This window comes from Stutzerimonas stutzeri (assembly GCF_000590475.1).
GTDB classification, from domain to species: domain Bacteria; phylum Pseudomonadota; class Gammaproteobacteria; order Pseudomonadales; family Pseudomonadaceae; genus Stutzerimonas; species Stutzerimonas stutzeri_D.
In genome coordinates this window covers 3,270,965-3,499,700 of record NZ_CP007441.1, presented here as the reverse complement: position 1 = coordinate 3,499,700, position 228,736 = coordinate 3,270,965, and the positions used below count along the sequence as shown (strand labels likewise).

The following is a 228,736-nucleotide window of genomic DNA, read 5'->3' as shown; positions in this document are numbered from 1 at the left end:
TCGATGGATGCAGTTTGTTGTACCAGCGCAGCGATCGCGGCACGTACCTTTTCCTGGCCTTCGTTGTTGTCGGACGCGATCAACTGATCGAAGGCTTCGCCGCCCTCGGCGCTGGCGACCAGCACTTGCAGCTTGGCTTCGGTGGTTTCCAGATCGGACTTCAGCGTAGTGTCGATCTGCGGATCGGCGCTTTCGACCAGCGATGCCAGGCTCGCGCCGCTGAGTGTGCTGCCGTCCACGCGCTTGTATTCACCGAGGTAGACGTTACGGATGCCCTTGGCGTTATAGAAGTGCGAGTTGTGCGTGTTATCGCTGAAGCAATCGTGCTCGTCTTCGGGTGAGTTGGCTTCCAGCGCGACTTTCATGCGTTCGCCGGCCAGTTCGCCGAGCGACAGGCTGCCCATGCCGAAGAACATCTTGCGCAGGCCATTTTCCGCGGACTCGCTTTCCAGGCTGGCGCGGTAGTTGTCGGCGACGCCGGCTCGCCACTCACCAACCATCTCTTCGAGATCGCTGACCACCAGTTGGGTTACAGCTTTGAGGTAGGCGCGGCGGCGATCGCAGTTATCGCCGGTGCAACCGTCACCTTCAATAAAGTCGCTGACTGGGCGCTGACCCGCGCCGGCCTCGGTACCGTTCAGGTCCTGGCCCCAGAGCAGGAACTCGATGGCGTGGTAGCCGGTCGCGACGTTAGCTTCGGACCCGGCCAGTTCGTTCAGGCTGGCAAGCTTCTCGCCGGTGATTTCGCTGACATCGACCTTGTCTTCACCAATCTGCAATTCCTTGTTGGCGATGATGTTGGCCGTAGCGCCCGGATTGCCAAGGGCGTGCTGATAATCGCCCTTGACGTAGTCGATCATGCCTTCGTCCAGCGGCCAGGCGTTGAGCTGGCCTTCCCACTCATCTACTACCGGATTGCCGAAGCGGAACACTTCGCTCTGCATGTAAGGCACGCGAGCTGCCAGCCAGGCGTCCTTGGCAGCCTGCAGGGTTTCCTGGGTCGGATTGGCGAGCAGGGCGTTTACGGCATCTTGCAGTTTTACTGCGGTGCTATGTGCATCGCTGAAAACGGCATGCGCGATGTCCGCATAATGCTTGACCACGGCCTGTGCAGCCTCGTCGTTGAGGGTCTCTTTTGCTGGTGCGCTCGTTGCCGGCTCGCTTTGAGTGGCCTGCGGAGCGGTAGCCTGTTCGGCTGGCGCCTTGTCTTCGCCGCAACCAGCGAGTGAAATAGCGGCAGCCAACAGGCTGGCGGTGGCCCAGACGGGGGTGCGTAGCATGGCGGGTTCCTTTGCTTGCAGAGGGTATTTGCGAATGCTGATAACGAGTACCAGGCGATTCGATGCGGGTCATAATGCGAAAGATTTGCATTTTGTGCAAAGGAATTGCGTGGAGTAGATCGCGCTTCGCTACATGCGGTGCCGTTAGAATGCCATCCCGATAGCTGGTTTCTGGAGAAGCCCGATGAGCCCGAGCGCTGTGGTTGCACTGGTTGTGCTGTTTCTAGTCGCTGCTTATGCGGTGGTTCTCTACAACGGTCTGGTGCGGCTCAAGCACGGCGTCAGCAAGGCTTGGTCGAATATCGACGTGCTGCTGCGCCAGCGCCACGACGAGCTGCCGAAACTGGTGGAGGCCTGCAAGCAGTACATGCAGCACGAGCGCAATACCCTGGAGCAGGTCGTCGCGGCCCGCAATGCGGTGGCGAGCGCGCGCGAACAGGGCGATGTTGGTGCGTTAGGGCAGGCTGAAACCGGGCTGCGCGCCGGTCTGGGACGGCTATTTGCGTTGGCTGAAAACTATCCCGAACTGCGCGCCAACGAGAGCTTTCGGCACCTGCAGCAGCGCATCAGCGGATTGGAGGGCGGCATCGCCGACCGCCGAGAGCTGTATAACGAGTCGGTCAACCTGAACAACGTACGCATCGAGCAGTTTCCCGATGTGCTGCTGGCGCGCGCCTTCGGCTTCCGAGAGGCCGAATTGCTGCAGTTCAGCGAGGCGGAGAGAGCTGACGTCGATCTCAAACCGCTGTTCGGCTGAGCAGAGCCGGCGATGCTGTTCAGCGCTGTGGCGGTCGGCCTGTGCCTGATGGGGGGCTGGCTATGGATCCATCGCTGGTCGAAGCTGCGCCATCTGCTGGACACACCTACCTCGAAGATTCGCTCGGCAGCGCAGGGCTACGTCGAACTTACCGGGGTGCTGCGAGACCTGCCCGATATGCCGCCGATGCTGGCGCCTCTTACGGCCAAACCCTGTCTCTGGTGGCGCTACCGTATCGAGGAATACCGTGCCAGTGGCAAGCGCAGCAGTTGGCGGGTCGTCGAGCAGGGCAGCAGCGAAAATCTGCTGCGTTTGTGCGATGCGACTGGGGACTGCCTGATCGACCCCCGTGGCGCCGAAGTGCTGCCGGCACGACGCGACAGATGGACCGGTGATCCGCGCCATCCCAGGGGCTTGCCGGTTCGCGGTGTGCTCGACTGGCTTACCGGTAGCCGCCAATATCGCTACACCGAAGAGCGGCTCCACGCTGATGAGCCGCTTTATGCGATCGGTGATTTTCGTACCGCAGGCGGCGGCCGGCAAGGGCTCGACCTCCAGACCGCCCAAGGGCAGGTGATACGAGAATGGAAAGAAAATTATGCTGGGTTGCTGCAGCGCTTCGACAACAATCGCGACGGTCAGCTCGACCAGGCCGAGTGGAGTCGCGTGCGTCTGGCAGCAGGGCTCGAAGCGGAACGGCGTCATCGTCTTGCCAGTGCTCAGCAGGCGCAGCACCGTTTAGTCCGTCCCAGTGAGCATCTGCCGTTCGTGCTATCGACCCACGGCGAGGAGGTTCTCGCACGGCGCTATCGCTGGCATGCGGCCGGCGGGGCTGCGCTATGCCTTTTGGGTGCGGTGATTCTGGCGTCCCGGTTGGCCGGATGAGTCGAGTTGGAATGCGATGTGCCTTCGACTACTGGCGCAAAATGTCTCAACGTCCTTTCTCGCTGACAGTCGAGTCGATCGATGCGCCGTCATGCTTTGTTGGTCGCGGCGCCTGCTAATCTCGCTTCTCCTGATACATGGCCTCGTCCGCATGCTTGAGCAACGAGGCTTCGTCGGTGCCGTCCTCTGGGTAACAGGCCACGCCGATACTCGGCTGAACCACCAAACTCAGGCGCGCAAGCTCCATAGGTACTTGCATGGCGTCCCGGATATTACTGACGACCACCATCGCATCGGCTCTTGATGGGCTGTTCTCCAGCAGTACGACGAACTCATCGCCGCCCATCCGCGCAACCGTATCCACCTCCCGGGTGTGTTGCACGAGCCGCCGGGCGAAGGCTTGCAGCAACAGATCGCCAACGCTGTGACCATGACTGTCATTGATCTGCTTGAACCGGTCCAGATCGAGGTAAAGCAGCGAAATCGACTCATCGTTGCGACGTGCCCGTGCCAGGGCGGTTTTCAGCCGGTCGAAGAGGAAAGCGCGGTTTGGTAAACCGGTGAGTTCATCGTACTGAGCCATCCTCTCCAGGCGGGCATGCAACTGTTTACGTTCGATGGCCGTGGCGACCTGATTGGCGACGAATTGCAACAGCTCCCTGTCGCGCTCGCGATACGTCGCGTTCTGCGCCGCATCGCTGAGCAGGAGGGCGCCGAGACTGCCCTGGCGCGTCAATAACGGCGCAGCCAGCCAGCAGAACCGGTTCGTGTCGGCGATCGTCTTGAGATTGCTGCAAACCTGATCGTTCTGGGCGTTCAGCAGCAGCGCCTGTCCGGTACGTGTGACCTCCGTGCAGAGCGCGGCGGCAGACTCAAAAGGTAGCTGCGTCGGATCGCCACTGGTTTTGTGATAAGGAAACATTGGCGAGCCGATACCTAACGTGTTCAAGGCCACGAAAAAATTGGGTGACGGGATGAGACTTCCGATGATCAGATGAATCTGCTCGAACAGGGCGGCAAGATCGGCGGTGTTGTGCGCCGCTTCGGATATGGCGTACACCGCCGCTTGCAGCGATTCGAAATGTTTGCGCTGGGTAATGTCTCGCGCAACGCCAACTCGCAGCTGGTCATCCTCGGACCAGCGGGCCGACCACATGATATCCACCCGCTGACCATCCTTGCGGATATAGCGGTTCTCGAAATGCAGGCTGAGCTGACCTGACATCACCTGCTTGGCTGCTTCCAATGTGCGCTCACGGTCTTCGGGAGCCACCATGTTTATCATCGCGCGACCGATCATTTCGTCTTGGGTATACCCGAAGATGCGCTCGCATGCGGCGCTGACATAGACGAAGCGGCCATCGGCATCGACGACGCAGACGGCGTCGAGCATCAGGTCAAGGACGGTAGCCAGGGATGGGGGATTCTCTGTCGTCATCGTACGTACTGCTGATCTGCCGACCACAATGGAACGGGCCAGTTGAGTCTGAGTGTAGCGGAGGCGATTCCCGGTCGCTCGCAAGCTTGATGGCTGTGCGCCATCATCATCTTGCCGTCGAGCCCGATATCAGTTTCGCTTTTCAGCGATCCAGATGGTGTGGCGGGTGCCGCGGTTACCGTGGGCGAATACCTGGACCTCCTCGGCCTTGAAACCCGATTGGGTCAGGCGCTGAGAAAACGCGCGGTCGGCGCTGGCCGACCATACTGCGAGCATGCCCTTGGGGCGCAGGGCTCGGGCGCAGGCGTCGAGCCCGGTCGACGAATACAGCCAGCTGTTGCTCTTGCGGGTTAGCCCTTCGGGGCCGTTGTCCACATCCAGCATTATTGCGTCGAAGCCTTGCGGCTCGTCCCGCAGGATGGCAGCGACATCCCCCAGGCGTATACGGGTTCGTGGATCGTCGATCGGCATACCCGACTTTTCTCCCAGCGGGCCGCGGTTCCAGTCGACAAGCCCAGGGACCAGTTCGGCGACATGGACCTCGGCGCTGTCACCTAGATGTTTGAGCGCCGATGCAAGGGTAAAGCCCATGCCCAGCCCGCCGATCAACACGCGTGGCTGTGCACGCTGAGCGATTCTTTTGCAGGGAATCTCCGCCAAGGCGTCTTCGGAGCCGTGCATGCGGGTGTTCATCAGCTGATTGCCGTTGCCACCCTGGATCTTGATGACGAAATCATCACCGTAGGTAAACAGGCAAAGCGCGCCACCGTCGTCGGGTATTTCCGCGGTGTCGATCAGTTCAAAACGCTTCATGCGCATCGCTCATGGGCTGGCAAAAGAAAAGGGCACCGCGCTACGAGCGCGGCGCGGCGGAGGCTGCGTTAGAGCGGCTCCGAATTGAACCTGTGTTCGAAGCGCAGGGATTGGCGCAGCAGTATGACCAGCTCAGAGGCCGGTACTGGCTTGCTGTAGTAGTAACCCTGGCCTTCGTTGCAGCCTTCGTCGATGAGATAGCGTTCCTGCTCGGCGGTTTCCACGCCTTCAGCGATGACCTGCATGCCGAGGCTCTTGCCTAGCTGAATGATGGCCCGAACGATGGTTGTGTCACCCTGGTCCGCGGCCATGTCGCGGACGAAACTCTTATCTATCTTGATCTTGTCCAGCGGCAGGCTCTTCAGGTAGCTAAGCGAGGAATAGCCAGTGCCGAAATCGTCGATTGCAATCAGCGCACCGGAGCGGCGCAGACTGTGCAGGTTATGGGTGGCAGCGGCAATGTCTTCCATCAGCCCCGTTTCGGTTACCTCGAGCTCCAGCGTCTCGGGCGGCAGCCGATGGGTGCCGAGCAGGTTGCTGATGACGTCTGGCAGTTCGGCATGGTGCAATTGCACCGTGGATAGATTGACAGCCATGCGCAGGTCGCTGAAACCCTGCTGATGCCATTCGCTCAGCTGCCGACAGGCCTGATCCAACACCCACTCGCCAATGGCGATGATGCTGCCGTTCTGCTCGGCGAGAGGGATGAAAGTATCTGGCGGAATCATCTTTCCGCTCGGGTGGGACCAGCGCAGCAGTGCTTCGACACCGGTGATGCGTTTCAGGCAATAGTCGATCTGCGGCTGGTAGACCAGATGGAACTCACCGCGCTGAAGGGCTTCTGCCAAGTCGTTCTGCAGCTCTCGGCGCGCTCGCATCTGACTATCGATGCTCGCTACATAAAACTGATAACGGTTGCGCGAGCGGCTCTTGGCCAGGGTCATGGTTTGCTCGGCTTTCTGCAGCAGCTTCTCCGTACTGTCGCCATCTTCCGGGTAAAGCGTGATGCCAATGGTGGCGCGTAACCGTATGTTCTGCTGATCGAGCACGACGGGACGTTCCAGATCATCGAGTATTTTCTGTGCCAGCTCCGCCGCTTCGTACGGCTGCTCGAAGCCGAACAGCACCAGTACGAACTGGTCCCCACCCAGCCGTGCAAGTGCTCCCACACGTCCGCTCAGGCTGCGCAGGCGCTCGGCCAACGCAACCAGCATGCGGTCCCCATGCTGGTAGCTGTACTGTTCGTTCACACCCTTGAAATCGTCCAGCCCGAGGCAGAGCACGGCCACGCGGCGCTGCAGTCGGGCAGCTTCGCTGAGAATATTGTCGAGCTGTTGTTGCAGTTGTTGGCGATTGGGCAGTCCCGTCAACGAGTCGTATTGGGTCAAGCGATGCAGGCTGCTTTCCGCGGCGTGGCGCAACTGCATGTTGTGTTCGATGGCGGCGAGCAGGCGGTTGGCAGTCTCGACCCAAAGCCCCAGCTCATTTCGCTCATGCCCCTTCGGCATCGGCAGCGAACGTTCGCCAGGACGGTCCGGATTGATGTGTGACAGGTGCTCGATGAGCTTGGTAAGAGGTCGCGTCAGCTGCCATTGGTAGATCAGATAAAGCAGCAAGCCCAACACCAGCGCCCGAAGAATGCCAACGACGAAAATCACCCCCGAGGTGCTGACGAAGTCTGCGCCATAAGGGGCGGTGTCGAGTGTAATGCGCAGGTCGCCGTAGTACTCGTTGTAGGGCGGGCGACCGATCAGTGGGATGGCGAAATCCTGGTCGCGGCCGAGTATCGGGTCGGTCAGCCAGCGTGAGGGCAGTGACATGAGTGGCCGGGATTTGTACGCCAGGGGTTTTTCCCCCGGATGGCCGATCGACGCCTTGTGAATCGACTCGTGCTGGAACAACCCCTCCATGACCTGCGCACCCATTTCCCGGTCCAGGCTGTAGATCGCCTGGGTGGAGGGGTCACGCGTCATGCGCAGGATTCGCTGCGCCTCGGTATTGATCAGTTGGCGGGACTTGTAGGCATCGAAGATGATTTGCGCGCAGCTCAGCACCAGCCCAACGGCAAGCGCTGACAGCAGAACGATTCGGAGCAGTTTCCTCGACAGGCTGTTGCGCAATGCGGTCAAAAGGATTTCCTTTTTCCAAGCCGGTGCCCAGCGCAAGTATTAGTCGTCATAGATGAGGCGTCAAAGTCGAGACGTGCTTATAAGGCAAAACGTTATCAGAACACCCGGTGGGCTTCAGAACCTTCCGTCGACCTTTCCCATGGCGTCCATTCGCAACGCCAAACCATGATGCTAGACGCCTTCACAGTCAACAAGCAGCTTCAATTAACGCTGGCTGCTTCCGTTACCTCGCAACCCTTGATGACCATACGAATAATCGTTTCGGCGGCGGCTTCATAGTCCGCATCGTCGAGCTTCGCCTTGCCTGTAACGGTGGTGATTTGCCAATCGAAATCGGCGTAGGTCTGGGTCGCAGCCCAGATACTGAACATCAAATGATTCGGATCGACCGCGGCCATCAAGCCCCTATCGATCCAGCCCTGGATGCAGGCGACGTTGTGGCTGGCCTGGGCGTTCAATTGCGCGGCCCTTTCGACCGGCAGATGCGGGGCGCCATGCATGATTTCGCTCGCGAATACTTTCGATGCGCAGGCGTGCTCGCGTGAAATGCGGATCTTGGTGCGGATGTAGGCACGCAGCACATCGGCCGGTTCGCCGGGCTGATTGAACGGAGCGGACGCCTGGAGCAGCGGTTCGACGATGCTGTCGAGCACCTCGCGGTAAAGGTTTTCCTTGCTTTTGAAATAGTAGTAGACGTTGGGCTTGGGCAGCCCGGCGCGGTTGGCGATGTCACTGGTTTTGCTGGCGGCGAAGCCCTTTTCGGCAAACTCTTCGCTGGCAGCGCGCAGGATCAGTTCTTTGTTGCGCTCGCGGATACTGGACATAAGACCTGTTCGATTCACAACCACCAGCCTGGTGGCCTGCCGCGGCATGCTAGCACTCGCTTCCGAATGGCCTCAAGTCACGGCTCCGGCGTGGAATTATGTGACCAAATTCGCTGTTGATTTGTATACATATGTAAACGGCTTCTGATACTGTCGTGCCATCAGTTCGACTCATCTTTGTCCTGCGTCTGATGAATGTCGGGACAGTTGGCGGTCTGCCGAGCGGGTCGTCCAACACAACAAGGAGCTCCCATGAAAACAATTCTTGCGGCCGCCTTGCTGGTGCTCTCAATGCCTGTGATCGCCGAGCAAACCTACGTAATTGGCGTCGAACAAGCTGCGTTCCTGCCGCACTATAATGGTGACGCGCAAGGCAATTACCAAGGTTTCGCCCGTGACCTGCTGGACAGCTTTGCGGCGGATAGCGGGCTGCGGCTGGTATACAAGGTGCTCCCTGCAGATGAGTTGCTGCCCGCGTTGCTAGATGGGCGTGTCGACGCCAAATACCCGGATAACCCCAACTGGTCCGGGCCCGCCAAAGCAGGGCGTCGGGTGCATTACAGCCAAGCGGTGGTCCATTACGTCGATGGGGTGATGGTGGCGCCGCGACGCGTAGGGCGCGGTATCGATGAACTCAGGCGGCTGGCAGTGGTTGATGGCTGGACGCCCTGGGGCTATGAAGACCGGATCGCCGCCAACCAGATTTTACTGGTCAGTAGCGAAAACCTTCCGCGCATGGTGCGCCAGGCTCTGCTCAAGGACAGCGATGGTGCTTACTACAATGTAGTGGTGGCGGCGCATTACCTGAACAATGTGCGCGCCAAGCCGGGCGCGTTGGTTTTCGATGCCAACCTGCCGCATACGCGCAGTACGTTCAACCTGTCCAGTCTCAACCACCCCGAGCTCATTGAGCGTTTCGATCGTTATCTCAGGGAGCAACAGCCTGCTGTTGCCGCGCTCAAGGCGCAGCATCAAGTAGAGGCGAATCTGTCATCGGACTACATCGGCATGGAGCAGTGGAAGGTCGATTTTCTAGAGAGGCAGAAACTCAAACGCGGCGCCGGCAACTAGCGTACCGGCGTATCCGGCTGTTCCTGAACGGAGGGGTAGGCCGGAGCACCCGGCGCCACGCCAATACGGTTGCGCCCGCTATTCTTCGCCCGGTATAGCGCCTCATCAGCCTTTTGCAGCAGCATCTGCACGCTGTCTTTGGGGTGCAGCTGGGCAACACCTATGCTTACCGTAACGGTCAATCGAACTCCTTCGAACTCGAAGCGTTCGGCCTCGGTGGCGGCGCGAATTCGTTCAGCCAATGCGACTGCTGTAGCGAGGTCGGTGTCCTTGAACATCACGACGAACTCTTCGCCTCCCCAGCGTGACACAAGGTCAGCCTGTCGGAGTTGTTTGGAGAGAAGCCTGGCGAAGTGGCGTAGAACGAAATCGCCGCCAAGATGGCCATGCTTGTCGTTAATGGATTTGAAATGATCCAGATCCATCATCAAAACGCACAGATTGCTCTGCTGGCGCTTGGCTTCAAGCATCGCCTGGTCGGCCACGAGGCCAAAGCCGTGTCGATTAAGCAACTCGGTCAGTGCGTCGTGAGTCGCCATGGCTTCGATCCGCTGCAAATAGCGACGACTGATCAAGCCCACCAGGGCCAAGACGATCGCGGTCACGCTGAAGCAGATCAGTAGGTTCATCCATAAGGCCCGCCGGACCGGCGCCATCACGCCGCTTTCCTGCTTGTCGACCATAAGGAACCAGTCCAACTCTGGAATGTAGCGGATGTTGATGAAATGCTGTTCGCCCTCGCTCTGGTAGTCGAACGAGCCCGGCCGTAACTGCGGCAGCTGGCGATTGAGATCTGTCAGCGCCTCGATGTCTTTCAGCGCCGTTTCACGAGGCTGTCCGGCCGGCCCACCTTTCTGGCCGGTCATCACGATGCGGTGGCTGGCGTCTACAAAGTAGATGTTGCGTTGGTAGCGACGCTGATAGGTATCGAGCAAGTCGACCACTCTCTCCAGCGTCAGGCCAACCCCCGCAACGCCACGGAAACCTCCTTCTGCAGACACGACCCGATAGTTGATGAACATTGTCAGCCGATTCACGTCGACGACGATTTCCCAAGGGGCGCCACTGTGCTCGAAGCGATAAAACCATCGATCTGCTGGGTCGTCTGGCTCTATGGGCTGGATGGCGTCATCGGCGTAATAGGTTTGAGAGCCAGCCGAAGCGAAGAAAGCGTTCGATGTGCTATAGCGCTGGCGGATAGCTTGCAAGTAGCGGCTGATCAATGCTTCGTTGGGTTCCCCTTGGTCCACCCAGTCCATTACAAAAGGGTCTTCCGCCATGGCTGAGGAGACCTGTACCAGACGGACCAGATCTTTCTGAATTTCCCCAGAAATGACATCTGCAGTGAGTGGTAACTCTGTGCCAATGATGCTCTTGCGAATGGTTTCACGTGAGGCGTAATAACTGGCGAGGCTGGTAATCACGAAGCCCAGCCCGATGATCAGGGCGAGCAAGGTGAAGAGAGTGCTTTGCTTGACGGTCAATGGCCGCATCGATTACTCCGGCCGCTCGGGTCAGGCGGCTCATACGCAGTTCATTCTATCCGCTGAGCACGCTATGACCCTATCAATACGTCGAAAGGCATCCGCCCGACGGTCGCTCAAGGCTTTAACGGCCATGCCGATAATATCGTTAAGAATTGAATTCGATGTTTGTATACATGGAGTGTAGTAAATTGTGCACGGTATCCAGCGAACTTTGAGGTCATCACGATGTCTTTCATGCACCGAAGTATCCAGTGGCAATTGATCGTCAGCATGGGAGCAGCGCTGCTCACAAGCCTCCTGATCGTCATCCTGATTTATTCATCGACGCTCACCGGCATGGCCGAACGTTATCTGCTTGGCCAAGCCATGCCGGCCAATATTGCGTCGATTCGCAACGATATCGAGCGCACCTTGATGGCGCCAATCACTGCTACTGCGGGTATCGCTGGCAATACGCTGGTGCAGGAGTGGTTGCGTGATGGCGAAAGCGCCGAGCAAGCCGCTGCGATAGCTCGTTATCTGAACGGGGTTAAGGCTCAGCAAAACGCCTTGACGACCTCCGTGGTAGCGCTGGAAAGCGGTAACTATCATTCCGAGAATGGGATCTCTCGCACTCTGCAACGCAGTGCGCCGGGTGATGGCTGGTTCTATAGCCTGATCGACAGCGGTATCGAGCGCCGCGTCGAAATCGACATCGACAAGGCATCGCGCCTGCCCACCCTTTTTATCAATCAGCGCATCAGTGCCGGTGGCAAAACGCTCGGCGTCGCTGGCCTGGGTTACAGCCTGAAAAGCATGTCGGAGCTGATCAGCAATTTCAAATTTGGCGAACGGGGCGAGGTCTATCTGACCGATGCAAGCGGCCGGGTCAAAGTACATCCGCGTACCGAGCTCAATGCCAACGCTGATTTAGATACGCTGACCGGCCCTGATGCCGCGAAACGAATTTTGGCGGGAGAGCATGACGTCGTCCGGTTCGAGCGCGACGGCGAAGCGTTTCTTGCACTGGCTCAGCCTTTGGAAAGCTTGAACTGGATCTTGGTAAGCGAGGTTCCGGAGGCCGAGATTTTTGGCGAGGCTAGCCGTACGCTGTGGACTATCAGCCTGATCGCCGCGTGTATTGCGCTGTTCTTTCTGGGGCTGGTGGTATTACTGGCGCGTGGGTTGGTTCGGCCGATCCGACAAGTGACATCGGCACTGGTTGAAATCGGTGGCGGCGGCGGTGACCTCACTCGGCGCTTGGACGAGAGTCGTGCCGATGAGTTGGGCGACTTGGCGCGGGGGTTCAACCGTTTCTTGGGCAGTTTGCGCGGTCTCATCGGCGACGTTCTGAACACCAGTCAGCAATTGCGCGTTGCGGTTGGCCAAGTGGCGGAAGTGGTCGATAACACCGCAACCCGTGCCGGGCGCCAGCATGAGATGACCGACATGGTGGCCACTGCGGTCCACGAGATGGGGCTGACGGTGCAGGAAATCGCCCGTAATGCCAGTAGTGCGGCGCAGGCGTCCGAGGGTGCGCGTGATGAAGCATTGAAGGCCGGCAAGGTGGTGGGTGATTCCATTGCGCACATCGAGAAGATGTCCGGTGAGATCGGCCATGCTGCCGAGGCCGTTACCGATCTCGCGCAGCAGGTTGCGTCCATCGACAAGGTGCTGGCGGTGATCCGCAGCATTTCCGAGCAGACCAACCTGCTCGCCCTCAACGCCGCCATCGAGGCGGCGCGTGCCGGAGAGATGGGCCGGGGCTTCGCGGTGGTCGCCGATGAAGTGAGAACTTTGGCCAGCCGCACCCAGGCGTCAACCGACGAGATTCAGCAGATGATTCTGGGGCTTAAGAGCGGCGCGGAGACCGCAGTTAACTCGATGCACGCAGGACAGGCTGCCACGGGTACCGGTGTGCAAGCCAGCCAGCGTACCGGCCAGTCGTTGAACGCCATCACCGATCAGGTCGAAGCGATCAGCGGTATGAACGCTCAGGTCGCCGCGGCGACGGAAGAGCAGAGCAGTGTCACTGAAGAAATCACCCACAACGTCCAGGGCATCGCCGACCTCGCCCAGGCGACCGCCAGCGACGTGCAGGGCTGCCGCGAGGACTGCCAGGCGCTGACCCGCTTGGCGGATGACCTGAGCCGGCAGATGGGCAGCTTCAAGTTGTGATGGGCAACGCGCTGGCGAAGGCTGTGCCCTCTGTCGCGATGCGATGGTGATAGTTGTGGTGTTTAGGCGGGGCACTCAATCTTTATTCGGCGAAGCGCGTCTTAAATAGACGAATCGTAGCAGGACGGTGTTGATACAAGCGTTGAAGCACCATGCGTCCTGCTTGTCGGTAGCCGCTCCGCCGGTTCGGCCCCGCGTGAATATGTTGTCCGAAAACCTAAACTAGCAAATCGGCAAAAACAACAAAGGCAGCCCGAGGGCTGCCTTTCTTTTATCTACTATCTATCTACACACGGGTCAGAAATGCGCCTTGACCAGCAGGCTGGCGGTGTTCTGGTCGGTGGACCCAACGAAGTTTTCGCTAACGAAACCGCCATCCTCTATGCCGTACTTGTCGGACCAGTAATCGTACTCGATACCCACGTAGAGCTTGCCCGGCTCGCCATCCAGCGCTTTGCCCAGGTCGTATTTAATCTGCGGATTGATGTGCAGGTTCTTCGAGGCAAAATCACCACGACGATCGGAGCCGGCGTCATTGACTACCCAGTCGATGTAGCCATCGAAGAGAATATCGGACTTGCCCACTGGGATCGTCATGGCCCAGGTAGGCGTGACCTGCCACTGGCCGGACGGCTTGCCAGTGCTCCCGTCAGGCTTGCGGTAATACAGGTTGATGTTGAATCGGTCAAAACCGGGTATTACCAAGTCAACAGCTGGGCCGAGCAGGTAGTTCTGATTGGGAACGCCGTCAGCGGTGCTTTCGCCGCGCTCGTAGGTTGCGGCAAGCAGGACATCCTTGATCGGCCCGAACGACATGTCGCGACCGCTGAGCTTGCCCAACGATAGACGCGGGCTGAATTCGCCGTAATAGGTATGGCCTTCGCCGCCGGAGAGGCCGTTGTACCACTTGTTGTCGACGAACAGGAACATGTCGCCCCAGCTCCAGCCGCTGGCGTGTTCGAAGGTCACGGTCTGTTGGATCTCACCCGCATCGACCTTGAAATTCTTGCCGTATAGATAGGTAAGACTGTTGTTCTGCCATTGCAGCATGCCGTCGGCGAAGGCCGGTGCCGCGAGCATGCTGCCGGCCAGCGCCAGCGAAAGAGGAGCGAGTCTGAAGTTCATGTGTATACCCTTTGGTTTTGTTGTTGTGATGAATACAGGTGATGCGCCTGGCGCCGCGGCGTACAGGCGCGTGGCGGATCAGCCGGCTGGGGTGAGATGCTGTCCGGTGTCGTTGCTGGTCGCCCTCGCGCCAGGCTCGGAGTAGTTCGGGATGTTGACCGCCAGGGTGTTGGTACCCACCGAATCCTCGATCAGGTTCTCGGGGTCGTAGTCGTCCAGCTCGCCCGGTTCGCGAGGCAGAAAGAAATTGAGCAGGATGGCGCTGAACGCACCGATAGTGATTGGCGAGCCGAAGATGTTTTTCAGTACCTCCGGCAAGTTGGTCAGCACCTCAGGTACCGCTGCAACCCCAAGCCCCAGGCCCAACGAGATGGCGACGATGAGCATGTTGCGCCGGTTCAGGCCGGCTTCGGCGAGGATCTTGATACCGGCGATGGCGACAGTGCCGAACATGATCAGCGTGGCGCCGCCGAGTACCGGCTTGGGCATCAGCTGCAGCACACCGCCGACCACCGGGAACAGCGCCAGCAGGATCAGAATGCCAGCGATGTACAACCCTACGTGACGGCTGGCCACACCGGTCAGTTGGATGACCCCGTTGTTCTGGCTGAAGGTAGTCATCGGCAGGCTGTTGAAGGTGGCGGCCAGCAGCGAGCTGCAGCCGTCGCCGAGAATGCCGCCCTTGATCCGCTTCATATATAGCGGACCCTTCACCGGCTGGCGCGAGATCATCGAGTTGGCGGTCAGGTCGCCCGCGGTTTCCAAGGGGGTGATCAGGAAGATCACCGCGATCGGAATGAACGCCATCCAGTCGAAGGTGAAGCCGAACTTGAACGGCTGCGGCAGACTGACCGCCGGGAGTGCGGCAAGGCTGGAAAAATCAACCATGCCCATCATCCAGGCGGCAAAGTAGCCGACTATCAGGGCGACGATTACCGCTGACAGCCGCAGCAATGGGATGCCAAAACGGTTAAGCACGATGATGGTGCCCAGTACCAGCCCAGCCAGCGCCAAATTGGGCAATGCGCCGGGATTCTCGACCCCGTAGCCGCCGGCGATGTCGGTCATCGAAACCTTGATCAGCGACAGCCCCATCAGACAGATGATGGTGCCGGTGACCACCGGTGTGATGATCCTGCGCAGCCGATCGATGCAGCGGCTGACCGCAATCTCGACGAAGGCGGCGCAGAAGCTGACGCCGAACAAGGTGGACAGAATCTCTTCCGGACTGCCGCCGCGTCCCTTGACGATAAAGCCGGCCGCGAGGATCACGCTGAGAAAGCCGAAACTGGTGCCCTGCAGGCACAGCATGCCGGCGCCGATCGGACCGACCCGTTTGGCCTGGATGAAAGTGCCGAGACCTGAGACGAACAGCGCCATGCTGACCAGATAGGGCACGTAATCGCCCAGGCCAAGCACGCTGCCGATAATCAGGGTAGGGGTAATGATGCCGACGAAGCTGGCCAGCACGTGCTGTATCGCGGCAAAGGTAGCGGGAAGCGGACCCGGGCGATCCTCGAGCTGATAGATCAGGTCCTGGTTCGGAGCGTCACCGCTCCTGGATTCGGTTGCGGTCATGGTCAAGCCTGCCATTAGTTATTGTTCGGTCATGGGCTTCGGGGCTGCACGGACCCCATACACTGATCGCTGAAAAGCTGTTCGAGCGGTCAGGATGTTCCCGACTATAACAACCTGTGAACACACCTTTAAACAATTAATTTAAAAATTGTGCACAATTGGCTTGAGCGCGAACTGATAGGCGACGCCTGGTTTCGAATGTGCAGCGTGACGCAGCCCGACCTAGCGCTTGGCCAGCAGCTCCAGGGCTACGTTCGCGGCGAGTCCGGCACCGGCCTCGCTCATGGTGAGGTAGGTGCGGTCGGCACCGGCTTCCTCGATCTGCTGGGCAATGTCTTCATACATTGCATGGGAGACGATCAGCCCGCCGAAGCCTTTGCCTCGCAGCTTGCGGGTAGAAATGATCTTGGCCTCCGCATCATTCATCGCCAGGATCACCGCCTCCACCTTGTTCATTTCCAGGCACGCCCAGAACATCTGATCTTCGGCATCGGCGAAGAGGACATGACGGCCACTTTCGCTGCTTTTTTCGACCGTGACCGGGTCGGAGTCGAGGCTGACCAGGCGCCAGCCCTTGTCGCGCAAATGGTCGTAGGCGGCGCGGCCGGTACGGCCCATGCCCATGATCAGTATCTGTGCGTCGCCCAGTGATACGGGCTGTTCGTCTGGATGGCGAGTGTTGCGTTCGAGCGGAATCAGGCGCTTGGCCAGTCGATCATAGAGCGGGTGGGAGATGCGATTGAGCTGAGCTGAAATGACGAACGACAACGCCACGGTGATGGCCAGCGGTGTCAGCCACTGCGGCAACACCACGCTGGCGACGATCAGACCGAATTCGCTGTAGTTGGTCAGGCTCGTGGCGCTGAGAAACGCGCTGCGTGCCCGCAGACGAAAGAGCAGAAAAAGGAAGAAGAACAGCGCGCCTTTGAATGGCAAGAGCACAGCCAGTACCGCGGCGAAGAGCATCGCGCTTGCGTCCGGCAGGCCACCGATGCCGATCTGCAGGAAAAAGCCGACAAGGAAGATTTCCTTGATTGCCCACAACGAGTTCGACAGTTCAGTGGCACGCTTGTGCTTGGCCAGCATGGCGCCGAAGGCCAGTGCGCCCAGTTCCGAGCTGAGCCCGACATACTCGAAGCCGAGGCCACCGACCACCAATGCCAGTGTCAGGCCCAGCAATACCATCAACTCTTCGTGACCGCTGTAATCGAGCAGGCGAAACAGCAGCGGACGCAACAGCGGTACGCCGAACACCAGCAATGCCCAGGGCGATGGCACCTCACCACTGGCCACGCTCATCACCACGAGTGCGATCAGATCTTGAATGATCAGCACACCGATCGCGACCCTGCCATGGAAGGCCCGCAGTTCGCGCTTGCCCTCCAGCACCTTGGCAGCCAATACCGTGCTGGAAAACGACAGGGCGATGGCCAGCAGCAGGCTTTCGCGCCAGCCCGTATCGAGGAACAGCAGTATGGCAGGCATGACCAGGAGACTGGATATAGCGAAATGCAGCAGGCCTCCACCGATGACCTCGCGACGCACCAGATTGCTCAGCTTGAGCTTGAGGCCGACAGTAAACAGCAGCAGCAACACCCCGATGTGGGCGAGATGGGCAAGAATTTCGCTGTCCCGTGGGCCGACACCGAAATGCTCACCGAAACCGGCCAGGGCGAAGCCGGCTCCCAGGTAACCAATCAATGGCGGCAGGCCTACAGCGCGTGCGAGAAGGCCGAGAACGAAGGCGAACGCAATCCAGCTGGCTTCTATCATCGCAAGGTGCTCGGGGCAGGCGGGCCTGCATTTTAACGGTGGCGAACGGCTTGTCGAGATATCGACTGCTGTATACGACGAAACCCGCGCCGGGCGGGTTCATCGCGAGATGTCACGGACGCACGGGCGAATCCTTCCGCCCTCAGCGCAGCCTGTTACTCAAGCTTAATGTTGAGCCGCACCGGTCAGCATGTTGCGCTCCGGGCCGCCGAGCACGTTGAACAGCAGGTTCAGAGTGACTGCGCTGAGGGTTGCCACAGCGATGCCGCTGTGGGTGATCGGCTCCATCCAGTGCGGCAGGTGCGCGAAGAACTCCGGGCGAATCACCGGCACCATCCCCAGGCCGATGCTCACCGCGACCAGCAATTGATTGCGGCGGTCGCCGATATCCGCCTCCTGCAGAATCTTGATACCGGTGGCGGCGACCATGCCGAACATGGCGATGCCGGCACCGCCCAGCACTGCGGCGGGAATCGAGGCGACCATGAACGCCGCTTTCGGCAGCAGGCTCAGGCTGATCAGCAACAGCCCCGCAATGGCGGTGACGTAACGGCTGCGCACGCCGGTCATCTGCACCAGGCCGATGTTCTGAGCGAACGAGGAATGGGTGAAGGTGTTCATGAAACCGGCGAAGAACGTTGCACTCGCGTCACACAGGAGCCCACGGCGCAGCTGCTTGGGGTCGATCTCCTGCCCGGTGATCTTGCCTAAGGCGAGAAACATGCCGGCGGACTCGACAAAGATGATCACAACCACCAGGCACATCGACAGTATCGGTGCGAGCAGGAACTGCGGGGCGCCGAAGTGATTCGGCGTGACCACCTGGAACGCTGGTGCCGTGTTGATGCCGGACAGGTCGACCATTCCCAGGCTGCCCGCGAGCACATAACCCAGCGCCATGCCGATCAGCACCGACACGTTGACCCAGAAGCCACGCATGAACTGGTTGATCAGCAGGATCACAGCCAGCACCGCCGCGGCCACGCCGAGGTAGGGCAGGGCGCCGAACTGGCCGGTGCCGCTGCCGCCGCCGGCCCAGTTCACCGCGACCGGGAACAACGAAAGGCCGATGGCTGTGATCACCGTACCAGTCACCAGTGGCGGGAACAGGCGGACAATCTTGCATACGAAGGGCGCGATCAATAGGCCGAAGAAGCCGGCGGCGATGGTCGCGCCGAACACGCCGGGCATGCCCACGCCGGGCATGCCGGCCATTACCACCATGCTACTGACCGCAGCGAAGCTGGCGCCCATCATCACCGGCATGCGGATGCCGACAGGGCCGATGCCCATCGACTGCACAACGGTAGCGATACCCGCCACCAGCAGGTCGGCATTGATCAGAAAGGCGATGTCCTCGCGCGACAGCCCGGCTGCCTGACCCACGATCAGCGGCACGGCAACTGCTCCTCCGTACATCAGCAGAACATGCTGGAAGCTCACCAGCAGCATCTGCAGCAAGGGCAGCCGCTTTTTCGTGGCTGTTGCGGTTTCCCGCTCGGTCACATCGTTCATGCAAACACCTCGGACGCTTTTGTTATTGGATGGTCGCGGTGGTCCCGCTGCACGTGCGGAACCGGGTATAGGGTGCTCGGGGCCGTCGTCAGACCCGCTGGAGGTTATTTCGGACTGCGCGCGATCCTCGCTTGGCGCTGCGTGGTTGGGCTAGGGGCTTCTGGATGAAAAAAAGCCGCGCCCGGGAGCGCGGCTGACGGGTGGCGATCAATCGATCGGCGCGCCCTTGTCGATCCAGGCGCCGAGCAGATCTCGCTCGTCCTGGGTCATGTTGGTCATGTTGCCCAGCGGCATGATCTGGCTGGCAACGGCCTGGGCGTGAATCTTCGCCGCCTGCTGCTGGATCTGCTGGGGCGTATCGAACATCACGCCGGCTGGCGCCGCACTGAACAGCGGGCTGCTCGGCTGGGCGGAATGGCAGACGGTGCAGCGCTCGTTGATGATCGGATGAACCTTGGCAAACTCGCTGTTGCCAGCTTTCCCGGCGGGCGCAGCTGAAGCCGGGTCGCCTTGCTCGGCGGGCGCGGCAGCAGCCTGCTGGGCCTCGATGCTCTGCTCGCGAGGGCTGGTCGGGACGGCGTTGGGCACGCCGCCTTGACGGTTGGGTGCGGTGACGAACGCCAGGCAGATCATGCCGACAGCGGCAGCCGGCAGCGCCCAGGCGAAGCGGTTGCTGTCATGACGGGTATTGAAGTAATGACGTACCAGTACGGCCAGTACCGAGATGCCGGCGAGGATCAGCCAGTTGTATTGGCTGCCATAAGTGCTCGGGAAGTGGTTGCTGATCATGATGAACAGCACCGGTAGGGTGAAGTAGTTGTTGTGGCGCGAACGCAGCAGGCCTTTGGCCGGCAGCACCGGGTCGGGTGTGCGGTTCTGCTCGATGGCGGACACCAGTGCACGCTGGGCCGGCATGATGATGCGGAACACGTTGCCGACCATGATGGTGCCGATCAGCGCCCCGGTGTGAATGTACGCCGCACGCCCGCTGAAGACCTGCGAGTAGGCCCAGGCGGCGAAGATCACCAGAACGAACAGCACCAGGCCGAGCAGCGCTGGCTGCTTGCCCAGGGGCGAATCGCAGAGCAGGTCATAGACGAACCAGCCGACGATCAGCGAACCGAAACCGATGGCGATCGCCATGGCCGGAGCCATGTCGCTGCCAGGCGCGATCAGGTACAGCGACGGATTGAGGTAGTAGACCACCATCAACAGGGTCACACCCGACAGCCAGGTGGTATAGGCCTCCCACTTGAACCAGTGCAGATTGTCCGGCATCTGCGGCGGGGCCAGCTTGTACTTCTCCAGGTGGTAAATGCCGCCACCATGGATCGCCCAGAGGTCTCCGGAGAGGCCGTCACGAGGGTTGGCGCGGTTGAGGTTGTTTTCCAGCCAGACGAAATAGAACGAGGCACCGATCCAGGCGATACCGACGATCATATGAATCCAGCGAATAGTAAGGTTCAGCCATTCGGTCAGATGTGCTTCCACGATAATTACCTCTTGCACGGTCGGAAAACCGACCGTTGTTTCTTCTTATTCGACTCGTCGCAAGTGTCCCGCTTGTTCTGAAGCACGCATATCCGGCGCTGGCTGTGCACATCAGCCGTGTCGGGCATGGCCCTCGGTGATCAATCGAACGCTTACTTGGAGTCCCGGTGGGGGTCGAGGAGGATCAAGTCGTCCTCGGTGAAAAAATGCTCGTCGCAGTTGTTGCCAGAACCGCTGCGATCGACCACCAGGAATTCATCCCGCTTTTCGATCGTCAGCACCGGATGGTGCCAGACGCCGCGGTGGTAGTTGACGCCCTGCCTGCCGTTGCTGCGGAAGGCGCGGACGTTACCTGGTACAGGTGCATCGCCAAGTGGCGCGACCACGACCAGAAAGGGGTTGCCGAGCAGCGGTATGAAAGCCTGGCTGCCCTGCGGATGTCGTTCGAGCATGCGAATGACCAGCGGCATTTCCAGCGCGTCGGCGGCAAAAATGCTGATGATGGCCTGGTCGTCCGGCTGCGCGGTCTCTACCGTCGCCAGCTTGTGATAGCGGCGGGTGGAACCGTTATTGATCATGAAGTACTCGCTGCCTTCGGTTTCGATCACATCACCGAAGGGGGCGAAGGCTTCCTTGGTCAACGGCTCTATCTGGAGTGTGCGCATGCTGTACTCGTTATCTGTATTGCTGGTTTGTGGGGCGGTGCCTTTGAGGCGGTTAGGACCGTAGGGTGGGCTTCAGCCCACCTTGGCTCCATGGCTAATGTGGACTAAGCCAGCCTTCGGAGCTGGTGGGCTAAAGCCCACCCTTCGGCCGATTCGGCGGCTATTACGCCAAATGGCGTCGCCTTCTTACTTCACCGCCTTGCCGAACAACCGCAAACGGCTGACGCCACCGTCCGGGAAGATGTTCAGGCGCACGTGGGTGATCGGACCGAGCTTGGCGATCTGCTCGCTGAACTCGTGCTCGGCGTGCATTTCCAGCTTTTGGCTCGGCAGCAGCTCACGCCAGAACAGACTCTGAGTTTCGATCTGGCTGTCAGTGCCGCCTTTGACATAGGCCGCCTGAATGTTGCAGCTGTCCGGGTAGTTGCCCTTGAAGTGCAGGGTGTCGACCACGATGCGTTCGATCTCACCGGGAGTGCCCAGTGCGACGATGACCCAGTCGTTACCCGGTGTACGGCGGCGGGCGGTTTCCCAGCCGTCACCCATATTGATGCCACGACCGGGGTTGAGGATGTTGCTCATGCGACCGAAATGCTCGTCGGAGCAGGCCAGCGCGCGGCCGCCATTGAGCGCCGAGGCCAGATCGAGCTGCTCGTTGTCACCGACGCTGCTCCAGTCGCGAAACGGAATGCCGTGCACACGCAGACGGGCGACACCGCCGTCCGGGTAGATGTTGAAGCGCAGGTGGCTGACCGGCTTGTCGAACCCGATCTCGTGATAGTGATGGCTGTTGCCCTTGAGCTCGACCGCCGGGAGGATTTCAGTCCACTCGGTGTTGTCGTCAGGATCGCCTTCGGCTAGGAAGCAGGCTTCCAGCGAAGCAGACGGCGGGAAGTTGCCGGTGAAGAAGCTGGTATCGATGTCGACGCCCTTGATCGAGCCTGGCACGCCGAGGCGAATGACCGCTTGGTCGAAGCCTTCGAAGCGCTTGCGGCGGGACTCCCAGCCGTCCATCCACTTGCCGTTGTCATCGAAAACGCCCTCCTTCCATACGGCCGGCGTCGGCTGGAACAGCCGGTTGACGTCGGCGAACCAGTCATCAGTGACTGAAATGGCCTTGGTGCCCAGGCGGGCGTCGGCCAGGTTGACGTATTTTTCGAAAGGTACGGCGTAGCTCTTCATACGTTGTTCTTCTCTTCGAGTCGTCTGAATGGTCTCTTGCTTACATCGCCTGCAGACGGAACAGGGCGATTTTGTTGATTTCGGCCAGGGCGCGGGCAAATTCCTGGTCCTGCGAGTTGTGCATGCGCTCTTCGAAAGCCGCCAGGATCTGGTGCCGGTTACTGCCCTTGACGGCCATGATGAAGATGAAGCCGAACTTGTCTTTGTAGGCGTCGTTCAGCTCGGTGAACCGGGCGAACTCTTCAGGTGTGCATTCATGAATGCCGGCACCAGCCTGCTCAGCCGTGCTTGATGCGGTCAGTTCGCCACGCACGGCGGCCTTGCCAGCCAGGTCCGGGTGGGCGTTGACCAGGGCAAGCTGGGTGTCGTGAGGGGCCGACAGCATCGCCTGTGACATGCGGGTGTGCATCACTTCCACATAATCCAGCGTCTCGTCTACACCGGCCTGGTAAACCGTGTCGGCGACCCAGGGCGAATGCTCGTACACGTCGGCGAAAGCGGCAACGAAAGCGTCGCGGTCGAGGGTGGAGGGCTTGATGGTCTTGAACGGCGTCATACGCTGCGCTCCGCAGTAAGAGGGTGGGTCGAGTGCCAGTGACGGGCAATGTCGACACGACGAGCGAACCATACTTGCTCGTGGCCCTTGGCATATTCGATGAATCGCTGCAGCGCGGCCAGACGTGCAGGGCGGCCCAGTAGGCGGCAGTGCATGCCGATGGACAGCATTTTCGGCGCGCCCTCCGTGCCTTCAGCGTATAGCACGTCGAAAGCGTCCTTGAGGTACTCGTAGAAGTCGTCACCTTTGTTGAAGCCCTGGACCTGGGTGAAGCGCATGTCGTTGGTGTCCAGGGTGTAAGGGATCACCAGGTGTGGCTTGTCCGGTGTCGATTCCGGGTCCCAGTAGGGCAGGTCGTCGTCGTATGTATCGGAGTCGTAGAGGAACCCACCTTCTTCGCGCACCAGGCGACGGGTGTTCGGCCCGGTGCGGCCGGTGTACCAGCCCAGCGGGCGTTCGCCGGCGATATCGGTGAGGATGCGGATGGCCTCGAGCATATGCTCGCGCTCCTGCTCCTCGTCCATGTACTGATAGTCGATCCAGCGATAGCCGTGGCTGCAGATCTCGTGACCGTCGGCCACCATCGCCTTGATGACGTCTGGATGACGTTGCGCGGCCATTGCCACGGCGAAGATGGTCAGCGGTATGTCATGTTTGCGGAATAGCTTGAGCAGGCGCCATACGCCAGCGCGGCTACCGTACTCGTAGAGCGATTCCATGCTCATGTTGCGTGCGTCCTGCAACGGCTGGGCTGAAACCATCTCGGAGAGAAAGGCTTCGGATTCCTTGTCACCGTGCAGCACACAGCGCTCGCCGCCTTCTTCGTAGTTGAGCACGAAGGACAATGCGATGCGGGCATTGCCCGGCCATTGCGGATGGGGTGGATTCTCGGCGTAGCCGATGAGGTCACGAGAGTAGTCGGCGCTCACTGTTGTTATTCCTTTATCGATCGCGGGTCGCTGCTCTGGGTGGCTGTGCGACCGTCGTGGTGCAATTGTATACAAAACGTTTTGCGCTTTGTAAATCACAATTCGCTGATTTCTTTCTTTAGATGATTCATCGATTCGCTTCGTTATGCTCCTCCTTGAGCATGCTTTGTGTTGATCAATCGCTCCGATAAGAGCTGTTGAGCAATCTGAGACAATTTTCTGATCTCGTAAATTGTGTACAGTTTTTTTAAAAACTGTCTTTAAAATTCTTTTGTGCATGCTATGCTCGAACCCAGTCCACACCAATCACAAGAGGAGGCGGGCATTGGCAGCCCAAGCTGCGATGCCGGAATCTATGGGACGTTTGACTACTCATGTACTGGATGCAGCCCACGGTTGCCCGGGCAGCGACATCAGCATCGAACTCTATCGGGTCGAAGGCGAACACCTCGAACTGATCACGACCCGGCGGACCAATGCTGACGGCCGTTGCGACTCACCCTTGCTGGAGGGCGACGACTACCGCTCCGGTGTTTACCAGTTGCAGTTCTCCGCTGGGGACTACTATCGCCGGCGTGGCGTTCAGCTGCCCGAGCCTGCGTTTCTGGATGTGGTCGTGCTGCGCTTCGGCATCAGCGCCGAGCAGGATCATTACCACGTGCCGCTATTGATTTCGCCTTACAGCTATTCCACCTACCGCGGTAGCTGATGGCACCTGCCGTGCCTCGCGCGGCGCGGCTTTATCTCTCCCATGCGTGAAACCTTGACTCTTCCTGAGTCTACGACCCGCCTCTGATGGCGGGTTTTTTTTGAATTAAGGCTCAGTGTTGGTGGGTATCGCTTTTCGCTTCGTGGGGTGCTCTGTATTCGCGGCGTTGGCTGATGAATTGTTTTCGCCCTGCTGGGCGAGTCGCTTTTCTTGAGTGGACAAGAAAACAGTAACCAAAAAGAAGGCCGCCCCCCACATCCGCACTAGGCGTCCCCGGCTTGCTTCGCAAAACTTCCCTCGCTCCAGAACTGCCCCTGGGCTCGGACTAGACGTCCCCTCACGAAGGGACATCCATGTCCCATCACTCCTCGCTCGGCATTCATGTCTCGCGACTCCTCTACGCAACGCCTGCGCTCGGCCTGCTGAAGGGGAATTGGGTCCGAGTTGTCTGAAAATTCGCAAATAACGAAACAAGTACGCTTCGCTTGTTTTTTGACAAACGAACCAGCAGACGATGCAGAACGCCCCTTTCAGGAGGCCGAATGGAATCCCCGTGGAGGGGAGCGCGGCATGGATGCCGCGAGAGGCGTAAAGGGTCGGGGCCGCCATCGGCATGGATGGCCCTTGTACGCCGGCACCCGGAGCGGGGATGGAATAAGGGAAGTCGAGCGCAGCGAACCGGGGACGCCTAGTCCGGTGGACGGGCAAGCGTTTTTGCTTACTTTTTTGGCAACTGAAAAAAGTGAGTCGCCCGGCAGGGCGAAACCTGAGCTACGGTCGGCGCGCTAAGTGATTATTTGCACCGACTCATAGTGCAATCGCTCGCTCCGGCAGCCGATTGCACCCTCACCGACTCACCAACGAAACCGCCCCCGCGCCCCCAAACAGCGCCGCGCTGATGCGATTGAACCAAACCTGTCCCTTACCCGCGCGCAGGTAACGCGCCGCGCCATGGGCGCCCAACCCATAGGCCAGTTTGCAGCACAGATCCAACACTGCCCAGGTCAGGATCATCACCAGTAGTTGCGGCATGAAGGGCCGGTCAGCGCTAAGAAACTGCGGCAGAAAGGCAGCGAAGAAAAGAATGTCCTTGGGATTGCTTGCACCCAGGCCGAACGCACGCCAGAACAGCTGGCGAAATCGCGGACTCACCTCACTGGTGGTTACACTGGGGCCGCTTTGTGGGCGCCGGGACTCCTGCCAGCTCTGCCAGGCGAGATAAAACAAATAGAGAGCGCCGACGATCTTTAGCAGACTGAATACCTGCTCCGAGGCCAGCAGTAGCGCGCCTAGCCCGAGGGCGGAAGCGCTGAGCAGGCAGATCGAGGCACTGACGCCACCGACGAATGCTGGCCAGGAGCGTCGCAGCCCGTAGTTGAGGCTGTTGCTGATCATCAATAGCGAAAGCGGGCCGGGGATCAGAATCACCACCAATGCCGCGCTCGCGAATAACAACCAGGTCTCCAGGCTCATTTCAGTACTCCTCAACAATGTTGCGTTTCAGGGATTCGTTCGTGCCCTTCGTGGCGCGAGCTGTAGGGCGCGCGCGCATAGTCCAATCGCCTCGCTACGTGGATCACGGCGAAGCTAGCCCCGTGCCGGCGAGCTACCAAGGTGCCGAACCCATTCTGCAGTTGCGGCCCGGTGCCCGCCCCAAACTCAAAAAGCCCCATCGCGTAAACGATGGGGCCCAATCATTCGCCTTGCTTAAAGGAAGGCGAACTTGGCAATGAAGATCACGCACAACACATAGAGGCTAACCGACACCTTATCGCGCTGACCCGTGAGTAGCTTCAATGTTGCGTAGGTAAGAAAGCCCAGCGCAATGCCGTTGGCGATGGAGAAGGTCAGCGGCATCATCACCACGGTCACGATCGCCGGGATGGTATCGGTGTGATCCTTCCAGTCGATATGCGCCAGACCGCTCATCATCAACATGGCGACATAGATCAGCGCACCTGCAGTGGCATACGCAGGGATCATCCCGGCCAGCGGCGCGAAGAACATCGCGATCAGGAACAGCGCGCCGACGGTCACGGCAGTCAGACCGGTGCGCCCGCCCGCGGCGACGCCCGAAGCGCTTTCCACGTAGCTGGTCACCGGAGGGCAGCCGACAAAGGCGCCGACCACGCTGGAGGTACTGTCGGCTTTCAGCGCGCGTGACAGGTTCTGGATCTTGCCGTCTTCGTCGACCAGATTGGCGCGGTGCGCCACGCCCATCAGGGTGCCAGCGGTGTCGAACATATTCACGAACAGGAACGCCAGGATCACGCTGACCATAGTCACGTTGAGCGCGCCGGCGATGTCCATGGCCAGCCAGGTCGGCGCCAGGCTCGGCGGCAGCGAGACCAGGCCGTTGTACTCGACAAGCCCCATCGCCCAGCCAATGCCGGTGACCACCAGCATGCTCAGCAGGATGGCACCGAAGACGTTGCGATGGCTGAGTACGGCGATCATCAGGAAGCAGATCGCCGCCAGCAGAGCGGTGGGTTCGCCGAATGAGCCCATGGTCAGCAGAGTGGCCGGACTGTCGATGACGATACCTGCGGTCTTCAAGCCGATCAGCCCGAGGAACAATCCGACCCCGGCGCCCATGGCGAAGCGCAGGCTCATCGGAATGCTGTTGAGCAGCCATTCACGCAGGCGCGACAGGCTCATGATCATGAACAGGATGCCGGACAGAAACACCGCACCCAGCGCGATCTGCCAGCTGTAGCCCATCTCGCCGACCACCGTATAGGTGAAGAACGCGTTGAGGCCCATGCCCGGCGCCAGGCCCACCGGCCAATTGGCATACAAGCCCATGAGGAAGCAGCCCAAGGCTGCACCGATGCACGTTGCGACGAACGCCGCGCCGTGGTCGACGCCCGCATCGGCCATGATGTTAGGGTTGACGAAGATGATGTAGGCCATGGTGACGAAGGTCGTCAGGCCGGCAAGCAGCTCGGTCTTGATGCTGGTGCGATGCGCGCTGAGCTTGAAGAATCGGTCGAGCAAACCCGCGTTCTTTGGTTGCAGCCCAAGGGTCTGCTGTTCCTGCTTAGTGGTTTCCACAAGGTGTTCCTCATCGTTCTTGTTGTCTATCACCCAGAGCGGCGCTCTCGAGGGCAGGTGATGGTGAGGGCGCTTACTGTTCGGTTTTTTGACCGAGAGGTCAGGAAGGCTTGACGCGATTATGCTTTTGTATACAAGAATTGCAACTTGATTTACTGAATTTCCGCCTTTCGGCCGTCTCCTGGGTTTCCATGTCGGTCGCATCGTGGCCCGCTTCAACAAGCGCGGTGTTTCGTCAGATGTGAGCTATCGTTTGATTGTGCACAATAAATTCCGCTTTATTTCGCTATTTGACCCTCGACTACTGCCAGCCAGACGCTGAAAGGCAGTAAAGTTCGGTCTGCCGATATTTCCGACGCGAGTCACCATGAACGAACAGTTGCAGCCCCTAAAGAAGCCGACACGAAGCGGCAAGGCCCGAACAGGGACACAGGACGACATCGTTTACGCCCATATTTTCGACGCTATCCTCGAACAGCGCCTGGCGCCGGGCACCAAGCTCAGCGAAGAAGCGCTGGGCGAAATCTTCGGCGTGAGTCGGACCATCATTCGTCGTGCGCTGTCGCGGCTGGCTCATGAAGGCGTGGTGCTGCTGCGTCCGAACCGCGGGGCAGTGGTGGCGAGCCCCAGCGTCGAGGAAGCCCGGCAGATTTTCTTTGCCCGTCGAATGGTGGAGCGCGCCATCACCGAACTGGCGGTTCAGCACGCCAGCAGCGAGCAACTGTCGGAGCTGCGCAAGATGGTGGCTGACGAGCAGGACTGCTTCGCACGGGGTGATCGAGGCGCCGGTATCCGTCTGTCCGGTGAGTTTCATCTCAAGCTGGCCGAGGCGGCGAAGAATGCACCGCTGGTCAGCTTCCAGCGCAGCCTGGTCTCCCAGACCTCGCTGATCATTGCCCAATATGAAAGCGGCAACCGCTCGCACTGCTCTTTCGACGAACACAATCAACTGATCGATGCCATTGCCGCACGCGACAGCGACAAGGCCGTGCATCTTATGATGCATCACATGGATCACATCGACAGCAAGCTCAACCTCGACGAAGACAGCGCCTCGGACGATCTGCACGCTGTCTTTTCGCACTTGGCTCTGGCAAAGAAAAAGCCACGCACAGCTCGCTAATTCGGCACGCTGCCTAAGGCAGTTTCGGTTCGAGATGTCTCTGATGTTGCGAGCGGGCCGTCCGCCTTCGCCGCGCAGGCCAGCTGCGGTTCGATAGAGGTCGGCAGCGTGGCGCTCATGCGCTCGCTGGAAATAGTGAACCTCTAGTAACACGGCGCTTCTCGTGCGGATCACCTCGATAGCGCGTCGTGTTACGCCGCGCTCGTGTCTTGGGCGACCCGGCGAAAAGGTTCGGTCGAAGCCAGTCGACGCCCCCCAAACAAAACCTGAGCTCTCTAGCTTCATCAGCAGCGCCTTGCTCCTGCTGATGCCGGGCGGTCTTGTGCCGAGCCGCATTGGATAGCTCGCTTATACGGTTCGGCCCCGTTGCGTGCGGCCATAGCTCTACGTTAATGTTATGTTATAACCGTTTCGTCAATGATGGGTCCTGGCTTTTCGCAAGGCGACGCCCGACACCCGCCTGCGAAGCGAAAGGCAGGGTTCGAGCCGGTGTATACCGAGGTGATGATGATTGTGTGTGATGGCTTGCAATGGGGCGCCGGTGGGATTGCGCTTACGCCGCCGCTCGACTTGAAGCTTGAAGCCGGCAGCCTGACGGCTGTCATCGGCAGCAACGGCTCGGGTAAGAGCAGCCTGCTGAAGGTAATGGCCGGGTTGGACCGACCGCTGGCGGGCCGTATCGAGGTGGGCGTTCCACTGCTGGGCGGGATTTCCTATCTGCCGCAACAGCAGCAGGTGGACCGGCAATTCCCAATCCGTCTGGCCGAGCTGGTCAGTGCCGGTTTCTGGCGCAGCAGCCTCGGACGTAACGAACGGCAGAAACGCTTGCATCAGGCGTTGGCGGATTGGGGCCTGCTCGATCTACAAACGCAAGGGCTGCATGCCCTTTCCGGCGGCGAGTTGCAGCGCGCCTTGCTGGCTCGGTTGAGCCTGACCGATGCGCCGGTGCTGTTGCTCGACGAGCCCGAGGCGGCGCTGGACGACGTGGGGCTGCGTTTGCTCTGGCAGCACATCGAGCGCTGGCGGCAGCAGGGCAAAACGTTGATGTTGGTCAGCCACAACCTCGTCGGGTTGAGCCTGAAGCGTTGCGACGCCCTGAGGGTAGCCCGCAGCGGTTGCGTCTTTGCCCCGATCGGTCAGTTCATGGCCGACCGGCATCGGCTTGGGCAGGTTGCGTGACGCTGGAGTTGCTGTGGTCGCCCTTTAGCGAGTTCGCCTTCATGCGCCGCGCCTTGTTCGGCGGCGTGGCGCTGGCCTGCAGTGCCGGGCCGCTGGGCGTTTTTCTCATCCTGCGGCGAATGAGCCTGATGGGTGATGCCATTGCCCACGGCATCCTGCCCGGTGCGGCACTAACGTTCTGGCTGTTCGGCTTGAGCCTGCCGGCACTGACGTTCGGCGGGCTCGTCGCTGGCCTCGGCATGGCAGGGGCGGCGGCTTGGGTCAGCCGGCGTACCGGACTGCGTGAGGATGCGAGCCTCGCCGCGCTCTATCCCATTTCGCTCGCCAGCGGCGTGCTGCTGCTCGGATTGGCGGGGCGCAAGCTCGATCTGCTGCATTTGTTGTTCGGCTCGGCACTGGCCGTCGATACGAACACGTTGGCCGGCATGCTCGGCACGTCGGCGGTCAGTCTGTCCGTGCTCGCGCTGACCTACCGAGCCCTGGCGCTGGACAGCCTGGATCCGTTGTTCCTACGTAGCATCAGTCGTTTCGGGCCATTGGCGCATGCCGCGTTCCTGACGCTGGTGGTACTCAACCTGGTGATCGGGTTTCAGGCCATCGGCGCGCTGATGGTGGTCGGGTTGATGATGCTGCCCGCTGCTGCGGCGCGCTTCTGGAGTCGACGTCTCATCGTTCTCTTGCCGCTTGCGGCCTTTTTCGGCGCGGTCTGCGTGTGGCTGGGGCTGCTGCTGTCGTTCTACGTCAGCCTGCCCAGCGGGCCGTGCATCGTGCTGCTGGCGGGCACGTTCTATCTGTTCTCGGTGGTCGCGGGACCGGTCCACGGCCTGCTGCGCTCGACCTCTTTACCATGACCGTTTGAGGTGTTCATCATGCGTTACCTGCTTTTCGCGCTGGCCCTGTGGCTCCCGTTCTCACTGCAAGCGGCCGAGCGGCTCAAGGTAGTTACCAGCTTCAGCATCCTCGGAGATCTGACCCGTGAAATCGGTGGTGAGCGCATTGAACTGACCAACCTGGTCGAGGCGGACGCCGATGCTCACGTCTACGAGCCCAGCCCGGATGATGCCAAGGCCCTGTTACGTGCGGATCTGATCGTCGCCAATGGCCTGGGCTTCGAGCCCTGGCTCGAGCGCCTGCTTGCCAGCAGCGAGCCCGCAGGCAAGCGCATCAATGCCAGCGCGGGAGTCGTTCCGTTGATGCTTGAGGAGGACGGCGAACGGGTACCGGATCCACACGCCTGGCAGAGCTTGAACAATGCCGAGATCTACGTACGCAACATCAGCAAGGCGCTCGTGCAGCTCGATCCCGACCATCGTGAAGAATATGAAACGCGTCGCGACGACTATCTGGGCCGCCTGCATGCGTTACTCAAGAGGGCCGACGCCCGCATAGCCGGTTTACCGGCCAGCCAGCGCAAGGTGGTGACCAGCCATGATGCTTTCGGTTACTTGGGGCAGGCCTGGCAGCTCCAGTTCATCGCGCCGCAAGGGCTATCCACCCATGACGAACCATCTGCAGCTGAGGTGGCGGCATTGATTCGTCAGCTACGCAGCGACGGTGTGCGGGCTGTGTTCGTGGAGAACATTCGCGACCCGCGGCTGATCGAACAGATCGCCGATGAAGCTGGCGCCACCGTTGGCGGTACCTTGTATTCAGATGCGCTGGCCAGCAAGGGACCGGCCAGCACTTACCTTGGCATGTTCGAGCACAACCTCGACACGCTGATGGCGGCGCTGAAGCCTTAGTCGGCTTTGCGGTGTACCGAGCGGCCGGCGGCGAAGGTTTCCTTCACTGCACGGTCGTCGCCGAGCATCATCAGGGCGAACAGCCGTTCTTCGAGGCTATTTGCTTGTTTCAGGCGGTAGTCGATTAGCGGCGTGGCTTTGTAATCGATCACGATGAAATCCGCATCTTTGCCTGGCTGCAGGTTGCCGATCCGGTCGTCCAGATAAAGGGCGCGCGCACCGCCCAACGTTGCGAGATAAATGGATTTGAACGGGTCCAGCTTCTTGCCTTGCAGTTGCATGACCTTGTAGGCCTCGTTCAGCGACTGCAGCTGGGAGAAGCTGGTGCCAGCACCCACGTCGGTGCCCAGGCCGACGCGCACGCCGTGGCCTTCAACATTCTCCAAGTCGAATAGGCCGCTGCCCAGGAACAAATTGGATGTCGGGCAAAAGGCGACCGCCGAACCGGTTTCGCCCAGACGCTTGCATTCGTCGTCGCACAGGTGAACGCCATGGGCGAATACCGAGCGCGCGCCAATCAGGCCGTGATGGTCGTAAACGTCCAGGTAGCCATTCTGCTCAGGGAAAAGCTCACGGACCCATTCGATTTCCTTGCGGTTCTCGGACAGGTGGGTGTGCATGTAAAGATCCGGGTACTCCTTGTACAGTTTACCGGCCAGCGCCAGTTGCTCCGGCGTGCTGGTCGGCGCAAAGCGCGGTGTGACGGCGTAGTGCAGGCGGCCCTTACCGTGCCAGCGCTCGATCAGTTCTTTGCTGTCGGCGTAGCCGGAATCGGCGGTGTCGGTGAGATAGTCCGGCGCGTTGCGATCCATCAGCACCTTGCCGGCGATCATCCGCAGATCGAGCTTTTCCGCCTGCTCGAAAAACGCATCCACCGATTCCTTGTGGACACTGCCGAACACCAGTGCGGTGGTGGTGCCGTTGCGTAGCAGTTCGCGCAGGAACACCTCGGCGACTTCACTGGCATGAGCCTTGTCGCTGAATGCGCGTTCGGTAGGGAAGGTGTAGGTGTTGAGCCAGTCCAGCAGCTGTTCCCCATAGGAGGCGATCATGCCGGTCTGCGGGTAATGGATATGGGTGTCGACGAAGCCCGGAGTAATCAGGGCATTCTTGTACTCGATCACCTCGGTGCCGGCCGGTAGCGTTTGCAGCAGGTCGGTGGCATTACCGATGTGTGCAATCTTGCCGTCCTCGACAACCAGCAAACCATCTTCGAAGTATTCGTAGGATTGCTCGACACTCACCTGGCTCGGGTCGGCAAGGCAGTGGAGCAGGGCGGCACGGTAGGCTTTAGCTTGGGACATGGTGGTTCTCAAAATCGTCTATGAAGAATTCGGATGGCAGGCGGACGTGGACGTGCACTTCCACTCGGACAGACCCTGGCGCTTGCGCTGATGGGAAACGCGTAGCGCAGGCATGGCAAGGCTTCAGTCGTGTTGTGCGCGACGCGAAGCGGGAACCAGCATGGGCACCGGCTTTTCGCCGTCTTGGGTCTTCTCACCGAAATTGGCGTTGTAGGTGGCGATCACTTCTCCAGCGATCGACACAGCGATCTCGATCGGCAGCTTGCCCTTCACATCGGCGATGCCCATCGGGCAGCGCATGCGCTGCACGGTGTCGGGCTGGAAGCCGCGATCGCGCAGACGGTGTTCGAACTTGGCGCGCTTGCTCTTCGAGCCGATCAGGCCGTAGTAGGTGAAGTCATTGCGCTCGAGGATAGCGGCGGTCAGCTCCAGGTCGAGCTGGTGGTTATGGGTCATGACGATGAAGTAGCTGCCGGCAGGCATGTTTTCTACCTCGTCCACAACTTCGTCATTGACGACCTTTTCCACGCCCGTAGGGATCTGCGCCGGAAACTCGCTTTCACGCGAGTCGATCCAGCGTACCTTGCACGGCAAGCTGGCGAGCAGCGGAACCAGGGCACGCCCGACATGGCCGGCGCCGAATACGGCGATATGTGCCTGCGGCTGGCCCATGGGTTCGAACAGCAGCACCGTCGCACCGCCGCAACATTGGCCCAGGCTCGCGCCCAGGGAGAAGCGCTCCAGGCGAGTGTCGCGGCTGCGGTTTTCCAGCATCTCGCAGGCGATCTGCTGCGCCTTGTACTCAAGATGGCCACCGCCAATGGTGTCGTACAGACGCTCACGGCTGACGACCATCTTCGAACCGGCGTTGCGAGGCGTCGACCCGCGCTCCTCGATGATGGTCACCAGTACGCAAGGTTCGCCTTTTTGCTGTAGGTCGGCGAGTGCTTCGATCCAGGCAGTGTTACTCATGGTTCTGTCCTTCGTCGGCAGAAGACCGCGAAGCGTCTTCCACCGAAACGATCAAGTTGCACTAAAGGTGGACAAGCAAAGCGTTGTCCACCCTACGTCAGGCTGGCGTGGTATCCGTTGTTGCGACTGCATTAGCGGTCCGCTTCAACTTGCGCATCTGCTCCACGCCCCACAGCACCCGCTCCGGCGTGGCCGGCGCGTCGATTTTCGGCTGCGCCTTGTAATCAGCCAGACTGGCTACGGCGTCCTTGATCGCACACCAAACGGAAATGCCGAGCATGAACGGCGGTTCACCGACAGCCTTGGAGTGGAACACCGTGTCCTCGGGATTCTTGCGGTTCTCCACCAGCTTGACCCGCAGATCCAGCGGCATGTCCGCCACGGCCGGCACCTTGTAGCTCGCCGGACCGCTGGTCATCAGTTTGCCTTTGTCGTTCCAGACCAGCTCTTCCATGGTCAGCCAGCCCATGCCCTGGACGAAGCCACCTTCCACCTGGCCGATGTCGATGGCCGGGTTGAGCGAGGCGCCGACGTCGTGCAGGATGTCACTGCGCAGCATCTTGTATTCGCCGGTCAGGGTGTCGACGATCACCTCCGAGCACGCTGCGCCGTAGGCGAAGTAGTAGAACGGGCGGCCGCGCGCCAGGCTGCGGTCGTAGTAGATCTTCGGCGTGCGATAGAAGCCGGTGGACGACAGCGACACCTGGCCGAAATAGGCCTGCTGGATCAGCTCATCGAACGATACGTACTCGTCGCGAACGCGCACCTGGCCGTTCTTGAATTCCACGTCTTCTTCCGTGACCTGGTAATGCCGAGCGGCGAAGTCGATCAGTCGTTGCTTGATGGTCTGCGCGGCGTTCTGCGCGGCCTTGCCGTTGAGGTCGGCGCCGGAAGATGCAGCGGTCGGCGAGGTGTTCGGCACCTTGTCAGTGTTGGTTGCCGTGATCTGAATCCGTTCGACGTCGACCTGGAACACCTCGGCCACAACCTGCGCGACCTTGATGTTCAGACCTTGGCCCATCTCGGTGCCGCCGTGGTTCAGGTGGATGCTGCCGTCGGTGTAGACGTGCACCAGCGCGCCGGCCTGGTTGAGGAAGCTGGCGGTGAAGCTGATGCCGAACTTCACCGGGGTCAGGGACAGGCCCTTCTTCAGGACTGGACTCTTGGCGTTGAACGCGCGAATTTCCTCTCGACGCTTGGCATATTCGCTGCTGGCCTCGAGCTCGGCGGTCATTTCCTCGAGCATGTTGTGCTCGACGGTCTGGTAGTAAGGCGTGACGTTGCGCTCGGTCTTGCCGTAATAGTTGCGCTTGCGCACGTCCAGCGGGTCCTTGCCCAGCTCACGCGCCACGGCATCCATGATTTCCTCGATGGCGACCATGCCCTGTGGGCCACCGAAACCACGATACGCCGTGTTAGAGGCGAGGTTGGTCTTGCAGCGATGGCCATTGATGGTGGCGTCGCCCAGGTAGTAAGCGTTGTCGGAGTGGAACATGGCGCGGTCGACGATGGAGCCGGAGAGGTCCGGCGAGTAACCGCAGTTGCCAGCCAGATCGATCTCGATGCCGTGCAGCAGGCCGTCGTCATCGAAGCCCACGTCGTATTCGACGTAGAACGGATGGCGCTTGCCGGTCATCGTCATATCTTCCATGCGTGGCAGACGCATCTTGGTCGGCCGACCGGTGAGGTGCGCGATTACCGCACACATGCACGCCGGACCCGCGGCCTGGGTTTCCTTGCCACCGAAGCCACCGCCCATGCGGCGCATGTCGATGACGATCTTGTTCATCGAGACGCCCAGCACTTCGGAGACCAGCTTTTGTACCTCGGTGGGGTTCTGCGTCGAGGTGTAAACGATCATGCCGCCATCTTCGGTGGGCATTACCGAAGACACCTGCGTTTCCAGGTAGAAATGTTCCTGACCGCCAATGTGCAGGCTGCCCTGCAGGCGACGCGGGGCGGTAGCCAGCGCGCCAGAGGAGTCGCCGCGCTTGTGGGTGTGGCTGTCGAGCACGAAATGCTTCTTGCGCAGCGCGTCGACGACGTCGATCACTGGCTCGAGATCTTCATATTCGATGATCGCCGCCATGGCCGCCTTGCGAGCGGTTTCGAGGCTATCGGCTGCGACGGCGATCACCGGCTGGCCGACGAATTCGACTACGCCATCAGCCAACAACGGATCACCGGGCATCACCGCGCCGATATCCAGCTGGCCGGGCACATCCTTGGCCGTGATGGCGATGGCGACGCCCGGCACTTCATAGCAGGGTGCGGTATCGATGCGGACAATACGTGCATGGGCGCGGTCGCTCATGCGGGCATAAATGTGCAGCTGGTTGGGAAACTCCAGACGGTCATCGACGTATACCGCTTCGCCGGTGACATGCTTGGGCGCGCTGTCGTGCTTGACGCTACGCCCGACACCGGTCACCAGGTCCTGGGTGAACAGGGCTGCGATTTCTGCTTGGGTCTTGGTTGGCTTATGCATATGCGGTCACCCTTGTTTCGGCTTCCGGGCTCTGTTGCTCAAGGAAGCATTTGCGCAGGAGGTTCTGTGCAACCAGCAGGCGATATTCGCGGCTGGCACGGAAGTCGGTGAGCGGCGTGAAATCTTTTTCCAGCGCTTCGCAGGCTCGCTCGATAGTGTCGGCATTGAACGGCGCGCCAATCAGCGCACGTTCGCAGGCCACCGCCCGTTTCGGGATGGCCGCCATGCCGCCAAAGGCGACGCGGGCATCGTCAATCACGCCATCTTCCAGCTTCAGATCGAACGCCGCGCAGACTGCCGATATGTCGTCGTCCAAGCGCTTGGATACCTTGTAAGCACGGAAAACGCGGTTCGCCTGGGCTCGCGGCACGATGATCTTTTCGATGAACTCGCCTTGTTCGCGGGCGGTGACCTTGTAATCGATGAAGTAGTCTTCCAGAAGCAAGGTGCGGCTGGTGCTGCCTTTACGCAGCACCACCTGCGCGCCCAGCGCGATCAGCAGTGGTGGCGAATCACCGATAGGCGAGGCGTTACCGATGTTGCCGCCGAGCGTGCCCTGGTTACGAATCTGCAGTGAAGCGAAGCGGTGCAGCAACTCGCCAAAGTCGGGGTATTCGTTGGCCAGCGCTTCGTAGCAGTCGGTCAGCGGTGTGGCTGCGCCAATTTCAATGCTGCTGTCGGTGACCTCTACTTTCTTCATCTCGGCAATGTGACCGACATAGATCATCACGGGCAGCTCGCGATGGAACTGGGTGACTTCCAGAGCCAGGTCCGTGCCGCCAGCCAGCAGGCGGGCGTCGGGGTTGGCGCTGTAGATATCGGCTAGGTCGCCCACGGTCAGCGGGGACAGGCAGCGCTTGTCGCCGCTGTTCAGCTCGGCGGTTTCGCGCGGCTCGATGGCCTTGAGCTGGGAGATGGTTTCGGCTTCACGGGCGTCGAACTGGTCCGGCTGCTTGCTGCAGCAAGCCTGCTCGGCGGCTTCGAGAATCGGACGGTAGCCGGTGCATCGACACAGGTTGCCGGCCAGGGCTTCGTGCGTGTCGGCCTTGTCGTAACCGTCCGCTGATTTCTGCAGCGCAAACAGGCTCATGACGAAACCCGGCGTGCAAAAACCGCACTGCGAACCGTGGCAGTCGACCATGGCTTGCTGAACGCTGTGCAGCTGGCCCTGATGCTTAAGGTCTTCAACAACGATCAATTGCTTGCCGTGCAACGCAGAGACGAACGTCAGGCAGGAGTTAAGCGTGCGGTAGCGCAGGCGGTCACCGTCGAGCTCGCCGACCACGACGGTGCAGGCGCCACAGTCACCGGAGGCGCAGCCTTCTTTAGTGCCGGACTTGCCGCGATATTCACGCAGGTACTCCAGCACGGTGGTATTCGGATCGAGTGTCTGCTCACGGCGCAGTTCTCGATTGAGTAGGAACTGGATCAAAGAGGGCCTCCGGGGATTTTTGTTCTGGGCTCTGGTGGTGGAAATTAGCCTTATCTGACTTTTCGGTCAACTAATTCCTGACCCAAAAGTCAGCAGAGTCGACGAGCGAGCTTTCCGCAGCAAAGTGCATGCCGCTTCGGCTTCTTTGTTCATGTATGGAGTGTGGCCCAGGTGGGCGGAGGTTGCTGCTTACATCGACAGGCGCGATGTCTCGTCGGAACGAGTGCTAGGGTTCTGCCGCTCGTGTCCGGCGATGAGCGGGGCGAAGTTTCGCGCCGTAACCTGAACCGTTACGACGCGAGATGTCTCGCCGGGGGAATCGCCCATGCTGAGCGATGATCTATCGCTCAGCCCGCTATCAGTTCACGCGCCGCCTGGCTGTGGTCGGCAATCAGGCCGGTGACGTCAAGACCTTCTATCTGCCCATCGGTGACGCGCCATTGTCCGCCAACCATAACCCGGTCGGCCCGATCGGCGCCGCACAGGAGCAGCGCCGAAATCGGATCATGACTTCCGGAGAAGCGCAGCTCGTCAAGCTTGAACATGGCCAGGTCGGCCTGCTTGCCGACGCTCAGCTCGCCGACATCGGTACGTCCCAGAAGGCGTGCCGAGCCGCGGGTCGCCCAACCGAGCACGCGCTCTGGCGTGATTTGCTCCGCCCCATAGCGCAGGCGCTGGATATACAGCGCCTGACGGGCTTCAAGGATCATGTTGGAGGCGTCGTTCGATGCCGAGCCATCCACGCCAACGCCGATGATCGCGCCAGCGGCTTCCAGCGCAACGGTTGGGCAAATCCCTGACGCCAATCGCATATTCGAGCTTGGGCAATGACAGATGCCCACGCCTGCCTTTCCGAGACGCTCGATTTCATCTTCATTGAAATGGATGCCGTGCGCCAACCAGGTGCGTTCGGACAGCCAGCCGACACTGTCCAGGTAGTCGACTGTGCGCAAGCCGAAGCGCTGCAAGCAGAAATCTTCCTCATCGAGGGTTTCGGCCAGGTGTGTATGCAGGCGCACATCGTGTTGTTCGGCCAAAGCGGCACTGGCACGCATGATTTCCGGAGTGACCGAAAAGGGCGAGCAGGGCGCGAGGGCTATCTGGATCTGTGCCCCATCGCCACGTTCGTGGTAACGGCTGATCAAGCGCTCGCTGTCGGCCAGAATGGCTTCGGCCGTCTGCACGGTGTGTTGCGGGGGTAAGCCTCCGTCGGCTTCGCCCAGGCTCATGGAGCCACGCGTCAGCATGGCCCGCATACCCAATTCGCGGACCGCCTCGATCTGCACGTCGATGGCGTTCTCCAGGCCATCCGGGAACAGGTAGTGATGGTCGGCCGCGGTGGTGCAACCGGACAGTAGGAGCTCCGCCAGTGCGACTTTACTGGCTAGGGCAAGGCGATCCGGCGTCAGTCGTGCCCAGACCGGATACAAGGTTTTCAGCCAGGGGAACAGCGGTTGATTGACCACGGGGCCCCAGGCGCGGGTAAGCGTCTGATAGAAGTGGTGATGGGTGTTGATCAGTCCAGGCAGCACGACGTGTTCACGCGCATCGAATGTGCTGTCTACAGGCATGGAGGGCGATTGCCCGGCGTCGAGCATTTCGACGATGACGCCCTTGTCGATGACGAGCCCACCAGCGGCTTTTTGCTCGTTGGCGGTAAAGAGGGCGAGGGGATTTTTGATCCAGATACGGCTGGCAGTCATGGCCGGCGTCTCCTGAGTTGAGTTCAGAATTGCCAGCTCAGTTATGCCCTGTCTGCTGATCCAGGGGGACGCCAGTTGAGCGCCTAGCGGGGCACAATAATAGCTTGCGGCTGTGTTGTCACCACCCACCATCGGCATTGATGGGGAAAGGCGATGGGTTGCACTCATCCTATGTAGCGGGTGGTCGGGCATGAAAAAGCCGGGCGAGCGCCCGGCTTTTTCGGTTCCCTTCGATCAACCGCCCAGATAGGCGTCGCGGACCTTGGGGTTGACCAGCAGCTCTTCGCCGCTGCCCTGCATGACGATGCGTCCGTTCTCCAACACGTAGCCGCGATCAGCCAACTTGAGCGCCTGATTGGCGTTCTGTTCGACCAGAAACACGGTCACGCCATCCCGGCGCAGCTGTTCGATGATCTCGAAGATCTGCTGGATGATGATCGGCGCCAGGCCCAGCGATGGCTCGTCGAGCAGCAGCAGCTTGGGTTTGCTCATCAACGCTCGGGCGATGGCAAGCATCTGCTGCTCGCCGCCGGACATCGTGCCGCCACGCTGCTGGAAGCGCTCCTTCAATCGCGGAAAAAGCAGCAGCACTTTGTCCAACTGCTCCTGAAAATCCGCTTTATCGGTGAAGAAGCCCCCCATGACGAGGTTTTCTTCCACGGTCAGGCGGGCAAAGATGCGCCGCCCTTCGGGGACCACGGCGATGTCTCGGCGCATGATGTCGCATGTCTGCAGGCCGACCAGCTCGTCGCCTTCGAAGCGAATGCTGCCCGAAGACGCTTGCGGCGTACCACACAGCGTCATCAGCAAGGTCGATTTGCCTGCACCATTGGCGCCGATCAGGGTGACGATTTCACCCTTGCGGACCTCGACGTCGACGTTATGCAATGCCTGGATCTTGCCGTAGAAAGTCGAGACGTTTTCGAAATACAGCATGGTTACGCCTCCCCCAGATAGGCTTTGATCACGTCCGGATTGTCGCGAATCTGCTCCGGAGTGCCATCGGCCAACGGGCAGCCCTGGTTGATCACAACGATGTGGTCGGAAATGCTCATGACCAGCTTCATGTCGTGCTCGATGAGCAGCACCGTGACGTTGTGCTGGTCGCGCAGCATGCCGATCAGGGCCTTGAGGTCCTCCGTTTCCTTTGGGTTGAGGCCTGCGGCGGGCTCGTCGAGCATGAGGATGCGAGGGCGGGTCATCATGCAGCGGGCAATTTCCAGGCGACGTTGCTGGCCGTAGGCGAGGGTGCCCGCCGGACGGTTAGCGATATCGGTCAGGTTGACCTGCTCGAGCCAGTGGGCGGCGAAATCCATCGCTTCGTGCTCACTCTTGCGGAAGGCCTTGGTCTTCAGCAGTCCGGAGAGGAAGTTGGTGTTGAGGTGACGATGCTGAGCGACCAGCAGGTTCTCCACTGCGGTCATGTCCTTGAACAGGCGGACGTTCTGAAAGGTACGCACCACGCCCTTGCGAGCGATCTTGTGCCCGGGAAGGCCATGGATCGCCTCGCCATCGAGGAGGATTTCGCCCGAAGTCGGCTGGTAGAAGCCGGTCAGGCAGTTGAACACAGTAGTCTTACCGGCGCCGTTGGGGCCGATCATCGAAACCACTTGTCTGTCGTGTACGGTCAGGCCCACCCCGTTGACGGCCAGTAGGCCACCGAAACGCATGGTCAGGCCGCTTACTTCAAGAATCGGGCGGCTCATCGCTTCAGCTCCAGGTGGGGACGTTGCATGGGCAGCAGGCCCTGCGGACGCCAGATCATCATCAGCACCATCAGGGCGCCGAACATCAGCATGCGGTACTCGCTGAACTCACGCATCAGCTCGGGCAGCAGGATCATCACGATGGCGGCGAGTATCACCCCCAATTGCGAGCCCATGCCGCCGAGTACCACGATGGCGAGGATGATGGCCGATTCGATGAAGGTGAACGATTCCGGCGACACCAGGCCCTGACGCGCAGCGAAGAAGCTGCCGGCGAAACCGGCGAAGCTTGCACCCAGGGTGAACGCCGTGAGCTTGATCACGGTCGGGTTCATGCCCAGCGCGCGGCATGCGATTTCGTCTTCGCGCAACGCCTCCCAGGCCCGGCCGATCGGCATGCGCAGCAGGCGGTTGATGACGAACAGCGTCAGCAGCACCAGCAGCACGGCGATCAGGTAGAGGAAGATCACCTTGTTGATGGAGCTGTAGTCCAGGCCGAAGAACTCGTGGAAGGTTTGCATGCCCTCGGCGGCGCGACGGTCAAACGACAGGCCGAACAGGGTGGGTTTGTCGATACCGCTGATTCCGTTCGGGCCGCCCGTGAGGTCGGTCATGTTGCGCAGCAACAGACGGATGATCTCGCCGAAGCCCAGGGTCACGATGGCCAGATAATCCCCGCGCAGGCGCAGCACCGGGAAACCCAGTAGGAAACCGAACAGCGCGGCCATCATTCCAGCGATTGGCAGCGCGACCCAGAAGCCGATCCCGTAGTAGTGCGAGAGCATGGCGTAGGTGTACGCACCGACGGCATAGAACCCGACGTAGCCCAGATCGAGCAGGCCGGCCAGGCCCACCACGATATTCAGACCCAGGCCGAGCATCACGTAGATCAGGATCAATGTGGCGATATCCACCGCGCCGCGCGAGCCGAAGAACGGCCAGACGAGTGCCAGCAGAATCAGCCCGATGATGATGTAGCGTTGGGTCGAAGGCAGGGTGAGGAAGCTGCCAGCGCCAGCTGGAATCGTCGGCAGGTTGGGACTGGCCGCCCAGCCGGCGGCCAGGTGATGACGGAACAGCTGCCAGACGAACATGGCAACCGCGCAGGCGGCGATGATCCAGAAGGTTTTCGCGTCGCTGCCATGGACTTCAAGACGGATGCCCACGGTGGTCAGCTTCAGACCGAAAACCGGCACTGCAACGGCGAAGACCAGCAGCGCGCTGAAAAAGGCTGTACGAAGATTGCGCGTCATACCTTTTCAACCTCCGGGCGACCAAGAATGCCGGTCGGGCGGAACAGTAACACCAGGACCAGCAGGCTGAAGGCCACGACGTCCTTGTACTGATCGCCGAAGATGTCGGCACCGAAGGCTTCGGCGACGCCGAGCACCAGGCCGCCGAGCATCGCGCCAGGAATACTGCCGATGCCACCGAGTACAGCGGCGGTGAAGGCCTTGATACCCGCCAGGAAGCCGATATGCGGGTTGATCACCCCGTACTGCATGCTGATCAACACGGCGGCGATCGCCGCCAGCGCTGCACCGATGACGAAGGTCAGGGCGATGATGCTGTTGGTGTTGATGCCCAGCAGGTTGGCCATCTTCAGGTCTTCGGCGCAGGCGCGGCAGGCGCGGCCCAGGCGTGAGCGGGAGATGAACAGGGTCAGGCCCAGCATGGCGAGGATGGTGACCACGAAGATCAGCACCTGCATATAGGAAACGACCACGCCGTTCATGGCACTTTCACCGAAGATGAAGTTGCCCGGCATCAGGTTGGGAATCGCCTTGTCCTTCGAATCCTGAGACAGCAGTACCACGTTCTGCAGGAAAATCGACATGCCGATTGCGGAAATCAGCGGGATCAACCGGTTACTCCCGCGCAGCGGACGGTAAGCGACCCGTTCGATACTGTAACCGTAGGCACTGGTGACGATGATGGCTGCGGCGAACGCACCGATCATCAGGATGGGTAGCGCATCGAGCCCCATCATCGAAAGCCCGACGATGGCGATGAACGCGACGTAGGAGCCGATCATGTACACCTCGCCATGGGCGAAGTTGATCATGCCGATGATGCCGTAGACCATCGTGTATCCGATGGCGATCAAGGCATAGGTGCTGCCAACGGTAAGGCCGTTGATCAGCTGTTGGAAGTAGTGATAAAGCTCAGGCATTACATTCTCCTGAACACCCAGCAGCCCGTGCTCGACCGCCAATGCGGACCTGCTTCGAACACGCGGCACGGAGAAATGCAGCGCCAAGGGCTCCGTGCGGATCACGCACATTGCCAGCTTCGAGGCGGGCCAGCGCTATGCAGGCACTCGCGTGGATGAAGGTGTTGCGGGGGCGGCCCAATTGCTTGTGGCCGGGTCAGCCCCGATCAGCTAAAACAAAGCCCACAGCGGCTGCCGTGGGCTTCGGTTGGGTTGGTTACCGGTTTACTTGGCTTCGGTCTTTGTGCCGTCCTGATGCCATTCATAAACCACGAAATTGAAGTCCTTCAGGTCACCCTTCTCGTCGAAGGCGAGGCTGCCGGTCGGTGTATCGAAAGAGTTGCTGCGCAGCGCTTCGGCGACCTTGGCGGTGTCGGTGCTGCCGGCTTTCTCGATACCCTCGGCAATGACCTGGACCGCGGCGTAGGCCGGGAATACGAACGGGCCGCTCGGGTCCTGATTCTTCGCCTTGAAGGCGTCGACCAGTTCCTGGTTACGCGGATCCTGATCGAAGGACTTCGGCAGGGTCACGTACAGGCCTTCGGAAGCCGGGCCGGCGATAGCCGAAATTTCCTTGTTGCCGACACCTTCCGGTCCCATGAAGCGCACGTTCAGACCGCGCTCCTTGGCTTGGCGCAGCAAAAGTCCGAGTTCCGGGTGATAGCCGCCGTAATAGACGAAGTCGACGCCTGCCTGCTTGAGCTTGGAAATCATCGAGGAGAAGTCCTTGTCGCCGGCATTGATGCCTTCGAACAGGCCGACCTTGACGCCTTTGCTTTCCAGGGTCTGCTTCACCGCGGTGGCAATACCTTCGCCGTACTGTTGCTTGTCATGGATGACGGCGACGTTCTTCGGCTTGACATGATCAGCGATGAAGTTACCGGCGGTCGGGCCTTGCAGACTGTCCAGGCCGATGGTGCGGAAGATCAGCTCATAACCACGCGAGGTGATGTCCGGGCTGGTCGACGCCGCGGTAATCATCAGAATGCCTTCGTCCTCGTAAATATCGGACGCCGGTTGGGTCGAGCTGGAGCACAGGTGACCGACCACGAAGCTGATTTCGTCATTGACGATCTTGTTGGCGACCGCGACCGCCTGCTTGGGGTCGCACGCGTCGTCATACACGACGCCTTCCAGTTGCTGCCCGCTGACGCCGCCCTTCTTGTTGATCTGCTCGATGGCCATCTGGGCCCCGATGAACTGCATGTCCCCGTACTGCGCAACGGCCCCGGTGACTGGGCCGGCCAAACCGATCTTGATTGTGTCGGCGGCAAGCGTATAGCTCGCGGCTCCGGTCAAAGCGATAGCCATGAAAAGTTTGGACAGACGTTGCTTGGTCTTCATATGCGCTCCACTTGCATCATTATTGTTTGAATCCTGCTGGCTGCAGTGTCGTTAAGGGGCAAACGTCCCCAAACGGTACGGCAACTGTACCGGCACAGTGTAGAAGCGTCAGCACCTGTTTGCCCAGTCAGGATTCCATCCATTTGATGGGATTCACTCGGGCGCTATCATTGCGCCCTTTCCTGTAACGAGTGAAACCCATGAGCGAAGATCCAAGCACTCTCTATGCCAAGCTACTGGGCGAAACCGCGCCGATCACCTGGCAGGAATTGCAACCCTTCTTCGCCCGCGGTGCGCTGTTGCGCGTCGCCAGCGACTTCGATCTGATCGAGGCCGCGCAGGCCGTGGCCCAGGATGATCGAGATACAGTAGCCGCATGGCTGGCAAAAGGCCATATGGGTAAGCTCGAGGCCGAACAGGCGCAGGATTGGTTGGAGCGCGATCCTGAATTATGGGCAGTGGTGGTGGCGCCCTGGGTGCTGGTACAGGAAAGGGCAGCGAAACCGAGCCTGCACTGATTCAACTCAGCCGCGCACCCAGCGCATCCGGGCCCAGCCGCTGAGCGCATCGACCGCCAGCACCATCAGCAGCATGGCCAGGATCACCGAAGAGGCCTGGGCCTCCTGAAACAGGCTGAGGCTCATGTAGAGCATCTGCCCCAGGCCGCCCGCACCGACGAAACCGAGCACGGCGGCCATACGGATGTTGTTTTCCCAGCGATACAGGCTGTAAGCCATCAGCTGTGGCCACAGCGTAGGCAGGGTGCCGTAACAGAAGGCTGCGAGGCGATTGCTACCCGCAAGGCGCAACGCCTCGGCCGGGGCACTCGGCGTGTTTTCCAGGGCTTCAGCAAACAGTCGTCCCAGCACACCGGCAGTGTGCAACGCCAGCGCCAGGGTTCCGGCATTAGGCCCCAGGCCGGCGGCCAGCACCATTAGCGCCGCCCAGACCAGCTCGGGAATGGCGCGCAGTGCATTGAGCAGCAGTCGCGAGAAACCTTTTGCAACCAGCCCGAAGCGGCCCGACGCCGGTAGCGCCAGCAACAATCCGAGCAGGGCGGCCAGCAGCGTGCCAACCGCAGACATGGCCAGGGTTTCCAGCGCACCGTAGCTGATCGCTCGCAGATGATCAGGTGACAGGTCGGGGCTGAGAAAGCGCGAGGCGTAACTGGCCATCTGTTCCAGGCCATCATGGCTGAGCATCGCGCTGGCTTCGAATTGCAGAAAGACGAACGAGCCGACCACCGCAGCGATCAACAACAGCGGCAGTACATAGCGCGAAAGCGATCTCACACGAATCTCCGGCGCAGCAGCTGGCTGATCAGGTCCGCCATCAACACCAGCACCAGGAAGGTCAGCAGCATGCTCGCAACTTCGCCACCCGCGAACATGCGCATAGACAGGTCCATCTGCTGGCCCAACCCGCCGGCACCGACGAAGCCCATCACCACCGAGGCGCGTACTGCGCATTCCCAGCGGTAGACGGTATAGGACAACATTTCGCCCGTCGCTTGCGGCAGCACACCGTAGGCGAACGCCTGCAACCGCGAGCTACCGGCACCGAGCAACGCCCGGGTCGGCAGCGGGTCCACTGATTCGAAGATCTCCGCATAGACCTTGCCGAGCATGCCGGCGTAAGTGATGGCGATGGCCATTACCCCGGCGGTAGGGCCAAGGCCCACCGCACGGACGAACAGCAAGGCCCAGACGATCTCCGGCACGCTGCGTAGCAGGATCAGCAGTCCGCGTACCGGCCAGCGCACCGTTTGCGCCCATGGCCGCGGGCGGCCGGCGCGGCTGAGCGCCGAGATCGATAACGCTCGCGTGGCCAGCAACGCACAGGGCAGCGCTACGACGAGTGCCAACGCCATGCCCGCCGTCGCGATGGCAAGCGTTTCCAACGTGGCACGCCCCAGCAGCCGAATAAAGGCTTCGTCGTGTGCGGGCGGCCAGAAACCCGAGAGGAACACGCCCATTGTTTCGGCGTTACTGCCGTCGAGCAGCACGCCGAGGTCGAGCTCACTCAGCGACAGGCCTGGCCACAGCAAGGCCAGCGCCAGCAGGGTCACCGCCAGGCGCGGGCCGCTGGCCGGGTCGCGATGGGCGATAACGGGGTTCAGCATCGCGGAATGTGCAAAGGCTGGTCGGGCAAGGGCAGCAAGGTGTGCGTGGTGTCCAGCTGCTCGTTGACGTACAGCGCCTCCAGTTCGGCTGGGGTCACCTCTGCCGAGCGCTTATCGAACAATATACGACCGGCACGAACCCCGATGACGCGCGGGAAATGGTCGAGCGCGAGATCGACGGCGTGCAGGCTGGCCAGCAAGGTCGCTTGGCGGCGCAGGCTCTCGCGGTTGAGCACGTTCAGCGAATAGGCAGCGAGCACCGGATCCATAGCTGACACCGGTTCGTCGGCGAGGATCAGCTCGGGCTGCTGATAGAGCACGCGGGCGATGCCGACGCGTTGCAGCTGTCCGCCGGAAAGCTGATCGCAGCGCTCGTAGAGTTTGTCGGCGAGATCCAGCCGGCTGAGTGCTTCGGCGGCACCTTGCCTGTCCAGCGGGTACATCAGGCTGACCAGGCTGCGTCCCAGCGACCAGGCGCCGAGGCGCCCTGCCAGAACCGCGGTAATGACCCGCTGGCGAGGCGGAAGCGGTGGCGCCTGATGAATCAGACCGATGTGCCTGCGCAGCTTCTGCCGCGCTCCGGAGGACAGCGACCAGGGAGAACATCCAAGCAACTCGAGATCCCCACCGCTCGGCTGGATATGGCTGGCCAAAAGGCGCAACAGGGTGGTCTTGCCGGCTCCTGACGGGCCGATGATCGCGACTCGCTCACCTTTTGCGATCGCGAGCTCGATGTCTTGCAGCGCCACCTGGCCGTTCGCATGACGATGCGTCAGGCCGGACAATCTCAGGAATGAAGCATGAGCGGCCGTGTGGCGAGCTTGCGCAGGTGAAACAGTTAACGAACGGCTCATCTTGGCTACCTAGGCGCTGCATCAGGCGGATCTCCTGGTGCATCGCCACGAGGGCATTGTCGCCGCACGGCCGGGCGTGAGGCCGAGCCGTCCGATTCTGGCGGCACCTCGACCGCGGCGGGTCGGATGTGGGGAATTACTTCAACAGGCCAGCGGCGCGCGCAGCTTGCTCGATGCCTTCATAATTCTCCGGGCGGGTCTCGATGAAGCGGCTGGCGGCTTGCAAATCAAGAATCTTCTTGTGTTCCGGGTTCTCCGGATCCAGCGCGAGGAAGGCGGCTTTGATCTTGGCGACCAGCGCAGGATCCAGGTTGCCGCGGACCGTCCAGTTGTAGTCGAAGTAGGGCGGTGTGGTAGAAATCACCCGGACCTTGTCGGTGTCGACCTTACCGGCGGCGACCAGCTTGTCCCATACAGAGGCGTTGAGCACACCGCCATCGGCCTTGCCGGCTTCGACCCAGGCAGCGGTGGCGTCATGCGCGCCCGAATACGCGATGCGCTTGAAAAACTGCTCGGGGTCGATGCCGTCCCTGATCATGAAGTAGCGTGGCATCAGGCTGCCGGAGGTCGAAGACACGGAGCCGAAGGCGAAAGTTTTGCCCTTGAGGTCCTGCAACGTTTCCACGTCCGGATTGGCCGTAATGAATTTGCTGGTGAATTTCTCGTCCTGCTCACGTTGCACCAGTGGAATCGCGTCGCCAGTCTTCAGGCGGGTCTGGACAAAGGTGAAGCCACCGAGCCAGGCGAGGTCGAGACGGTCGGAAGCAAGGGATTCGACCACCGCGGCGTAGTCGGAAACCGGAGTGAACTTCACCGGCATGCCCAGTTGTTTTTCGAGGTATTGGCCCAGCGGTTCGAACTTGCGGATCAGCTCGGTCGGGGCTTCATCGGGGATGGCCGATACCCGAAGGGTTTCGGCCGCATGAGCGGTAACAAAAGACAGGGATACGGCAAGGCCGGCAAGGGCTGCCAGGGTTCGCTTCAACATTGTGGTTCTCCGGTTCAATAGCGGAAAGCGCGCGGATTATAGAGGTAGAGAGGTGCGGCGGTGCAAGTCGCATGGCTATTTCAGCGGAACTGTTGGGCTGCAACCTTGAAAATCTTCGCCCAGCGATGGACGTCAGCGTAAGGACGATCACTCGCACCTGATCTGACGCGCTTGCCAGGCCGTGGAAATCTTTTGTGATTCAGTTCACGGTTGTCCTAGAATCGCCGCCTTCATGGAAGATGGCCAATTGCTATGGAAGAGCAACAAGACAAACGTACATTCCACGCCCTTCGAAAACACATCGACGAAATGCTCGGCGCTGGCGCGACAATCGTCTCGCGGGACCCTGTAACCCTGTTGCGCGATGGCCAGACGCTGAAGGTCAAGCATGGAATGCTCGTCGGCTATTCCGCCTTGCTCGATCTGGTCGAACCGGTGTCCGACCATGAGTGGCCGGATGCGCTGCGGCAGATGGCCATCGATCTCTGCATTCAGCAGCTGGACGAAGCGATCCGCGCACTGGAGGGCAAGTCTGTCCCGGCGCGACTGGGGCACTCGGCGAACGACAGCTAGACTAGTCCTCAGGGCATTCCAGGCTGCGCTTCGCGGCTGCTGCTTTTTACCGATGGCGTGGGCAGGCCGGCTCGCATGGCGTTTTCGTTCGCTTTGTCGACGCCGACAAATAAATAGCCGGACGAAGCAACGCAACGGACAGGACCTGATCAGAGAGGTATGGGTGCACACGGCAGCCATATGTTTTGAAGGGGGCTCTTCATGCTCGGTCGGACTTCGTGCCACGGCTTCATCCCGCCCTATATCCTGCGGCACATCATCGATAACGGCTCGGAATGGCAGCGCGAACGCGCGCTGGGCACGCTGGGTCACGTAAATAAGCTGTTGCCCAACTCAGGGCCGCCCAATCGCCAGCCGATGGTCAGTGTGTTGCCCGAACGCGGCCGGCCGGGGGCGCCGCGGCGTAGCATTCACGACGCCCAGCAGCAGATGGTGCTGCCGGGGGTGCTGGCGCGGATCGAAGGCCAGCCGCCGGTCGCCGACGCAGCGGTCGACGAGGCCTATGACGCGCTTGGGATCACTCACGAGTTCTTTTGGCAGGCATTCGGTCGCGATTCCATCGACAACCACGGCTTCCCGCTGGTCGGGACGGTGCATTACGGTGTCGGCTATGAAAACGCCTTCTGGAACGGCGCGCAGATGGTCTTCGGTGATGGCGACGGCGAAATCTTCAATCGTTTCACCCTTTCGCTGGATGTCGTGGCCCACGAGTTGGCCCATGGTGTCACCGAAAGCGAAGCCGGGCTGGTGTATTTCAATCAGTCCGGTGCCTTGAACGAGTCGGTTTCCGACGTGTTCGGCGTGCTGGTCCGGCAGTTCAGCCTCAAGCAGACGGCGGACCAGGCCGACTGGCTGATCGGCGCCGAGCTGCTGACAGACAAGGTGCAGGGTTCGGCGCTGCGTTCGATGGCCAATCCCGGCAGCGCCTACGACGACCCGTTGCTGGGCAAGGACCCACAGCCCGGGCACATGCGCGACTTTATCGACACCCGCGATGACAATGGCGGTGTGCACCTGAACTCCGGCATTCCCAACCGTGCGTTTTATCTTGCTGCCACGGCGATCGGCGGCCACGCCTGGGAAAAGGCCGGGCGCATCTGGTACGACACCCTGTGCGATCCTCGCCTGGCCAATGATGCGGATTTCGTCGCGTTCGCCCGGTTAACGGTGGATAACGCGACCGTTCGCTTCGGTGATGGCGAGGCGCAGGCGGTGGAACAGGCCTGGGCGGGCGTCGGAGTGATGGTGAACTGAGGAGGCTCCATGAAACAGCTACCGACTTTGGGCAATGACGCGACCGTTCGCCTGTCGAGGCAAGGTGGTTTTGCCACAATGCAGGCGCTCAGCCGCCCGCGCGAGATCGACTTTGCCCGTTGCGATGAGCAACAACGTGGGCAGATCTGCTCGGTACTGGAAGGCTGCCTGCCGCTGGCTACCGGTACCAGCGGGCAGGGCGATCGCCGTTATTACCAGATTGAGCTGCGCTATCGGGAAAACGAGCGCGACGACGAAATGGTTCTCCAGATTCCCGAGGAACAGGCCCCCGGAGAGCTGGTGCGCCTCTGGGACAAAGGCGAGGTGTTCTGAGGAACGCTTATTCGCAGCGGTCATTGCGGCGCTAGAATCGCCGTCATTTTTGCTCAAGGATTACGTTGATGTCTGAATTGCCATCCATTGCTTTTGCTGGCATCGGCCTGATGGGGCTGCGCATGTGCCGTCGGTTGCTTGCCGCCGGTTTTCCGCTGACCGTCTGGAACCGCTCGCCAGAAAAATGCACGCCCCTTGTCGAAGCCGGCGCGCGGCAGGTGAACAGCCCCGCCGAGCTTTGCGCTGAGGCCGATGTGGTGTTGCTGTGCCTGGCTGATACGGCGGTGGTGCGCGAGGTGGTGTTCGGCGCCGGTGGCATCGTCGAGAGTGCACGGGCGGGGCAGGTGCTGGTCGATCATTCCAGCCTGGAGCCGGCCGCCACGCGCGCCCTGGCTGCCGAGCTCGAGGCACGCAGTGGCATGCGCTGGGTCGACGCACCCGTGTCCGGCGGCACGGCCGGCGCCGAGGCGGGGAGCCTGGCGATAATGGCCGGTGGCCGAAGTGAAGACATCGAGCGGGTACGACCGATACTGGCGCATCTGGGGCAGCGCTTGACGCATATGGGCGATGTCGGCGCAGGTCAGGTGACCAAGGCCTGCAACCAGATGATCGTCGCTTGCAATGCGCTGGTCATTGCCGAGGTGGTGGCGCTGGCCGAGCGCTCCGGCGTAGACGCCAGCCTGATCGCACCGGCGCTCGCTGGTGGCTTCGCCGATTCCAAACCGTTGCAGATCCTCGCTCCGCAGATGGCCAGCAGCGAGTTCGAGCCGGTGAAATGGCATGTGCGGACCTTGCTCAAGGACCTCGATACGGCCGTGCAACTGTCACGCGAAGAAGGCAGTGCTACGCCGATGACCGGGCTGGCGGCGCAGCTGATGCGCCTGCATGGCAGCCAAGGAAACCTTGAAAACGATCCGTCCACGCTGGTGAATATGTATCGGGAGCAGAACTCATGAAGATCGCTGCCAACCTGTCCATGCTGTTCAACGAGCTGCCGCTTGCCGAGCGCGTCATGGCGGCCCGCGTTGCCGGGTTCGACGGTGTCGAGATCCAGTTTCCCTATGAACTGCCAGCGATCCATCTCAAGGAACAGCTCGAACGTGCAGATTTGCCTTTGGTGCTGATCAATCTGCCAGCCGGTGATTTCACGCAGGGCGGTCCCGGCTTGGCTGCGGTCCCGTCACGGCAAGCAGCCTTCGATGCTGCCCTGCAGGAAGCACTGACTTACGCGGCCATGGTGCGGCCGATGTGCGTCAACGTACTGCCCGGTCGACTGGCCGAGGGTCTGACTCGCGACCAGGCGCTGGAGACCCTGGCGGGCAATCTGCGCAAGAGCGCCGAGGCCTTCGCGCTGCTGGGCATCCGGGTGGTCTGCGAGGCGATCAACCCGTTGGATATGCCGGGCTTTCTGGTCAACACGCCGGACGATCTGCACGCCTTGTTGCAACGGGTCGATCACCCCAATTGCCAGGCGCAGCTGGATCTCTATCACATGGCTCGGCAGCAGCTGGACGTAGCCGCAGGTATCCGCCTGCTGGGCTCGCGCATTGGCCATGTGCAGTTCGCCGACTGCCCCGGTCGCGGCGCGCCCGGCACCGGTTCGGTGGCGTTCGAGCCGCTGATCGATGCCTTGCGAGCGGTGGGCTATGACGGCTGGTTATCGGCCGAATATCGACCCGAAGGCACGGATACCCATGGCGGCCTGGGCTGGCTGGAAACGTGGCGAAAGCACTGAACGGCCGCATTGTCCGGCATAAGCGCAGATGATGGTCACAGACAGACGAGCGCCAGCGCTCTAGAGTCGGCGTCGAGTCGGTCAGACGGCCGGCATAGAACAATAAATCGAGAGCGACGTCATGCAGCCATCCACCCAAGCCGCGAACGCCTGGCGCGTCCTGTTTCTGCTGTTTCTGGCCAACCTGTTCAATTTCTTCGACCGCACGATTCCCGCCATCATCGCCGAACCGATCCGCCTGGAGTGGGACCTCAACGACTTCCAATTGGGTTTGATCGGTACCGCGTTCACCATCATCTACGCGATTGCCGGTGTGCCCTTGGGGCGTATGGCCGATATCGGTTCGCGCCGCAAGATCATGGGCTGGGGCCTCACCGTGTGGAGCGGCCTGACGGCGGTCAACGGGTTTGCATGGAATTTCTGGAGCTTCCTGCTGGTGCGCATGGGCATCGGCATTGGTGAGGCCAGCTATGCGCCAGCGGCGAACTCGCTGATAGGCGACCTGTTTCCAGCACACAAGCGCGCTCGGGCGATGGGCATCTTCATGCTCGGCCTGCCGCTTGGGCTGCTGCTGGCGTTCTTCACCATCGGATCGATGGTGGCGTACTTCGGTAGCTGGCGTGCGCCATTCTTCATCGCCGCTGTTCCCGGCTTGCTGCTGGCGCTGTTCATCTTTTTCATCAGGGAGCCCCAGCGCGGCGCCGCCGAGACGGTTAAGGTTTCTCAGGAGGCCGTACAGCAGCCCGTACGCAAGGTATTGGCGATTCGTACTTTCTGGTGGCTGGTGCTGGCCGGGCTGGCGTTCAACTTCGCCACCTATGCCTGCAACGCCTTCATGGTGCCGCTGCTAATGCGCTATCACGCGGTGCCGCTGGTAGAGGCCTCGGTCGCGACCGGCGTGATCGTTGGGCTGACCGGTCTGATCGGATTGACCCTGGGCGGCTGGGTCGCTGACCAGATTCATCAGCGCTTCGCTCGTGGCCGACTGATCTTCGCGGCGGCGAGCATGGCCATCGCCACCCTTGCTACCGGCTATGCGCTGCTCGCCGGTCGGATCGAGGTTGGCGTATTCGTTGCGGTCTTCAGCATTGGCTGGCTGTTTTCCTACAATTTCTACACCTGCGTCTACACCGCCATTCAGGACGTCGTCGAACCGCGTTTGCGGGCCACCGCGATGGCACTGTTCTTCGCGGGTCTGTACCTGCTCGGCGGCGGCATGGGCACGGTGGTGGTTGGACTGCTGTCGGATCATTTCGCCGAGTCGGCGATGCTGGCCGCTGGCGCCAGTGAGATGAGCGAAGTGTTCCGCGCAGAGGGGCTGCACGGCGCGATGTATCTGATCCCGGCCTCGCTGCTGCTGACCATGGTGTTTCTGTTTCAGGCGTCGCGCACCTTCTGTCATGACGCCAAACGCATGACCGACGACATGAGCCTGTCGTCAAGCGAAGCTGAAGCCGCCCTGGCCTGAACCCCCGCCGTCGGCAGCGCAGCCGTGCTGCCGACGGTCCCTCGATCTCTCCGACGATTGACCAGCATTTGCCGGCAGGCTCGCATAAACTGCGCGGCCGTTTTTGGCAGTCCGGAACGCACATGCACAACTCGTCACCCGCCCGCGCCTGCGGCATCGACTTCGGCACCTCCAACTCCACCGTCGGCTGGTGGCGTCCCGCCAGCGAGCCGCTGATCGTGCTCGAAGACGATCAGCACACGCTGCCATCGGTGGTGTTCTTCAATGCCGAGGAGCGTCGCCCGGTATATGGGCGCCTGGCCCTGTCCGAGTACCTGGAGGGCTACGAAGGCCGGCTGATGCGTTCGCTCAAGAGTCTGCTGGGCTCCAAACTGCTGAAGAGCGAAACGACCGTGCTGGGCAGTGCGATGCCGTTCAAGGACATCCTCGGGTTGTTCCTCGGCACGCTCAAGCGGCGCGCCGAAATCAGCGCCGAACGAGTCTTCGACGAGGTGGTGCTGGGGCGACCGGTATTCTTCGTCGATGATGATCCCCAAGCTGACCGGGAAGCGGCGCAGACGCTGGCCGCAGCCGCAAACAAGATCGGCTTCAAGGACGTGTCGTTCCAGTACGAGCCCATTGCCGCGGCCTTCGACTACGAGTCGCGTATCGAGCAGGAAGAACGTGTGCTGATCGTCGACATTGGCGGTGGTACCTCCGATTTTTCGCTGGTGCGGCTGTCACCGGAGCGGCGCGCCATCGATGATCGGCAGAGCGATATTCTAGCGACCTCGGGCGTGCACATCGGCGGCACTGATTTCGACAAACAGCTCAGCCTGCAGGGCGTGATGCCGCTGTTCGGTTATGGCAGCCGGATGAAGAGCGACGCGCCGATGCCCACCAGCACCCATCTCAACCTCGCCACCTGGCACACCATCAACGCGGTATATGCTCCGGCCTCGCTGCGTGCGCTGCAGAGCATGCGCTACGACATCGTCGATCCCACGGGTATCGATCGGCTGTTCAGCCTGATCGAGCAGCGCGCCGGACACTGGCTGGCGATGCAGGTGGAGCAGGGCAAGATCGAGCTGACCGAGCAGCACCGCTACCTGATCGACTTCGCGCGGATCGAAACGGGGTTGCAGGCGAGCCTGACCCGCGGGGGATTCGAAGCGGCCATCAATCCGCTGCTCGAACGAATCCGCGACAACGTCAGTCAATTGCTGCTCAGCGCCGGACTCAAGCACGAGAACATTGATACGGTGTTTTTCACCGGTGGCTCCAGTGCCATTCCTGCCCTGCGCCAGAGCATTGCCGGATTGCTGCCCAGGGCGCGCCATGTCGAGGGCAACCGCTTCGGCAGTATCGGCAGTGGCTTGGCCATCGAGGCGAAGAAGCGTTACGGTTGATTTCGTGAGTGCCTGCTCCACAAGGCGCTCGGGTCTGATCGGGAGTTGTCATGGGTTACAAGCTTCGTCCAAAGGACCCTGCCGCCGAGGTGCGCAAGGTTGCCCGGCAGGGCATCGACAAGGCCATCGAGGCGCTCAGCGCCCCGGCAGCCGAGCGGGCCGAAGGCGTGCATCAGGCGCGCAAACGCTTCAAGGAGCTGCGCGCGCTGTTGCGTCTGGTACGCGAGCCCCTGGGCGGCGAGTTCAAACGCGAGAACCAACGCTTGCGCGACCTCGGGCGTGCTTTGGCCGAGTCCCGTGATGCCGCTGCGATGCTGGAAAGTTGGGATCTGCTGGCGGAGCGGTTTCCTGAATCTTTTGCGCAAGAGGGGCTGAGAAAAACGCGGCGGCGGCTACGGGACCGGGCACGACGTGGTGAGACCGAGACCAGCGGCATCGATCAGCGAATTGTTGAGGCGACAGCTGAGCTTCAGTCGCTCCGCGAGCGGGTCGAGAAGTGGAAGCTGGCGACGAACGACTTCGATCTGTTTGCCGCGGGCGTGCAACGTACTTACGCGGATGGCTGTGCGGAGCTGGCCAAGGCTCGTCTCGATCTGAGCGATGAGCAGCTTCACCAGTGGCGCAAGCGGGTCAAGGATCACTGGTACCAGACGCGACTGCTCGCGCCGAGCTGGCCGACGCTGATGCAACTGCGTAGCGATACGCTCAAGCGCCTGGCCGACATGCTCGGCGACGATCACGACCTGGCGATGATGCAGCAGCTGAAACAACGGCACCCCGAGCTGTTTGGTGAGCCGAGCCTGCGTGAGCGCCTAGACGTAATGATTGCCGAACGTCGCAGCGAGCTGCAGAGCGGTGCGCTGAAAATCGGCGGCGATTTCTATGTGGAAGCTCCAGAGCAGTTGGTTGCGCGCTGGCGGCGCTATTGGAACGACGCACAGCGCTGAGCGTCGCATGGCGGGTCGGTTTGCTCAGGCGGCCCGGCTGTTGATCTCGTGGATAGCCAGCATCTTTTCCAGTTCGGTACGGATGAAGGCGTCCTCACAGCCCGGTAGGTATTCGCGCAGCTTGCGGATCACCCATCGCTGCCCTCTGTCGACGAAGGGCAGGCGCTCGTCCAGCGACTCGATGGCCATGGCCTTGGCATAGAACGCTCCGGTTTCACGGTTGGGCGCGATGCCCAGATGATTGAGGCAGTTGAGCACCAGCCTGCAGCTGTCGACTTCACCCTGGCGAATCTGGTCCAGCAATTCGCGCTGCGCCGGATCGTCGCAATGCTGCAGGCTTTCCCCCGCGACCTTGGCGCCCGCGCGTTCGGCACTCAGCAGATCCTGCAGCAGTTTGGCTTCGCCTTGCGCCGTATTGAGGGGATGCTGATCGCTCATGGGAGCTTTCCTGTGCTGGTGGTCATGACGCACGGCTGCGAGCTGCGTGCGTCAGCGGTGGCGGTGTCGAGGTTACAGCTTCTTCGCGGTCACGATCTTCACCGGCGTCAATGGCACGTTCTGCATCATGCTGCGGTTGCCCGTTGGCACCTGGGCAATCTGGTCGACCACGTCCATGCCGCGCACCACCTTGGCGAACACTGCGTAGCCGAAGTCGCGGCTGCCGTGGTCGAGAAACGCGTTGTCGCGGTGATTGATGAAGAACTGGCTGGTAGCGGAATTGACGTTCTGTGTGCGCGCCATCGCCAACGTCCCGCGGACGTTGTGCAGGCCGTTGTCTGCTTCGTTCTTGATCGGTTCGCCAGTCTTCTTCTGGCTCAGGCCCTCATTGAACCCGCCACCCTGAACCATGAAGCCGGGGATCACGCGGTGAAAGACAGTGCCATCGTAGAAGCCGCGTTCGACATAGCTGAGGAAGTTCTTCACGCTGATCGGCGCCTTCTCGGCCTCCAGCTCGATTTCGATTTCGCCCATGCTGGTGTTCAGCAACACGTGCGGGTTTTCCGCCGCCAGCAGGTTTCCAGCGAGCAGCAATGAACAGGCGGCGAGTACAAGTCGTTTCATGATGTAGTCCTGGTGAGGGTGGAAGCCTGGGCGAGCCCGCCGTTGGCAGGCTGCGATTGCGCATCGTACGTCTTGATCAGGTCGATGAGAATCTGCGTTGCCGGGCCGAGCGGCTTGTTCGGGTTAGTGTAGAGATAGAACAACGGGCGGCGAATGCTGCCTTGGACCAATGGCAATGGCTTGAGCACGCCTTCGGCCAGCTCGCGTCCGATCATGTGACGCGGTAGCCAGGCGAAGCCGAGCCCGCTGCTGACGAAGCCCACCGAGGTGGCCAGGCTGCCCACGGTCCAGCGTTGCTCGGCGCCCAGCCATCCGCTGTCGCGCGGCTGCCGCTGGCCGGAATCGCGCACCACTACCTGCATCTGGCTCTGCAGGTCCTGCACGCTGAGCTTGCGTTGCAACTGGTGCAGCGAATGGTTGGCGTGGGCCACCGCGATGAATTCGACGTTGCTCAGCTCCGCGCCGAGGTAGCCGGTGATGTCCAGGCCGCTGATGGCGAGATCGGCGGTGCCGTCCTTGAGTACGTCCTCGACGCCGGACAGCACCTCTTCGCGCAGCCGAACCCGGCAACCGCGGCTCTTGGGCATGAATTCGGTCAACGCACGGATCAGCTTGGCGTTGGGGTAGGCGGCGTCCACCACCAGGCGGACTTCGGCTTCCCATCCCTGCTCCATGTGATGCGCCAGTTCTTCGAGCTGCCCGGCCTGGGCGACCAGTTGCCGGGAGCGGCGCAGCAACACGTCGCCGGCGTCGGTGAGCACCGCCTTGCGGCCGTCGATGCGCAGCAGCGGTACGCCCAGCTGCTCCTGCATCCGCGCCACGGTGTAGCTGACCGATGACTGCGAACGGTGCAACATCTCGGCGGCCTGGGCGTAGCCGCCGTGGTCGATCACCGCCTGCAGGGTTCGCCATTGATCGAGGGTGACGCGTGGCACTTTCATTCCATGGTTTTCCTGTTGCGTCTGTCTGGTACGCTGGCAAGCCTTAATCAGGAGCCCTTACAAAAATGAAAAGCATCTGCTTCGCCGCGTTCGCTTCGCTCGCCATCATCCCACTGAGCGCTCTGGCCGTCAGCTATCCAGTGGAAGTGGAGCAGGAGCTCAATGGTGCCGAAGTGCTGGCAACCACCGAAACCATCGACCGGGACATGGGCGGTCTGATGCTGCAGAACTTCGGCGAGCGCGCGGTCGACTGTACGGCGGTGTTCCGCAATGGGCCGGAGGCACCGCGCACCCGTCATACCGTCCTGAAAGCTGGCGAGCGTAAACCCTTGGTCGCCAAGTTCAAGCGTGACGTGATCCGCCTGCGTATCAAACTGACCTGTGAGCCGCAGACCTCTTCCTGACGAGCCGCTCGCGCCGCATCTGCAACTCTGCTTGGCCGCGATCGCACCGCCAGGCATCCGCCGCGCCTGCATAACCCGCACGGCGCTCGTCTCGTCGACGGAACAGGTCAGGCCGCATAAAGCCGCCTCCGCGGCGGCTGGACGCGTTAATCTATGCGACGTTTTTTCGACTTACCCGAGGTGTCACCCTTGTTTGACCAATTCGCCCTGCACGAACGCCTGCTCAAGGCGGTCGCCGAACTCAAATTCGTCGAGCCGACGCCGGTGCAGGTGGCGGCCATACCTCCGGCGCTTGAAGGGCGTGACCTGCGGGTAACGGCGCAGACCGGCAGCGGCAAGACGGCGGCTTTCGTACTGCCGATGCTCAACCGTTTGATTGGCGATGCGGTGGTGCGCACCGACGTGCGCGCGCTGATACTGTTGCCGACCCGCGAGCTGGCCCAGCAGACCCTCAAGGAAGTCGAGCGCTTCTCGCAGTTCACCTTCATCAAGTCGGCGATGATCACCGGCGGCGAGGATTTCAAGGTTCAGGCCGCGATTCTGCGCAAGGTGCCGGATATCCTCATTGGCACGCCGGGACGCATGATCGAGCACCTGAACGCCGGCACGCTGATTCTCAAGGACGTGGAGCTGCTCATCCTCGATGAAGCTGACCGCATGCTCGACATGGGCTTCGCCGACGACGTGCAGCGCCTGGTCGGTGAATGCGCCAAGCGCCAGCAGACCCTTTTGTTCTCTGCCACCAGCGGCGGCGCCGCCTTGCGTGAGATGGCCGCCAATGTATTGCGTGACCCTTTGCATTTACAGCTCAACCGCGTCAGCGAGCTGAACGAGGGCACCCGCCAGCAGATCATCACCGCCGAGAACACCGAGCATAAGGAAAAGCTGGTGCACTGGCTGCTGGCCAACGAGACCTACAAGAAAGCGGTGATTTTCACCAACACCCGCGTGCAGGCCGACCGCTTGTATGGCCGTCTGGTGGCCGAGGGCGTGAAGGCTTTCGTGCTGCACGGCGACAAGGACCAGAAGGACCGCAAACTGGCCATCGACCGGGTCAAGGAAGGTGGGGTCAAGGTGCTGGTCGCCACCGACGTGGCGGCCCGCGGATTGGATATCGAAGGGCTGGATCTGGTGATCAACTTCGACATGCCGCGCTCGGGTGATGAATATGTGCACCGGATCGGCCGAACCGGGCGCGCTGGTGCCGAGGGGCTGGCGATCTCGCTGATCTGCCATAACGACTGGAACCTGATGTCGAGCATCGAGCGCTACCTCAAGCAGCGCTTCGAGCGACGCGTCATCAAGGGGCTGAAGGGGAGCTACATGGGCCCGAAGAACCTCAAGGCTTCAGGCAAGGCGGCGGGCACCAAGAAGAAAAAGGACGACAAGAAAAAGGCCGTCGACAAGAAAGCCAAGCCGGCTAGCAAACCGACCGCCAAACGGCCAAAAAACGCCAAGCGCGAGACACCGCCGTCGCAGATCGTCAGTCAGGACGGCTTGGCGCCGTTGCGTCGCAAGAAACCAGCCGCCGAATAATTTGCCTATCGCCGGGGCGGCGCTGCTGCCCCGGTTCCGCTTCTCAGCGCTTCTCTGCCGGTGCGATGTCGGCTTTCTTCTCTGCCTCTTCCACGTGCTGCAGCCGCTTGTCATAGGCCTGGCATTCGTCGCCTAACTGGTCGGCCGTCTGTTTAACCTCCATGTCCCGCAGCTCCTCGTTGATTTCGGCTGCACGCTCAGCGTCGCTCTCGGTCAACTGGTTCACCCGTTGGGCAAGCTCCTTAGCCTTCGCATTGACCTGATCCGTGGTGCATTCGGCGAATACCGGCTGGCTGGCGAGCAGGGCGGCGGCGAGGGGAATCATCAGGTATTTCATGGTGCGCTCCTTCTAACGTCTTGTTCGGTGGATCGCCGGCGACGCGCTTTAGTTCAGCCTCTGCGGCCACGCCGATGATCGAACCATGCCGCCATCGGTAGGGTCCGTATTAGCAAGAGCCGCCCTGCTGAAGCGGCGCAACAGGAGAAAGGACATGACTTACGACTGGGACCTGATGCTGCGCCTGCTGCGAGAAGCGCAGAAGCCCGGCAACGAGGCTTTCGCCCCGCGCCAGTACGCCGACGAACATGCATTGGCGATGGAAGATGCTGGCCAGCCGTTGCCCAACCTCGACTCGCTCAAGGCTGAGGCGCAGAACTACGAGAGCCTGTTATTCGAGGGCGGCTTCATGGTGACGCGACCGGAAGAACAGGGCGGCAACGGCGAGAACTTCGTCCTGACCGAGCGCGGCTCGCAGTTGCTGCGCATGCTCGAAGGTGGCGATGGCAGCCACCGCCAACGGCTGGAAGAGAAGGGGGAAGCGGCGCTCACCCCGGAAGTCTTCGACGCCGTGGCTACGGGTTGAGGCCTGTGCTACTCCGAGCACGGAGCGCAGTCGTTCACAGCGGGCCGACCGCGCCGCAAGCCTTGTTGGCGGCGTGTTTTTGCAGCACCGGTAGCTGGGGGCGGGGCTTGCCGTTTTTAACGTCCAGCGACAGCGCATAGTCGTTCCACCAAGGGCCGGCCGCCCAGTAGGTGCTCGGGATGCAATGTTGGCCGAGATACCGGAGCAGGTTGTCTGTCGCCGCCACGGCCGAAGGCGAGAAATCCGGTGCGCCGTGCTCGCCGATGAAGCCACGCAGGCGGTATTTGCTCAACCACTCGACGAAGGGCTTGGCCCTGACCACACCAATCATCGGGTCATAGACCTCGTTCCGGTTGCTGTAGTAACCGGAATAATCCTTATCGAAATACAGGTGGGCTTCGAACATCAGGTTGTTCTTGGCGTCACGCATCCAGGGATCGCTGACCAGCCGGGTGTTGTAGGACGGCCAGTGAAAGGCGCTTGACCAACGATCGCCGGCAATGATCACCCAGTGCTGCGAGTCGATGCTGCGGATGCTCTTGGCGGCCGCAAGAGCGGCGGCGGGCCACTTGCCGTTGGTGGTGTGAGGCTCGTTCATCAGGCCGTAACCGTAGATCGCAGGGTGATTGGCAACCTGCTGCGCGATGCGCCTCCAGGCATCGGCGAAGGCGCTCACCGGTACGTGATTGGAGCCGATCATTTTGCCGTAGTAGCGATAATAGTTATGCATGTCGAGGATGACCTGCATGTTGTATTTCTTGGCATGGTTCAACGTGGTAAGCAACCTGGCCAACTCGGCGCGGTTCAGCTCGCCGTTGAGCCGCGGCTGGATCCGCTCCCAGCGAAACGGCAGGCGCACCAGTTTCAGGTTGCGCTCGGCGTAGCGCTTGAAGTCCGCTTCGCCGGGGTAGATGTACTGCTTCAAGTAAGTGCCGGGTAGCGCGACGTCGGCGCCGAACTCGGCACCGGCGAGGTTGATGCCCACCAGGTTGATGGGGTTTGCCGGTGCACCGCCGTTAGCGGGTGCCTGGCTGCCGGCGTTCGGGGTTTGCGCGGTGAATCCTGTGCTGCTGACAGAAATAGTGCGCGGATAACCCACGGCCTTACCGTTGAGGGTGCCGCCATCGACCATGACGGTCATGTTGCCGCCGGAATGGTAGATCAGCTTGATGGTGCGCACTTGGCCATCGGCGAACCGGATCTTCGCGCCTTTATGGAATGCGGCCTTGTTCTCGGCTGTCGCCTTGACCGATAGGCCGTTGAACTTGCTCGTGTTGTAGACGCCATTGACGAAGTCGCCGCCGTTGAAGGCGTTCATCGCCACGGTCTGGGCTGGCGTCTGGTTCACAGGCGGCGTGACCGCGGGCTCAGAAGGCAGACTTGGCGGAGTAGGAGGCGGCTTTGGTGCCGCTGTGCTGGTAGCCGAGAACAATTTGTTCGGATAACCGAGCGTACCGCTGAGCGCACCGCCCGAGAGCATCACGCTGATGTTGTTGCCGGAAATGTACACGGCTGTGATGGCGCGGGTCTGGCCGTTGGCAAGCTTGACCGAGGCGCCTGGCTTGAAAACCGAGCGGTTGGTTGTGGTCAGGGGAATGGAGAAGCCCGCCGACTTGCGCCAAACACCATTCAGCCAGTCGTTGTTGGTGTAGTGGTTGATGGGGCTGCTGTGGGTTGTCGTGCCTGGCGTCGGCGTGGAGGTCGCTGGCGGCGTGGTGGAAACCGGCGCCGAGCCCAGCGCCGCAACGGTACGTGGGTAGCCAGTGGTCGCAGCGTCAAGCGTCGTACCCGAAAGCATCACGCTCATGTGCGCACCGGAGAAATAGACGACCTTCACCGTACGTATCTGGCCGTTCGCCAATCTCACCTGTGCGCCTTTCTTGAAGGCTGCTTTGCTGGCAGCTGTCGCCGGAATGGAAAATCCGGCGGACTGGCGCCAGATGCCCTTGTGCCACTGGGGGCTGGTGAAGTCGTTGACCTTGGCGGTGGCGATGGTTTGCACGGTGCTGGTGTTCGAGGCGGCTGCATGTGCCTTCTGACTGGGCGCGGTGAAACCAAACATGGCGGTCAGCACGACGGCACCCAGTACCGTTCTTGGCACGTTCGAAACTGCTCTGAGGGACATTGATATCTCCGAAACTTAATACGACAAAAGGCACAGGTGCCTTTTAAAAAATTCGGAAGCATTCCCGGCGTGATGTAACAAACGAAGCACTACCGACGACGCCACCTATATACACAACGCAGCGAAACGGCGGGGCCGGTGACTCGCTTTGCATGAATAGGCGTTATATAGATTGAATGTCAGGCAGTAAAATTATTTTGGCGCCGGTAAATCGCCAATAACCAACGTTTTAATTATTTAATTTCATATTGATAGCATGTGATGTTAATAAGCTATTACTTGCTATATTTTTAAGTTATTGATTTACAGTAATTTTCTAAATTACAGCTAAATATACTAATCGTGCTTCGTGGCATTTATCGTTTCGCTTGTTGATTCGCGATTTGCCCAAATAGATAGAGTTGTTTATTGCAGGATATTTCGCGGGGAGAGAAGAAGTGAACAAGCGAAGCGTTAACCAGGCACTTAGGTGCGCTGTCGTAAGCAACGGCAGATGAAAGAAAGGCATCCTCGTGGGGGTTGCGATACCGTATAGAGAGAGCAGTCTGGCCGCTGAACGGGCCAGTCGACAGATGCGGCTATCGCGCCTGATTCAGGCTGTCGAAGGTCAGCTCCAGCGCCTTGCGCATGTCCAGCCGGGCCGACCGGCCGATGTCTTTGTCGTTCAGCTGATAGCTGCGCTCAGACGGCAGGATCGGTGCGGTCAGGTCGTCGGCCTCTGCCGCTTCAAAATCCTGGTCGCGGCCGATGGTCAGTGCGCTGCGGCGCAGGAGCTCGCGCACCTGATCAGGAGCAAGCTGCGGGTTGATCGAGAGCATCGCCGCAACGATCCCGGTCACCATCGGGGTGGCGTATGAAGTGCCGCAATGCACGTCGCCGCGTTTGCCGGGTTCCAGCGTTGCCGCGCGGGTGCAGGCCGAAGCAGTGATGTCGACGCGCATGTCGACATTCGACGACGGTCGCTTGGTGACGTACTCGGGATGCGTGACCGGAACGTCACGGTCACCGTTGCGCTGGTGGCCACCGACGACCAGTAATTGTTCGGTGATGAACGAGGAGGGTAGCCGGTAATCGTCCTGGCCGGAGTGGGCCGAGCCGTTACCGGCGGAGTTCACCACGAGCACATCGGGATGCTCGCGGCGCAGCCAGAGGAAGAACTCCTCGAGCAATTCCTCGTAGCCGCTCATGGCAATGCCGGAGCGAATCAGCGAGTCGACCTCCTCGCCCTCGACGTCCCGCGCGCCGACGCGATGGATGCCCCAGCTCCAATTCAGCACCCGCACACCGTCCTCGACCAGATTGACCGAGGCGGCGACATTGGCGGTGATGCCGGCATCGGAGTTGCGCTCGACGATGACCTCGAAGCCGGCGCTGGCCGGTTCCAGTGCGCTCAGAAAGCCGCTGTCGCCCGGTGCCTCACTGCGCGCGGCGAGAATGCCGGTTACCGTGGTGCCGTGCTCGGTCGGATTTTCAGCATCCCTGGCGTACACGCAGGTGCGCGGCGCCTGCGGTTCGCACTCACCAATGTATTGGGCGAACTCGGGTGAGTCGAAGTCGAGGTTGCGTTCGATGACGCCGATGCGCACCGGATGCGTCTTGGTCGGTCCCTGTTGGGCCGGCAGACGATGCCGGTAATAGTCAACGGCGTCGAGGAACCGATTGGCGACCCATTCGCTGTTCCGGGGCTTCTTGTCCTGGTCCTGTTCCACTGGCTCCTCGGGGCCGGATTCCTCGACCACCACCGCGTCCACGCTCACCTCGTTGCCCAGACGTAGCACCATGGCGTCTCGCTCGGTCAGATCCTTCACTGGCAGCCGTAATTGGTAGGTATTGAGCGGTGCGATGGCGCCGACGACTTCGGCGCCGTATTTGCTGGCCAGACGGCGCGCTTCATCCAGGCCGTCGTGGTTTTCCTCGATGATCAGGCTGATCAGATTCAGATAGGTGCTCAGCCCCTCCATGTTCTCCGCCACCTCGTCAGGGCCTGCCGCCAGCACGTGACTGCCGTTCAGCGTCAGCCACACCGGGTTGCTCTGGCGTTTGCCCTGTTCCAGCCGGAGCGCACCGCTCTGGTGCTCATCCTTACGCAGCGACAGGCGCAGCTTGCCATCGCCAAGCGGCGAGGCTTCGACCGGTTTTCCGCCCAGTATCAGCCTGACCTCGTCGCTATTGACGAGCCCGGTACTGCGCAAACAAAAGGTCAGCTGATCGGCCGCCAAGAGGTCACCGCAACGCTGCACGTCCTTGATGCGCAAAGGAGCGGGCTCGGCCATTGCCGGGCCTAGATTCAACGCGCCGACCAAAAGGCCGATCGACAGGGGAAGCCGTGCTGCCCTCATTGCCGGCGTTGCAGGTAGTGCACGCTGAACAGGTCGCTGGAATCGGTCCATTGGCCGCTGCAGTCGAAGCCGGCGCTGCTGGCGAGGTTGGCGAAAGACGCCAGTGTGTATTTATAGGAGTTCTCGGTGTGCAAGCTTTCGCCGGCATCGAAGTGAAAGCGCTGGCCTTCAATGGTTACATCCTGCGCCTCACGGCTGACCAGGTGCATTTCGATGCGCGAGTCCTGCTCATTGAAGAAAGCCCGGTGGGTAAAGCGTGAGGGGTCGACATCGCTATCCAGTTCCTGGCGGATGCGCTGCAGCACGTTGAGGTTGAACGCTGCCGTCACGTGAGCACGGTCGTTATAGGCCGCCTCAAGCACGTTTTTGTCCTTGACCAGGTCGACGCCAATCAACACGCCCCCACCGGGCGGAAGGATTTCGTGCAGATGCCCGAGCAGCTTGCGGGCTTCCAGCGGGGTGAAATTGCCAATGCTTGAGCCCGGGAAAAATACCAGCGGATGGTGCAGCGTGAAGTCGTCCGGCAGCTTCAGCTCGTCAGAGAAGTCAGCGCAGGCTGCATGCACCTCCAGCCAAGGGTAATCGGCCGCCAGACGCTGGGTGCTGGTGAGCAAAAAGTCTTCGGAAATATCGATACCCAGATAGCTGACCGGACGCAGCCCTTCGAGCAGCAGGCGCACTTTGCGGCTGGCGCCGCTGCCCAGTTCGATCAGGTCGGTCTGCGGCCCGGCGATCTCGAGGATGTCGTTCGCCGCGTTTGCAAGAATCTTTTCTTCGGTGCGGGTCACGTAGTATTCCGGCTGCAGACAGATCTGCTCGAAAAGCTCGGAGCCGCGCCGATCATAGAAGAACTTTGGCGAGATTCGCTTAGGCGCGGCGGCGAATCCCGCCAGCGCTTCGTCACGCAGGGATGTGTCGTGTGTCGGTGGCGTCTGGTCATGGAAATGAACGGCTAGTGCCATTTTTCATAGCTCCCTGGCCAGGCGCAGCCCGGCGAATTGCCAGCGCATGGCTGGTTGGAAAAAGTTGCGGTAGGTGGCGCGAATATGGGCTTCAGGGGTGGCGCAGCAACCCCCACGCAGGACCATCTGGCCGGACATGAACTTGCCGTTGTACTCCCCCAGGCTGCCCTCCAACGGATGGAAGCCGGGGTAGGGGCGGTAGGCACTGGCGGTCCATTCCCAGACATCGCCGAACAGTTGCGCCGGGCCTTCATGCGGCGTGTTCGCCGCAACTGGCTGCAGATGATCGCTCTCGAGAAAATTGCCACGCAGTGGCCGGTCCATCGCCGCGACTTCCCACTCGGCTTCGGTGGGCAACCGGGCACCGGCCCAGCGCGCATAGGCATCGGCCTCGTAGAAGCTGACGTGGCAGACCGGTGCCTCCAGGTCCAAGGGCCGCAGGCCACCCAGCGTCATCTCGTGCCAGGTGTCGTCCCGGCGCAGCCAGTACAAGGGCGCGTACCAGCCACGCTGTTGGATCTGCGCCCAGCCATCGGACAGCCAGAGCTCGCTCCGTGCGTAACCGCCATCGGTGATGAACGACAGGTACTCCTGGTTGCTGACCGGACGATCGGCCAGCTGGAAATCTTCGAGGAACTGCCGATGCCGCGGCATCTCGCAATCGAAGGCGAAGCCGCCATCGGCGTGGCCGATGTTACGCACGCCGCCGGCGAAGTCATGCCAGCGGAGCCGGTCGTTGTGCAGCGCCGGTGCCGGCTTGAGGTCGCTGCGATAGACGGGGTACAGGGGGTTCTGCGCCAGGATGTGTTTGATGTCCATCAGCAGCAATTCCTGATGCTGCTGTTCGTGCTGCAGGCCCAGTTCCACCCGGCGCAGGATTTCTGCGGCGTGCCGCTGTGGAGGATTGGCCAGCAGCTCGTCCATGGCAAGGTCGACGTGGTGGCGGAAGCGATAGACGTCATCCACACCGGGCCGCGAAATCAGCCCGCGCTGGGCCCGGGGGAAGGGCGTGCTGTGGGTTTCGTAGTACGAATTGAAGAGATGGTCATAGGCTGCGTCGAGCGGCTTGTAGCGGGCAAGATAGGGCTTGAGCAGGAAGGCCTCGAAGAACCAGCTGACATGCGCCAGATGCCATTTCGGCGGACTGACGTCGGGCATGCTCTGAACGACGTAATCTTCGACCTGCAACGGTGCACAGATCGCCTCGCTGGTGGCGCGCACTTGTCGGTAGCGCTGCAGCAGATAGTCCAGCTCAGCGAGCGCCGGTTGCTGCTTTGGCTGTTCGGCCAGGTTGCCCATGGGTTCCCCCCTTGTTCGATACCGAATGTACAACGCCTGGAACGGCCGGAAGGTTCCTCTATAGCGACCCGAAGCGAGGCGCAAAAGTTTCTGCCGGTATTGCTGCCAGAGCCTTGCATGGGTTCACTGCGCTTTTGAGAAAAGCAGTACACATGCAATTGCGAAAGGCGCTGGTGGTTATTCGCTGGAAAATCCGCTGAACGAACAGGCGAGACGCACGGGTCAAGCCCGTTGGGCCTCTACGTTCCGTTGGCTTAGCGGTTCTCCGTCGGCGGGGTAGGACGGATGAGCATCTCGTTGACGTCCACATGCGGTGGCTGCGAGAGCGCGTAAACCACTGCTCGGCCGATGTCCTCCGGCTGCAGGGCGTAAGCGGGCGGCTTGTCGAACAGTGGGGTATCAACCATGCCCGGCTCGATCAGCGTGACCCGTACGCCCGTACCGCGCAGCTCCTCGCGGACGCTGAGGCCCATGGCGGTCACCGCCCACTTGCTGGCGCAGTACATCGAACCGGGAATGACGAAGCGGCCAGCGGCCGAACCAGTCAATAGCAAATGGCCGCGGCTGGCCTTGAGTGCTTCGATGCTGCAGCGCAAGGTCAGGCCGACCCCGTACACATTGGTCAACAGCATTTCACGCCAGACCTCAGGGTCGGCACCGCTGAAGCCACCTTCGCTGCCTGGCATACCGGCATTGGCGTAGACCGCATCGAGCTGGCCGAAATGATCCAGCACCTGCTGCACCATGGCCTGCTGTTCGGCATATTCCTTGACGTCACAGCGGATCGCCAAGGCGCGCTCCGGGCCGCCGAGATCGCTCACCAGCTGCTCGAGTTTATGCTCGGAGCGCGCTGCCAAGGCCACGCGGTATCCGGCCTCGGCGGCGAGTCGGGCGGTGGCGGCGCCGATGCCGGAGGAGGCGCCGGTAATTAGAAGAACGGTATCGGTCATATCGTCCTCGCTCGGTTCAAGGAGCAGGTCGGTTGCTGATCAATAGTTTGGCGGGGTTTCTGGAATGCCAGTGCCATCGGTGATGGACGGCATGGTCCAGGGCTCGAGGCGTTGATCCTTGTCCTCGACATCCAGCCGCGCCTGCTCGATGACGCTGCCCAGATGCTGCGGGTTGCTGTATTCGTCCCGCGACACGCTGGGCACGCGCAGCATCTCAGTGCCGCTGCCTGACATGACGGTAAAGCCGAAACTGTCTTCGTCCGGGTTGGCGCTGGTCACGCAGCCGCACGGTAGAAAGGCTTCGGTGACGAGTTGCATCGCGTCGTCGAGCGTAAGGGGTTGGTAGGTCATGGCGTTCTCCATCGTCAGGCTGTCTGAAGTGGACCGCCGCGACGGGCTGCCGTTTCCTGACAGGCGACGGGTTGCGATTGTTTACCCTTGTAGCCGAGCCGCGGCGGCAGCATATTCGGGGTATGAAACCGACCCCCGTTCACGATGCGCTGGCTGCGTTCCACCCTGCGGTAGCCGGTTGGTTCAGCCGCAGCTTCCCAGCGCCGACTCCGGCCCAGACGCGTGCGTGGCCGCTGATCCGTTCCGGTCAATCGACGCTGGTGGCCGCGCCTACCGGCTCCGGTAAAACGTTGACGGCCTTTCTCGCCGCGCTTGATCAGTTGGTCCAGCAAGGTTTGGCCGAGGGCGGCCTGCCCGACGAAACAGCAGTGCTCTACGTTTCGCCGCTCAAAGCGCTGTCTAACGATATCCACTTGAATCTGGAACAGCCGCTGGCAGGGATTTCCGCTGAGTTGCAACACCTCGGGCTGCCGCCGCTGGAGATTCGTACCGCGGTGCGCACGGGCGATACGCCGCAGGCCGAGCGCGCGGCGATGCGCAAACGGGTACCGCACATCCTGGTAACCACTCCGGAATCGCTCTATGTGCTGTTGGGCTCCGAATCCGGTCGGCAGATGCTGGCGGGCGTCCGTAGCGTCATCGTCGACGAGATTCATGCGATCGCTGGAAACAAGCGCGGCAGCCATCTGGCGTTGTCGCTGGAACGCCTCGAAGCCCTTTGCGGACGACCGCTGGTGCGCGTCGGCTTGTCGGCAACGCAGAAGCCGATCGAGGCGGTGGCGGATTATCTGGTTGGCGTTGGCCGCCGCTGCGAAGTCGTCGACATCGGACATGGGCGTGCGCGCGACCTGGCGCTCGAAGTGCCGCCGGTACCGCTGGAAGCGGTGATGAGCAATGACGTATGGGAATTGGTCTACGATCGTCTGGCGGCCTTGGCGGTTGAGCACCGAACCACCCTGGTGTTCGTCAATACGCGTCGGATGACCGAGCGGGCTGCTCGGCATCTCAGCGAGCGCCTCGGCAACGCGGTGGTTGCGGCGCACCATGGCAGCCTGGCCCGCGAGCAGCGATTGGACGCCGAACAACGGCTGAAGCGTGGCGAACTGAGAGTGCTGGTGGCCACTGCCTCGCTGGAGCTGGGCATCGACATCGGCGATGTGGAGCTGGTCTGCCAACTCGGCTCGCCGCGCTCCATTTCCGCCTTTCTTCAACGCGTCGGTCGTGCTGGGCATCAGGTCGGCGGTGTCTCCAAAGGGCGGCTGTTTCCCAATTCGCGCGACGATCTGATCGAATGCACCGCCTTGCTCGACAGTGTGCGTCGCGGCGAGCTGGATACGCTGGTGATTCCTGCCGCGCCGCTGGATGTACTGGCGCAGCAGATCATCGCCGAGGTGTCGTGCCGCGAGTGGCAGGAGGATGCGCTACTGGCGCTGGTTCGACGGGCCATGCCGTACGCGACGCTCAGCGAAGAGAACTATCAGGCGCTGCTGGCAATGCTGGCCGAGGGTTACACCACTCGCCACGGAGCGCGTGGCGCCTATCTGCACCGCGACGTGGTCAACCGCAGCCTGCGAGGTCGCCGTGGTGGCCGCCTGACCGCGCTGACTTCCGGTGGGACCATTGCCGACAATGCCGACTACAGCGTGCTGCTCGAACCGCAGGGCTTCAACATTGGCACCGTGAACGAAGACTTCGCCGTGGAAAGTCTGGCCGGTGACGTGTTTCAGTTGGGCAATACCGCTTATCGCATCATCAGGATCGAGGCGGGGCGGGTGCGGGTCGAGGATGCGCAGGGGCAGCCGCCGAACATCCCGTTCTGGCTGGGCGAAGCGCCCGGGCGCAGCGATGAGCTTTCGGCAGCGGTTGCGAGGCTGCGCGGGGAGATCGATGAACGTCTCGCGGAAATGGATTTCTGCAGGAGCGCGCTTGCTCGCGACTCTGAGACAGCAGCGGTGTCGACATTCGCGAGCAAGCTCGCTCCTGCAAAGGCAGCCGGCGAGGCTTCGCAGACCACGTCAAGGCTCCAGCCTGCCATCGACTGGCTCATGGACACACTGGGTCTGCCCGACGCCGCAGCCCGCCAGATCGTCGAATATCTGGCGCGCACGCGCTCCGCGCTGGGCGCGCTGCCGACGCAGCAGCGGCTGATCATGGAGCGCTTCTTCGACGAATCCGGCGGCACCCAGCTGGTCATTCATTCGCCGTACGGCAGCCGCATCAACCGCGCCTGGGGTCTGGCGCTGCGCAAGCGCTTCTGTCGCACCTTCAACTTCGAATTGCAGGCTGCCGCGACGGAGGATGCGATCATCTTTTCGCTATCCACCAGTCACAGCTTTCCGCTGGAGGAGGTCTGGCGGTACCTGCATTCCAACAGTGCCGAGGGCGTGCTGATCCAGGCGCTGCTCGATGCACCGCTGTTCGGCGTGCGCTGGCGCTGGAACGCCACTACGGCGCTGGCATTGCCGCGTATGGCTGGCGGACGCAAGGTGGCGCCACAGCTGCAAAGGATGAAGAGTGAGGATTTGCTCGCCACGGTCTTCCCCGATCAGGTCGCCTGCCTGGAAAACATTGTCGGCGAGCGCGAGATTCCCGAGCATCCGCTGGTGGCGCAGACGCTGGATGACTGTTTGCACGACGCCATGGACAGTGAGGGCTGGCTGGCGCTGTTACGGCGCATCGAGGGCGGCGAGATCGAACTGTCGGCCCGTGACCTGCCGATGCCATCGCCACTGGCAATGGAAGTGCTTGGCGCACGCCCTTACGCCTTCCTTGATGATGCGCCTCTGGAAGAGCGACGCACCCAGGCGGTGCTCAATCGGCGCTGGAGCGATCCGGAATCCAGCGACGACCTCGGTGCCCTGGACGCCGCAGCAATCGAAGCGGTACGCGAGGAGGCCTGGCCGCAAGCGCGCAATCCGGACGAATTGCACGAGGCGCTGATGGGGCTGGTTTGCCTGGCCGAAGCCGAGGTGCAGGCCGACCCGCAGTGGTCCGAGTGGCTGAGCGAATTGGCCCGTGGCGGTCGCGCGACACGGATGCAGGTCGCGCAGGAGCGCGCGCTCTGGTTACCCATCGAACGCCTGGCTCTGTTGCAGGCGATCTACCCCAGCGCCTGTTGTGAGCCGACCCTGACGCCGTTGCCAGGCTTCGATCTGCCGTCGAGCGAAGACGACGCGTTGCTTGAGTTGATCCGCGCGCGATTGACAGGCTTCGGCCCGTTGCGGATCCCGCTGATCGCTCGGCCGCTGGCCTTGCCTGCGTCGGCCGTCGCGCTGGCGTTGACTCGACTGGAGTCCGAAGGCTACGTGCTACGCGGTCGCTTCACGCCAGGGACGAGCGAAGAAGAATGGTGCGAACGACATTTGCTGGCGCGCATTCACCGTTACACGGTCAAGCGCCTGCGCCGTGAAATCGAGCCGGTGGAGCGCGCCGACTTCATGCGATTCCTGTTCGACTGGCAGCATCTTTCCGACGCGACGCGGATGCAGGGGCGTGACGCGCTCGGCCCGGTAGTTGAGCAGCTTGAAGGCTTCCAGGCCGCCGCCGGCGCTTGGGAGAACGATCTATTGCCGGCGCGACTGAAAGATTACGGCGGGCCCTGGCTGGACGAACTCTGCCGCTCCGGGCGCATCGTCTGGACCCGCCTGGCCGGACGTATCAAGGCCAGCAGCGGTCCTGTGCGCGGTACACCGATCGTCTTGCTGCCGCGCCGGCATCTGTCCGCCTGGTATGCGCTGGCCAGCGACGCACCGCAGCCCGAGCTGTCGTCACGCGCGCAGCGGGTATTCGAGACGTTGCAGGCGCAGGGCGCACTGTTCTTCGACGAGCTGCAACACGAAGCGCATCTGCTGCGCAGCGAGTTGGAGGATGCGCTTGGCGAGCTGGTCGCCGTGGGGCTGGTCAATGCCGACAGCTTCGCGGGCCTGCGCGCGTTGTTGGCGCCGGCGGCCAAGCGATCACGCAGCAGTCGTCAAAGCCGTGGCGGTGCCTTTATCGGTGGCATGGCCGATGCCGGACGTTGGGCGTTGGTACGCAAGGCCACCGCGACAACAGCCGATCCAGCTCCTGCACGCCGGCCACCGCTCGATCCCGAAGCCCTGGAACACATCGCCATGGTGCTGTTGCGCCGTTATGGCGTGGTGTTCTGGCGGCTGCTGGATCGCGAAGCGGACTGGCTGCCGCCATGGCGCGACCTGCTGCGCGTCTACCACCGGCTCGAGGCGCGGGGCGAGATTCGGGGCGGTCGCTTCGTTGCCGGGCTGCCGGGCGAACAGTTTGCATTGCCGGAGGCTGTCGGCCTGCTACGAGAGATCCGCAAGCGGCCGTTGTCGGGGGAAATGATCGCGGTCTCGGCGGTCGATCCGCTGAACCAGGTCGGGACGCTGCTACCGGGTGAGCGCGTGCCGGCAGTGGCGGGTAATCGCATCCTCTATCGCGACGGGGTGCCGCTGGGTTTGTTGATCGCCGGCAAACCGGAGCTGCTGGTAGAACTCGACGAAGACGATCAGCGCAAGGCGCGGCAGCTGCTTGCAGTGGCGCGTCGCTAGTTACCGTCAGAAACGAAAAGGCCGGCTGCGATCGCTCGCAGCCGGCCTTTCTTATCCGCCAGGCATGAATCAGCCGGCAACCAGCACGCGAATCGCCTCCAGGCGCAGCGCCGCTTTTTCCAGCATCGCCAGGCCTTCTTCGCGCTGCTTGCGCAGGGCTTCGATCTCGCTGTCACGCACGCTCGGGTTGACGGCCTGCAACGCGGTCAGGCGCGCCAACTCTTCGTCGAGACTGGCCTTGAGCTTGCGCTGCGCTTCGGCGACACGCTCGCTATGACGCGGGGCGATCTTGGCTTCGGCATCGGAAATCTGCACCGCCAACACATCGCGCTGGGCCTGAATGAACTTGTTGGCGCTGGCCCGCGGGACGCTTTCCAGCTGATCGGTCAGCGTCTCGAACGCGACTTTGGCTGCCAGGTCGTTGCCGTTCGAGTCCAGCAGGCAGCGCAACGCCAGCGGCGGCAGGAAGCGATTGAGCTGCAGGGCACGCGGCGCCACCACTTCACTGACGAACAAGAGTTCCAGCAGGACGGTGCCGGGCTTGAGCGCCTTGTTCTTGATCAGCGCCACCGCGGTATTGCCCATGGAGCCGGACAGCACCAGGTCCATGCCGCCCTGCACCATGGGGTGTTCCCAGGTGAGGAACTGCATGTCTTCGCGCGCCAACGCCTGCTCGCGGTCGTAGGTGATGGTCACAGCTTCGTCGTCGCCGAGCGGGAAGCTGGCGTCGAGCATCTTTTCGCTGGGACGCAGGATCAGGGCGTTTTCGGAGTGGTCTTCACTGTCGATGCCGAAGGCGTCGAACAGCTCTTCCATATAGATCGGCAGGGCGAACTGGTCGTCCTGCTCTTCGATGGCTTCGACCAGCGCCTTGCCTTGTTCGCCGCCGCCCGAATTGAGCTCCAGCAGACGGTCGCGGCCGGCGTGCAATTCTGCTTCCAGCCGCTCGCGCTCGGCGCGGGCTTCGTCGATGAGCGCCTGGAACTCGTCATCGTCCCCTTCTTCCAGCTGGTTTAGCAGGCGCGGGCCGAACTGATGCTGCAGCGCGTTGCCGGTGGGGCAGGTGTTGAGGAAGGCGTTCAGTGCCTCGTGATACCACTTGAACAGGCGTTCCTGCGGGCTGGTTTCCAGATAGGGCACGTGCAGCTGGATGACGTGGGCCTGACCGATCCGGTCGAGACGGCCGATGCGCTGTTCCAGCAGGTCGGGGTGGGCCGGCAGATCGAACAGCACCAGGTGATGGGCGAACTGGAAGTTGCGGCCTTCGCTGCCGATCTCGGAGCAGATCAGCACTTGCGCGCCGAACTCCTCATCGGCGAAATAGGCAGCGGCGCGGTCGCGCTCCAAGATGCTCATGCCCTCATGGAACACGGTCGCGGGGATGCCGGAGCGCACGCGCAGGGCGTCTTCGAGATCCAGCGCGGTCTCGGCGTGTGCGCAGATGACCAGCACCTTGAATTTCTTCAGCATCTTCAGGGTGTCGATCAGCCATTCGACACGCGGGTCGAACGTCCACCAGCGGTTCTGCGCATCGGGTACTTCCTGCTGGGTCTGGAAGCTGACTTCCGGATACAGCTCCGCGTGCTCACCCAGTGGCAGTTCCAAATATTCGGCTGGGCAGGGCAGTGGGTACGGATGCAGCTGACGCTCGGGGAAGCCGCGTACCGCGGCGCGGGTGTTGCGGAACAGCAGGCGGCCGGTGCCGTGGCGGTCGAGCAATTCGCGGATCAATCGGCTGCTGGCTTCGATGTCGCCATCGGTGGCCGCAGCGAGCAGCGCTTCGCCTTCGGCGCCGAGGAAATTGTGGATGGTCTGGTGCGCTTCCTGCGACAAACGACCCTCGTCGAGCAGCTCCTGGACCGCCTGGGCGACCGGCTGGTAGCTGGCGCTTTCGGCCCGGAAGGCTTCGAGGTCGTGGAAACGGTTGGGGTCGAGCAGGCGCAGGCGGGCGAAGTGGCTTTCCTGACCGAGCTGTTCGGGTGTTGCGGTGAGCAGCAGGACGCCAGGAATGACTTCGGCCAACTGCTCGACCAGCTTGTATTCGGCGCTGGCGTCTTCCGGATGCCAGACCAGGTGATGCGCCTCGTCCACCACCAGCAGATCCCAGCCGGCCGCGAAGGCGGCGTCCTGGGCACGTTCGTCGTCCTTCAGCCATTCCAGCGAGACCAGAGCCAGCTGAGTGTCTTCGAAGGGGTTGCTGGCATCGCTCTCGATGAAACGCTCGTCGTCGAACAGCGCGACCTGCAGGTTGAAGCGGCGGCGCATTTCCACCAGCCACTGATGCTGCAGGTTCTCCGGAACCAGGATCAGCACGCGGTTGGCGCGCCCCGACAGCAGCTGGCGATGGATTACCAGGCCGGCTTCGATGGTTTTGCCCAGGCCCACTTCGTCCGCCAGCAGCACGCGCGGGGCGATGCGGTCGGCAACTTCGCGGGCGATGTGCAACTGGTGCGCGATGGGTTGCGCGCGCACGCCACCCAGGCCCCACAGCGAAGAGGTCAGCTGTTTGCTCTGGTTTTCCAGCGTGTGGTAGCGCAGTTTGAACCAGTTCAGCGGATCGATCTGGCCGGCGAACAGGCGGTCGCTGGCGAGGCGGAACTGGATGAAATTCGACAGCTGGGTTTCAGGCAGCGTGCGGGCTTCGTTCTGCGCGGTGAGGCCGTGATAGACCAGCAGGCCGTCGACGTCGTCGACTTCGCGCACGGTCATCTTCCAGCCTTCGAAATGGGTGATTTCATCACCGGGAACGAAGCGCACGCGGGTCAGTGGGGCGCTGCGTGCGGCGTACTGGCGGGTTTCGCCTGTCGCCGGGTAGAGCACGGTGAGCATCCGTCCATCCTGCATGAGGATGGTTCCCAGACCGAGTTCCGCTTCGCTGTCGCTGATCCAGCGTTGCCCCGGTAGATACTGCTGCGCCATGCTGCCTCCCGCCTGTGAAAAAAGCGCGCTATGGTAACGGAACCCTGCCAATAGAGCGACGACAGATGCCGATTCGATAGGCAGTGTAGCGTTGCTGTTAAAGTCGACTGCAATTCAGCCGATCAACTGGTGCAGGCCCGCATAAAGTCACCGATTGCGCTCGGGGCTGCTCAAGGGAGAGCACAGATGCTGCCAATCATTCCACCGGGCACCGTCCAGGTTACCGCCCAACAGGATGTGGTCAAACCGCGGCCGGAAGTGGCCCCGGTGGCCCCTGTGCAACCTAGCGCCAATGAAAGTTCGGTGGGGCTCGATCGGCGACACCCGCAAGAAGCCGAACAGATGTTGCACGACGAGCAGCGCAGGCGGCAGCGTCGGCGTGGTTACAGTCCTCAGGAACTGGCCGAAGGCGAGACTGCCGAAGAGGATCAGGACGCGCTCGAGGAGCTGCCACGTCAAGGCCTGTGGGTGGATGTAGAGATATGACGAGCCACCCGCAGATTAAATCGGCGACACGATGAACGAGCTGCCGCAGGCCGATCTGCGCTACCTGCCGCGATGGATCAGTGCAGACACCGCTGACCATTGGCTGGAACAGCTGCTGGTACAAACGCCCTGGTCGCAACCCGAGCTCAGGCTTTATGGTCGTCGCTTCGCCATGCCGCGGCTGGTCGCCTGGTATGGCGACGCCGGTGCACGCCTGCGGTACTCCGGTCTGCTCCACGAGCCGTTGCCCTGGACGCCGTTGCTGACCGAGATTCGCCAGCAGGTGCAGCGAGAGGTTGGCCGAGGCTTGAATGGCGTGCTGATTAATCTTTATCGCGACGGCCAGGACGCAATGGGCTGGCACAGCGACGACGAGCCGGAGTTGGGGCCGGAACCGCTGGTGGTCTCGCTCAGCCTGGGCGCAATGCGGCGCTTCGATTTTCGTCGCAAGGGCGCCAGCCGTATCGAGCACTCGATCGCTCTCGAGCATGGATCGCTGCTGGTCATGGGCGGCTCGACGCAGCATTATTGGCAACATCAGATTGCCAGAACGCGCAAGGTAACCGAACCGCGCCTTAACCTGACATTCCGCCAGATCACTTGCGAGCCAGCCTTATGAGTAATGATGTAAAGCTGATCGACTTCAGCGCCGAGCGAGAAAAGCGTATCCACGACATCAAAGAAAAGCGCCTTGTCGAGATGCGAGAGGCGTTCGAGCAGGCATTGCCGCTAGCCAAGCCGAAGAAGAAGCCCAAGACCAAGCCGAAGAAGCGCTGACAAGGGCTTTACTGTCATCTGCTCAAGCGCTACCGCGACGGTTTGATGTTGTCGCGTCCTCCCCAGCCCCCTCCGAACCCCCGTTTTTTGATCCAGATCAGCTTCTGCGGCGCCTTTTTCCAATGGCTTGGCGCCTATTGACGTCGGTCAACTTTTTTTGGGCGGGAGAGGGCGACTATGCAGCCATCAGACAGCACAACGGCTTGGGAGGCAGAAATCATGTTCGTCGATAATGTGGTGCTCGCAGGGGTAGTCACGGTCGGCCTGATGGTCGTCTTCCTCGGCGGTTTCGGATATTTCATCTGGAAGGATGCGCAAAAGAAGCGTTGATCCCGCTGGTGTTACAGAGCACGCAAGGCATTTAGGGCGACTTAGGTCGCCCCTTTTTCTGCCCGCACTTTCGCCGCCAGCCCAATGAGCGCTGCGGTTTTCCTTCGTCTCTCTGGCTCAGCCCGGCGCTATAGCGTGGTGCCGAATTCAGCGCGTGTTGCGCCAACATAGACCTGCGGTTTGCACTGTTGCGCCAAGGTGCAGACCGAGCGCTGACAGCTCAGCGGCCCGCCCTCATCTTCGATCGCTGCGCCTGGTCCGTAGATCGCGGGAATTGCTTCCAAGCCAACCACAGCAACGGCTGCGATCGCTACCGACAGTCAAAACCTCGAAGCGGCCCGAGGCATCCCATTATGGTGCGAAGTCGGGCCGCAAGCCCTATTCCAGAGCGTATCGGGCCGTACAAGTCCACATGAAAAGGTCATAGCAATCTAAATTTCGATGCTGGATGGTGGCTCTCTGCCAGTAATCATGGGCGCCAGGACCCGGTCGGTAAACATGTTGGCCGGTCGGTCAGAAAAAGACGAAAACTTCGATCCATCGGGCAGGAATGTTGCAACGCATCCTCACGCGCGCGGCCCCGCCGCGTGATGGAGCGCCGGCCTCCCCGCAGTCGTCGGCATGCAAAGGAGTCGTCATGTCGTTTTTCACACCTGTTCTGTCGCTGATGTCGCGAGCGCGATACGCCCAAAAATTCGTCATTATTCTCGCCGTGTTCATGCTGCCGTACTGTTGGTTGTCCAGTGACAAGCTGTCCGGGCTGTACCGCTCAATCAGCGCGCTCGAACAGGAGCAGCTCGGGCTCGAGGCGCTCGAGCGCTACCTGGCTGTACACCAGGCTGCCTTGCGCGTCGCCGCGCTGCAGGTTGTACGTCAGGCGCGCGACAAGCCCGACGTCGTCGAAACTATTGACGAGCAGAGCAAGCGCTACGCGGCTGAGGCCTCCGAATTCAATCGCTGGCTGGACGGCCACGGATTTGCCGAACAGGCGGCGCATCCTACCGCCCAGGCCGAGGAAAAGAAGTTCGAGCGCGGAACCGCCGTCGATACGTTGTTCATGCATCACGGAACGCCGGTGCTCGGGCATGTCGAGGCGATGAAAGCCATCGCGGCCCGTGCGCACCTGGTTCAGGATCAGGACCCGCTGGTGTTCGGCGAAATGGATCGTCTGTTCAACCGCGTCCTCCCGCTCTACCAGAAGCTGGCCCAAGCCGGCGCTTATAGTGCCTATCTGAAGGCCTACGGCTACCTCGAATCGGCAACCAGGCCGTCGGTAGTCAACCTTGGCAGCGAAATCGCAGCGATGGCTTCCTCCGAATCCGGTGCGGGGTCGGTTGCCGAACAGATTGCCGCGGCGTCGGACACGCTGTCGAAGACCTATGCCGAGGTTACCGAACCTTATACGGGGTCGCGGTTCTTTGGCAGCGACAGCGTGCAGCTGTGGGCGGAGGATTTCGACCGCTACGACGAGGCCGCCGGCCAGCTCGACAGTGCCTCAGTCAGCCTGTTTTCAACGGTCCATCAGCAGATCGCCGAGCAACTGGCGAGCGGGCGGGCCAGTCTTAAAGCCTGGGCGGCCGCGCTGTTGGCGGTGGTGCTGGTCACCCTTTACCTGTTTGCTGGCTTTTACCTGTCGGTGCGTGGCGCAATTAAGGTGATTGGCGACGGCACGCGGCGGTTTTCCGAGGGCGATCTCCGGCATGATCTGAAGAGTCGGTCGCGCGACGAGCTTGGCGACCTGACCCAAGATTTCAATAGGATGCAGAGCCGCATCCGCGAGCTGATCAGCGAGGTCGCGCACTTTTCGGCCTCGACCACAGACAAGGCCGAGCGTCTCAACGACAGCGCGGCCGACAGCCAGCAGGCGATCGTTCGGCAGACCGCCGAGCTTGAGTTGATGGCCAGCGCCATCAGCGAGTTGGTCAGCAGCGTGCAGGAGGTCAGCAACAATTCGCTGACCACGGCGGAGAAAGCCAACCGGGCCGGGGAGCAGTGCCGTGACGGGCAGGTTCAGGTCGAGCGCGCCGTGGTTCAGATCAATCGGCTGTTTGGCGAAATGGACCAGTCCCTCGGGGCGATCACCGCGGTGGAACAGGAGAGCGGCGAGATCGCCAAGGCCGTGGATGTGATCAAAAGCATCGCGGAGCAGACCAACTTGCTGGCACTAAACGCAGCCATCGAGGCGGCGCGGGCTGGCGACCAAGGCCGCGGGTTTGCGGTGGTCGCCGACGAGGTACGCAGCCTGGCGCAGCGCTCGCATGCTTTGACCGGCGAAATCTACGCCACCATTGGCCGCTTGCAACAGCAGGTCGGCGACGCCGTGCGGATCATCCAGGCCAGCCACCACAATGCGTCCGAAACGGTGGGAGAGGTGACCCGCACGGCGGTGATATTCGAAGGCATTACCGAAAGCATGGGGCAGATCATCGACCACAACACTCAGATTGCCTCGGCGGCCGAGCAACAGGCGGTGGTGGTGGAGAACGTCGAGCGCAACACGTTAGCGATAAAGAGTCTGGGCGAGGCCAATGCGCTTGAAGCCAGCCAGACCGTGGAGGTAAGTGCGGAGGTGGCGTCCATGACCCGCGATCTGCACGGACTGATTAGCCATTTCAAGATGGCAGGGTGAATGCAAGTCTGGCAGTTTTTTTGGGCCTAAATTGCTTCCAGTCCTAGTGCGTAGCGGGGCGCACCTTACCGAGTCTTGGCGCCGGGATGCATGATTCTCCAGTGCTGCAGCAGTACAACGGCTGTCATGGCGCTGGCTACGGATGAACGAAACGCCCAGGCGACGCAGGGCTGATGCAGGACGCGAGTCACTGCATCGCTTCTACTCTCAGCCGATGCTGACCGGTGGCAGGGCTTTGATCTCGACGGTTTGCGCTTTGCGCGGTGCAAGGATTTCGGCCTCGCCATCGACGACCATTTCCTCGCGCTGGTTGAATACCTGGGTGGCGATGCGGACACGAAACTTCGGTAGTTTCTCGAGAATCTCCAGGCGCACGGTCAAGGTGTCGCCGAGCTTGACCGGCAGGGCGAAGCGCATCGTCTGTCCGAGATAGATGGTGCCCGGTCCTGGCAACTCGCACGCCACTGCGGCGCTGATCAGCGCACCACTGAACATGCCGTGGGCGATACGCTCGCGGAAGATCGTCGAGGCGGCGTAGTCCGCGTCCAGGTGGACCGGGTTATGGTCGCCGGACATGGCGGCGAACAGCTGAATGTCGCGCTCTTCCACGGTCTTGCTGTAGGTCGCCTTCTGGCCGACTTCCAGATCGGCGTAGGGTGTATTGCTCAGCGTACTCATGCGTAAACCTCTGAATGCGGTAACAAACGGAAAACCCCGTCGCGGCAGGTACTGCCGTACGTCATGACGGGCACGCCGTGGAGGGCGTTTGGGTGGTTGCATTCTAGAGCTCTGCGATGGGGTTGTCCCGCTCCAGGCTGTTTGCTGCCGTGGGCCGAGATTCACATCGCTGATTTACGCAGTCGAACTATTGCGTCGCAATGCGGAGCTGTTAAGTTCGCCACAGCCCGCCGTGAGTGGGCCAGACACTCTCAGGTAACGAGGCCAATAACAAATGCAACCTGACTTCTGGAATGATAAACGTCCCGCCGGTGTGCCCAACGACGTGGATATGGGGGGCTTCCGCTCGGTAGTGGAAGTATTCGAGCGCTCTTGCAAGACCCATGCGAACCGTTCCGCGTTCAGCAATATGGACGTAACGCTTACCTACGCCGACCTGGAGCGCTATTCGGGAGCGTTCGCTGCTTGGCTGCAGAACCATACGGACCTGCAACCGGGCGACCGCATCGCCGTGCAAATGCCCAACCTGCTGCAATATCCGATAGCCGTCTTTGGCGCCTTGCGGGCAGGACTGATCGTCGTCAATACCAATCCGCTGTACACCGCCCGCGAGATGCGTCACCAGTTCAAAGATTCCGGCGCCCGGGCGCTCGTTTATCTCAATACCTTTGGCAAGTTGGTGCAGGAGGTGTTGCCAGACACCAACATCGAGGTGTTGATCGAAGCGCGCATCGGCGACATGCTGCCTTCGTTCAAGGGCCTGCTGGTCAATGCCGTGGTCAAGCATGTGAAAAAGATGGTGCCAGCTTACAACCTGCCGCAGGCGGTTTCGTTCAAACATGTGCTGGCAGAGGGGGGGCGCCACAGCCTCAAACCAGTTCCACTGACGCTCGACGCCATCGCCGTGTTGCAATACACCGGCGGAACGACCGGTGTTGCCAAGGGCGCCATGCTCAGCCACGGGAATCTGGTCGCCAACATGCAGCAGGCCCGCGCCAACATGCAGCAGCTCGATGAGCATGGGCAGACTCTGATCAAGGAGGGTCAGGAGATCATGATCGCTCCGCTGCCGCTGTATCACATCTACGCCTTCACCGTTAACTGCATGTGCATGATGGTGACCGGTAACCACAACGTGCTGATCACCAATCCCCGCGACATTGGCGGCTTCGTCAAGGAATTGCAGAAGTGGCGTTTCACCGCCTTTCTCGGGCTGAACACCTTGTTCGTTGCGCTCATGTCGCACCCGGAATTCAAGAAGATCAACTTCTCCTCGCTCAAGGGCACTAACTCAGGCGGCACAGCATTGGTATCCGCCGTGGCCGAGCGCTGGAAGGACATGACAGGCGTCACCGTAACCGAAGGTTATGGGCTGACTGAGACCTCGCCGGTTGTGTGTGCCAATCCACACGGGGACAAGTCGCGTCTCGGCACGGTCGGCCTGCCAGTACCGGGTACCGCATTGAAGGTCATCGGCGACGAGGGTGACGAATTGCCACTGGGCGAGCGGGGCGAACTTTGTGTCAAGGGGCCTCAAGTCATGAAGGGCTATTGGCAGCGCCCTGAAGCGACTGCCGAAGTGCTCGATGCAGAGGGCTGGCTGAAGACCGGCGACATCGCGGTGATCGATCCGGACGGCTTCGTGCGCATCGTCGATCGCAAGAAGGACCTGATCATCGTTTCCGGCTTCAACGTCTATCCCAACGAGATCGAAGACGTGGTCATGGCCCATCCGAAAGTGGCCGCCTGCGCCACGATCGGCGTGCCGGACGAGAAGTCGGGGGAGGCGGTGAAGCTGTTCGTGGTCCGCAGCGATGCCAGCCTGACCCTCGAAGAGCTACAAGCCTATTGCCGAGAGAATTTCACTGGCTACAAAGTGCCGCGGCACTTCGTATTCCGCGACTCCTTGCCAATGACGCCGGTTGGCAAGATCCTGCGCAGGGAGCTACGCGATCAGGCTTGAGTATTTGCGGACGGAACGTGGCGCTGGAAGCTTGCGTCGAGTGACTGAATAAGTAGTCTCAGTCACTTTGTGTTTGTTCATACCCATCAGGGCCACTGTTCGGGCTGTGGCAAAACTGCTAACCTCGCCCCGCCTTTTGCGCGGAACTGCCGTACAAAAGTTAACAAAACACAACAAAACAGCTGCTATATGCAGTAAAGCTGTCGCTTAGGAGTGGGGTTCATGACCGATAACTTCTGGAAGGATAAATATCCTGTCGGGGTCGAAAGCGAGATCAATCCCGATGAATACCGGAACATCCAGGCTGTGCTCAAACAGTCCTGCGAGCTTTTCGCGGACAAGCCGGCCTTCAGCAATCTCGGCAGGACCCTGACTTACGGCGAGCTGTACACGCTGTCCGGCGAATTCGCCGCCTATCTCCAGCAGCACACCGATCTGCAGCCGGGCGACCGCATCGCGGTTCAGCTGCCCAACCTGATTCAATATCCCGTCGTGGTCTTCGGAGCCATGCGCGCCGGCCTGATCGTGGTCAACACCAACCCGCTATACACCGCGCGGGAGATGGAACATCAGTTCAACGACTCCGGCGTCAAGGCCCTGGTGTGCCTGGCCAACATGGCCCACCTGGCCGAAGACGTTTTGCCGAAGACCGGGATTCGCCATGTGGTCGTTACCGAGGTCGGCGACATGCTACCGACCATCAAGCGACTGCTGGTCAATGCGGTGGTCAAGCACGTCAAGAAGATGGTGCCTGCTTACCACCTGCCCAAGGCGGTCAAATTCAACGAAGCCATGGCCCTTGGGCGTGGCAAGGTGCCGAGCGAAGCCAACCCGAGCGGTGACGATATCGCCGTTCTGCAGTACACCGGTGGCACCACCGGAGTTGCCAAAGGCGCCATGCTGACCCACCGCAATCTGGTCGCGAACATGCTGCAGTGTCGTGGGTTGATGGGGACGGAACTCGGCAATGGCTGCGAGACCATGGTCGCTCCTCTGCCGCTGTATCACATCTACGCATTCACCTTTCACTGCATGACGATGATGCTAATCGGCGCGCATAACGTACTGATCACCAACCCGCGCGATCTTCCGGCTTTCGTAAAGGATTTGAGCAAGTATCGGTTCAGCGGCTTCGTCGGTCTCAACACGTTGTTCGTGGCGCTGTGCAACAACGAGGGTTTCCGCAAGCTGGACTTTTCCGCGCTCAAGGCGACCTTCTCCGGCGGCATGGCCTTGCAGCTGGCGGCGGCTGAGCGCTGGCAGCAGGTGACTGGCTGTTCCATCTGCGAAGGCTTCGGCATGACCGAAACCAGTCCGGTGGTGTCGGTCAATCCGTTCGGCGGCATTCAGATCGGCACCATCGGTATCCCGATGCCCTCGACGCAGTGCAAGGTCATCGATGAGGATGGCAACGAGCTGACCATAGGCGCTACCGGCGAGCTGTGCGTGAAAGGCCCGCAGGTGATGAAGGGCTACTGGCAGCGCCAGGAGGCCACGGCCGAAGTGCTCGACGAGCAGGGTTGGCTGAAGACAGGGGACATCGGAATCATCCAGGACGACGGTTACATGCGGATCGTCGACCGCAAGAAGGACATGATTCTGGTATCCGGTTTCAACGTGTATCCCAACGAACTCGAAGACGTGCTCGCCACGCTGCCGGGTGTGCTGCAGTGTGCCGCGATTGGAGTGCCAGATGATAAGTCCGGCGAGGCAATCAAGCTCTTCGTAGTGGTCAGGCCGGGCGAGAGCCTGACCAAGGAGCAAGTCATGCAGCACATGCATGACAACGTCACGGGTTACAAACGCCCTAAAGCCGTCGAGTTCCGTGACAGTCTGCCTACCACTAACGTCGGCAAGATCCTGCGACGCGAACTGCGTGACGAAGAGCTGAGAAAGCTCGGCAAGAAGTAACCAGCGCGATTCAGGACCCCACCTTAAACGGGGCTGGTTCCGATATGAGCCCCGCCGATAGGCGGGGTTTCTTTTTTCAGGCAACCCATTTTTGCAGAAGCGATGTCCTGCGGGTATCGGCTGCTGAAATCTCGGCGAAAGCAACGTAACACCCGGATGCCAAACCGGTCCGGCAAGTAACCTGCTGCGGCTGGTGAGCGCTGCTCATCCAGACCGAGGTATTAGCGGAACGTCGCGCCCCGCCAAGTGCATGCGCCCATGTAGCCTTCAGCTGAAGTGATTGACTTCGCGTTCCAGGGCATCGGCCAGGCTTTTCAGTTGCTGCGCCGTATTGGCCAGTTCGGCACCGGCTTCGCGCCGGGACTGGTTGTCCTGCGCGACGGCGTGAAGGTTCTGACTGAGGACCGACGCGGTAGCGCTTTGCTCGCCAGCGGCTCGGGCGATTTCGGCGAATTGGTCCAGGGTCTGCGCCGTATGCGTCTGGATATCATCGAGCGTCGCGGCCACCGTGCCATTGAGCGCGAGGCCGTCTTTCATCAGGCGGTTGCCCTCATCGATCGACGCCATGGCGCGGGTGGTTTCTTCCTGAACGGAATGGATCACTCCGGTGATTTCCTGTGTGGCCTGGCTGGTGCGAGCCGCCAGGCTGCGCACCTCGTCGGCCACCACGGCGAAGCCGCGACCCTGTTCCCCGGCGCGTGCCGCTTCGATGGCGGCATTGAGCGCCAGCAGGTTGGTCTGTTCGGCGATGCCGCTGATAACGCCGACGATGCCGCCGATCTGCTGCGACCGTTCACCGAGCCCGTTGATCACTTGTCCGGTTGATGTGAGCGAGTCGGCGATCTTGCTCAGCGCATTGGCGGCCGAGCGCATGGACGCGGCGCCTTGTTGCGTCAGGGTGACGTTCTCAACCGTCAGTTGCTCGGTGCGTTGCATACCGCTGGCGATTTCGCCGGCCGTTGTGCTGAACTGCTGCACGGCGCTGACCATGGTGTCCAACTGAGTGGCCTGTTCGGCAGAGCGCTGCTCGGTGCCGGTCGCCAGCTTGTTCAACTGATCGGCGCGCTGGGTGACGTCGGTGGACGAGGTGCGCACCTTGGTAACGGTTCCGGAGAGCGACTCGGCCATCTGATTGAACGTGGTCGAGAGCGTGCCGATCTCATCCTGGCGTACCACGGGAACGCGAACCTTGAGGTTGCCCTGGCCGAAGGCGTGGGCCTGCTCTACCAGGCGCGCCAGCGGACGCAAGCGATGGCGCAGCAGAACGATGGTTGCGGCCACTGCCAGCAGCAGCGCTAGCAGGCTGCCGAGCGCGAGCTGGGAGCCGACGTTCCAGATCAACGCGTCGATTTCCTTTTTCGGCAGGGTGGCAGCGACTTGCATGCCTTCACCATCGACCGGTGCCGTCAGGCTGAGAAATTCTTCGCTGCCGTCAGACCATGCAAGTGCCTGGGTTGGGGCTGCTTTAGCCAGTTGCGCGTCGAGTTCGTCGACTGCAGCAGCGCCGGCCGGCTCCACCAGCCAACCGCTTGTATTGTCGCGGATGGCCAACGAACCGCCCTCGCCAATCCGGAACGCCGCCAGACTCTGGAGCTGGTTGTGCTGCTCATCGGTGTAATCGAAACCGACGTAAAGCACCGCAATCACCTGGCCGCGGGCATCTCGCACCGGGGTGTACTGGTTCATGTACTGCCGACCGAACAGCGTCGCACGGCCTACATAGGGTTGCCCATTGAGCAACAGGACGTAGCCGGGGTGCTTGCGGTCCAACAGCGTACCGATGGCACGGGTGCCGTCTTCTTTCTTGACTGAAGTCGTGACACGCACGAAGTCATCACCGGTGCGTGCGAATACTGTCGCGGCGCCGCCAGTCAGCGTGGTGAATTCATCGACTAGTGTGAAGTCGCCGTTCAGGCGTTCTCCGTTCAGGTACAGCGACGGCGTCGTCCCGTTGGTTGCCGGACTCAACGTCAGGCCCGAGGCGAACCGTCGCTCGAACAGCGTGGCCAGGCGCTGTGTGCTTGACCTCAAACTCTGGTGAAAGCTGGCGAGTTGCCCGGCGAGCAGCTGCGCTTCGCTGGCCAGATGCTGACGATGAGCATGCTCGGTCGATTGGCCGAGCGAGCGCAGGGCAAACAGGCTGCTACCGGCAATGACCAATGTCAAAACGAGCGACAGGGCCAGGCCCAACTGTCCGGCAATGCCGGAACGGTGCATAAACATTCTTGGGTACTCCTCGGCGCATGAACGTCACGCCGATCGTTATCGGTGGGGCTTGATGAATGCAGGCAAACAGCAGGCTCGTTTCGCGTATATCGGCTCGTTGCCGGCGGCCTTGAGTCGTAGCCGACGGACGTGGCTGTTAGACGGACCTGGGGAGCATTTGCGCATAACAAGCTTTCAATCGGCTGTCGATGTAATGCTTTTTTGCCATTACTGCGTCGTCGGACTATTCGTGACCGACCAACGGCAGCGCAAGCGTCGACACAGGCCGAACGCCCGAGCAGGCGAGCCGGCCTAGCGCTCGAGACGGGCCCGCTGAATCAGATAAGCGCTTACTCGCCGCGTCGATTCGTCGGCGCGGTCTGCCCCGTTCGTTGGTCGTCCCCATCCCGATGCGCCTACGGCCAGCGGGCCAAATCTGCGACAATTGCGGCATTCACGAAATCGCATACGGCTGTCCATGACCGACGCAACGCCCGCCTTTGAACAACTTCTGAAAAACCTCGACCAAGCGATGTACGCCGACCGGCACCGCTTGCGCCGTCAATTGCATGACTTGCGCAAGAAGGCCGGTGATTCGCCAATTGAGGATGAACGCCTCGCGCAATGGATCGAGCGCTTCCAGGCCTCGGCTGCCAAGGTCGAGGCGCGGCGAGCGAGCGTGCCCGTTATGCGCTACGACGACAGCCTGCCGATCGCTGCCAAGCGCGACGAGATCAAGGCCGCGCTGGAAAAGCATCAGGTGCTGGTGATCGCCGGGGAAACGGGTTCTGGCAAGACTACTCAATTGCCGAAGATCTGCCTGGAGATCGGACGTGGTGTTCACGGGCTGATCGGTCACACCCAGCCACGCCGACTCGCTGCGCGCAGCGTGGCGACGCGGGTGGCCGAGGAAATCGGTACGCCGCTAGGCGAGCTGGTGGGTTATCAGGTGCGCTTCGAAGATCAGAGCAAGGACAGCTCGCTGATCAAATTGATGACGGACGGCATTCTCCTGGCCGAGACCCAGCACGATCGCTTCCTGGAAAAATACGACACCATCATCGTCGACGAGGCGCACGAGCGCAGCCTCAACATCGATTTCTTGCTGGGCTATCTGAAGACGTTGCTACCGCGCCGCCCGGATCTGAAGGTCATCATCACCTCGGCAACCATCGATCTGGAACGCTTCTCCGAACACTTCGGCGGGGCCGGCCTCCCGGGGGCGCCCATTGTCGAGGTCTCCGGCCGTACCTACCCGGTTGAAACCTGGTATCGGCCGCTGTCGGCGGAGGTCGACGAGGACGGCAACCGCGTCGAGGACGATCTCACCGTCGACCAGGGCATTCTCGCCGCGCTGGATGAGATCGATGCTCATGAAAAGAGCATCGGCAAGCGCCCCGGTGATGTGTTGGTGTTCCTGCCCGGTGAGCGTGAAATCCGCGATGCTGCTGAGGTATTGCGCAGGGCCAATCTGCGTTTTACCGAGGTGCTGCCCCTTTATGCGCGGTTGACGCCGGCCGAGCAGCAGAAGATTTTCCGTCCCGCTGGGGGGCGCAAGATCGTGCTGGCAACCAACGTCGCGGAAACTTCGCTGACTGTGCCTGGCATCCGTTATGTGATCGACTCCGGCACCGCGCGGATCAGCCGATACAGCTACCGCGCCAAGGTCCAGCGACTGCCGATCGAAGCCGTGTCTCAGGCCAGCGCCAATCAGCGCAAGGGCCGTTGCGGGCGGGTCGAGCCAGGCATTTGCATTCGCCTCTACAGCGAGGAAGATTTCCTCTCTCGGCCTGAATTCACCGATCCGGAAATCCTGCGCACCAATCTGGCCGCCGTTATTTTGCAGATGCTGCACCTGCGGCTTGGCCAGATAGAGGATTTCCCATTCATAGAGCCGCCGGATGGCAAAGCCATCAGCGATGGCTTCAACCTGTTGCAAGAGCTTTCGGCGGTCAACCGCGAGAATCAGCTGACGCCGCTCGGGCGGCAACTGGCGCGTCTGCCGATCGATCCGCGCTTGGGTCGAATGTTGCTGGAGGCGGCGGGCATGGGCAGCCTGGCCGAGGTGTTGATCGTCGCCAGTGCGCTTTCGGTGCAAGACGTTCGCGAACGCCCCGCTGATCGCCAGCAGCAGGCCGACCAGGCTCACGCACAGTGGAAAGACCCGGATTCGGATTTCGCCGCGCTGATCAACCTCTGGCGCGGCTTCGAGGAACAGCGTCAGGCGCTCGGCTCCAATGCCTTGCGCACCTGGTGCCGGAAGAATTTCCTCAACTATCTGCGGCTGCGCGAATGGCGCGATGCGCACCGGCAGCTGACCCTGATCGTGCGTGAGCTGAACCTGGGCAAACGCAAGGAAGCGGATGGACCCGGTCAGCGAGCCGGCAAAAAGGTCGACTCCCGTAAGGTGGAAGACGGCGGCGGAGCCTCGGCCAGCGACCGGATCGCGCTCACCACCGATAAGAAGGTCAACGTCAAACTCGCCCAGCAAGCCGAAGCCAGCGAGGCCGCACAGCGCGCCAAGAGCTATGCCGCGGTGCACAAGGCGATCCTCTCCGGTTTGCTTAGCCAGGTTGGGCACAAGACCGAGGAGGGCGACTTTCTCGGCGCGCGTCAGCGGCGCTTCTGGGTGCATCCGTCAAGCGTCATCGGCCGAAAGAAGCCCAACTGGATCATGGCCGCCGAACTGGTGGAGACCACCAAGCTGTTCGCGCGCATGGTGGCGAAGATCGAGCCGGACTGGATCGAGCCGCTGGCCAGGCATCTGACCAAGACCAATCATTTCGAGCCGCATTGGGAGAAAAAGCGCGGCCAAGTGGTGGCCTTCGAACAGGTCACCCTGTACGGCATGATCATCGTTGCGCGACGGCCGGTGCATTTCGGCCCCGTCGATCCGCCAGCGGCGCGCGAGCTGTTCATCCGTGAGGGGCTGGTTCGGGGCGAGATGCACAGCCGGGCCAAGGCGCTCACCGTCAATCGCGAGCTGCTGGAATTGTTTGACGAGCTGGAAGCCAAGGCCCGTCGGCGCGACATCATTGCCGACGAAGACACCTTGTTCGCCTACTACGACGCGCGCTTGCCGCAGGATATCTACCAGACGGCCAGCTTCGAGAGTTGGTACAAGCGCGAGAGCGCGAAGAATCCCGAACTGCTGGTCATGCGTGACGAGGACGTGCTTGCCCGCGACGCCAGTGAAGTCACCAGCGCGCAATACCCGGACCAGTTGCGCATCGGCGAGCTGCAACTGCCGCTTGAATATCACTTCGAGCCCAACCATCCGCGTGATGGTGTGACCCTGCGCGTACCGGCACCGTTGTTGCCGCAACTGCGTAGCGAGCGACTCGACTGGTTGGTGCCCGGCCTCTTGGAAACCAAGGCCGTGGCGTTGGTGCGCAACTTGCCCAAGGCCATTCGCAAGAACTTCGTGCCGGTGCCGGATTTCGTCAAGGCTGCGCTTTCGAAAGTCAGCTTCGGTGAGGGTTCGTTGCCCGAAGCGCTGGGCCGCGAATTGTTGCGCATGACCGGGGTCCGCGTGCCGGAAGAGGCATGGAGCGAGGCGGCGAGCCAGCTCGACAGCCATCTGAAGATGAACATCGAAGTGGTCGACGGCCGCGGCAAATATCTGGGCGAAGGGCGCGACCTGGCCGAACTCACTGCGCGCTTCTCCGAGGCCAGCCAGGCCGCCTTGGCGCCACCGCAGCAAAAGGCGGAGCAGAAGCCAGTCGAAGCAAAGGCCTTCGCTCAGGTGGCGGAAAAGGCTCAGGCGAAGATGGCGGGGTTGTCGATGACCGTGTATCCCGCGCTGGTGGAAGAGAGCGGCGTGGTCAAGGAAGGCCGTTTCCCGACCCAGGCTGAAGCCGATTATCAGCACCGCCGCGCCTTGCAGCGGCTGTTGTTGCAGCAACTCAGCGAACCGGCGAAGTATCTGCGCAGCAAACTTCCTGGCCTCACCGACATGGCATTGCTCTACCGCGACATGGCCAAAGTGGATGCGCTGGTCGAGGACATCCTGCTGGCCAGCCTCGACAGCTGCATCCTCGAGGGTGAAGCCCAGCTACCACGCGATGGCGCTGCGCTGGCCGCGCTCGCGGAGCGTAAGCGTGGTGACTGGGCGCCACATGCCGAACGTCTCGCACGGCAGGTGCTGGAAATTCTCAAACTCTGGCATGGGCTGCAGAAGCGCTTCAAAGGCAAGATCGACCTGGCCCAAGCCGTGGCGCTGAACGACATCAAGTCGCAGGTCGGTAATCTTGTCTATCCCGGATTCGTCCGCGAGACACCTGCCGAATGGCTCAAGGAATATCCGCGCTATCTCAAGGCCATCGAGCAACGCTTGGAGAAGATCGGCGCGCAATTACAACGCGACCGCGTCTGGTCCGGTGAACTGGCCGGTTATTGGGAGCAGTACCAGGCGCGCCTGAAGAAGCATCAGCAGGAAGGCAAACGCGACCCGGAGCTGGCGATGTACCGCTGGATGTTGGAGGAATATCGCGTCTCGCTGTGGGCGCAGCAGCTAGGCACGAAGACAGCGGTGTCGGACAAGCGGCTGAACAAACAGTGGGGACAGGTCGAGCCCTGACAGGGCAGCCCAGTTTGCAACCGGCTGACACTGGCGGTTGGAAATCCGTAGCTGCTTAGCGGCGAGCTCCGTTCGGAATGCGCGCAGCTTGCTCAGCAGGCGGTTGTTCGCTTGCGCCAAACTTCTGCGCAAGCGAGCCTTGATCGAGCCGGCTCGGTGCTACGCCAGGTGCCGTTTGAACCATTCGATGGTGCGATCCCACGCCAGCTTGGCGGCGTCCTCGTCGTAGCGAGGCGTCGAATCGTTGTGAAAGCCATGGTTGGCGCCGGGATAGATATAGGCCTCGTAGGTTTTGCCGGCGGATTTGAGCGCTTGCTCATAGGCCGGCCAGCCTTCATTGATTCTCGTGTCGAGTTCGCCGTAATGCAGAAGGAGCGGCGCCTGGATCTTCGGCACGTCCTCGGCGTCCGCCTGGCGACCGTAGAACGGCACTGCGGCGCCGAGTTCCGGATACGCCACTGCGGCCGCATTAGCGACGCCGCCTCCGTAACAGAACCCGGTAATGCCGACCTTGCCCGTCGTCTCCTCGTGGGCCGTCAACCATTCGATAGCCGCGAAGAAGTCATTCATGAGCTTTTCGGGGTCGACGGTTTGCTGTAATTCACGACCCTTGTCGTCATTGCCCGGGTAGCCCCCGACCGAACTCAGGCCATCCGGAGCGAGCGCGATGAATCCGGCTTTCGCCACGCGTCGCGCCACGTCTTCGATGTAAGGATTCAGCCCACGGTTTTCGTGGACCACAACGACACCCGGGACCTTGCCGGAGACATTCGCCGGACGTACCAGGTAAGCCCTGACTTCGCCATGGCCGTTGGGGGAGGGGTAAGTGACATATTCCGGCTTGATATCCGGATCGGTGAACTCGATTTGCTGGGCGAGCGCATAGTTGGGCATGAGGGCATCGAGCACGGCGACAGCTGTCAGGCCACAGAACGTGACGGCCGTGGCGCGGTCGAGAAACTCCCGTCGGCTGAGCTTGCCATGCGCATAAAAATCATACAGTTCGAGCAGTTCGGGCGAAAAATCTTTGGCTGTCAGGCGTTGCATCGGAACTCCTCCGGGAATGGGCTGCACGCTGAGGGCGGTGGTGTCCCGCTGAACGGGAACCCGATCCGCCTCGTTTCCGCAGTCTAGACAGCTTCAGTCTTTTTGCGCGGCGATGCGATCCGATCCCGGCGCAGGCCTTATGCCGCAGCCATTCCTCATGATGGCGAACCGTGTAAACACAGGCGTTGCCACAGCGTTCGGAACGTCCAGCATCTGTATTTCAAAATGAAACGGAAGTCCCAAGGGCGTTTATTGCCGTCGAATCTTTGCCGCTATTGCTTAGCTCAGGGCATCTTCGACGAAGCCCAGCCGGTCCTGTCCGAAGAACATCTCGTCACCCACGAAGAAGGTGGGCGCACCGAATACTCCGCGCTGCACGGCTTCTTCGGTGTTTGCCTTGAGTGCGTGCTTGACTCGGTCGTCAGTGATGACGGCGCGGAACTGCTCGGCATCGAGTCCGGCTTCCGTCAGGACCGCTGCTAATACCGCCTCGTCGCCGAGGTTGCGCTGATCGACCCAGAGTGCCTTGAACAGGGCGTTCAGATAGCGCAGAAATTCTTCGGATTGCTGCAATTGATAGCCGACTGCACCGCGCATCAGTGCCAGCGTATTGATCGGAAAGTGCGGGTTGAAGGCGAACGGCACATCGTAGCGGCGTGCGTGGCGCAGCAGGTCTGTCGTCATGTAACGGCCTTTCGCCGGAACGGTCGCGGGCGAGCTATTGCCAGTGGCCTGGAAGACACCGCCGAGCAGCATGGGCCGATAACGCAGCTCCGCGCCGGCGCGTTCGCACAGCGCGGGTAATTGGGTCCAGGCGAGATACGCCGCCGGGCTGCCGAGGTCGAAGAAAAACTCCACGGTCTTGTTCATGACGCGGCTCCAAAGGAAAAGGGAATCACCAACGCTCGATCCAAGGGCGCAAATCGAGCTCGAAGGTCCAGGCGTCGCGCGGCTGGGCATGCAAGTGCCAGTAGTTGTCGGCAATATGCTCGGGGTTGAGAATGCCGTCCTGATCCTTGAGGGCGTATCGCTCCGGGAAGCTGTCGCGAATGAAGTCGGTGTCGATGGCACCATCGACCACCACGTGAGCGACATGAATGTTCAGTGGCCCGAGTTCGCGCGCCATGCTCTGCGCCAGCGCTCGAATGCCATGTTTGGCTCCTGCAAAGGCGGCGAAACCGGCCGACCCGCGCAGACCGGCCGTGGCACCGGTAAACAGAATGGTGCCGCGCCCGCGAGCTACCATGCGCCTGGCCACTGCCTGGCTGGTCAGGAAGCCAGAGAAGCAGGCCATTTCCCAAATCTTGAAGTATTTGCGCGCGGTCTCCTCGAGGATGCTGCACGGCACGTTGGCGCCGATGTTGAACACCATCGCCTCGATCGGGCCGATGTCGCGCTCGACGGTGTCGACCAGCTCGGCCACCTGTTCTTCCTTGCGCGCATCGGAGGCGAAGCCATGTGCGCGCCCGCCCTCGGCAACAATGCTATCGACCAGTGGCTGCAGCTTGTCGGCGCTGCGCCGAGTGACGCAAACCACGTAGCCCTCACGGGCAAAGCGCCGCGCAATAGCGCCACCGGTAGAGTCACCGGCGCCGATGATCAGGGCGACACGATTGTTGTTTTCCATGCGTTTGTTCTCGTGCTAAACGATCGTTAGGTAAACGAACGTTATGTTACGCTCAGCCCATCGTCAAGCGACACTCATGAGGTTGTGCTGCATGCGTTACTCCTCCAACCACAAGCAGGAAACCCGACAGCGTCTGGTTGAAAGCAGCGGCGCCATCGCCAAGCGCGGCGGCTTCGCCACCACCGGTGTCGATGGACTGATGAAAGCCATCGGCCTGACGGGAGGTGCGTTCTACAGCCATTTTCCGTCGAAGAGCGATCTGTTCACCGAGGTCGTCCGGCGCGAGTTATCGCAAAGCCCGATTCTTGCGCGAGAGGGTGTGTTGGATCGGTCCAGGCTCGAGCGCTGCCTGGACAGTTACCTGAGCCTGGCCCACCTGCATAACCCCGAGGCCGGCTGCGCAATTCCTGCGCTGGGGGCGGAGATTGCCCGTGCCGATGTGCAGGTACGCGAGGAGGCCGAACACTGGTTATGCGCGCTACAACAGGCCTGGGCGACTGCACTGGAGGACGCCCAACTGGCCTGGGCACTGATCGCCCAATGCGTCGGCGCGCTGGTCGTGGCGCGCATGCTGGCCAGCGAAGACACCCAGTGCGAAGTACTGAAGGCAAGTCGTGACCATTTGCATGCGGCTATCGCCAAGACTTGACCGAGCACCAGCGTCTGCCTGCATGGCAAGCCAGCGCTGGCCTTTACGGCTGGTGTGCGCCGATATGAGCCAAGCTCGCTAGCTGCCGAGGAAGTTCAGCACCGCGTGCGTGAACTCAGTCGGATATTCAATGTTCGTCATATGAGCTACCGGCAGAACCAGCATCCGAGCGTTGGGATAGCGGCGGCCATGCCACCGGTCAGCTGGGCTCTCGCTACGCGAGCGACTCGCTGCGTTGGAAAGCGGATCGCAGGAGCAGTGCGGTGATGCAGATGGCGATTGCCGAGACCACGACAACCACACCGGCCGCGCTCCAGCCAAACGCCGCCGTTGCGCTGCCTACGGCGACCGGACCAAGCAATTGCCCGAGATTGCTGCCCTGCATGATCAGACCCACGGCAATCGGTACGAGCATTGCGTGAGGCGCAAGCAGCGGCGCGGAAGCCAGCAAAGTTGCGGGGATTAACCCGCCTATTGCAGAGAACGCAATGCACAACAGGAATGTCGGCCCCGCCGGGAGAAGGCCGAGAAATATACCAAGCCCGGCTACGCCCATGACCCCGCCTGCAATTGCAATCAGTGACGCGCGCCCGGCACCGCGCGCCATCAGATAGCCGGCCGCAAGATTACCGCTGGCGTTGATGGCGCTTGCCAGTGCAGCTAACAGCCCGGCGCTGTGATGGGAGACGCCCATGCGTTCCATCAACAGAATCGGCAGGAAGCTGAACAGGGCGAAGAACATCAGGCTGTAAAGTGCAAAACAGATGGCCAGTAGCGATGTGCCGCGGCTGGAAAGCAAACGACGAATATCACCAACCAGGCGCAGCCGAGTATGTCCGTTGAGTGACGCGCCGCGCGGCACGCGACACACCGCTACCATCCCCGCAGCTGCCGCGAAGCCTGCGCTTGACCACCAGAATGACTGCCAGGAGGGAAACAGCGGACCGGCCAGCATCGCAATAGCCATTCCACACGGCATGAAGCAACTCCATAGCGAAAACGCGATGTCTCGCTGAGCGCTGGTGGTGAGGCGCTGCAAAAGCGCCGGACCAGCAACGATGATCAGCAAAAAACCGAAGCCTTCTGCCAGCCGGGAAGCCAGTAAGAGGGGATACGAGGGCGCGATAGAACCGAGCAGGCCCGCAAGGGCCAGCACATTCAAGCCGATAAGCAGTGTTCTGCGATCGCCGACAGCGGTCACCATGGCGCCGATCGGCGCGCCGCCGAGAAGCCCCAGTACTGCAAATATGCCGGTCAACCAGCCTGCTTCCCCGAGGCTCAGATGCAGGTCCGCCTGGAGCATTGGCGTCGCGATGGTAGCCTTGCCTACATGCAAGGCTGCCACGACTCCGCAGACCAGGATCAGCCAGACAACCGCACCGGGCCTCCTACGTGCAGTGTTCATTGCGGCACGCCGATAGGCGCCGCCGCGAGCGCCGAGGCGACTCGTGCCACATGCCAGCCCTGGAAACGAGCACCGTTCAACTCGTTGTCGCTCGGTTGGTGGTCGCCACCGTGGCGGTCGTCAGCGAGCGTCGAGGCACCGTATGGCGTGGCTCCGTTGATCGCATCCATCCGCAGTTGCCCTTTGAATCTATACGGCGATCCAACCACGACCATCCCCAGATGGAGCAGCATCGTATGGGTCGCCGCCAGCGTGTTTTCCTGGCCGCTGTGCTGGCTCCCGGTTGGAGGGAAGACGTTGCCCTCATTGCCGACCAGTTTGTCTTCGAACCGCAGCCCGCCGCATTGATCCAGAAGGTTCTTCATTGGCGCTGCCGTGTTGCCAATGCAAGCGGGCTTGCCGATCACGATTGCATCGTAGTCCGGCGGCTCGGCAACAATTGCTACGCTGGACGGTTGGTTCAGCTTGTGGCCGACTCGCTCGACAATGTATTCAGTGACCCGTTTGATCACCGCTGACGCGCCAGTCTGACGAGCACCTTCGGCGGCTGCCTGCGCGAACGTTTCCACATGGTCATAGGAGGCGTAATAGGGCACCAGACGATTTGTCATGTCGTTCACTCTCGAACGTTGGGGAATAGAGCAAGGCTACCCATTCCGCTAGATCGACAAGAGTGATAAAAATTTGATCATCTCGATCTATGGGAATGATCATGTTGGATGGACTCACGCTTGACCAAATCCGCACATTCGTCGCCGTAGCCGACAGTGGCAGCTTCCGCTCCGGCGCTGCGCGCTTGCTGCGCGTGCAGTCTGCTGTCAGTCATGCGATTGCGAATCTGGAAACCGAGCTGGGTCTGCAGCTGTTCGACCGTGCCGGTTACAGACCCGTACTCACCCCTGAAGGAACGGCCATGCTGGCCAACGCCCGGGACCTCCTGCTCAGAGCGGATGCCATGCGGGCACGCGCCCGCGCGCTGGGCGAGGGCGTCGAGTTGGAGCTGTCGCTGGTGGTGGATACGTTGTTTCCGTTGGACGCGGTGGCGGCAGCGATGACCCTGGTGCGCGAGGCATATCCTACGGTCACGTTCCGCCTGGACTCCCAACCGTTAGGTGGGCCGCTCGCGGCGCTCGATGAGAAGCGCAGTACGCTCGCTGTCCTTGTGGGCGAGGATTTCCGCAACCCGAGGATTGCGCTGGAGGCGATCGGCTCGGTGGAGCAGATTGCCGTGGTGCATCGCGATCATCCGCTCGCCAGATCGAATCGCGGCACGCTGCTCGGCTTGCCGGATCTCGCCGACCATCAGCAAATCGTGTTGACGGACCCATCGCAACTGTCGGAAGGCCGGACGTTCGGCGTCCTCTCGCCGTATACCTGTCGGGTCAACACACAGGAGGCGAAGTTCGCCCTCATTCGCGCAGGCCTTGGTTGGGGCCGGTTACCGGCGTGGCAGGTGCAAGGCGACCTAGAGGCGGGCCGATTGGTGCGTCTGGGTATTTCAGACCTCGGGCGAAACAGCCAAGTGGTGTACGAGGCCTACCTCGCGCACCGTCTGGACGAGCCTCTAGGGCCGGTCGCGCAGGCATTCCGCCGAGCGCTGGACGAGCAGATGGGTTCCTGAGTCCGAAGCGGTGAAAGTGCTATCCCTGACTATCAACTACATCCACCAGCGTCCCGTCTTTACCCAGACCCAACCGCAAAAAATCCTCTGCCAAAAACAGCTTTCCCCGATAACGGTCGGCCGCTTCCGCTCGGATATCCTGGATCGATAATCCCCGGTTCGGGGCGCTCTGATAACGCGCGCTGAAGTGCGTCAGCACCAGGTTCGGCACGCCTACGGCTTGGGCGAAGGCGGCGACCTGGGCGGCTGTGCTATGACCGAAATCGGCTTTACCGGCTTCGGCGATGGCCTGGGTGTAGGTGGCTTCGTGGACGAGCACATGCGCGTTCTGGCAGGCATCGCGGAGCAATTCGGGACGGTCGTTGTCCCCGCCGATGACGATACGCCGGGGCGGGCGGCTGAGTAGCAAGTAGTCTTCGCTGCGCAGGGTGCGGCCTGCATGTTCAACATCGTGGCCGCGTATCAACTCGCCCCATAGCGGACCACGAGGTATGCCGTCGTGGTCGAGCTTGTCGATGTTCAGGCGCGGATCTGGGCGAGTTTCGCTAAAGGTGTAGCCCCAGCTTGGCACGCGGTGGGAGAGGGCGGTGGCTTCTACGCGCACCTGTGGGTTGCGCCAGCCCTGAAAGGTTTCGGCGGCATGGAAGCGCAACTCGTAAGGCAGCCAGCTCTGGCTCATTTCAAGCGTGGCACGCACCCATCCCTCGATTGCGGTCGGGGCGATGATATCCAGCGGTTCCTGGCGCCGTGCCATGCCGGCGCTGGCGATCAGGCCGGGTAATCCGTAGCAGTGATCGCCATGCACGTGGGTGATAAAGATCGCGCGCAGGCCGTGCAAGGTCAGCGGCGTGCGCAGCAATTGATGCTGGATGCCTTCGCCGCAATCGATCAGGTACCAGCCCTTGCCGCTGTCTTCGAGCAGTGCCAGTCCGCTGACGTTGCGGGCCCTCGTTGGGGTGCCGGATGAGGTGCCGAGAAATAGAAGATCCACACGAGGGCTCCCTGGTTCGTGCCGTCAGTATGGCGACTCCAATCGTCGCGCAGAAGTTCGCCATTGCCTCGTGCCGTCGCGGTTTCGATGCATATTCTTTTTAGCTACTAAGAAAGCACAAACTTATATTAAGAATCGCTAACTCACGCGGTTATGCTGGCGGCCATCTGATAAGGCCTGCTGGGCCCACCTTGGGGTTGAACGATGGAGTTTGGTGTTCTTGGCTTTGTGATAGCCGGTCTGCTGGTGGGGTTCATCGTCGGTATGACCGGGGTTGGTGGTGGTTCGTTGATGACGCCGATCCTGTTGTGGTTCGGCGTCAACCCCGCAGCGGCTGTCGGCACCGATCTGCTCTACGCGGCGATCACCAAGGCGGGCGGCGTCTGGGTCCATCAGAAGAACCGCAACATCGATTGGCGCATTACCGGTTGGCTGGCGCTGGGTAGCGTGCCGGCCGCAGCGGCGATGCTCTGGATATTGAAAGGGTTACACAGCGATCAGGACACGCTCAACGCGGTGATCAAGCAATCGCTGGGCATCGTTCTGGTGCTCACCGCGCTGGCAGTGCTTTTCAAGAAGCGTCTGTTGGTACTCGCCTCTCGCCTGTCCGGACCAACCCCGCGGCTATCGCCTCGTGGCCTGGACGTGCTGACCGTTGTGGTCGGCATGGTGCTCGGTGCAGTGGTAACGCTGACCTCCATCGGTGCCGGCGCACTGGGTACCGTGGCGTTGTTCTTTCTCTATCCATTGCTGAGCACGCGACGACTGGTCGGCACGGAAATCGCCCACGCCGTGCCGCTGACGCTGGTCGCCGGCCTTGGTCACGCCGGCATGGGCAACATGGACTGGACCATTCTGGCCTATCTGCTGATGGGCTCGTTGCCGGGCATTTACCTGGGCAGCAACCTGTCCGGCCGTGTTCCGGACTCCTTTTTGCGACCCTGCATGGCGGTAATGTTGGCGGCCATCGGCTATAAGCTGATCTGACCGCATCCTTTTTCGGAGGCGCGACGCACCGCGCGTTCCGTTATGGAGATCATCGCGGCTGGCGTTGCTGAACATGCATGACGACCGCGACATTTCGCTTCTACGCCAGGCTCAACGCATTTCTTCCCGTCGAGCGCCGCGGGCAGGCCTTCAATTGTTCGTGTGCGCAGGCAGCGACCACCAAACACATGATCGAAGCCCTCGGCGTGCCGCACACCGAGGTGGCGCTGGTGCTGGCCAACGGAACCCCGGCCGGGCTCGACTGGGCTATCAATGACGGTGATCGAATTGCCGTCTACCCGAAATTCGAACGACTGGACATTACCGGACTGACGTCCATGCAGCCGCTCCCGAGCGGCCCGCCGCGCTTTGTCGCCGATGCACATCTGGGCGGGCTCGCCCGGCTGCTGCGCATGGCCGGCTTCGATACGCTCTTCGACAACCGCTACGAAGATGCGGCGATGACCGCTCTGGCCAACCGTGAGGGCCGGGTACTGCTGACCCGTGACCGCGCATTGCTCATGCACCGAGTGGTCACGCATGGCTGCTATGTGCATGCGCTCAAGCCGGCGGAGCAGTTGCGTGAGTTGTATGAACGCCTGGACTTGGCCACTCATGCGCGACCCTTCAGCCTGTGCATGCGTTGCAATCAGCCACTCTCTGAGATCGACAAGCAGGCTGCGCGCGACCGCGTCCCGCCGCGCGTGCTGGAACGCCATGAGCGATTCCTAGGCTGCGATTGCTGCGGCAGGATTTTCTGGGAGGGCTCGCACTGGCAGGACATGCGAGCCTTGCTGGACTCGCTGACGACCGACTGAGGCGACGGGGATGCGTCGCTCATCGACTCCGGTCATGTCCGAAGCCAGCCGCGGCTCGGCTGACTTCGGCTTGGTGCTCAGCGCGTTTGGATCGCCCTCTGGTTGGAGAGGTAGATGTTGTCCGGCGACAATGGCTGCCCGGCCTTTACGGCCTCGATCCACTGATCGGTGCTCGCCACGGCGGCGAAGCCGGTGTGCATCACCACCGTGAAGGCTCGATGAATCTCCTCGGCACTGGCCGCACCCGCCGCGTTTTGGTAGGGCAGCGAGCCGGTAGCATCTTGCAGCAGCTCAACCTTCCAGCCTTCATGGTGCGCCTGCGCCACCGTCGAGTTGTCGCAGTTGTGGGTCATGTAACCGACCACGGTAAGCGTGTCGATTTGTCGGTCACGCAGCCAGGCCCCGAGATCGGTCTTGGCCAGGGCGCTTGCCAGCGACTTCTCTACGAGCAGGTCGTGCGGGCGCTGTGCGACCGAGGGATGCAGCTCGACCTGCTGGCTGCCGCGGGCGAACAATGGTGATGTTTCCGGCGCGATGTGCTGCACGGTCACCACTGGAATGCCTGCTGCGCGGGCTGCATCCATGGTTCTGGCGATGTTGCCCAGCGATAGCTGCACATCGGGATACTCGATGCGCAGGTTGCCTGTGACGTATTCGTTCTGCACGTCGATGACGATCAGGGCGCGTTTTGGCTGGCTCATGGTGTGTCCTCGTTCGAAGTTGGGTTGACCGCATTGTTTCGTCGCTCGACCCGGCAGGGTGAGTGGCCCGAATGACAGGTTGCGATAAGATCGGGCCAACTCCAGCCGAGATTTCGCCATGCAGCCGCACCGGATAGCCGTGGTCGCCTTCGACCAGATAAGCCCGTTTCATCTTTCCGTACCCTGCATGGTGTTCGGTGATGCGATGTCACGCACGCAGCGTTATGTCATCGATGTCTGTGCTGCCGAAACGGGACTGCTGCGGACCACCGCGGGCTTCGAGTTGAATGTGGCGCACGGGCTGGAAGCGCTGGAACAGGCCGATACGGTGATCGTGCCTAGTTGGCGCGATGGCGACGAGGCACCACCGGCCGCGCTGCTCGCAGCTCTGATAGCGGCTCATCAACGGGGGGCGACATTGGTCGGGCTCTGCCTCGGTGCTTACGTGCTGGCCGCAACCGGGCTGCTCGATGGCCGTCGCGCGACGACGCACTGGGCGTGGGTCGAGCATTTCAAGGCGCAGCATCTGCACATTCAGGTGGACAGCGATGTGCTCTATCTGGATGACACTAATTTGCTGACATCGGCTGGGACGGCGGCGGCGCTGGATTGCTGTCTGTATCTGGTGCGCAAGCACTGGGGGGCGGAGGTGGCGAACAAGGTGGCGCGACACCTGGTCATGTCGCCGCATCGGCAGGGCGGTCAGGCGCAGTTCATCGAGCAGCCCATACCGACCAGCCGTCGTGACAGTCGTCTCGGAGAATTGCTCGACTGGGCGCGGGCGAGCCTGCACTTGCCGCATACGCTGGATAGCCTGGCGGAGAAAGCGCTGATGAGTCGCCGTACCTTCAGCCGGCATTTCCGGCAGCACACCGGCACCACTGTTGGCGGCTGGCTGCTGGCCGAACGCGTCGCGTTGAGCCAGCGTCTGTTGGAGAGCACCAATCAGCCTATCGATGCAATCGCCGCACTGGCTGGATTCGGCTCGCCGGTCTCGCTACGGCAGCACTTCAGCAAGGCCCTCGGCATATCGCCCAACCACTACCGGCAAGCATTTCGCGGCCGCGGCTGAACGGCCGGCTCGGCGACCGCGATGTTCATGGGTCAGGGACCTGTAGGTGCAGCGGAAAGGCAAAAGAGGCGGGACGCGAAATCGGAGTTCTCATGGCGCGTATGGCGAGCCATGGAGGCTCGTTTCGCTGAGTCGCGTCGTCATATCGGGGCGGTAAGGTGCAAGACGCCTGGCTCAGCACGGAGCCAGGCGTTTTCGCATCGGTGGCAGCGCTTAGGTTTTATCTGCAGCTAGGCCTGCTCGCAATTGATCATCCAGGAGACGCCGAAGCGGTCTACGAACATGCCGAAACGCTCGGCCCAGAAGGTTTTCTCCAGCGGCATCATGACCTGTCCACCTTCGGCCAGCCCGTTGAATACGCGCTCGGCCTCGGCAACGCTTGTTGGATGCAGGGATATCGAGCAGCCCTTGATGCCCTCGTACGGGCCGCCGCCACAGGCAGCATCGCCGGGCATGGTGTCGGATGCCATCAACTGGTAGTCACCCAGGTTCAGGCAGACGTGCATGATCCGCTCCCGATGTTCCGCTGGGAAATGCTCGGACTCGGGCGCTTGGGCGAAGGTCATCATCTCCAGCGTGCCGCCCAGTACCTTCTGGTAGAGCGTGAAGGCGTCGCGCGCCTGGCCGTCGAAGGTGAGGTAGGGGGTGATTTTCATGCGTGCTCTCCTGTTCGGGTTATTGGCTGATCCGCGCGCGCAAACGTTCTTCCTGGTCGCGCAACTCGGGGGTGAATTCAGCGCCGAAATCTTCGGCTTCGAAAATCTGGCGAATCTCGATTTCCGAATCGCCGATGGCAGACGCAGGGCAACGTTTCACCCAGTCGACGGCTTCTTGCAACGATCCGGTTTGAAACAGCCAATAGCCGGCAATCGGCTCGCGGGTTTCGACGAACGGGCCGTCCACCACCGATGTTTGCCCCTCGCTGAAGCGCACGCGCGCGCCTCGGCTGCTGGGGTGCAGGCCTTCACCGCCCAGCATGACGCCGGCATTCATCAGTTCTTCGTTGTACTGGCCCATGGCTGTGAGCACCTCCTCGCTGGGCATCACGCCCGCTTCGGTGTCGGGGTTGGCCTTGATCATCACCATGAATCGCATCGTCTGACTCCTTCATTGGTGGGTCGAATCAGCCTAGACGGATCTACACCAATTTCCGCTGGCTCTGATCATTGGTCGAGCGGGCGAGACAAAATCGACATGGCATTGGTAGAAAAAAAGAAGGGTCGTGAAATACCAACGCTACCGTGCGGTCCGCGCCTCGATTGGAGGCCCGAAAATATTTTTGCAAGCGCTGCATCCGATTCGGTTTGTCGCGGGTAGTACAGATAGCGGCCTTCGTTGCCGCCCACCTGATCACTACCGGAGATTCAAAATGGACGCGAAAAAGATCCTTTGCCTGACCGGACTTTCCCTGGCGCTCGGCTGCTCGGCCAACGCCTTCGCCAAAATGGACGTACCCGAAGCCGTCAAGGTCCCGGATGGCCATACCGTCAGCATGGAAACCGTCGGCGTTGGCAAAATTACCTATGAATGCCAAGCCAAAGCCGATATGCCCGAAAAAATGGAGTGGGTGTTCGTCGGCCCCAAGGCCGCGCTCAATGACCGCAGCGGCAAGCAGGTCGGCAGTTACTACGGCCCGCCTGCCACTTGGGAGGCGGCGGATGGCTCCACGATCACCGGCACTCAGGTTGCGGTGGCCCCGGCTGGCGACGGCAACATCCCGTATCAGTTGGTCAAGGCCAACCCGGCCGAAGGCAACGGTGCGATGAAGGGCGTCAGCTATATTCAGCGCGTAGCGACCAAGGGCGGCGTAGCGCCAGCGGCAACGTGCGAGGCAGCCAACAAGGGCGAGCGCCAGATCGTGGATTACCAGGCCGACTACCTGTTCTGGTCTATGAAGTGAAACCAGTACAGCGGTCTGCAAGCCGCTCAATATGAGCGTCAAAACGCCTCCATGCTGCACAGACGCCTCGGCCTGCCCGCCGGGGCAATTACCATCAGCCAATGGCGGATCCATTGACAGCGACCTCATCCCCATTCGATTACGAAGCAACGTTGCGTGCCTGCGCGCTTGGCGAGCGCTCGGCATTGCAGCAGCTTTATGAACAGGAAAGCCCGCGCCTGCTCGGCGTGGTCCAGCGCATCGTCCGAGACGCCGCGCTGGCGGAGGACATCGTGCATGACGCCTTCATTCGCATCTGGAACAAAGCGGCGACCTATGACCAGGCGCGCGGCTCGGCCCGGGGCTGGATCTTCAGCGTGACCCGCCACCTTGCGCTCAACGCTGTGCGCAACGACGCCCGGCAGACGCAGATGGATCTGGATGATGAAGGCGAAGTCAGCCACGCGGCCATCGATGGTTGGCAGGAACAGACCGATGCTTTCGATTGGCGAGTCAACCCCGGCCGGATCGAAGCCTGTCTCGAACAACTCGAACCGGTGCGCCGCAATTGCGTGTTTCATGCGTACGTCGATGGCTATTCACATCAGGAAATCGCCCAGCGGCTGGGTGCGCCGTTGGGCACGGTTAAAGCATGGATTCGCCGCAGCCTGACCGCCCTTCGTGAGTGCATTGGATGAAAAACGACCCCAACGAGCGCAGCGAAGATTTGCATGAACTGGCAGGCGAATACGTGCTTGGGACGCTCACGGCTGTAGAACGGGAAGCGGTCGAACAGCGATTGGCGCTCGAGTCAGAGCTGCAATCAGCTGTGGATTATTGGGAAGCGCGGCTGCTGCACCTGACCGAACTGGTGGAGCCGCAAACGCCTTCGCCGCGTTTGTGGACTCGCATCGAGCGCAGCCTGGACGAGTCCAGCCGACAAGCCACACCGATAGTGCCTGCACGCCACGAAACCTGGTGGAACAGCTTGTCGATCTGGCGCGGCTTCGCGGCTGCGGGCATGGCGGCCACCCTGGTATTGGGCGTATTGCTGCTGACCCGAGTACCGCCGGAGCCATCGCCGACCTGGTTGGTGGTGCTCGCCACGCCGCAGGGCCTGGCGCCTGGCTGGGTGATGCAGGCCGGCAATCGTTCGCGGGAAATCGAGCTGATACCGCTGGGCGTCACCGAACTGCCGCCGGACAAGGCGCTGCAGCTCTGGACGAAGGCCGAAGGCTGGCAGGCACCGGTGTCCCTCGGCTTGGTCCAACCGGGCGAACCGGTAAAGATTCGCCTCGACGAGTTGCCGCCGTTGCAGCCCAACCAGCTGTTCGAGCTGACGCTGGAACAGCCGACCGGCTCGCCAACCGGCCTGCCGACCGGTCCGATTCAATTCATCGGGCGTGCGGCCAAGGTCATTTGAGGCCTCAGCCCCTTGGCGGAATATTCAGGCCTTTAGCCACAGCGGGCCGCGCGACGAAGGCGTCCAGCACCCGCTGCACATTGACGAAGCGGTCGAACTCCACCAGCTCGCGCGCTTCGTAGAAGCCCACCAGGTTGCGCACCCACGGGAAGGTCGCGATGTCAGCGATGCTGTAACGGCCGCCCATGAGCCATTCACGGCCTTCCAGGCGTTTGTCCAGTACGCCCAGTAGGCGTTGGGCTTCGGCGACGTAACGGTCGCGCGGGCGCTTGTCTTCGTAGTCCTTGCCGGCAAATTTGTGGAAGAAGCCCAGCTGGCCGAACATCGGCCCGATGCCGCCCATCTGGAACATCAACCACTGAATCGTCTCGTAGCGAGCCGCGGCGTCCTCGGGCATGAACTGACCGGTCTTGTCCGCCAGGTACAGCAGAATCGCACCGGACTCGAACAGCGCCAGCGGCTCGCCATCAGGGCCGTTGGGGTCAAGAATCGCCGGGATCTTATTGTTCGGGTTCAGCGAGAGGAACTCCTCCGAGAGCTGATCGTTGCTCTCGAATCTCACCAGATGCGCCTCGTAGGGCAGGCCGGTTTCCTCCAGCATGATCGACGCCTTCACCCCATTGGGCGTGGGCAACGAATACAGCTGCAGGCGATCGGGGTAGCTGGCGGGCCATTTCTGGGTGATGGGGAAGGCGGATAGATCGTGCATAGCGAGAACGCTCTCCGGACAATGGATCATGGAGGATAGCTTAGCCCTTAGCGCAGTGGGTCGATAAGAGGCGCGCAAGGATCGCAGAGCGCTGCTGATTTCAGGCAAGGCATACGGCCGCGTTGCCTCGACGCTTCGAGCGTCACGGGCAAGCTGCACTATGCTCAACGCAGCGCAGGCATCGGCGCCTGCCGCGTTCTGGCCCCATCACACGAGGCGTTCGACCATGGTGCTGATCCTCATCCTGTTGCTGCTGATTGCCTTCATCGTGTATTCCACGGTGAGCTGGAAGCTGCATCCTTTTCTGGCCCTGCTGGCAGCGGCGATCCTTGCCGGCTTCGCCTACCAAGTCCCGACTGCGGAAATTCTTAAAACGGTCGCGACCGGCTTCGGTGGCATCCTCGGCTACATCGGTATCGTCATCGCACTGGGCACCATCATTGGGGTCATCCTCGAACGCTCCGGCGCGGCGATCACCATGGCTGAAAGCGTGATTCGTCTGCTGGGCGAACGCTTTCCTACGCTGACGCTGTCGATCATCGGCTACCTGGTGTCGATCCCGGTGTTCTGCGATTCGGGCTACGTCATCCTCAACTCGCTGAAAAATGCCTTGGCGGCGCGGATGAAGGTTTCGGTCGTCGCCATGAGCGTCGCGCTGGCCACCGGCCTGTATGCCACCCATACCTTCGTGCCGCCAACGCCGGGCCCGATTGCCGCCGCGGGCAACCTGGGGTTGGAAGACTCGCTGGGGCTGGTGATCGCCGTCGGCCTGCTGGTCTCGGCAATCGCGGCGCTGGCCGGGATGCTCTGGGCTAATCGCTTTCTCAAGCAGGATGACCGCGACCTGCTGGACGAAGCGCCCAGCGAGTTGCTCGCCGAAGACGTGGATTTCGATAGCCTCCGCGCCCGCTACGGCACCTTGCCTAGTACCTGGCAAGCCTTCGCGCCGATCTTCATTCCCATCGCGCTGATTTGTATCGGCTCGATCGTCGCGCTACCCGGCAGGCCGCTGGGTGAAGGTGTCGTGTCCTCCGTACTGACTTTCCTCGGTCAGCCGGTCGCCGCGCTGCTGATCGGCCTGGGCTTCGCCTGCACGTTGCTCAAGGGCGAGAACAAACGCCAGCAGTTTCATGATCAGGTGGCCGCGGGCATCGTCTCGGCGGCCCCCATTCTGTTGATTACCGGCGCCGGCGGTGCCTTCGGCGCGATGCTGAAGATCACGCCGCTGGGCGATTACCTGGGCCAAAGCCTATCAGCGTTGGGTATCGGTCTGTTCATGCCCTTTATTGTCTCCGCCGCGCTAAAAACCGCGCAGGGCTCTACTACCGTCGCGCTGGTCACCACCTCTGCAATGGTCGCGCCGTTACTCGGCAGTCTCGGTCTGGACAGCGAAATGGGCCGGGTGCTGACTGTCATGGCCATTGGCGCGGGCGGTATGACCGTGTCCCATGCCAACGACAGCTTCTTCTGGGTGGTCTCGCAGTTCAGCCGGATGAAGGTGTCCACAGCCTACCGCGCGCAGACCATGGCAACGCTGGTTCAGGGCGTAACCGGGATGACGGTGGTCTGGTTGTTGGGGCTGGTGCTGCTTTGATATTTCGCACGGAGTGGCAACGAACCACACCGGAATCTGGCGGCGACTCCGGTGTGGCACGTGTCGACTACTCGTTTTGGCTGGACAGCGTCTTGATCATCGCCACCGTCAGGTACAGGCGTGGCGCGATGCTGGCGAGCTCCAGGTACTCTTCATCCGAGTGCAGGCCGGCACCGACCACGCCCATGGTTTCCAACACCGCTGGCTTGTCGCTATCCGGGACGTAGGCGTAACCGGCATCGGTACCGAAACGCATGGCAATGGGCTCGATATCTTTGTCGATTTCACCATAGAGTTTTTGCGCCGTCTCGGCCAAGGCTTCGGAGCCAGCATTCTTCGCCAGCGGTGGACGGCCTTTATTGATGTGTAGATCGACAGTGGTCTCGTCGATCAGCTGCTTCTCGATGATGCGCTTGGCATCCGCCAGCACCCGGTCGTACTCGCTGAGGTCCGAGTAGCGCATGTCCGCCTCCGCTTTCGCGCTGGAAGGGATGATGTTGCGCTTCTCGCCACCCTCGATCATGGTCCAGTTGACCGTGGTGCCCTTGCTCGGATCGCCCAGATCACGCAACTGCACCAATTGGTGGGCCAGTTCCATCACGGCATTGCGACCGTCTTCTGGTGCCGAGCCCGCATGGGATGACTTGCCCTTCACTTCGAGCATCACCGCGTTGATGCCGTTGGTGGCCGTGGTCACCGCATCCTGGTCTGGCGGCTCGTAGGAGAAGACGTAGTCATGCTTGCGCGCCAGCTCGGCGATGATTTTCTTCGAGCCAGACGAGCCCATTTCTTCGTCCGGGTTGAACAGCACGGTGATGCTGCCGTAGTCGTCGAAGCCCTGGCGTTTGAGCAGCTCCAGCGCGTGCAGAATCATCGCCACGCCACCTTTGGCGTCTGCGACGCCGGGACCGTAGGCGCGCTGCTCGTCCATGCGGAACGGACGCTTCGCGGCGGTACCTTCGCCGAACACCGTGTCGTAGTGAACCATCAGCAGGAAATTCTTGCTGCCCGAGCCTTCCAGCGTGCCGACGATGTTGTCGCCTGCCGAAGGCATCGCGGGCGTGGTCGTGACTTTCGCCCCCAGGGCTTCGAGGCGCTTGACCAGCATCTGGCTGACAGTCGCCAAGCCCTTTTCCAGCCCGGTGCCCGTATCGACGGAGACCAGTTCCTTCACCGTTTCCAAGTAGGGCTTCTGCTCGGCTTCGGCCTGCTTGAGCAACTCGTCGGGCTTGAGGTCGGCTGCAAGGCTGGTCAGAGAAAAGAAGCACAGGGCAACGGCGGCGGCGAGCGGGGAAGGGCGGGCGCGCATGGGGAGACCTCGGTTCAGGTGGGTGGTGAGATTGAGAGCACTCGGGGCGGTGCATCGTTCCGGCGCGTATGGTTTGAGGCCTGCGCAATTGCAGCAACGTACCGCTGGCTCTGCGTGGCCGGCTCCCGCTATGGTGGGTGCTTCACACAGTCATGGAGCGCTGCACGTGTCGCTGACCACTCCCTACGATCCGCAAAACATCTTCGCCCAGATCATTCGGGGCGATGCGCCTTGCTACACGCTCTACGAGGATTGACGACGTGCTCGCCTTTCTCGATCTGTTTCCGCAGTCCTTTGGGCATGCCCTGGTGATTCCGAAGCGCTCCGCGGCGTGCAATATCCTCGATGTGGATACCGAGGCACTGTGCAAGGTCATGGCAGTGACGCAGAAGCTGACCCGAGCGATCGTCGATGAACTACAGCCCGATGGTGTGCAGGTCGCGCAGTTCAACGGCGCGCCGGCGGGGCAGACGGTGTTTCATATCCACGTGCATATCGTCCCGCGCTACGTGGGCGAGGGCCTAGGCATCCATGCGGCGGGTAAGGCCGAGCCGGCGGAACTGGAGAAGTTGCAGGCACGGCTGGTGCAGCGGTTGGCGCAGCGAGCGTAGTGCGAAGGTGGGCCCCGCTTCAGCCTACATCGGGACCGCGGCGCCTCATTGGTGGGCTGAAGCCCACCCTACGGCCGCACCTCGGCCCGCTCCACCTATCCGGTTGCAAGTTGAGTCAGCGCATGCAGCACCAGCCCGACCAGCCCGCCGACCAGGGTGCCGTTGATGCGAATGTACTGCAGGTCTTTGCCGACGCTCTGTTCCATCTGCTCGACCAGTTCGCGGCTTTCCCAGTTCTCCACGCGCTGGGCAATGTACTTGCCGATCTGCCCGCGGTAGCGCTCGAGCATCGCGGGCGCGGCGGCTATCAGTTGTTCGTTGATCCAGGTGCGCATCGCCGTGTCGGCGGCCAGCGAGTCGCCCAAGCCTTGGGTCAGACGCACGATCCGCTTGCCGATGCGCGAATCCGGACTGTCCAGATCGGTCTCCAGCCAATCGGTCAGCTCGCGCCAGAGTGTTTGCAAGTAGTCGGTGGTGGCCGGGTGTTCCAGCAACTGGGCGACGAGGCGCTCGATTTCCAGCCGATAGCCGGGGTCATGCTTGAGCCGCTCGATGTACTCGCCGACGTGCTCGTCGAAGCGTTCGCGAAGCGGATGCTCAGGGTCGCCTGCGACCTCGGCGATCACCGCCGAAACGCCGTCGACGAACTTGTTCGCCGACCAGCCGCCGACGGCCCTGCTCAGGCCCAGGTAGCGCAGGGTACGCACTTCGGCGGTGATGGCGTCGGCCACCAACGCACGGGTGTCGTCGTCCTGCAGCAGGGCGTCGAGCTTGATCAGCCCCTCATCGAGCATCGCCTGATGCTTGCCCTGGCGGGTGAGCATTTCCAGTACCTGGCCACAGACCGGCGCCAGATCGACCTTGCGCGCGCGATTGATCAGCTTGGCCTGGACGAAGGCCTGCACCCGCTCGTCATGCAAGGACTCGACGCCGAAACGCGCCATGCCGGTGAGCTGCCTCCCGACCGCGGCGGCGTTGGCCGGATGACGCAGCCAGTTGGCCAGGCGCCCGCCGATATCCAGTGCCTCCAGCTTGGCCAGTACCAACGGGGTGGAAAGGAAGTGGGTGGTGATGAAGGTCGACAGGTTCTGCCCAATGCGGGCCTTGCTGCGCGGAATGATCGCCGTGTGCGGAATAGGCAGGCCGAGCGGGTGGCGGAACAGGGCGGTGACCGCGAACCAGTCGGCGATGGCACCGACCATGGCGGCTTCGGCGAAGGAGGCGAGATAACCCCAAGCCGGGTGGCGTGGTTCCAGGGCGGTCGCAACGACGTAAAGCAGGGCTGCGAGCAGCAGTAATAAGCCGGCGACCAGCTTCATGCGTAAAACCGGCGACTGCCAGCGATGTTGCAGAGGGCTCATGCGATTCCTCTTGATGGCGACGGGGAGCGCAGGCGGTTCGGTCGACGACCGACGGGTCTGCTCATACAGCACAGACCCGGTTGGGCGGGAGCGGGTTCGATTACCCGTTTGTAGCGTTCAGTACGGCGTAGATACGAGCGGTTTATTCCTCGCCGTCGTCTTCTTCGCGCAGCAGTACGTAAGTGCCGTCATCCAGGCGCTCGCAGACATAGAACATCGAGACCGTCCCGTCCCGCTCGGTCACCGCGGCGTAATCATCGGCCTCGACGTTGAAAAAGCCTTTGGAGTCTGCATCGGCCTCGCTGGCGAATACGGCAGTGAGAAAGGCATCTTCCGGCATGCCGTCGAAGTAGTCGGCGCGTGCCTTGGCGTCCCACTCCTGCGGTGGTTCGAATTGTCCGGTAATGATTACTCGGGCATCGCCCATGTCCTGTTCTTCGCCGTCCGGGTCGGTTTCGTGGGCTCGGTAGATGGTGCAGCTGAGCGCATCCGGGTTGGCCAGAATGCTGTCGCGCGGGGGATGGTTATTGGCAGGCATGGGGGCAGCTCCGGTCACAGGTAGGATTGATGGCAGTGTGGTGGAGTCCCGGTGCGGCTGCAATCGCAAGTTGCTGGGCGCGGCGGATTCTTCCGGCGACGACCGACGGTGATCGGACCGCCGGCACGCGGCGAAGCGAACGCCGTCGGGCTGCGGCGGCTCCAATCCGATAGAACCCATTGCGTCATACAGCGAGATCGCCATGAACCAGCGCCATCAGGATCAACCCGAACATGACAAGCCCGCTGACGAATCGCCGGACGTTACGATGACCGATAGCGGTGAGAAGGAGCCCGGCGAGGATCCTGACTTCGACGACAGCGAGATCGAGGGTGACACCGACAACCGCGGATAGCCGCCAGTCCGGGGCGCGACCGAGTCTGTGCCCGCCATCCAGGAGTAGCCATGAACATTTACCACGTGAACCCAACCCCGATGGGCTGGGAGCTGACTGACCCGCAATCCCGGGAGACCGTGCTGCGGACGTTGACCAAGGACGAGATGTTCACTGAGCTGGACAGGCTCATGGCGGGCAAGACCGCTTCGGTCGAGGTTTATCGGCGCGACGGCGGGCTGGAGGAAGAAAGGCCCTATCCCGGGAGCAGCCACCCGGTGTCGACCCGTTAGACCTGCAATCGCATTTCCCGCATGGCGAGCGCGCCAACCTGTCATACCATCAGCGCTTCGCCTATTTGATCGGAGAGTCCCGCATGCGCTTGCCCCTCGCACTTGCTTCCTTACTGGTATTGGCCGGCTGCTCGTCCTGGCAGGCTGACCCGGAGGACATCAAACCGGTGCCGGAAGAGCGTTTGCGCGGTTATCAGACGCCGATCACCTACGGTGGCGAGCTGGTGGTGACCCGCGACTTCGGCGTGCGGGGCGGTGGTTGCTATGTGGCGGTGATGGTCGATCGCAAGCTCGCCGCACGCATCCACGTCGGCGAGCAGGTGCGGTTACAGGTGCCGGAGGGGATGCGCATCGTCAGCATCGAGTCCGATCCCGAAGACGACACCCTCTGCGGCATGGGCAATTTGCTGCGTGAGCGGGCCGCGCGGGTTGAGACTGGCGAGACGCTGCATTTTCGCATCAGCGCCGACAACCGTATCGGTTTCGATATCCAGCAGGTCGAGGCCCAGTAGCAGCGCTGTCGATCGCATCGGGTGTCGTTGTTTGATCACTGGCGCGACGCAGTATCACGAAGAAACATTCTTGCACCGTCCTCGTCGAACCCTCATTTCGGTTTCGTGCTCCCAGATAGGCAAACCGTTGTGCTTGAGCCTTTGGTGCCTGTCTGGATTCTGAAAATAGCCCACTCCGCACAACGACCCATACGTCATCGCGGCCGAATGGTCGCCTGCCAGGAGTCGATGCGTGAAACGAGCCATATCCTCCCTGATGTTCGCCGCCGGGCTGACCATCGCCCCCGTGCTGCACGCTGAACAACAGCCGACCTACGGGCCGCACCTTGAAGGGTTTGAGTATCCCCATCCGATCAAGCGCTTCGAGTTTTCGTCTCAGCGCCAGCCTTTGACCATGGCGTACATGGACGTGCCCCCAGCGGGCAAAGGCAATGGGCGAACGGTCGTGCTGATGCACGGCAAGAACTTCTGTGCGGCGACTTGGGAGGAGAGCATCGCGGTGCTCTCGCAGAACGGTTATCGAGTGATTGCGGCCGATCAGATCGGTTTTTGCGGCTCCAGCAAGCCTGAGGCTTACCAGTTCAGCTTTGCGCAGCTGGCACACAACACCCGGGCGCTGCTGAAGTCGCTGGATGTGGAGAAGGTCACCGTCATAGGTCATTCCATGGGCGGCATGCTGGCGTCACGGTTCGCGCTCAATTATCCGCAGATGGTCGAGCAACTGGTGCTGGTCAACCCCATCGGTCTGGAGGACTGGCAAGCCGAAGGCGTCCCCTATGCGCCCATCGAGCAGCTGTATCAGAGCGAGCTCAAAACCGACTTCGAGAAGATCAAGGCCTACCAGCAGAAGTTCTACTACAACGGCAGCTGGAAGCCGCGGTACGACCGCTGGGTGAACATGCTGGCCGGAATGTACGCCGGTGACGGCAAGGAAATCGTGGCCTGGAACCAGGCGCAGACGTCCGACATGGTCTTCACCCAGCCGGTGATCCATGACTTCGACACGCTGAGTGTGCCCACTCTGTTGCTGATCGGTGGCAAAGACCGCACCGCACCGGGCGCGAACCGTGCTCCGGACGAGGTCGCCGAACGCCTCGGCAACTATCCCGAACTGGGCCGGCGAGCCGCTGCGATGATTCCCAACGCAACGTTGATGCCATTTCCAGAGCTTGGGCATTCACCGCAGGTCGAGGCGCCGGCGGTGTTTCACAAAGCCTTACTGCGCGGGCTGGACAAGGTTCGCTGAGCGATCGTGAGCGTGGCGTCGGCAGGCTGACGTCACGCGGCCGAGTTGTGAAGACGGTCAGAGCGGCCAGAACCAGAGAATTACAGGCACGGCCACCAACACGACCAGAATCGAAAGCGGCAGCCCCAGACGCCAATAGTCACCGAAGCGGTAGCCGCCTGGCGCCATGACCAGGGTGTTGGACTGATGACCGATGGGTGTTAGAAAGGCGCAGGAAGCGCCGATCGCCACCGCCATCAGCAAGGGATCGGCGGAAGCTTCCATGCCGCGTGAAAGGCTGATCGCCACCGGTGCGGCGAGCACAGCAGCGGCGGCATTGTTGACCACGTTGGACAGCAGCATCACGCCCACCATTAGAATCGCCACGGTGGCGGCCGGCGGCGCGGCTTGGCCGATTTGCAACAGTGCATCGGCAATCAGACGCGAGCCGCCAGTGGTTTCCAGCGCTTCGCCAATCGGCAGCATTGCGGCAATCAGAACAATGATCGACATGTCGATGCTCTTGTAGATATCGCCGGCCGGCACCAGCCCAACCAGAACCATCACCAACGCAGCGCCTACCAGCGCGATTGCCGATGGCATCAGGCCTAATGCGATGAGCATCAGCGCGCCCGCAAAAATGCTGCTGGCCAATAACACCTGGCGCGGCGCAGTAATACGCAGGCCGCGTGAGGCAAGCGGCAGGCAGCCGAGATTGCTCAGGGTCGATTGCAGCTGCTCCTCTCGGGCCTGCAGAAGCAAGATGTCGCCCACAGCGAAGCGGATCTTGCCCAGTCGTTGCTGGAGGCGGTGCCCTTGGCGTGCTACCGCAAGGATGTTCACCCCATGCCGCTCACGCAGCGCAAGGCCCGTCGCAGTCGTACCCACCAAAGACGAGCCGGGGGTGACGATGGCCTCGGCTAACGCTCGTTCACCGCGTTGATCGTTCTTTGCATCCTCGGTCTCGGTCTGCTTTTTCGGGTCCCCGTTTTTCTTTGACTGGTTGTCCAGCTCGGCTTTTTCTTGTGCCTCCGCTTTGCTGTCGGCCTCGGCGGCCAATTGCAGATGCGTCACGTCGAGAAAGTTCTTGAGGCTGTCGGAGTCGGCTTCGACCAGCAAAACGTCGTCGTCGTGCAGCACTTCGTACGTGGAAGGCATGCGTTGATGCCGTCCGGCACGCACGAGGGCGATAACCATTACATCGGCTTCTTCGCCGCCCGCAACGAGAAGGTCGCGCAAGGTGCGGCCGGCGTACTTGCTGCCCGCGGGAAGCTTGAGCTCCGTCAGGTAGGCGCTGATTTCGAACAGCTCCTGATCACCGCTCTGGTTCTCGCGACGCGGAGTCAGGCGCCAGAGCAGGGTAATGAACAACACGCCGGCTGCGGTGATCGCCAGGCCCACGGGAAGGAAATCGAACATGCCGAACGGCGTTTCGCCGACTTCGCGCCGATAGCCGGCAATGATGATGTTGGGCGGCGTACCGATCAACGTCAGCGTGCCGCCGAGCAACGAGCCGAACGCCAGCGGCATCAGCAAGTAGGAAGGCGAGCGGCCACTCTGGCGCGACATCCACACGGCGACCGGCATGAACAGCGCCAGCGCGCCGACGTTGTTCATGAAGCCCGAGCACAGCGCGACGATGCCCGTGAGTGTCAGCACTTGAATCCAGGGCCGGTCACCAACTCGGGTCAGGTGACGTGCCAGTGAATCCACCACACCACCATTGAGCAGGCCGCGGCTGAGCACCAATACGGCAGCGACAGTGATGACTGCGGGATGCCCGAGGCCCATGAAGGCTTTCTCGGGCGGCACAATGCCGGCCAGGGTGACCACCAGCAGGGCGCCGAGCGCCACGATGTCGTAACGCCAGCGATTCCACACGAACAGCCCCAGGGTTGCGGCTAGCACGGCGAATACGATCAGCTGATCGCTTTGCATGGAAAACTCCGATAGGCGGCTGTGCCGCGATCAGTAGAGGGCGGCGAGCGGAAAGGTTGGATGGATGCAGGGGTTGCGCATAGCAGTCGCCTAAATGGCGCCACACCAGTCGGGAAATGGACCGCCCGGCCAGCGTACCGTTCGCTGTCCGCTCTTCAGCAGGGGAAGCAGATGCTGACCTTGGCGCCGTTGTCAGTGCTTCGCGTGACCGTTGCCTTGCAGCTGCGCGCCAATGCGTCGATCAACTCCATGCCTTTGGCTCCACCGCGTGACGCGTTGCTGTGGAGGTCCGCTTCGCTGAAGCCAGGACCCTGATCGGCAACATATATTTCAGCCATCCCCGGCTCTAACTGCCGGACGATAAGGTTCACGCGGTTCACCCCGCCATGCTTGATGGCGTTGATCACCAGTTCGTTGATGATCAGACCGAGGTTGGACGCGATCTGGAACGGAACCTTGACTGTTTGCGCTTCGCTCACCAGCGTTGCGGTTTCGCCGCTTTCGATACGCAAAACATTGCGCGCCAGGTTCGGCAGGTAGTCGGCGAGGTCGACCGTGCCGCTGGTGAACTTGTGTAGCTCGTTCTGCACCGCGCCAACACCGTGGATGCGGCTGATTGCACCTTGCAGAAGGGTCTTGGCTTCTTCGCCGCTGGCGCGATTCTTCGACAGCTGGAGGAAGGCGATAATCAGCTGCAGATTGTTCTTCACCCGATGGTTGAGCTCGGCCAGCAGCACACGCTGATGCTCTTCAAGCTCACGTTGCTCGGTGATGTCGACGCAACTGCCGAAATAACCAGCGAATTCACCATTGCGGAAGAAGGGCGCGCCGTTGTCCAGAAACCAGCGATAGACGCCATCGCGACCGCGCAGGCGGTAGGGCATGGTGAATGATTCGCGCGCATCGAAAGCATCGTTATAGGTGGCTACGCAGCGATCGAAGTCGTCTGGATGGACGTCTTCCGCCCAGCCATAACCGAACAATTGTTCGAGCGTCTTGCCAACATAATCCTGCCAAGGTTTGTTGAACCAATCGCAGAGTTTGTCGGTGCCTGACCGCCAGATCATCACCGGGGCGTTATCCGCCAATTCGCGAAACTCGCGCTCGCCCATGCCGTCCGGCTGCCCGTCTTTGGGTCCTTCCGTTTTGATCATGTTCCGGCTCCTTTGGGATCGTTGATGTAGCCACTGGAAAAGATCTCCAATGTAGCCGGCAGGGGCGTTGGCAACGGCGCACCGCCTTCCAAAATAGCCTGCGCAACGTCTACACAACGGGCCAGATCGCTCGGTTCGTATGGCTTGCGCAGCAATCCTAGTGCGACGTCCGCATTCTTGCGCGCTGCCTCGGGCTGGCCGCTGACAAACACCGAGGCGATGCCATGCCGCTGGCGCAGGTTGCGCACAAGCGATACCCCTTCGTCATGGCCTGCAAGGTTGATATCGACCAAGGCGATATCTGCACCTTGGCTCTCGACAAGCGCCAGGGCTTGTTGGTCGTCATAGGCGGGACCGACGATCTGGTGCCCTTCCTCTTCTAGTGCGCAGGCCGCTATCAACGCGAGTATGGGATCATCCTCAACCAACAAAATACGCATGAAATCCTTTAGATAGCAGAAGGGTGGTAGCCGTCCCGTGCATGTCATCCGGGCGGATAAAGACGGACGCGGCAGTCTAGCAACGACCACAAGCGCAACGCGACCGCTCACTGCTTCGCTCAGGCGTGTCTGCGGCAGAGCATCGTCCGCAACGACGGGCTTACTCGGCATCACTCTTCGTGTTGAACGACGGGATAGGGCGCGCGGCCTTTTATCGCCAATGCGCTGGCCAAAATCGGCGTGAGTGGGCAATGTTGCAAGAGCCTCACGGATCGGCGACCCCTATGACACAGAATATTCTTCTGCAATGCCGCGATGGTTATCAGCTTGCCGCTCAGCTCTGGCAACCACCTGGCGAGGCACGTGGTTCGGTGATCATCAGTAGCGCGACCGGTGTGCTGGCACGCTATTACGCCCGGTATGCCGGTTTTCTCTGCGAGCAGGGCTATGCGGTGCTGACTTACGACTATCGCGGTATCGGCGGATCGCGGCCGGCGAGTCTGCGTCGCTCCCGTATTCGCTGGCGTGACTGGGGTGATTATGACTTCGATGCCGCCGTGCGTTGGATGCGCGAGCGCGATCCGAACGGCTTGCTGGTGGCCGTGGGGCACAGCATTGGGGGCTTTCTACCTGGTTTTTCACGTGCCGCGCCGCAAGTGGACCGCTTTCTCAGCGTCGGCGCGCAATACGCCTATTGGCGGGACTACGCCGCGGCGCAGCGCTGGCAAATGTATATCAGATGGCACCTGCTCATGCCGGCGGTGACAGCGCTGTGTGGATATTTTCCGGGGCGGCGGCTGGGCTGGCTGGAGGACTTGCCGACCGGAGTGGCGCTGGAATGGGCGTTTCGCCGGGCGCGCCTGGAGAGCAGCTATCCGTTCCATGAGCGGGCCGAGGTGGTGCAACGCTTCGCTGCGGTCCGCGCGCCGATCCTCGCAGTGAGCATGACGGATGACGAATACGGCACCTTGCCCGCCATAGAAAGGGGGTTAAGTTATTACCGTAACAGCGTCAAAGAGCACGTGCGGCTCAGCCCCGCCGATCTGGGCCTGGCGCGTGTCGGGCATTTCGATCTGTTCCATGAGCGTCACCGGCAGAGCTTCTGGCAGGCGACGGTGGTCTGGATTGATGAAGGCCGCAATCCCTGGACGACGGAGCCGGCCGAAACGCCCAATCGCCAAGTCTGCTGAACGCGCAGCATGAACGCCGACCCGTCCAGGCTTGAAACAGCCGGTCATTGGCTGCAGTTCCACTCGACACTCGTGTCGACGCTTGAAACCTTAGCCCTTCGCGTCCTGCCGCTCCGCAAGTGAGGGGGCACCGCTGGCGTGTCGATCCGGTGCTTGCAGGAGCAATTGCTCGATGGCCTCGGTGTAAGCCTGACGGCCCATGCGCATGGCGTTGTTGTGGTTGCCGCCCTCGATCAGCAGCAGCTGCTTGGGTTGCCGGGCAGCCGCGTACAGTTCTTCGCTGAAGCGTGCTGGCACGTACTGGTCCCGAGTGCCATGTACCAGCAGCAGCGGCATGCCGACCTGGTCGATCTTGTCGATGGAATCAAACTTCTGTGAGATCAACCAGCGGATCGGCCAGGCGGTATCGGCGACTTCCGTGGCCACGTCGGCGAGCGTGGTAAAGGTGGACTCGATAATCAGCGCGCGTGCCTCCGGTGCTTCACCACGGCGCTCGGCGTCACGGCCCAGCTCGGCGGCGAGATCAACCGCGACCGCGCCGCCTAGCGAGTGGCCGTAAATCAAACGTTTGGCAGCGTCAGGCTGGAGCGTTTTCAGGTGGTCCCAGGCGATGCGTGCGTCTTCATAAACGCTGGCTTCAGACGGCAGCTCGCCAAGGCTCTGGCCAAAGCCGCGGTAATCGATCGCCAGCACCGAGAACCCCAACGAGCGGATCTGCTCGAGGCGGAACAGATGGCCGGTGAGGTTCCAGCGCGAGCCATGCAGGTAGAGCAGTGCCGGCGCATCCGCCTGGTTTGCTGGCCACCACCAGGCATGGATGTTCTGGCTGTCACCGAAGGCTGGTGTGCTCAGCTCCAACTCCTGAACTTCGTTCGGCAGGCCGCGATACCAACTGGCAGTACCGGGTTCGATACGAAACACCAGCTCTCGCTCCTTCTGCTCCAGCAACGAGCAGCCGACCGGCAAGACGGCCAGCATTGTGGCGATGAACAGTGAAGCAAGGGCACGGGCTCTGGTGCGAAAAAACGGCAGTCTCGACATGCGGATGGAATACCTCGTATAGGCGCCCATTGAGCGTTCGGCAGGCGGGACGTGCAAGCGGTTAGCGACGGGAAGTCATTACGACAGATTGCAGCGTTGCGCTGTCCGCCAACAGCGTGTCCGGGAGTACCATTGGCGCTCCTCTACTTCGGGAGTTTCATCGTGACTTCAGCACGCATCGGTTTGCTACCCGCCCTGTTGATTGCCGCCGCTGTGGCTTTTGCAGGATGGTCGGTGGGGCAGGGGGTCGAGCGTTTTCGTATGGCCGATCGCTCGGTAACGGTCAAAGGGCTGGCAGAGCGCGACGTACAAAGTGATTTTGCTGTCTGGACAGTTGGCTTCCGTCGCGCCGGCAACGATTTCGCCAGCGTTCAGCAGAACCTCTCCGAGGACCGCAGCCGGGTGGTCGCCTTCCTGCGCGAGCAAGGCTTCGAAGATGACGAGATCGAGGTGCGCCCGTTGCAGGTGCAAGACCTGTTGGCGCGTGAATGGGCGCCGCAGGAGATCGCCATGCGCTTCAACGGCAGCGGTCAGGTACTGGTCAAGTCGGCGCGTGTCGAGGCGGTCGGCAAGGCTGCCAACGGTGTCGATCCGCTGATCCAGGCCGGCATCCAGCTCGATACCGAACAGAACGGCGTCAGCGGGCCGCGTTATCAGCTGCGCGGCTTCAACGACCTCAAGCCGGCCTTGCTGGAAGACGCCACGCGCAACGCTCGCGAGCAGGCAACCAAGTTCGCCGAAGACGCTGGCGCACGGCTGGGCGAACTAAAAAACGCCAACCAGGGCGTGATCCGCGTGCTCGACGACGACGGCAGCGATATGGACACCGGTCGTACGCCAGGCAAGCGCCTGCGGGTGGTCAGTACTTTCGAATACGCCTTGCAGTAGCTGCTACACAGGCCCAAGGCTGGAGTGCGGACGACGCGGACGACGCGGACGACGCGGACGACAGCAGAAAAAGCGGTTCACGCCCGTTGATCCTCACGTGCCTGAGGACCGCCATCATTCGCGTACCTACGAAAAGCGCTTAGCGATGCAGTTGAAAGCAGGGGAATTGGCCGATGTTGTGGTTTGACCGTCAGGACGTTGCACCTCTACGACGAAACGGACTGATTGGTATCGGTCGCGGCTGTTCAGCGATGCTTCGTGGGATGGGTAACGCAAACTCGACCCATCCCACACTGGTTCAGATACTCAATCGCAGGTGATGGCTGTATTTGGGTTCTCTTCACCTTCTTCGCGCGACGTCCAGGCCCACCAGAACACCAGCAGGCCGACGGCACCGGTCGCGGCGCCGATGTAGCCGGTAGAGGTCCAGCCCAGACCCGCGCTGATGGCCACCCCGCCAAGCCACGGGCCGAGCGCGTTGGCAACGTTGAATGCCGAATGGTTGGAGGCTGCGGCCAGCGTCTGCGCATCGGCGGCAACGTCCATCAGGTGCGTCTGCAGCGCGGGCGACAGCGAGACCATGGTGCCCACCGCGAAGGCCGCCGGCAGGATGGTCCACAGTGAATGGGTGGCGAAGGGGAATACCAGCAGGACGAAAATGCTCCAGAGCAATAGCCAGGCGATTGCTTTGAAGCGCAGCTTGTCGAATAGCCAGCCGCCGAAGATATTGCCGACGATACCACCCAGGCCGAAGGCCGCCAGGCCCACCGGAATCCAGTATTCGCTGACGCCGGTAACCTCCAGCAGGGTCGGCGCCAGGTAACTGAATACGCAGAACATGCCGGCAAAGCCGATCGAGCTGATGGCCAGCGCCAGCCACACCGGTTTGCGATTGAAATCGCGCAGTTCGCGCATCGGGTTGTTACGTGGCTCGCTGCGGTCAAGAGGCAGGAAGATGGCCACCAGCAGCACCGTCAGCAGCGCGATGAGCCCCACCAGGCCGAACGCCCAACGCCAGCTCAGCCACTGCCCCAGCCACGTCGCGATGGGGTTGCCGATCAGCATGGCGATGGTCAGCCCGGCCAGCACTCGGCTGACCGCTTTGGCACGTTGATCCGGTGCGACCATTGATGCAGCGACCAGCATCGCAACGCCGAAATAGGCGCCGTGGGGCAGCCCGGCGATGAAGCGGAACACCATCAACGATTGATAGTCCGGAGCCATGGCGCTGGCGAAATTACCCAGCGCGAAGAAGCTCATCAGCAGCAACAGCAGATGCCGGCGGAACAGCCGCGAGCCGAGGATCGCCAGCAGCGGCGCACCGACCACCACCCCCAGCGCGTAGGTGCTGATCACGTGGCCGACCTGCGGCTCGCTGATGCCCAGCCCCTGCGCGACGTTGGGCATCAGCCCCATGATGGCGAACTCTCCCGTGCCGATGGCAAAACCACCCATGGCCAAGGCCAGTTCTATCAACAGGATCGCGCGCGCCGAAAGTATCGGCTTGCCTGTGGCATTCACTTGGATCATTGGTGCCTCTAAGAAATGGTTTGCGTAACAGACGCGCCGCTCGGTTCGAGTAGGCGGAGCTGATGCTGGAGCGATTGATTTTCGACTAGGTAGGCAGCTGATGCGCCGCCTAGTTCGTGCCATACGAGCTGGTTGAATGTTGCGGCTGCCAATGCATGCAATAACCGAGGTCAGCGGTACCTCGACAAAATCGCGTCGAAGGTGCCAGCCTTCTTCAGTTCTTGCATCGCATTCAGTATTTCCGCGGCGGGCACGTCTGGCTCATCGCGAACGACGCAGTGGACCGAAAACTCGTTGATTTGGTCAACGGTCTTCAACCTGGTGTTTTCTGGCCGGTTTCGATTGAACCAATCGACCGCGACCTGTGTGCTCACGGCGTAGCGTATACGGCCAGCCTCGAGCTTCATCAAGCCCTGATACTCGGTTCGAGCGTCGTCGCGGGTCAGTGTTCCGTTGAGAAACAGCGCGTCCACGTCCGGATAATAAAAGCCCAGGACTGTGCCTATCCGTTCGCCATGCAGGTGCGCCAGATCAGTGGCAGTGGTCTCAGCTCGCGCCACCAGCACGGTTTGTTGAGCCATGAAGGGGACACTCCAACGGTAGTTCGGGAGTTCAATCGCAAGCCAGGCAGGATTCGTATAACAGTTCACGTCAACCTCGCCATTGACCAATAGCGACTGGACGCGTGTGCGCGAAACTACTTGCTGTTCGGCTTTTCGTCCCAGTTTCTCAGCAATGCTTCGGTGAAGTTCGTGGAGAATGCCCCCGTTAGGCTGACCGTTGTCGAAGCTGATCATCGGCATGGTTGAACTGTCGCTGATTGAGAACCGCAAGGGCGCCTGCTCCGCAAACGCCGCGACGCTAGGAATCAGAAAAGACACCGCAAGGGCCAGAGCGCGCATGGCTTGATCGATCCTTCGTCGGGGGATCGACCGGGTGGGTCAATCCATATTCACGATGAAAGGATTATTACGATACGCATTGGGCCCTGTCGATTCATTGGAATCATCGAATGAATACAGCGTCGGTTTGTTCGGCTTACGAATAAGATCGGAGGTCGCAGAGTTAACGGTGTTTGAGCGCTTCGGGTATGGGGCATGCAGACGTCATCTGAACGGGGGCTGCGTGGACGCAACCCGTTCGTCTGGTCGGAAGGCAGGCCGATACGCCTCAGGGCCAAGGTGCAATATGGCAAAGGAATCTATCCGCTCGTTCGACCAGCCATCGCTACGCTGCGGGCAGCCCAAAGAGCGACGTGCTTTTCAGCGAAATCAGCATCGCGTGGCCAGCGCGTCGGCGAGCAACCGGGGCGTATCCTGCGCGCCCATGGCTTGTGCCGCTGCCAAGGCGGTCATGCCGTTCACGTCGGAGCGAGTCAAGTCCGCACCGCGCGCCAACAATAACTCCACAATTTCGCTGCGGTTGAACATGGCAGCCATCATCAGCGCAGTTTTGCCATCGGGCGAAGCGCTTTCGACATTGGCGCCATGATCGAGCAGCAGTCGAGTCATTTCCAGGTTGCCCTTGAAAGCAGCTCCGGCCAGGGGACTCTGGCCCTTGTCGTTGCACAACTGGGGGTCGGCACCGTGCTCAAGCAATACTCGCGAGGCGTCCAGATGGCCGTGATAGCTGGCGAGCATCAGCAAGCTGTCACCATTGTGGTTGCGGATGTTGGCGGGCAAGCCGCGTCCGAGCAGGTCGGCCAGTCGTGAGGCATCGCCCTTACGCGTGCTTTCGAATACCCCTTCGGCGAAGGCCAATGCAGCGTCGTCCAGCTCGGGCCTGGTGTTCGGTTGATCCGTCATTCTTGTCCTCGGCTTTCGTGATTTTGATACAGCTGCGTCAGCGCGCTCATTCTGCCAAAGCGGTGCGCATGCTCCGGTAACTGCATTTCTATCCGACCGATAGGCAGTGCGAATGTGCGAAAGAGAAACGCGGTGAGCGTGTCCGTCCATGTGAGCTATGGCAGTATCTGCCGCCCGAACCACCGCCTGGATCTGCCATGAAACCTGAGGACCTCGAACGCCTGGTAACCCAGACGATGCCCTACGGCAAGTACAAGGGCCGCCTGATTGCCGATCTGCCGGGCAATTATCTGAACTGGTTCGCTCGGGTCGGCTTTCCGCCCGGGGAGATTGGGCAGTTGCTGGCGCTGATGCAGGAAATCGATCACAACGGCCTCTCCGGGCTGCTGGAGCCGTTGCGCCGGCGCTGAGTCAGTCTTCGCTTTCTGCTTGTAACGCGGCAAGCGCCGGCGCGGCATAGATGCCTACGTCAACTGCCAGAGCCATTACTCGCTCGATGTCAGTGGTGTACACGAGCACCGCTTGCAGCTCGTCATCCAGCGGCTCGCTGAAATCCACCAGCACATAGCCGCCTTTTTCCGGGTAGAGGCTGCTGAGTTGAGTCTGAATGCGGTTGAGCGCTTTCAGCGGCTCGGTTTTCGCCAACTGCTTGGGCTTGAGGACGAAATTCACGTCCGGGCCGAACGATCCGACGATCTGCTCGAACAGCGCCTGGTAATCATCGGCCTGGAACAGCACGGTGTCCGGCAGGCTGCCGACGATCATCCATTCGCCCAGCGGAATGGGAAAGTCATCGTCGTAGATGATGTCCGGGTTGGCCTGCAGAAAGGCCTGAGGATCGGCATAGGCTTGAGCCGCTTCGTCAGCAAGCCGGTTGATCTCATCGTCGCTCATGCATCCCGAGCTGATCAGACGGATCAGTTCGGCGAGTGGGTCTTTCATCGGGTGATCCTGTGTGTTGAGATCGCAAGAATAGCTGAAAGCCGATCATTGTCGGATGGTGCGCCACGATTCGCGTGCGGGTATCCGGGGCGGATCGCGTCCAGCCCCCGATTTGCCGGCCGCCTTGGCGTGGGTGTGTCGTTTGCAGTCTTGTGATCTGTTTTGTCTGCATTTCAATACCCAGCTGCTGAATCTGTCGGGTTTTCGTGCACAATAGCCGCCATATAGACAGACGCGGCATGAACGATGGCGAACGGCGCTGACCGGCCTCGCTCCGTTGCGGCGCCAGAAAACGATCAGCCAATATTCAAGAGGAACGACTGTGCATAACGTCGTCATCAGCGGTACCGGCCTTTATACCCCTGCCTACAGCATTTCCAACGACGAACTGGTCGAGTCATTCAACACCTACGCCAGTCGCTTCAACGCCGAACACGCCGCCGCCATCGAGGCGGGCGAAGTGCAGCCGGTACCGGAATCCAGCTCCGCCTTCATCGAGAAGGCTTCGGGTATCAAGAGCCGTTTCGTCACCGACAAGGCAGGCATTCTCGACCCGGACCGCATGGTTCCGCGCATTCCCGAGCGCGGCAATGACGAGTGGTCGATCCTCTGCGAGATGTCGGTCAAGTCGGCCGAGCAGGCACTGGCGCGCGCAGGCAAGACGGCCGCCGATATCGACGGCGTCATCGTCGCCTGTTCCAACCTGCAGCGCGCCTATCCGGCGATCGCCATCGAAGTGCAGGCGGCACTGGGCATCAAGGGCTTCGGTTTCGACATGAACGTGGCCTGCTCCTCGGCCACCTTCGGTATCCAGAATGCGGCCAATTCGGTGCAGCTGGGGCAAGCACGGGCAATCCTGATGGTCAATCCGGAAATCTGCACCGGCCATATGAACTTCCGCGACCGCGACAGCCACTTCATCTTCGGCGACGCGTGCACCGCGGTGATTGTCGAACGCGCCGATCTGGCGACTTCCGGCCATCAGTGGGACATCGTCAGCACCCGTCTGGTGACTGAGTTTTCCAACAACATCCGCAACAATTTCGGCTTCCTCAATCGCACCGCCGAGGAATATATGACCAACCCGGACAAGCTGTTCGTCCAGGAGGGCCGCAAGGTGTTCAAGGAAGTCTGCCCGATGGTGGCCGAGCTGATCGGTGACCATCTGAAGGAGAACGATATCGAGGTGAGCTCGGTCAAGCGCTTCTGGTTGCACCAGGCCAACCTCAATATGAACCAACTCATCGTGCGCAAACTGCTGGGCCGCGACGCCAGCCCGGAAGAGGCGCCGGTGATTCTCGATACCTACGCCAACACCAGTTCGGCCGGTTCGGTAATTGCCTTTCACAAACATCAGGACGACCTATCGGCTGGCAGCCTCGGCGTGCTCAGCTCGTTCGGTGCCGGTTACTCAATCGGTAGTGTGATTTTGCGCCGCAAATAAGCGGCCCGTGCTGCTATGACATTACTGATCGTGTTGATGGCGCAAAAAAAAGCTCCCATCGATCGATGGGAGCCTGCGTCAGGAGATCCTGAAAGGGAGCGCGTTCAGTGTCGATTAGAAGCTATAGACCATGCCCAGGGAGAACACATTGATGTCATCGCCAAGTGCTACTACGTTGTAGACATCGGTGTCGTGGCCGCCCTTGATCTGGTAGTCAGCTGTGTTGTCGTCGTTCTTCAGCATGCTGTAGATGCCGTAGATGGACAGTTGCTTGGATAGCTTGTGGTCCAGGCCGACGCTCCATTGGCTGGCACCGGAGTCGTCGGTATCGCTCCAGTCATCAGCGGCCATGTACTGCAACTTGAACGTGTTGGCGCCGAACTTGTAGGCGCCGTTCAGGCCCCAGGCATCACGGTCGCGATCACCGTCGGCAGTGCCTTCTTCGTAACGGTCGAACATCGCGCCCAGACGGATTGCGCCGAAGGTGTAGCCGGCGGCAACGCGGAACGCATCGGACTCGTAGGCGCGGACGTCGGTGGCGACGGTATCGTTATCGTCGCCGTCAGCCTTCTCGTAACCGGCGCTGAATTCGAGGTCGCCGATGCTGTAGCCCAAGGCAACGCTTGCGAGGGAGTAGTCGTTGTCTTCGATATCGCCGTCCACGGTCTCGTAGTCCGCATAGGACGTGGCGTACATGGCGCTGGCGACCAGGCCGCCCATGCTCGGACTGATGTATTGAATGCTGTTCTTGGCGCGGCGGTTGGCTTCATCAGCCACGTTGCGGGCGTCGGCAACGGTGTCGCCGAACACGTCGAAGGCGTTGCGCACGTTCTTGAGCGGCGTGTCCTGGTTACCCACCAGAACCTGGCCGAAGTCGCCAGCCAAACCAACGAAAGTGTTGCGCCCGGCGAAATTGTCGCCGCCTTCGTCAACGATGATTTTGGATTCGATCTGGTAGACCACGTTCAGATCGGGGTTGATTTCGGTGACGCCCTTGAAGCCCAGACGCGACGAGTTACTGGCGATGGCCAGCTCGCTGTCGGTGTCGTTGTCCACGAAGTCCGCCGACACGTGGGCCTTGCCATAGATCTCCAGCTGCTTGCCGATTATTTCGTAGGCGTTGGCAGTGGTGGGCAACGCGACTGCAGCAGCGATGGCGAGGGTCAGGGGGAGAAGCTTGCGTGGCATGATTTTTCCTTTCTGTGCGTTCGCGGATTGGTAGCTATGCCGCCTCCGGGTCCTAACCCCCCAAGCGGCTGTGGGCAGAATGAGGGGGTGTGGTTACAGCTTTTTGCTAATTTGACGACGGTTTGATGACGGATACGTCGTTCACCGTTCTTTCATCCTATGGCTGTACTGCTGCCCCAAGAATCTCTGGATATGCCGATGCCAAGAAACACTTCAGTTCCGCTTTGTGAGCGGCGAGACTAGGCACATGCCTATCCAGACGCTTTCTCGCCTTGCCGATATCAGCCCCACTTGCTGGGATGCGCTGCTTGGCGGCCACAGACAACCCTTTCTTCGGCATGCCTTTCTTTCTTCTTTTGAGGACAGCGGCAGTGTCGGTGGACGCAGCGGCTGGCGCCCTCAGCACCGCTTGCTCAATGATGCGCAAGGCAATGCCGTTTCCGCGTTACCGCTTTACCGCAAGACCAATTCCAGCGGTGAATACGTCTTCGACTGGGCCTGGGCCGACGCCTGCCACCGTGCCGGAATCGAGTACTACCCGAAGCTCCTGTGTGCGGTGCCATTTTCGCCCGTGACCGGCGCGCGCCTGCTGGGCGATCGCGAGGCGGCAGGCGAGTTGCTCGACCAACTCACCGCCGTACTTGCCGAGAACGGCCAGTCCAGCCTGCATGTGAATTTCACCGAGCCGGACGCCGACGCTATTTTTCAGGGGCGCGACGGTTGGCTGGAACGTATCGGCTGTCAATTTCACTGGCACAACCGTGGCTACCGGGATTTTCAGGATTTCCTCGACGGCCTCACCTCGCGCAAACGCAAGCAGTTGCGCAAGGAACGTGAGCAAGTGGCGGGGCAGGGGATCGAATTCGACTGGCGCGAGGGCGATCAGGTCAGCGAGGTCGAGTGGGACTTCGTCTACGCCTGTTATGCCAATACCTATTATGTGCGCGGTCAGGCGCCCTACCTGACCCGCAGTTTTTTCAGTTTGCTGGCCGAGCGGATGCCCGAGGCGATCCGCGTGGTGCTGGCCCGGCAGGGCGGCCGACCGGTCGCCATGGCCTTCAGCCTGATCGACGCGAGCGGGCTCTATGGACGTTATTGGGGTTGTCTTGCCGAGTTCGATCGGCTGCACTTCGAGACCTGCTTCTATCAGGGCATCGACCAGGCCATCGCGGCCGGGCTGTCTCGTTTCGATGCCGGGGCGCAGGGCGAACACAAGCTGATTCGCGGCTTCGAACCGGTGATCACCCGTTCCTGGCATTACTTGGCGCATCCCGGGCTGCGCGCCGCGGTGAGTGAATTCCTTGAGCAGGAACGCCTCGGCGTGCTGCGTTACGCCGAGGCGGCGTGCGATGCGCTGCCTTATCGTCTGGGCTGACCTGGGCTGAGCTCGGCTTATTTTGCTTTCGGCGCCGCGCTGACGCCTTCGAGGGTAGCGAAGGAGGTGTCCTTGGCGGTCAGCAGAAAATCGCGCATGAATGGCGAATCCAGCATGTCGGCGCGGATGCCAGCGAACAGGGTGGCAAACAGACCTTTTTCTCCCAGGCGCTTAGCGGTGACATAGCCGCGCGTGCTGTATTCGTGCAGCGCCCAGTTCGGTACACAACAGACACCGCGGCCCGACGCCACCAACTGCATCATCATCACCGTCAGCTCCGACGTGCGGACTTGCGCTGGCTCGACATCCGCCGGCTCAAGGAAGCGGGTGAAAATATCCAGCCGGTCGTGCTCGACCGGATAGGTAATCAGGGTTTCACTGGTCAGGTCTTCGGCGCGCACATAGGGCCGGTTTGCCAGCGGGTGCTGATTGGCGACCGCCAGCAGGGCCTCGTAGGTGAACAGCGGGACATAGGTGATGCCGGGCATCTCGATCGGGTCGGATGTCACGACCAGGTCCAGATCGCCGCGAGCCAGGGCCGGCAACGGTGCGAAGGAGAAACCCGATGCCAGATCGAGTTCGACTTCCGGCCAGGCATCGCGAAATTGGTCGATGGTCGGCATCAGCCACTGGAAACAGCTATGGCACTCGATGGCCATGTGCAGGCGGCCCGCCGTGCCACCGGCCAGTCTGGCCAGGTCACGTTCGGCGCTGCGCAATTGCGGCAACAGGCTGTCCGCCAGCTGCAACAAGCGCAAGCCGGCGCTGGTAAAGCGCACGGGGCGGGTCTTGCGCACGAATAGCTGAAGGCCCAAACGTTCTTCCAGTTCCTTGAACTGATGCGACAACGCCGACTGAGTCAGATGCAGGCGTTCGGCCGCTTCGACGAGGCTGTCGGTTTCGCGCAATGCATGAAGGGTTTTCAGGTGACGGATTTCCAGCATGCTGCGGGCTTCCTGCGGTGTCGGTGTCGGGGCCAGGATCCGAGGAAATACTCGATCGAGGAAACTGCGGTGACTTGAGCATCACTCATTGTGTTGGCGAAGTGTGTTCCAGGGCGGTGGCTATTGTCGAGCCGGCAGAATGATCGGCCGACCTCACCCGAGGCTCGCAACGGTTTGATCTTTCTACCGACCGGCAGCGGACGCTGCGGAGTAAATGGGGCAAGGTCACATCCAGATTCGGCTGACCAGATAGGCCAGCACGCAGAGAAACAGGAGGGCGACGATTACCAGTGCGCCGTCGCGCGCCATCATGCCCAGCCCGAGGAAACTCAGCGCGGCGCCCGCAGCGGAGTTGCCAAACGGGATCAGCTCGAGCGGCGGCATGGTGGCGGCGATCAACAGGCACACCAGCGCATTGACGCGGACTGCGAGGCCTTCGGTGAGAACCGTCAGGCGATGGCGCAGCAACTGATCGACCCAGCGCGCGGGGCGTTTCAGCAATGCGATGGCGCGGTCGTATTTACTCCTCGACGCACCACGGCGCAGTAACCATCGGGGCAGCCAAAAGTGTTTGCGCCCGATCAGTAACTGAACCGCAATCAACCCCACCATGACGGCAAAGACGCTTGGCAGTCCCGGAATACCCGAGAGCGGCGAGAACACCAGTAATCCCGGCACCAGCAACAAGGCCCCGAAGCTGCGCTGGCCGGTCGCTTCGAGCATGCTCTGGATGGTAACCGGCTCGCTGGGTTCGCCGGCCTGGCCGAGGAGCTCCAACAGCGCACTAAGATTCTCCGGTTGGTCTTCACTGATCATTTCAATTCTTCTTGCAGCAACTGGGAATGTAGAGGGTATAACGAAAGAAATATCGACTATGAAAATTATTAATGTGCAAATCAAAATGCATTAGTTTGTTTCATTAGCATGCGGCATCCACAATCCCCTCCATTGAATCGAGATGAATTGGAGATTGTTATGGCTGTTGCTCATTCCCTGGGTTTTCCGCGCATTGGCGCCGACCGTGAACTGAAAAAGGCGTTAGAGGCGTACTGGAAGGGCGACCTGAGCCAGGACGAACTGCGCCGAGTCGGCCGCGAGTTGCGCGCCGTGCATTGGCAATTGCAGGCCGACGCGGGAATCGAACTGTTGCCCGTTGGTGATTTCGCCTGGTACGACCAGGTCCTGACGCACTCGCTGATGTTCGGCGTGGTCCCCGAGCGGTTTCGTCCAGCCGAGGGCACACCGACACTGGAGACCTTGTTCGCCATGGCGCGCGGCGTCAGCAGGAACTGCTGTGGCAGCGGGCAGGCGCAGGAGATGACCAAGTGGTTCGATACCAACTACCACTACCTGGTGCCTGAATTCACCGCGGATCAATCTTTCAGTCTGTGCTGGAAACAGTTGTTCGAGGAGGTCGAGGAGGCCAAGGCACTGGGTTATGCCGTGAAGCCAGTATTGATTGGTCCGCTGACCTATCTCTGGCAGGGCAAGGCCAAGGGCGACGCATTCGACAAGCTGGAACTGCTCGAACGATTGCTGCCGGTTTACGGTGAGGTGCTCGAGCGCTTGGCTGCGCAGGGCGTCGAATGGGTACAGATCGATGAGCCGATTCTGGTGCTGGATCTGCCGCAGGACTGGAAGAACGCCTTCGAGCGGGCCTATCACCTGCTGCAGCGAGCGCCGTTGAAGAAGCTGGTGACGACCTATTTTGGCGGTCTTGAAGATAATCTTGGGCTGGCCGCTGCATTGCCGGTGGACGGTCTACACATCGATCTGGTGCGTGCGCCGGAACAGTATCCGGTAATTCTCGATCGACTGCCGAGCTACAAGATTCTCTCCCTCGGTCTAGTGAACGGACGCAACGTCTGGCGCTGCGATCTGGACAAGGCGCTGACTGTGTTGCGCCATGCCAGCGAGCGTCTCGGCGATCGGTTGTGGGTCGCTCCTTCCTGTTCGTTGCTGCATACCCCCGTGGATCTGGCTCGCGAAGATCAGCTGGACGCTGAGCTCAGGGATTGGCTCGCGTTTGCCGTACAGAAATGCGCTGAAGTCGCGGTCCTGGCGCGTGCCTTGGACACACCGGAAGACGCTCAGGTATTGGCCACGTTGCAGCACAGCCGGGCCGTTCAGGTCAGCCGGGCGCAGTCGCCGCGTATTCACAAGGCCGAGGTGCAGGCGCGTCTCGCCGCGATCAAGCCGCGTGACAGCCAACGCCAGTCGCCCTTCGCCGAGCGGATCGAACAGCAGCGTGCGCGGCTGGATCTGCCCGCGTTCCCGACGACAACCATCGGCTCCTTCCCGCAGACGCCGGCGATCCGCCTGGCACGTCAGGCCTTCAAGCAAGGCAAGCTGGCGCTGGCTGAGTACACCGAGGCGATGCAGGCGGAGATCCGCCATGCCGTGGCCGTACAGGAGCAGTTGGGTCTGGACGTGCTGGTGCACGGCGAGGCCGAACGCAACGACATGGTCGAATACTTTGCTGAACAACTGGACGGGTACGCCTTCACCCGTTTCGGCTGGGTGCAGAGTTATGGCTCGCGTTGCGTCAAACCGGCGGTCATCTATGGCGATCTGAGTCGCCCAGCGGCCATGACGGTGGAGTGGATTCGCTATGCCCAGGAGCAGACCGGGAAGGTCATGAAGGGCATGCTCACCGGTCCGGTGACCATGCTGATGTGGTCCTTCACTCGTGAGGATCTGACTCGCGAGCAGCAGGCCCGGCAGCTGGCACTGGCGATCCGTGACGAGGTATGCGATCTGGAGGTGGCGGGCATCAAGATCGTGCAGATCGACGAAGCGGCGTTTCGTGAAGGTTTGCCGTTGCGTCGCGCACAATGGCAGGGGTATCTCGACTGGGCAGTCGAGGCGTTCCGCCTTTGCGCCAGCGGTGTGCGTGACGAAACGCAGATCCATACGCACATGTGCTACAGCGAGTTCAACGACGTGATCGAGTCGATTGCCGCAATGGACGCTGACGTCATTACCATCGAAACCTCGCGCTCGCAGATGGAGCTGCTTGAAGCCTTCCGTGCCTTCGACTATCCCAATGACATCGGCCCGGGCGTCTATGACATCCATTCGCCACGGGTACCGGAAACGGAGGAAATGGTGCAACTGTTGGAAAAGGCCAGCGAGCGCATCCCTGCGGAGCGGCTCTGGGTCAATCCCGACTGCGGCCTGAAAACCCGCGGCTGGCCGGAAACCGAGGCGGCGCTGGTCAACATGGTGGTGGCGGCCCGGCAGCTGCGCGCGACACAGCGGGTCAAGGTGGCCTGAGCCCGAGGCGCCACGGCGCTGGCATGCCGCTATATTCACGGCCCGCACAGGGTGCGGGCCGTTGTGTTTTTGGCTACTGTAGCGACCTCTACTCGACGATTCCTTTCGCCATGACGCCCGCCATCGATCTGCTGAAAAAGGCCAAGGCCGAGCACCGCATTCACAGCTACGAACACGACCCGAAATCTGCCTCCTATGGGCTCGAGGCCGCTGAAAAACTCGGCCTCGAACCTGCGCGGGTATTCAAGACGCTGCTGGCCTGCAGCGAGAAGAATGAGCTGCTGGTCGCAGTGGTGCCGGTTGGAGGTACGCTTGATCTGAAGGCGCTGGCTCAGGTGGCCAAGGTGAAGAAGGTCGAGATGGCCGATCCGATGGCGGCGCAACGGGCCACCGGTTATCTGGTGGGCGGCATCAGCCCGCTGGGTCAGAAGAAGCGACTGCGCACATTTATCGACAGCTCGGCGCAGATGCAGTCGACCATCTACGTCAGCGCCGGGCGACGGGGGCTGGAGGTTGAGCTGGCGGCGCAGGTATTGGCCGATCACACCGCCGGCAGCTTCGCCCCGATCGGCCGGCCTTGAGTTTGGTCGGGCTTACAGAGGTGGCAGGATTTCGCCGAGGTCGGTGGCGTTGACGCCGGGGATGTGAAACTCGTTATGCACCAGTTGCTGGCCTTCCATCTGCGGCTGGGTCACCCAGGTCAGGATGTCGTAATAGCGGCGGATGTTGGCGACGAAGTGCACCGGCTCGCCGCCGCGGGCATAACCGTAGCGCGTCTTGGTGTACCACTGTTTCTGCGACAGGCGTGGCAGCATCTGCTTCACGTCCAGCCATTTGTTGGGATCCAGCCCTTCGCTCTCGGCTAGCGTGCGCGCATCCTCGAGATGCCCGCCGCCGATGTTGTAAGCGGCCAGGGCGAACCAGGTGCGATCCGGTTCTTTGATGCTCTCAGGCAGGTTGTCATGGATTCGGGCAATGTATTTTCCGCCGCCCTGAATGCTCTGTGCCGGATCGAGGCGATTGTTCACGCCCATGGCCTTGGCCGTGTTCAGCGTCAGCATCATCAGCCCACGCACGCCGGTCTTCGAGGTGGCTTCCGGTTGCCAATGAGACTCTTGGTAACCGATTGCGGCGAGCAGGCGCCAGTCCACCCCATGCTCCTTGGCCGTCTCGCGGAATACCTTTTCATACCGCGGCAGGCGCTGCTGCAGATGTTTGGCGAAGGCGTAGGCGCCGACATAGCCGAGCACGTCGACGTGACCGTAGTAACGCTCACGCAAACGCTGCAGCGTGCCGTTCTCCCGCGCCTGATCAAGGAACTGATTGGCGGCTTCGAGCACGCTATCGTCCTCACCCTTGCCGACGATCCATGAGAGGCTGTTCTGATCGCCCAGCTCGAATGCCGCCCGTGCGTTGGTGAAGTAGACCTGATTGAGTGCCAGCTCATTCGACTCGACCAGCGTCAGGTCGACTTGGCCTTCATCGACCATGCGTAGCAGATCGACTACCTCTACCGCGTCGGATTCCTCGTAGCGCAGCTCCGGCAGTTCGGCCTGCAGCGCCTTGAGCTTTTCCGCCTGACTACTGCCTTTGAGGACCAGAATGCGCTTGCCTACGAGGTCTTCGGGTTGGGTCGGTCGGCGTTGCCCCCGGCGGTAGACCACTTGGGTCGTCACGTCCAGGTAGGGCTTGGTGAAACGTACCAGGTCCTTGCGTCCTTCGCTGGCCACTAGTCCCGCAGCCGCGAGAGTTGGGCCTCCCGGGCGGTTCAGGCGGGTGAAAATATCTTCGATGCTGTCGGCTGTCTCGATTTGCAACTTGACGCCGAGATGGCTGGCGAAGCGTTTGACCAGCTCGTACTCGAAGCCGGCTTCGCCGTTGCGATCCTGGAAATAGGTCGACGGGCTGTTACGGGTGATCACGCGCAGTACACCTTCCTCCTTGACACGCTCGAGCGCGCTGGGCGGTTCAGCGCAGCTGCTGAGCATCAGGAAGAGTCCGGTCGCCAGCAACCAAGAGGTGCAGCGCTTGCGGAACGCGGTTTGGGCAAACATCGGCGCAGTATACGCAAAGGCGAACCGCCACCATATCTCGACAGGATCGACGGACTTTGCTAAGCGAAGCGGCGAATGACCCGAAAGCCATGGCCGTCGTGGGCTCTCGCTACCAACTGGCGGTGGTGGACATGCATCGGTTGATCACCCCGAGATACGCTGACAATGCTTAAGGCGCAGCTACTGGCGAATCGCAGCGAACTTGCGTCAGGCGCAATGGGTCGGGAAAATCCAACGCTCCTGGCCGAGCCACTCGGCGCGTCACGTGGCGATATCGCCCATTGAGGACCCCGTCGCATGAGCGTCGCTTCTGCAAAGCCCTGGTTCGTTTATCTGGTGCGGGCTGCTAACGGTTCGCTGTATTGCGGAATAAGCGACGATGTACACCGCCGCTTCGCCGCTCACCAGCGCGGTCAAGGTGCGCGTTTCTTTCACTCCAGCCCGGCGGTGGCGCTGGTGTATGTCGAAGCCTGCGTCAGCAAGAGCGATGCACTACGCCGGGAACGAGCCATCAAGCAGCTAAAAAAACCGGCCAAGGAGGCCTTGGTTTCTGCGCACGGTGGCTGTGTATCGGTGAATGGTGAGGCAATCAGCTGAACGGGTAGGCCGCTTGCTCGGTCGCGAGTAAGCTGCCGGTCTACCTGAAAAGACTGGCGGAGCCTGCAATGCACGAAATCATTCTGCACCACTATCCCACTTCTCCCTTCGCTGAAAAGGCGCGCCTGATGCTGGGTTTCAAGCAGCTCTCCTGGCGCTCGGTGGCGATCCCTCCTGTCATGCCCAAGCCTGATCTCACCGCCCTGACCGGTGGCTACCGGCGTACGCCGGTGTTGCAGATCGGCGCCGACGTATATTGCGACACCGCGCTGATGGCCCGCCGCCTCGAGGCTGAGAAAAGCACGCCGGCGTTGTTCCCGGAAGGTCAGGAGTTCGTCGCTGCGACCTTGGCACAGTGGGCCGATTCGGTGCTGTTTCTGCACGCGGTGAGTCTGGTGTTCCAGCCGGAGTCCATGGCGCTGCGTTTCGCTCAGGTGCCCAAGGAGTTTGTGCAGGTGTTCAGCAAGGATCGCGCCCAGCTGTTCAGCGGCGGTTCGGTGTCACGCATCCCGCTGGAACAGGCCAAGAATCATTGGCCGGTGTTGATGGCTCGACTGCAGCAGCAACTGGCGCGCGAGAGTGGTGAGTTCCTGCTGGGAAGCGCGCCTTGCATCGCGGATTTTGCCGTTGCGCATTGTCTGTGGTTCCTCAAGGCCACGCCGGTTACCGCGCCGCTGGTCGAGGATTACCCGGAGGTCGCCGCCTGGCTGAGCAAGATCCTGGGCGTCGGACATGGCTCGCATAGTGAAATGTCCGCCGAAGCGGCGCTGACGTGTTCCCGCGAGGCCACGCCGGCTCCATTGCCAGACGAGGCGTTTTTCGAACCCAATGGTTTCCAGGCGGGCCAGCAGGTGACGATCGCCGCCGTGGATTACGGGACCGATCCGGTGACGGGTGAACTGGTGTTCGCCGGTGTTGAAGAGCTGATCCTGCGACGTGAAGACGAGCGCGCTGGCGTCGTGCACGTGCATTTCCCGCGTATCGGCTATCGCCTCGAGGCCTGTTGATGCGATGCGCCCGCGGACGGCGGCCGGGCCGCGGGCGCTCTGCGCGGCTTACAGGGCGATGAACAGCAGCGTGACGCCCAGTAGCAGCCGATAGATCACGAACGGCAACATACCCAGTGCATCCAGAGCCTTGAGAAACAGCTTGATGCAGAGGAAGGCGGCGATGAAGGACAGGGCAGCACCGATGAAGATGTCGTTCCACTGCGCGTCTTCCCCGGACTGGACCAGCTCGACGGCCTTCAGCCCACCCGCCGCAAGAATCAGCGGTATCGACAGCAGAAACGAGAAGCGCGCGGCAGTCTGCCGGGTAAAGCCGAGCAGCAGCGCGGCAGTCATGGTGATGCCCGAGCGGGACGTGCCGGGGATCAGCGCCAGCGCCTGGGCGAAACCGATGATCAGCGCGCTCTTCCAGGTCAGTTGATCCATCTCGGCGACTCGCCGACCCTTGATGTCGGCGTACCACAGCACCAAGCCGAAGATGAGGGTGGTAGCGGCGATGACCAGCATCGATCGGGTGTATTGCTCGATGTAGTCTTCTATCAGCAATCCAAAAATGGCCGCTGGCAGGGTACCGATGATGATTGCCCAGCCCAGTCGGCTTTCGGCGCTGACCTGTTGCCTGAATACGTGAGCCAACCAGCCACGGCTGGTGGCGATCACTTCATGACGGAAGCAAATCAGCACCGCTAACAGCGTGCCGACATGCACCGCAACATCGAATGCTTGACCCTGGTCGGGCCAGCCGAGCACCTGGGACGGGAGAATCAGGTGAGCGGAGGAGGAGATCGGGAGGAATTCGGTGATGCCCTGCACCAGCGACAGAATAATCAGGTGAAGCCAATCCATTGTGAATCCTTACCAGAACGGGTCGTGCGGGGTTGCAGCTCCAATCGAGCAGCCATGTGACTGACAGACCGGCATTTCATTCCACGGCGGTCGAATTTCGTTCCGTTCCGCCGCAAGCGGGAGCAGATAGAGCAAGGCATGCTGAAGCACTCCGTGCCGTTGCCGGTGGTTTGCTCCAGTGGTGGTTCAGTCCTTGCGGCGTTTGAGCTGATCGGTCAGTTGGGTCGGCAGCTGGCGGATGATCAGCATGTTGCGGGCTTCGTCATATTCGATCTTCGATCCCAGCAGGTGCGATTCGAAACTGATTGACAGTCCTTCGGCTCGTCCGGTGAAACGCTGAAACTGGTTGAGGGTGCGCTTGTCTGCCGGAATCTCCGGCGAAAGGCCGTAGTCCTTGTTGCGGATATGGTCGTAGAACGCCCGCGGACGCTCCTCGTCGATTACACCTGACAATTCTTCGAGGGACATCGGCTCGCCGATCTTCGCCTGGCTGCTGGCATAACCGACCAAGGCGCTGGTTTTCTCGCGTGCCTTCTCATCTGGCAGGTCTTCGCTCTCGACGTAATCGCTAAATGCCTTGAGCAGCGTTCGCGTCTCGCCGGGACCATCGACACCTTCCTGGCAGCCGATGAAATCGCGGAAGTACTCCGAGACTTTCTTGCCGTTCTTGCCTTTGATGAACGAGATGTATTGCTTCGATTGCTGATTGTTTTTCCACTCGGAGAGGTTGATTCGAGTAGCGAGGTGCAACTGGCCGAGGTCGAGATGTTTGGCTGGCGCTACATCCAGCGAATCGGTGACGGTCACCCCGTTGCTGTGGTGCAGCAGGGCGATCGCCAGATAATCGGTCATGCCCTGCTGATAATGAGCGAACAGCACATGCCCGCCGGTGGAGAGGTTGGACTCCTCCATTAGCTTCTGCAGATGCTCCACAGCTTGCCGACTGAACGCGGTGAAATCCCGGTTGCCATCCATGTATTGGCTCAGCCAGCCGCTGAACGGATAAGCGCCGGATTCGTCGTGAAAGTAACCCCAGGCCTTGCCCTGCTTGGCGTTGTAGCTTTCGTTGAGATCAGCCAGGAGATTTTCAATGGCCTGGGACTCGCCTAGTTCGGAGTCTCGGGCGTAAAGAACGGCAGGTGTGCCGTCCGGCTTCTTCTCGATCAGATGAACAATGCAGTGGCGAATCGGCATGGGTTACTCGCGTCGGGTCAGACAGACAGGCGGCAGTTTACCCGAGCGACGGTGCTCGTCGCAGAGCAAAAAAGTGAGTGCGGTTGGGTGGGGGTATGCGAGTAAGATGGGTTCCCTCATTTTTTGCAAAGTGTGTCGGCTATGAATGCGATATGGCGCAACAGTGTCTGGATCCTGTTGGGTGGTTCACTGATCCTTGCCGTTTCCCTGGGGACGCGGCATGGCTTCGGCCTGTTTTTACCGCCGATGAGCGCTGAGTTTGGCTGGGGGCGTGAGGTTTTCGCCTTTGCCATCGCGCTGCAGAACCTGATCTGGGGCTTGGCGCAGCCGGTCACCGGCGCGCTGGCCGACCGCTTCGGGGTTGCTCGGGCCGTATTGATCGGCGGCGTGCTCTATGCGGTCGGTCTGTTGTTCATGGCTGGCGCGGACTCGCCGGTCTCGTTGTCGCTGAGCGCAGGTCTGCTGATCGGGTTGGGATTGTCCGGCACCTCGTTCTCGGTGATTCTCGGCGCGGTCGGCCGCGCCGTGCCGGCCGAGAAGCGCAGCATGGCCATGGGCATCGCCAGTGCCGCTGGCTCTTTCGGCCAATTCGCCATGCTCCCCGGCACGCTCGGTCTGATCAGCTGGTTGGGCTGGTCATCGGCTTTGCTGGCGCTGGGCCTGCTGGTGGCATTGATCATGCCGCTGGCGCTGATGCTGCGTAGCGGACCGCCGGCAGCGGTGACCGGGCCTCAGCAGTCATTGGTCGAGGCGCTGCGAGAGGCGGTCAGTCATTCCGGGTTCCGCTTGCTGGCGCTGGGGTTCTTCGTCTGTGGCTTCCAGGTGGTATTTATCGGCGTGCATCTGCCAGCGTATCTGGTGGATCAGCACCTACCGGCGATGGCGGGTACTACGGTGCTGGCACTGGTCGGGCTATTCAACGTGGTGGGGACCTATACCGCCGGTTGGCTGGGCGGCTGTTACTCGAAACCCAAGCTATTGACGGCGCTCTATCTGCTCCGGGCGGTGGTGATCAGTGCGTTCTTCTTCGCTCCGCTGACCCTGTGGACCGCCTACGCATTCGGCATCGCGATGGGCCTGCTGTGGCTGTCCACGGTCCCGCTGACTAACGGCACGGTGGCCACCTTGTTCGGCGTGCGCAACCTGTCGATGCTGGGCGGAATCGTCTTCCTGTTTCATCAGATCGGCTCGTTCTTCGGCGGCTGGCTGGGCGGCTGGGTATACGACCAGACCGGCAGCTACGACCTGGTCTGGCAAATTTCTATCGCGCTCAGTCTGATGGCCGCCGCGCTGAACTGGCCGATTCGCGAGCAGCCGGTCGAACGGGTGCGCCTGGCGGCGGGGATGGCCTGATGCGTCGCGGATGGCTCTGGGCCGGCGGCGCAATGCTGCTGGCGCTGCTCATGGCAATGGCCTTTTGGGGCTGGCAGCAGGGCGGGTTGGCATTGCTGCAGCTGGGCGTAGGGATCTGTTGATCAATCGTTTGGGCAGTTTTTAAAGCCGCTAAGGAATCAATTCGGCACAGATGGCTCCAACAAGCGAGACGAAAGAAAACTGTCGCATAACGGTCATCGAAGACCTGTAAAAAGCTGCGGCATGCCGTTATCTGGAGCCACCGAACATGTCCACTCTTACCGAACTCGCCCAACAGATCGCTCAACTCTACCCACTGCAGGACAAGCGCGTCGGCAAGCGCTACCGCGTGGTCGGCGAACTCGCCGGCATGACCGAGCTGGAAGAGATCAATGGCCAGCCACGTTACATCCAGACAATGGCGCTGAAGAACAAGCAGTTCTGGGACGTGGCGGTCTGAACCCGTGCCCCGCGTGCGTGAGGCGCACCGCGGCGATACTGCGGCGATAGCCCGCCTGCTGGGCGAGCTTGGCTATTCAGGAAGCGATGAGTTCATCGAGCGCCGCCTTCAGCAGCAACTGAGTCATGATGATGCTTGCCTGTTAGTGGCAGAAGCGGATGCGGGCCAACTGCTCGGTTTTATCTCCTTGCATTTAATCGTACAGCTGGCCCTTGAGGGCGACTTCTGCCGAATCAGCTATCTGTGTGTCGACTCGACGGCGCGCAGCCAGGGGATCGGCGAACAACTGGTGCAGGCTGCCGAGCAGCGGGCACGAGCCCGCGGTTGTGATCGCATGGAGCTTCACTGCGACGTTCGTCGCGACGCGGCCCATCGCTTCTATGCGCGGCTGGGTTATGAGGATGCGCCCAAGTATTTGCGACGTATGCTGAATTGAGTCAGCCCGGCTGAGCTTTCCAGCGAGTCGCTCGCCACTCGCTCTGCTGCTCTTCGGTCAGAAAGGTCCAGGCGACGAAGCGGCTGCGCTTCTGTCCTTGAGCCATGTCCGAAAGGCGTATCTGCCGGGCACCGAGCCTCTTCAGACGAGCCTGCACCGGCTGCACATTGCCTGCTTTGGACACTAGCGTGCTGAACCAGCAGATTTGCTGCGCCACGCCACGGCTTTCGTCCGCCAGCCGGGCGATGAATGCCGCTTCGCCCCCCTCGCACCACAGTTCTGCCGCCTGGCCGCCGAAGTTGAGGGTCGGCAATTTGCGTTTGGGATCGAGCTTGCCGAGGTTGCGCCATTTACGCTGGCTGCCACTGGTGGCCTCGGCTTGCGACGCATGAAAAGGCGGATTGCAGAGCGTGATGTCGAAGCGATCGTCGCTTTGCACGAGATGTTCGAATATGTGCCGTGAGTCGCTCTGTTGACGTAATGTGATGCTTTTGCCCAGCTTGTTCGCCGCGACGATGGTACGGGCTGAAGCCAAAGCGACCGCATCGATGTCCGAGCCAGTAAAGCGCCAGCCGTATTCGCGCAGACCGATCAGCGGATAAATACAGTTGGCGCCGGTACCGATGTCCAAGGCGTGAATGCGCGCGCCCCGAGGAATCTCGCCAGCGTTTTCGTCCGCCAGCAGGTCGGCGAGGCCATGCAGGTAGTCGGCCCGGCCGGGAATCGGCGGGCACAGATAGCCTGGCGGGATGTCCCAGTGCGCAATCCCGTAGAACTGCTTGAGCAAGGCGCGGTTGAACACGCGTACGGCATCCGGGTTCGCGAAGTCGATGCTCTGTTTGCCGTAGGGGTTGATGATCACGAACTCCGCCAGCTCTGGACTGCCAGCGGTCAGCGCGGGAAAGTCGTAGCGTCCGGTATGACGATTACGCGGATGCAGGCTGGCGTTGCCGGCGGTGGGCCTGGCGGCGCGTGATGGCGCCTTAGCTGATTTCGGGACGGTCATGTTCGGCTGCTGGTAACGGTGAAAGCCGACATTGTCCCACAGCTTTCAGGCGCGACGTGGAACCCGCAGCATCCAGATCAGGCCCCATAGCAGCGCGCCGGCGCCGAGCCAGAACGCGCTATGCAGGGAGCCGCCCATGGTCAGCCAGATCCCTGTGAGCCAAGGGCCGGCCAACTGAGTCAGGCTGTATAGCGCAATCAGAGCCGCCGACAGCCGCGGCCCCTGGTGCGGGTGCAGTGCGCGGGCCAGGCGTTGGGTCAGCAGGACCGTGCCGAGAAAGGTGCCGCCGACCAGCACGGCGCACAGCAGGATGCCTGGAGCACCCGTCAGCAACAGGGCGGCCAGCACGCCAAGCAGTTGAGTGACATAGCTCAGGCGCAAGGCGAGAACATCGCCCAGCAGGGCGCCGAGGCGGTTCCACAACCAGGGTGAGGGCAGCGTCGCGAGTGCAACCACCAGCCAGCTGCTTTCGATGAGAAGGTCGCCGGGTTCGACCTGCAGACGCGCGACCATCGGCAGAAACGTCATCGGCAGGATGTAGCCCATGCCGGCACCGGCGTAGGAGAGAAACAGCGGTGTACTGGCGCGATCCAGCAGACGTCCGCTTGGCGCGTGTTCCGATTCGTCGGCGGGCTGTGTGTCCGGCATGTCCAGTCGGGACAACTGCTGCCAGCCCCACCATGCCAATGGAATGGACAGCAGCGCAGCGGGCCACCAGCGCTCTGCACCCACCAGCACGCCATTGCTCAGACTGACCAGCAGGCTGGACAGGATCAGCCCGACACAGGCGCCCAGATAAACCAGCCCGCTGGAAGATACGCGGCGTTGGCGCGCCAGCCACTCGAGAATCAGCGAAGGAGCCTGGACGAAGACCAGGCCGTTACTGATACCGTTGAGCAGACGCAGCGCCGAGAGCGCATCGGCGGAATCGGCCTGGGTCTGCGCCAGCGTACTGAGCACATGCACCACCAGGGCCCAAGGCAGGCTGCGGCGGATTTGCGCAACCCGGTGCCAGCGCAACGCCAGCAGTGCGCCGATGAGATAGCCCAGATAGTTCCAAGTGGCGATGCTGGCACCTTCTCGTACCGTCAGTAGCCCGTCTTCTACCAGCCACGGCAGGAGCGGCGTATAGACGAAACGGCCCAGCCCGTGAACGACCAGCAGCAACGTGGCGCCGGCGAGCAGGACCGGAAACAGGGCGGGGCGTTGGGGCATCGAGATGTGGACTATGCAGCGAAAGGGTCCATAGCTTAGCGGCTGCCGGGGCAAACGACCACGCTACCAACGGCGAGGGACGATTGGGCAGCAAGTTCACGAGGCGAGGAACGATTTGCGCTAGTCCGGTTACTCAACTCGTAAGTGCACGGTCGTGAGGCATGTCCACCGAACAGAGCGGATCGGCGCGGGTTGTGCTGTCTTCAGGGATAGTCGAGAACGTCTTTTAGCCGAGACAGGTTGCGCTCGATCCACTGCCGGTCGATCGCGCCCCAGTTGTGAATGCGGTAGCAGCCCGAATTGTGGCGTTCGCCGTCCTCTTGGATAAAGCGGCAGTCGATATCGAGGTCAGACAGCGCGGCCAGGGTGTCTTGGGCTGTGCGCCTGGGCATGCCGGTTGCCGCCACCAACGCCGGCACGCTGGTGGCTTCCCCGGTATCAATCAACCAGGCGACGTAGAGGCGACGGTAGAAACTGCTTTTGGTCTTGCTGACGGTCATCTCGATTCCATCGCTCTGAAAATCTGGACTGTTGAGGACAGCACGGCTGCAACGGACTCAGGACAGTGGTGTGCCGGTCAACGCAGTGCGAGCAGGCCGATATAGGTCACAGTTCCGGCCGTGTATCCAAGGAAGGCCAGGAGGCTGACACGCTTGACGTACCAGGTGAAGCTGATCTTTTCCATGCCCATGGCCGCAACGCCCGCCGCTGATCCGATGATCAGCGTGCTGCCGCCGGTGCCGGCACAGTAGGCGAGCATCTCCCAGAAATTGCCGTCGACCACGAATTGCGACAGCCAGCTCGACTCCTCCGGTGCGGCGGCGGCCAGCGTCACGGGGCTGATCAGCGGGTACATCTTCATCGAGCCGGCTACCAGCGGTACGTTATCAACCACTGCCGAGAGCAGGCCAATGGTGTAGGTGATCGGGTAGATATGTCCAAGCGAATCGCGCAGCAGTGTGGCGACCTGGGTCAGGTGACCTGCCGTGGCCAAGGCAGCGACAGCCAGCAGGATGCCGAGGAAGAACAGCACGCTTGGCGTGTCCACCTTGCGTAGCACACCCACGACCGACAATGGATGCCTGTGATCGTCCTCTTTGTGGCGGTGCAGGAACTCGGTGGTAATCCAGAGGATTCCAAGCCCGAACAGGATGCCCATATACGGCGGCAAATGGGTGACCGTTTTGAAGATGGGGACGAACACCAGCGCGCCAATGCCAAGTGTCAGCACCAGGTTGCGCTCGAACGCCGTCGTGGCCGGCGGATTGCTCTCGGCTAGGTGCGCGCGGGCGGCAGGGCGGGGTGCTTCACCGCGCAAGCGGAAACTGAGAATCAGCAGCGGTACCAGCAGGCATACCAGGCTCGGCAGAAACAGCCCGAAGACGACGCCGGACGCGGTGATCTGGTTACCGATCCAGAGCATGGTGGTGGTGACATCTCCAATCGGAGACCAGGCACCGCCAGCGTTGGCCGCGATAACCACAACACCGACGAACAGCCAGCGTTCCGGTCGGCCACGAATCAGTTTGCGCAGCAGCGAGACCATCACAATGGTCGTGGTCAGGTTGTCCAGCGCGGCAGAGAGAAAGAAGGTCAGAAAGCCGATGATCCACAGCAGATGCACGCGCTTGCGGGTCTGGATGCGATCGGTGATTACCTTGAACCCTTCGTGGGAGTCGATCAGCTCGACGATGGTCATGGCGCCGAGCAAGAAGAACAGAATCTCCGAGATCTCACCGAGATGATGCCGCAATGACTCGACGACCATCTCGACCGGATTGGTCGTTTCATGCCCGCCCTGTATGTGCGGAATGATCGAGTCGGCTCCCAGCACGAGCAACGTCCAGCAGAGCACGGCGGTAAGAATCGCCAGCGCTGCTTTGTCCATCTTCAATGGGTGTTCAAAGGCTATGCATAGATAACCGATGAAAAACACGACAGCCATGAGTACGTACATCGGAGGGCTCCATATTGAGAAACCAAACCGGCTCGTCGGCAACGCCGGCGACTCGGTAGTGACAGGCTCAAGATGGGCAACTGGCTATGCGAAGCATGAAGCGAAACCGAAAACGATAAGGCTGGCGCCAGCGTGTGAACGGTTGCACGGTCACTTCGTCACGATGTGACGACGGTGCATATTTCATGTCGTGGAGCGCTCTGCGGGTTCGGCCTGCCAATAGTTATTTGTTAGTTGTTAATTTCCGTGTGCGGATAGTGTATCGCCGCATCGGTTTTTACTTGTCATCAATCAAGCGCAAAGGCCTGAACCAAAAAGGCCAGCACATTACGTGCTGGCCTTCGGCTTGGTTACAGACTGGCGATGCGCTCGCGCTGCTCCAGCAGTTGGGCTTTGGCCTGTTCGGCCTCGGCCAGTTTGGCGCGCTCCTTGTCGATCACTTCCGCTGGCGCCTTGTCGACGAAGCCGGCGTTGCCGAGCTTGCCACCGACACGTTTCACTTCGCCCTCCAGCTTGCCGATTTCCTTGTCAAGGCGAGCAAGCTCGGCATCCTTGTCGATCAGCCCGGCCATCGGTACCAGCACCTGCATGTCGCCGACCAGCGCCGTGGCGCTGAGCGGCGGCTCTTCGCCGGGGCCGAGGATGCGCACGCTTTCGAGCTTGGCCAGCTTCTTCAGCAGCTGTTCGTTGTCGGCCAGACGACGCCGATCCGTGTCGGAAGTGTGGCCAAGCACCACGTCGATTCGCTTGGCCATGGAAATGTTCATTTCGCCGCGGATCTGGCGAATGCCGAGCATGAACGCCTTGACCCACTCGATATCGCCCTCGGCGGCCCCGTCGAGGCGCTCCGGATTGAACTCCGGCCAGGGCTGCAGCATCAGGGTCGGGCCGGATTTGCCAGCCAGTGGTGCGACGCGCTGCCAGATTTCCTCGGTAATGAACGGCATGAACGGGTGCGCCAGGCGCAGCGCGGTCTCCAGCACGCGCACCAGGGTGCGACGGGTGCCGCGCTGGCGTTCGAGGCTGGCGTTTTCGTCCCACAGCACGGGCTTGACCAGCTCCAGATACCAGGCGCAATACTCGTCCCAGATGAACTCGTAGAGCGCTTGGGCGGCCAGATCGAAGCGGAAGGCCTCGAGCTGGCGGGTAACTTCGGCCTCGGTGCGCTGTAGTGCGGAAATGACCCAGCGATCCACGGACGACAGCTCCACCGAAGCGTCGGTCGCCGAAGCGTCGTCCGCCGGGGCGCCATTGACGCCGGTGTCCTGGCCTTCGGTGTTCTCGAAGACGAAATTGGCGGCATTCCAGATCTTGTTGCAGAAATTGCGATAACCCTCGACGCGACCCATGTCGAACTTGACGTCACGGCCGGTGGAGGCCAACGAGCAGAAGGTGAAGCGCAGGGCGTCGGTGCCGTAGCTGGCGATGCCCTCGGGGAATTCTGCGCGGGTCTGCTTGGCGATCTTTTCAGCAAGCTTGGGCTGCATCATTCCGCTGGTACGCTTTTGCAGCAGCGCTTCCAGTTCGATCCCATCGACGATGTCCAGTGGGTCGAGCACGTTGCCCTTGGACTTTGACATCTTTTGGCCCTGCCCATCGCGGACCAGACCGTGCACATAGACAGTCTTGAACGGGATCTGCCTGGTCAGGTGAGTCGACAGCATGATCATGCGGGCAACCCAGAAAAAGATGATGTCGAAGCCAGTGACCAGCACATCGGTCGGGTGGAATGTTTTGAGAAAATCCGTCTGCTCGGGCCAGCCGAGGGTGGAGAAAGTCCACAGGCCGGAGCTGAACCAGGTGTCCAGAACGTCTTCGTCCTGACGCAGTTCGACGTTGTTGCAAAGGTTGTACTTGCTGCGAACCTCGGCTTCGTCGCGGCCAACGTAGACATTGCCGGCTTCGTCGTACCAGGCCGGAATGCGATGTCCCCACCACAGTTGGCGGCTGATGCACCAGTCCTGGATGTCTCGCATCCAGCTGAAATACATATTCTCGTACTGCTTGGGTACGAACTGGATCTCGCCACTTTCAACGGCCTTGATCGCCTTGTCTGCCAAGGGCTTGGTCGAGACATACCACTGATCGGTCAGCCAGGGCTCGATGATAGTGCCGGAACGGTCGCCGCGCGGGACCTTGAGCGCGTGGTCGTCGATCTTTTCCAGCAGGCTCATGGCTTCGAATTCAGCGACGATGGCCTTACGCGCGTCGAAGCGATCCATGTGCGCATAGCCGTCGGGCAGACTGGCGTCGACCTTGTTGTTTGGCGTGCCGTCGATGTTGAACACCTGCGCGCGGGCCAGGATTGCGGCGTTGCGGTCGAAGATGTTGATGAGGGGCAGGCGATGACGCTTGCCCACTTCATAGTCGTTGAAGTCGTGCGCCGGGGTGATCTTTACGCAGCCGGTGCCGAACTCGAGGTCGACATAGTCATCGGCAACGATTGGAACCAGGCGATTGACCAGCGGCAGCATGATATGGCGACCGATCAGGTTCCTGTAGCGCTCGTCTTCGGGATGCACCGCGACGGCCGCGTCACCCAGCATTGTTTCCGGACGGGTCGTGGCGACGACCAGGTAACTTTTGCCGTCGGCCGTCTTGCAGCCGTCGGCCAGCGGATAGCGCAGATGCCAGAGATGACCCTTTTCGTCGTGGTTTTCGACCTCCAGGTCGGAGATGGCGGTATGCAGCTTGGTGTCCCAGTTGACCAGGCGCTTGCCACGGTAGATCAGGCCATCTTCATGCAGGCGTACAAAGGCTTCCTTTACAGCATTGGACAGACCGGCGTCCATGGTGAAGCGTTCGCGTGACCAGTCCACCGAAGAGCCCAGGCGGCGGATCTGGCGCGTGATGTTGCCACCGGATTCCTCCTTCCACTCCCAGACCTTGTCGAGAAATTTTTCGCGGCCCAGATCATGACGGCTCACGCCTTGCGCGCTCAGCTGACGCTCGACCACCATCTGCGTGGCGATGCCGGCGTGATCGGTGCCTGGCTGCCACAGCGTGTTGCGGCCCTGCATGCGGCGGAAACGGATCAGCGCATCCATGATCGCGTTGTTGAACCCATGCCCCATATGCAGGCTGCCGGTGACGTTCGGCGGCGGGATCATGATGGTGTAAGGCTCCCCTGAACCCTGGGGGGCGAAATAGTTGTTCGACTCCCAGGTCTGATACCAGGAAGTTTCGATGGCGTGCGGCTGGTAGGTCTTGTCCATGCGGCGGGACCCTTAGAACGGCTGATCGGAAAAGCGGGCCAGTATAAAGGCAAAGTGCGCGAGGGGCAGAACCGCAATGCCGCATTTATCCGGCGCTGATGGACGAGTCGTTCAATAGGCGGCAGGGGCGTCGCTGGATACGCCCCGCTGCATTGATGAAGGATCGTTCAGGAACGGTGGGATTTGATCAGCTGCTCGGCGCGCGCCTCCAGGCGACTGCGCAGTTCAGCTTCGATCTGCGGCACGAAATCGTCGATCACGTCCTGCAGGATCAGCTGCGCGGCGGTGCGCAGCTCATGATCGAGGTGGCGCTCGGCAAGGGTGCGGAAAGCCGTCCGTACGGCTGGCTCGCGTGGCTCGATTTCTTGCTGCGCTGCCGCTGTGGGGGCGCGCTCGACGACTTCGGAGAGCAGGGGGATGCTGTCCGGGTCCAGTGTCTCGCTGAGCAGAGGAGGGTCCTCATCTCCAAGCAGAGCGCGAATGGATTCCAGGTCATCGAGCAGGTGAGCGGCTTTATTGGGGGGTGTTTGCGTCATGTACGGTGGTTTCCGGGAGATTAAGCGTCCAGGCGATGTGGCGCTCCTGAAAAGGGCATTGGCCCCGTAGCTGAGATGGTTGACTGGCTGCGGATTCGATGAGTTCGCGGCCGTCCTGACGCTCGCTACAATTCGACTCTCTTTGGATCATAGCCGCGCTGCCGATAGAGACGAAAATTGTCCCGGCAAACGGTCAATAACTCCGGTTGCTGATTGACGATCTCGATCACTCGGCTGAACTGGTCGGTATGCGGCGACAGGGTCGGTGAAAGGTTGATCAGCAGACCCTGGGTGACGGTGGGCGGCTGCTCCGTACCGATCACCACGGGCGCTTGAGGATCGTCGTCATGGAGCTCATGCGGAATGAAGCGCTCGGCGCGAAAGCTCCACAGCAGCTCATCCAGTTCGCTGCACTGCTGGCTGTCCTGGCAGCGTATGAAGACCGGCATACCGTGCTGCCAGCCCTTGCTTGCCAACAGGCAGGCGGCTCTCGCTCGGCCTGCCGGTTCGCTGTCGGGCAGCACGTAGAACTCGATGCGCGTCATGCCCGATTTCCGCTTGCCTGGCTCATGCCTGCTCGACTCGGTCCAACAGATATTGCATCAGCAAGGGTACCGGACGACCCGTGGCACCCTTTTCCTTTCCGCCGCTGATCCAGGCGGTGCCGGCGACATCCAGATGCGCCCACGGGTAGGCCTTGGTGAAGCGCGAAAGGAAACAGGCGGCGGTGATGGTGCCAGCCTTGGGCCCGCCGATGTTGGCGATGTCGGCGAAGGGGCTGTCCAGCTGCTCCTGGTATTCATCGAACAGCGGCAGCTGCCAGGCACGATCATCGGCTTTCTGGCCGGCCCCGAGCACCTGTTGCAGCAGTTCATCGTTGTTGCCCAGTAGGCCCGACGTGTGGCTACCCAGCGCAACGATGCAGGCGCCGGTGAGCGTGGCGATGTCGATCACGGCGCGCGGCTTGAAACGCTCGGCGTAGGTCAGGGTATCGCACAGCACCAGACGGCCTTCGGCGTCGGTATTGAGAATCTCGACGGTCTGGCCGCTCATGGTGGTGACGATGTCGCCCGGACGCGTGGCGTTGCCGCTGGGCATGTTTTCCGCGCAGGCCAATAGGCCGACCAGGTTGATCGGTAGCTGTAACTCCAGTGCGGCGCGGAACGTGCCGAGTACGCTGGCGGCACCGCACATGTCGTACTTCATCTCATCCATGCCCTGGCCAGGCTTGAGACTGATGCCGCCGGTATCGAAGGTGATGCCCTTGCCGACCAACGCGTAAGGCTGCTCGCCCTTTTGGCCACCGTTGTACTGCATGACGACGATGCATCCCGGCTGTTCACTGCCCTGGGAAACGGCAAGAAACGAGCCGGCACCGAGTTCGCGCAGCTTCTTTTCGTCCAGGATGTCGACTTTCAGACCTTTGAATGCTTTGCCGAGCTGCTTGGCCTGTTCGGCCATATAGTTTGGATGGCAGACATTCGGCGGCAGATTGCCCAGGTCTCGGGCGAAACTCATGCCTGCGGTGATCGCTGCGGCATGGCGAGTGGCCTGCTCAACCGGCGTCTGGTCCGCCTTGTCGCTCAGGATGGTGATCTTGCCGAGTGCCGGGGCGTCGTTCTTCTTGCTCTTGAACTGCTCGAACACGTACTGACCATCGGCCAGCACCTCGACCAGCATCCGGGTGCGCGCATAGATGTCGCGTTCCTTGACCTGCACATCCTGTAGCGCGAAGGTCGCATCTTTGCCACCGAGCCCCTTGAGGACGCCGAGTGCGGAACCGGCGATCTTGCGCCATTGACGGGCGTCGAGTTCGCCCTCTTTGCCAGTGCCGACCAGCAGTACGCGATCGGCCTTCAGGTTCGGCAGGCTGTGCAGCAACAGGGTCTGGCCCGGCTTGCCCTGCAGGTCGCCGCGCTTGAGCACGGTACTGATGGCGCCGCCACTGGCCTGATCCACGCTTTGCGCGGTTGCGCCGAGCTGTTGGTTTTCACCGACTGGCAAGACCAGGGTGGCTGTTTTTGCCGCAGCTGCTTTGGTGTTCTTTACAACAAATTCCATGGCGTCGAGTCCCCAAGACAAAGAGTCGGGTTTGCAGGATAATGCCGGGCTTATTTTCCGGTGGTTCGTTCACCGGGGCGTTGGAATGCTGAGAATCACCAACGTCCTATTACGGGCGGACCGGCTGTTTGGCGGCTAGTTTGAGCGTAGCCGCCGGAGCCTGACAACCCTGGAGTGTCCGGTTTGATCGTCTTTCGTTACCTGTCCCGTGAGCTGCTGGTCACCCTGAGCGCGGTTAGCGCCGTGCTGCTGGTGATCATCATGAGTGGCCGCTTCATCAAATACCTGGCACAAGCCGCACAGGGCCTCCTCGATCCGGGGGTGCTGCTGTTGATCATGGGGTTCCGCCTGCCGGGATTTCTCCAATTGATCCTGCCTCTGGGGCTTTTTCTCGGCATCCTGTTGGCCTACGGCCGGCTCTATCTCGATAGCGAGATGACCGTTCTCGCCGCTACGGGCATGAGTCAGCGTCGCCTGCTGGTCTACAGCCTGGCACCGGCGGCACTGGTTGCTGGCGTGGTTGGCTGGCTCAGCCTCGGGTTGGCACCACAGGGTGTGGCCGAGGTGGATCGCATCCTCAATGAGCAGGACTCGTTGACCGAATTCGATACGCTGGTTCCGGGGCGCTTTCAGACTCTGCGCGACGGAACCCGCGTGACCTATACCCGTGAACTGACCGCTGATCGAACCGAGCTGGCCGGCGTTTTCATCTCCGAAGCCAACCTTTCCAGTGCGACCGGCCAGAAGCGCGGCCTATCCGTGCTGGTCGCGGAAAGTGGCCGTCAGGAGATTCAGCCCGATGGAAGCCGTTATCTGATTCTGGAAAATGGATATCGCTATGACGGAAACCCGGGGCAGGCCAACTATCGAGCGATCCAGTACGACACCTATGGTGTGCTCCTGCCTAAACCTGAAATCAGCGTTGAAATGAGTGAGCGCGAGGCGATGCCGACCCGCGAATTGCTTGGTAGTGACAACGTCCGGTTGCAATCGGAGCTGCAATGGCGATTGTCGTTGCCGTTGCTGGTCTTCATCGTCACCCTGCTGGCGGTGCCGTTGTCGAAGGTGAATCCGCGCCAGGGGCGCTTCCTCAAGCTGCTGCCGGCGATTCTCCTGTACATGGCTTACCTGACCTTGTTGATTGCCGCTCGCGGTTCGCTGGATAAGGGGCGTATTCCGCCGACGCTGGGACTCTGGTGGGTGCATGGAATCTTCTTCGCTATAGGGATGCTGATGCTCTACTGGGAACCGTTGAGACTCGCGATCGACAAGCGCCGCGCCCTGTCGGGGGCTACCCATGCGTAAGCTCGACCGCTACATCGGCAGTCATGTGTTGCTGGCCATTCTGACCGTGCTCGGCGTCATCGTCGGCCTGGCGTTGCTGTTCGCCTTCATCGACGAGTTGGGCGATGTGAAAGGCAGCTACGGCACGCTGAATGCCGCCGCTTACGTGCTGCTAACGACGCCCAAGCGGATCTACGAAATGCTGCCGATGGCGGCTTTGATCGGCTGCCTCATTGGTCTTGGTACGCTCGCCAGCAGCAGCGAGCTGACCATCATGCGTGCCGCTGGGGTATCTCTCGGGCGAATCGTGCTGGCGGTGATGAAGCCGATGCTGTTGTTGATGCTGGTCGGCGTGCTGATCGGTGAGTACGTGGCTCCTTGGAGTGAAAACGTCGCCCAGGCCAATCGCTCCTCGGCGCAGGGTGCCGGCGAAGCACAAAGCAGCAAGCATGGTCTCTGGCACCGCCAGGGCGACGAGTTCGTGCACATCAATGCGGTACAGCCAAGCGGTTTGCTGCTCGGTGTCACCCGTTATCGCTTCGATGAGCAGCGGCAATTGCTGTCGGCGAGCTTTGCCCGTCGGGCACGTTACGATGGCGACGAGTGGCTACTCAGTGATGTCGCCACGACTCATTTCCGTGGTGACCATACCGAGGTTATCAAAGCCGCCGAAGAGCATTGGGACGTACAGCTGACGCCGCAGCTGGTCAGTACGGTGATCATGGAGCCGGATGCGTTGTCCGTCACTGGTTTGTGGCGCTATATCCATTATCTGAGGGATCAGGGTTTAAACAACGGCCGCTATTGGCTGGCCTTCTGGACCAAGGTGCTGCAGCCAGCGGTAACGGTGGCGTTGGTGTTACTGGCGATCTCGTTCATTTTCGGGCCGCTGCGTTCGGTGACGCTCGGGCAGCGCATCTTTACCGGTGTGATTGTCGGCTTCGTGTTTCGCATTCTGCAGGATCTGCTGGGCCCGGCCAGTCAGGTTTTCGGCTTCTCGCCCTTGCTGGCAGTGGCGGTGCCGGCCGGTATCTGTGCGCTGGCAGGTGTCTGGTTGCTGCGGCGGGCAGGATAGGAGGAAGAGGCTTACAGCGCGGGAGGTCGAAGCAGGAAAGTCGATAAGCGCAGGGCTTGAAAGCCGGACGGGAAAGGGTGCCTGAAAACAGCGCTGGCGATTGGACGGTCCAGCGCTGTCTGCCACTTCTTGCTTATTTCTTGTGGATATTCTTCGGTAACTGAACGACTCGGCTTTCCGAGTAGATGTCGTGCCAGGTGCGATGCTGCTTGTCCCAGAGCATCCACCAGTAACCCAGCCCCAGGGCGAGCCAGGACATGATTGCGATCAAAAAACGCAGCAGTGCCTGCCAGAGATCTATTGCGGTTCCGTCGGCGTTCTGTATCCGTACGCCCCAGACCTGCATGCCAAGCGTCTGACCGTTGTGCGTCCAGAACTTGGCGAAAAAGGCAAACACGGTGAACAGCAAGAGCGTTGAAAGTATTGGGTCTATATCCAGCCCCCCGGATTCCGCCAATGCTTTCAGGCCTTCACTGCCGTAGAAGAATCGCAGAATCACCTGCTGATAGAACAGGGTGACGACCATCATCAACGCGATACAAAGAAACGAATCGTAAAACAGAGCGGCGAGTCGGCGTATCAAGCCGGCTGAAGGAAACTGGCCCTGCGGGCTAAGCGAATGGTTGCGCATGAACGTCTCGATGGAAAATGCAGCTGCGCATTCTACGGAATCGTGCGCATAAAAAAGCCCCTGATGGCGATCAGGGGCTTTTTGGAGCGGCGGCTTATTCCTGGATTTGAACCTGGTCCGCCTGCATGCCTTTTTGACCTTGTACGGCGACAAAGCTGACTTTCTGGCCTTCTTTCAGGCTTTTGAAGCCGTTGCCTTCGATCGCGCGGAAATGCACGAACAGATCCGGACCGCTCTCGGGAGTGATGAAACCAAAACCTTTCTCGTCGTTAAACCACTTGACGGTACCGTTCTGACGATTCGACATAGCTTTGTATCCTTGAAACTCAATAGTAGAAGCGCCCCTGCATCGGGCAGGAGGCGGAGACTGGTTGCAAGGAGTAAAGAGTCGAACGGGATGTAGCGGATCTGAAGATCTACTGCACCAGGTCACGATTCAACGGCGACCCATGCAAACACAGTGGGCACACTCTACGATAACTCGCCGGGCGATGCCAAGCCCTCGGAGCCATCAAGTGTTCCACTGCAAGCGGCGCCCTTATCAGGCGTCCTTCAGGTATTACAGCTGCTCTGTCGATTCGCGGGTCACAAGCGTTCGATACGAGCGGGGCAGGTATCGTGCTGAACAGGGCCCGATTTCGATGAGCCTGTTGCGTTTGCCTCATGCATGAAGCATGGGCTGCTAGGGTGATGCCGCTACTGCTGTGCGGTCCCCGGTACCATAGGCTGTCGGCTGCCTGTGGTGTCTGATTAATGGTGCCTCGAGAGAGACTCGAACTCTCACGTTGTTACCAACGGCGGATTTTGAATCCGCTGCGTCTACCGATTCCGCCATCGAGGCACAGTGGCGGCGCAGTATAGGGATGCGATGCGAGTCGGTCAATCGTCCAGCGTGGTCAGATTGAGGTGTTTCCGCTAAGCTTTGCGCCCCCGAAGCCCCGCGCCGAATTTTTTCAGATGCAAGTCTCCGATTTTGCCTTCCAACTTCCCGACTCGCTGATTGCTCGCCACCCGTTGGCCGAGCGTCGTGCCAGCCGTTTGCTGGTGCTCGACGGCCCAAGCGGCCGGTTGGAGCACCGTGGGTTCGCCGAGCTGCTCGATTATGTGCGTCCCGGCGATCTGATGGTATTCAACAATACGCGGGTCATTCCAGCGCGCCTGTTCGGTCAAAAGGATACGGGCGGTAAGGTCGAGGTGCTTGTAGAACGCGTGCTCGATGATCGCCGTGTGCTGGCTCATATCCGTTCCAGCAAGTCGCCCAAGCCGGGCGCGCACGTTCATATCGACGGTGGAGGCGAGGCGCTGATGCTAGCGCGTCATGACGCGCTGTTCGAGTTGGAGTTCAGTGAAGCCGTGCTGCCCTTGCTCGAGCGCGTCGGACATATGCCGCTGCCGCCTTATATAGACCGGCCGGACGAAGTTGGTGACCGTGAGCGTTATCAGACGGTTTATGCGCAGCGGGCGGGCGCAGTCGCCGCGCCAACGGCGGGCCTGCATTTCGATGCGCAACTATTGGCGGCGCTGAAGGAGAAAGGCGTCGAGAGCGCTTTCGTCACGCTGCATGTGGGCGCAGGGACCTTTCAGCCCGTGCGCGTCGAGCGCATCGAAGAGCACCACATGCACCGTGAGTGGCTGGAGGTCGATCAGGATGTGGTCGATGCGGTTGCAGCTTGCCGTGCTCGCGGCGGCAGGGTGATTGCGGTCGGGACCACCAGCGTGCGTTCGTTGGAAAGCGCTGCGCGCGATGGTGTGCTCAAGGCATTCAGTGGCGACACCGATATCTTCCTCTACCCAGGCAGGCCCTTCCATGTGGTCGATGCGCTGGTCACCAATTTTCACTTGCCCGAGTCCACACTGCTGATGCTGGTCTCCGCGTTTGCGGGCTATCCGGAAACCATGGCCGCCTATGCCGAGGCTATCGCCCAGGGCTACCGTTTTTTCAGTTACGGTGATGCCATGTTCATCACGCGCAATCCGGCCCCGCGCGGCCCTGAGGATTCCCAATGAGTCGTACCTGCCACATGTCGTTCGAACTGCTAGCCACCGAAGGCAAGGCTCGTCGCGGACGTTTGATCTTTCCGCGCGGCACGGTAGAGACGCCAGCGTTCATGCCGGTGGGTACCTATGGCACGGTAAAAGGCATGCTGCCGCGTGATATCGAGGATATCGGCGCGCAAATCATTCTCGGCAACACCTTTCACCTTTGGCTGCGGCCGGGCACTGAAGTAATCAAGGCGCACGGCGACCTGCATAATTTCATGCAATGGCAGGGGCCGATTCTGACCGACTCCGGCGGTTTTCAGGTATTCAGCCTGGGCGCGATGCGCAAGATCAAGGAGGAGGGCGTGTACTTCGCCTCGCCGGTAGATGGCGCCAAGGTGTTCATGGGGCCGGAAGAGTCGATGCAGGTGCAGCGCGATCTGGGCTCGGACATCGTAATGATCTTCGACGAATGTACGCCTTATCCGGCCGAAGAAGATGTCGCGCGGCGCTCGATGGAGCTGTCGTTGCGTTGGGCGCGCCGTTCCAAGGATGCGCACGGCGACAGCCCGGCGGCATTGTTCGGTATCGTCCAGGGCGGTATGCACGAGTCGCTGCGCATGCGCTCGCTGGAGGGCCTGTGCGAGATTGGCTTCGATGGGCTGGCTATCGGTGGGCTCTCGGTTGGTGAGCCCAAGGAAGAAATGCTTCGAGTGCTGGATTTCCTTCCGCCGCACATGCCGGCCGACAAGCCGCGTTATCTGATGGGGGTGGGCAAGCCGGAAGACCTCGTCGAGGGTGTGCGCCGGGGTGTGGACATGTTCGATTGCGTGATGCCGACCCGCAATGCGCGCAATGGTCACCTGTTCGTCGATTCAGGGGTGATCAAGATCCGCAACGCCGTACATCGTTACGATGATTCGCCGCTGGACGCCGGGTGCGATTGTTACACCTGCAAACACTTCTCCCGGGCGTATCTGCACCATCTGGACAAGTGTGGCGAAATGCTTGGCAGCATGTTGAATACAATCCACAACTTGCGTCACTACCAGCGCCTTATGGCTGGTTTACGCGATGCTATCCAACAAGGTACATTGACCGCCTTTGTCGACGCCTTCTATGCCAAGCGCGGCTTGCCAACGCCGCCGCTTGCGTAACGTATCGATAACTAAACTGATCTCTGCAACAGGAGTGCTACATGAGCTTTCTGATTCCCGCCGCCTACGCTCAAGAGGCTGCCGCTGGTCCCGCCGGTAGTGGCTTCGAGTGGCTGTTTCTGGTCGGTTTCCTGGTCATTTTCTATCTGATGATCTGGCGTCCCCAGGCCAAGCGCGCCAAAGAGCACAAGAACCTGATCGGCGGCCTGCAGAAGGGTGACGAAGTCGTTACTTCGGGGGGGATTGCCGGCAAGGTCACCAAGGTCTCTGATGACTTCGTCGTGATCGAGGTTTCCGACTCGGTGGAGCTGAAATTCCAGAAGGTGGCGATTGCGGCGACTCTGCCTAAAGGCACGCTGAAAGCCATCTGAGCTGACTTCTACTCAATACCATCGACGGGGCGCGCAAGGCGCCCCGCGTCATTAGACGGGCTGCGTCATGCTCAATAGATTCCCTCTTTGGAAATACCTGCTGATTGTGGTGGTGCTAGGCATTGCCTTCATATATTCAGCACCTAACCTCTACCCGGATGATCCGGCAGTTCAGGTTACCGGTGCTGCAACCTCGCTCAACGTTACCGAAGCGGATCTTGACCGCGCCAGCAAGGCGCTTGCTGAGGCCGGTATCAAGGTCAAGGCGACGACCCTGGATGACCAAGGCCGTGGTGGTCTGTTGCGGCTGACCGATCAGGACGATCAGTTGCCGGCCAAAGACGTGGTGCGCCGCGCGCTGGGTGATGCCTACGTGGTCGCGCTCAACCTTGCCCCCACGACACCCGATTGGCTACGCAGTTTGGCTGCGAGCCCGATGAAGTTGGGTCTTGATCTGTCTGGTGGCGTGCACTTCCTACTTGAAGTCGATATGGACAAGGCCATCGAGACGCGGCTCAACGTCTACGAAGGCGAAGTCAAAAGCCTGTTGCGCAAGGAGCGCGTGCGCTATCGCAGCCTTCCCCAGGCGGGGAATGCTGTGCAGCTCGGCTTTGCCGACGAAGCCACACTTTCGGCTGCTCAATCGCTGATCCGCAAGAACTTCAATGATTTCGAGCTGACCTCCAGCGAGCGCAATGGCCAACAAGTGCTGCGCCTGGCGATTACCGAGGCCAAGCTTGCGGAGATTCGCGAGTATTCGATCAAGCAGAACCTGACGACCGTGCGTAATCGGGTCAATGAGCTGGGGGTTTCCGAGCCATTGGTTCAGCGCCAAGGTGCCAATCGCATTGTCGTCGAGCTCCCGGGCGTACAGGACACTGCCGAAGCGAAGCGCATCCTGGGCAAGACCGCTAACCTCGAGTTTCGCCTCGCTGCCGATGCTGACGCCGCGCGCGCTACAACCGAGACCTTTGGCTTTCGCGAGGAAGGTCGTCCGCCTGTACAGCTCGAGCGCAGCCTGATCATCACGGGTGACCAGGTCACCGATGCCCAGGCCAGCTATGACGAGAATGGCCGTCCGCAAGTGAACATTCGCCTGGATGGTCATGGCGGCGATCTGATGAACCGTGCCACCCGTAACAACGTCGGTCGCAGCATGGCGGTGATCTTCATAGAACAGCGTCCGACCACGCGTTACGTCAAGCAGATGGTCGATGGCGTCGAGCAGGAAGTACGGGTCGAGACCTTTCAGGAAGAGAAGAGCATCATCAGCTTGGCGACTATCCAGTCGGCATTGGGGAGTCAGTTCCGTATCACTGGGTTGGATGGCCAGGGCGAGTCGTCCGAGCTGGCATTGCTGCTGCGGGCCGGTGGCCTTGCGGCTCCGATGTATTTCGCCGAGGAGCGCACTATTGGTCCGAGTCTCGGTGCAGAGAACATTAAGCTCGGCATCGAGGCCGCGCTGTGGGGCTTTCTCTTCGTAGCGGTTTTCATGGTCGCGATCTACAAGTTCTTTGGAGTGTTGGCTACGGTCGCGTTGCTGTTCAACATGGTAGTGCTGACCGCGCTGATGTCGATGCTGGGCGCGACGCTTACGTTGCCAGGTATTGCCGGTATCGTCTTGACGATGGGGATGGCGGTCGACGCCAACGTGCTGATCTTCTCGCGTATCCGGGAGGAAATAGCCAACGGCATGTCGATCCAGCGAGCTATTCACGAAGGCTTCGACCGGGCATTTTCCGCAATCGTCGACGGCAACCTGACCACGTTGCTGGTCGGGGGCATACTCTTCGCGATGGGGACCGGTCCGATCAAGGGCTTCGCCGTCACGCTCTCGCTCGGAATCATGACCTCCATGTTCACCGCCATCATCGTGACCCGCGCCATGGTCAACCTGATCTACGGTGGCCGCGATCTCAAGAAGTTGTGGATTTAAGGGGCTAGCACGATGAAACGCGTAATCAATTTCATGGGTGTGCGTCATGTGGCGTTTGCCCTGACCGTACTGCTCACGCTTGTCTCGCTCGGTAGTCTGGCGGTGAAAGGGCTGAATTTCGGCCTGGACTTCACCGGCGGCACATTGATCGAACTGTCCTATGAGCAGCCGGTGCCCTTGGATCAGGTGCGGGCGCAGCTCTCCCGCTCCGGCTTCGACAACGCCGTGGTGCAGAGCTTTGGTGCGACCACCGATGTGCTGGTCAGGATGCCGGGCGACGATCCAATGATGAGCGAGCGGATCGCCGAAGCACTGCGTGGCGGTGAAAGTGCTAGCGCCGTCACCGTCAAGCGGGTCGAGTTCGTCGGACCGGCAGTTGGTGAGGAGCTTCGTGATCAGGGTGGGTTGGGCATGCTGCTCGCCCTGGGCGGCATCCTCGTGTATGTCGCCTTTCGGTTTCAGTGGAAGTTCGGACTGGGTGCCGTGCTTTCGCTGTTTCACGACGTGATATTGGTGCTCGGGATCTTTTCGCTGTTCCAGATTACTTTCGATCTGACGGTTTTGGCGGCGGTTCTTGCCGTAATCGGTTACTCGCTCAACGATACCATCGTGATCTTCGACCGAATTCGCGAGAACTTCCGCGTCCTGCGTAAGGCTGAGTTGTTGGAGAACATCAACATTTCAACCACTCAGACTTTGCTGCGGACCTTGGCCACCTCGGTGTCTACCTTACTGGCGGTCGGTGCGCTGATGTTCTTCGGGGGGGAAAACCTTTGGGGCTTCTCGTTGGCGTTGCTGATAGGTGTCGGTGCGGGCACCTATTCGTCGGTGTATGTCGCCGGGATGTTGCTGGTGTGGCTGAAGCTTACTCGCGACGATCTGATTCCCCCTGTTGTTGAAGAGGTTGACGAGCTTCCTTGACTTGGCTTTTTTGAACTTCTAGCCCGTTGCGCCGCCTAACAGGCGCAGCGGGCCTGGTCCGCCAGAAGAAGGGAAATCAGATGAACAAGTCGATGCTGGTAGGTAGTGTTCTAGGTGCTGTCGTCGTCACTGCTGGCGGTGCATTCGCGACCTATTCACTGGTTGATCGAGGGCCGCAGTTCGCCGAAGTGTTAGCCGTTGAGCCGGTCAAGGAAACCATTAAGACGCCACGTGAGGTTTGCCGAGAGGTGGCTGTTACGCGGCAGAAGCCGGTGCAGGACAGCAATCGAATTGCCGGGACGGCGGTGGGTGCGGTCGTCGGTGGCTTGCTGGGCAATCAGGTTGGCGGCGGTAACGGAAAGAAGATTGCCACCGTTGTCGGTGCGGTAGGAGGTGGGTATGCCGGTCATCAGGTGCAAGGCCGTATGCAGGCGAATGACACCTACACCACCACCGAAACCCGCTGCAATACCGTAACCGACAGCCAGGACAAGGTCGTTGGTTATGACGTCAAATATGATCTTGACGGAGAGATCGGTCAGGTTCGGATGGATCGCGATCCCGGTAGCAAGATTCCGTTTCGCGACGGTCAGCTGGTGCTGACGCAGCAGTGATGACGATAAAAACAAAAAAACGCCCGTTTGGGCGTTTTTTTATGAGCGTTTTCCTAGCGCTTCAGTGAAGGCGTCAGGTGTGGCTGGATTGCCGTCAGTACGGCCTTGAAGCACTTGGTGTTGCCGGCGACGATCTGGCCTTTCTCAAGGAAATCGTGGCTGCCGCTGAAGTCGCTGACCAAGCCGCCAGCTTCCTGAATCAATAGCGCGCCTGCCGCCATGTCCCATTCGGAAAGACCGAATTCCCAGAATGCGTCGTAGCGGCCGGCCGCAACATAGGCGAGATCCAGGCTGGCAGCGCCAGCGCGACGCAGGCCTGCTGTCTGTCCAACCAGGCTGCGGAACATGTTCAGGTAGCTGTCCATGTTGTCCATTTGTCCGTCGCGGAATGGGAAACCCGTCCCGAGGAGCGCGCCTTCCAGGCTTTTGCGTGTGCTTACTCGCAGGCGGCGGCCGTTGAGTGCGGCGCCGCGGCCTCGGCTTGCAGTGAATTCTTCCTGGCGCACCGGGTCGAGGACCACGGCATGCTCAAGGCGACCACGGTATTTGCAAGCGATGCTGACGGCGTAATGCGGGACGCCGCGTAGAAAGTTGGTCGTGCCATCCAGCGGGTCGATCACCCAGAGGTAATCCGCGCCATCCCCGCTGCCCTCCAGCAAGCCGCCTTCCTCGCCAAGAATGCCGTGGTTCGGATAGGCTTTGCGCAGCGCCGCCACGATGAGCTGCTCTGCGGTGCGGTCGATTTCCGAGACGTAATCGCGCGCGTCTTTTTCGCTAACCGAGATCACGTCCAGGCGCTCGGTGGAACGAACAATCATTTCGCCGGCGCTACGGGCGGCGCGCAGCGCGATATTCAGCATGGGCTGCATCGATCAAATACCTGGTCGTTTAAAGAAAGCCGACAATTCTATCAGAAAGCTCGACCGGGTGTTATGTGGTTGGGCTGCATCGGGGCGGCAATGGCGGAGGAGTCGGCCGTTCCTGTAAGCTTTCGGTTTGCTTTCCTGTCGAGAACAACAGTGTCGCTTCAGAACATTCGTGTAGTGCTGGTCAATACCAGTCACGCCGGCAACATTGGTGGTGCGGCCAGGGCCATGAAAAATATGGGCTTGTCTCGCCTGGTGCTGGTAGATCCCCAGGACTTCCCGAGCTCGAATGCCATTGCGCGAGCATCGGGCGCAACTGATGTGCTCGATTCGGCGCAGGTTGTGGGAACGCTTGAAGAGGCTTTGGTGGGCTGCAGTCTGGTATTTGGTACCAGTGCTCGCGATCGACGCATACCCTGGCCGTTGCTGGATCCGCGCGAAACCGGTTCAGTCTGTGTGGAGCAGGTTCGGCGGGGTGGGGAGGTAGCATTGGTGTTTGGGCGCGAATATGCCGGGCTCACCAATGAAGAGCTGCAGCGTTGCCAGTATCACGTGCATATCCCGTCAGATCCCGAGTTCAGTTCATTGAACCTTGCGGCCGCAGTGCAGGTGCTTGCCTACGAGGTGCGCATGGCATGGCTGGCTGCGAATAATCAGCCGAGCAAGCAGGAAAAACTCGAAACCACCTCGATGCTTGATGCGCAGCCGGTTACCGCAGACGAGCTAGAGCACTATTACGGACATCTTGAGCAGACCTTGGTTGACATCGGTTTCCTCGATCCTCAGAAACCTCGTCATCTCATGCCGCGCCTGCGCAGGCTTTACGGTCGCAGCGGTATCAGCAAGCTGGAAATGAATATCCTGCGCGGAATTCTTACGGAAACCCAAAAGGCCGTCCGCGGCGAACCCCATAAGCGGAGATCTGATTGATGTTCGAACGCATGCGCGAAGATATCCAGAGCGTTTTTCACCGCGATCCGGCAGCGCGTAACGCATTCGAGGTTATTACCTGTTACCCAGGGCTGCATGCTGTCTGGTTTCATCGGGTTTCCCATTGGTTGTGGGTGAACGACTGCAAGTGGCTGGCGCGCATGAACTCGAACCTGGCGCGCTGGCTGACGGGAATCGAAATTCATCCGGGCGCCCACATTGGCCGGCGTTTTTTCATAGATCACGGGATGGGTATCGTCATTGGCGAGACTGCCCAGATCGGAGACGATGTGACCCTTTATCATGGGGTCACGCTGGGCGGTACCAGCTGGAACAAGGGCAAGCGGCATCCCACGCTCGAGGATGGTGTGATCGTCGGGGCCGGGGCGAAAATCCTTGGCCCGTTCACCGTGGGGGCGGGCGCCAAGGTCGGCTCCAATGCGGTGGTTACGCGCGCAATTCCGGCTGGTGCGACCGCGATTGGCATCCCGGGGCGCGTGATCGTCAAGACGGATGACGAGCAGGAAGCCAAGCGCAAGGCGATCGCCGAGAAGATCGGCTTCGACGCCTATGGCGTGACCGAGGACATGCCCGATCCGGTTGCTCGCGCCATTGGCCAGTTGCTCGATCATGTCCAGGCTGTCGAAGAGCGCATGGAGGGCATGTGCAAGGCACTGACTGCATTAGGTAGCGATTACTGCGCAAAGCAGATGCCTGAGTTGCGTGAAGAGGACTTCGCCGAAGTCAAGCATGTGAGTGACGAACCTCGTTCCTGAAAGTGCGATGGGCAGGGTGCGCTGTTATCATAGGCGACTCTTGCGGGCTAGAGGGCTGCGCCTCGCCCCATCTGCTGCGCGACGCCTGTGGCTAAAGTCCGAGTGATTTAATCGGTCTTATAGTTGATCTAAATAGTCGGGTATTGCATACTTGCCCCAAACCATGATGCTTGGTGCGAACCGATGCGATTGACTACCAAAGGCCGTTACGCCGTCACTGCGATGCTCGATCTCGCGCTGCATGCGCAACACGGGCCGGTGTCCCTTGCGGACATTTCCGAGCGGCAGGGCATCTCGCTTTCCTATCTCGAACAGCTATTCGCCAAGCTACGCCGTGGTAGCTTGGTTACTAGCGTTCGTGGGCCGGGTGGTGGCTATCAGCTCTCCCGTGAGATGGCAGGCATTCAGGTCGCGCAGGTCATCGATGCGGTCAACGAGTCGGTCGACGCCACCCGTTGTCAGGGGCTGGGCGATTGTCATTCGGGCGATACCTGTCTGACCCATCATTTGTGGTGCGATCTGAGTCAACAGATCCACGAGTTTCTAAGCGGTATCAGTCTGGCGGACTTGGTGATGCGTCGCGAGGTTCAGGAAGTAGCTCTGCGCCAGGATATGCGCCGCGCCAATGGTCAGACTGCGCACCTGGATAAGATTGAAGCGTCCGCCGTCGAGTGAGTAGGACGACTGCCTGATAGGAGAGACCTGATGAAGTTGCCGATTTACCTGGATTACTCCGCTACCACACCGGTTGACCCTCGCGTTGCCGAGAAGATGGTTGAATGCCTGACTGCCGAAGGTAACTTTGGCAACCCCGCATCGCGCTCACACGCGTTTGGCTGGAAAGCTGAAGAGGCTGTGGAAAATGCTCGCCGCCAAGTTGCCGAGCTGGTCAATGCGGATCCTCGCGAAATTGTCTGGACCTCCGGTGCGACCGAATCGGACAACCTGGCGATCAAAGGTGTCGCGCACTTCTATGCCTCCAAGGGCAAGCACATCGTGACCAGCAAGATCGAGCACAAGGCCGTTCTTGATACGACCCGCCAGCTTGAGCGTGAAGGCTTCGAAGTGACCTATATCGAGCCTGGCGAAGATGGGGTGATTACCCCGGCGATGGTCGAGTCAGCGCTGCGTGATGACACGGTGTTGGTTTCTATCATGCACGTGAACAACGAAATCGGAACGATCAACGATATCGCCGCCATCGGTGAGCTAACCCGTGCGCGCGGTGTGTTGTTCCATGTCGACGCTGCTCAGTCCACCGGCAAAGTCGAGATCGACCTGGAAAACATGAAGGTCGACCTGATGTCCTTCTCTGCTCACAAGACCTACGGGCCCAAGGGCGTCGGTGCGCTGTATGTACGGCGTAAGCCACGTGTACGTCTGGAAGCGCAGATGCACGGCGGCGGTCATGAGCGCGGCATGCGCTCGGGCACTCTTGCAGCGCATCAGTCGGTTGGCATGGGCGAGGCGTTTCGCATTGCCAAGGAAGAGATGGCTGCTGAGAACGAACGCATCGCCAAGCTGCGTGATCGCTTCTTCAAGCGAGTTGAGCACCTGGAAGAGCTGTATGTGAATGGCAGCATGACCTCGCGAGTCCCGCACAACCTGAACCTGAGTTTCAATTACGTCGAAGGCGAGTCGCTAATCATGGCGCTCAAGGACCTCGCGGTTTCTTCCGGTTCGGCTTGTACTTCTGCTTCGCTCGAGCCGTCTTATGTGCTCCGCGCGCTGGGTCGCAACGACGAACTCGCTCACAGCTCGATCCGCTTTACCTTCGGCCGCTTCACCACTGAAGAAGAAGTCGACTACGCCGCGCAGAAAGTCAGCGAGGCGGTAACCAAGTTGCGCGAGCTTTCACCCCTGTGGGACATGTTCAAGGATGGCGTCGACATTTCGCAGGTCGAGTGGGCTGCCCACTGATCCGATCCGTCGAGCTCCGCATAGCCTGATTTAATGAGGATTGCACCATGGCATACAGTGATAAGGTCATTGACCACTACGAAAATCCCCGCAACGTCGGCAAGTTCGACGCTGAGGACCCCTCTATCGGCACCGGCATGGTCGGCGCCCCGGCTTGCGGCGATGTAATGCGCCTGCAGATCAAGGTCAACGAGCAGGGCATCATCGAAGACGCCAAGTTCAAGACCTATGGTTGTGGCTCGGCCATCGCCTCCAGTTCCCTTGCCACCGAATGGATGAAGGGCAAGACGCTGGAAGAGGCGGAAACCATCAAGAACACCCAGCTGGCTGAAGAGCTGGCACTGCCTCCGGTGAAGATTCATTGCTCGGTGCTGGCAGAAGACGCCATCAAGGCGGCCGTTCGCGATTATCGTGAGAAGAAAGGTTTGCCGCAGGCGTAAGGAGGTATCGATGGCTATCAGCATGACAACCGCCGCTGCCAATCACGTGCGCCGATCCCTGGAAGGGCGCGGCAAAGGACTAGGGGTCCGGTTGGGTGTTCGCACAACCGGTTGCTCTGGTCTGGCCTATGTACTCGAGTTCGTTGACGAAGCGGCTGCAGAGGATTCTGTATTCGACAGTCACGGCGTGAAGGTCATCATCGATCCCAAGAGCTTGGTTTACCTCGATGGCACGGAGCTAGATTTCGTCCGGGAAGGACTGAACGAAGGCTTTAAGTTCAATAACCCCAACGTGCGTGGCGAATGTGGCTGCGGCGAGAGCTTCAATATTTGAGGACGCTGTGGGAACTCCCTGTCACTACGCGCTGTTCGAATTGCAGCCTGCCTTCGATATCGACTTGGATATGCTCTCGTCTCGTTATCGTGAGCTCGCCCGCAAAGTCCATCCTGATCGGTTTGCTGACGCTGATGAAACCGCACAGCGGCATGCCATCGAGCGCTCGGCGAATCTGAACGAGGCCTATCAGACCCTGAGAAGCCCGTCGCGGCGGGCCCGCTATCTGCTGACTCTGCAGGGCCGGGAGATGCCGTTGGAGGCTACTGTTCAGGATCCTGCCTTCCTGATGCAGCAGATGCAGTGGCGAGAGGAACTTGAAGAATTGCATGACGAGGCGGATATCGCTGGCGTCGCGTCTTTCAAGGTTCGCCTCAAGGCTGCTCAGCTCGACCTCAACGATTCATTCGCGCGTATATGGCAGGATGAATCGCAGCGCGCGGAGGCAGAGCGATTGGTGCGTCGGATGCAGTTCCTGGACAAGCTCTCCCAGGAAGTGCGCCAGTTGGAAGAGCGCCTCGACGATTAACCCCGCGTAGCGCCAGACGCTGCGCCCGACATCAGATAGACATGGCCTTACTTCAGATAGCTGAACCCGGACAAAGCCCACAACCTCACCAGCGTCGTCTGGCGGTTGGTATTGATCTGGGCACCACCAACTCACTCGTAGCCGCATTGCGCAGTGGCATAACGGCGCCGCTGGCCGATGTTGCCGGAGAAGTGATATTGCCTTCCGCGGTGCGTTATCACTCCGATCATGTCGAAGTGGGGCGGGCTGCCAAAGGCGCTGCCGCCAGCGATCCGTTGAATACCATCCTCTCGGTCAAACGCCTGATGGGGCGTGGTGTCGGCGATGTGAAGCAATTAGGCGGCCAGCTGCCTTATCGCTTCAGAGAAGGGCAATCACAGATGCCTTTCATCGAGACGGTGCAGGGAGCCAAGAGCCCGGTGGAGGTTTCGGCCGAAATCCTTCGCGCATTGCGAGAGCGGGCGGAGGCGGTGCTGGGTGGTGAGCTCGTCGGCGCGGTGATTACCGTGCCTGCGTATTTCGACGAGGCGCAACGGCAGGCGACCAAGGACGCCGCCCGACTGGCAAATCTCAATGTGTTGCGTCTGCTCAACGAGCCTACTGCGGCTGCCGTCGCCTATGGTTTGGACCGTGAGGCTGAGGGTGTCGTAGCGATCTATGACCTGGGTGGCGGAACCTTTGATATTTCCATCCTGCGTCTGACCAAGGGCGTGTTCGAGGTGCTGGCCACCGGTGGCGATACCGCGCTCGGTGGTGACGACTTCGATCATGCGATCGCCGGCTGGATTCTTGCCCAGGCAGGCGCGTCCGAAGATCTTGATCCAGGCGCCCAGAGAGATGTGCTGAAAATCGCCTGTGACGCCAAAGAGCAGCTCAGCGATGCCGAATCCGTAGAAGTGCGCTATGCCGGTTGGCAGGGCGCTCTGACCCGCGCCACCTTTAACGAACTCATCGACCCGATGATCGCTCGTAGTCTCAAGTCCTGTCGGCGTGCATTGCGCGATTCGTCTGTCGAGCTGGAGGGCGTTCATGCCGTGGTCATGGTAGGCGGTTCCACCCGTGTGCCTCGAGTTCGTGAGCGGGTCGGTGAAATGTTCGGTCGCGATCCACTGACCGACATCGACCCTGACCAGGTCGTCGCCATCGGCGCGGCGATTCAGGCTGAAACCCTTGCTGGTAACAATCGCGATGGCGAGGAGCTCCTGCTGCTCGATGTAATACCGCTATCGCTGGGGTTGGAAACCATGGGCGGATTGATGGAAAAGATCATCCCCCGCAACACCACCATTCCGGTTGCCCGCGCACAGGACTTCACCACTTACAAAGATGGCCAGTCGGCCATGATGATCCACGTATTGCAGGGTGAGCGCGAGCTCATTGCCGACTGTCGATCGCTGGCCCGCTTCGAATTACGAGGCATTCCACCGATGGTGGCGGGGGCTGCGAAGATTCGTGTCACTTTCCAGGTCGACGCTGACGGGCTGCTCAGCGTGTCGGCCCGTGAGTTGGCATCGGGCATCGAGTCGAGCATTCAGGTAAAGCCTTCCTATGGGCTGACCGACGGCGAAATCGCCCGCATGCTGGAAGACTCTTTTCACAAGGCCAGCGAAGACAAAACAGCCCGTGCGCTGCGCGAGCAGCTGGTCGATGCGCAGCGGTTGCTCGAAGCGGTCGAGGGTGCCTTGGCTGTGGATGGTGAACGCTTGCTCAGCGAGGAGGAGCGCGTGGCGATCGAGTCGCAGATGCAGGCACTGCGTGAGCTGCTCGATAGCCAGGACGGTGTAGCGATTGAGCGCCAAGTCAAACGGCTAAGCCAGATTACCGATGCCTTTGCCGCGCGCAGGCTAGATTCCACCGTCAAGGCCGCGTTGGCCGGGCGGCGGCTTAACGATATCGAGGAATGACCCAGATGCCGCAGATTGTTTTCCTGCCCCACGTCGACCATTGTCCGGAGGGGGCGGTGGTGGAAGCGCAGCCCGGCGAGACGGTGCTCGATGCCGCGCTGCGGAATGGCATCGACATTGAGCATGCCTGTGAAAAATCCTGTGCTTGTACCACCTGTCACGTTGTGATCCGTGAGGGCTTCGCTTCGCTGGAAGTGTCGGACGAGCTGGAGGACGACATGCTGGACAAGGCATGGGGGCTTGAGCCCAACTCGCGGTTATCCTGCCAGGCAGCTGTCGCGGACGTCGATCTGGTGGTCGAAATTCCGAAGTACACCATCAACCAGGTCTCCGAAGGCCATTGAGGCGAGGTGAAGCATGGCGCTGAAATGGGCTGATGTGCTGGATATCGCAATAGAACTGGCTGAACGTAAGCCTGACGTGGATCCCCGTTACGTAAATTTTGTTGAGCTGCATCGCTGGGTTGTCGATCTGCCTGACTTTTCGGACGATCCGAACCGTGGCGGTGAGAAGGTGCTCGAGGCCATACAGACTGCCTGGATGGAAGAAGTCTAGGCGAAGTGGCAGACCATGGTTTTGGCTGTCACTGCTGAAGCCTGTCAGCATTTCCACCTTGGTCACCGCACTAAGCAGTCCGCAGCTGCTCTTATATTTTCACTTCGGACCCGCGTATAATTCGCGGGTTTACTTGTTCGCTTTAACCTATCGATTTCTGGAGTTTCAAATGGCCCTGCAACGCACTTTCTCCATCATCAAGCCTGACGCCGTCGCCAAGAACGTAATCGGTGAGATCACCTCCCGTTTCGAGAAGGCTGGTCTGCGTGTCGTCGCTTCGAAGATGGTCCAGCTGTCCGAGCGTGAAGCTGGCGGTTTCTATGCCGAGCACAGCGAGCGCGGCTTCTTCAAGGATCTGGTCGCTTTCATGGTGTCCGGCCCAGTCATCGTTCAGGTCCTTGAAGGCGAAGACGCCATCGCCAAAAACCGCGAGCTGATGGGCGCGACCAACCCGAAAGAAGCCGCTCCGGGTACCATTCGTGCCGATTTCGCCGTTTCCATCGACGAGAACGCTGTTCACGGTTCCGACTCCGAAGCGTCCGCCGCTCGCGAAATCGCCTATTTCTTCTCCGCCACCGAAGTGTGTGCCCGCATTCGCTGATCAGGCGAAGGTGAATCCAGATGACCATTACGACCGGTAAAGTAAACCTGCTGGGGCTGACCCAGCCTCAGTTGGAAAGCTTCTTCGATTCAATAGGGGAGAAGCGTTTTCGTGCCGGCCAGGTTATGAAATGGATTCACCACTTTGGCGTCGATGATTTCGACGCCATGAGCAACGTCGGCAAAGCCCTGCGCGAAAAGCTCAAGGCTGCTGCCGAGATTCGCGGCCCCGAGATTGTCAGCGAGGACATCTCTACCGATGGCACCCGTAAATGGGTGGTGCGTGTGGCTTCGGGGAGCTGCGTGGAAACTGTTTATATTCCCCAGGGTGGGCGCGGCACGCTCTGCGTTTCCTCCCAGGCCGGCTGCGCATTGGATTGCAGTTTCTGCTCGACCGGCAAACAAGGCTTCAACAGCAACCTCACCGCCGCGGAAGTGATCGGTCAGGTGTGGATTGCCAATAAATCGTTCGGCACCATACCGGCCAAGGCCGATCGGGCCATCACCAATGTGGTGATGATGGGCATGGGTGAACCGCTGCTGAACTTCGACAATGTCGTGGCCGCCATGCATATCATGATGGACGATCTGGGCTACGGTATTTCCAAGCGTAAGGTGACGCTTTCGACGTCCGGTGTAGTGCCGATGATCGAAGAACTCTCCAAGGTCATCGACGTATCGCTGGCGCTGTCGCTGCACGCGCCAAACGATGCACTGCGTGATCAGCTGGTACCGATCAACAAGAAATATCCTTTGGAAATGCTGCTGGCGGCCTGCCAGCGCTATATTTCCAATCTAGGTGAAAAGCGCGTTCTCACCATCGAATACACGCTTTTGCAGGGTGTCAACGATCAGCCCGAGCATGCCGAACAAATGGTTGCACTGCTGGCAAAAATTCCTTGCAAGATCAATCTGATCCCCTTCAACCCCTTTCCGCATTCCGGATATGAGCGGCCGAGCAACAATGCGATCCGTCGTTTTCAGGACATCCTGCATAAAGCCGGGCACAATGTGACGGTGCGCACCACTCGCGGTGAGGACATTGATGCCGCCTGCGGCCAGTTGGTCGGGCAGGTACTGGATCGAACCCGCCGAAGCGAGCGATACATAGCGGTGCGCGAGCTGCAATCCGAGCCCGTGACGGCACCTGTTGCTACGAACCGTTCCTGAGGGGGATGCTGTTGATGATCTTGCGCGTTGCGCTGCTGTTTCTGCTCGCCGGCCTTATGGCTGGCTGTGTATCTTCCGGATCGGGCAATCCCATGCGCACATCGGAAGGACGCGACGAAGCGCGAGACGCCTACATTCAGCTGGGTATCGGTTATTTGCAGCAAGGCGAGGCGACCCGCGCCAAGTCACCGCTACGCAAGGCGCTCGAGCTGGACCCGAACAGCGCGGATGCGCACGCGGCGCTGGCGCTGGTGTTCCAGAACGAGATGGAAAACCAGCTGGCCGACGAGCATTACCGCAAGGCGCTATCCAGCCGTAACGATGCGCGTATCCTGAACAACTACGGCAGTTTTCTCTTCGAGCAGAAGCGCTATCAGGAGGCCATGGAGCGCTTCGCAAAGGCAGCCGAAGACAACCTCTATTCCGGGCGCTCGCATGTCTTTCAAAACATGGGCATGACTGCGCTGCAGCTCGGGCAGCGCGAGCAGGCCGAAACCTATTTCACCCGCGCTTTGCGTCTCGACAGCCGGCAGCCACGTGCTCTGCTTGAGCTGGCAATCATGGCTTACGAGGACAAGCAGTATGTCCCGGCAAAGCGTTACTACGATAGCTTCAGCAGTCTTTCCGAGCAGAATGCCCGCAGTCTTCTGCTGGGCATTCGTCTGGCGAAAATTCATCAGAACCGGGATCAGGCGGCGAGCCTGGGCTTGCAGCTCAAGCGTTTGTATCCGGGTACGCCTGAATATCAACAGTTTCTTTCGGAGCAACGATGATAGCGCCACATTCCGAAGCCGCTGCCCCGACGGCTCTTGCCAATCCAGGCGAAACGCTCCGTGCTGAGCGCGAGAGCAAGGACTGGTCGCTTTCTTCGGTGGCTAAACAGCTCAATCTGTCGGAGCGCTCGCTCAGTCAGATAGAAGCCGGTGATTTCAGTCAGCTGCCGGGTCATACATTTGCCCGTGGTTACGTGCGCGCCTATGCCAAGTTGCTGGGCTTGGATCAGAATCGTCTTGTGCAGCAGTTCGACCAGCATACCGGTACGGACGCAACCGGCAGCAGCGTCAACAGCCTCGGGCATATCGACGAACCCGTGCGTCTTTCGCGAAGCATGGTGCGCTTTTTTACGCTGATTCTGACGCTGGCGATTGCAGTAGGCGCGTTCCTATGGTGGCAGGACCGCACGACCCGCAACGAGGCGAACCGCTCGGTCTCGCCACTGGAGCGAATCGAGGTCGAGGCGGCAGACGGTACCACTGAGATTCACCTGCTCGATCGGGCAGACGAGCCCGCTGAGCTTGCCGCCGACGAGCCAGTCGACTCGACGCCTCCAACCACGGACGACGACGCGCAGGATTTCATCGGCGACGCGTTGCCATCGGATGGGCAGCTGGCATCTGAATCTCCCATCGATGCGTCTGCGGAACAGGACGAAGCCGTACCCTCTAGCGAAGTACCGACTGCGGCTCCGGAGGCCGACACCCGCACGGCTCCGATGGCCGATGCTGAGACTGTCGCGCCTGGAGAGGGTCGCGTCGCGTTGGATTACACCGCGGACTGCTGGACCCGAGTAACCGACTCTGACGGTAAGGTGCTCTACAGCGGTTTGGGGAAAGCGGGTACCAGTCGCACTCTTGTCGGAAAAGCTCCATTGGACGTTCATCTGGGCTTCGCTTCCGGTGTGCAGGTCAGCTTCAACGGCGAAGCCGTCAGCCTTTCAGGCAAAACGCGTGGCGAAACTGCGCGCTTCAAGCTCGGACAGTAATATGCATAGTGAATCCCCCATCAAGCGTCGCCATACCCGAAAAATCTGGGTTGGCAACGTACCGGTCGGCGGCGATGCGCCTATCGCCGTACAAAGCATGACCAATACCGAAACCTGCGACGTCGACGCGACTGTTGCCCAGATCCAGCGGCTGCAGAATGCCGGTGCCGATATCGTTCGGGTGTCGGTGCCGTCGATGGAAGCGGCCGAGGCGTTCGGCAAGATCAAGCAACGCGTCGAATTACCTCTGGTAGCCGACATTCATTTTGACTATCAGATTGCTCTGCGTGTCGCCGAGCTCGGCGTCGATTGCCTGCGCATCAACCCGGGCAATATAGGGCGCGAGGAGCGCGTACGGGCTGTAGTCGAAGCGGCCCGTGATCGGGGCATCCCGATCCGCATCGGCGTCAATGCCGGCTCGCTGGAAAAGGATCTGCAGAAAAAATACGGCGAGCCGACGCCCGAAGCCCTTGTCGAGTCCGCATTGCGTCATGTTGAACACCTCGACCGGCTGAACTTCCCGGATTTCAAGGTCAGCGTTAAGGCCTCCGATGTGTTTATGGCGGTGGCTGCGTATCGGCTATTGGCGGACAAGATCGAGCAACCGTTGCATCTGGGTATTACAGAAGCTGGTGGCCTGCGCTCGGGGACGGTGAAGTCCGCGGTGGGGCTGGGCATGCTGCTGGCTGAAGGCATCGGCGATACCATCCGTATCTCCTTGGCGGCCGATCCGGTGGAAGAAATCAAAGTCGGTTTCGATATCCTCAAATCGCTGCGCCTGCGCTCGCGTGGCATCAACTTCATCGCCTGTCCCAGCTGCTCGCGGCAGAACTTCGACGTGGTCAAGACCATGAACGAGCTCGAAGGACGGCTCGACGATCTGTTGGTGCCGATGGACGTTGCGGTGATCGGCTGCGTCGTCAACGGCCCGGGGGAAGCGAAGGAAGCGCATATCGGCCTGACCGGCGGCACGCCCAACAACCTCATCTATATCGATGGCAAGCCGGCGCAGAAGCTGAACAACGAGAATCTGGTCGACGAGCTGGAGCAGCTGATTCGCCGCAAGGCTGCCGAGAAGGTCGAGACCGACGCCGCGCTGATCGTGCGCAGCTGATTTAAGGAACTGAATTGAGCAAGTCCCTGCAAGCCATTCGTGGCATGAACGATATTCTGCCGGCACAAACGCCAGTTTGGCGCTACCTGGAAACCACTTTCGCACAGCTGCTCGACAGCTATGGCTACAGCGAGATCCGCTTGCCGATCTTGGAATTTACCGATCTGTTCGCCCGCGGTATTGGCGAGGGGACCGATGTGGTCGACAAGGAGATGTACACCTTCCTCGACCGTAACGAGGAATCACTGACGCTACGTCCCGAGGGTACGGCGGGTTGCGTCCGTGCGGTGCTCGAGCACGGCATGACCGGGGGCGGTCAGGTGCAAAAGCTCTGGTATGCCGGCCCCATGTTCCGCTACGAGAAACCGCAGAAAGGTCGCTACCGTCAGTTCCATCAGATTGGGGTCGAGGTGTTCAACCAGCCAGGACCGGATGTCGATGCCGAGCTGATCGTGCTGACAGCCCGGCTGTGGAAGAAGCTCGGCCTGGCTGAAGCGGTTACGCTGCAACTGAACAGTCTGGGTTCCAGCGAGGCACGCGCTATCTACCGGGACGCCCTGGTTGCTTATCTGCAACAGCATTTCGAGCAGCTTGACGAGGACAGTCAGCGACGCCTGACCAGCAACCCTCTACGTATCCTGGACAGCAAGAATGCCCAGACTCAGGCGCTGTTGGCCGATGCGCCAACCCTGCATGACTATCTGGACGACGAATCGCGCGCCCATTTCGAAGGCCTCAAGGCCCGTCTCGACGCGGCGGGAATCACATATCAGATCAACCCGAAGCTAGTGCGCGGGCTGGACTACTACGGTCGCACCGTGTTCGAGTGGGTCACCGACAAGCTGGGTTCGCAAGGTACCGTATGCGCAGGCGGTCGATACGACGGTCTGATCAGTCAGTTCGGCGGCAAGCCGACGCCGGGCGTGGGCTTTGCCATGGGGATTGAGCGTCTGGTGCTGCTTATGGAAACCCTGGAGCTTGTTCCGGAAGAACTCAACCAGCCGGCACACGCATTCGTCTGTGCATTTGGCGAATCGGCGGAGTTGGCTGCGCTAGCGTTGGCCGAGCGCCTTCGCGATGCCTTGCCTGGCCTTCGCCTACTGGTCAATGCCGGCGGCGGCAGTTTCAAGAGTCAGTTCAAGAAAGCTGATAAGAGCGGTGCCCGTTTCGCGCTGATTCTGGGTGACGACGAACTGGCCGGGCGCGTGGTAGGTTGCAAGCCGCTGCGCGACGACAGCGAGCAGCAAACTATTGCCTGGGATGCTCTACCCGAGCGTCTGGCTGCCTGTCTGGCGTAATCGGACAGGTCTGAATTCAGCGAATGAAAGGAGTGACAGTGTGACCTCGGGTACCGAAGAAGAACAGCTGGCGCAAATCAAGGAGTGGTGGCAGCGTAACGGCAAGCCTTTGCTGCTCGGGGGCGCACTCGCTCTGGTGTTGGTGTTTGGTTGGCAGTTCTGGCAGAAGCACCAGCTCAATCAGGCGCAGAACGCCTCAGCCATCTACCAGCAGCTGCTCAATGCCGCGCTGGAAGAGGGCGGAGTGGACACGGCGGAGGTTTCGCGTCTGGGCAATTTGCTGCAGAAAGAATTCTCCGGTTCTCATTACGCCCAGTACGGCAGCCTGTTCGTGGCCAAGGTAGCGGTGGAGACCGGCCGTCTCGACGAGGCCACGGCAGAGCTGCAGCGTGTGTTGGACAAGCCTGCCGACAAGACGCTTGAAGAGCTGGCACGCCAGCGCCTCGCACGCATCCTGGCGGCGCAGGACAAGGCCGAAGAGGGACTCGCACTGCTCAAGGGCGAGGCGATCGAAGCGTTCGGCGCCAGCCGTGAAGAGTTGCGTGGTGATCTGTTGGTCAAGCTGGGACGTCCTGATGAGGCTCATGCAGCCTATTCCAAGGCAAAAGAACTGCTTTCGCAGGATGCCGCGATCGGTGGCCTGCAGTTGAAACTGGACGATCTGGCTCGTGGAGAGGCGTGAATTGATGCGTTGGAAAACTGCCGCACTGCTGACCCTGGCCGTCCTGGCTGCTGGTTGCAGCAGCAATGACAAGAAAGAACCCGAGCCCGCCGAGCTGGTCAAGTTCGACGCCGAGATACAGTTGAACAAGGAGTGGAGTCGCTCGATTGGTGAAGGCCAGGGCGATACCTACAATCTTTTGGCGCCTGTCGTCTACGGCAACGAGATATTCGCTGCCGACGTTGAAGGGTTGGTGGTTGCGATGGATCGCACGACCGGCAAGGTCAACTGGAAAAACGATCTGGACGTACCGATCTCCGGCGCTGTTGGGGCAGGCTATGGATTAGTACTGGTCGGCACTCTACGGGGTGAAGTGCTGGCGCTGGATGTCTCGACCGGTGAAGAGCGCTGGCGCAGCCAGGTTAGCAGTGAGGTCCTTGCCGCGCCTGCGGTGAACGGCGATGTGGTGGTGGTTCAAACCCAGGACGACCGCGTAATTGCACTGGAAATCGACACTGGCGAGCAGCGCTGGAGCTATGAAAGCTCTCCGGCGGTACTCACCCTGCGAGGTACCGGAGCACCGCTGCTGACCAATCAGCTGGCGATCGCTGGTCTTTCCAGCGGTAAGGTCGTCGCGCTGGATACCAGCCGTGGCCTGCCGATCTGGGAGCAGCGCGTTGCCGTTCCGCAAGGCCGTTCCGAACTCGAGCGCGTCGTCGATATCGATGGAGGGCTGCTGCTCTCCGGCGGCACCTTGTATGTCGCCTCCTTCCAAGGCCGCGCTGCGGCGCTGGATCTGGAAAGCGGTCGGATCCTCTGGCAGCGCGATGCTTCGACGGCGACCGGTGTTGCGCTTGGCTACGGAAGTGTTTATGTGAGTCAGGCCGATGGCACTGTCATGGGCATCGATGAGCGGTCCACTTCAGTGCTGTGGAACAACGACTCGCTGCTGCGCCGTCAGCTTTCCGCTCCGGCGGTGTTTTCCAGTTACGTGGTAGTCGGCGACAAGGAGGGTTATCTACACTTTCTGAGTCAGGTTGACGGCCGTTTCGTTGCCCGGACCCGTATCGACAGCGACGGCGTGCGTGCCCGTCCGGTCGTTGAGGGTGACTGGCTTTATGCTTATGGCAATGACGGCAAGCTTGTCGCGTTGACCATTCGCCAAGCGGACTGACGGCTTCATCTCAGTTGTCTGCCGTTCCGCTTTGGCGGGGCGCTAATATTCGGCCGCTGCTTTGCAGCGGCCTTCGTGTTTTCTGAAATATCGCAGTGGAGAGCCGAATGGTTCCCGTAATCGCCCTGGTGGGCCGCCCGAACGTCGGCAAGTCCACCCTCTTTAACCGTCTCACCAAGAGTCGCGACGCCATCGTTGCGGAGTACGCCGGTCTGACCCGTGATCGCCAGTATGGCGAGGCCAAATGGCAGGGCCGCACCTATATCGTCATCGATACCGGTGGTTTGACTGGAGACGAGGAAGGCATCGACGCCAAGATGGCTGAGCAGTCGCTGCAAGCGATGCAGGAAGCTGATGCGGTGATGTTCATGGTCGATGCCCGTGCCGGCATGACCCCGGGCGATCAGATGATCGCCGAGCACCTGCGCAAGATGAACAAGCGCCACTTCCTGGTGGCGAACAAGGTCGACAGCATCGATCCGGACATCGCGCGAGCGGAGTTCAGCCCGTTGGGGCTTGGCGATGCCCTACCGATCGCTGCCGCCCATGGTCGCGGTATCAGCCATATGCTGGAGCAGGCGCTCGGTGCCTTTCCCAAGGACAACGCCGAGACAACCGAAACAGAAGGCGAGATGGAAGAGGGCGAGGTGGTTGCCGAGGGGCAGGAGCTCAAGCGCATCCCCGGACCGAGCGAAAAGGATGGCATCAAGATCGCCATTATTGGCCGCCCCAACGTTGGCAAGTCGACGCTGGTTAACCGCATGCTCGGTGAGGAGCGGGTCATCGTCTATGATCAGGCCGGCACCACGCGCGACAGCATCTACATCCCGTTCGAACGCGACGATGAAAAATACACCCTGATCGACACCGCCGGCGTTCGTCGCCGCGGCAAGATCTTTGAGGCGGTGGAAAAGTTTTCCGTGGTCAAGACGCTGCAGGCCATCCAGGACTCCAACGTAGTGATCTTCGTGATGGATGCTCGTGAAGGTGTGGTCGAGCATGATCTCAACCTGCTCGGTTTCGTCCTGGAAAGCGGTCGGGCACTGGTCATCGCGCTGAACAAGTGGGACGGCATGGAGCCGAGCGAGCGTGACTATGTGAAAACCGAACTGGAGCGCCGGCTGTTCTTCGTCGAGTTTGCCGACATTCATTTCATCTCAGCCAAGCACGGCACTGGTGTCGGCAACCTGTACAAGTCGGTGCAGGCCTCGTTCACCTCGGCCGTTACCCGCTGGCCCACCAGCCGCCTGACGCAGATCCTCGAGGACGCCGTACGCGAGCATGCGCCGCCGATGGTCGCCAGTCGCCGGATCAAGCTGCGCTATGCCCACCTGGGCGGCGCCAACCCGCCGCTGATCGTGATTCACGGCAACCAGGTCGACTCGATTCCGAAGTCTTATACCCGCTATCTGGAGAACACCTACCGGCGTGTGCTGAAGCTGGTCGGTACGCCTATCCGCATCGAGTACAAAGGTGGCGAGAACCCCTACGAGGGCAAGAAGAACACCCTCACCGACCGTCAGGTCAACAAGAAGCGCCGCCTAATGTCCCACCATAAGAAGGCCGAGAAGAAGCGCCGCGACAAACGATAGCCTCAAGTTGGAAGCCGTGAGCTGGAAGTATCCGTGCTTCCGGCTTATTACTTCCAGCTTCCAGCTCGAGCGAATCCATGATCATCAGCAAACTGCCCAATGTAGGCACCACAATTTTCACCACCATGTCGCAGCTGGCGGCTCAGACCGGCGCGCTGAACCTGTCCCAGGGCTTTCCGGACTTCGACGGTCCTGATGCGTTGCGTGAAGCCGTCGCCCGCCATGTCATGGCCGGGCACAACCAGTACGCGCCCATGACCGGCCTGCCGGCCCTGCGAGAGCAGGTTGCGATCAAGGTGGCATCACTCTACGGCCGTCAGGTCAGCGCCGACGCCGAAGTTACCATCACCCCCGGCGCCACGCAGGCCATCTTCTGTGCGATCCACGCGGTCATTCGTCCAGGCGATGAGGTGATCGTCTTCGATCCCTGCTACGACAGCTACGAGCCGGCCGTGGAGCTTGCCGGTGGGGTCTGCATCCACCAATCGTTGAGCCTGCCGGATTTCACCATCGACTGGCAGAAACTTGCCGATGCGCTTACGCCGCGTACCCGTTTGATCGTGCTGAACACGCCGCACAATCCCAGTGGCGCACTGATCGACCTGGCAGACCTCGATCGGCTGGCCGATCTGATCCGCGAGCGGGACATCTATTTGCTCAGCGACGAAGTGTACGAGCATCTGGTTTTCGACGGCCACGAGCATGCCAGTGTGTTGCGCCATGAAGAGCTCTATCAACGCGCCTTCGTCATCAGTTCCTTCGGCAAGACCTACCACGTCACTGGTTGGAAAACCGGCTATGTGGTGGCGCCTGCCGCACTCAGCAGCGAACTGCGAAAGGTCCACCAGTACGTCAGCTTCACCGGCGTTACGCCGTTGCAGTGGGCGCTGGCTGATTTCATGGCGGCGCATCCGGAACACCTCAGCGAGTTGCCGGGGTTCTACCAGGCCAAGCGCGATCTGTTCTGCGACCTGCTGGCCGACTCGCGTTTCGGCTTCCGCCGAGCGGCGGGCACCTATTTCCAGCTGGCCGACTATTCGGCGATTCGACCGGATCTCGACGATGTCGCCATGTCCGAATGGCTGACCCGTGAGCACGGTGTGGCCAGCATCCCAATTTCGGTCTTTTACCAAAAGCCTCCGGCAGAATCGCGACTGGTTCGCTTCTGCTTCGCCAAACGAGAGGAGACGCTGCGCCAGGCAGCGGAACGGCTATGCGCGATCTGAACGATTTGCCCGACCTCGAACTGGCCCTGATCCAGACCCACCTCGTCTGGCAGGACGCCGCCTCTAACCGCGAGCGGTTTTTCGGCTTGCTCGAACAGGCGCGTGGGGCCAACCTGATCGTTTTACCGGAAATGTTCACCACCGCCTTCTCGATGAACTCATCGGAGCTGGCCGAGCCTGAAGAGGGCCCGACCTATGCCTGGATGCGCGACCAGGCGGCGCGTATGGATGCGGTGATAACCGGCAGTGTGATCATCGAGGCCGCAGACGGCAGCCACCGCAACCGCCTGCTTTGGGCGCGGCCCAACGGCGAGATATCGCACTACGACAAGCGTCATCTGTTCCGCATGGCGGGTGAGCACAAGCACTACACGGCGGGCGAGCAACAGGCTTTGTTCGAGCTCAACGGCTGGCATGTGCGGCCTTTGATCTGTTACGACTTGCGCTTCCCTGTGTGGAGTCGTGATCCGCACGACACCGATCTGCTGCTCTACACCGCCAACTGGCCGGCTGCTCGGCGCGACGCTTGGAACCGCCTGCTGCCGGCACGCGCGATCGAGAACCTCTGCTATGTCGCGGCTGTGAATCGAGTCGGCGAAGACGGCAAGGGTTACCCCTACAGTGGCGATAGCCAGGTGCTGGATTATCTGGGGGATCCGTTGCTGGAAGCGGGCACTGCTGACGGCGTGTTCCGAACCACGTTACGTGCCCTGGACTTGGCCGCATTCCGCAGCAAGTTCCCGGCCTATCACGACGGCGACGCGTTCGAGCTGAAGGTCTAGCCGAACGCTGCGGTTATCCGCTTGGCGGCACCGCCCTGCGTCGCCAGCGCGCGAGCAGCCAGCCATAAATCACTAGATTTGCGAGCACCACCACGGCCGCGAGCAGGTATTGCACCGGCACGCTCAGCCAGCTCGGATAGATCAGCGCCAGCAGATACTGCTCGACAAAGCTGGTCTCGTATCCGGCGTCACCGGCCAGCTGTCGCAACTGGTTCTCCCACTCGGTGAGTGGGCACAGGCTCCCCGTCAGTTCGACGAAAATGCCCCAGGCCACCGCCGGCAGATGCAGCCACAGCAGGCTGCGCTTCCAGGCCACCAGCAAGCCACCCAACAAGACGAAGACGATAAAGCCGAGGTGCAGGATCAGCACCGCATCGGCAGCGAGGCGATAGAGCATGACGGCTAAGCTCGCGGGCTCGGTAGACCCTGCCGGGCGATCTGGCGGTCCTGAATACGCGCAAGCCAGGAGACCGACAGCAGCGCGCCAAGCAGTGCCATGAACATGTCCGACTGGGTATCCCAGGGGTCGCCCTGGGTGCCGAGGAAGTCTTCCGCGCCTTGTCCGGCCATCAGCGCTACCCACCATTCGATCAGTTCGTAGAAGGCACTGAATGCCAGTGCAACGCAGAGCGCGAGAAACCCAAGCATTTTTCCAGGCGCAAGCATGCGGCGGCGCAGCAGGATCTCCCGTGCGAGCAGCGCAGGTGTCACGCCTTGTATGAAATGGCCGAGCTTGTCGTAGGGGTTTCGGCTGAGATCGAACCATTCCTGTACCCAGAACCCTGGCGGTACCCGGGCGTATGTGTAGGCGCCACCGAGGATCAATATCAGCGCATGGATTGCAATCACCAGGTAGAGCAGGCGGGTAAGCGGGAAATTCCGATAGCTGAGCAGCAGGACAGGGGCCGCAATCAGCACCGGCGCGACTTCCAGCAGCCAGGTCGCGTGGTCGTAGGGGGCGATGCCTGAGGCGAGCAGTGCCAGCAGAACCGCTAGAGCCAGAGTTGCGTAGAGCGTCTTGTCCTGCATCGGGCGTCGCCATGGTGGCCAGGGAAGCTGTCAGCATGCAGGGCATGCGCGGCGACACGCAATATATCCGAGCGAGCGGTGACCGCTCATCACAGGGTTCCAGAGGGCCTCCTGTTGCGCAACTCGCTCAGACCCGTCGGTGCGAGTCGGCGGCAAAACGAGAAAGCGATTTGCCGCAGCGATTCAGGTCCACTCCGCCCACATAGCGGTTGGCATTGCCTTGTACGCACGCGACGCTGCGGTTGCGCCACCGTTCCCACTCGGTGACCGGATGCTGGCGATTCCAGATGTCGTAGAGACGGCGGTCCTGTTTCGACAGACGCAGCCTGTAGCGTTCGCTCATATACAGGTAGGTGCGCGCGATAGCGCCACGGCTGTACTCCGGTGGCATGGCGGTGCGCTGCTTGAAGTTCACGACGAAGGGGCAGGCGCCGTACTGGCTTGGTTTCTCGCTAAGCATACCGAAGCCGTAATTGCTGCGATCGCCATTAACCTCTCCGACCACCGGAACGAGATTATGCAGATCGGCCTCGGCTTTGCTGAACACCGGGTCACTCGAAGTGCAGTGTTTGCGCCCGCCCTGTTGCCAGCATTGGCGTTGGTGGCCGATCACCCAGGCGGGAACGATGTGCTCCCACTCCACGCGCGCGGCGCGTTTGGGCTGTTTACGCGGGACGTAGCCGCAACTGGCGAGATCGATGCGCTTGCCCTTGAAGGCGCAGCCACAATAGAAGTCCACCGGTCGTTCGGCGTAGATATGCCAGGCCAGCTTCTTCGCTTCGCGAAAGGTACGTGGCGCATCGGCATGCACGTTTGATGAGAAAAACAGGACGAGCAGAAGCAAGCTGTAACGGCGCATGGGGTTCTCGACGACTGACTGAGAATCGCATCCATGCGGGGTGCGCTATCTTAATTGCTAATCCATAAAATCTATATATAACAGTAAGTTACATAGTGTCATTGGGCCTGCTCACGGCCCAGGCGATTGATCCACAGCGAGGCGAGAATAATCAGCCCGCCGATGGCGAGCAGTAGCAGATTGGTTTCCGTGCCCCAGAACAGCAGATTGAGCACTAACCCGACCGGAACCGCCATGTTGTTCATCACTGCCAAGGTGCCGGCATCGACCAACGTTGCGCCCTTGTTCCAGCAGAATTGGCCGAGGGCGGTCGCCAGCACACCCATCCATACCAGTACGCCCCATTGGCTCGCGGTGGTCGGCAGCTTGTCGGCATGGCCGAACAGCAGCCAGGCCGGCAGCACGATCACCATTGCACCGAGGAAGAAATAGCCGAAGCGCCGATGAAGCGGGATATCGGACGGATACCGCTGCGCCAGATGCTTGTAGCCCACCTGCCCGGCGGCGAAGGTGAAGTTGGCCAACTGCATCAGCAGGAACCCGCCGAGAAAATCGCTGGAAATGCCGTCGTAGCGGATCAGGCCGGCACCAAGCACGGCGACCGCTGCCGCTACCAGCGCCCAGGGATTGAAGCGGCGGTTGAGCGCATCGTCGATCAGCGTCACGTGCAGCGGCGTGAGCACGGTAAACAACAACACCTCGGCCACGCTCAGCACGTTGAAGCTCAGGTACAGGCACAGATAAGTCACTCCGAACTGGAGCGCGCCAACCAGCGTCACGCCCGCGATGAAGCGCGGCTCAACGCCGCGCCAACGGGTCAGCGGGAGGAATACCAGGCTGGCGAGGACCACGCGGGTGAGCACCGCAAAATAGCTGTCCACCTGGCCGGCCAGATAAGCACCGATCAGGTTGAAGGAGTATGCCCAGAGTAGGGTGACGAAGATTAGGTAACGCATGTCGGCTCCTCAGCAGAAGCCGGCGACCTTAGCGGCTCGGCGATGAAGAGGGAAGCGCCGACTTGAATCCGGGTGGCGGTGACTGGTGCGCCCGGTGGGGCGCGCCAGCGGAACCTCAAGCGGATTTGAGCGAGGCCATGTCGATAACGAAACGGTACTTCACATCGCTCTTGAGCATGCGCTCGTAGGCTTCGTTGATCGCCTGGATGTCGATCAACTCAATGTCCGAAACGATGCCGTGCTCGGCGCAGAAGTCGAGCATTTCCTGGGTCTCGGCAATACCGCCGATCAACGAGCCGGCCAAGCGGCGGCGCTTGAAGATCAGCCCGAAAACGTTGGGCGATGGGTGAGGTGAGGCCGGCGCACCCACCAGCGTCATGGTTGCGTCGCGCTTGAGCAAAGACAGGAAGGCGTCGAGATCGTGCGGGGCCGCGACGGTGTTGAGAATGAAGTCGAAGCTGTTCAGATGTGCAGCCATCTCCGTCTTGTTTTTCGAGACCACCACTTCGCTGGCGCCGAGGCGCAAGGCGTCTTCCTTCTTGTCCGGCGAGGTAGTGAAAAGCACCACGTGCGCGCCCATGGCGTTGGCGATTTTCACCGCCATGTGGCCGAGGCCGCCGAGGCCGACCACGCCGACTTTCTGGCCGGGACCGACCTTCCACTGACGTAGCGGCGAATAGGTGGTGATGCCGGCACACAGCAGCGGCGCGACGGCGGCAAGCTTGTCTTCGCTATGGGAGATGCGCAGAACGAACTTCTGATCCACCACGATATTGTCCGAATAACCACCGTAAGTGTTCTCGCCGCCGCCGAACGCCGGGCCGTTATAGGTGCCGACAAAGCCATTCTCGCAGTACTGCTCAAGGCCTTCGCCGCAGGATGCGCAGCTCTGGCAGCTGTCGACCAGACAGCCGACGCCAGCGATATCGCCGACCTTGAAGTTCTCGACCGAATCACCCACCGCCGTAACGCGCCCGACGATTTCATGGCCTGGGACGGCGGGGTACCGGGTGTTGTTCCATTCGTTGCGGGCGGTATGCAGGTCCGAATGACAGACGCCGCAGTAGAGAATGGCGATCTGCACGTCGTTAGGTCCCACGGCACGGCGTGAGAAAGAGTAGGGGGCAAGCGGCGTATTCGGATCGTGGGCGGCATAACCGATAGCATTGCTCATGGCGGCTCCTTGGACTGAGAGTCTGGACGGAAAAGCCAATCCTAGTGGCGATGGCCGCGGAGCGGTTGCACAATTCTGCTGATGAATGATGCGTTCCTGCAGGAACGGGGATTGCCGCCATGGATACGCCCTGCTCATGGCGATGGGCTCGCGGAGCCGTTGCGTCCGCGTAAGAGCGCAAACGCTTACGGCGAGCCCATCCCGGGCTCGCCGTCCAACCTCAGGCGGCTTTGGATGTCGCTTCGCGCAGTGCCCGGTTCAAGGCGCTGAACAACGCGCGGATGCTGGCCGTGGTGATGTTTTCGTCGATACCGATACCGTGCAGCGAGCGTTCACCGTCCAGGCGCACTTCGATGTAAGCCGCGGCCCTGGCGTTGCTGCCGGCGCCAATCGAGTGCTCATGGTAATCCATGATCTCCAGCTTGACCGGCAACCCGGCGACCAGAGCTTCCAGCGGGCCCTTGCCGATGCCACGCCAATGCATGATTTCGCCGTCGCTGGCCACTTCCACATCCACCGCGCTGGTGCCGTTCTCTTCCTGCAGGCGATGGCTCCTCAGCGTGTAGGGGGTGCTGGCCTGCAGATACTCGGCCTCGAGCAACGCATAGATCTGCTTGGCGCTCATTTCCAGGCCGAGGCGATCAGTTTCCTTCTGTACGACCTGGCTGAACTCGATCTGCATGCGGCGTGGCAGGCTGATACCGTATTCCTGCTCCAGCAGATAGGTGATGCCGCCCTTGCCGGACTGGCTGTTGACGCGAATGACCGCCTCGTAGCTGCGGCCAATATCGGCCGGGTCGATCGGCAGGTAGGGCACTTCCCAGACGCCATTCGGATCCTGCTGGCTGAAGCCTTTGCGGATCGCATCCTGGTGCGAGCCGGAGAAAGCGGTGTGGACCAGATCGCCGACGTAGGGATGCCGCGGGTGCACCGGCAGCTGATTGCATTCCTCGACGACCTTGCGCACCGCGTCGATATCCGAGAAGTCCAGCTGCGGGTCGACGCCCTGGCTATACATGTTCAGCGCCACGGTTACCAGATCAACGTTGCCGGTGCGCTCGCCGTTGCCGAACAGGCAGCCTTCGACGCGATCGGCGCCGGCCATCAGGCCCAGCTCAGTGGCGGCCACGCCGGTGCCGCGGTCGTTGTGGGTGTGCAGGCTGATCAGCACGCTGTCGCGCTTGTTGATCTGGCGGCCGAAGTATTCGATCTGGTCGGCGTAGATGTTCGGCGTTGCCGCTTCGACGGTGGCCGGCAGGTTGAGGATCAGTTTTTTTGCCGGAGTCGGTTGGAACACTTCGATGACCGCATTGCACACCTCGATGGCGAAATCGGTCTCGGTGGAGCTGAAAACCTCTGGCGAATACTCGAAGCGCCAGCCTGTCTCCGGCGCGGCGTCGGCCAGACGCTTGATGACCTGCGCGGCGCCGACCGCGATTCCCACGACGCCGGCTTTGTCTTGGTTGAAGACGATGCGGCGAAAGCTCGGCGCGGTGGCGTTGTAGTAGTGAACGATGGCTTTCTTGGCGCCCTTGAGCGATTCGAAGGTGCGGGTGATCAGATCTTCGCGGGCTTGGGTGAGCACCTGGATGGTCACGTCATCGGGGATGTGGCCGCCTTCGATCAATTCACGGACGAAGTCGAAGTCGGTTTGCGATGCGGAGGGGAAGCCGACCTCGATTTCCTTTACGCCGACCTGCACCAGCGTCTTGAAGAAGCGCATCTTCTTTCCGGCGTCCATCGGTTCGATCAACGACTGGTTGCCATCGCGCAGATCGGAGCTCAGCCAGATCGGAGCCTGGGTGATCGATTTGGACGGCCAGGTGCGATCCGGAATGTCGATGGCCGGAAAGGCGCGATATTTTTTCGATGGGTTCTTGAGCATGGTCATGGTGTTTCCCCAGGCGATCCTTGAGCTAGCAACTTGTCTGCCCATCACGGGCTTCGGTTTATGGTGTAAAGCTATTGCTTCAAGGTCGTGACTTGCAAGGCTTGGTTAAAAATCGATTATTTATTGCTGTTATATGTGGAGGTTGGTGTTTTCTGCTGATTAATTCGTGAAAACCACGCTTGATTGCTGTGCTTCATTGCGGCCTCATGTCGCAGCGGCCGAGGCGAAACGGCTATGCGATTATTTCTGCTATTCCACAGGGTTATGTCATGCCGGCCATGCGGAGGACGCCGAAGCGGTCGAATTGGGGCCGATGGTGGCTTCTGGGTAACTAACTGCGGCAGTAAGGATGAGTGGCGCCTCGCTCCGGACGTGGATTGGCGCTGCCGTTTAGGGATCACGCATGAGCGGTGCACGAGGCCGCGCCGGCGGCCTCGTGCTCAGTGCCGACCTGCAATTAGCTTCGCTTCTCGGCCGGATGTTCTTTCGGTTGCTGCAGTGCTGGCGCGCCGGGCTGGCGCAGTGAATCGCGCCAATCTCGCACATCGCTGCCACTCGGGTGCTGGAAAACGCGCAGGCCGAATTCCGGAAGGATGGCCAGCAAGTGGTCGAAGATGTCCGATTGGATCGCCTCGTACTGGGTCCAGGCCACGGTATTGGTGAAGCAGTAGATCTCCAGCGGTAGTCCATCGGGTGTCGGGCTGAGCTGGCGCACCATCAGGGTCATGGTCTGATGAATCCCGCCGTGACTGCGCAGGTAGTGTTCGACGTAAGCCCGGAAGCTGCCGATGTTGGTGATGCGCCGGGTATTGACCGGCTCCTTGCCGCGTTTCTCGAGCTTTGCATTCCAGTCGTCGATCTCGCGGCGCTTGTCAGTCAGGTAGTCATCAAGCAGGTTGAAACGGTGCAGGTACTCGCATTCTTCGGTATCGAGAAAATGCACGCTCTGCTGGTCCAGATAGAGGCTGCGCATGATCCGCCGGCCGCCGCTTTGTTGCATGCCTCGCCAATTCTTGAACGAGTCGCTGATGAAGCGTTTGGTTGGGATGTTGGTGATGGTCTTGTCCCAGTTCTGCACCTTCACGGTGTGCAGTGCGATGTCGATGACATCGCCATCGGCGTTGAGCTGCGGCATCTCGATCCAGTCACCGACGCGGATGATGTCGTTTGACGAGATCTGCACGCTGGCTACCAGTGACAGGATAGTGTCCTGGAATATCAATAGCAGGACCGCGGCCATGGCGCCGAGGCCGGACAGCAGAATCAGCGGTGAGCGGTCAATCAATGTTGCAATGACGAGAATGGTGGCGATCGCATAGATCACGATTTTGATGACTTGCAGATAACCTTTGATGGGGTGCACATGCGCGTCGGCTCGGCGCTGGTACATCATGTTGATGATGTCCAGCAGGGCGCCCAGGGCTAACGCGATGGTGAGAACGATGAAACCGCCACAGACGTTGCGCACCACAGTCATGGCCGCCTCGGGAAGGCCTGGCACGGCGTTCACGCCAATTGACAACACCAGCGCCGGAACAATGTTCGACAGTCGGCGGATGATCCCGAAGTCCTGCAGTTCGGTCTCACGGGCATGACGCAGAACCTTGTACAGGCCGCGCACCAGAATTCGCTTGACCACCCAATTGGCAAGCCAGGCGGCAAACACCAACGCGGCGCTGGCCACCAGCATCTGAAGCTCAGCGTGCTCGCTCAGCCATTCCAGCCAGACGTTCCATTCTTCCTGCATTGGGGCTCTCCGTCAGTCGGCATTGGATAGCAGTTGCATGCCCTTGGGCATCTGCATTAGCGGATGAACTCTCGGCTGATACCGCGGAACAGCTCGGTTCCGGCCTGCTCCATCCACTCGAAGGCGACCATTTCGCGCGAAACGATGCTGGCGCCGGCCTGTTGCATGCGCGCCAGGCCGAGCGCCTTGTCACTGGCGCGGCGCGAGCCGACGGCTTCCTCGACGACGAAGACCTGTTTGCCACGAGCCAGCAGGTCGAGCACGGTCTGCAGCACGCAGATGTGGGTTTCGATTCCGCTGATCACGAATTGCGTGCGCTCCCCACCGGGCCGCTTGAACAGCTCGCCGTCTCGCGCTGCAGAAAAGTGCAGCTTCTCGATGATCGCCTCCTCGGCCATCCCATCGCGTAGCGAGGCGATCGCCGGTCCCAGCCCCTTGCTGTACTGCTCGGTGAGCAGAACCGGCACGCCGACACGCTGAGCGACTTGGATCAGCCAGGCGCTATGCTCGGCCAACGCCGTGTGGCCCTCGATAGCAGGGAACAGGCGTTCCTGGATGTCGATGATGACGAGGGTGGAGTCCTGCGCGTTGATAAGCATGCCGTTGTCCTTGAATTGATCAGGGCTTGAACGCACCGATGAAAATGGATGGATCGATACGCGCGTCGTTGAGGCTGACGTTCCAGTGCAGATGCGGGCCAGTGGCTCGACCGGTCGAGCCGACTTTACCCAGCACGGCGCCGCGGGCGAGCTCGTCGCCCACCTTTACATCGATCTTCGACAGGTGACAGAACATGCTGATCAGCCCTTGGCCGTGGTCGACGAACACCGTGTTGCCATTGAAGAAATAGTTGCCGGTGAGGATCACCTTGCCGGCGGCGGGAGACTTGATCGGCGTGCCGGCCTTGGCGGCGAAGTCCAGCCCGGAATGTGGATTGCGTTCCTCACCGTTGAAGAATCGACGCAGCCCGAATGGCGAAGACAGCGGGCCGTTGACCGGTTTGTCGAACAGCAGATTGCTTGGCTGACGCGGGCTGAATTGACGGTAGGCGCGGGTCTGCTCGTCCAGCTCGCGCTGGATGCGTTTGAGGTCGGCAGGGTTCGGATTGACCTGCCGCTGGTTCTTCAAGGTGATGCGTTGCTCGCGATAGGTGCGGGGCTCGACACGAAAGCTATGTGCCTTGCCGTCAACGTCCAAGGATTGCTGGCCGGCTTTAACCGCCAGCGGAATTCCGACGATGGCAATCCATCGCTGATCGTCCTCGCGCACCACCAGCACGGGCTTGCCGTCGTAACGCGCTTTCGGCGCGCTGGCATCGTTGCCGAGGTCAATCACGGCTACGCCACCCGGCACAGGTTTGTTCAACAGGCGAGTGAGGAAGCCTTCCGCTTGGGCGGGGAGTGTCAGGCAGATGAGCAGGGTAAGGGCGAAGCGCATGGGAGTTCCGAGTAATGTGTTTTTGATCAGTCCAGCAGCGACAACGTTACCGGCGTCTGGTGATTGTCCTCGACACGCACATCCAGCTCGCCATTTCCCAGGCGCGCTTTCAGGCGCTGACCGGGCTGGGTCTGGTCGGCTCGGCGGATCGCCTGGCCGCGCTCATCGAGCAGGATGCTGTAGCCTCGTGACAAGGTGGCGAGCGGGCTGACGACGTTCAACGTCTGCGCCAGCCCCAGCAGCTGTTGACGTTGGCCTTTTAAAGTGTCCTGCATGGCGCGGGGCAGTCGGCTCGACAAATGTTCGAGCCGTTGGCGCAGGAGATTCAACGATCGCCCCGGGTGTTGTCCGGCTAGACGAGTTTCGAAGCGAGCGAGGCGCTCCTGACCGGCGCAGAGCCGCCGGTCTATTCCACGCAGCAGGCGCGCCTCCAGGTCGTCGATGCGTTGGGCTTGCTGCTGCAGGCGCTCGCCGGGATGGCGTAGACGTCGAGTCAGGCTGTCCAGGCGAGCGGCGTCGCGGTGCAGACGATCGCGCATTCGCAGCCACAAACGCTGGCGCAGCCCCTCCAGGCGTCGGTGCACATCCGCGCTGCTGGGCGCCAGGAGTTCGGCAGCAGCTGATGGGGTTGGCGCGCGGACGTCAGCGACGAAGTCGGCAATCGAAACATCGGTCTCATGGCCGACCGCGCAAACGATCGGCGTCTCGCAGGCGGCCACAGCCCGCGCGACCACTTCCTCGTTGAAGCACCAGAGGTCTTCCAGCGAACCGCCACCACGAGCCAGGATCAGCGCATCGAAGCCGCCACGGTCGGCCAGTTCCAGTGCGCGAACGATCTGAGCCGTCGCTTCACGGCCCTGCACGGGCGTCGGCACCAGGGTCAGGGCGACATGCGGCGCACGTCGGCGGAACACCGAAATGATGTCGCGGATCACCGCACCGGTGGGCGAACTGACGATACCGATGCGACGTGGGTGAAGGGGCAGGGCGCGCTTTCCGGCGGCGTCGAACAGGCCTTCGGCACTGAGCTTGTCTTTCAATGCTTCGAACGCCAGGCGCAGCGAACCGTCGCCAGCAGGCTCGACGTTGTCGAGAATCAGCTGGTAGTCACCACGCCCCTCGAACAACGACACCCGCCCACGCACCTTCACCGCCAGCCCGTCGCGCAGCGCCTGACGCACACGTAGCGCATTCTGCCGGAACAGCGCGCAGCGGACCTGGGCGCTCTTGTCTTTCAAGGTGAAATAGATGTGGCCGGAGGCGGGCTTGGCCAGGTTGGAAATCTCGCCTTCCACCCAGACCTGGGCGAACACGTCTTCGAGCAGCAGCCGCGCGCGACCGTTGAGCTGGCTGACAGTCAGCACTTCGCGGTCGAGGTTCAGGCGTTGAAAAGGGTCTTTGAGCATGGCGGGGATGATACGGCAAGACGCTGGGCGCTTCACCCGCATGGGCTGTCTTGCTCCATTGTCCGCGAATGTCGCGACCGCTTTGGCTCCGGCTTGACCTGAGGCGATGGCCGATTAAGCTGCGCGCTTTCCTTCAGACGTAGCGTCCATGAGCGATCAGCAGTTCATCATCGTGCCGAAGATTTCCAGCTACCCGGGAGCCCAGTCACGCGCACGGGTAATCCAGCGCTGGCTGGTGGAGCGCGGCATCATCCTCCCGCAGCTGTCCGCGTGCGGTTCGGCACCGGGCCGCCTGGCCTACGGCATTGGTCCGCGGGCTGACGAGGTATTGGAGCCTGCCGGTGCCGCCTTGCTGCCCTACGAGTTGGTGCGCAACGGCCTGGAAATCATAACCGACCGCTGCATCTATACACCCGAGCGTGGCTTTGAAGGGCGAGCGCGCTGCCCCGAGTGCCGCAAGCAGATCGGCGAAGCGCTGCTGGAGCATCTGGAAGAGTGGATGCCGGGCGAAACGGAGAATTTCATCTGCCCGGAGTGCGGGCACGAGGACGACATCAACGGCTTCCCCTTCAGCCAACCCTGCGGCTTCTCGGATCTGGGGTTCATCTTCAATAACTGGCCAGGCCGGTACTTCCGCCGCTCCTTCATCGAGGAGTTCACTGAGCGCCTCGGGTATCCGCTCGCATTGGTGGAGGTCGCCTACTAGCGCCGGGCGGCGTGTCGGAGGCTGTTCATTGGTGCCGTGGCGGCGCATTGTTTGATTGAGCCATGCGCCCGTGCTCGGTATAATGCCGCGCTTCCTTTTTCCCGCCTGGGAGCCCCCGCCATGCTGCGTATCAGCCAAGAAGCCCTGACTTTCGATGACGTTCTCCTGATCCCGGGTTATTCCGAGGTTTTGCCGAAGGATGTCAGCCTCAAGACCCGCCTGACCCGCGAAATCGAGCTGAACATTCCCCTCGTTTCGGCTGCAATGGACACCGTCACCGAAGCCCGCCTGGCCATTGCCATGGCGCAGGAAGGCGGCATCGGCATCATTCACAAGAACATGAACGTCGAGCAGCAGGCCGCTGAAGTACGCAAGGTCAAGCGCCACGAAACGGCGATCGTTCACGATCCGGTCACCGTGACTCCGGAGACGAAGATCAGTGAATTGTTACGTAAGGCGCGCGAACTGGGCTTCTCCGGTTTCCCGGTAGTCTCCGGTCAGGAGCTGGTAGGTATCGTCACGGGTCGTGACTTGCGCTTCACGCCGAACGCGGGGGATTCGGTCGCCGCGATCATGACGCCGAAGGAAGAGCTGGTCACCGTACAGGAAGGCACCGGCCTCGAAGAAATCAAAACCAAACTCTACGAGCACCGCATCGAGAAGATGCTGGTGGTCGACAGCAATTTCCACCTGCGCGGCTTGGTCACTTTCCGTGACATCGAAAAAGCCAAGACCTATCCGCTGGCGTCCAAGGACGACCAGGGTCGCCTGCGTGTGGGTGCCGCCGTTGGCACTGGTGCCGACACCGCTGAGCGTGTCGAGGCGCTGGCTGCAGCCGGCGTCGACGTGATCGTCGTCGACACCGCGCATGGCCACTCGCGTGGCGTGCTTGATCGCGTGCGTTGGGTTAAGGACAACTTCCCGAAGGTTCAGGTGATCGGCGGCAACATCGCCACTGCCGAAGCCGCGCTGGACCTCGTCAAGGCTGGCGCCGATGCGGTAAAGGTCGGCATCGGCCCGGGCTCGATCTGCACCACTCGCATCGTCGCGGGTGTCGGCGTGCCGCAAATCTCTGCTATCGCCAACGTATCGGCCGCCCTCGAAGGCACTGGCGTGCCGATGATCGCCGACGGCGGCATTCGCTTCTCCGGTGACCTGTCGAAGGCCATCGTGGCCGGCGCCAACGCGGTGATGATGGGTTCCATGTTCGCCGGTACCGAAGAAGCGCCGGGCGAGATCGAGCTTTTCCAGGGCCGCTCCTACAAGGCCTACCGCGGCATGGGTTCGCTGGGTGCGATGTCCCAGGCGCAGGGCTCTTCCGATCGCTATTTCCAAGACTCCTCCGCCGGTGCCGAGAAGCTGGTGCCCGAAGGTATCGAAGGCCGCGTGCCGTACAAGGGTTCGTTGGCAGCGATCATCCACCAACTGATGGGCGGCCTGCGCGCCTCCATGGGCTACACCGGCAGCGCCACCATCGACCATATGCGGACCCATCCGCAGTTTGTGCGCATCACTGGTGCCGGCATGGCCGAGTCTCACGTGCATGACGTGCAGATCACCAAGGAAGCACCGAACTACCGGGTCGGCTGAAAAATCGATTTGCCGCTGCTGCGCTTTTGCCAGCGTTGTTGGAGAGAAACCCGAATGCTCATTTGCTACAGCAAACTCCGCTTACTCGTCTCTCTCCGCCTAGCTGGCCCTGTACTCGCGACGTGGCAAATCGATTATTGAAAAAATATCTAGTCACGGGGCTGTTCGATTCAGCCCCGTGTCATTTGTGAATTCCGCTACGAGAGACGGCCATGTCCCATCCTGACATTCACGCCCACCGCATCCTGATCCTGGATTTCGGTTCCCAGTACACCCAGCTGATCGCCCGTCGCGTTCGCGAGATCGGTGTCTACTGTGAACTGCACCCGTTCGATATGAGCGACGAGGATATCCGCGCCTTCAATCCGCGCGGCATCATCCTGGCCGGCGGCCCGGAGTCGGTGCATGCTGAAGGCAGCCCGCGCGCCCCACAAGCGGCGTTCGATCTGGGCGTACCGTTGTTCGGTATCTGCTATGGCATGCAGACCATGTCCGAGCAGCTCGGCGGCAAGGTGCAGGGTTCCGATGAGCGCGAGTTCGGCTACGCGCGGGTCGATCTGGTCGGCAAGTCCAAGCTGTTCGATGGCATCGAAGATCATATGGATGACGACGGCGTGTTCGGACTCGACGTCTGGATGAGCCACGGCGACAAGGTGACGACGCTGCCGCAGGGCTTCCACATTCTCGCCAGCACCCCGAGCTGCCCGATTGCCGCGATGGGCGACGATGATCGTCGTTACTATGGCGTGCAGTTCCACCCGGAAGTGACTCACACCCGTCAGGGCGGACGCATCCTGTCACGCTTCCTGCTGGAGATATGCGGCTGCGAAGCGCTGTGGACGCCTTCCAACATCGTCGATGATCTGGTCGAGCAAGTGCGCAAGCAGGTCGGTTCGGCCAATGTACTGCTGGGCCTCTCCGGCGGTGTCGATTCTTCGGTGGTCGCGGCTCTGCTGCACAAGGCCATCGGCGATCAGCTGACCTGCGTGTTCGTCGACAATGGCCTGCTACGCCTGCATGAAGGCGACCAGGTCATGGCGATGTTTGCCGAGAACATGGGCGTCAAGGTGATCCGTGCTGATGCGGAAGCGCAGTTCCTCGAAAATCTGGCTGGCGAAGCCGACCCGGAAAAGAAGCGCAAGATCATCGGGCGCACCTTCATCGACGTGTTCGACGCGCAGGCCAGCAAGCTCGATAACATCCAGTTCCTCGCGCAGGGCACCATCTACCCGGATGTCATCGAGTCCGCCGGTGCGAAGAGCGGCAAGGCTCACGTGATCAAGTCGCACCACAACGTTGGCGGCCTGCCGGAGGAAATGAACCTCAAGCTGGTCGAGCCGCTGCGTGAGCTATTCAAGGATGAAGTCCGCAAAATCGGTTTGGAGCTCGGCCTGCCGTTCGATATGGTCTATCGCCATCCGTTCCCGGGCCCGGGGCTGGGCGTGCGCATCCTCGGCGAAGTAAAGAAGGAATACGCCGACCTGCTGCGTCGTGCTGACCACATCTTCATCCAGGAGCTGCGCAACTTCGATTGGTATCACAAGACCAGCCAGGCTTTCGTGGTGTTCCAGCCGGTCAAGTCGGTCGGTGTGGTCGGCGATGGCCGCCGCTACGCCTGGGTCGTCGCGCTGCGTGCGGTGGAAACCATCGACTTCATGACCGCACGCTGGGCGCATTTACCGTACGAGCTGCTGGAGAAAGTCTCGAACCGCATCATCAACGAGATCGAGGGCATTTCCCGCGTCACCTACGATGTGTCGAGCAAGCCGCCAGCGACCATCGAGTGGGAGTGATCGGCTAGCCGATCGATCGAAGATCAAGCCCCGGCCATCCCGGGGCTTGGTCGTGCTGGAAGGCGATCAATGCATGACCGCGGGCATGTCGATTCGGCGCCAGATCGCCTCTGACATGCTGTACAGGGCGAAGGCCACCAGCCCGAGACCCACCAGCGATAGCCAGAAGGTGCCGAACGGCAGGTTCTGCAGCGCGTTCAAGGCCTCTTGCAGGCCGGGTGGCTCCGTGGGCTCATAACGTGCGCCGCCGCTGAACAACATGCCAGCGACGATCAGGAACGCGACCCCTCGCGCGATTAACCCAGCGCGTGAAATCGGGCGAACCCAGCGCATGACATCCTCAGAGGCATAGAAGTACTTTTCGAACTTGGCTTTCCAACCCTTGATGATATGGGCGATACCCACGCCAAGCGGAACTAACGCGACGACATAGACCAGGTAATTGGAATATTTCCAACCGAGCAGGCCTGAGAGGAAATCGCCGTTGCCGGAGCCGCCACCGGCGGATTCACCAATGGAGCTGCCCAGCAGGCCGAGGGTGAACAGCGCCAGAAGTGTGTAGGCTATGGCACTGCCGAGCAGTCCTGCGCGAATCAGCAGGCCCTTCGCGTCGGTGCCGTGTCCCTCCGGATCGGTGATGGCCTGGGTCAGGCGCCAAGCCACGTATGCCACGAGACCGACGACCATGATCCAGAGCAAGGCCTCGCCGAAGGGTTGCCCCAATAGTTGCTGGATGGCGCCTTTGGTCCCAACGGTATCACCGCTGCCAATGCCGGCCATGAAGGCGAATGCGCCGACGATCAGGTAGACGACGCCTCGCGCGGCGTATCCGCTGCGGGCGAGCCAGACGATGCCTCTGCTGAGGTCGCCCTTGGCATGGGCTGCGGTGGTATGCATGGGTGGCTCCTTTCCATTATCTCGATCATTGTCCATTCAGTAGACGGAAGCCGGCACGGAGGGTTCGCTGCGAAATACAGACGGTCTGGTTGCCGGGCGTCAGGTGTTCGAAATGGTTGGAAGCTGTAGCATGACGCAAATGCGATCTATTCCTTTTACGCTGCAAGCCAAAGCACGCTTGTAGCTGTTTTTTATGGGATTCACTATGACCTTAACCCGAAGACAGGTGCTGGCGGGCTTCGCTGGTTTGGGGGTGCTAGGCGTCGTGGGTGGTGGAGCGCGCTATTGGCTGGCACGCCCGGCCGATACGATCAGCCACGACTACGAACTGATTGCCGCCCCGCTGGACGTAGAGCTGGTTTCCGGGCATCGGACGCCCGCTTGGTGCTATGGCGGCCAGGCGCCCGGTGTCGAATTGCGTGCACGACAAGGTGACTGGCTGCGGGTGCGCTTCATCAATCATCTGCCGGAACCGACCACCATCCATTGGCATGGCATCCGTTTGCCGCTGAATATGGACGGGGTCCCCTATGTCTCGCAGTTGCCGGTGCTGCCGGGCGAATCGTTCGACTATCTGTTTCAGGTGCAGGATGCTGGCAGCTTCTGGTACCACCCGCATACCACCAGCGCTGAGCAGCTTGGTCGCGGCCTGGTGGGTCCATTGATCGTCGAGGAGCGTGAGCCGAGCGGTTTCCGTCATGAACGCACGTTGAGCCTGAAGAGCTGGCATGTGGACAAGCAAGGCGCCTTCACCGATTTCAGCGTGCCTCGCGAGGCCGCGCGCGGCGGTACGCCGGGCGTCTTTTCGACAATCAACGGCGAGCACGCAGCGACCATAGAGCTCCCTGCGGGGCAGGTCGTGCGACTGCGCATCCTCAATCTCGACAACACCTTGACCTACCGACTGAATCTGTCGGCGGGGGAGGCGCGGATCTACGCGATCGATGGCCATCCGATCCCGCCGCGCGACCTGGGCAAGGCTTACTGGATGGGTCCCGGCATGCGCCTGGACCTTGCGCTGAAGGTTCCGCCTGCCGGCGAACAATTGTCCCTGCGCAACGGTCCGCTGCGGCTGGCGACGCTCGCTTCGGTCGCAACAGGGGAGCATGCGACCGATTGGCCGGCGCCCCTCTCGCCCAACCCGGTGGCCGAGCCTGACCTGCAGCAGGCCGAGACACTGCGCTTCAACTTCGAGTGGGCCGGTACGTTATCCAGCGACGCGGGACAGGACGATTCCTTCACCTTCTGGCAAGTCAACGGCCAGGCCTGGGACATCAACGACAAGACCTGCGCGGAGCGACCGATCGCGACATTGAAGAAGGATGGCCACTATATTTTCGAACTGCGCAACCTCAGCCAGTACCAGCACCCGATCCATTTACACGGCATGACCTTCAAGGTGATCTCGTCCAATCGCAGGAAAATCGAGCCCTGGTTCACCGATACCTATCTGTTGGGCAAGAACGAGACGGCGAGAATCGCCCTGGTCGCGGATAATCCAGGTGTGTGGATGTTCCATTGCCATGTCATCGATCATATGGAGACCGGGCTGATGGCGGCCATCGAAGTGGTGTAGCCGTTGCAGCCGCGACTCAAAGAAACAAGGGACGGCGGAGTGCTTGGAGTGGTTGAGCTGGATTTGAAATGAAGAGACCCGTGATCATCGATCGTTCTCGTGACGAAGACTTTATGCATGAGGCGTTGGCGCTGGCTGCCGAAGGCGCGCAGTTGGGCGAAGTTCCGGTAGGGGCGGTGGTGGTGCAGAATGGCGAGATTATCGGCCGCGGATTCAACTGCCCAATCTCCCGCCACGATCCCAGCGCACATGCCGAGATGGTGGCGATCCGTGACGCAGCAGCGAGTATCGAGAACTACCGACTGCCGGGCAGCACGCTGTACGTGACGCTGGAGCCTTGCAGCATGTGTGCCGGACTGATCGTGCATTCACGTATACAGCGAGTGGTGTACGGCGCTACGGAGCCCAAGGCTGGTGTGGCGATCAGTCGCGGGCAGTTCTTTTCCCAAGCATTTCTCAACCACCGCGTGCTGGTCGAAGGGGGCGTTATGCCGGATGTGTGCAGCGCGATGCTGAGCGAGTTCTTTCGGGCTCGGCGCCTTTAGGCTCGTGACGACAGCGAAGTGGAGGGCCAGGCGGGCCCTTGAGCGGCGACTGCCTGACGATCAGACGCTGCTGCTATAGCGGCGCACGCCCGCTTCCGGCAGCTTTTCGTGGGCGGCAATGCTGCCCTGCGCAGGAAACACCACCAGATGGTCAGCGGCGATGCCAATACCGACTTCCTGTCCGGTCGGGTAGTCGGCATGGCTGGGGAAGATCCCCTCGAGCTGATTTCCGGTCGGCAGCTGCAGGCGGTAAAGGGTCGAGGCTCCGAGGAAGGTCTTACCGACGATAAGTGCCCTGAGCGTGCTTTGCGGCGAATAGACGATGTCATCCGGACGCAGCAGAACGTCCACCGAACTGCCGGCCGGCATGGTGTAGGCACGGTTGCCGCGAATGACCCCAAGTTCGGTCTGTACCGTTTCGGGATCAAGCAATTGGCCGCGAATGAAATATCCCTGGCCAATGAAACTCGCGACGAAGGGCGTAAGCGGTTCATGGTAGAGGTTATACGGTGTGTCCCACTGCTCCAGCCGACCGTCCTTGAATACGCCGACTTGATCGCTGACCGCGAAGGCTTCTTCCTGATCATGAGTGACGAGAATCGCGCTGGTGCCACGTGTCTTGAGGATCTCGCGCACCTCGTGGCTCAGGCGACGCCGTAGATCGCCGTCGAGATTGGAAAAAGGCTCATCGAGTAGCAGCAACTCGGGTTCGGGGGCGAGCGCACGGGCGAGCGCGACGCGCTGCTGCTGGCCTCCGGAAAGCTCGTGCGGGTAACGTCTGCTCAGGGGCGTTAGATGCACCAGTTCGAGCATGTCACGAACGATACGCTGGGCGTGGGGATGCTTACGGATGCCGAAGCCGATGTTCTCCGCCACTGTCAGGTGAGGGAACAGGGCATAGTCCTGAAACACCATGCCGATCCGGCGCTTTTCCGGCGAGAGCGTGAAGCCGCGTCTTGAAAGTACGACGTCGCCCAGCTGGATCTCGCCTTCGTTGACGTGCTCGAAACCGGCGATGGCGCGCAGCGTGGTGGTCTTGCCGCAGCCTGAAGGCCCCAGCAGACAGCCGATATCACCACGGTTGAGGTGCAGATTAAGGTTCTGCACCACGCTCTGGCCACCATAGCCGCAGTCCAGGTTGCGCAGATGCAGCAGCGATAGGTGACTCATGCGTGGTGGTAGGCCGGCTCGACCAGAAATTCAAGCAGGGCCTTCTGCACATGTAGACGATTTTCGGCCTGCTTCCAGGCGACAGATCGCTTGTCGTCGAGCAGGTCCTGGCTGATCTCCTCACCACGGTGAGCCGGCAGGCAGTGCATGAACAGCACGTCTTCTGCCGCCACGTCGAGCAGGGCGCGGTCGACCTGGTAAGGGCGGAAGGTGGCGATACGCGCGGCTACTTCGTCTTCCTGGCCCATCGAGGCCCAAACATCGGTGCTGATCAGATGAGCGCCTGCAGCCGCTTCTCTCGGGTCGCGAACGATCTGTACCCGATCGCCAGCTTCGGCCAGGAGTTCGCCCTCGGGCTCGTAGCCTTCGGGGCAGGCAATACGCAACTGGAAATCGAACTGAATCGCCGCTTCCATATAGGAGTTGCACATATTGTTGCCGTCGCCGATCCAGGCCACGGTTTTACCAGCGATGCTGCCGCGATGTTCATGGAACGTCTGCATGTCGGCCATCAGTTGGCACGGATGCAGATCGTCGGACAGGCCATTGATGACGGGTACCGACGAGTGGGCCGCGAACTCGGTCAGGGTGGCGTGAGCGAAGGTGCGAATCATGACCGCATCGAGCATGCTCGACATGACGATGGCCGAGTCGCTTATCGGCTCGCCGCGCCCCAGTTGGGTATCGCGAGGCGAGAGAAAGATCGCCTGACCGCCCAGCTGAATCATGCCGGCTTCGAAGGACAGGCGAGTACGCGTCGAGGCTTTCTCGAAGATCATTCCCAGAACCCGGTTCTTCAGCGGCTCGAACAGAATGCCGCGCTCACGCAGATCCTTCAGCTCGATGCCGCGACGAACCAGGCCGAGTAGCTCCTGGGGCGTGCAATCCATCAGTGAGAGAAAGTGCCTTGCGCTCATATCAACTACCTTTATTGCCGCAATCGAGACCAGAGGTTTTTTCGAGAAAAAAGGAGGGCCTACGACAGGGGTCGCACCAGAAGCGACGAAACGGGAAAGGCGCGATCTTATCCAGAAAGCCTTCGCGGGCGCAAATCGGCCTCAGCACGCCAGAAACGTGGCCCACAAGCGAGCGCTCGTCGGTGACGGCACAGAAAAGCCGACCCCGCGACTCGGCTTTTAACCTGTTGTTCCTGTACAATGCGCGCCAACCGTGACTAGCCGAGGTGCCCCATGGATATCATCGAAACCATCAAAGAGCAGATCGAAAAGAACCCGGTGCTGCTGTACATGAAAGGCTCGCCCAACGCGCCGCAGTGCGGCTTCTCCGCCCGCGCGACACAAGCTGTGATGGGCTGTGGCGAAAAGTTCGCCTATGTCGACATCCTGCAAAATCCCGAGATTCGGGCCAACCTGCCGAAATACGCCAACTGGCCGACCTTCCCGCAACTGTGGGTCGACGGCGAGCTGGTCGGTGGCAGCGACATCATTCTGGAAATGTTCGAGAAAGGTGAGCTGCAACCGCTGATCAAAGAAGCCGTGCAGAAAGCCGGCGCCTGATCTCGAGAGTTGATCCGAACCCGCCGAATGGCGGGTTTTTTGTGCTTGGCCTGTTCGGAAACGTATTTCTCCACCCAGCCAATGCCGCCGATACAGAACAAGCAGCGATACCAAAAACGAAAATGGGAGCCAAGGGCTTTCATTTTCAAAGCAGACGGGTCAATCATTCGTCCATTTGGGACTGTAGGTAGTTCTCCATTCCGACCTTGTCGATCAGGCTCAGCTGAGTTTCCAGCCAATCGATGTGCTCTTCCTCAGACTCCAGAATATCTTCCAGCAATTCGCGGCTTCCATAGTCCCCGACGCTCTCGCAATAGGCGATTGCAACCTTCAGATCCTGGACGCCGCCCTGTTCCAGTTTGAGGTCGCAGTCGAGCATTTCACGCGTGTTTTCGCCGATCAACAGCTTGCCAAGATCCTGCAGGTTGGGCAGACCTTCGAGGAAAAGGATTCGCTTGATCAGCTTGTCGGCATGCTTCATCTCATCGATGGATTCATCGTATTCATGCTTGCCGAGCTTGCCGAGACCCCAGTCCTCGTACATGCGTGCATGTAGAAAGTATTGGTTGATGGCGACCAACTCATTGCCGAGAATTTTGTTGAGGTGCTGAATGACTAGCCTGTCGCCTTTCATGTCGGTGTCCTGCGTTGAATCAATTGTTTGATGCAAGCAGTCTGGCCACGAACCAGTAGGCTGTCAAACCTAAGTCGTTGAATGCAAAAGGGTAAAACTGAATAAGAATACGTCTGTTCCGCGACTGGATAGCAACGCTTTGATTTACGGACAGAAAAAAGCCGGGCATCGCCCGGCTCCGAAATATGCTGTTTCTATCAGGCGGGAACGAAGCCGGCAGGGTAGGCCAGGGATGCCTGAGCGCCGTGTACATTGCTCAGTGTTTCCCGGACCACTTGCTTGGCAATGCATGCACATTTGCCGCACTGACTGGCAACGCCGGTGGCTTCGCGCACCTCACGATAGCTGCAGCAGCCCTCGTAGATGGCTTCACGGATCTGGCCGTCGGTAACACCCTGGCAAAGGCACACGTACATAGGAACTACCCGTTGGGTCTGCGATGTTTGAGATGCTAAACAGAATGAGAATGATTGTCAAAGATCGCTCGTCGGGAAGCGCTCGGGCTGTGATTACTCGTTTCTGGCCATGCATGCGCATTGAACGACCCGACAATGCACTTGACGGATGAAGGTCCGGACGCGCGATGCGGTAAACTGCGTCCCCTTTTTTTGCGTCTGGAGCCGTTATGGCCCTGCAAGCCACGCCCTATAAAGTCGAGATCAATCTCACCGACCTCGATCGCCACGTTTATCAGGATCTGCGCTTTACGGTTGCCCGACATCCGTCGGAAACCGAAGAGCGTCTCGCCGCCCGGTTAATCGCCTATGTGCTCTGGTATGGCGAGCAGCTGGCTTTCGGCCGTGGGCTATCGGATATTGACGAGCCGGCGCTTTGGGAGAAAAGCCTGGATCACCGAGTGCTGCACTGGATCGAAGTCGGGCAGCCAGACGCCGAGCGGATCACCTGGTGTTCGCGCCGCACCGAGCGGTTCAGCCTGGTGGCCTACGGCAATCTACGTGTCTGGCAGACCAAGGTGCTCGACAGTGTGCGCAGTCTGAAGAAGATCAACGTGGTGGCGGTTGATCAGGAGGCGCTGGAAACCGTAGCGCGTGATCTGCCAAGGGCCATCAGCTGGAGTGTCATGATCAGCGAGGGCGGACTGTTCATTACCGACGAGCGCGGCCAGCACGAAATCCCGCTCGAGTGGTTGATTGGCGAGCGCGGCTAATCGAGCGGTCCGCCGGGCCTTGCTACCCGGCGGGCGTTGATTCACGACTGCCAGAACTGCACCAATGCGCTGAATGACATCACCACCCCAACCGCCGTGGCGATCATTGCCAGCAGGCCGAACACCAACATCCAGGTGGGATGGCGATATCCATCGCCGACGATGCTCGGCTTCTTGGAGGCCCAGAGGATGCAACCCAGCGCCAGCGGCAACACCAAGGCATTCAGCGAACCGGCGATGACCAGCACTTTGACCGGCTGGCCCACCAGGCTGTAGACCAGCGTCGAGCAGGCGATGAAGGCGATCACTACGCGTTGATTGTTGCGCTGGATGCTCTCATGCAGCGAATACATGAAGGTCACGCTGGTATACGCGGCACCGATCACAGAAGACACTGAAGCGGCCAGCAGCACCACGCCGAAAATCTTGTAACCCACTGTACCCATCGAATGGGAGAACACCGACGCGGCAGGGTTGCTGGGGTCCAGGCTCAGGCCTTGACTGACGACGCCCAGGGCGGCCAGGAACAGGCAGATGCGCACGACACCCGTCGTCGCGATACCGGTCACCGCGGCACGTGTCACGACGCCCACGTTCTGTAAGCCGGTGACGCCGGCTTCCACCAGCCGATGACCGCCCGAGAAAGAGATGTAGCCACCCACGGTCCCGCCGACCAGCGTCACGATCGGCAGCAGCAAAATTAGCGGGTCATCGGGATTGAAGCTGCGGTTCAAGGCTTCCATGACCGGCGGGCTCGATTGCAGCATGGCGTAGCCGATCATGCACAGCATGATCAGTCCGAGCACCTGCATCACCGAGTCCATAACATTCTTGGCGTTGCGCAGAAGAAAGATGCCGATGATCAGCACCGCCGCGATCAGCGAACCGATTACCGGCGGCACGCCGAAAATCACGTTCATCGCCAGTCCAGCGCCACCGATGTTGCCGATGTTGAACGCAATGCCGCCAAGCACGATGAATGCGGAGATCAGATGGCCGACGCCGGGAATGACGCGGTTCGCCACGTCCTGCCCACGCAGATTAGCGACCGTGATGATGCGCCAGATGTTGAGTTGGGCGCCGATGTCGATCAGCAGCGAAATGACGATGGCGAAGGCGAAGCTCGCCAGGTACTTCTCGGTAAACAGCGAGGTCTGGGTCAGAAACGCGGGGCCGATCGACGAGGTTGCCATGATGAAGATGGCGCCGCGCAAGACGTTGCGTTGCGACGCAGGGGTAGCGCTGGGTGTGGGGTGCATTGGAGTACCTTTCTTTATTGGCGTTGGGGCAGGTAGGAATGCAGCCGGGCGTGAACCGGACTCTCTTGTAATTGTTGTTTTTGGGTTTTGCGTGGTTTGGTCTGGGTCGGCTCACCTTTGGGTTGTCTATAGCGTTCGGTAATACGGTCCGTTGATTCGCTTCGCTATCGAGAGGCCAGACCACGCCAGCTGCCAACCAGCCCGCGTTGCTGGTTCTGCGCGCGCTCCAGAGACACTGGTTTAAGCCGCAGTTTGGTTCCCGGCATGCACTGAGCCAGCCGAGCGACCGCCAGCGGCGTCAGGGCGCCGAGCCGCGGATAGCCACCGATAGTCTGCCGGTCGTTGAGCAGCACGATGGGCTGGCCATCCGGTGGGACCTGAATGGCCCCCAGCGGCACGCCTTCGGAAATCATCGACTGGCGCGAGCTGCGGAGCACCGGGCCAAGCAGGCGGATACCCATGCGGTCGGCGCGCTGGTCCACCGTCCATTCGCGGTTGAATACATCGAACAGGCTCTGCCCGCTGAAGTCGCCGATCTGTGCGCCCAGTACTACCGGCAGCGCATCGGGAGTAACCAGCGGCAGCGTCTGGCTGGCATCCAGGGTGCGCGGTTGGGGCGCTATACCATTCCATCTCAGCCGATCGTCTGGCGCGAGCGCCCGGCCGTCGCCATGCAGACCGCCCAGCGCTTCGCGACGCACCGTGGCGCAGCTGCTGAGCAGCTGCGGCGCCGCGAACCCGCCAGGCGCGGCGAGATAGGCGCGTACGCCCTGACGGGGCTGGGCGAAGCTCAGGCGCTGACCCCTGCGGATGTTGAAGCTGCGACCCGGCGCAAGGGGTTGGTCATCCAGTGTGGCGCCTAGGTCGGCTCCGCATAGCGCCAGGCACGTGTCGGTCTCGGCGAGCAGGACGAGGCTGCCCAGGGTGATCTCCACTGTGGCGGCCTGCAGCGGATTGCCCAGCAGCCAGTTGGCCCAGGCCTGGGACACCCAGTCAGCGGCGCCGCCTTGGGTTACGCCCAGATGACGGACGCCGAACCGGCCTGCGTCCTGCAAGCTGGCCAGCACGCCACTGCGTTCGATCAGCAGGCTCATGGCGTCACCTCGAAGGGGCTGTCGTCGCCACCGAGGCGAATGAATTCAGCGTGCTCGATCGGCTGAAAACGCACGTGGTCTCCAGGCTGCCAGATGCTGTAACCGTCCATGTCGCGATCGAACAACCGGGTTGGACTGCGGCCGATGAGGTTCCAGCCGCCAGGCGAGATCAGCGGATAGATCGCGGTCTGGCGATCGGCAATGCCTAGGCTGCCGGCCGGCACCTGTTTACGGGGCGTCTGCAAGCGGGGGCTGGCGAGTATTTCGTCGACCAGCCCCATGAAAGCGAATCCCGGTGCGAAGCCCAGGGCGAACACTTGATAAGTACGGCTGCTGTGGTGCTCGATCACACCGGATACGCCCAAGCCGCTGCGCTGACCGAGGGCCTCGAGTTCGGGCCCGACGCTGGGGTCGTACCACACCGGAATGTTCAGCTCGCGCGCCTGGCTACCCGCGTCCGGCTTCAATTCATACAGGGCATCGGCGATGCATTGGCGCGCCTGATGGTCGTCCAGTTGTGTCAGGTCGTAGTGCACCAGAAGCGTCGTGTAGGAGGGCACCAGGTCGATCAGCGCCCCACCGAAGGCCTCACGCAGACGGGTGGCGGCGGCCAGCAGCCAGGGCATATGAGCTTCGTCGATCTCATCGAACAGGCGCAGCATCAGGCTGTCGATGCCGACCACTTCGATACGCGGCTTCATCCCGCCAGGCCCTCGAGTGCCTGGCGGATGCGCTGCACCGCAGCGACCGAGCCGGCGTTGTCGCCGTGCACGCAGAGCGTGTCGGCACGCAGAACCAATGCACTGCCATCACTGGCAGTCAGCGGTTCGCCCTTGGCCAGGCTGAGCGCCTGGGCCGCGACGGTATCGGCATCGTGATGGACGGCGCCGGGCAGGGCGCGGGAAACCAGCATGCCGGACGGATCATAGGCCCGATCGGCGAACACTTCGAACCACAGCGTGATGCCGAGTTCGTCCGCCATGGTCTGGCTGGCGCTGTTGTCGCGTGTCGACATCAGCATCAGCGGCAGCGAGGGCGCGTAGGAGACGATTGCGGTCATCACGGCGCGCAGCAGTTCTGGCTGGCGCATCATGTTGTTGTACAGCGCGCCGTGGGGTTTGACGTAGCGAACCTGGGTGCCCTCGGCGCGGCAGATGCCATCCAACGCACCGATCTGATAGAGCAGCATGTTTTCCACTTCCTTCGGACTGCAGTCCATGGAGCGGCGGCCGAACCCGACCAGATCGGGATAAGCCGGATGCGCACCGATCCGTACGTCATGCTGTGTCGCCAGTGCCACGGTGTGCCGCATGACCTGGGGATCCGACGCGTGGAAGCCGCACGCGATGTTGGCGCAGTCAATGAAAGGCATGACCTCGGCGTCCATGCCCATGGTCCAGGCGCCAAAGCTTTCACCGATATCGCAATTCAGGAGTAGAGCGTTCATGGGTTCTCCGTAAGGGGGCTGTCCCGTAATGGCAGGTCAGTGCGTGATAAATACGATGATAAATTATCGATAAGTTATCAATAAATATTTTTCTTATTTGCTCTGGACGATCTCTCGGTGCGCATTGCTGTATGCTTGCGGACCCGATTCATCAGGGTGGCAAACCGTTGCCATCCTTCATTTTCATGGTTCGCAAGATGGTTGACGCCAAATCCCCTCGTCCGTTGCGATCGTCCATCGTGGCGTCGGCGCATCTCGCCGAGCAGTCGCAGGAACTCTCGGAACTCGAATACGGCATCATCATCGCCAGTGCCGCGCTGATGCGTTGGATGGAGCGCTGCATGAAGGCCTCCGGTGCGGTAGAAATGAATGCGCTGGACGTCATGGTGCTGCACAACCTGACCAGCCGCGGCCGTGCCAAACGACAGGCGGACATCTGCCTTCTGCTGAACATCGAAGACACGCACACCGTGACCTACGCGCTGAAGAAGCTCGGCAAACTGGGGCTGGTGACGGGCGAGAAGCAGGGCAAGGAAATGTTCTACCGAACCACTGACAAAGGCCGCGAGCTGTGCCAGGAATACGCCGACATCCGTCGCGAATGCCTGATCGCATCCTTCGAGAACTTGAATATCGACCCGGAGGAGATTCACCGTCTCGCCGGGATGCTGCGTGCCATGTCGGGCTTGTACGACCAAGCCGCGCGCGCAGCGACATCGCTCTGAACGCCTCACGCTGAACCGGATAATGACCAGATGCGCATTGAACCCCGCCCGTTGCCCGAGCTGTTGCCTGACCTGGGCGACCTGCCGCCACTCCTGACACGTCTTTATGCAGCGCGTGGCGTGCAGTCGGTGACTGAACTCGACAAGGGCCTGGCGCGGTTGATCCCGTACGGCCAGCTAAAGGGCATCGATGCGGCCGTAACGCTGTTGGTCGAGGCGCTGGAGGCGCGCCAGCGCATCCTCTTCGTTGGCGATTTCGATGCCGACGGTGCCACCGCCAGCACGGTTGGCGTGCTGGGTTTACGCCAGTTGGGCGCCGCGCATGTGGACTACCTGGTGCCCAACCGCTTCGAGTACGGCTATGGCCTGACCCCTGAGATCGTCGCTGTGGCGCTGGAGCGCCAGCCCGATCTGCTGGTGACGGTGGACAACGGCATCTCCAGCGTCGATGGCGTGGCGGCAGCCAAGGCGGCCGGACTCAAAGTGCTGGTGACTGATCACCACCTGCCCGGGCCCGAACTGCCGGCAGCGGATGCCATCGTCAACCCCAACCAGCCGGAATGCGCTTTCCCGAGCAAGTGCATCGCTGGCGTCGGCGTCATTTTCTACGTACTGCTGGCGCTGCGTGCCCGGCTACGTGAATCGGGCTGGTTCGCGCGCACCGGCTGGGCTGAACCGAACCTCGGCGAACTGCTGGATCTGGTGGCGCTGGGCAGCGTTGCCGACGTGGTCCCGCTGGATGCCAACAACCGCATCCTGGTGCACCAGGGCCTGGCGCGGATACGTGCCGGTCGTGCGCGGCCTGGACTGCGGGCAATCCTCGAGGTCGCCGGGCGCGATCATCGGCGGATCACCTCGACCGATCTCGGCTTCATTCTCGGCCCGCGGCTGAATGCGGCAGGGCGCCTGGATGACATGGCGCTGGGCATCGAATGCCTGCTTTGCGAAGACGAAGCCCTGGCGCGGGACATGGCCGTGCAGCTGGATCAGCTCAATCAGGACCGCAAGGGTATTGAACAGGGCATGCAGCGCGAGGCGCTGGCCCAGCTCAAGGACTTGCCGCTCGAAGACATGCCATTCGGCCTCTGCCTGTTCGAGCCGGACTGGCACCAGGGCGTCATCGGCATCCTCGCTTCACGGCTGAAGGAGCGTTATCACCGCCCGACCATTGCGTTTGCCGATGCGGGTGAAGGCGTGCTCAAGGGTTCGGCACGTTCGGTGCCGGGCTTCCATATTCGTGATGCGCTGGACGCCGTGGCGGCGCGTCATCCGGGGCTGATCAGCAAGTTTGGCGGTCACGCCATGGCGGCGGGGCTGTCGCTGCCGCAGGAGAACTTCGGTGCGTTCGCCGCCGCTTTCGATGCCGAAGTGCGGCGGCAGCTGTGCGAGGACGATCTGACCGGGCGGCTGCTCACCGACGGGCAGTTGAGCATCGAGGAGTTCCATCTCGAGCTGGCCAAGGCGCTGCGCAACGCCGGCCCTTGGGGGCAACATTTCCCCGAGCCGGTGTTCCACGGTGTGTTCCAGTTGGTGCAGCAGCGCCTGGTTGGCGAGAAGCACCTGAAAATGGTGCTCAAGAGCGAATGCGGCTCGCTAACCCTCGATGGCATTGCTTTCAATATCGACCGAGACGTCTGGCCCAACCCCAACGTGCGTTGGGCCGATCTGGCCTACAAACTGGACGTCAACGAATTCCGCGGCCGCGAAAGCGTGCAGCTGCTGGTGGCGCATATCGCCGCGCGTTGATCTGCCAGGCGCTTGTTCGGGATGCAAGATCGGCTTGCTGAATCGACGGGCATTTACCCGGGCGTGATTGATTGTTGCCTAGTCGTCGTGGGCCTAGAGTGATTGGATTACAAGAACAATCCTCCGGAGCCTGCGATGAGCGAATCGATCCAGCACCACCGTGCGTGCCATCTGTGTGAGGCCATCTGCGGCCTGACCATCGAAACCCGTGATGAGCAGATCGTTTCGATCAAGGGCGATCCGCAGGACAGCTTCAGTCGCGGCCACATCTGCCCCAAGGCCGTCGCGCTGCAAGACATCCAGAACGATCCGGACCGTCTGCGCCATCCCATGCGGCGCGTTGGCAACGAGTGGCAGGCCATCGAGTGGGACGCTGCGTTCGAGCTGGTCGCCGAGCGCCTCGCCGAGATCCGCGAGCGCCATGGGAATAACGCGGTGGCCGTTTACCAGGGCAATCCCAGCGTGCACAACTATGGGTTGATGACCCACAGCAACTACTTCCTCGGTCAGCTGAAGACCCGCAATCGTTTCTCCGCCACCTCGGTCGATCAGCTGCCGCATCACCTCACCAGCCTGATGATGTACGGCCACGGTCTGCTGATTCCGATCCCCGACATCGATCACACCGACTTCATGCTGATTCTGGGCGGCAATCCGCTGGCGTCCAACGGCAGCATCATGACCGTCCCGGACGTGGAAAAGCGTCTCAAAGCCTTGAAGGCGCGTGGCGGCAAACTGGTGGTGGTGGATCCGCGTCGCAGTGAAACGGCGGCCATTGCCGACCAGCATCTGTTCGTCCGCCCTGGCGAAGACGCAGCGCTGCTGTTCGGTTTGCTCAATACCCTGTTCGAAGAAGGCCTGAGCCGTGCCAGTCATTTACCCGTGGAGGGTCTGGATGAGCTGCGCGCAGCGGTGGCGCCCTTCACCGCCGAGGCGATGAGTGGACGTTGTGGGGTGCCGGCCGAGCAGATTCGCCAGTTGGCCCGGGATTTCGCAGCGGCCGACAAAGCGGTCTGCTATGGGCGCATGGGCGTCTCCACGCAAGCGTTCGGCACGCTGTGCCAATGGCTGGTGCAGGCGATCAATCTGGTTACCGGCAACCTCGATCGGGTGGGCGGCGCGCTCTGCACCCAGCCGGCGGTGGACCTCGTGGCCAGCACCTCGGGCGGCCACTTCAATCGTTGGCAAAGCCGGGTTTCGGGGCTGCCGGAATATGGTGGCGAGCTACCGGTATCGGCGCTGGCCGAGGAAATGCTCACCGAAGGGGAAGGGCAGGTGCGCGCGCTGGTCACCGTGGCCGGTAATCCGGTGCTGTCCACACCCAACGGCCGGCAGCTGGAACAGGCGCTGGACGGGCTGGAGTTCATGCTCAGCATCGATTTCTACATCAACGAAACCACCCGTTACGCCGATCTGATCCTGCCGCCGACGGCGCCGCTGGAGCATGATCACTACGACACCACTTTCAACGTCTTCGCGGTGCGCAACGTCACCCGTTTCAACGAAGCCGTGCTCGCCAAGCCGGCGGGTGCGCTGCATGACTGGGAAATCTTCGTCGGGCTGGCCAAGGCGTTCGCGGCGCGTACCGGAATCGAGCTGAAATCGACCATGGCCCCTGAGCACATGATCGATCTGGGCTTGCGTGCCGGTCCGCATGGCGACGGCAGCGCGGCTGGCCTGAGTCTCGCCAAACTGCGTGATTACCCGCACGGCCTGGATCTAGGGCCGCTGCAACCGAATCTCGCCGGCCGCCTGAAGACAACGAGCAGACAGGTGCAAGCCGCACCGGAACTGTTCCTGGGTGACGTTAAGCGCTTCGCGTCCGCGCCGCTGCTGGAGTCGGATCAACTGGTGCTGATCGGACGCCGCCATGTCCGTAGCAACAATTCCTGGATGCACAATTACCATCGCCTGGTGAAGGGCAAGCCGCGTCATCAGCTGCTGATGAATCCGGCGGACTTGAGTCGCCTCGAATTGACCGATGGCCAGCGTGTGCGGGTTCGTTCGCGGGTCGGCATGATCGAGGTGGAAGTAGCTGCCAGCGACGAGATGATGCCCGGTGTGGTCAGCCTGCCGCATGGCTGGGGCCACGCTCGGCCCGGTGTGCAGATGGGCATTGCCAGCAGCCAGCCCGGAGCCAGTGCCAACGATCTGACCGATGAGCGTCAGCTGGACGCACTGTCCGGTAATGCGGCGCTCAACGGTGTGCCGGTGCGGGTGGAGGCGGCATAATCTGCCGCCGGTGGCAGTCGATTCGCGCGATTGGCAGCTTTTGCTTACCTCGGCCCTTTAGGGAAGGGGCTGGAGCGAGTGCCTGTAATACCGGTGGGGTTTGAGGCTGGGCTAGCAATCCCGTCAGGCTGAATCCACCCCCGGTAACACCTGGTCACCGATTCGCCCCTCAATGCGGCTTCGGCCGAGCAAAGTCGTCGAAACAGTCTGTACTGGTGGATGTCCAACGCGCATCCATCGCAGTGAGGTTTCCATGACACAGCTTTTCCAGCCGCTCACCCTGCGTCAGTTGACGCTGCCCAATCGTATTGTCGTCTCGCCAATGTGCCAGTACTCGGCCAAGGCCGGGATGGCCAATGACTGGCATCTGGTTCATCTGGGCAGTCGGGCCGTGGGCGGTGCCGGGCTGGTCATCCTCGAGGCGACGGCGGTATCGGCCAACGGCCGGATTTCGCCGGAGGACCTTGGGATCTGGACCGACGAGCACGTCGAGCCGTTGCGCCGCATCACGCGGTTCATCGAGTCTCAGGGTTCGGTGGCCGGCATTCAGCTGGCGCATGCGGGGCGCAAGGCGAGCACCTGGCAGCCCTGGCTGGGGCGTCATGGCAGCGTGCCGATCGCGGCCGGAGGCTGGACGCCGGTGGGGCCGTCAACCATCGCTTTCGATCCAGAACATGCGGTGCCGACGGCGCTGGACGAAGGCGGTATCGCCGACATCATTCAGGCCTTCGTGCGTGCTGCCGAGCGCTCGCTGGCGGCGGGCTTCAAGGTGGCCGAGGTGCATGCAGCGCACGGCTACCTGCTGCATCAGTTTCTATCGCCGCTATCCAACCAGCGCCAGGACGGCTACGGCGGCTCCTTCGACAACCGTATCCGTCTATTACTGGAGGTCACCGAGGCGGTGCGCGCGGTATGGCCTGAGGAGCTGCCGCTGTTCGTGCGTCTGTCCGCGACTGACTGGGTACAGGACGGCTGGAATGCGGAAGAAACCGTTGAACTTGCGCGGCGGCTGAAGACACTCGGCGTTGATCTGATCGATGTGTCCTCTGGCGGCACGGCCGTCAATGCCGAAATCCCGGTCGGCCCAGGCTATCAGACCCAGTTCGCCGAACAGGTTCGACGTGAGGCCGGCATCGCCACCGGTACGGTAGGCATGATCACCGAGGCGGTACAGGCCGAACACATTCTGCGCACGGGGCAGGCAGACCTGATTCTGCTGGCGCGTGAGCTGCTGCGCGACCCTTACTGGCCGTTGCACGCCGCTGAAGATCTGCGTGACACCTCGGTACCCTGGCCAGCGCAATACGTGCGTGCCGCGCATCGGAACACGCCGATCCGGCAAATGCCCGATTCGCTCGACTGATTCCGTCATTAATCCAGGCAGGTAACTCATGAAGACCACCGGTTTGCTCGATCAACTGCTCAAATCTGGGCAGGACCTGTTACAGAAACAGCAAGGCTCCGTAGCGCGCCCCGGCAGTACCACAGGTTCGCTCGGCGACATGCTTTCAGGCGCTGGCGGGCCGCTGGGCAGCATCCTTGGCGGCAGTGGCGGCGTCGGGCGTGGCGCCTTGGCGACCGGCGCGCTCGGCATGTTGCTGGGCAGCCGGGGCGGCCGCCGCTTGGGCGGCAAGGCAATCACCTATGGCGGGCTGGCTGCGCTTGGCATGCTGGCGTACAAGGCCTACGGCAACTGGCAGGCACAACAGGCACAGCGGGGCGGAGCAGTACCGACAGCGGCCGCTCGCTCGGAGCCGAAGACGGTTGATCGTCTGCCGCCGGAGCAGGTTGAGGAGCACAGCCGCGGCATCCTTAAAGCGCTGGTCGCGGCGGCCAAAGCCGATGGCCACGTCGACGACCAGGAGCGGAAGATGATCGAAGCCGAGCTGACCCAGCTCACCGATGATCCCGAATTGCAGCGTTGGCTCGAGGCGGAGCTGAACAAGCCGCTGGATCCGGTTGATGTTGCCGCTGCCGCCACCACCCCGGAAATGGCTTCGGAAATGTATCTGGCCTCCGTGCTGATGGTGGATGAGGAGCAGTACATGGAGCGCGCTTATCTCGACGAGCTGGCCCGGCAACTGAAGCTCGATGCGCAGCTGAAAACCGAACTGGAAAGCCAGGTGCGTGGCGTTTCCGCCTGATGCCGTCGGGGTGGTGCCTTTGCCGCTCCGGCTGTCGTGCTCCCTGGTTGACGCTGCTTGACATAGGCGCTGCCGGCGGTCTCGCGTGGGCTGTCAGCGGCGGCCTGCTGCGCTATAATCGTCGGCTTTTCGCACCGTCCGATTGAGAGCTGCCTACCTATGGAAATCAACCCGATCCTCAACAGCATCAAGGACCTGTCCGACCGCACCCAGTCAATTCGGGGGTATCTTTGACTACGATCAGAAGCATGATCGTCTCGTCGAAGTAAACCGCGAACTCGAAGACCCGAACGTCTGGAACAAACCTGAGTACGCCCAGAACCTGGGCCGGGAGCGCGCCACCCTGGCGCAGATCGTCGAGACCATCGACGATCTCGAGGGCGGCCTGGCCGATTCCCGCGATCTGCTCGACATGGCAGTTGAAGAAGACGACCAGAGCGCCGTGGATGACGTGGCCGCCGAGCTGGACCGTCTGCGCGGCATCCTCGAAGGGCTGGAATTCCGCCGCATGTTCAGTGGCGAAATGGACCCCAACAACGCTTACCTCGACATCCAGGCCGGCTCCGGCGGCACCGAAGCCCAGGACTGGGCCAACATCCTGCTGCGCATGTACCTGCGCTGGGCCGATAAGCGCGGTTTCAGTGCCGAGATCGTCGAGCTGTCCGAAGGCGAAGTCGCCGGTATCAAGGGCGCCACCGTCCACATTAAGGGCGAATACGCCTTCGGCTGGTTGCGCACTGAGATCGGCGTGCACCGCCTGGTGCGCAAGAGTCCATTCGACTCTGGCGCCCGCCGCCACACCTCGTTCTCGGCAGTGTTCGTCTCACCGGAAATCGACGACAGGGTCGAGATCGACATCAATCCGGCGGATCTGCGCATCGACACCTACCGGTCCTCCGGTGCCGGTGGTCAGCACGTCAACACCACCGACTCTGCGGTACGTATCACCCACGTACCAACCAACACGGTGGTGGCCTGCCAGAACGAGCGTTCCCAGCACGCCAACAAGGACACCGCCATGAAAATGCTGCGGGCCCGGTTGTACGAGCAGGAAATGCAGAAGCGCAACGCGGCCTCCCAGGCGCTGGAAGACACCAAGTCCGATATCGGCTGGGGTCATCAGATTCGCTCCTATGTGCTCGACGACTCGCGCATCAAGGATTTGCGTACCGGCGTGGAGCGTAGCGACTGCCAGAAGGTGCTGGACGGCGACATCGACCAGTACCTCGAAGCCAGTCTGAAGCAAGGGCTTTAACGCTACTGAGCTTGGCCAGCGTGGGTGGGCTGAAGCGGAACGCCGCCCGGCCCACCCAACTCGAGTTCCAGTGTCCAGATGTAGGGTGGGCTTTAGCCCACCAAAATAGGGGCAGGCCATGGTGGGCTGAAGTGAAACGCCTTCCAACACACCCTCCCCGGGATTCATTCATTCGATCCAGGCATTTTTAAACCATGAGCGAACAACCGCTGAACCAGCACGCCATCCAAGAGGAAGAAAACAGCCTGATCCTTCAGCGCAAGGAGAAACTGGCCGCCGAGCGTGCCAAGGGCAACGTCTTCCCCAATGACTTCCGTCGCGACAGTTACTGCAACGATCTGCAGTTGAAATATGTCGACAAGACCAAGGAAGAGCTGGCAGAAGCGGCGATTCCGGTAAAGGTCGCCGGGCGCATCATGCTCAACCGGGGCGCGTTCATGGTCCTGCAGGACATGACCGGACGCATCCAGGTCTACGTCAACCGCAAGACGCTGCCGGCCGAGACGCTCGAAGCCATCAAGCATTGGGACCTGGGCGACATCATCGCCGCCGAAGGCACCCTGGCGCGTTCGGGTAAGGGCGACCTCTACGTCGAGATGACTGACGTGCGGCTGCTGACCAAGTCGCTGCGCCCACTGCCGGACAAGCATCACGGCCTGACCGACACTGAACAGCGCTACCGCCAGCGTTACGTCGACCTGATCGTCAACGAAGAAACCCGCCACACCTTCCGTGTGCGCTCACAAGTGATCGGCCATATCCGCAAGTTCCTCAACGAACGCGACTTCCTCGAAGTCGAGACGCCGATGCTGCAGACCATTCCAGGTGGCGCGGCGGCCAAGCCGTTCGAGACGCACCACAACGCGCTGGACCTGCCGATGTTCCTGCGCATCGCGCCGGAGTTGTACCTCAAGCGACTGGTGGTCGGTGGCTTCGAGCGGGTTTTCGAGATCAACCGCAACTTCCGTAACGAAGGCGTTTCGACCCGGCACAACCCCGAGTTCACCATGCTCGAGTTCTACCAGGCCTATGCCGATTACGAAGACAACATGGACCTGACCGAAGAGCTGTTCCGCGAGCTGGCGCAGCTGGTCCTGGGCAGCACCGACGTGCCGTACGGCGATAAGGTCTTCCACTTCGGCGAGCCCTTTGCCCGGCTGTCGGTGTTCGATTCGATCCTCAAGTACAACCCGGACATCAGCGCCGCCGACCTGCAGAACATCGACACCGCGCGCGCCATCGCTAAGAAAGCCGGCGCCAAGGTGCTTGGCTTCGAAGGGCTGGGCAAGTTGCAGGTGATGATTTTCGAGGAACTGGTCGAGCACCAACTGGAACAGCCGACCTTTATTACCCGTTATCCGTTCGAGGTATCGCCCCTGGCGCGTCGCAGCAATGACGACCCGAATGTCACCGACCGCTTCGAGCTGTTCATCGGCGGCCGCGAGATCGCCAACGCCTATTCCGAGTTGAACGATGCCGAAGATCAGGCCGAACGCTTCCATGCGCAGGTCCGCGACAAGGACGCCGGTGACGACGAGGCCATGCATTTCGACGCCGACTTCGTTCGCGCGCTGGAATACGGCATGCCGCCGACCGCGGGCGAGGGCATCGGTATCGACCGTCTGGTGATGCTGCTGACAAACTCGCCATCTATCCGCGACGTGATCCTGTTCCCGCATATGCGTCCCGAGGTCTGACCTCGGCCGAACGGCGCTCGGTGAGGCGTTGCCGAGCGGCTGCCGCACCGCTGCCATTTGCAGCGGGCCGTAGCGCCAGCAGCCGAATACGGCGCGGAGGTCTGCGCTCGCGCCTGGATCCAGCCGGTATTGTACGGCTCGAGGGATTCAGATCGGCCGCTGGCGGCCGACACCTTTATATGGTGGGCGCGGGGTGATCGTGAACCGGGCACGGAACACGCGGGCCTACTGATGTATAACCTCAACGCTACGGATCATCACTGACGAGGTACGGATGAATACCCGTAACAATCTCGATGAGTACCAGAGCACGGTGCGCGGCTTGTCTGACCGCATCGTCGAGGCGCAAACCCCAATGCGGGTGCTCGACGCGGTGAAGTGGGACGACAGCATCCGCCAAGGCTTCTTCGCCACGGGCGCTCGCGAGCTGCCCCAGGTCGATCGCGGGTATTACGAGGGCCGGCCGCTGGGCTTCGATTCCAGCGCAAAAAAGGAAGAATTCCAGAACATCGAGCGTGACATCACCCGCCAGCTGGGGCAGTTCAATCCGGTCGGGCAGATCATGCGGCGCATGTGCAAGGAGTACCGCATGGTCATCCGCATGCTCGAAGCACGTGGCACCGCTGACTTCGGCCTGATCTCGCAGGAGCTGTACGGCGCTGCCTCCGACGCTTTTCACGCGGGCGATCCAACACTGGCCGATCTCGGTCTGATGCTTTCCGATTATCTGAACAACATCGCCGATCGCGGTGATTTGAAGGACGAAGCCAAGACACTCAGTGCGCCGCAGGCCGTGGACATGCTGCAGCAGCGGCTCGATCTGGTGTTCGGTGAGGGCGAAGGCGTGATTCGCGTGTTCGAGTCCGACGGCATCCTTGCCGACGCCGCGGCGGGCGCCGACTACATCAAGATCCGCAGTGACGCGATGTTCAATGCCCGCGACGTGCGTGCCCTGGAAGTTCATGAGGGGCTGGTACATGTCGGCACCACGCTCAACGGCCAGAACCAGCCGATCTGCACCTTTCTCGCCAAGGGGCCGCCGTCTTCCACCGTGACCCAGGAAGGGTTGGCAATTCTGATGGAAGTGATTGCCTTCGCCTCGTATCCAACCCGCCTGCGCAAGCTCACCAATCGTACCCGCGCCATTCATATGGCCGAAGAGGGCGCTGATTTTCTCGATGTGTTCGGCTTTTTCCGCGGCCAGGGCTATACCGACGACGAGTGCTACAGCAATGCCAGCCGGGTCTTCCGCGGCTCGCTCCCAAATGGTCTGCCCTTCACCAAGGACCTGTCCTACCTGAAGGGTTTCATCATGATCTACAACTACATCCAGCTAGCGGTGCGCAAGGGCAAGCTGGAACATATCCCGCTGCTGTTCTGCGGCAAGACCACTCTTGAAGACATGCGCACGTTGCGCCAGTTAGTCGACGAGGGCATGGTGGTGCCGCCCAAATACCTGCCGCAGCAGTTCCAAGATCTGAACGCGCTTTCGGCCTGGATGTGCTTTTCCAACTTCCTTAATCACCTGAGCCTGGATCGGATCGAGGCGGACTACGCCAACATCATCTAAGTCGATATGCATCAAAAAAGCCGGAGTATTTGCTCCGGCTTTTTCGTTACGGCGGCCTTGATCAGAACAACGTGCGCGGCAAGTAAGTCGCGATCGCAGGGAACAGCATGATGATGCCCATGCCGATGATGTTGACGATCACGAAGGGAATCACCGACCAGTAAATGTCTTTCATGGTGATGCCGGGCGGAACGATGCCTTTGAGGTAGAACAGGTTAAACCCGAACGGCGGCGTCATGTAGCCGATCTCCATGTTGATCACGAACAGCACGCCGAACCAGATCGGATCGAAGCCGAGCGAGGCGATGATCGGCAGAAACACCGGTAGAGTGATCAGCATGATGCCGACCGGGTCGAGCAGCATGCCCATGACGAAGACGATGGCCATCATGAAGATGACGATGGCCCAGCGGCCACCCGGCAGATCCATCATCAGCCCCTCGATCAGCGACTGCGCGCCCATGCCCTGGTAGGCCGAGCTGAACGCGTGAGCGGCGAACAGAATCCAGGCGATCATGCCGGTGAGCTTGAAGGTGCGGATGGCGGCTTCCTGCAGAATCGGCCAGTTCAGCTTGCGATATACCGCGGCGGAAATCAGCGCGCCGAACACGCCCATGGCGGCGGCCTCGGTGGGCGTAGTCAAGCCACCGATGATCGATCCGAGCACCATGACCACGATGCCGATCGGCAGCAGCACGGCCCGCACCGCCCGCAGCTTGTCGCCCCAAGTGCCGCGCTCCTCCTTCGGCAGCGCCGGTGCGAGGTGTGGCTGCAGGTAGGAGCGCACGAGTACGTAGGTAACCGTCAGCGCGACCAGCAACAGGCCCGGTAGGACGCCCGCCGCGAACATCTTGCCGACCGACTGTCCGCTGATCATCGCGTAGAGAATCATCATGATGCTCGGCGGGATGAGAATCCCCCAGCCGCCGCCAGTGTTGATGCAGCCCAGCACCATACGCTTGTCGTAGCCGCGTTCTAGCATCGCTGGCAACGCGATGGTGCCCATTGCGACTACCGCGGCGCCGCTGATGCCGACCATCGCGCCGAAGACGGCGCAGATGCCCAGCGTGCCGATTGCCAGCCCGCCGCGCATGCCGCCGCACCACAGGTGCATCATTCGGTAGAGGTCGCGGGCCACGCCCGTGCGTTCGAGCAGCATGGCCATGAACACGAACAGCGGAATGGCGACCAGAGTGAAGCTTTCCATGGTGCCCCACATCTGCGAAGCGACCATGTAGAAGGCATCGACGCCCCAGGTGAAATACAGGAACAGCACCGAGACGCCGCCCAGCACGAAGGCCAGCGGCAGGCCGAGTACCAGAAAGAACACCAAGGTCAAAAAGAACAGTAGCGTGGTGACTTCGATACTCATTGCGCATCCTCCGCGTGCCTGGAGTCGCTGACCGGCGCGCGGCCCAGTGCGACGAGGATGTCCTGCAGCAATTTCGCGATGCCCTGCAACAGTAGCAGCAGCGTGCCGAGCGGAATCATCGCCTTGATCGGCCAGATCGGCGGGTTCCAGGCCGAGTAGGAAGTTTCCAGGCCCTGGATCGATTCCCAGCCCATGGAGCTGCCGAAGTACAGCAGCGCGGCCATGAACAGAAAAAACATGCTCGAGGTGAAAATGTCGATCCAAGCGCGGGTACGCGGACCGAATGAGGCATAGAGCAAATCAACATTGACGTGGTCGCGGTGCGCCATTACATAGCCGCCTGATAACACCACGTAGGCGCCAAACAGCATCTGCCCGAGTTCATTGGTCCAGGACGTCGGGCTCGAGAACAGATAGCGCAGGAATACTTCGAACAACAGCAGCCCGAAGATAAGGAAAATCAGGTAGGCCACCCAGCGGCCGATGAATTCATTGAGCCGGGTGATGCCATTGATGTAGGCATGGATCAGGCGCATGACAAGCCCCAGGACGAGGATTAAGCGGATCACCCGCCCGACGCGGTGACCGCGCCGGGCGAGATGTTAGGCGAGGGGGATTAGAGGTAGCCGAGTTCGCCGAGGAAGGATTTGAGCTTCTGCAGGGCTTCGGCGGCTTTATCGCTGCGCTGACCTTCTTCCTCCCAAGTCTTCTGCGCCACTTCAATCAGGCGCTTCTGTACGTCGTCAGGCAGCGTGTTGACCTGAACGCCCTGTTCTTTCATGGCTTTGCGCAGGGCGATCTGCTCCTGGTACAGGTACTCGTTGGTGCGATACCAGAACTGCTCGTCGAGGACCTGCTTGACGACTTCCTGATCGTGCTCGGACAGCTTGTCCAGAGCCTTCTGGCTGATGATGATCACGTCGGTACCGGCGATGTTCAGCGCGGGCCGGACATGCTGCTTCGCCACCTCGTAGAGGCTCATGCTTGCCGCGCCTTGCACCGCACCCCAGTGAGCGCCGTCGACCACGCCAGTATCGAGCGCGGGATAAAGCTCGCTGCCTGGCAGGAATGTGGTCGATGCACCGGCCTCGTTGAGAAACTTCTGGAGGGCGCCGGAGGAGCGGATCTTCAGTTTGGTGAAGTCTTCCCAGCTGTTGATCGGGTTCTTCACCACCATCTCGGTCGGATAGACCTTGTCGGTAGACCAGTACACACCGTATTGCGCAGCTTCTTCGCGAAGCATGTCCTCGAAGCCCATGTGCTTGTGGAAATAGGCGGCTTCCCACACATGCTGGAAGGCAAAGGGCAAGCCCGAGGCGATGCCGGCGAGGGTGATCTTGTCCTGGGCATAGCCGGGAGAAATAGTGCCCATCTGGATGATGCCGCGGCTGACCGCGTTGAAGGTCTCTTGCGGCTTGAATAGGGCGCCGGACTCGAACAGCTGCAACTGCAGGCGGCCCTCAGTGCGTTTTTCGATCTGATTCTTCAGACGAACAAGGCTGTCGTTGTAGGAGCTACTGGCGCTCGGCCAGTGAGACTGAACACGCCACTTGGTGACCTCTTGCGCGGCGGCCATCTGCGGTACAACCGCGGAGACGGCCAGGGCAACCAGGGTGGCTGGAACGAGCAGCTTCTTGAACATGGATTTCATAACGCGTCCTCTTCTTGTAATTGTCTGGCTACGACCATTTTTTGCGCTTGCTTCGTAATCTGTTTCGCACAGCAAAACTGATTTTTGCAAAGTTAACCGAAAGCTAACATAGCGTGGAGCTTTTTCAAGCACTAGCAGAACGCCATCGTCCCCATTCTAGTTTTCATGATGTGTCCAACCGCTTGGCTGGCTAACCCTATGGCACTTCGATATTGATCTTAGACGGTTATGTTTGTGGGTCATCATAATTCTGCCTGATGGAACTCGATTTCGAATTGACGCATCGTTTCAGCCGTGCCAGCTTCAAAAAGACGCGGACTCACCATAAAAACAATCGAGAGGACAGGCTATGCAACTCGACCTCGAACGCATCGAGATGGAATCGCCTCGCGCGAATCCGTCGCCATGAAGCGGCCAGACATAGATCGGCTGACCAGCGATGCACCGTCAGACAACTTGCCGATCAGCGGAGGCAAGGATCTGCCGGGCTTTCATCAGGTGCTTGGCTATCGCCAGGTTTCCTGGACGGAAGATGAGGCGGTAATCGAACTGGATGTCCAGGCCTGCCACCTGAACATGGCTGGCGTGCTCCATGGTGGTGTGCTGACGTCGCTTCTCGATGTAGTGCTGGCCGAAGCCGGTACCTATTGCCCGTACCCGGGACGGGTGCGCAAGGCCATCACGCTGGTGCTCAACACTACCTTCACCGGGCAATGCTCAGGCGGCGTCATCCGCGCCATTGGCAAGCGGCGTGCCGGGGGTACCCGAATATTCAACAGCTCTGGCGAAGTGCGTGACCGGGACGATCGCCTGCTGGCGATCGGCGAAGCGACTCTTCGCCTGCGCTCTGGCAGCGAGCATCCGCAAGGGGTGCCATTCACGTCCCTAGCGCAGGACAACAAGAAGGAAAACGGCGATGTATGAACTGACCGGCAAAGCACTACAGCTTCATGAACAGCTCACGGCATTCATGGAAGAGCATGTCTATCCCAACGAGCATCTTTTCCACGAGCAGACCGCCTCTGCCGAAAACCGCTGGGCACCGCCGCCGATCCTCGAAGAGCTAAAAATCAAGGCGAGGGCGCAGGGGTTGTGGAACCTGTTCCTTCCCGAGAGCGAGTTCGGCGCAGGGCTGACCAATTTCGAATACGCCCACCTGTGCGAAATCATGGGCCGCTCGCATGGCGCCGCTGAAATCTTCAACTGCTCGGCGCCTGACACCGGGAACATGGAAGTGCTGACGCGCTACGGCACGCCGGAACAGCAAGAGCAGTGGCTGAAGCCCTTGCTCAATGGTGAGATACGCTCCTGCTTTTCCATGACCGAGCCTGATGTGGCCTCTTCCGACGCCACCAATATCGCCTGCGAAATTCGCCGCGAAGGCGACGAATACGTGATCAACGGACACAAGTGGTGGTCGTCCGGCGCGATGGCAACCACCTGCAAGATTGCCATCGTCATGGGTAAGACCGATCCCGAGGCCGAGCGCCATCGGCAGCAGTCGATGATCCTCGTGCCGCTGGATACGCCCGGCGTGGAAATCACCCGCGCGCTGCACGTGTTCGGCTACGACCACGCGCCCCATGGCCATGCCGAGATCCATTACAACAACGTTCGCGTCCCGGCCAGCAATATCCTGCTTGGCGAGGGGCGTGGCTTCGAGATTGCTCAGGGTCGTCTCGGCCCAGGCCGGATCCACCACTGCATGCGCACCATCGGGGTGGCCGAACGTGCTTTGCAGGCCATGTGCGAGCGCGTTCATTCCCGGGAGGCGTTCGGCAAGCCCTTGGCGGACTTCGACTCGATCCGCAAGGACATCGCCCGCTCGCGCATCGAGATCGAACAGACCCGCCTGCTGACGCTCAAGGCAGCGCGCATGATGGACACGGTCGGCAATAAGGTGGCGCGGCAGGAGATCGCCATGATCAAGGCGGCTGCGCCGAGCATGGCGCTGCGGGTACTGGATCGTGCCATTCAGGTGCACGGCGCGAAGGGCGTCTGCCAGGACAGCTTTCTGGCAGCGGCCTGGGCTCATCAGCGGACCCTGCGGTTGGCGGACGGCCCGGACGAGGTGCATCTGGACACCATCGCCAAACTCGAACTGCAGAACTATTCCAAAAAGCGCTGAGCCTCCGACAAGACCTACAAGAAGGATGCAGTCATGAACAATCCATTATTCGATCTGACCGGGAAGGTGGCACTGATCACCGGTTCCACTCGCGGGATTGGCCGTTCCATTGCCGAAGAGATGGCCCGCTGCGGCGCGCGTGTCGTGATTTCCAGCCGCAAGGCTGATGTCTGTGACACCGTCGCCGCCGAGCTGAACGCCGCTGGCTTCGAGGCCATCGCGGTCCCGTGCCATGTTGGCCGCAAGGAGGATCTGCAGCGCTTGGTCGACACGACCTTGCAGACCTGGGGGCGCATCGACGTGCTGGTCTGCAACGCGGCCACCAACCCTGTGTATGGGCCAACCAGCGAGCTGACCGACGACGCCTGGGACAAGATCATGGACACCAACGTCAAGGGCACCTTTTGGCTATCCAACATGGTCCTGCCGCAGATGGCCGAGCGCGGCGAGGGCGCGGTGATCATGCTATCGAGCATTGCCGGGCTGCGGGGCAACACCGTGATCGGTACTTACGGGGTGTCCAAGGCGGCCGAAGCGGCACTGGCACGCAATCTGGCCGCCGAGTGGGGGCCCAAGGGCATCCGCGTCAATGCGATCGCGCCGGGGCTGGTGCGTACCGATTTCGCCAAGGCGCTGCTCGATGATCCGGAACGGGTACGCCGCGCGGCCGAAAAGACGCCACTGCGCCGTATCGGCGAGCCGGTGGATATCGCTGGCCTGGCGGTATTCCTGGCGACACCGGCCAGTGCCTATATCACCGGCCAAGTGATCGTCGCCGACGGCGGCGAAACCGCGTGCTGAGGGTTCGGCGATGAACGAACCCGAGCTGATTGAGGTTCTGCCGGCACATCGCTTCGATGAGGCAGCGCTGGCTCGGTATCTGCGCTTGCACGTGCCGGAGGTGAGTGAAGAACTGAGCATTCGTCAGTTCCAGGGTGGCCAGTCCAATCCTACCTATCTGCTGGAAAGCGCCGGGCGTCGTTACGTGCTGCGCAAAAAGCCGCCAGGCAAGGTGCTGCCGTCGGCGCATATGGTCGAACGCGAATATAAGGTGATCCGCGCGCTATCCGAGCACACCCGCGTGCCGGTCCCGCGTGTGCATCTGCTGTGTGAAGACGACAGCATCATCGGCACCGCCTTTTACCTGATGGATCACGTGACAGGCCGGATTTTCAGCCACCCGGCGCTGGATGGGGTGGCAAGCAACGAGCGACAACCGATTCACCTCGCCGCCGTCGATACGCTGGCCGAGCTTCATCAGGTCGATGTGGCAGCGGTCGGGCTTGGCGATTTTGGCAAGGCACAGGGCTACTTTGCGCGGCAGGTGAAGCGTTGGTCCGGCCAGTACCAGGCGTCCCGCACCGGCGACATGCCGTCAATGGAGCGTCTGATGCAGTGGTTGCCTGAGCAACTGCCGCAGTTCGATGAATGCGCTATCGCCCATGGCGATTACCGCCTCGGCAATCTGATCTTCGAGCCGGGCCAGGCGAAGGTAGCGGCGATTCTCGACTGGGAGCTGTCCACCATCGGCCATCCACTGGCCGATCTCGCGTATTTCTGCCTGCCCTATCACCTGCCAGCCGGTGTGGATGGCCTGCGTGGGCTGGTCGGCATTGACCTTCAGGCACAGGGCCTTCCGTCCGAACAGCAGGTGCTGGAACGCTACTGCCGGCAGAGCGGCCGGGGCGACGTGGCTGACTGGCATGTTTTCGTGGCGTTTTCGCTGTTCCGGCTTGCCGCGATTCTGCAAGGCGTTTACGCCCGCGCGCTGCAGGGCAATGCCAGCAATGCCGATGCGCTGCAGGTCGGTCAACGCGCCGGTCTGCTGGCTGACGCCGGCTGGCGCGTCGCCCAGGGCGGCGACAAGGGAGCACTGTCATGAGCGGTCCATTGCTGCGGCGTGTCCTGCTGACCAACGATGACGGCATCGCCGCGCCAGGGCTCGCACTGCTCGAGCTGATCGCTGCGCAACTGGCCGAAGAAGTCTGGGTCGTAGCACCCGAGCACGACCAAAGCGGCACTGGCCAGGGCATCTCGGTGCACTCGCCATTGCGGGTGTACCACCACGGCGAGCGGCGCTTCGCCGTTTCCGGTACGCCCTCTGATTGCGTGATGTTCGCCATGGCCGAATGGCTGCAGGATTCGCCACCCGACCTGGTGCTTTCCGGCATCAACAGCGGCGCGAATATCGGCGACTCGGTGCCATATTCAGGAACCTTAGGGGCGGTCCTCAGCGCCGACCTCCTGGGGCTGCCCGCCATCGGACTGAGCCAGGCGTTCCTCGACCGCACCCATATCGATTGGTCCTGTGTCGAAACTTATGCCGAAACCACGATCCGCGCGCTCTGGGCGCGTCGGGAGGAGGGTGGTTGCTGCTGGAACCTCAACTTTCCGGCCTGTCCGGCTGATGTGGTCAGCCACTTGCGGATGACCAAACAATCACGCGGCTCGATCGCCCGTCCGCGATTACAGGCGGGACGGGACGGTCGCGGCTTGCCGTACTGGTGGCTCGGCTTCGAGCACTCATCGGCGCACATCGTCGCGCCTGAAGCGGATGTCACCGCGCTGCGCGAGAAGCGCATCGCCATCACACCCTTGCGCGACACCCGGGGCTGGCTCGAGTGGGGCGAAGAGTGGGCCATGGCCGAACTGGCCCTTTAACAGGCCGCTGAAAAACTACCTGCGTTGGCAATACTGCGTTAAAACAGCCTCAGAATGCTCATTTAGAACACCTAAACTCGTACGCGAGCCCGGTCCGCTTCTTCGACTGTTTTTGCCTTGTCTTGCCTGCCTCGCCTACGTTTTTTCAACGGCCTTTAATAGCGATTCAGGAGTTCTGTAATGTTCACTCGTCATCATGAAGCCTGGCCCGAGGATTTGCCCAAGCACCTGACGGTGCCGGAAACCAGCCTGTTCGCCAATCTGGAAATCTCCGCGCGACGCTTTCCGGACAAGACGGCCATCGTCTATTACGACAGCCTGATCACATATCGCGAGCTGCTGCGTGAAGTGGAAGCGCTGGCCGGCTATCTGCAGCACCTGGGCGTGACCAAGGGCGACCGGGTGCTGCTGTATATGCAAAACTCCCCGCAATTCACCATTGCCTACTACGCGATCCTGCGTGCCGACGCCGTAGTGGTGCCGGTCAACCCGATGAACCACAGCGCCGAGCTGGAACACTACCTGCACGACACCGGTGCGGCAGTCTGTCTCTGCGGGCTAGAGCTGACCGGCTTTATTGCGCCGCTGGTAGGGGTTGCTCAGCTGCGTCAGGTAATCGTTGCGGCCTATTCTGAATATGTCAGGCAGTCCACGGATCTGGCGCTGCCGGCGGAAGTCCAGGCGGCGGCCGTCGCGCCGACTTTCTCCGGCGGTATCGCCTGGCGCGAGGCGCTTGAAGCCGGTTACGCACCCGGGCCGCATATGGTAGGGCCGGACGATCTCTGCGTGTTTCCCTACAGCTCTGGCACCACCGGCGCGCCGAAGGGCTGCATGCACACCCATCGTTCGGCCATGGCGACCATCATTCACCGCGTGGTCTGGACCAACAGCACCAGCGAATCGGTGATCCTCGCGACGCTGCCGTACTTCCACGTCACCGGCATGCAGGGCGCCATGAGCGGGCCGATCTACAACGGCGGCACGGCTGTAATCATGACCCGCTGGGACCGTAAAGTGGCGGCGCAGCTGATCGAGCGCCACCAGGTTACCGGCTGGGTCAATATCGCCACCATGGCCATCGACTTTCTCTCCGATCCGGATCTGGAGCGCTACAACCTGTCCAGCCTGGTCAGCGTCGGCGGCGGCGGGGCGGCGATGCCCAAAGCGGTAGAGGAGAAACTGCATCGGCTCACCGGCCTGCGCTATATCGAAGGCTATGGCCTGTCGGAAACCATCGCCGCCACCCATATCAACCCGGTGCCGCGGCCCAAGGCGCAGTGCCTTGGTATTCCCGTATTCGATGTCGACAGCCGGGTCATCGACCTGCAGAGCCAACGCGAGCTGGGCCCCAATGAAGTGGGCGAGATCATCAGCTACGGTCCACAGCTGTTCCAGGGCTACTGGAACCGGCCGGAGGAGACCGAACGCGCGTTCATCGAACTGGACGGCAAGCGTTTCTTCCGCACCGGCGACATGGGCTACTACGATGAAGAGGGCTATTTCTTCCTCGTCGACCGGGTCAAGCGCATGATCAATGCGTCCGGCTTCAAGGTCTGGCCGTCGGAAGTGGAAAGCCTGATGTACCGCCACCCGGCGATCCAGGAGTGCTGTGTCATCTCACGCCCCGACCCCAAGCGCGGCGAGACGGTCAAGGCCTGCGTGGTACTGCGTGACGGCCAGGCCGGGCAGGTCAGCGAGCAAGACATTATCGACTGGTGCAAGGCGGAGATGGCGGCCTACAAAGCGCCGGTCTATGTGGAGTTCGTCGCGTCGCTGCCGCGCTCCTCGACCGGCAAGTTGATGTGGCGCGCTTTGCAGGAAGAGGAAAATCGCAAGCACGCCGGCAACGCGCAGGAGGCCTGAGTACCACCCGCCGACTGCGGGTCATGCGCCATCTGGCGCTCTCGAAACCAACGGAGCAGAGCTATGCAAGAGTCAACCTCGACGAATCGCGAAGCCGAATGGCAGGTGCGCAAGGACCTGGCCGCAGCCTATCGGCTGGTGGCGCACTTCGGTTGGGACGACCTGGTCTTCACCCACCTGTCAGCGCGGGTTCCTGGCCCCGAGCACCATTTCCTGATCAACCCCTACGGCCTGCTGTTCCAGGAGATCACCGCCT

211 protein-coding genes, 1 tRNA gene and 1 pseudogene (2 of these 213 cut by a window edge) are annotated in these 228,736 nt (G+C 61.1%); 108 read left to right on the top strand and 105 right to left on the bottom strand.

Annotated features, from left to right (window positions below):
- A protein-coding gene (locus tag CH92_RS15875) for an imelysin family protein (protein WP_025242756.1) crosses the window boundary here: on the bottom strand, positions 1-1,280 show its 5' portion. The gene continues 64 nt to the left of window position 1, outside the view; only the first 1,280 of its 1,344 coding nucleotides appear in the window; its start codon is at positions 1,278-1,280; the stop codon falls past the left edge of the window.
- Between the two features lie 184 nt (positions 1,281-1,464).
- Here CH92_RS15875 and CH92_RS15870 point away from each other — a divergent pair, with 184 nt between their 5' ends.
- A complete protein-coding gene (locus CH92_RS15870; protein WP_025242755.1) occupies positions 1,465-2,037 on the top strand; it encodes a LemA family protein in 573 nt (190 codons plus the stop codon).
- Positions 2,038-2,049: 12 nt separating this feature from the next.
- Entirely contained in the window at positions 2,050-2,922 is an 873-nt protein-coding gene (locus tag CH92_RS15865) for a GIDE domain-containing protein (protein WP_025242754.1), read from the top strand.
- Positions 2,923-3,037: 115 nt separating this feature from the next.
- Here CH92_RS15865 and CH92_RS15860 read toward each other — a convergent pair whose 3' ends face one another.
- The 4 genes from CH92_RS15860 to CH92_RS15845 all read right to left on the bottom strand — a co-directional run bounded on the left by CH92_RS15860 (position 3,038) and on the right by CH92_RS15845 (position 8,126).
- Positions 3,038-4,360 (bottom strand): sensor domain-containing diguanylate cyclase, encoded by a 1,323-nt coding sequence (locus tag CH92_RS15860; protein ID WP_038623067.1) that lies wholly within the window; start codon positions 4,358-4,360, stop codon positions 3,038-3,040.
- Between the two features lie 129 nt (positions 4,361-4,489).
- Positions 4,490-5,173 (bottom strand): spermidine synthase, encoded by a 684-nt coding sequence (locus CH92_RS15855; RefSeq protein ID WP_025242753.1) that lies wholly within the window; start codon positions 5,171-5,173, stop codon positions 4,490-4,492.
- A 68-nt stretch (positions 5,174-5,241) separates the two neighbouring features.
- Complete coding sequence (locus CH92_RS15850) at positions 5,242-7,302, bottom strand: putative bifunctional diguanylate cyclase/phosphodiesterase (protein ID WP_025242752.1); 2,061 nt, start codon at positions 7,300-7,302, stop codon at positions 5,242-5,244.
- A gap of 200 nt (positions 7,303-7,502) precedes the next feature.
- A complete protein-coding gene (locus CH92_RS15845; RefSeq protein ID WP_025242751.1) occupies positions 7,503-8,126 on the bottom strand; it encodes a TetR/AcrR family transcriptional regulator in 624 nt (207 codons plus the stop codon).
- 252 nt (positions 8,127-8,378) lie between these two features.
- On the opposite strand from CH92_RS15845, the gene CH92_RS15840 reads away from it, so the two are divergent.
- Complete coding sequence (locus CH92_RS15840) at positions 8,379-9,197, top strand: substrate-binding periplasmic protein (protein WP_025242750.1); 819 nt, start codon at positions 8,379-8,381, stop codon at positions 9,195-9,197.
- Here CH92_RS15840 and CH92_RS15835 read toward each other — a convergent pair.
- Positions 9,194-10,690: a sensor domain-containing diguanylate cyclase gene (locus tag CH92_RS15835; protein WP_025242749.1), complete on the bottom strand. Its 1,497-nt coding sequence runs from the start codon at positions 10,688-10,690 to the stop codon at positions 9,194-9,196. The two genes, CH92_RS15840 and CH92_RS15835, sit on opposite strands and share 4 nt — an antisense overlap.
- Positions 10,691-10,909: 219 nt before the next feature.
- On the opposite strand from CH92_RS15835, the gene CH92_RS15830 reads away from it, so the two are divergent.
- The gene (locus CH92_RS15830; RefSeq protein ID WP_025242748.1) at positions 10,910-12,841 is read left to right on the top strand and encodes a methyl-accepting chemotaxis protein; all 1,932 of its coding nucleotides are present in this window, start codon (positions 10,910-10,912) and stop codon (positions 12,839-12,841) included.
- Between the two features lie 297 nt (positions 12,842-13,138).
- Here CH92_RS15830 and CH92_RS15825 read toward each other — a convergent pair whose 3' ends face one another.
- The 9 genes from CH92_RS15825 to puuE form a co-directional block, all read right to left on the bottom strand.
- Positions 13,139-13,966 (bottom strand): outer membrane protein OmpK, encoded by an 828-nt coding sequence (locus CH92_RS15825; RefSeq protein ID WP_025242747.1) that lies wholly within the window; start codon positions 13,964-13,966, stop codon positions 13,139-13,141.
- Positions 13,967-14,044: 78 nt separating this feature from the next.
- Positions 14,045-15,544 (bottom strand): uracil-xanthine permease family protein, encoded by a 1,500-nt coding sequence (locus tag CH92_RS15820; protein ID WP_025242746.1) that lies wholly within the window; start codon positions 15,542-15,544, stop codon positions 14,045-14,047.
- Between the two features lie 222 nt (positions 15,545-15,766).
- Positions 15,767-17,317 (bottom strand): cation:proton antiporter family protein, encoded by a 1,551-nt coding sequence (locus CH92_RS15815; protein ID WP_025242745.1) that lies wholly within the window; start codon positions 17,315-17,317, stop codon positions 15,767-15,769.
- A 165-nt stretch (positions 17,318-17,482) separates the two neighbouring features.
- The gene (locus CH92_RS15810; RefSeq protein ID WP_025242744.1) at positions 17,483-18,832 is read right to left on the bottom strand and encodes a nucleobase:cation symporter-2 family protein; all 1,350 of its coding nucleotides are present in this window, start codon (positions 18,830-18,832) and stop codon (positions 17,483-17,485) included.
- Between the two features lie 207 nt (positions 18,833-19,039).
- A complete protein-coding gene (locus CH92_RS15805; protein ID WP_025242743.1) occupies positions 19,040-20,323 on the bottom strand; it encodes a urate hydroxylase PuuD in 1,284 nt (427 codons plus the stop codon).
- A gap of 152 nt (positions 20,324-20,475) precedes the next feature.
- The gene (locus CH92_RS15800; RefSeq protein ID WP_025242742.1) at positions 20,476-20,988 is read right to left on the bottom strand and encodes an ureidoglycolate lyase; all 513 of its coding nucleotides are present in this window, start codon (positions 20,986-20,988) and stop codon (positions 20,476-20,478) included.
- 186 nt (positions 20,989-21,174) lie between these two features.
- Positions 21,175-22,170, bottom strand: a complete 996-nt coding sequence (gene alc, locus CH92_RS15795; RefSeq protein WP_025242741.1) for an allantoicase — start codon at positions 22,168-22,170, stop codon at positions 21,175-21,177.
- A gap of 40 nt (positions 22,171-22,210) precedes the next feature.
- Complete coding sequence (gene uraD, locus CH92_RS15790; protein ID WP_025242740.1) at positions 22,211-22,726, bottom strand: 2-oxo-4-hydroxy-4-carboxy-5-ureidoimidazoline decarboxylase; 516 nt, start codon at positions 22,724-22,726, stop codon at positions 22,211-22,213.
- Positions 22,723-23,655 carry an allantoinase PuuE gene (puuE, locus tag CH92_RS15785; protein WP_025242739.1) on the bottom strand — a complete coding sequence of 311 codons (933 nt, stop codon included), beginning with the start codon at positions 23,653-23,655 and terminating at the stop codon, positions 22,723-22,725. The genes uraD and puuE overlap by 4 nt, the downstream gene beginning before the upstream one ends.
- Before the next feature lie 355 nt (positions 23,656-24,010).
- Between puuE and uraH the strand changes: the two genes are divergently transcribed.
- The gene (uraH, locus tag CH92_RS15780; protein ID WP_025242738.1) at positions 24,011-24,364 is read left to right on the top strand and encodes a hydroxyisourate hydrolase; all 354 of its coding nucleotides are present in this window, start codon (positions 24,011-24,013) and stop codon (positions 24,362-24,364) included.
- An 846-nt stretch (positions 24,365-25,210) separates the two neighbouring features.
- Here uraH and CH92_RS15775 read toward each other — a convergent pair.
- Both CH92_RS15775 and CH92_RS15770 read right to left on the bottom strand, forming a co-directional pair.
- Complete coding sequence (locus CH92_RS15775; protein WP_025242737.1) at positions 25,211-25,837, bottom strand: LysE family translocator; 627 nt, start codon at positions 25,835-25,837, stop codon at positions 25,211-25,213.
- Positions 25,838-26,071: 234 nt separating this feature from the next.
- Positions 26,072-27,418, bottom strand: a complete 1,347-nt coding sequence (locus CH92_RS15770; protein ID WP_025242736.1) for an NCS2 family permease — start codon at positions 27,416-27,418, stop codon at positions 26,072-26,074.
- 367 nt (positions 27,419-27,785) lie between these two features.
- Here CH92_RS15770 and CH92_RS15765 point away from each other — a divergent pair, with 367 nt between their 5' ends.
- The 4 genes from CH92_RS15765 to CH92_RS15750 all read left to right on the top strand — a co-directional run bounded on the left by CH92_RS15765 (position 27,786) and on the right by CH92_RS15750 (position 31,462).
- Positions 27,786-28,541, top strand: coding sequence for a GntR family transcriptional regulator (locus tag CH92_RS15765; RefSeq protein ID WP_025242735.1), 756 nt, complete (start codon positions 27,786-27,788; stop codon positions 28,539-28,541).
- A 507-nt stretch (positions 28,542-29,048) separates the two neighbouring features.
- Positions 29,049-29,720 carry a metal ABC transporter ATP-binding protein gene (locus CH92_RS15760; protein WP_025242734.1) on the top strand — a complete coding sequence of 224 codons (672 nt, stop codon included), beginning with the start codon at positions 29,049-29,051 and terminating at the stop codon, positions 29,718-29,720.
- Between the two features lie 41 nt (positions 29,721-29,761).
- Positions 29,762-30,571 carry a metal ABC transporter permease gene (locus CH92_RS15755; protein ID WP_167332197.1) on the top strand — a complete coding sequence of 270 codons (810 nt, stop codon included), beginning with the start codon at positions 29,762-29,764 and terminating at the stop codon, positions 30,569-30,571.
- 18 nt (positions 30,572-30,589) lie between these two features.
- Positions 30,590-31,462 carry a metal ABC transporter substrate-binding protein gene (locus tag CH92_RS15750; RefSeq protein WP_025242732.1) on the top strand — a complete coding sequence of 291 codons (873 nt, stop codon included), beginning with the start codon at positions 30,590-30,592 and terminating at the stop codon, positions 31,460-31,462.
- Here the strand turns inward: CH92_RS15750 and guaD are convergent.
- The 10 genes from guaD to CH92_RS15700 form a co-directional block, all read right to left on the bottom strand.
- Positions 31,459-32,766, bottom strand: a complete 1,308-nt coding sequence (gene guaD, locus CH92_RS15745) for a guanine deaminase (RefSeq protein WP_025242731.1) — start codon at positions 32,764-32,766, stop codon at positions 31,459-31,461. The genes CH92_RS15750 and guaD overlap by 4 nt on opposite strands.
- A 123-nt stretch (positions 32,767-32,889) precedes the next feature.
- Positions 32,890-33,738: a xanthine dehydrogenase accessory protein XdhC gene (gene xdhC / locus CH92_RS15740; RefSeq protein ID WP_025242730.1), complete on the bottom strand. Its 849-nt coding sequence runs from the start codon at positions 33,736-33,738 to the stop codon at positions 32,890-32,892.
- A gap of 97 nt (positions 33,739-33,835) precedes the next feature.
- Complete coding sequence (gene xdhB / locus CH92_RS15735) at positions 33,836-36,226, bottom strand: xanthine dehydrogenase molybdopterin binding subunit (protein ID WP_025242729.1); 2,391 nt, start codon at positions 36,224-36,226, stop codon at positions 33,836-33,838.
- Entirely contained in the window at positions 36,219-37,658 is a 1,440-nt protein-coding gene (xdhA, locus tag CH92_RS15730; protein WP_025242728.1) for a xanthine dehydrogenase small subunit, read from the bottom strand. The genes xdhB and xdhA overlap by 8 nt, the downstream gene beginning before the upstream one ends.
- Before the next feature lie 347 nt (positions 37,659-38,005).
- Complete coding sequence (locus CH92_RS15725; RefSeq protein ID WP_025242727.1) at positions 38,006-39,361, bottom strand: 8-oxoguanine deaminase; 1,356 nt, start codon at positions 39,359-39,361, stop codon at positions 38,006-38,008.
- A 234-nt stretch (positions 39,362-39,595) separates the two neighbouring features.
- Positions 39,596-40,297 (bottom strand): ABC transporter ATP-binding protein, encoded by a 702-nt coding sequence (locus CH92_RS15720; protein WP_025242726.1) that lies wholly within the window; start codon positions 40,295-40,297, stop codon positions 39,596-39,598.
- A 2-nt stretch (positions 40,298-40,299) separates the two neighbouring features.
- Positions 40,300-41,067: a high-affinity branched-chain amino acid ABC transporter ATP-binding protein LivG gene (gene livG, locus CH92_RS15715; RefSeq protein WP_025242725.1), complete on the bottom strand. Its 768-nt coding sequence runs from the start codon at positions 41,065-41,067 to the stop codon at positions 40,300-40,302.
- Positions 41,064-42,320 carry a high-affinity branched-chain amino acid ABC transporter permease LivM gene (locus CH92_RS15710; RefSeq protein ID WP_025242724.1) on the bottom strand — a complete coding sequence of 419 codons (1,257 nt, stop codon included), beginning with the start codon at positions 42,318-42,320 and terminating at the stop codon, positions 41,064-41,066. Before CH92_RS15710 ends, livG begins: the two co-directional genes overlap by 4 nt.
- Positions 42,317-43,240: a high-affinity branched-chain amino acid ABC transporter permease LivH gene (livH, locus tag CH92_RS15705; RefSeq protein ID WP_025242723.1), complete on the bottom strand. Its 924-nt coding sequence runs from the start codon at positions 43,238-43,240 to the stop codon at positions 42,317-42,319. The genes CH92_RS15710 and livH overlap by 4 nt, the downstream gene beginning before the upstream one ends.
- A gap of 264 nt (positions 43,241-43,504) precedes the next feature.
- The gene (locus tag CH92_RS15700) at positions 43,505-44,623 is read right to left on the bottom strand and encodes a branched-chain amino acid ABC transporter substrate-binding protein (RefSeq protein WP_025242722.1); all 1,119 of its coding nucleotides are present in this window, start codon (positions 44,621-44,623) and stop codon (positions 43,505-43,507) included.
- A gap of 200 nt (positions 44,624-44,823) precedes the next feature.
- Between CH92_RS15700 and CH92_RS15695 the strand changes: the two genes are divergently transcribed.
- On the top strand, positions 44,824-45,141 hold the full coding sequence (locus CH92_RS15695; RefSeq protein WP_025242721.1) for a DUF2288 domain-containing protein: 318 nt from the start codon (positions 44,824-44,826) through the stop codon (positions 45,139-45,141).
- 6 nt (positions 45,142-45,147) lie between these two features.
- Here the strand turns inward: CH92_RS15695 and phnE are convergent, their stop codons facing one another.
- The 4 genes from phnE to CH92_RS15675 all read right to left on the bottom strand — a co-directional run bounded on the left by phnE (position 45,148) and on the right by CH92_RS15675 (position 48,587).
- Positions 45,148-45,915, bottom strand: coding sequence for a phosphonate ABC transporter, permease protein PhnE (gene phnE, locus CH92_RS15690; RefSeq protein WP_025242720.1), 768 nt, complete (start codon positions 45,913-45,915; stop codon positions 45,148-45,150).
- Complete coding sequence (locus CH92_RS15685; RefSeq protein ID WP_025242719.1) at positions 45,912-46,745, bottom strand: PhnE/PtxC family ABC transporter permease; 834 nt, start codon at positions 46,743-46,745, stop codon at positions 45,912-45,914. Before CH92_RS15685 ends, phnE begins: the two co-directional genes overlap by 4 nt.
- Complete coding sequence (locus CH92_RS15680) at positions 46,739-47,599, bottom strand: phosphonate ABC transporter ATP-binding protein (RefSeq protein ID WP_025242718.1); 861 nt, start codon at positions 47,597-47,599, stop codon at positions 46,739-46,741. Before CH92_RS15680 ends, CH92_RS15685 begins: the two co-directional genes overlap by 7 nt.
- A 136-nt stretch (positions 47,600-47,735) precedes the next feature.
- Positions 47,736-48,587, bottom strand: a complete 852-nt coding sequence (locus CH92_RS15675; protein ID WP_025242717.1) for a putative selenate ABC transporter substrate-binding protein — start codon at positions 48,585-48,587, stop codon at positions 47,736-47,738.
- Between the two features lie 252 nt (positions 48,588-48,839).
- Between CH92_RS15675 and CH92_RS15670 the strand changes: the two genes are divergently transcribed.
- The 8 genes from CH92_RS15670 to CH92_RS15635 all read left to right on the top strand — a co-directional run bounded on the left by CH92_RS15670 (position 48,840) and on the right by CH92_RS15635 (position 56,285).
- Positions 48,840-49,160 carry a hypothetical protein gene (locus tag CH92_RS15670; RefSeq protein WP_025242716.1) on the top strand — a complete coding sequence of 107 codons (321 nt, stop codon included), beginning with the start codon at positions 48,840-48,842 and terminating at the stop codon, positions 49,158-49,160.
- Between the two features lie 201 nt (positions 49,161-49,361).
- Positions 49,362-50,414 carry a M4 family metallopeptidase gene (locus tag CH92_RS15665; protein ID WP_025242715.1) on the top strand — a complete coding sequence of 351 codons (1,053 nt, stop codon included), beginning with the start codon at positions 49,362-49,364 and terminating at the stop codon, positions 50,412-50,414.
- A gap of 9 nt (positions 50,415-50,423) precedes the next feature.
- Complete coding sequence (locus CH92_RS15660) at positions 50,424-50,747, top strand: protealysin inhibitor emfourin (RefSeq protein ID WP_025242714.1); 324 nt, start codon at positions 50,424-50,426, stop codon at positions 50,745-50,747.
- A 68-nt stretch (positions 50,748-50,815) separates the two neighbouring features.
- Complete coding sequence (locus CH92_RS15655) at positions 50,816-51,703, top strand: NAD(P)-dependent oxidoreductase (RefSeq protein WP_025242713.1); 888 nt, start codon at positions 50,816-50,818, stop codon at positions 51,701-51,703.
- The gene (locus CH92_RS15650; protein WP_025242712.1) at positions 51,700-52,482 is read left to right on the top strand and encodes a hydroxypyruvate isomerase family protein; all 783 of its coding nucleotides are present in this window, start codon (positions 51,700-51,702) and stop codon (positions 52,480-52,482) included. The genes CH92_RS15655 and CH92_RS15650 overlap by 4 nt, the downstream gene beginning before the upstream one ends.
- A gap of 121 nt (positions 52,483-52,603) precedes the next feature.
- Complete coding sequence (locus tag CH92_RS15645; protein ID WP_025242711.1) at positions 52,604-53,950, top strand: spinster family MFS transporter; 1,347 nt, start codon at positions 52,604-52,606, stop codon at positions 53,948-53,950.
- A gap of 122 nt (positions 53,951-54,072) precedes the next feature.
- Positions 54,073-55,338 carry an Hsp70 family protein gene (locus CH92_RS15640; protein ID WP_025242710.1) on the top strand — a complete coding sequence of 422 codons (1,266 nt, stop codon included), beginning with the start codon at positions 54,073-54,075 and terminating at the stop codon, positions 55,336-55,338.
- 50 nt (positions 55,339-55,388) lie between these two features.
- Positions 55,389-56,285: a CHAD domain-containing protein gene (locus CH92_RS15635; protein ID WP_025242709.1), complete on the top strand. Its 897-nt coding sequence runs from the start codon at positions 55,389-55,391 to the stop codon at positions 56,283-56,285.
- Positions 56,286-56,309: 24 nt separating this feature from the next.
- On the opposite strand, the gene CH92_RS15630 is transcribed toward CH92_RS15635, so the two are convergent.
- From CH92_RS15630 to CH92_RS15620, 3 genes are all read right to left on the bottom strand, one after another.
- Positions 56,310-56,723, bottom strand: coding sequence for a DUF6306 domain-containing protein (locus CH92_RS15630; RefSeq protein WP_025242708.1), 414 nt, complete (start codon positions 56,721-56,723; stop codon positions 56,310-56,312).
- Between the two features lie 72 nt (positions 56,724-56,795).
- Positions 56,796-57,350, bottom strand: a complete 555-nt coding sequence (locus CH92_RS15625; protein WP_025242707.1) for a peptidylprolyl isomerase — start codon at positions 57,348-57,350, stop codon at positions 56,796-56,798.
- Positions 57,344-58,288, bottom strand: coding sequence for a LysR family transcriptional regulator (locus CH92_RS15620; RefSeq protein ID WP_025242706.1), 945 nt, complete (start codon positions 58,286-58,288; stop codon positions 57,344-57,346). Before CH92_RS15620 ends, CH92_RS15625 begins: the two co-directional genes overlap by 7 nt.
- Positions 58,289-58,353: 65 nt before the next feature.
- Here CH92_RS15620 and CH92_RS15615 point away from each other — a divergent pair, with 65 nt between their 5' ends.
- Both CH92_RS15615 and CH92_RS15610 read left to right on the top strand, forming a co-directional pair.
- Positions 58,354-58,692 (top strand): hypothetical protein, encoded by a 339-nt coding sequence (locus CH92_RS15615; RefSeq protein ID WP_025242705.1) that lies wholly within the window; start codon positions 58,354-58,356, stop codon positions 58,690-58,692.
- A 189-nt stretch (positions 58,693-58,881) separates the two neighbouring features.
- On the top strand, positions 58,882-60,228 hold the full coding sequence (locus CH92_RS15610; RefSeq protein WP_025242704.1) for a DEAD/DEAH box helicase: 1,347 nt from the start codon (positions 58,882-58,884) through the stop codon (positions 60,226-60,228).
- A gap of 43 nt (positions 60,229-60,271) precedes the next feature.
- On the opposite strand, the gene CH92_RS15605 is transcribed toward CH92_RS15610, so the two are convergent.
- A complete protein-coding gene (locus CH92_RS15605; protein WP_025242703.1) occupies positions 60,272-60,565 on the bottom strand; it encodes a hypothetical protein in 294 nt (97 codons plus the stop codon).
- Between the two features lie 154 nt (positions 60,566-60,719).
- Here CH92_RS15605 and CH92_RS15600 point away from each other — a divergent pair, with 154 nt between their 5' ends.
- Complete coding sequence (locus CH92_RS15600; RefSeq protein ID WP_025242702.1) at positions 60,720-61,091, top strand: hypothetical protein; 372 nt, start codon at positions 60,720-60,722, stop codon at positions 61,089-61,091.
- A gap of 34 nt (positions 61,092-61,125) precedes the next feature.
- Here CH92_RS15600 and CH92_RS15595 read toward each other — a convergent pair whose 3' ends face one another.
- The 6 genes from CH92_RS15595 to CH92_RS15570 all read right to left on the bottom strand — a co-directional run bounded on the left by CH92_RS15595 (position 61,126) and on the right by CH92_RS15570 (position 69,117).
- Positions 61,126-63,216, bottom strand: a complete 2,091-nt coding sequence (locus CH92_RS15595; protein ID WP_025242701.1) for a glycoside hydrolase family 5 protein — start codon at positions 63,214-63,216, stop codon at positions 61,126-61,128.
- 578 nt (positions 63,217-63,794) lie between these two features.
- On the bottom strand, positions 63,795-65,555 hold the full coding sequence (locus CH92_RS15590; RefSeq protein WP_025242700.1) for a S8/S53 family peptidase: 1,761 nt from the start codon (positions 65,553-65,555) through the stop codon (positions 63,795-63,797).
- The gene (gene egtD, locus CH92_RS15585) at positions 65,552-66,517 is read right to left on the bottom strand and encodes an L-histidine N(alpha)-methyltransferase (RefSeq protein WP_025242699.1); all 966 of its coding nucleotides are present in this window, start codon (positions 66,515-66,517) and stop codon (positions 65,552-65,554) included. The genes CH92_RS15590 and egtD overlap by 4 nt, the downstream gene beginning before the upstream one ends.
- A gap of 3 nt (positions 66,518-66,520) precedes the next feature.
- Positions 66,521-67,816: an ergothioneine biosynthesis protein EgtB gene (gene egtB, locus CH92_RS15580; protein WP_025242698.1), complete on the bottom strand. Its 1,296-nt coding sequence runs from the start codon at positions 67,814-67,816 to the stop codon at positions 66,521-66,523.
- A gap of 254 nt (positions 67,817-68,070) precedes the next feature.
- Complete coding sequence (locus CH92_RS15575) at positions 68,071-68,766, bottom strand: SDR family oxidoreductase (protein WP_025242697.1); 696 nt, start codon at positions 68,764-68,766, stop codon at positions 68,071-68,073.
- Positions 68,767-68,805: 39 nt separating this feature from the next.
- A complete protein-coding gene (locus CH92_RS15570; protein WP_025242696.1) occupies positions 68,806-69,117 on the bottom strand; it encodes a hypothetical protein in 312 nt (103 codons plus the stop codon).
- 122 nt (positions 69,118-69,239) lie between these two features.
- Between CH92_RS15570 and CH92_RS15565 the strand changes: the two genes are divergently transcribed.
- Positions 69,240-73,664, top strand: a complete 4,425-nt coding sequence (locus CH92_RS15565) for a DEAD/DEAH box helicase (protein WP_025242695.1) — start codon at positions 69,240-69,242, stop codon at positions 73,662-73,664.
- 69 nt (positions 73,665-73,733) lie between these two features.
- Here the strand turns inward: CH92_RS15565 and rapA are convergent, their stop codons facing one another.
- On the bottom strand, positions 73,734-76,583 hold the full coding sequence (rapA, locus tag CH92_RS15560; protein ID WP_025242694.1) for an RNA polymerase-associated protein RapA: 2,850 nt from the start codon (positions 76,581-76,583) through the stop codon (positions 73,734-73,736).
- A gap of 186 nt (positions 76,584-76,769) precedes the next feature.
- Here rapA and CH92_RS15555 point away from each other — a divergent pair, with 186 nt between their 5' ends.
- From CH92_RS15555 to CH92_RS15540, 5 genes are all read left to right on the top strand, one after another.
- Complete coding sequence (locus tag CH92_RS15555) at positions 76,770-77,069, top strand: hypothetical protein (RefSeq protein ID WP_025242693.1); 300 nt, start codon at positions 76,770-76,772, stop codon at positions 77,067-77,069.
- A gap of 31 nt (positions 77,070-77,100) precedes the next feature.
- Positions 77,101-77,688, top strand: coding sequence for an alpha-ketoglutarate-dependent dioxygenase AlkB family protein (locus CH92_RS15550; protein WP_025242692.1), 588 nt, complete (start codon positions 77,101-77,103; stop codon positions 77,686-77,688).
- Entirely contained in the window at positions 77,685-77,846 is a 162-nt protein-coding gene (locus CH92_RS22145; RefSeq protein WP_167332192.1) for a hypothetical protein, read from the top strand. The genes CH92_RS15550 and CH92_RS22145 overlap by 4 nt, the downstream gene beginning before the upstream one ends.
- A gap of 219 nt (positions 77,847-78,065) precedes the next feature.
- Positions 78,066-78,176: a cytochrome c oxidase subunit CcoM gene (gene ccoM, locus CH92_RS22445; protein ID WP_025242691.1), complete on the top strand. Its 111-nt coding sequence runs from the start codon at positions 78,066-78,068 to the stop codon at positions 78,174-78,176.
- Positions 78,177-78,813: 637 nt separating this feature from the next.
- Positions 78,814-80,805 (top strand): methyl-accepting chemotaxis protein, encoded by a 1,992-nt coding sequence (locus tag CH92_RS15540; RefSeq protein WP_025242690.1) that lies wholly within the window; start codon positions 78,814-78,816, stop codon positions 80,803-80,805.
- Positions 80,806-81,012: 207 nt separating this feature from the next.
- Here the strand turns inward: CH92_RS15540 and CH92_RS15535 are convergent, their stop codons facing one another.
- A complete protein-coding gene (locus CH92_RS15535; RefSeq protein ID WP_025242689.1) occupies positions 81,013-81,483 on the bottom strand; it encodes a MaoC family dehydratase in 471 nt (156 codons plus the stop codon).
- Between the two features lie 274 nt (positions 81,484-81,757).
- On the opposite strand from CH92_RS15535, the gene fadD2 reads away from it, so the two are divergent.
- Both fadD2 and fadD1 read left to right on the top strand, forming a co-directional pair.
- The gene (fadD2, locus tag CH92_RS15530; RefSeq protein ID WP_025242688.1) at positions 81,758-83,446 is read left to right on the top strand and encodes a long-chain-fatty-acid--CoA ligase FadD2; all 1,689 of its coding nucleotides are present in this window, start codon (positions 81,758-81,760) and stop codon (positions 83,444-83,446) included.
- 222 nt (positions 83,447-83,668) lie between these two features.
- Positions 83,669-85,357: a long-chain-fatty-acid--CoA ligase FadD1 gene (gene fadD1, locus CH92_RS15525; RefSeq protein WP_025242687.1), complete on the top strand. Its 1,689-nt coding sequence runs from the start codon at positions 83,669-83,671 to the stop codon at positions 85,355-85,357.
- A gap of 267 nt (positions 85,358-85,624) precedes the next feature.
- On the opposite strand, the gene CH92_RS15520 is transcribed toward fadD1, so the two are convergent.
- Positions 85,625-87,580, bottom strand: coding sequence for a methyl-accepting chemotaxis protein (locus CH92_RS15520; RefSeq protein ID WP_025242686.1), 1,956 nt, complete (start codon positions 87,578-87,580; stop codon positions 85,625-85,627).
- Between the two features lie 460 nt (positions 87,581-88,040).
- Between CH92_RS15520 and hrpA the strand changes: the two genes are divergently transcribed.
- Positions 88,041-92,141: an ATP-dependent RNA helicase HrpA gene (gene hrpA, locus CH92_RS15515; RefSeq protein ID WP_025242685.1), complete on the top strand. Its 4,101-nt coding sequence runs from the start codon at positions 88,041-88,043 to the stop codon at positions 92,139-92,141.
- Between the two features lie 159 nt (positions 92,142-92,300).
- On the opposite strand, the gene yghX is transcribed toward hrpA, so the two are convergent.
- From yghX to CH92_RS15500, 3 genes are all read right to left on the bottom strand, one after another.
- On the bottom strand, positions 92,301-93,188 hold the full coding sequence (gene yghX, locus CH92_RS15510) for a YghX family hydrolase (protein ID WP_025242684.1): 888 nt from the start codon (positions 93,186-93,188) through the stop codon (positions 92,301-92,303).
- A gap of 279 nt (positions 93,189-93,467) precedes the next feature.
- Positions 93,468-94,058 (bottom strand): 2-hydroxychromene-2-carboxylate isomerase, encoded by a 591-nt coding sequence (locus CH92_RS15505; RefSeq protein WP_025242683.1) that lies wholly within the window; start codon positions 94,056-94,058, stop codon positions 93,468-93,470.
- Between the two features lie 25 nt (positions 94,059-94,083).
- Positions 94,084-94,815, bottom strand: a complete 732-nt coding sequence (locus tag CH92_RS15500) for an SDR family oxidoreductase (protein ID WP_025242682.1) — start codon at positions 94,813-94,815, stop codon at positions 94,084-94,086.
- A gap of 91 nt (positions 94,816-94,906) precedes the next feature.
- Between CH92_RS15500 and CH92_RS15495 the strand changes: the two genes are divergently transcribed.
- Positions 94,907-95,464 carry a TetR/AcrR family transcriptional regulator gene (locus tag CH92_RS15495; RefSeq protein WP_025242681.1) on the top strand — a complete coding sequence of 186 codons (558 nt, stop codon included), beginning with the start codon at positions 94,907-94,909 and terminating at the stop codon, positions 95,462-95,464.
- 214 nt (positions 95,465-95,678) lie between these two features.
- Here the strand turns inward: CH92_RS15495 and CH92_RS15490 are convergent, their stop codons facing one another.
- Both CH92_RS15490 and wrbA read right to left on the bottom strand, forming a co-directional pair.
- A complete protein-coding gene (locus CH92_RS15490) occupies positions 95,679-96,869 on the bottom strand; it encodes a CynX/NimT family MFS transporter (protein WP_025242680.1) in 1,191 nt (396 codons plus the stop codon).
- Positions 96,866-97,480, bottom strand: coding sequence for an NAD(P)H:quinone oxidoreductase (gene wrbA, locus CH92_RS15485; RefSeq protein ID WP_025242679.1), 615 nt, complete (start codon positions 97,478-97,480; stop codon positions 96,866-96,868). Before wrbA ends, CH92_RS15490 begins: the two co-directional genes overlap by 4 nt.
- 101 nt (positions 97,481-97,581) lie before the next feature.
- Between wrbA and CH92_RS15480 the strand changes: the two genes are divergently transcribed.
- Positions 97,582-98,490 (top strand): LysR family transcriptional regulator, encoded by a 909-nt coding sequence (locus CH92_RS15480; RefSeq protein WP_025242678.1) that lies wholly within the window; start codon positions 97,582-97,584, stop codon positions 98,488-98,490.
- A gap of 19 nt (positions 98,491-98,509) precedes the next feature.
- On the opposite strand, the gene CH92_RS15475 is transcribed toward CH92_RS15480, so the two are convergent.
- Positions 98,510-99,481 (bottom strand): ribonuclease Z, encoded by a 972-nt coding sequence (locus CH92_RS15475; RefSeq protein WP_025242677.1) that lies wholly within the window; start codon positions 99,479-99,481, stop codon positions 98,510-98,512.
- A 204-nt stretch (positions 99,482-99,685) separates the two neighbouring features.
- Between CH92_RS15475 and CH92_RS15470 the strand changes: the two genes are divergently transcribed.
- Positions 99,686-100,468: a sulfite exporter TauE/SafE family protein gene (locus CH92_RS15470; protein WP_025242676.1), complete on the top strand. Its 783-nt coding sequence runs from the start codon at positions 99,686-99,688 to the stop codon at positions 100,466-100,468.
- 77 nt (positions 100,469-100,545) lie between these two features.
- Positions 100,546-101,286 (top strand): Mut7-C RNAse domain-containing protein, encoded by a 741-nt coding sequence (locus CH92_RS15465; protein WP_025242675.1) that lies wholly within the window; start codon positions 100,546-100,548, stop codon positions 101,284-101,286.
- A 77-nt stretch (positions 101,287-101,363) separates the two neighbouring features.
- Here the strand turns inward: CH92_RS15465 and CH92_RS15460 are convergent, their stop codons facing one another.
- The gene (locus CH92_RS15460) at positions 101,364-101,987 is read right to left on the bottom strand and encodes a cysteine hydrolase family protein (protein ID WP_025242674.1); all 624 of its coding nucleotides are present in this window, start codon (positions 101,985-101,987) and stop codon (positions 101,364-101,366) included.
- A gap of 118 nt (positions 101,988-102,105) precedes the next feature.
- Between CH92_RS15460 and CH92_RS15455 the strand changes: the two genes are divergently transcribed.
- Positions 102,106-103,059: a GlxA family transcriptional regulator gene (locus tag CH92_RS15455; RefSeq protein WP_025242673.1), complete on the top strand. Its 954-nt coding sequence runs from the start codon at positions 102,106-102,108 to the stop codon at positions 103,057-103,059.
- A gap of 230 nt (positions 103,060-103,289) precedes the next feature.
- Here CH92_RS15455 and CH92_RS15450 read toward each other — a convergent pair whose 3' ends face one another.
- Positions 103,290-103,715, bottom strand: coding sequence for a VOC family protein (locus CH92_RS15450; RefSeq protein WP_025242672.1), 426 nt, complete (start codon positions 103,713-103,715; stop codon positions 103,290-103,292).
- A 19-nt stretch (positions 103,716-103,734) separates the two neighbouring features.
- The gene (locus CH92_RS15445) at positions 103,735-104,154 is read right to left on the bottom strand and encodes a YciI family protein (RefSeq protein ID WP_025242671.1); all 420 of its coding nucleotides are present in this window, start codon (positions 104,152-104,154) and stop codon (positions 103,735-103,737) included.
- 274 nt (positions 104,155-104,428) lie between these two features.
- On the opposite strand from CH92_RS15445, the gene CH92_RS15440 reads away from it, so the two are divergent.
- The 3 genes from CH92_RS15440 (at position 104,429) to CH92_RS15430 (ending at position 106,361) form a co-directional block, all read left to right on the top strand.
- On the top strand, positions 104,429-104,959 hold the full coding sequence (locus CH92_RS15440; RefSeq protein ID WP_025242670.1) for a DUF3455 domain-containing protein: 531 nt from the start codon (positions 104,429-104,431) through the stop codon (positions 104,957-104,959).
- A gap of 113 nt (positions 104,960-105,072) precedes the next feature.
- Complete coding sequence (locus CH92_RS15435; RefSeq protein ID WP_025242669.1) at positions 105,073-105,636, top strand: sigma-70 family RNA polymerase sigma factor; 564 nt, start codon at positions 105,073-105,075, stop codon at positions 105,634-105,636.
- Positions 105,633-106,361, top strand: coding sequence for an anti-sigma factor (locus tag CH92_RS15430; protein ID WP_025242668.1), 729 nt, complete (start codon positions 105,633-105,635; stop codon positions 106,359-106,361). Before CH92_RS15435 ends, CH92_RS15430 begins: the two co-directional genes overlap by 4 nt.
- A gap of 4 nt (positions 106,362-106,365) precedes the next feature.
- Here CH92_RS15430 and CH92_RS15425 read toward each other — a convergent pair whose 3' ends face one another.
- Positions 106,366-107,070, bottom strand: a complete 705-nt coding sequence (locus CH92_RS15425) for a glutathione S-transferase N-terminal domain-containing protein (RefSeq protein WP_025242667.1) — start codon at positions 107,068-107,070, stop codon at positions 106,366-106,368.
- A gap of 226 nt (positions 107,071-107,296) precedes the next feature.
- On the opposite strand from CH92_RS15425, the gene CH92_RS15420 reads away from it, so the two are divergent.
- A complete protein-coding gene (locus tag CH92_RS15420; RefSeq protein ID WP_025242666.1) occupies positions 107,297-108,664 on the top strand; it encodes a GntP family permease in 1,368 nt (455 codons plus the stop codon).
- Between the two features lie 67 nt (positions 108,665-108,731).
- Here the strand turns inward: CH92_RS15420 and CH92_RS15415 are convergent, their stop codons facing one another.
- Positions 108,732-109,973, bottom strand: coding sequence for a M20/M25/M40 family metallo-hydrolase (locus CH92_RS15415; protein WP_025242665.1), 1,242 nt, complete (start codon positions 109,971-109,973; stop codon positions 108,732-108,734).
- 166 nt (positions 109,974-110,139) lie between these two features.
- Between CH92_RS15415 and CH92_RS15410 the strand changes: the two are divergent.
- Positions 110,140-110,584, top strand: a pseudogene (locus CH92_RS15410) (HIT family protein).
- 95 nt (positions 110,585-110,679) lie between these two features.
- Here CH92_RS15410 and CH92_RS15405 read toward each other — a convergent pair.
- Both CH92_RS15405 and CH92_RS15400 read right to left on the bottom strand, forming a co-directional pair.
- Complete coding sequence (locus CH92_RS15405) at positions 110,680-111,945, bottom strand: DUF445 domain-containing protein (protein ID WP_025242664.1); 1,266 nt, start codon at positions 111,943-111,945, stop codon at positions 110,680-110,682.
- A gap of 142 nt (positions 111,946-112,087) precedes the next feature.
- Positions 112,088-112,483, bottom strand: a complete 396-nt coding sequence (locus tag CH92_RS15400; protein WP_025242663.1) for a hypothetical protein — start codon at positions 112,481-112,483, stop codon at positions 112,088-112,090.
- A gap of 202 nt (positions 112,484-112,685) precedes the next feature.
- Here CH92_RS15400 and CH92_RS22140 point away from each other — a divergent pair, with 202 nt between their 5' ends.
- From CH92_RS22140 to CH92_RS15385, 4 genes are all read left to right on the top strand, one after another.
- Positions 112,686-112,838, top strand: a complete 153-nt coding sequence (locus tag CH92_RS22140; protein ID WP_167332191.1) for a hypothetical protein — start codon at positions 112,686-112,688, stop codon at positions 112,836-112,838.
- 50 nt (positions 112,839-112,888) lie between these two features.
- On the top strand, positions 112,889-113,110 hold the full coding sequence (locus CH92_RS15395) for a hypothetical protein (RefSeq protein ID WP_025242662.1): 222 nt from the start codon (positions 112,889-112,891) through the stop codon (positions 113,108-113,110).
- A gap of 83 nt (positions 113,111-113,193) precedes the next feature.
- Entirely contained in the window at positions 113,194-113,622 is a 429-nt protein-coding gene (locus CH92_RS15390; RefSeq protein ID WP_025242661.1) for a hypothetical protein, read from the top strand.
- 232 nt (positions 113,623-113,854) lie between these two features.
- Complete coding sequence (locus CH92_RS15385; protein ID WP_025242660.1) at positions 113,855-114,868, top strand: alpha/beta fold hydrolase; 1,014 nt, start codon at positions 113,855-113,857, stop codon at positions 114,866-114,868.
- A 57-nt stretch (positions 114,869-114,925) separates the two neighbouring features.
- On the opposite strand, the gene CH92_RS15380 is transcribed toward CH92_RS15385, so the two are convergent.
- The 3 genes from CH92_RS15380 to CH92_RS15370 all read right to left on the bottom strand — a co-directional run bounded on the left by CH92_RS15380 (position 114,926) and on the right by CH92_RS15370 (position 118,550).
- A complete protein-coding gene (locus tag CH92_RS15380; protein WP_025242659.1) occupies positions 114,926-116,785 on the bottom strand; it encodes an SLC13 family permease in 1,860 nt (619 codons plus the stop codon).
- A 155-nt stretch (positions 116,786-116,940) separates the two neighbouring features.
- Positions 116,941-117,939, bottom strand: coding sequence for a sensor histidine kinase (locus CH92_RS15375; protein WP_025242658.1), 999 nt, complete (start codon positions 117,937-117,939; stop codon positions 116,941-116,943).
- Positions 117,936-118,550, bottom strand: coding sequence for a response regulator (locus CH92_RS15370; protein WP_080690010.1), 615 nt, complete (start codon positions 118,548-118,550; stop codon positions 117,936-117,938). The genes CH92_RS15375 and CH92_RS15370 overlap by 4 nt, the downstream gene beginning before the upstream one ends.
- 113 nt (positions 118,551-118,663) lie before the next feature.
- Between CH92_RS15370 and CH92_RS15365 the strand changes: the two genes are divergently transcribed.
- Complete coding sequence (locus CH92_RS15365) at positions 118,664-119,569, top strand: alpha/beta fold hydrolase (protein WP_025242656.1); 906 nt, start codon at positions 118,664-118,666, stop codon at positions 119,567-119,569.
- 90 nt (positions 119,570-119,659) lie between these two features.
- Here CH92_RS15365 and CH92_RS15360 read toward each other — a convergent pair whose 3' ends face one another.
- Positions 119,660-120,610, bottom strand: a complete 951-nt coding sequence (locus tag CH92_RS15360) for an alpha/beta hydrolase (protein ID WP_025242655.1) — start codon at positions 120,608-120,610, stop codon at positions 119,660-119,662.
- Between the two features lie 162 nt (positions 120,611-120,772).
- On the opposite strand from CH92_RS15360, the gene CH92_RS15355 reads away from it, so the two are divergent.
- Positions 120,773-121,498 (top strand): SIMPL domain-containing protein, encoded by a 726-nt coding sequence (locus CH92_RS15355; RefSeq protein WP_025242654.1) that lies wholly within the window; start codon positions 120,773-120,775, stop codon positions 121,496-121,498.
- Positions 121,499-121,804: 306 nt separating this feature from the next.
- On the opposite strand, the gene CH92_RS15350 is transcribed toward CH92_RS15355, so the two are convergent.
- The 3 genes from CH92_RS15350 to CH92_RS15340 form a co-directional block, all read right to left on the bottom strand.
- Positions 121,805-123,028 (bottom strand): MFS transporter, encoded by a 1,224-nt coding sequence (locus tag CH92_RS15350; protein ID WP_025242653.1) that lies wholly within the window; start codon positions 123,026-123,028, stop codon positions 121,805-121,807.
- Positions 123,029-123,198: 170 nt separating this feature from the next.
- A complete protein-coding gene (locus tag CH92_RS15345; protein WP_025242652.1) occupies positions 123,199-123,930 on the bottom strand; it encodes a substrate-binding periplasmic protein in 732 nt (243 codons plus the stop codon).
- Positions 123,931-124,299: 369 nt separating this feature from the next.
- A complete protein-coding gene (locus CH92_RS15340) occupies positions 124,300-124,833 on the bottom strand; it encodes an ankyrin repeat domain-containing protein (RefSeq protein ID WP_025242651.1) in 534 nt (177 codons plus the stop codon).
- 197 nt (positions 124,834-125,030) lie between these two features.
- Between CH92_RS15340 and CH92_RS15335 the strand changes: the two genes are divergently transcribed.
- A complete protein-coding gene (locus CH92_RS15335) occupies positions 125,031-125,243 on the top strand; it encodes a DUF3820 family protein (RefSeq protein WP_025242650.1) in 213 nt (70 codons plus the stop codon).
- A gap of 1 nt (position 125,244) precedes the next feature.
- On the opposite strand, the gene CH92_RS15330 is transcribed toward CH92_RS15335, so the two are convergent.
- Complete coding sequence (locus tag CH92_RS15330; RefSeq protein ID WP_025242649.1) at positions 125,245-125,775, bottom strand: hypothetical protein; 531 nt, start codon at positions 125,773-125,775, stop codon at positions 125,245-125,247.
- 322 nt (positions 125,776-126,097) lie between these two features.
- Here CH92_RS15330 and CH92_RS15325 point away from each other — a divergent pair, with 322 nt between their 5' ends.
- Entirely contained in the window at positions 126,098-127,219 is a 1,122-nt protein-coding gene (locus tag CH92_RS15325) for a beta-ketoacyl-ACP synthase III (RefSeq protein ID WP_025242648.1), read from the top strand.
- Positions 127,220-127,333: 114 nt separating this feature from the next.
- Here the strand turns inward: CH92_RS15325 and CH92_RS15320 are convergent, their stop codons facing one another.
- Complete coding sequence (locus tag CH92_RS15320) at positions 127,334-128,407, bottom strand: porin (protein WP_025242647.1); 1,074 nt, start codon at positions 128,405-128,407, stop codon at positions 127,334-127,336.
- Between the two features lie 247 nt (positions 128,408-128,654).
- Here CH92_RS15320 and CH92_RS15315 point away from each other — a divergent pair, with 247 nt between their 5' ends.
- Positions 128,655-129,782, top strand: coding sequence for a GNAT family N-acetyltransferase (locus CH92_RS15315; RefSeq protein WP_025242646.1), 1,128 nt, complete (start codon positions 128,655-128,657; stop codon positions 129,780-129,782).
- Positions 129,783-129,799: 17 nt separating this feature from the next.
- On the opposite strand, the gene metR is transcribed toward CH92_RS15315, so the two are convergent.
- Together metR and CH92_RS15305 are read right to left on the bottom strand one after the other, a co-directional pair.
- Positions 129,800-130,726 (bottom strand): transcriptional regulator MetR, encoded by a 927-nt coding sequence (gene metR, locus CH92_RS15310; RefSeq protein WP_025242645.1) that lies wholly within the window; start codon positions 130,724-130,726, stop codon positions 129,800-129,802.
- A gap of 225 nt (positions 130,727-130,951) precedes the next feature.
- Positions 130,952-131,542 carry an exopolysaccharide biosynthesis protein gene (locus CH92_RS15305; protein ID WP_025242644.1) on the bottom strand — a complete coding sequence of 197 codons (591 nt, stop codon included), beginning with the start codon at positions 131,540-131,542 and terminating at the stop codon, positions 130,952-130,954.
- 159 nt (positions 131,543-131,701) lie between these two features.
- Between CH92_RS15305 and metE the strand changes: the two genes are divergently transcribed.
- Both metE and ybaK read left to right on the top strand, forming a co-directional pair.
- Positions 131,702-134,002, top strand: a complete 2,301-nt coding sequence (gene metE, locus CH92_RS15300) for a 5-methyltetrahydropteroyltriglutamate--homocysteine S-methyltransferase (RefSeq protein WP_025242643.1) — start codon at positions 131,702-131,704, stop codon at positions 134,000-134,002.
- Positions 134,003-134,112: 110 nt separating this feature from the next.
- Positions 134,113-134,583 carry a Cys-tRNA(Pro) deacylase gene (gene ybaK, locus CH92_RS15295; protein ID WP_025242642.1) on the top strand — a complete coding sequence of 157 codons (471 nt, stop codon included), beginning with the start codon at positions 134,113-134,115 and terminating at the stop codon, positions 134,581-134,583.
- 12 nt (positions 134,584-134,595) lie between these two features.
- Here ybaK and mltF read toward each other — a convergent pair whose 3' ends face one another.
- Positions 134,596-136,056 carry a membrane-bound lytic murein transglycosylase MltF gene (gene mltF, locus CH92_RS15290; RefSeq protein ID WP_025242641.1) on the bottom strand — a complete coding sequence of 487 codons (1,461 nt, stop codon included), beginning with the start codon at positions 136,054-136,056 and terminating at the stop codon, positions 134,596-134,598.
- A 297-nt stretch (positions 136,057-136,353) separates the two neighbouring features.
- Here mltF and CH92_RS15285 point away from each other — a divergent pair, with 297 nt between their 5' ends.
- Together CH92_RS15285 and CH92_RS15280 are read left to right on the top strand one after the other, a co-directional pair.
- Complete coding sequence (locus tag CH92_RS15285) at positions 136,354-136,653, top strand: GIY-YIG nuclease family protein (RefSeq protein ID WP_025242640.1); 300 nt, start codon at positions 136,354-136,356, stop codon at positions 136,651-136,653.
- Positions 136,654-136,721: 68 nt separating this feature from the next.
- Positions 136,722-137,660 (top strand): glutathione S-transferase family protein, encoded by a 939-nt coding sequence (locus tag CH92_RS15280; protein ID WP_025242639.1) that lies wholly within the window; start codon positions 136,722-136,724, stop codon positions 137,658-137,660.
- 48 nt (positions 137,661-137,708) lie between these two features.
- Here the strand turns inward: CH92_RS15280 and CH92_RS15275 are convergent, their stop codons facing one another.
- On the bottom strand, positions 137,709-138,506 hold the full coding sequence (locus CH92_RS15275; RefSeq protein ID WP_025242638.1) for an undecaprenyl-diphosphate phosphatase: 798 nt from the start codon (positions 138,504-138,506) through the stop codon (positions 137,709-137,711).
- Between the two features lie 186 nt (positions 138,507-138,692).
- Positions 138,693-139,700 (bottom strand): nucleoid-associated protein YejK, encoded by a 1,008-nt coding sequence (yejK, locus tag CH92_RS15270; RefSeq protein WP_025242637.1) that lies wholly within the window; start codon positions 139,698-139,700, stop codon positions 138,693-138,695.
- Positions 139,701-139,841: 141 nt separating this feature from the next.
- On the opposite strand from yejK, the gene CH92_RS15265 reads away from it, so the two are divergent.
- From CH92_RS15265 to CH92_RS15255, 4 genes are all read left to right on the top strand, one after another.
- Entirely contained in the window at positions 139,842-141,053 is a 1,212-nt protein-coding gene (locus CH92_RS15265; protein WP_025242636.1) for an MFS transporter, read from the top strand.
- On the top strand, positions 141,053-141,175 hold the full coding sequence (locus tag CH92_RS22410; RefSeq protein WP_256059205.1) for a hypothetical protein: 123 nt from the start codon (positions 141,053-141,055) through the stop codon (positions 141,173-141,175). Before CH92_RS15265 ends, CH92_RS22410 begins: the two co-directional genes overlap by 1 nt.
- Before the next feature lie 146 nt (positions 141,176-141,321).
- Positions 141,322-141,513, top strand: coding sequence for a hypothetical protein (locus CH92_RS15260; protein ID WP_025242635.1), 192 nt, complete (start codon positions 141,322-141,324; stop codon positions 141,511-141,513).
- A 4-nt stretch (positions 141,514-141,517) separates the two neighbouring features.
- Positions 141,518-141,949 (top strand): GNAT family N-acetyltransferase, encoded by a 432-nt coding sequence (locus tag CH92_RS15255; protein ID WP_051517566.1) that lies wholly within the window; start codon positions 141,518-141,520, stop codon positions 141,947-141,949.
- Between the two features lies 1 nt (position 141,950).
- On the opposite strand, the gene rlmF is transcribed toward CH92_RS15255, so the two are convergent.
- The 8 genes from rlmF to CH92_RS15215 form a co-directional block, all read right to left on the bottom strand.
- A complete protein-coding gene (gene rlmF / locus CH92_RS15250) occupies positions 141,951-142,955 on the bottom strand; it encodes a 23S rRNA (adenine(1618)-N(6))-methyltransferase RlmF (RefSeq protein WP_025242633.1) in 1,005 nt (334 codons plus the stop codon).
- A 45-nt stretch (positions 142,956-143,000) separates the two neighbouring features.
- Complete coding sequence (locus tag CH92_RS15245) at positions 143,001-144,170, bottom strand: YbfB/YjiJ family MFS transporter (protein ID WP_025242632.1); 1,170 nt, start codon at positions 144,168-144,170, stop codon at positions 143,001-143,003.
- A gap of 203 nt (positions 144,171-144,373) precedes the next feature.
- On the bottom strand, positions 144,374-144,670 hold the full coding sequence (locus tag CH92_RS15240) for a winged helix-turn-helix domain-containing protein (RefSeq protein ID WP_025242631.1): 297 nt from the start codon (positions 144,668-144,670) through the stop codon (positions 144,374-144,376).
- Between the two features lie 77 nt (positions 144,671-144,747).
- Complete coding sequence (gene nhaD, locus CH92_RS15235; RefSeq protein WP_025242630.1) at positions 144,748-146,127, bottom strand: sodium:proton antiporter NhaD; 1,380 nt, start codon at positions 146,125-146,127, stop codon at positions 144,748-144,750.
- Between the two features lie 350 nt (positions 146,128-146,477).
- Positions 146,478-149,342 (bottom strand): valine--tRNA ligase, encoded by a 2,865-nt coding sequence (locus CH92_RS15230; protein ID WP_025242629.1) that lies wholly within the window; start codon positions 149,340-149,342, stop codon positions 146,478-146,480.
- Between the two features lie 167 nt (positions 149,343-149,509).
- Positions 149,510-149,878 (bottom strand): hypothetical protein, encoded by a 369-nt coding sequence (locus CH92_RS15225; protein ID WP_025242628.1) that lies wholly within the window; start codon positions 149,876-149,878, stop codon positions 149,510-149,512.
- Between the two features lie 125 nt (positions 149,879-150,003).
- Positions 150,004-150,423: a DNA polymerase III subunit chi gene (locus tag CH92_RS15220; protein WP_025242627.1), complete on the bottom strand. Its 420-nt coding sequence runs from the start codon at positions 150,421-150,423 to the stop codon at positions 150,004-150,006.
- A gap of 22 nt (positions 150,424-150,445) precedes the next feature.
- Positions 150,446-151,939 (bottom strand): leucyl aminopeptidase, encoded by a 1,494-nt coding sequence (locus tag CH92_RS15215; protein WP_025242626.1) that lies wholly within the window; start codon positions 151,937-151,939, stop codon positions 150,446-150,448.
- 183 nt (positions 151,940-152,122) lie between these two features.
- On the opposite strand from CH92_RS15215, the gene lptF reads away from it, so the two are divergent.
- On the top strand, positions 152,123-153,244 hold the full coding sequence (gene lptF, locus CH92_RS15210; protein WP_025242625.1) for an LPS export ABC transporter permease LptF: 1,122 nt from the start codon (positions 152,123-152,125) through the stop codon (positions 153,242-153,244).
- On the top strand, positions 153,237-154,298 hold the full coding sequence (gene lptG, locus CH92_RS15205) for an LPS export ABC transporter permease LptG (RefSeq protein ID WP_025242624.1): 1,062 nt from the start codon (positions 153,237-153,239) through the stop codon (positions 154,296-154,298). The genes lptF and lptG overlap by 8 nt, the downstream gene beginning before the upstream one ends.
- A gap of 133 nt (positions 154,299-154,431) precedes the next feature.
- On the opposite strand, the gene CH92_RS15200 is transcribed toward lptG, so the two are convergent.
- The 3 genes from CH92_RS15200 to CH92_RS15190 all read right to left on the bottom strand — a co-directional run bounded on the left by CH92_RS15200 (position 154,432) and on the right by CH92_RS15190 (position 155,770).
- Entirely contained in the window at positions 154,432-154,929 is a 498-nt protein-coding gene (locus CH92_RS15200) for an RDD family protein (RefSeq protein WP_025242623.1), read from the bottom strand.
- 94 nt (positions 154,930-155,023) lie between these two features.
- A complete protein-coding gene (locus tag CH92_RS15195) occupies positions 155,024-155,236 on the bottom strand; it encodes a cold-shock protein (RefSeq protein WP_003284681.1) in 213 nt (70 codons plus the stop codon).
- Positions 155,237-155,683: 447 nt separating this feature from the next.
- Positions 155,684-155,770: transfer RNA gene (locus tag CH92_RS15190), tRNA-Leu, on the bottom strand.
- Positions 155,771-155,886: 116 nt separating this feature from the next.
- On the opposite strand from CH92_RS15190, the gene queA reads away from it, so the two are divergent.
- The 6 genes from queA to CH92_RS15160 all read left to right on the top strand — a co-directional run bounded on the left by queA (position 155,887) and on the right by CH92_RS15160 (position 161,908).
- Positions 155,887-156,936 (top strand): tRNA preQ1(34) S-adenosylmethionine ribosyltransferase-isomerase QueA, encoded by a 1,050-nt coding sequence (queA, locus tag CH92_RS15185; protein WP_025242622.1) that lies wholly within the window; start codon positions 155,887-155,889, stop codon positions 156,934-156,936.
- A gap of 14 nt (positions 156,937-156,950) precedes the next feature.
- A complete protein-coding gene (gene tgt / locus CH92_RS15180) occupies positions 156,951-158,066 on the top strand; it encodes a tRNA guanosine(34) transglycosylase Tgt (RefSeq protein ID WP_025242621.1) in 1,116 nt (371 codons plus the stop codon).
- 41 nt (positions 158,067-158,107) lie between these two features.
- Positions 158,108-158,437 (top strand): preprotein translocase subunit YajC, encoded by a 330-nt coding sequence (yajC, locus tag CH92_RS15175; RefSeq protein WP_021209500.1) that lies wholly within the window; start codon positions 158,108-158,110, stop codon positions 158,435-158,437.
- Positions 158,438-158,504: 67 nt separating this feature from the next.
- On the top strand, positions 158,505-160,373 hold the full coding sequence (secD, locus tag CH92_RS15170) for a protein translocase subunit SecD (protein WP_025242620.1): 1,869 nt from the start codon (positions 158,505-158,507) through the stop codon (positions 160,371-160,373).
- 12 nt (positions 160,374-160,385) lie between these two features.
- On the top strand, positions 160,386-161,294 hold the full coding sequence (gene secF, locus CH92_RS15165; protein ID WP_025242619.1) for a protein translocase subunit SecF: 909 nt from the start codon (positions 160,386-160,388) through the stop codon (positions 161,292-161,294).
- A gap of 80 nt (positions 161,295-161,374) precedes the next feature.
- Positions 161,375-161,908, top strand: a complete 534-nt coding sequence (locus CH92_RS15160) for a glycine zipper 2TM domain-containing protein (protein ID WP_025242618.1) — start codon at positions 161,375-161,377, stop codon at positions 161,906-161,908.
- A gap of 53 nt (positions 161,909-161,961) precedes the next feature.
- Here the strand turns inward: CH92_RS15160 and suhB are convergent, their stop codons facing one another.
- Positions 161,962-162,777 carry an inositol-phosphate phosphatase gene (gene suhB / locus CH92_RS15155; protein WP_025242617.1) on the bottom strand — a complete coding sequence of 272 codons (816 nt, stop codon included), beginning with the start codon at positions 162,775-162,777 and terminating at the stop codon, positions 161,962-161,964.
- A gap of 90 nt (positions 162,778-162,867) precedes the next feature.
- Here suhB and trmJ point away from each other — a divergent pair, with 90 nt between their 5' ends.
- The 21 genes from trmJ (at position 162,868) to CH92_RS15050 (ending at position 181,541) form a co-directional block, all read left to right on the top strand.
- Positions 162,868-163,704 carry a tRNA (cytosine(32)/uridine(32)-2'-O)-methyltransferase TrmJ gene (gene trmJ, locus CH92_RS15150; protein WP_080690041.1) on the top strand — a complete coding sequence of 279 codons (837 nt, stop codon included), beginning with the start codon at positions 162,868-162,870 and terminating at the stop codon, positions 163,702-163,704.
- Positions 163,704-164,480, top strand: coding sequence for a serine O-acetyltransferase (gene cysE, locus CH92_RS15145; protein WP_025242615.1), 777 nt, complete (start codon positions 163,704-163,706; stop codon positions 164,478-164,480). The genes trmJ and cysE overlap by 1 nt, the downstream gene beginning before the upstream one ends.
- A gap of 183 nt (positions 164,481-164,663) precedes the next feature.
- Positions 164,664-165,155, top strand: coding sequence for a Fe-S cluster assembly transcriptional regulator IscR (iscR, locus tag CH92_RS15140; RefSeq protein WP_025242614.1), 492 nt, complete (start codon positions 164,664-164,666; stop codon positions 165,153-165,155).
- Positions 165,156-165,185: 30 nt separating this feature from the next.
- A complete protein-coding gene (locus tag CH92_RS15135) occupies positions 165,186-166,400 on the top strand; it encodes an IscS subfamily cysteine desulfurase (RefSeq protein WP_025242613.1) in 1,215 nt (404 codons plus the stop codon).
- A gap of 47 nt (positions 166,401-166,447) precedes the next feature.
- Positions 166,448-166,840, top strand: coding sequence for a Fe-S cluster assembly scaffold IscU (iscU, locus tag CH92_RS15130; protein WP_021209491.1), 393 nt, complete (start codon positions 166,448-166,450; stop codon positions 166,838-166,840).
- A gap of 10 nt (positions 166,841-166,850) precedes the next feature.
- Positions 166,851-167,174 carry an iron-sulfur cluster assembly protein IscA gene (iscA, locus tag CH92_RS15125; RefSeq protein WP_021209490.1) on the top strand — a complete coding sequence of 108 codons (324 nt, stop codon included), beginning with the start codon at positions 166,851-166,853 and terminating at the stop codon, positions 167,172-167,174.
- Between the two features lie 7 nt (positions 167,175-167,181).
- Entirely contained in the window at positions 167,182-167,703 is a 522-nt protein-coding gene (hscB, locus tag CH92_RS15120) for a co-chaperone HscB (RefSeq protein ID WP_025242612.1), read from the top strand.
- A gap of 41 nt (positions 167,704-167,744) precedes the next feature.
- Entirely contained in the window at positions 167,745-169,607 is a 1,863-nt protein-coding gene (hscA, locus tag CH92_RS15115) for a Fe-S protein assembly chaperone HscA (RefSeq protein ID WP_025242611.1), read from the top strand.
- 5 nt (positions 169,608-169,612) lie between these two features.
- Positions 169,613-169,951 carry an ISC system 2Fe-2S type ferredoxin gene (gene fdx, locus CH92_RS15110; protein ID WP_025242610.1) on the top strand — a complete coding sequence of 113 codons (339 nt, stop codon included), beginning with the start codon at positions 169,613-169,615 and terminating at the stop codon, positions 169,949-169,951.
- A 13-nt stretch (positions 169,952-169,964) separates the two neighbouring features.
- Complete coding sequence (gene iscX, locus CH92_RS15105) at positions 169,965-170,162, top strand: Fe-S cluster assembly protein IscX (protein ID WP_025242609.1); 198 nt, start codon at positions 169,965-169,967, stop codon at positions 170,160-170,162.
- Between the two features lie 169 nt (positions 170,163-170,331).
- Positions 170,332-170,763, top strand: coding sequence for a nucleoside-diphosphate kinase (gene ndk / locus CH92_RS15100; protein ID WP_021209485.1), 432 nt, complete (start codon positions 170,332-170,334; stop codon positions 170,761-170,763).
- A gap of 20 nt (positions 170,764-170,783) precedes the next feature.
- Positions 170,784-171,932, top strand: a complete 1,149-nt coding sequence (gene rlmN / locus CH92_RS15095) for a 23S rRNA (adenine(2503)-C(2))-methyltransferase RlmN (protein WP_025242608.1) — start codon at positions 170,784-170,786, stop codon at positions 171,930-171,932.
- 14 nt (positions 171,933-171,946) lie between these two features.
- A complete protein-coding gene (gene pilW / locus CH92_RS15090; protein ID WP_025242607.1) occupies positions 171,947-172,705 on the top strand; it encodes a type IV pilus biogenesis/stability protein PilW in 759 nt (252 codons plus the stop codon).
- Positions 172,702-173,694: a RodZ domain-containing protein gene (locus tag CH92_RS15085; RefSeq protein ID WP_025242606.1), complete on the top strand. Its 993-nt coding sequence runs from the start codon at positions 172,702-172,704 to the stop codon at positions 173,692-173,694. The genes pilW and CH92_RS15085 overlap by 4 nt, the downstream gene beginning before the upstream one ends.
- 1 nt (position 173,695) lies before the next feature.
- Positions 173,696-174,808, top strand: a complete 1,113-nt coding sequence (ispG, locus tag CH92_RS15080; protein WP_025242605.1) for a flavodoxin-dependent (E)-4-hydroxy-3-methylbut-2-enyl-diphosphate synthase — start codon at positions 173,696-173,698, stop codon at positions 174,806-174,808.
- A 14-nt stretch (positions 174,809-174,822) separates the two neighbouring features.
- Entirely contained in the window at positions 174,823-176,106 is a 1,284-nt protein-coding gene (gene hisS / locus CH92_RS15075; protein ID WP_025242604.1) for a histidine--tRNA ligase, read from the top strand.
- A 40-nt stretch (positions 176,107-176,146) separates the two neighbouring features.
- On the top strand, positions 176,147-176,788 hold the full coding sequence (locus tag CH92_RS15070) for a YfgM family protein (protein ID WP_025242603.1): 642 nt from the start codon (positions 176,147-176,149) through the stop codon (positions 176,786-176,788).
- 4 nt (positions 176,789-176,792) lie between these two features.
- Complete coding sequence (bamB, locus tag CH92_RS15065; protein WP_025242602.1) at positions 176,793-177,941, top strand: outer membrane protein assembly factor BamB; 1,149 nt, start codon at positions 176,793-176,795, stop codon at positions 177,939-177,941.
- Positions 177,942-178,048: 107 nt separating this feature from the next.
- Positions 178,049-179,533 carry a ribosome biogenesis GTPase Der gene (gene der / locus CH92_RS15060; RefSeq protein ID WP_025242601.1) on the top strand — a complete coding sequence of 495 codons (1,485 nt, stop codon included), beginning with the start codon at positions 178,049-178,051 and terminating at the stop codon, positions 179,531-179,533.
- Positions 179,534-179,610: 77 nt separating this feature from the next.
- Entirely contained in the window at positions 179,611-180,759 is a 1,149-nt protein-coding gene (locus CH92_RS15055) for a pyridoxal phosphate-dependent aminotransferase (RefSeq protein ID WP_025242600.1), read from the top strand.
- Positions 180,747-181,541: an amidohydrolase gene (locus tag CH92_RS15050; protein ID WP_025242599.1), complete on the top strand. Its 795-nt coding sequence runs from the start codon at positions 180,747-180,749 to the stop codon at positions 181,539-181,541. The genes CH92_RS15055 and CH92_RS15050 overlap by 13 nt, the downstream gene beginning before the upstream one ends.
- Before the next feature lie 13 nt (positions 181,542-181,554).
- Here the strand turns inward: CH92_RS15050 and CH92_RS15045 are convergent, their stop codons facing one another.
- From CH92_RS15045 to xseA, 10 genes are all read right to left on the bottom strand, one after another.
- A complete protein-coding gene (locus CH92_RS15045) occupies positions 181,555-181,938 on the bottom strand; it encodes a DUF2784 domain-containing protein (RefSeq protein WP_025242598.1) in 384 nt (127 codons plus the stop codon).
- A 5-nt stretch (positions 181,939-181,943) separates the two neighbouring features.
- Positions 181,944-182,570 (bottom strand): DUF2238 domain-containing protein, encoded by a 627-nt coding sequence (locus CH92_RS15040; RefSeq protein ID WP_025242597.1) that lies wholly within the window; start codon positions 182,568-182,570, stop codon positions 181,944-181,946.
- A 127-nt stretch (positions 182,571-182,697) separates the two neighbouring features.
- The gene (locus CH92_RS15035) at positions 182,698-183,429 is read right to left on the bottom strand and encodes an endonuclease (RefSeq protein WP_025242596.1); all 732 of its coding nucleotides are present in this window, start codon (positions 183,427-183,429) and stop codon (positions 182,698-182,700) included.
- 98 nt (positions 183,430-183,527) lie between these two features.
- Positions 183,528-184,385 carry a carboxylate/amino acid/amine transporter gene (locus CH92_RS15030; protein WP_025242595.1) on the bottom strand — a complete coding sequence of 286 codons (858 nt, stop codon included), beginning with the start codon at positions 184,383-184,385 and terminating at the stop codon, positions 183,528-183,530.
- 115 nt (positions 184,386-184,500) lie between these two features.
- On the bottom strand, positions 184,501-185,559 hold the full coding sequence (locus CH92_RS15025; RefSeq protein WP_025242594.1) for an NAD(P)-dependent alcohol dehydrogenase: 1,059 nt from the start codon (positions 185,557-185,559) through the stop codon (positions 184,501-184,503).
- A 220-nt stretch (positions 185,560-185,779) separates the two neighbouring features.
- Entirely contained in the window at positions 185,780-187,450 is a 1,671-nt protein-coding gene (gene leuA, locus CH92_RS15020; protein WP_025242593.1) for a 2-isopropylmalate synthase, read from the bottom strand.
- A gap of 457 nt (positions 187,451-187,907) precedes the next feature.
- On the bottom strand, positions 187,908-189,197 hold the full coding sequence (locus CH92_RS15015) for a mechanosensitive ion channel family protein (RefSeq protein WP_025242592.1): 1,290 nt from the start codon (positions 189,195-189,197) through the stop codon (positions 187,908-187,910).
- 56 nt (positions 189,198-189,253) lie between these two features.
- Complete coding sequence (locus CH92_RS15010; protein WP_025242591.1) at positions 189,254-189,796, bottom strand: hydrolase; 543 nt, start codon at positions 189,794-189,796, stop codon at positions 189,254-189,256.
- A gap of 19 nt (positions 189,797-189,815) precedes the next feature.
- Positions 189,816-190,634, bottom strand: coding sequence for a M23 family metallopeptidase (locus CH92_RS15005; RefSeq protein WP_025242590.1), 819 nt, complete (start codon positions 190,632-190,634; stop codon positions 189,816-189,818).
- Between the two features lie 26 nt (positions 190,635-190,660).
- Complete coding sequence (gene xseA / locus CH92_RS15000; protein WP_025242589.1) at positions 190,661-192,040, bottom strand: exodeoxyribonuclease VII large subunit; 1,380 nt, start codon at positions 192,038-192,040, stop codon at positions 190,661-190,663.
- A gap of 148 nt (positions 192,041-192,188) precedes the next feature.
- On the opposite strand from xseA, the gene CH92_RS14995 reads away from it, so the two are divergent.
- From CH92_RS14995 to guaA, 3 genes are all read left to right on the top strand, one after another.
- The gene (locus CH92_RS14995; protein WP_025242588.1) at positions 192,189-192,746 is read left to right on the top strand and encodes a hypothetical protein; all 558 of its coding nucleotides are present in this window, start codon (positions 192,189-192,191) and stop codon (positions 192,744-192,746) included.
- A gap of 120 nt (positions 192,747-192,866) precedes the next feature.
- Positions 192,867-194,336 carry an IMP dehydrogenase gene (gene guaB / locus CH92_RS14990; protein ID WP_025242587.1) on the top strand — a complete coding sequence of 490 codons (1,470 nt, stop codon included), beginning with the start codon at positions 192,867-192,869 and terminating at the stop codon, positions 194,334-194,336.
- A 212-nt stretch (positions 194,337-194,548) separates the two neighbouring features.
- Positions 194,549-196,129 carry a glutamine-hydrolyzing GMP synthase gene (guaA, locus tag CH92_RS14985; RefSeq protein ID WP_025242586.1) on the top strand — a complete coding sequence of 527 codons (1,581 nt, stop codon included), beginning with the start codon at positions 194,549-194,551 and terminating at the stop codon, positions 196,127-196,129.
- A gap of 66 nt (positions 196,130-196,195) precedes the next feature.
- Here the strand turns inward: guaA and CH92_RS14980 are convergent, their stop codons facing one another.
- The gene (locus CH92_RS14980; protein WP_025242585.1) at positions 196,196-197,026 is read right to left on the bottom strand and encodes a DUF1206 domain-containing protein; all 831 of its coding nucleotides are present in this window, start codon (positions 197,024-197,026) and stop codon (positions 196,196-196,198) included.
- 205 nt (positions 197,027-197,231) lie between these two features.
- On the opposite strand from CH92_RS14980, the gene CH92_RS14975 reads away from it, so the two are divergent.
- Positions 197,232-198,602 (top strand): multicopper oxidase family protein, encoded by a 1,371-nt coding sequence (locus tag CH92_RS14975; RefSeq protein ID WP_025242584.1) that lies wholly within the window; start codon positions 197,232-197,234, stop codon positions 198,600-198,602.
- Positions 198,603-198,670: 68 nt separating this feature from the next.
- Complete coding sequence (gene tadA / locus CH92_RS14970; protein ID WP_025242583.1) at positions 198,671-199,147, top strand: tRNA adenosine(34) deaminase TadA; 477 nt, start codon at positions 198,671-198,673, stop codon at positions 199,145-199,147.
- A 60-nt stretch (positions 199,148-199,207) separates the two neighbouring features.
- Here the strand turns inward: tadA and CH92_RS14965 are convergent, their stop codons facing one another.
- Positions 199,208-200,317, bottom strand: a complete 1,110-nt coding sequence (locus CH92_RS14965) for an ABC transporter ATP-binding protein (protein WP_025242582.1) — start codon at positions 200,315-200,317, stop codon at positions 199,208-199,210.
- Positions 200,314-201,234, bottom strand: coding sequence for an ornithine carbamoyltransferase (gene argF, locus CH92_RS14960; protein ID WP_025242581.1), 921 nt, complete (start codon positions 201,232-201,234; stop codon positions 200,314-200,316). Before argF ends, CH92_RS14965 begins: the two co-directional genes overlap by 4 nt.
- Before the next feature lie 273 nt (positions 201,235-201,507).
- Here argF and grxD point away from each other — a divergent pair, with 273 nt between their 5' ends.
- Complete coding sequence (gene grxD, locus CH92_RS14955; protein WP_025242580.1) at positions 201,508-201,834, top strand: Grx4 family monothiol glutaredoxin; 327 nt, start codon at positions 201,508-201,510, stop codon at positions 201,832-201,834.
- Positions 201,835-201,997: 163 nt separating this feature from the next.
- Here grxD and bfr read toward each other — a convergent pair whose 3' ends face one another.
- On the bottom strand, positions 201,998-202,468 hold the full coding sequence (bfr, locus tag CH92_RS14950) for a bacterioferritin (RefSeq protein WP_025242579.1): 471 nt from the start codon (positions 202,466-202,468) through the stop codon (positions 201,998-202,000).
- Positions 202,469-202,665: 197 nt separating this feature from the next.
- Positions 202,666-202,884 (bottom strand): bacterioferritin-associated ferredoxin, encoded by a 219-nt coding sequence (locus CH92_RS14945; protein ID WP_025242578.1) that lies wholly within the window; start codon positions 202,882-202,884, stop codon positions 202,666-202,668.
- A gap of 209 nt (positions 202,885-203,093) precedes the next feature.
- Between CH92_RS14945 and CH92_RS14940 the strand changes: the two genes are divergently transcribed.
- Entirely contained in the window at positions 203,094-203,636 is a 543-nt protein-coding gene (locus CH92_RS14940) for a YaeQ family protein (RefSeq protein WP_025242577.1), read from the top strand.
- Positions 203,637-203,677: 41 nt separating this feature from the next.
- Here the strand turns inward: CH92_RS14940 and CH92_RS14935 are convergent, their stop codons facing one another.
- The 4 genes from CH92_RS14935 to CH92_RS14920 all read right to left on the bottom strand — a co-directional run bounded on the left by CH92_RS14935 (position 203,678) and on the right by CH92_RS14920 (position 207,436).
- On the bottom strand, positions 203,678-204,895 hold the full coding sequence (locus CH92_RS14935) for an NRAMP family divalent metal transporter (protein ID WP_025242576.1): 1,218 nt from the start codon (positions 204,893-204,895) through the stop codon (positions 203,678-203,680).
- A 164-nt stretch (positions 204,896-205,059) separates the two neighbouring features.
- Positions 205,060-205,989, bottom strand: coding sequence for a biotin-dependent carboxyltransferase family protein (locus CH92_RS14930; protein WP_025242575.1), 930 nt, complete (start codon positions 205,987-205,989; stop codon positions 205,060-205,062).
- Positions 205,986-206,690, bottom strand: a complete 705-nt coding sequence (pxpB, locus tag CH92_RS14925; RefSeq protein WP_025242574.1) for a 5-oxoprolinase subunit PxpB — start codon at positions 206,688-206,690, stop codon at positions 205,986-205,988. Before pxpB ends, CH92_RS14930 begins: the two co-directional genes overlap by 4 nt.
- On the bottom strand, positions 206,687-207,436 hold the full coding sequence (locus CH92_RS14920) for a 5-oxoprolinase subunit PxpA (protein WP_025242573.1): 750 nt from the start codon (positions 207,434-207,436) through the stop codon (positions 206,687-206,689). Before CH92_RS14920 ends, pxpB begins: the two co-directional genes overlap by 4 nt.
- Positions 207,437-207,633: 197 nt before the next feature.
- On the opposite strand from CH92_RS14920, the gene CH92_RS14915 reads away from it, so the two are divergent.
- From CH92_RS14915 to CH92_RS14880, 8 genes are all read left to right on the top strand, one after another.
- Positions 207,634-208,161 (top strand): winged helix DNA-binding protein, encoded by a 528-nt coding sequence (locus CH92_RS14915; RefSeq protein WP_025242572.1) that lies wholly within the window; start codon positions 207,634-207,636, stop codon positions 208,159-208,161.
- A gap of 30 nt (positions 208,162-208,191) precedes the next feature.
- Complete coding sequence (gene recJ, locus CH92_RS14910; protein WP_025242571.1) at positions 208,192-209,907, top strand: single-stranded-DNA-specific exonuclease RecJ; 1,716 nt, start codon at positions 208,192-208,194, stop codon at positions 209,905-209,907.
- A 135-nt stretch (positions 209,908-210,042) separates the two neighbouring features.
- Entirely contained in the window at positions 210,043-212,139 is a 2,097-nt protein-coding gene (locus CH92_RS14905) for a molybdopterin oxidoreductase family protein (protein ID WP_025242570.1), read from the top strand.
- A gap of 253 nt (positions 212,140-212,392) precedes the next feature.
- Positions 212,393-213,502 carry an NADH:flavin oxidoreductase/NADH oxidase gene (locus tag CH92_RS14900; RefSeq protein WP_025242569.1) on the top strand — a complete coding sequence of 370 codons (1,110 nt, stop codon included), beginning with the start codon at positions 212,393-212,395 and terminating at the stop codon, positions 213,500-213,502.
- A gap of 28 nt (positions 213,503-213,530) precedes the next feature.
- A complete protein-coding gene (locus CH92_RS14895; protein ID WP_025242568.1) occupies positions 213,531-214,283 on the top strand; it encodes a tellurite resistance TerB family protein in 753 nt (250 codons plus the stop codon).
- 159 nt (positions 214,284-214,442) lie between these two features.
- A protein-coding gene (gene prfB / locus CH92_RS14890) for a peptide chain release factor 2 (protein WP_100206780.1) occupies positions 214,443-215,538 on the top strand; the annotation gives its coding sequence in 2 pieces (ribosomal slippage) (positions 214,443-214,514 and positions 214,516-215,538; 1,095 coding nt in all).
- 194 nt (positions 215,539-215,732) lie between these two features.
- Entirely contained in the window at positions 215,733-217,235 is a 1,503-nt protein-coding gene (lysS, locus tag CH92_RS14885; protein WP_025242566.1) for a lysine--tRNA ligase, read from the top strand.
- A gap of 274 nt (positions 217,236-217,509) precedes the next feature.
- The gene (locus CH92_RS14880; protein WP_025242565.1) at positions 217,510-218,805 is read left to right on the top strand and encodes a flavohemoglobin expression-modulating QEGLA motif protein; all 1,296 of its coding nucleotides are present in this window, start codon (positions 217,510-217,512) and stop codon (positions 218,803-218,805) included.
- A 61-nt stretch (positions 218,806-218,866) separates the two neighbouring features.
- Here the strand turns inward: CH92_RS14880 and CH92_RS14875 are convergent, their stop codons facing one another.
- The 3 genes from CH92_RS14875 to dctP all read right to left on the bottom strand — a co-directional run bounded on the left by CH92_RS14875 (position 218,867) and on the right by dctP (position 221,828).
- On the bottom strand, positions 218,867-220,177 hold the full coding sequence (locus CH92_RS14875) for a TRAP transporter large permease (protein ID WP_025242564.1): 1,311 nt from the start codon (positions 220,175-220,177) through the stop codon (positions 218,867-218,869).
- A complete protein-coding gene (locus CH92_RS14870; protein WP_025242563.1) occupies positions 220,174-220,713 on the bottom strand; it encodes a TRAP transporter small permease subunit in 540 nt (179 codons plus the stop codon). The genes CH92_RS14875 and CH92_RS14870 overlap by 4 nt, the downstream gene beginning before the upstream one ends.
- A gap of 80 nt (positions 220,714-220,793) precedes the next feature.
- Entirely contained in the window at positions 220,794-221,828 is a 1,035-nt protein-coding gene (gene dctP, locus CH92_RS14865) for a TRAP transporter substrate-binding protein DctP (RefSeq protein ID WP_025242562.1), read from the bottom strand.
- A 405-nt stretch (positions 221,829-222,233) separates the two neighbouring features.
- Between dctP and CH92_RS14860 the strand changes: the two genes are divergently transcribed.
- The 7 genes from CH92_RS14860 to CH92_RS14830 all read left to right on the top strand — a co-directional run.
- The gene (locus tag CH92_RS14860) at positions 222,234-222,752 is read left to right on the top strand and encodes a PaaI family thioesterase (RefSeq protein WP_051517565.1); all 519 of its coding nucleotides are present in this window, start codon (positions 222,234-222,236) and stop codon (positions 222,750-222,752) included.
- Entirely contained in the window at positions 222,745-223,956 is a 1,212-nt protein-coding gene (locus tag CH92_RS14855; RefSeq protein WP_025242560.1) for an acyl-CoA dehydrogenase family protein, read from the top strand. Before CH92_RS14860 ends, CH92_RS14855 begins: the two co-directional genes overlap by 8 nt.
- Before the next feature lie 33 nt (positions 223,957-223,989).
- Positions 223,990-224,757 (top strand): SDR family NAD(P)-dependent oxidoreductase, encoded by a 768-nt coding sequence (locus CH92_RS14850; protein WP_025242559.1) that lies wholly within the window; start codon positions 223,990-223,992, stop codon positions 224,755-224,757.
- A gap of 10 nt (positions 224,758-224,767) precedes the next feature.
- Entirely contained in the window at positions 224,768-225,838 is a 1,071-nt protein-coding gene (locus CH92_RS14845) for a phosphotransferase (protein WP_025242558.1), read from the top strand.
- On the top strand, positions 225,835-226,617 hold the full coding sequence (surE, locus tag CH92_RS14840; RefSeq protein ID WP_025242557.1) for a 5'/3'-nucleotidase SurE: 783 nt from the start codon (positions 225,835-225,837) through the stop codon (positions 226,615-226,617). Before CH92_RS14845 ends, surE begins: the two co-directional genes overlap by 4 nt.
- Before the next feature lie 180 nt (positions 226,618-226,797).
- On the top strand, positions 226,798-228,480 hold the full coding sequence (locus CH92_RS14835; protein WP_025242556.1) for a long-chain fatty acid--CoA ligase: 1,683 nt from the start codon (positions 226,798-226,800) through the stop codon (positions 228,478-228,480).
- A 63-nt stretch (positions 228,481-228,543) separates the two neighbouring features.
- Positions 228,544-228,736 carry the 5' portion of a class II aldolase/adducin family protein gene (locus CH92_RS14830; RefSeq protein WP_025242555.1) on the top strand. It continues 554 nt past the right edge of the window, so only the first 193 of its 747 coding nucleotides appear in the window; it begins with the start codon at positions 228,544-228,546; its stop codon lies off the right edge, out of view.

Bases quoted from the DNA above. Each gene is read 5' to 3' on its own strand.
- CH92_RS15870 (WP_025242755.1), top strand. From the start codon at position 1,465: ATGAGCCCGAGCGCTGTGGTTGCACTGGTTGTGCTGTTTCTAGTCGCT.
- CH92_RS15865 (WP_025242754.1), top strand. From the start codon at position 2,050: ATGCTGTTCAGCGCTGTGGCGGTCGGCCTGTGCCTGATGGGGGGCTGG.
- CH92_RS15860 (WP_038623067.1), bottom strand. From the start codon at position 4,360: ATGACGACAGAGAATCCCCCATCCCTGGCTACCGTCCTTGACCTGATG.
- CH92_RS15855 (WP_025242753.1), bottom strand. From the start codon at position 5,173: ATGAAGCGTTTTGAACTGATCGACACCGCGGAAATACCCGACGACGGT.
- CH92_RS15845 (WP_025242751.1), bottom strand. From the start codon at position 8,126: ATGTCCAGTATCCGCGAGCGCAACAAAGAACTGATCCTGCGCGCTGCC.
- CH92_RS15840 (WP_025242750.1), top strand. From the start codon at position 8,379: ATGAAAACAATTCTTGCGGCCGCCTTGCTGGTGCTCTCAATGCCTGTG.
- CH92_RS15835 (WP_025242749.1), bottom strand. From the start codon at position 10,690: ATGCGGCCATTGACCGTCAAGCAAAGCACTCTCTTCACCTTGCTCGCC.
- CH92_RS15830 (WP_025242748.1), top strand. From the start codon at position 10,910: ATGTCTTTCATGCACCGAAGTATCCAGTGGCAATTGATCGTCAGCATG.
- CH92_RS15825 (WP_025242747.1), bottom strand. From the start codon at position 13,966: ATGAACTTCAGACTCGCTCCTCTTTCGCTGGCGCTGGCCGGCAGCATG.
- CH92_RS15820 (WP_025242746.1), bottom strand. From the start codon at position 15,544: ATGACCGCAACCGAATCCAGGAGCGGTGACGCTCCGAACCAGGACCTG.
- CH92_RS15815 (WP_025242745.1), bottom strand. From the start codon at position 17,317: ATGATAGAAGCCAGCTGGATTGCGTTCGCCTTCGTTCTCGGCCTTCTC.
- CH92_RS15810 (WP_025242744.1), bottom strand. From the start codon at position 18,832: ATGAACGATGTGACCGAGCGGGAAACCGCAACAGCCACGAAAAAGCGG.
- CH92_RS15800 (WP_025242742.1), bottom strand. From the start codon at position 20,988: ATGCGCACACTCCAGATAGAGCCGTTGACCAAGGAAGCCTTCGCCCCC.
- alc (WP_025242741.1), bottom strand. From the start codon at position 22,170: ATGAAGAGCTACGCCGTACCTTTCGAAAAATACGTCAACCTGGCCGAC.
- uraD (WP_025242740.1), bottom strand. From the start codon at position 22,726: ATGACGCCGTTCAAGACCATCAAGCCCTCCACCCTCGACCGCGACGCT.
- uraH (WP_025242738.1), top strand. From the start codon at position 24,011: ATGGGACGTTTGACTACTCATGTACTGGATGCAGCCCACGGTTGCCCG.
- CH92_RS15775 (WP_025242737.1), bottom strand. From the start codon at position 25,837: ATGAGCCTGGAGACCTGGTTGTTATTCGCGAGCGCGGCATTGGTGGTG.
- CH92_RS15765 (WP_025242735.1), top strand. From the start codon at position 27,786: ATGAACGAACAGTTGCAGCCCCTAAAGAAGCCGACACGAAGCGGCAAG.
- CH92_RS15760 (WP_025242734.1), top strand. From the start codon at position 29,049: ATGATTGTGTGTGATGGCTTGCAATGGGGCGCCGGTGGGATTGCGCTT.
- CH92_RS15755 (WP_167332197.1), top strand. From the start codon at position 29,762: ATGCGCCGCGCCTTGTTCGGCGGCGTGGCGCTGGCCTGCAGTGCCGGG.
- CH92_RS15750 (WP_025242732.1), top strand. From the start codon at position 30,590: ATGCGTTACCTGCTTTTCGCGCTGGCCCTGTGGCTCCCGTTCTCACTG.
- guaD (WP_025242731.1), bottom strand. From the start codon at position 32,766: ATGTCCCAAGCTAAAGCCTACCGTGCCGCCCTGCTCCACTGCCTTGCC.
- xdhC (WP_025242730.1), bottom strand. From the start codon at position 33,738: ATGAGTAACACTGCCTGGATCGAAGCACTCGCCGACCTACAGCAAAAA.
- xdhB (WP_025242729.1), bottom strand. From the start codon at position 36,226: ATGCATAAGCCAACCAAGACCCAAGCAGAAATCGCAGCCCTGTTCACC.
- CH92_RS15725 (WP_025242727.1), bottom strand. From the start codon at position 39,361: ATGACTGCCAGCCGTATCTGGATCAAAAATCCCCTCGCCCTCTTTACC.
- CH92_RS15720 (WP_025242726.1), bottom strand. From the start codon at position 40,297: ATGCTGTATTTCGAAAACGTCTCGACTTTCTACGGCAAGATCCAGGCA.
- livG (WP_025242725.1), bottom strand. From the start codon at position 41,067: ATGAGCCGCCCGATTCTTGAAGTAAGCGGCCTGACCATGCGTTTCGGT.
- CH92_RS15710 (WP_025242724.1), bottom strand. From the start codon at position 42,320: ATGACGCGCAATCTTCGTACAGCCTTTTTCAGCGCGCTGCTGGTCTTC.
- livH (WP_025242723.1), bottom strand. From the start codon at position 43,240: ATGCCTGAGCTTTATCACTACTTCCAACAGCTGATCAACGGCCTTACC.
- CH92_RS15700 (WP_025242722.1), bottom strand. From the start codon at position 44,623: ATGAAGACCAAGCAACGTCTGTCCAAACTTTTCATGGCTATCGCTTTG.
- CH92_RS15695 (WP_025242721.1), top strand. From the start codon at position 44,824: ATGAGCGAAGATCCAAGCACTCTCTATGCCAAGCTACTGGGCGAAACC.
- CH92_RS15685 (WP_025242719.1), bottom strand. From the start codon at position 46,745: ATGCTGAACCCCGTTATCGCCCATCGCGACCCGGCCAGCGGCCCGCGC.
- CH92_RS15680 (WP_025242718.1), bottom strand. From the start codon at position 47,599: ATGAGCCGTTCGTTAACTGTTTCACCTGCGCAAGCTCGCCACACGGCC.
- CH92_RS15675 (WP_025242717.1), bottom strand. From the start codon at position 48,587: ATGTTGAAGCGAACCCTGGCAGCCCTTGCCGGCCTTGCCGTATCCCTG.
- CH92_RS15670 (WP_025242716.1), top strand. From the start codon at position 48,840: ATGGAAGAGCAACAAGACAAACGTACATTCCACGCCCTTCGAAAACAC.
- CH92_RS15665 (WP_025242715.1), top strand. From the start codon at position 49,362: ATGCTCGGTCGGACTTCGTGCCACGGCTTCATCCCGCCCTATATCCTG.
- CH92_RS15660 (WP_025242714.1), top strand. From the start codon at position 50,424: ATGAAACAGCTACCGACTTTGGGCAATGACGCGACCGTTCGCCTGTCG.
- CH92_RS15655 (WP_025242713.1), top strand. From the start codon at position 50,816: ATGTCTGAATTGCCATCCATTGCTTTTGCTGGCATCGGCCTGATGGGG.
- CH92_RS15650 (WP_025242712.1), top strand. From the start codon at position 51,700: ATGAAGATCGCTGCCAACCTGTCCATGCTGTTCAACGAGCTGCCGCTT.
- CH92_RS15645 (WP_025242711.1), top strand. From the start codon at position 52,604: ATGCAGCCATCCACCCAAGCCGCGAACGCCTGGCGCGTCCTGTTTCTG.
- CH92_RS15640 (WP_025242710.1), top strand. From the start codon at position 54,073: ATGCACAACTCGTCACCCGCCCGCGCCTGCGGCATCGACTTCGGCACC.
- CH92_RS15635 (WP_025242709.1), top strand. From the start codon at position 55,389: ATGGGTTACAAGCTTCGTCCAAAGGACCCTGCCGCCGAGGTGCGCAAG.
- CH92_RS15630 (WP_025242708.1), bottom strand. From the start codon at position 56,723: ATGAGCGATCAGCATCCCCTCAATACGGCGCAAGGCGAAGCCAAACTG.
- CH92_RS15620 (WP_025242706.1), bottom strand. From the start codon at position 58,288: ATGAAAGTGCCACGCGTCACCCTCGATCAATGGCGAACCCTGCAGGCG.
- CH92_RS15615 (WP_025242705.1), top strand. From the start codon at position 58,354: ATGAAAAGCATCTGCTTCGCCGCGTTCGCTTCGCTCGCCATCATCCCA.
- CH92_RS15605 (WP_025242703.1), bottom strand. From the start codon at position 60,565: ATGAAATACCTGATGATTCCCCTCGCCGCCGCCCTGCTCGCCAGCCAG.
- CH92_RS15600 (WP_025242702.1), top strand. From the start codon at position 60,720: ATGACTTACGACTGGGACCTGATGCTGCGCCTGCTGCGAGAAGCGCAG.
- CH92_RS15595 (WP_025242701.1), bottom strand. From the start codon at position 63,216: ATGTCCCTCAGAGCAGTTTCGAACGTGCCAAGAACGGTACTGGGTGCC.
- CH92_RS15590 (WP_025242700.1), bottom strand. From the start codon at position 65,555: ATGAGGGCAGCACGGCTTCCCCTGTCGATCGGCCTTTTGGTCGGCGCG.
- egtD (WP_025242699.1), bottom strand. From the start codon at position 66,517: ATGGCACTAGCCGTTCATTTCCATGACCAGACGCCACCGACACACGAC.
- egtB (WP_025242698.1), bottom strand. From the start codon at position 67,816: ATGGGCAACCTGGCCGAACAGCCAAAGCAGCAACCGGCGCTCGCTGAG.
- CH92_RS15575 (WP_025242697.1), bottom strand. From the start codon at position 68,766: ATGACCGATACCGTTCTTCTAATTACCGGCGCCTCCTCCGGCATCGGC.
- CH92_RS15570 (WP_025242696.1), bottom strand. From the start codon at position 69,117: ATGACCTACCAACCCCTTACGCTCGACGACGCGATGCAACTCGTCACC.
- CH92_RS15565 (WP_025242695.1), top strand. From the start codon at position 69,240: ATGAAACCGACCCCCGTTCACGATGCGCTGGCTGCGTTCCACCCTGCG.
- rapA (WP_025242694.1), bottom strand. From the start codon at position 76,583: ATGGCGCAGCAGTATCTACCGGGGCAACGCTGGATCAGCGACAGCGAA.
- CH92_RS15555 (WP_025242693.1), top strand. From the start codon at position 76,770: ATGCTGCCAATCATTCCACCGGGCACCGTCCAGGTTACCGCCCAACAG.
- CH92_RS15550 (WP_025242692.1), top strand. From the start codon at position 77,101: ATGAACGAGCTGCCGCAGGCCGATCTGCGCTACCTGCCGCGATGGATC.
- CH92_RS22145 (WP_167332192.1), top strand. From the start codon at position 77,685: ATGAGTAATGATGTAAAGCTGATCGACTTCAGCGCCGAGCGAGAAAAG.
- ccoM (WP_025242691.1), top strand. From the start codon at position 78,066: ATGTTCGTCGATAATGTGGTGCTCGCAGGGGTAGTCACGGTCGGCCTG.
- CH92_RS15540 (WP_025242690.1), top strand. From the start codon at position 78,814: ATGTCGTTTTTCACACCTGTTCTGTCGCTGATGTCGCGAGCGCGATAC.
- CH92_RS15535 (WP_025242689.1), bottom strand. From the start codon at position 81,483: ATGAGTACGCTGAGCAATACACCCTACGCCGATCTGGAAGTCGGCCAG.
- fadD2 (WP_025242688.1), top strand. From the start codon at position 81,758: ATGCAACCTGACTTCTGGAATGATAAACGTCCCGCCGGTGTGCCCAAC.
- fadD1 (WP_025242687.1), top strand. From the start codon at position 83,669: ATGACCGATAACTTCTGGAAGGATAAATATCCTGTCGGGGTCGAAAGC.
- CH92_RS15520 (WP_025242686.1), bottom strand. From the start codon at position 87,580: ATGTTTATGCACCGTTCCGGCATTGCCGGACAGTTGGGCCTGGCCCTG.
- hrpA (WP_025242685.1), top strand. From the start codon at position 88,041: ATGACCGACGCAACGCCCGCCTTTGAACAACTTCTGAAAAACCTCGAC.
- yghX (WP_025242684.1), bottom strand. From the start codon at position 93,188: ATGCAACGCCTGACAGCCAAAGATTTTTCGCCCGAACTGCTCGAACTG.
- CH92_RS15505 (WP_025242683.1), bottom strand. From the start codon at position 94,058: ATGAACAAGACCGTGGAGTTTTTCTTCGACCTCGGCAGCCCGGCGGCG.
- CH92_RS15500 (WP_025242682.1), bottom strand. From the start codon at position 94,815: ATGGAAAACAACAATCGTGTCGCCCTGATCATCGGCGCCGGTGACTCT.
- CH92_RS15495 (WP_025242681.1), top strand. From the start codon at position 94,907: ATGCGTTACTCCTCCAACCACAAGCAGGAAACCCGACAGCGTCTGGTT.
- CH92_RS15490 (WP_025242680.1), bottom strand. From the start codon at position 96,869: ATGAACACTGCACGTAGGAGGCCCGGTGCGGTTGTCTGGCTGATCCTG.
- wrbA (WP_025242679.1), bottom strand. From the start codon at position 97,480: ATGACAAATCGTCTGGTGCCCTATTACGCCTCCTATGACCATGTGGAA.
- CH92_RS15480 (WP_025242678.1), top strand. From the start codon at position 97,582: ATGTTGGATGGACTCACGCTTGACCAAATCCGCACATTCGTCGCCGTA.
- CH92_RS15470 (WP_025242676.1), top strand. From the start codon at position 99,686: ATGGAGTTTGGTGTTCTTGGCTTTGTGATAGCCGGTCTGCTGGTGGGG.
- CH92_RS15465 (WP_025242675.1), top strand. From the start codon at position 100,546: ATGACGACCGCGACATTTCGCTTCTACGCCAGGCTCAACGCATTTCTT.
- CH92_RS15460 (WP_025242674.1), bottom strand. From the start codon at position 101,987: ATGAGCCAGCCAAAACGCGCCCTGATCGTCATCGACGTGCAGAACGAA.
- CH92_RS15455 (WP_025242673.1), top strand. From the start codon at position 102,106: ATGCAGCCGCACCGGATAGCCGTGGTCGCCTTCGACCAGATAAGCCCG.
- CH92_RS15450 (WP_025242672.1), bottom strand. From the start codon at position 103,715: ATGAAAATCACCCCCTACCTCACCTTCGACGGCCAGGCGCGCGACGCC.
- CH92_RS15445 (WP_025242671.1), bottom strand. From the start codon at position 104,154: ATGCGATTCATGGTGATGATCAAGGCCAACCCCGACACCGAAGCGGGC.
- CH92_RS15440 (WP_025242670.1), top strand. From the start codon at position 104,429: ATGGACGCGAAAAAGATCCTTTGCCTGACCGGACTTTCCCTGGCGCTC.
- CH92_RS15430 (WP_025242668.1), top strand. From the start codon at position 105,633: ATGAAAAACGACCCCAACGAGCGCAGCGAAGATTTGCATGAACTGGCA.
- CH92_RS15425 (WP_025242667.1), bottom strand. From the start codon at position 107,070: ATGCACGATCTATCCGCCTTCCCCATCACCCAGAAATGGCCCGCCAGC.
- CH92_RS15420 (WP_025242666.1), top strand. From the start codon at position 107,297: ATGGTGCTGATCCTCATCCTGTTGCTGCTGATTGCCTTCATCGTGTAT.
- CH92_RS15415 (WP_025242665.1), bottom strand. From the start codon at position 109,973: ATGCGCGCCCGCCCTTCCCCGCTCGCCGCCGCCGTTGCCCTGTGCTTC.
- CH92_RS15405 (WP_025242664.1), bottom strand. From the start codon at position 111,945: ATGAGCCCTCTGCAACATCGCTGGCAGTCGCCGGTTTTACGCATGAAG.
- CH92_RS15400 (WP_025242663.1), bottom strand. From the start codon at position 112,483: ATGCCTGCCAATAACCATCCCCCGCGCGACAGCATTCTGGCCAACCCG.
- CH92_RS22140 (WP_167332191.1), top strand. From the start codon at position 112,686: ATGAACCAGCGCCATCAGGATCAACCCGAACATGACAAGCCCGCTGAC.
- CH92_RS15395 (WP_025242662.1), top strand. From the start codon at position 112,889: ATGAACATTTACCACGTGAACCCAACCCCGATGGGCTGGGAGCTGACT.
- CH92_RS15390 (WP_025242661.1), top strand. From the start codon at position 113,194: ATGCGCTTGCCCCTCGCACTTGCTTCCTTACTGGTATTGGCCGGCTGC.
- CH92_RS15380 (WP_025242659.1), bottom strand. From the start codon at position 116,785: ATGCAAAGCGATCAGCTGATCGTATTCGCCGTGCTAGCCGCAACCCTG.
- CH92_RS15375 (WP_025242658.1), bottom strand. From the start codon at position 117,939: ATGATCAAAACGGAAGGACCCAAAGACGGGCAGCCGGACGGCATGGGC.
- CH92_RS15370 (WP_080690010.1), bottom strand. From the start codon at position 118,550: ATGCCGAGTAAGCCCGTCGTTGCGGACGATGCTCTGCCGCAGACACGC.
- CH92_RS15365 (WP_025242656.1), top strand. From the start codon at position 118,664: ATGACACAGAATATTCTTCTGCAATGCCGCGATGGTTATCAGCTTGCC.
- CH92_RS15360 (WP_025242655.1), bottom strand. From the start codon at position 120,610: ATGTCGAGACTGCCGTTTTTTCGCACCAGAGCCCGTGCCCTTGCTTCA.
- CH92_RS15350 (WP_025242653.1), bottom strand. From the start codon at position 123,028: ATGATCCAAGTGAATGCCACAGGCAAGCCGATACTTTCGGCGCGCGCG.
- CH92_RS15345 (WP_025242652.1), bottom strand. From the start codon at position 123,930: ATGCGCGCTCTGGCCCTTGCGGTGTCTTTTCTGATTCCTAGCGTCGCG.
- CH92_RS15340 (WP_025242651.1), bottom strand. From the start codon at position 124,833: ATGACGGATCAACCGAACACCAGGCCCGAGCTGGACGACGCTGCATTG.
- CH92_RS15335 (WP_025242650.1), top strand. From the start codon at position 125,031: ATGAAACCTGAGGACCTCGAACGCCTGGTAACCCAGACGATGCCCTAC.
- CH92_RS15330 (WP_025242649.1), bottom strand. From the start codon at position 125,775: ATGAAAGACCCACTCGCCGAACTGATCCGTCTGATCAGCTCGGGATGC.
- CH92_RS15320 (WP_025242647.1), bottom strand. From the start codon at position 128,407: ATGCCACGCAAGCTTCTCCCCCTGACCCTCGCCATCGCTGCTGCAGTC.
- CH92_RS15315 (WP_025242646.1), top strand. From the start codon at position 128,655: ATGCCTATCCAGACGCTTTCTCGCCTTGCCGATATCAGCCCCACTTGC.
- metR (WP_025242645.1), bottom strand. From the start codon at position 130,726: ATGCTGGAAATCCGTCACCTGAAAACCCTTCATGCATTGCGCGAAACC.
- CH92_RS15305 (WP_025242644.1), bottom strand. From the start codon at position 131,542: ATGATCAGTGAAGACCAACCGGAGAATCTTAGTGCGCTGTTGGAGCTC.
- metE (WP_025242643.1), top strand. From the start codon at position 131,702: ATGGCTGTTGCTCATTCCCTGGGTTTTCCGCGCATTGGCGCCGACCGT.
- ybaK (WP_025242642.1), top strand. From the start codon at position 134,113: ATGACGCCCGCCATCGATCTGCTGAAAAAGGCCAAGGCCGAGCACCGC.
- mltF (WP_025242641.1), bottom strand. From the start codon at position 136,056: ATGTTTGCCCAAACCGCGTTCCGCAAGCGCTGCACCTCTTGGTTGCTG.
- CH92_RS15285 (WP_025242640.1), top strand. From the start codon at position 136,354: ATGAGCGTCGCTTCTGCAAAGCCCTGGTTCGTTTATCTGGTGCGGGCT.
- CH92_RS15280 (WP_025242639.1), top strand. From the start codon at position 136,722: ATGCACGAAATCATTCTGCACCACTATCCCACTTCTCCCTTCGCTGAA.
- CH92_RS15275 (WP_025242638.1), bottom strand. From the start codon at position 138,506: ATGGATTGGCTTCACCTGATTATTCTGTCGCTGGTGCAGGGCATCACC.
- yejK (WP_025242637.1), bottom strand. From the start codon at position 139,700: ATGCCGATTCGCCACTGCATTGTTCATCTGATCGAGAAGAAGCCGGAC.
- CH92_RS15265 (WP_025242636.1), top strand. From the start codon at position 139,842: ATGAATGCGATATGGCGCAACAGTGTCTGGATCCTGTTGGGTGGTTCA.
- CH92_RS22410 (WP_256059205.1), top strand. From the start codon at position 141,053: ATGCGTCGCGGATGGCTCTGGGCCGGCGGCGCAATGCTGCTGGCGCTG.
- CH92_RS15260 (WP_025242635.1), top strand. From the start codon at position 141,322: ATGTCCACTCTTACCGAACTCGCCCAACAGATCGCTCAACTCTACCCA.
- rlmF (WP_025242633.1), bottom strand. From the start codon at position 142,955: ATGACCGTCCCGAAATCAGCTAAGGCGCCATCACGCGCCGCCAGGCCC.
- CH92_RS15245 (WP_025242632.1), bottom strand. From the start codon at position 144,170: ATGCCCCAACGCCCCGCCCTGTTTCCGGTCCTGCTCGCCGGCGCCACG.
- CH92_RS15240 (WP_025242631.1), bottom strand. From the start codon at position 144,670: ATGACCGTCAGCAAGACCAAAAGCAGTTTCTACCGTCGCCTCTACGTC.
- nhaD (WP_025242630.1), bottom strand. From the start codon at position 146,127: ATGTACGTACTCATGGCTGTCGTGTTTTTCATCGGTTATCTATGCATA.
- CH92_RS15230 (WP_025242629.1), bottom strand. From the start codon at position 149,342: ATGGACAAGACCTACCAGCCGCACGCCATCGAAACTTCCTGGTATCAG.
- CH92_RS15225 (WP_025242628.1), bottom strand. From the start codon at position 149,878: ATGACGCAAACACCCCCCAATAAAGCCGCTCACCTGCTCGATGACCTG.
- CH92_RS15220 (WP_025242627.1), bottom strand. From the start codon at position 150,423: ATGACGCGCATCGAGTTCTACGTGCTGCCCGACAGCGAACCGGCAGGC.
- CH92_RS15215 (WP_025242626.1), bottom strand. From the start codon at position 151,939: ATGGAATTTGTTGTAAAGAACACCAAAGCAGCTGCGGCAAAAACAGCC.
- lptG (WP_025242624.1), top strand. From the start codon at position 153,237: ATGCGTAAGCTCGACCGCTACATCGGCAGTCATGTGTTGCTGGCCATT.
- CH92_RS15200 (WP_025242623.1), bottom strand. From the start codon at position 154,929: ATGCGCAACCATTCGCTTAGCCCGCAGGGCCAGTTTCCTTCAGCCGGC.
- CH92_RS15195 (WP_003284681.1), bottom strand. From the start codon at position 155,236: ATGTCGAATCGTCAGAACGGTACCGTCAAGTGGTTTAACGACGAGAAA.
- queA (WP_025242622.1), top strand. From the start codon at position 155,887: ATGCAAGTCTCCGATTTTGCCTTCCAACTTCCCGACTCGCTGATTGCT.
- tgt (WP_025242621.1), top strand. From the start codon at position 156,951: ATGTCGTTCGAACTGCTAGCCACCGAAGGCAAGGCTCGTCGCGGACGT.
- yajC (WP_021209500.1), top strand. From the start codon at position 158,108: ATGAGCTTTCTGATTCCCGCCGCCTACGCTCAAGAGGCTGCCGCTGGT.
- secD (WP_025242620.1), top strand. From the start codon at position 158,505: ATGCTCAATAGATTCCCTCTTTGGAAATACCTGCTGATTGTGGTGGTG.
- secF (WP_025242619.1), top strand. From the start codon at position 160,386: ATGAAACGCGTAATCAATTTCATGGGTGTGCGTCATGTGGCGTTTGCC.
- CH92_RS15160 (WP_025242618.1), top strand. From the start codon at position 161,375: ATGAACAAGTCGATGCTGGTAGGTAGTGTTCTAGGTGCTGTCGTCGTC.
- suhB (WP_025242617.1), bottom strand. From the start codon at position 162,777: ATGCAGCCCATGCTGAATATCGCGCTGCGCGCCGCCCGTAGCGCCGGC.
- trmJ (WP_080690041.1), top strand. From the start codon at position 162,868: ATGGCGGAGGAGTCGGCCGTTCCTGTAAGCTTTCGGTTTGCTTTCCTG.
- cysE (WP_025242615.1), top strand. From the start codon at position 163,704: ATGTTCGAACGCATGCGCGAAGATATCCAGAGCGTTTTTCACCGCGAT.
- iscR (WP_025242614.1), top strand. From the start codon at position 164,664: ATGCGATTGACTACCAAAGGCCGTTACGCCGTCACTGCGATGCTCGAT.
- CH92_RS15135 (WP_025242613.1), top strand. From the start codon at position 165,186: ATGAAGTTGCCGATTTACCTGGATTACTCCGCTACCACACCGGTTGAC.
- iscU (WP_021209491.1), top strand. From the start codon at position 166,448: ATGGCATACAGTGATAAGGTCATTGACCACTACGAAAATCCCCGCAAC.
- iscA (WP_021209490.1), top strand. From the start codon at position 166,851: ATGGCTATCAGCATGACAACCGCCGCTGCCAATCACGTGCGCCGATCC.
- hscA (WP_025242611.1), top strand. From the start codon at position 167,745: ATGGCCTTACTTCAGATAGCTGAACCCGGACAAAGCCCACAACCTCAC.
- fdx (WP_025242610.1), top strand. From the start codon at position 169,613: ATGCCGCAGATTGTTTTCCTGCCCCACGTCGACCATTGTCCGGAGGGG.
- iscX (WP_025242609.1), top strand. From the start codon at position 169,965: ATGGCGCTGAAATGGGCTGATGTGCTGGATATCGCAATAGAACTGGCT.
- ndk (WP_021209485.1), top strand. From the start codon at position 170,332: ATGGCCCTGCAACGCACTTTCTCCATCATCAAGCCTGACGCCGTCGCC.
- rlmN (WP_025242608.1), top strand. From the start codon at position 170,784: ATGACCATTACGACCGGTAAAGTAAACCTGCTGGGGCTGACCCAGCCT.
- pilW (WP_025242607.1), top strand. From the start codon at position 171,947: ATGATCTTGCGCGTTGCGCTGCTGTTTCTGCTCGCCGGCCTTATGGCT.
- CH92_RS15085 (WP_025242606.1), top strand. From the start codon at position 172,702: ATGATAGCGCCACATTCCGAAGCCGCTGCCCCGACGGCTCTTGCCAAT.
- ispG (WP_025242605.1), top strand. From the start codon at position 173,696: ATGCATAGTGAATCCCCCATCAAGCGTCGCCATACCCGAAAAATCTGG.
- bamB (WP_025242602.1), top strand. From the start codon at position 176,793: ATGCGTTGGAAAACTGCCGCACTGCTGACCCTGGCCGTCCTGGCTGCT.
- der (WP_025242601.1), top strand. From the start codon at position 178,049: ATGGTTCCCGTAATCGCCCTGGTGGGCCGCCCGAACGTCGGCAAGTCC.
- CH92_RS15055 (WP_025242600.1), top strand. From the start codon at position 179,611: ATGATCATCAGCAAACTGCCCAATGTAGGCACCACAATTTTCACCACC.
- CH92_RS15050 (WP_025242599.1), top strand. From the start codon at position 180,747: ATGCGCGATCTGAACGATTTGCCCGACCTCGAACTGGCCCTGATCCAG.
- CH92_RS15045 (WP_025242598.1), bottom strand. From the start codon at position 181,938: ATGCTCTATCGCCTCGCTGCCGATGCGGTGCTGATCCTGCACCTCGGC.
- CH92_RS15040 (WP_025242597.1), bottom strand. From the start codon at position 182,570: ATGCAGGACAAGACGCTCTACGCAACTCTGGCTCTAGCGGTTCTGCTG.
- CH92_RS15035 (WP_025242596.1), bottom strand. From the start codon at position 183,429: ATGCGCCGTTACAGCTTGCTTCTGCTCGTCCTGTTTTTCTCATCAAAC.
- CH92_RS15030 (WP_025242595.1), bottom strand. From the start codon at position 184,385: ATGCGTTACCTAATCTTCGTCACCCTACTCTGGGCATACTCCTTCAAC.
- CH92_RS15025 (WP_025242594.1), bottom strand. From the start codon at position 185,559: ATGAGCAATGCTATCGGTTATGCCGCCCACGATCCGAATACGCCGCTT.
- leuA (WP_025242593.1), bottom strand. From the start codon at position 187,450: ATGACCATGCTCAAGAACCCATCGAAAAAATATCGCGCCTTTCCGGCC.
- CH92_RS15015 (WP_025242592.1), bottom strand. From the start codon at position 189,197: ATGCAGGAAGAATGGAACGTCTGGCTGGAATGGCTGAGCGAGCACGCT.
- CH92_RS15010 (WP_025242591.1), bottom strand. From the start codon at position 189,796: ATGCTTATCAACGCGCAGGACTCCACCCTCGTCATCATCGACATCCAG.
- CH92_RS15005 (WP_025242590.1), bottom strand. From the start codon at position 190,634: ATGCGCTTCGCCCTTACCCTGCTCATCTGCCTGACACTCCCCGCCCAA.
- xseA (WP_025242589.1), bottom strand. From the start codon at position 192,040: ATGCTCAAAGACCCTTTTCAACGCCTGAACCTCGACCGCGAAGTGCTG.
- CH92_RS14995 (WP_025242588.1), top strand. From the start codon at position 192,189: ATGAGCGATCAGCAGTTCATCATCGTGCCGAAGATTTCCAGCTACCCG.
- guaB (WP_025242587.1), top strand. From the start codon at position 192,867: ATGCTGCGTATCAGCCAAGAAGCCCTGACTTTCGATGACGTTCTCCTG.
- guaA (WP_025242586.1), top strand. From the start codon at position 194,549: ATGTCCCATCCTGACATTCACGCCCACCGCATCCTGATCCTGGATTTC.
- CH92_RS14980 (WP_025242585.1), bottom strand. From the start codon at position 197,026: ATGCATACCACCGCAGCCCATGCCAAGGGCGACCTCAGCAGAGGCATC.
- CH92_RS14975 (WP_025242584.1), top strand. From the start codon at position 197,232: ATGACCTTAACCCGAAGACAGGTGCTGGCGGGCTTCGCTGGTTTGGGG.
- tadA (WP_025242583.1), top strand. From the start codon at position 198,671: ATGAAGAGACCCGTGATCATCGATCGTTCTCGTGACGAAGACTTTATG.
- CH92_RS14965 (WP_025242582.1), bottom strand. From the start codon at position 200,317: ATGAGTCACCTATCGCTGCTGCATCTGCGCAACCTGGACTGCGGCTAT.
- argF (WP_025242581.1), bottom strand. From the start codon at position 201,234: ATGAGCGCAAGGCACTTTCTCTCACTGATGGATTGCACGCCCCAGGAG.
- grxD (WP_025242580.1), top strand. From the start codon at position 201,508: ATGGATATCATCGAAACCATCAAAGAGCAGATCGAAAAGAACCCGGTG.
- bfr (WP_025242579.1), bottom strand. From the start codon at position 202,468: ATGAAAGGCGACAGGCTAGTCATTCAGCACCTCAACAAAATTCTCGGC.
- CH92_RS14945 (WP_025242578.1), bottom strand. From the start codon at position 202,884: ATGTACGTGTGCCTTTGCCAGGGTGTTACCGACGGCCAGATCCGTGAA.
- CH92_RS14940 (WP_025242577.1), top strand. From the start codon at position 203,094: ATGGCCCTGCAAGCCACGCCCTATAAAGTCGAGATCAATCTCACCGAC.
- CH92_RS14935 (WP_025242576.1), bottom strand. From the start codon at position 204,895: ATGCACCCCACACCCAGCGCTACCCCTGCGTCGCAACGCAACGTCTTG.
- CH92_RS14930 (WP_025242575.1), bottom strand. From the start codon at position 205,989: ATGAGCCTGCTGATCGAACGCAGTGGCGTGCTGGCCAGCTTGCAGGAC.
- pxpB (WP_025242574.1), bottom strand. From the start codon at position 206,690: ATGAAGCCGCGTATCGAAGTGGTCGGCATCGACAGCCTGATGCTGCGC.
- CH92_RS14920 (WP_025242573.1), bottom strand. From the start codon at position 207,436: ATGAACGCTCTACTCCTGAATTGCGATATCGGTGAAAGCTTTGGCGCC.
- CH92_RS14915 (WP_025242572.1), top strand. From the start codon at position 207,634: ATGGTTGACGCCAAATCCCCTCGTCCGTTGCGATCGTCCATCGTGGCG.
- recJ (WP_025242571.1), top strand. From the start codon at position 208,192: ATGCGCATTGAACCCCGCCCGTTGCCCGAGCTGTTGCCTGACCTGGGC.
- CH92_RS14905 (WP_025242570.1), top strand. From the start codon at position 210,043: ATGAGCGAATCGATCCAGCACCACCGTGCGTGCCATCTGTGTGAGGCC.
- CH92_RS14900 (WP_025242569.1), top strand. From the start codon at position 212,393: ATGACACAGCTTTTCCAGCCGCTCACCCTGCGTCAGTTGACGCTGCCC.
- CH92_RS14895 (WP_025242568.1), top strand. From the start codon at position 213,531: ATGAAGACCACCGGTTTGCTCGATCAACTGCTCAAATCTGGGCAGGAC.
- lysS (WP_025242566.1), top strand. From the start codon at position 215,733: ATGAGCGAACAACCGCTGAACCAGCACGCCATCCAAGAGGAAGAAAAC.
- CH92_RS14880 (WP_025242565.1), top strand. From the start codon at position 217,510: ATGAATACCCGTAACAATCTCGATGAGTACCAGAGCACGGTGCGCGGC.
- CH92_RS14875 (WP_025242564.1), bottom strand. From the start codon at position 220,177: ATGAGTATCGAAGTCACCACGCTACTGTTCTTTTTGACCTTGGTGTTC.
- CH92_RS14870 (WP_025242563.1), bottom strand. From the start codon at position 220,713: ATGCGCCTGATCCATGCCTACATCAATGGCATCACCCGGCTCAATGAA.
- dctP (WP_025242562.1), bottom strand. From the start codon at position 221,828: ATGAAATCCATGTTCAAGAAGCTGCTCGTTCCAGCCACCCTGGTTGCC.
- CH92_RS14860 (WP_051517565.1), top strand. From the start codon at position 222,234: ATGAAGCGGCCAGACATAGATCGGCTGACCAGCGATGCACCGTCAGAC.
- CH92_RS14855 (WP_025242560.1), top strand. From the start codon at position 222,745: ATGTATGAACTGACCGGCAAAGCACTACAGCTTCATGAACAGCTCACG.
- CH92_RS14850 (WP_025242559.1), top strand. From the start codon at position 223,990: ATGAACAATCCATTATTCGATCTGACCGGGAAGGTGGCACTGATCACC.
- CH92_RS14845 (WP_025242558.1), top strand. From the start codon at position 224,768: ATGAACGAACCCGAGCTGATTGAGGTTCTGCCGGCACATCGCTTCGAT.
- surE (WP_025242557.1), top strand. From the start codon at position 225,835: ATGAGCGGTCCATTGCTGCGGCGTGTCCTGCTGACCAACGATGACGGC.
- CH92_RS14835 (WP_025242556.1), top strand. From the start codon at position 226,798: ATGTTCACTCGTCATCATGAAGCCTGGCCCGAGGATTTGCCCAAGCAC.